206 protein-coding genes and 1 riboswitch (1 of these 207 cut by a window edge) are annotated in these 230686 nt (G+C 63.4%); of the genes, 76 read left to right on the forward strand and 130 right to left on the reverse strand.

Features of this window, described 5'->3' with window-relative positions; genetic code table 11:
• The first annotated feature begins 79 nt into the window (after window positions 1–79).
• The 4 genes from ychF to ABC383_RS11595 all read left to right on the forward strand — a co-directional run bounded on the left by ychF (window position 80) and on the right by ABC383_RS11595 (window position 5523).
• Window positions 80–1171 carry a redox-regulated ATPase YchF gene (ychF, locus tag ABC383_RS11580; RefSeq protein ID WP_413014082.1) on the forward strand — a complete coding sequence of 364 codons (1092 nt, stop codon included), beginning with the start codon at window positions 80–82 and terminating at the stop codon, window positions 1169–1171.
• Between the two features lie 18 nt (window positions 1172–1189).
• Complete coding sequence (locus tag ABC383_RS11585) at window positions 1190–1414, forward strand: hypothetical protein (protein WP_413014084.1); 225 nt, start codon at window positions 1190–1192, stop codon at window positions 1412–1414.
• Between the two features lie 275 nt (window positions 1415–1689).
• A complete protein-coding gene (locus ABC383_RS11590) occupies window positions 1690–3714 on the forward strand; it encodes a hypothetical protein (protein WP_413014086.1) in 2025 nt (674 codons plus the stop codon).
• A 423-nt stretch (window positions 3715–4137) separates the two neighbouring features.
• Window positions 4138–5523 carry a right-handed parallel beta-helix repeat-containing protein gene (locus ABC383_RS11595; protein WP_413014087.1) on the forward strand — a complete coding sequence of 462 codons (1386 nt, stop codon included), beginning with the start codon at window positions 4138–4140 and terminating at the stop codon, window positions 5521–5523.
• Between the two features lie 27 nt (window positions 5524–5550).
• Here the strand turns inward: ABC383_RS11595 and ABC383_RS11600 are convergent, their stop codons facing one another.
• Window positions 5551–5730: a hypothetical protein gene (locus ABC383_RS11600; RefSeq protein ID WP_413014089.1), complete on the reverse strand. Its 180-nt coding sequence runs from the start codon at window positions 5728–5730 to the stop codon at window positions 5551–5553.
• Between the two features lie 137 nt (window positions 5731–5867).
• Here ABC383_RS11600 and ABC383_RS11605 point away from each other — a divergent pair, with 137 nt between their 5' ends.
• On the forward strand, window positions 5868–6317 hold the full coding sequence (locus ABC383_RS11605) for a hypothetical protein (protein ID WP_413014091.1): 450 nt from the start codon (window positions 5868–5870) through the stop codon (window positions 6315–6317).
• Here the strand turns inward: ABC383_RS11605 and ABC383_RS11610 are convergent, their stop codons facing one another.
• The 6 genes from ABC383_RS11610 to ABC383_RS11635 form a co-directional block, all read right to left on the reverse strand.
• Window positions 6318–7265 carry a LysR family transcriptional regulator gene (locus ABC383_RS11610; protein WP_413014093.1) on the reverse strand — a complete coding sequence of 316 codons (948 nt, stop codon included), beginning with the start codon at window positions 7263–7265 and terminating at the stop codon, window positions 6318–6320.
• A gap of 25 nt (window positions 7266–7290) precedes the next feature.
• Window positions 7291–8025, reverse strand: a complete 735-nt coding sequence (locus tag ABC383_RS11615; protein ID WP_413014094.1) for a sensor histidine kinase — start codon at window positions 8023–8025, stop codon at window positions 7291–7293.
• Window positions 8022–8432: a response regulator gene (locus ABC383_RS11620; RefSeq protein WP_413016317.1), complete on the reverse strand. Its 411-nt coding sequence runs from the start codon at window positions 8430–8432 to the stop codon at window positions 8022–8024. The genes ABC383_RS11615 and ABC383_RS11620 overlap by 4 nt, the downstream gene beginning before the upstream one ends.
• A 58-nt stretch (window positions 8433–8490) precedes the next feature.
• Window positions 8491–9828 carry a PAS domain-containing sensor histidine kinase gene (locus tag ABC383_RS11625; RefSeq protein WP_413014096.1) on the reverse strand — a complete coding sequence of 446 codons (1338 nt, stop codon included), beginning with the start codon at window positions 9826–9828 and terminating at the stop codon, window positions 8491–8493.
• Window positions 9829–9911: 83 nt separating this feature from the next.
• Window positions 9912–10403: a response regulator gene (locus tag ABC383_RS11630; protein WP_413014097.1), complete on the reverse strand. Its 492-nt coding sequence runs from the start codon at window positions 10401–10403 to the stop codon at window positions 9912–9914.
• A 175-nt stretch (window positions 10404–10578) separates the two neighbouring features.
• Window positions 10579–10791 (reverse strand): hypothetical protein, encoded by a 213-nt coding sequence (locus ABC383_RS11635; protein WP_413014099.1) that lies wholly within the window; start codon window positions 10789–10791, stop codon window positions 10579–10581.
• Window positions 10792–10929: 138 nt separating this feature from the next.
• Between ABC383_RS11635 and ABC383_RS11640 the strand changes: the two genes are divergently transcribed.
• From ABC383_RS11640 to ABC383_RS11650, 3 genes are all read left to right on the forward strand, one after another.
• Window positions 10930–11214 (forward strand): hypothetical protein, encoded by a 285-nt coding sequence (locus ABC383_RS11640; RefSeq protein WP_413014101.1) that lies wholly within the window; start codon window positions 10930–10932, stop codon window positions 11212–11214.
• Window positions 11215–11227: 13 nt separating this feature from the next.
• Window positions 11228–11863: a response regulator gene (locus ABC383_RS11645; RefSeq protein ID WP_194711434.1), complete on the forward strand. Its 636-nt coding sequence runs from the start codon at window positions 11228–11230 to the stop codon at window positions 11861–11863.
• A gap of 223 nt (window positions 11864–12086) precedes the next feature.
• Entirely contained in the window at window positions 12087–12950 is an 864-nt protein-coding gene (locus tag ABC383_RS11650) for a Crp/Fnr family transcriptional regulator (RefSeq protein WP_413014102.1), read from the forward strand.
• A gap of 61 nt (window positions 12951–13011) precedes the next feature.
• Here the strand turns inward: ABC383_RS11650 and ABC383_RS11655 are convergent, their stop codons facing one another.
• Window positions 13012–13710, reverse strand: coding sequence for an oxidoreductase (locus tag ABC383_RS11655; RefSeq protein WP_413014104.1), 699 nt, complete (start codon window positions 13708–13710; stop codon window positions 13012–13014).
• A 140-nt stretch (window positions 13711–13850) separates the two neighbouring features.
• On the opposite strand from ABC383_RS11655, the gene ABC383_RS11660 reads away from it, so the two are divergent.
• Window positions 13851–14063, forward strand: a complete 213-nt coding sequence (locus ABC383_RS11660; protein WP_413014105.1) for a hypothetical protein — start codon at window positions 13851–13853, stop codon at window positions 14061–14063.
• Window positions 14064–14195: 132 nt separating this feature from the next.
• Window positions 14196–15047, forward strand: coding sequence for an MOSC domain-containing protein (locus ABC383_RS11665; RefSeq protein WP_413014107.1), 852 nt, complete (start codon window positions 14196–14198; stop codon window positions 15045–15047).
• Between the two features lie 63 nt (window positions 15048–15110).
• Here the strand turns inward: ABC383_RS11665 and ABC383_RS11670 are convergent, their stop codons facing one another.
• The 5 genes from ABC383_RS11670 to ABC383_RS11690 are packed head-to-tail and all read right to left on the reverse strand — an operon-like array spanning window position 15111 to window position 19293.
• On the reverse strand, window positions 15111–15380 hold the full coding sequence (locus tag ABC383_RS11670) for a YfhL family 4Fe-4S dicluster ferredoxin (RefSeq protein WP_413014108.1): 270 nt from the start codon (window positions 15378–15380) through the stop codon (window positions 15111–15113).
• A gap of 24 nt (window positions 15381–15404) precedes the next feature.
• Window positions 15405–15893 (reverse strand): pantetheine-phosphate adenylyltransferase, encoded by a 489-nt coding sequence (coaD, locus tag ABC383_RS11675; protein WP_194711429.1) that lies wholly within the window; start codon window positions 15891–15893, stop codon window positions 15405–15407.
• Between the two features lie 35 nt (window positions 15894–15928).
• Window positions 15929–16567 (reverse strand): 16S rRNA (guanine(966)-N(2))-methyltransferase RsmD, encoded by a 639-nt coding sequence (gene rsmD, locus ABC383_RS11680; RefSeq protein ID WP_413014110.1) that lies wholly within the window; start codon window positions 16565–16567, stop codon window positions 15929–15931.
• Window positions 16564–17913, reverse strand: a complete 1350-nt coding sequence (locus ABC383_RS11685; protein WP_413014112.1) for a M16 family metallopeptidase — start codon at window positions 17911–17913, stop codon at window positions 16564–16566. The genes rsmD and ABC383_RS11685 overlap by 4 nt, the downstream gene beginning before the upstream one ends.
• Before the next feature lie 12 nt (window positions 17914–17925).
• Complete coding sequence (locus tag ABC383_RS11690) at window positions 17926–19293, reverse strand: M16 family metallopeptidase (protein WP_413014114.1); 1368 nt, start codon at window positions 19291–19293, stop codon at window positions 17926–17928.
• Between the two features lie 140 nt (window positions 19294–19433).
• Here ABC383_RS11690 and ftsY point away from each other — a divergent pair, with 140 nt between their 5' ends.
• The 4 genes from ftsY to rpoH all read left to right on the forward strand — a co-directional run bounded on the left by ftsY (window position 19434) and on the right by rpoH (window position 23448).
• The gene (ftsY, locus tag ABC383_RS11695) at window positions 19434–20537 is read left to right on the forward strand and encodes a signal recognition particle-docking protein FtsY (RefSeq protein ID WP_413016319.1); all 1104 of its coding nucleotides are present in this window, start codon (window positions 19434–19436) and stop codon (window positions 20535–20537) included.
• A gap of 30 nt (window positions 20538–20567) precedes the next feature.
• On the forward strand, window positions 20568–21254 hold the full coding sequence (locus tag ABC383_RS11700) for a cell division ATP-binding protein FtsE (protein ID WP_413016321.1): 687 nt from the start codon (window positions 20568–20570) through the stop codon (window positions 21252–21254).
• Window positions 21251–22177 (forward strand): cell division protein FtsX, encoded by a 927-nt coding sequence (locus ABC383_RS11705; protein WP_413014116.1) that lies wholly within the window; start codon window positions 21251–21253, stop codon window positions 22175–22177. The genes ABC383_RS11700 and ABC383_RS11705 overlap by 4 nt, the downstream gene beginning before the upstream one ends.
• Window positions 22178–22548: 371 nt before the next feature.
• Window positions 22549–23448, forward strand: a complete 900-nt coding sequence (gene rpoH, locus ABC383_RS11710; RefSeq protein WP_413014118.1) for an RNA polymerase sigma factor RpoH — start codon at window positions 22549–22551, stop codon at window positions 23446–23448.
• Between the two features lie 75 nt (window positions 23449–23523).
• On the opposite strand, the gene ABC383_RS11715 is transcribed toward rpoH, so the two are convergent.
• The 5 genes from ABC383_RS11715 to ABC383_RS11735 are packed head-to-tail and all read right to left on the reverse strand — an operon-like array spanning window position 23524 to window position 27490.
• Window positions 23524–24144, reverse strand: a complete 621-nt coding sequence (locus ABC383_RS11715; RefSeq protein WP_413014120.1) for an SCO family protein — start codon at window positions 24142–24144, stop codon at window positions 23524–23526.
• A 1-nt stretch (window position 24145) separates the two neighbouring features.
• A complete protein-coding gene (gene cyoE / locus ABC383_RS11720; protein WP_413014122.1) occupies window positions 24146–25030 on the reverse strand; it encodes a heme o synthase in 885 nt (294 codons plus the stop codon).
• A 46-nt stretch (window positions 25031–25076) separates the two neighbouring features.
• Window positions 25077–26186, reverse strand: coding sequence for a COX15/CtaA family protein (locus tag ABC383_RS11725; protein WP_413014123.1), 1110 nt, complete (start codon window positions 26184–26186; stop codon window positions 25077–25079).
• A 4-nt stretch (window positions 26187–26190) separates the two neighbouring features.
• Window positions 26191–26781 carry an SCO family protein gene (locus tag ABC383_RS11730; RefSeq protein WP_413014125.1) on the reverse strand — a complete coding sequence of 197 codons (591 nt, stop codon included), beginning with the start codon at window positions 26779–26781 and terminating at the stop codon, window positions 26191–26193.
• The gene (locus ABC383_RS11735; RefSeq protein ID WP_413014127.1) at window positions 26768–27490 is read right to left on the reverse strand and encodes an SURF1 family protein; all 723 of its coding nucleotides are present in this window, start codon (window positions 27488–27490) and stop codon (window positions 26768–26770) included. The genes ABC383_RS11730 and ABC383_RS11735 overlap by 14 nt, the downstream gene beginning before the upstream one ends.
• A gap of 69 nt (window positions 27491–27559) precedes the next feature.
• On the opposite strand from ABC383_RS11735, the gene ABC383_RS11740 reads away from it, so the two are divergent.
• Entirely contained in the window at window positions 27560–27766 is a 207-nt protein-coding gene (locus ABC383_RS11740; protein WP_194711419.1) for a twin transmembrane helix small protein, read from the forward strand.
• A 95-nt stretch (window positions 27767–27861) separates the two neighbouring features.
• Here ABC383_RS11740 and ABC383_RS11745 read toward each other — a convergent pair whose 3' ends face one another.
• The 8 genes from ABC383_RS11745 to ABC383_RS11780 form a co-directional block, all read right to left on the reverse strand.
• A complete protein-coding gene (locus tag ABC383_RS11745) occupies window positions 27862–28728 on the reverse strand; it encodes a cytochrome c oxidase subunit 3 (protein WP_413014129.1) in 867 nt (288 codons plus the stop codon).
• A 50-nt stretch (window positions 28729–28778) separates the two neighbouring features.
• Window positions 28779–28991 carry a DUF2970 domain-containing protein gene (locus tag ABC383_RS11750; protein ID WP_413014131.1) on the reverse strand — a complete coding sequence of 71 codons (213 nt, stop codon included), beginning with the start codon at window positions 28989–28991 and terminating at the stop codon, window positions 28779–28781.
• A gap of 15 nt (window positions 28992–29006) precedes the next feature.
• The gene (locus tag ABC383_RS11755; protein ID WP_413014133.1) at window positions 29007–29570 is read right to left on the reverse strand and encodes a cytochrome c oxidase assembly protein; all 564 of its coding nucleotides are present in this window, start codon (window positions 29568–29570) and stop codon (window positions 29007–29009) included.
• Complete coding sequence (locus ABC383_RS11760) at window positions 29567–29677, reverse strand: cytochrome oxidase small assembly protein (protein WP_228526785.1); 111 nt, start codon at window positions 29675–29677, stop codon at window positions 29567–29569. The genes ABC383_RS11755 and ABC383_RS11760 overlap by 4 nt, the downstream gene beginning before the upstream one ends.
• Window positions 29678–29713: 36 nt before the next feature.
• Window positions 29714–31309, reverse strand: a complete 1596-nt coding sequence (gene ctaD / locus ABC383_RS11765) for a cytochrome c oxidase subunit I (protein ID WP_194711415.1) — start codon at window positions 31307–31309, stop codon at window positions 29714–29716.
• A 20-nt stretch (window positions 31310–31329) separates the two neighbouring features.
• On the reverse strand, window positions 31330–32490 hold the full coding sequence (gene coxB / locus ABC383_RS11770; protein ID WP_413014135.1) for a cytochrome c oxidase subunit II: 1161 nt from the start codon (window positions 32488–32490) through the stop codon (window positions 31330–31332).
• Window positions 32491–32508: 18 nt separating this feature from the next.
• Entirely contained in the window at window positions 32509–32982 is a 474-nt protein-coding gene (locus ABC383_RS11775; protein ID WP_413014137.1) for a DUF2244 domain-containing protein, read from the reverse strand.
• A 195-nt stretch (window positions 32983–33177) separates the two neighbouring features.
• A complete protein-coding gene (locus ABC383_RS11780) occupies window positions 33178–34116 on the reverse strand; it encodes a methyltransferase domain-containing protein (RefSeq protein WP_413014139.1) in 939 nt (312 codons plus the stop codon).
• Window positions 34117–34332: 216 nt separating this feature from the next.
• Between ABC383_RS11780 and ABC383_RS11785 the strand changes: the two genes are divergently transcribed.
• The 3 genes from ABC383_RS11785 to ABC383_RS11795 all read left to right on the forward strand — a co-directional run bounded on the left by ABC383_RS11785 (window position 34333) and on the right by ABC383_RS11795 (window position 36009).
• On the forward strand, window positions 34333–34920 hold the full coding sequence (locus ABC383_RS11785; RefSeq protein ID WP_413014141.1) for a ComF family protein: 588 nt from the start codon (window positions 34333–34335) through the stop codon (window positions 34918–34920).
• Window positions 34921–34976: 56 nt separating this feature from the next.
• Window positions 34977–35447, forward strand: a complete 471-nt coding sequence (gene trmL, locus ABC383_RS11790) for a tRNA (uridine(34)/cytosine(34)/5-carboxymethylaminomethyluridine(34)-2'-O)-methyltransferase TrmL (RefSeq protein ID WP_413014143.1) — start codon at window positions 34977–34979, stop codon at window positions 35445–35447.
• A gap of 82 nt (window positions 35448–35529) precedes the next feature.
• Entirely contained in the window at window positions 35530–36009 is a 480-nt protein-coding gene (locus ABC383_RS11795) for a copper chaperone PCu(A)C (RefSeq protein WP_413014145.1), read from the forward strand.
• Between the two features lie 38 nt (window positions 36010–36047).
• Here ABC383_RS11795 and ABC383_RS11800 read toward each other — a convergent pair whose 3' ends face one another.
• The 7 genes from ABC383_RS11800 to ABC383_RS11830 form a co-directional block, all read right to left on the reverse strand.
• Window positions 36048–38312: a UvrD-helicase domain-containing protein gene (locus tag ABC383_RS11800; RefSeq protein WP_413014146.1), complete on the reverse strand. Its 2265-nt coding sequence runs from the start codon at window positions 38310–38312 to the stop codon at window positions 36048–36050.
• 8 nt (window positions 38313–38320) lie between these two features.
• On the reverse strand, window positions 38321–38695 hold the full coding sequence (locus ABC383_RS11805) for a hypothetical protein (protein WP_413014148.1): 375 nt from the start codon (window positions 38693–38695) through the stop codon (window positions 38321–38323).
• A 698-nt stretch (window positions 38696–39393) separates the two neighbouring features.
• A complete protein-coding gene (thiE, locus tag ABC383_RS11810; protein WP_413014150.1) occupies window positions 39394–40014 on the reverse strand; it encodes a thiamine phosphate synthase in 621 nt (206 codons plus the stop codon).
• Window positions 40015–40024: 10 nt separating this feature from the next.
• Entirely contained in the window at window positions 40025–40813 is a 789-nt protein-coding gene (locus ABC383_RS11815) for a thiazole synthase (protein WP_194711407.1), read from the reverse strand.
• Between the two features lie 36 nt (window positions 40814–40849).
• Window positions 40850–41053 (reverse strand): sulfur carrier protein ThiS, encoded by a 204-nt coding sequence (thiS, locus tag ABC383_RS11820; protein ID WP_413014152.1) that lies wholly within the window; start codon window positions 41051–41053, stop codon window positions 40850–40852.
• Window positions 41054–41063: 10 nt separating this feature from the next.
• Window positions 41064–42977, reverse strand: a complete 1914-nt coding sequence (gene thiC, locus ABC383_RS11825) for a phosphomethylpyrimidine synthase ThiC (protein WP_413014154.1) — start codon at window positions 42975–42977, stop codon at window positions 41064–41066.
• Window positions 42978–43015: 38 nt separating this feature from the next.
• A riboswitch (TPP riboswitch) is annotated at window positions 43016–43121 on the reverse strand.
• A gap of 26 nt (window positions 43122–43147) precedes the next feature.
• A complete protein-coding gene (locus ABC383_RS11830; RefSeq protein WP_413014156.1) occupies window positions 43148–44899 on the reverse strand; it encodes a putative bifunctional diguanylate cyclase/phosphodiesterase in 1752 nt (583 codons plus the stop codon).
• A gap of 178 nt (window positions 44900–45077) precedes the next feature.
• Between ABC383_RS11830 and ABC383_RS11835 the strand changes: the two genes are divergently transcribed.
• Entirely contained in the window at window positions 45078–47870 is a 2793-nt protein-coding gene (locus ABC383_RS11835; protein ID WP_413014157.1) for a valine--tRNA ligase, read from the forward strand.
• A gap of 96 nt (window positions 47871–47966) precedes the next feature.
• Here ABC383_RS11835 and ABC383_RS11840 read toward each other — a convergent pair whose 3' ends face one another.
• The 3 genes from ABC383_RS11840 to ruvA form a co-directional block, all read right to left on the reverse strand.
• Window positions 47967–48809: a 2-keto-4-pentenoate hydratase gene (locus ABC383_RS11840; protein WP_413014159.1), complete on the reverse strand. Its 843-nt coding sequence runs from the start codon at window positions 48807–48809 to the stop codon at window positions 47967–47969.
• A gap of 138 nt (window positions 48810–48947) precedes the next feature.
• Window positions 48948–50015, reverse strand: a complete 1068-nt coding sequence (gene ruvB, locus ABC383_RS11845; protein WP_413014161.1) for a Holliday junction branch migration DNA helicase RuvB — start codon at window positions 50013–50015, stop codon at window positions 48948–48950.
• Window positions 50016–50073: 58 nt separating this feature from the next.
• A complete protein-coding gene (gene ruvA, locus ABC383_RS11850; RefSeq protein ID WP_413014163.1) occupies window positions 50074–50649 on the reverse strand; it encodes a Holliday junction branch migration protein RuvA in 576 nt (191 codons plus the stop codon).
• Window positions 50650–50703: 54 nt separating this feature from the next.
• Between ruvA and ABC383_RS11855 the strand changes: the two genes are divergently transcribed.
• Window positions 50704–51180 (forward strand): signal peptide prediction, encoded by a 477-nt coding sequence (locus tag ABC383_RS11855; protein ID WP_413014164.1) that lies wholly within the window; start codon window positions 50704–50706, stop codon window positions 51178–51180.
• A gap of 926 nt (window positions 51181–52106) precedes the next feature.
• Here ABC383_RS11855 and ruvC read toward each other — a convergent pair.
• From ruvC to tyrS, 7 genes are all read right to left on the reverse strand, one after another.
• Window positions 52107–52649 carry a crossover junction endodeoxyribonuclease RuvC gene (gene ruvC, locus ABC383_RS11860; protein WP_413014166.1) on the reverse strand — a complete coding sequence of 181 codons (543 nt, stop codon included), beginning with the start codon at window positions 52647–52649 and terminating at the stop codon, window positions 52107–52109.
• Window positions 52650–52668: 19 nt separating this feature from the next.
• Entirely contained in the window at window positions 52669–54234 is a 1566-nt protein-coding gene (purH, locus tag ABC383_RS11865) for a bifunctional phosphoribosylaminoimidazolecarboxamide formyltransferase/IMP cyclohydrolase (RefSeq protein ID WP_413014168.1), read from the reverse strand.
• Between the two features lie 136 nt (window positions 54235–54370).
• A complete protein-coding gene (locus tag ABC383_RS11870) occupies window positions 54371–54604 on the reverse strand; it encodes a Fis family transcriptional regulator (RefSeq protein WP_194714975.1) in 234 nt (77 codons plus the stop codon).
• Window positions 54605–54634: 30 nt separating this feature from the next.
• Window positions 54635–55651 carry a tRNA dihydrouridine synthase DusB gene (gene dusB / locus ABC383_RS11875; RefSeq protein ID WP_413014170.1) on the reverse strand — a complete coding sequence of 339 codons (1017 nt, stop codon included), beginning with the start codon at window positions 55649–55651 and terminating at the stop codon, window positions 54635–54637.
• Window positions 55652–55757: 106 nt separating this feature from the next.
• Entirely contained in the window at window positions 55758–56399 is a 642-nt protein-coding gene (locus ABC383_RS11880; RefSeq protein WP_413014172.1) for a histidine phosphatase family protein, read from the reverse strand.
• A gap of 11 nt (window positions 56400–56410) precedes the next feature.
• Window positions 56411–56875: a D-aminoacyl-tRNA deacylase gene (gene dtd / locus ABC383_RS11885; protein WP_413014174.1), complete on the reverse strand. Its 465-nt coding sequence runs from the start codon at window positions 56873–56875 to the stop codon at window positions 56411–56413.
• Window positions 56872–58134 (reverse strand): tyrosine--tRNA ligase, encoded by a 1263-nt coding sequence (gene tyrS, locus ABC383_RS11890; RefSeq protein ID WP_413014176.1) that lies wholly within the window; start codon window positions 58132–58134, stop codon window positions 56872–56874. Before tyrS ends, dtd begins: the two co-directional genes overlap by 4 nt.
• Before the next feature lie 140 nt (window positions 58135–58274).
• On the opposite strand from tyrS, the gene ABC383_RS11895 reads away from it, so the two are divergent.
• Window positions 58275–59639 (forward strand): M23 family metallopeptidase, encoded by a 1365-nt coding sequence (locus ABC383_RS11895; RefSeq protein ID WP_413014178.1) that lies wholly within the window; start codon window positions 58275–58277, stop codon window positions 59637–59639.
• Window positions 59640–59744: 105 nt separating this feature from the next.
• A complete protein-coding gene (locus ABC383_RS11900) occupies window positions 59745–60875 on the forward strand; it encodes an anhydro-N-acetylmuramic acid kinase (RefSeq protein WP_413014180.1) in 1131 nt (376 codons plus the stop codon).
• Window positions 60876–60960: 85 nt separating this feature from the next.
• On the opposite strand, the gene ABC383_RS11905 is transcribed toward ABC383_RS11900, so the two are convergent.
• The 5 genes from ABC383_RS11905 to glgC form a co-directional block, all read right to left on the reverse strand.
• Window positions 60961–61923 carry a Bug family tripartite tricarboxylate transporter substrate binding protein gene (locus tag ABC383_RS11905; protein ID WP_413014181.1) on the reverse strand — a complete coding sequence of 321 codons (963 nt, stop codon included), beginning with the start codon at window positions 61921–61923 and terminating at the stop codon, window positions 60961–60963.
• A gap of 239 nt (window positions 61924–62162) precedes the next feature.
• Window positions 62163–62336, reverse strand: coding sequence for a hypothetical protein (locus ABC383_RS11910; protein ID WP_194714983.1), 174 nt, complete (start codon window positions 62334–62336; stop codon window positions 62163–62165).
• A 92-nt stretch (window positions 62337–62428) separates the two neighbouring features.
• Window positions 62429–64879, reverse strand: coding sequence for a glycogen/starch/alpha-glucan phosphorylase (locus tag ABC383_RS11915; protein ID WP_413014183.1), 2451 nt, complete (start codon window positions 64877–64879; stop codon window positions 62429–62431).
• A 281-nt stretch (window positions 64880–65160) separates the two neighbouring features.
• Entirely contained in the window at window positions 65161–66624 is a 1464-nt protein-coding gene (gene glgA / locus ABC383_RS11920; protein ID WP_413016323.1) for a glycogen synthase GlgA, read from the reverse strand.
• On the reverse strand, window positions 66624–67907 hold the full coding sequence (glgC, locus tag ABC383_RS11925; RefSeq protein ID WP_413014185.1) for a glucose-1-phosphate adenylyltransferase: 1284 nt from the start codon (window positions 67905–67907) through the stop codon (window positions 66624–66626). The genes glgA and glgC overlap by 1 nt, the downstream gene beginning before the upstream one ends.
• A gap of 288 nt (window positions 67908–68195) precedes the next feature.
• Between glgC and thiD the strand changes: the two genes are divergently transcribed.
• Entirely contained in the window at window positions 68196–69047 is an 852-nt protein-coding gene (gene thiD, locus ABC383_RS11930; protein WP_413014187.1) for a bifunctional hydroxymethylpyrimidine kinase/phosphomethylpyrimidine kinase, read from the forward strand.
• Window positions 69048–69059: 12 nt separating this feature from the next.
• Here the strand turns inward: thiD and ABC383_RS11935 are convergent, their stop codons facing one another.
• Both ABC383_RS11935 and ABC383_RS11940 read right to left on the reverse strand, forming a co-directional pair.
• A complete protein-coding gene (locus tag ABC383_RS11935; protein ID WP_413014189.1) occupies window positions 69060–69674 on the reverse strand; it encodes a DUF1294 domain-containing protein in 615 nt (204 codons plus the stop codon).
• Between the two features lie 203 nt (window positions 69675–69877).
• Window positions 69878–70360, reverse strand: coding sequence for a hypothetical protein (locus ABC383_RS11940; RefSeq protein WP_413014191.1), 483 nt, complete (start codon window positions 70358–70360; stop codon window positions 69878–69880).
• Window positions 70361–70562: 202 nt separating this feature from the next.
• Here ABC383_RS11940 and ABC383_RS11945 point away from each other — a divergent pair, with 202 nt between their 5' ends.
• Both ABC383_RS11945 and ABC383_RS11950 read left to right on the forward strand, forming a co-directional pair.
• Window positions 70563–71159, forward strand: coding sequence for a hypothetical protein (locus ABC383_RS11945; protein WP_413014193.1), 597 nt, complete (start codon window positions 70563–70565; stop codon window positions 71157–71159).
• A gap of 134 nt (window positions 71160–71293) precedes the next feature.
• Entirely contained in the window at window positions 71294–71902 is a 609-nt protein-coding gene (locus tag ABC383_RS11950; protein ID WP_413014194.1) for a toll/interleukin-1 receptor domain-containing protein, read from the forward strand.
• On the opposite strand, the gene ABC383_RS11955 is transcribed toward ABC383_RS11950, so the two are convergent.
• Genes ABC383_RS11955 through ABC383_RS11985 form a run of 7 tightly spaced genes read right to left on the reverse strand, consistent with a single transcriptional unit; the run spans window position 71818 to window position 77513 of the window.
• Window positions 71818–72489 (reverse strand): cysteine hydrolase family protein, encoded by a 672-nt coding sequence (locus ABC383_RS11955; RefSeq protein ID WP_413014196.1) that lies wholly within the window; start codon window positions 72487–72489, stop codon window positions 71818–71820. The genes ABC383_RS11950 and ABC383_RS11955 overlap by 85 nt on opposite strands.
• Window positions 72490–72508: 19 nt before the next feature.
• On the reverse strand, window positions 72509–73225 hold the full coding sequence (locus ABC383_RS11960; RefSeq protein WP_413014197.1) for a GntR family transcriptional regulator: 717 nt from the start codon (window positions 73223–73225) through the stop codon (window positions 72509–72511).
• Window positions 73225–74622: an AtzE family amidohydrolase gene (locus ABC383_RS11965; RefSeq protein ID WP_413014199.1), complete on the reverse strand. Its 1398-nt coding sequence runs from the start codon at window positions 74620–74622 to the stop codon at window positions 73225–73227. The genes ABC383_RS11960 and ABC383_RS11965 overlap by 1 nt, the downstream gene beginning before the upstream one ends.
• Window positions 74619–74798, reverse strand: coding sequence for a DUF4089 domain-containing protein (locus ABC383_RS11970; RefSeq protein ID WP_194714996.1), 180 nt, complete (start codon window positions 74796–74798; stop codon window positions 74619–74621). The genes ABC383_RS11965 and ABC383_RS11970 overlap by 4 nt, the downstream gene beginning before the upstream one ends.
• 15 nt (window positions 74799–74813) lie before the next feature.
• Window positions 74814–75632, reverse strand: a complete 819-nt coding sequence (locus tag ABC383_RS11975) for an ABC transporter ATP-binding protein (protein WP_413014200.1) — start codon at window positions 75630–75632, stop codon at window positions 74814–74816.
• A gap of 3 nt (window positions 75633–75635) precedes the next feature.
• Complete coding sequence (locus tag ABC383_RS11980) at window positions 75636–76466, reverse strand: ABC transporter permease (RefSeq protein ID WP_413014201.1); 831 nt, start codon at window positions 76464–76466, stop codon at window positions 75636–75638.
• Window positions 76467–76469: 3 nt separating this feature from the next.
• Window positions 76470–77513: an ABC transporter substrate-binding protein gene (locus tag ABC383_RS11985; RefSeq protein ID WP_413014203.1), complete on the reverse strand. Its 1044-nt coding sequence runs from the start codon at window positions 77511–77513 to the stop codon at window positions 76470–76472.
• Window positions 77514–78213: 700 nt separating this feature from the next.
• Between ABC383_RS11985 and ABC383_RS11990 the strand changes: the two genes are divergently transcribed.
• Window positions 78214–78432 (forward strand): hypothetical protein, encoded by a 219-nt coding sequence (locus tag ABC383_RS11990; RefSeq protein WP_413014205.1) that lies wholly within the window; start codon window positions 78214–78216, stop codon window positions 78430–78432.
• Window positions 78433–78926: 494 nt separating this feature from the next.
• Here ABC383_RS11990 and ABC383_RS11995 read toward each other — a convergent pair whose 3' ends face one another.
• From ABC383_RS11995 to ABC383_RS12010, 4 genes are read right to left on the reverse strand one after another with little or no spacing between them, the layout of a single operon-like run.
• Window positions 78927–79847 (reverse strand): ABC transporter permease, encoded by a 921-nt coding sequence (locus tag ABC383_RS11995; RefSeq protein WP_413014206.1) that lies wholly within the window; start codon window positions 79845–79847, stop codon window positions 78927–78929.
• Window positions 79844–80911 (reverse strand): ABC transporter permease, encoded by a 1068-nt coding sequence (locus ABC383_RS12000; RefSeq protein ID WP_413014208.1) that lies wholly within the window; start codon window positions 80909–80911, stop codon window positions 79844–79846. The genes ABC383_RS11995 and ABC383_RS12000 overlap by 4 nt, the downstream gene beginning before the upstream one ends.
• Window positions 80904–82490 carry an ABC transporter ATP-binding protein gene (locus tag ABC383_RS12005; protein ID WP_413014210.1) on the reverse strand — a complete coding sequence of 529 codons (1587 nt, stop codon included), beginning with the start codon at window positions 82488–82490 and terminating at the stop codon, window positions 80904–80906. Before ABC383_RS12005 ends, ABC383_RS12000 begins: the two co-directional genes overlap by 8 nt.
• Window positions 82491–82494: 4 nt before the next feature.
• Window positions 82495–83463 carry a BMP family protein gene (locus ABC383_RS12010; protein WP_413014212.1) on the reverse strand — a complete coding sequence of 323 codons (969 nt, stop codon included), beginning with the start codon at window positions 83461–83463 and terminating at the stop codon, window positions 82495–82497.
• 117 nt (window positions 83464–83580) lie between these two features.
• Here ABC383_RS12010 and ABC383_RS12015 point away from each other — a divergent pair, with 117 nt between their 5' ends.
• From ABC383_RS12015 to nhaR, 3 genes are all read left to right on the forward strand, one after another.
• Window positions 83581–84390 carry a cysteine hydrolase family protein gene (locus tag ABC383_RS12015; RefSeq protein WP_413014214.1) on the forward strand — a complete coding sequence of 270 codons (810 nt, stop codon included), beginning with the start codon at window positions 83581–83583 and terminating at the stop codon, window positions 84388–84390.
• Window positions 84387–85577 (forward strand): amidase, encoded by a 1191-nt coding sequence (locus ABC383_RS12020; protein ID WP_413014216.1) that lies wholly within the window; start codon window positions 84387–84389, stop codon window positions 85575–85577. The genes ABC383_RS12015 and ABC383_RS12020 overlap by 4 nt, the downstream gene beginning before the upstream one ends.
• An 87-nt stretch (window positions 85578–85664) precedes the next feature.
• Window positions 85665–86594, forward strand: a complete 930-nt coding sequence (nhaR, locus tag ABC383_RS12025; RefSeq protein ID WP_413014218.1) for a transcriptional activator NhaR — start codon at window positions 85665–85667, stop codon at window positions 86592–86594.
• Window positions 86595–86615: 21 nt separating this feature from the next.
• Here nhaR and ABC383_RS12030 read toward each other — a convergent pair whose 3' ends face one another.
• The 3 genes from ABC383_RS12030 to ABC383_RS12040 form a co-directional block, all read right to left on the reverse strand.
• A complete protein-coding gene (locus tag ABC383_RS12030; RefSeq protein ID WP_413014219.1) occupies window positions 86616–87875 on the reverse strand; it encodes a putative Na+/H+ antiporter in 1260 nt (419 codons plus the stop codon).
• Between the two features lie 159 nt (window positions 87876–88034).
• A complete protein-coding gene (locus ABC383_RS12035; protein ID WP_413014220.1) occupies window positions 88035–88454 on the reverse strand; it encodes a cupin domain-containing protein in 420 nt (139 codons plus the stop codon).
• Between the two features lie 985 nt (window positions 88455–89439).
• Window positions 89440–90528 (reverse strand): NAD(P)H-dependent flavin oxidoreductase, encoded by a 1089-nt coding sequence (locus ABC383_RS12040; RefSeq protein WP_413016325.1) that lies wholly within the window; start codon window positions 90526–90528, stop codon window positions 89440–89442.
• A gap of 117 nt (window positions 90529–90645) precedes the next feature.
• Here ABC383_RS12040 and ABC383_RS12045 point away from each other — a divergent pair, with 117 nt between their 5' ends.
• Window positions 90646–92295 carry an MBL fold metallo-hydrolase gene (locus ABC383_RS12045; protein ID WP_413014222.1) on the forward strand — a complete coding sequence of 550 codons (1650 nt, stop codon included), beginning with the start codon at window positions 90646–90648 and terminating at the stop codon, window positions 92293–92295.
• A 7-nt stretch (window positions 92296–92302) separates the two neighbouring features.
• On the opposite strand, the gene ABC383_RS12050 is transcribed toward ABC383_RS12045, so the two are convergent.
• Together ABC383_RS12050 and ABC383_RS12055 are read right to left on the reverse strand one after the other, a co-directional pair.
• Entirely contained in the window at window positions 92303–93613 is a 1311-nt protein-coding gene (locus ABC383_RS12050; RefSeq protein ID WP_413014224.1) for a PQQ-dependent sugar dehydrogenase, read from the reverse strand.
• Window positions 93614–93790: 177 nt separating this feature from the next.
• Window positions 93791–94264, reverse strand: coding sequence for a CreA family protein (locus tag ABC383_RS12055; protein WP_413014226.1), 474 nt, complete (start codon window positions 94262–94264; stop codon window positions 93791–93793).
• A gap of 156 nt (window positions 94265–94420) precedes the next feature.
• Between ABC383_RS12055 and ABC383_RS12060 the strand changes: the two genes are divergently transcribed.
• The 3 genes from ABC383_RS12060 to ABC383_RS12070 all read left to right on the forward strand — a co-directional run bounded on the left by ABC383_RS12060 (window position 94421) and on the right by ABC383_RS12070 (window position 95990).
• Window positions 94421–94996: a chromate transporter gene (locus ABC383_RS12060; RefSeq protein ID WP_413014227.1), complete on the forward strand. Its 576-nt coding sequence runs from the start codon at window positions 94421–94423 to the stop codon at window positions 94994–94996.
• Entirely contained in the window at window positions 94993–95571 is a 579-nt protein-coding gene (locus tag ABC383_RS12065) for a chromate transporter (RefSeq protein WP_413014229.1), read from the forward strand. The genes ABC383_RS12060 and ABC383_RS12065 overlap by 4 nt, the downstream gene beginning before the upstream one ends.
• Window positions 95572–95651: 80 nt before the next feature.
• Window positions 95652–95990 (forward strand): hypothetical protein, encoded by a 339-nt coding sequence (locus ABC383_RS12070; protein ID WP_413014231.1) that lies wholly within the window; start codon window positions 95652–95654, stop codon window positions 95988–95990.
• 767 nt (window positions 95991–96757) lie between these two features.
• On the opposite strand, the gene rsmA is transcribed toward ABC383_RS12070, so the two are convergent.
• From rsmA to ABC383_RS12090, 4 genes are read right to left on the reverse strand one after another with little or no spacing between them, the layout of a single operon-like run.
• Window positions 96758–97528, reverse strand: a complete 771-nt coding sequence (rsmA, locus tag ABC383_RS12075) for a 16S rRNA (adenine(1518)-N(6)/adenine(1519)-N(6))-dimethyltransferase RsmA (RefSeq protein ID WP_413014233.1) — start codon at window positions 97526–97528, stop codon at window positions 96758–96760.
• Window positions 97525–98568 (reverse strand): 4-hydroxythreonine-4-phosphate dehydrogenase PdxA, encoded by a 1044-nt coding sequence (pdxA, locus tag ABC383_RS12080; protein WP_413014234.1) that lies wholly within the window; start codon window positions 98566–98568, stop codon window positions 97525–97527. Before pdxA ends, rsmA begins: the two co-directional genes overlap by 4 nt.
• Window positions 98569–98573: 5 nt before the next feature.
• A complete protein-coding gene (locus ABC383_RS12085) occupies window positions 98574–100070 on the reverse strand; it encodes a peptidylprolyl isomerase (RefSeq protein WP_413014236.1) in 1497 nt (498 codons plus the stop codon).
• 34 nt (window positions 100071–100104) lie between these two features.
• On the reverse strand, window positions 100105–102291 hold the full coding sequence (locus tag ABC383_RS12090; protein ID WP_413014237.1) for an LPS-assembly protein LptD: 2187 nt from the start codon (window positions 102289–102291) through the stop codon (window positions 100105–100107).
• Between the two features lie 156 nt (window positions 102292–102447).
• On the opposite strand from ABC383_RS12090, the gene ABC383_RS12095 reads away from it, so the two are divergent.
• The 5 genes from ABC383_RS12095 (at window position 102448) to ABC383_RS12115 (ending at window position 107125) form a co-directional block, all read left to right on the forward strand.
• Window positions 102448–103473 carry an aminoglycoside phosphotransferase family protein gene (locus ABC383_RS12095; protein WP_413014239.1) on the forward strand — a complete coding sequence of 342 codons (1026 nt, stop codon included), beginning with the start codon at window positions 102448–102450 and terminating at the stop codon, window positions 103471–103473.
• Window positions 103474–103480: 7 nt separating this feature from the next.
• Complete coding sequence (murU, locus tag ABC383_RS12100; RefSeq protein WP_413014241.1) at window positions 103481–104197, forward strand: N-acetylmuramate alpha-1-phosphate uridylyltransferase MurU; 717 nt, start codon at window positions 103481–103483, stop codon at window positions 104195–104197.
• Complete coding sequence (locus ABC383_RS12105; RefSeq protein WP_413014243.1) at window positions 104194–105531, forward strand: aminopeptidase P N-terminal domain-containing protein; 1338 nt, start codon at window positions 104194–104196, stop codon at window positions 105529–105531. The genes murU and ABC383_RS12105 overlap by 4 nt, the downstream gene beginning before the upstream one ends.
• 4 nt (window positions 105532–105535) lie before the next feature.
• The gene (locus tag ABC383_RS12110) at window positions 105536–106672 is read left to right on the forward strand and encodes a UbiH/UbiF/VisC/COQ6 family ubiquinone biosynthesis hydroxylase (RefSeq protein ID WP_413014245.1); all 1137 of its coding nucleotides are present in this window, start codon (window positions 105536–105538) and stop codon (window positions 106670–106672) included.
• A gap of 252 nt (window positions 106673–106924) precedes the next feature.
• Complete coding sequence (locus ABC383_RS12115; protein WP_413014247.1) at window positions 106925–107125, forward strand: hypothetical protein; 201 nt, start codon at window positions 106925–106927, stop codon at window positions 107123–107125.
• Window positions 107126–107939: 814 nt separating this feature from the next.
• Here ABC383_RS12115 and ABC383_RS12120 read toward each other — a convergent pair.
• The 4 genes from ABC383_RS12120 to ABC383_RS12135 are packed head-to-tail and all read right to left on the reverse strand — an operon-like array spanning window position 107940 to window position 111007.
• Complete coding sequence (locus ABC383_RS12120) at window positions 107940–108071, reverse strand: hypothetical protein (protein ID WP_413014249.1); 132 nt, start codon at window positions 108069–108071, stop codon at window positions 107940–107942.
• 8 nt (window positions 108072–108079) lie between these two features.
• Window positions 108080–109525, reverse strand: coding sequence for an NAD(P)(+) transhydrogenase (Re/Si-specific) subunit beta (locus tag ABC383_RS12125; protein WP_413016327.1), 1446 nt, complete (start codon window positions 109523–109525; stop codon window positions 108080–108082).
• Window positions 109526–109530: 5 nt separating this feature from the next.
• Window positions 109531–109875 carry an NAD(P) transhydrogenase subunit alpha part 2 gene (locus ABC383_RS12130; protein ID WP_413014250.1) on the reverse strand — a complete coding sequence of 115 codons (345 nt, stop codon included), beginning with the start codon at window positions 109873–109875 and terminating at the stop codon, window positions 109531–109533.
• A gap of 13 nt (window positions 109876–109888) precedes the next feature.
• Entirely contained in the window at window positions 109889–111007 is a 1119-nt protein-coding gene (locus ABC383_RS12135; protein ID WP_413014252.1) for a Re/Si-specific NAD(P)(+) transhydrogenase subunit alpha, read from the reverse strand.
• A 207-nt stretch (window positions 111008–111214) separates the two neighbouring features.
• On the opposite strand from ABC383_RS12135, the gene ABC383_RS12140 reads away from it, so the two are divergent.
• The 7 genes from ABC383_RS12140 (at window position 111215) to ABC383_RS12170 (ending at window position 115527) form a co-directional block, all read left to right on the forward strand.
• Window positions 111215–111700, forward strand: a complete 486-nt coding sequence (locus ABC383_RS12140; RefSeq protein WP_413014254.1) for an NUDIX hydrolase — start codon at window positions 111215–111217, stop codon at window positions 111698–111700.
• Window positions 111693–112802, forward strand: coding sequence for a tRNA 2-thiouridine(34) synthase MnmA (mnmA, locus tag ABC383_RS12145; protein WP_413014256.1), 1110 nt, complete (start codon window positions 111693–111695; stop codon window positions 112800–112802). The genes ABC383_RS12140 and mnmA overlap by 8 nt, the downstream gene beginning before the upstream one ends.
• Window positions 112803–113126: 324 nt before the next feature.
• A complete protein-coding gene (gene hemP / locus ABC383_RS12150; RefSeq protein WP_413016328.1) occupies window positions 113127–113294 on the forward strand; it encodes a hemin uptake protein HemP in 168 nt (55 codons plus the stop codon).
• Window positions 113295–113334: 40 nt separating this feature from the next.
• Entirely contained in the window at window positions 113335–113583 is a 249-nt protein-coding gene (locus ABC383_RS12155; protein ID WP_413014257.1) for a (2Fe-2S)-binding protein, read from the forward strand.
• 9 nt (window positions 113584–113592) lie between these two features.
• Window positions 113593–114327, forward strand: coding sequence for an energy transducer TonB (locus tag ABC383_RS12160; RefSeq protein ID WP_413014259.1), 735 nt, complete (start codon window positions 113593–113595; stop codon window positions 114325–114327).
• A 61-nt stretch (window positions 114328–114388) separates the two neighbouring features.
• Window positions 114389–115111, forward strand: coding sequence for a MotA/TolQ/ExbB proton channel family protein (locus tag ABC383_RS12165; protein ID WP_413014261.1), 723 nt, complete (start codon window positions 114389–114391; stop codon window positions 115109–115111).
• Window positions 115111–115527 carry an ExbD/TolR family protein gene (locus ABC383_RS12170; protein ID WP_413014263.1) on the forward strand — a complete coding sequence of 139 codons (417 nt, stop codon included), beginning with the start codon at window positions 115111–115113 and terminating at the stop codon, window positions 115525–115527. Before ABC383_RS12165 ends, ABC383_RS12170 begins: the two co-directional genes overlap by 1 nt.
• Window positions 115528–115641: 114 nt before the next feature.
• Here ABC383_RS12170 and ABC383_RS12175 read toward each other — a convergent pair whose 3' ends face one another.
• From ABC383_RS12175 to ABC383_RS12260, 18 genes are all read right to left on the reverse strand, one after another.
• A complete protein-coding gene (locus tag ABC383_RS12175; RefSeq protein WP_413014265.1) occupies window positions 115642–116640 on the reverse strand; it encodes a LuxR C-terminal-related transcriptional regulator in 999 nt (332 codons plus the stop codon).
• Between the two features lie 173 nt (window positions 116641–116813).
• Window positions 116814–117359 (reverse strand): hypothetical protein, encoded by a 546-nt coding sequence (locus ABC383_RS12180; protein WP_413014267.1) that lies wholly within the window; start codon window positions 117357–117359, stop codon window positions 116814–116816.
• Window positions 117360–117542: 183 nt separating this feature from the next.
• Window positions 117543–118133, reverse strand: coding sequence for a hypothetical protein (locus tag ABC383_RS12185; RefSeq protein WP_413014269.1), 591 nt, complete (start codon window positions 118131–118133; stop codon window positions 117543–117545).
• Window positions 118134–118138: 5 nt separating this feature from the next.
• Entirely contained in the window at window positions 118139–121024 is a 2886-nt protein-coding gene (locus ABC383_RS12190; RefSeq protein WP_413014271.1) for a phospholipase effector Tle1 domain-containing protein, read from the reverse strand.
• Between the two features lie 331 nt (window positions 121025–121355).
• Entirely contained in the window at window positions 121356–121946 is a 591-nt protein-coding gene (locus tag ABC383_RS12195; protein WP_413014273.1) for a hypothetical protein, read from the reverse strand.
• A 302-nt stretch (window positions 121947–122248) separates the two neighbouring features.
• A complete protein-coding gene (locus ABC383_RS12200; RefSeq protein ID WP_413014275.1) occupies window positions 122249–122839 on the reverse strand; it encodes a hypothetical protein in 591 nt (196 codons plus the stop codon).
• A gap of 5 nt (window positions 122840–122844) precedes the next feature.
• Window positions 122845–127989, reverse strand: a complete 5145-nt coding sequence (locus ABC383_RS12205; protein WP_413014276.1) for a phospholipase effector Tle1 domain-containing protein — start codon at window positions 127987–127989, stop codon at window positions 122845–122847.
• 37 nt (window positions 127990–128026) lie between these two features.
• Window positions 128027–129322 (reverse strand): OmpA family protein, encoded by a 1296-nt coding sequence (locus tag ABC383_RS12210; protein WP_413014278.1) that lies wholly within the window; start codon window positions 129320–129322, stop codon window positions 128027–128029.
• Window positions 129323–129411: 89 nt separating this feature from the next.
• The gene (locus tag ABC383_RS12215; protein ID WP_413014280.1) at window positions 129412–130344 is read right to left on the reverse strand and encodes a type II secretion system F family protein; all 933 of its coding nucleotides are present in this window, start codon (window positions 130342–130344) and stop codon (window positions 129412–129414) included.
• 24 nt (window positions 130345–130368) lie between these two features.
• Window positions 130369–131232, reverse strand: a complete 864-nt coding sequence (locus tag ABC383_RS12220) for a type II secretion system F family protein (protein WP_413014282.1) — start codon at window positions 131230–131232, stop codon at window positions 130369–130371.
• Window positions 131229–133004 (reverse strand): TadA family conjugal transfer-associated ATPase, encoded by a 1776-nt coding sequence (locus tag ABC383_RS12225; protein WP_413014284.1) that lies wholly within the window; start codon window positions 133002–133004, stop codon window positions 131229–131231. The genes ABC383_RS12220 and ABC383_RS12225 overlap by 4 nt, the downstream gene beginning before the upstream one ends.
• An 11-nt stretch (window positions 133005–133015) precedes the next feature.
• Window positions 133016–135136, reverse strand: coding sequence for a pilus assembly protein N-terminal domain-containing protein (locus ABC383_RS12230; protein WP_413014286.1), 2121 nt, complete (start codon window positions 135134–135136; stop codon window positions 133016–133018).
• An 83-nt stretch (window positions 135137–135219) separates the two neighbouring features.
• Entirely contained in the window at window positions 135220–136200 is a 981-nt protein-coding gene (gene cpaB / locus ABC383_RS12235) for a Flp pilus assembly protein CpaB (RefSeq protein WP_413014288.1), read from the reverse strand.
• A gap of 52 nt (window positions 136201–136252) precedes the next feature.
• A complete protein-coding gene (locus ABC383_RS12240; RefSeq protein WP_413014290.1) occupies window positions 136253–136432 on the reverse strand; it encodes a hypothetical protein in 180 nt (59 codons plus the stop codon).
• Window positions 136429–137136 carry a hypothetical protein gene (locus ABC383_RS12245; RefSeq protein WP_413014292.1) on the reverse strand — a complete coding sequence of 236 codons (708 nt, stop codon included), beginning with the start codon at window positions 137134–137136 and terminating at the stop codon, window positions 136429–136431. The genes ABC383_RS12240 and ABC383_RS12245 overlap by 4 nt, the downstream gene beginning before the upstream one ends.
• A complete protein-coding gene (locus ABC383_RS12250) occupies window positions 137133–137939 on the reverse strand; it encodes a hypothetical protein (RefSeq protein ID WP_413014293.1) in 807 nt (268 codons plus the stop codon). The genes ABC383_RS12245 and ABC383_RS12250 overlap by 4 nt, the downstream gene beginning before the upstream one ends.
• On the reverse strand, window positions 137936–139231 hold the full coding sequence (locus tag ABC383_RS12255) for a hypothetical protein (RefSeq protein ID WP_413014295.1): 1296 nt from the start codon (window positions 139229–139231) through the stop codon (window positions 137936–137938). Before ABC383_RS12255 ends, ABC383_RS12250 begins: the two co-directional genes overlap by 4 nt.
• Window positions 139232–139488: 257 nt before the next feature.
• Window positions 139489–139719, reverse strand: coding sequence for a hypothetical protein (locus tag ABC383_RS12260; RefSeq protein ID WP_413014297.1), 231 nt, complete (start codon window positions 139717–139719; stop codon window positions 139489–139491).
• A 449-nt stretch (window positions 139720–140168) separates the two neighbouring features.
• Between ABC383_RS12260 and ABC383_RS12265 the strand changes: the two genes are divergently transcribed.
• Together ABC383_RS12265 and ABC383_RS12270 are read left to right on the forward strand one after the other, a co-directional pair.
• On the forward strand, window positions 140169–142355 hold the full coding sequence (locus ABC383_RS12265; protein ID WP_413014299.1) for a TonB-dependent receptor: 2187 nt from the start codon (window positions 140169–140171) through the stop codon (window positions 142353–142355).
• Between the two features lie 13 nt (window positions 142356–142368).
• Window positions 142369–143052, forward strand: coding sequence for a Fe2+-dependent dioxygenase (locus ABC383_RS12270; RefSeq protein WP_413014301.1), 684 nt, complete (start codon window positions 142369–142371; stop codon window positions 143050–143052).
• A 105-nt stretch (window positions 143053–143157) separates the two neighbouring features.
• On the opposite strand, the gene ABC383_RS12275 is transcribed toward ABC383_RS12270, so the two are convergent.
• A complete protein-coding gene (locus ABC383_RS12275; RefSeq protein ID WP_413014302.1) occupies window positions 143158–143766 on the reverse strand; it encodes a glutathione S-transferase family protein in 609 nt (202 codons plus the stop codon).
• Window positions 143767–143958: 192 nt separating this feature from the next.
• Between ABC383_RS12275 and purB the strand changes: the two genes are divergently transcribed.
• The gene (purB, locus tag ABC383_RS12280) at window positions 143959–145326 is read left to right on the forward strand and encodes an adenylosuccinate lyase (RefSeq protein WP_413016330.1); all 1368 of its coding nucleotides are present in this window, start codon (window positions 143959–143961) and stop codon (window positions 145324–145326) included.
• 39 nt (window positions 145327–145365) lie between these two features.
• On the opposite strand, the gene ABC383_RS12285 is transcribed toward purB, so the two are convergent.
• The 7 genes from ABC383_RS12285 to queA form a co-directional block, all read right to left on the reverse strand.
• Window positions 145366–148380 carry a hypothetical protein gene (locus ABC383_RS12285; RefSeq protein ID WP_413014304.1) on the reverse strand — a complete coding sequence of 1005 codons (3015 nt, stop codon included), beginning with the start codon at window positions 148378–148380 and terminating at the stop codon, window positions 145366–145368.
• 179 nt (window positions 148381–148559) lie between these two features.
• The gene (gene secF / locus ABC383_RS12290) at window positions 148560–149504 is read right to left on the reverse strand and encodes a protein translocase subunit SecF (protein WP_413014305.1); all 945 of its coding nucleotides are present in this window, start codon (window positions 149502–149504) and stop codon (window positions 148560–148562) included.
• A gap of 30 nt (window positions 149505–149534) precedes the next feature.
• Window positions 149535–151394, reverse strand: a complete 1860-nt coding sequence (gene secD / locus ABC383_RS12295; RefSeq protein WP_413014307.1) for a protein translocase subunit SecD — start codon at window positions 151392–151394, stop codon at window positions 149535–149537.
• A gap of 93 nt (window positions 151395–151487) precedes the next feature.
• A complete protein-coding gene (gene yajC, locus ABC383_RS12300) occupies window positions 151488–151814 on the reverse strand; it encodes a preprotein translocase subunit YajC (protein ID WP_413014309.1) in 327 nt (108 codons plus the stop codon).
• Between the two features lie 92 nt (window positions 151815–151906).
• Window positions 151907–153052 (reverse strand): ankyrin repeat domain-containing protein, encoded by a 1146-nt coding sequence (locus ABC383_RS12305; protein WP_413014311.1) that lies wholly within the window; start codon window positions 153050–153052, stop codon window positions 151907–151909.
• A 202-nt stretch (window positions 153053–153254) separates the two neighbouring features.
• Complete coding sequence (gene tgt / locus ABC383_RS12310; RefSeq protein ID WP_413014313.1) at window positions 153255–154382, reverse strand: tRNA guanosine(34) transglycosylase Tgt; 1128 nt, start codon at window positions 154380–154382, stop codon at window positions 153255–153257.
• Window positions 154375–155400 (reverse strand): tRNA preQ1(34) S-adenosylmethionine ribosyltransferase-isomerase QueA, encoded by a 1026-nt coding sequence (gene queA / locus ABC383_RS12315; protein WP_413014315.1) that lies wholly within the window; start codon window positions 155398–155400, stop codon window positions 154375–154377. Before queA ends, tgt begins: the two co-directional genes overlap by 8 nt.
• A gap of 124 nt (window positions 155401–155524) precedes the next feature.
• Between queA and recG the strand changes: the two genes are divergently transcribed.
• Complete coding sequence (gene recG / locus ABC383_RS12320; protein ID WP_413014316.1) at window positions 155525–157624, forward strand: ATP-dependent DNA helicase RecG; 2100 nt, start codon at window positions 155525–155527, stop codon at window positions 157622–157624.
• 46 nt (window positions 157625–157670) lie between these two features.
• Window positions 157671–158618, forward strand: a complete 948-nt coding sequence (locus ABC383_RS12325; protein WP_413014318.1) for a hydrogen peroxide-inducible genes activator — start codon at window positions 157671–157673, stop codon at window positions 158616–158618.
• 97 nt (window positions 158619–158715) lie between these two features.
• On the opposite strand, the gene ugpB is transcribed toward ABC383_RS12325, so the two are convergent.
• Entirely contained in the window at window positions 158716–160026 is a 1311-nt protein-coding gene (gene ugpB / locus ABC383_RS12330) for a sn-glycerol-3-phosphate ABC transporter substrate-binding protein UgpB (protein ID WP_413014319.1), read from the reverse strand.
• Window positions 160027–160182: 156 nt separating this feature from the next.
• Here ugpB and ubiA point away from each other — a divergent pair, with 156 nt between their 5' ends.
• Window positions 160183–161037 (forward strand): 4-hydroxybenzoate octaprenyltransferase, encoded by an 855-nt coding sequence (ubiA, locus tag ABC383_RS12335; RefSeq protein WP_413014321.1) that lies wholly within the window; start codon window positions 160183–160185, stop codon window positions 161035–161037.
• 109 nt (window positions 161038–161146) lie between these two features.
• Here the strand turns inward: ubiA and ABC383_RS12340 are convergent, their stop codons facing one another.
• On the reverse strand, window positions 161147–161470 hold the full coding sequence (locus ABC383_RS12340; protein ID WP_413014322.1) for a hypothetical protein: 324 nt from the start codon (window positions 161468–161470) through the stop codon (window positions 161147–161149).
• Window positions 161471–161933: 463 nt separating this feature from the next.
• Here ABC383_RS12340 and ABC383_RS12345 point away from each other — a divergent pair, with 463 nt between their 5' ends.
• Window positions 161934–163082: an IS481 family transposase gene (locus tag ABC383_RS12345; RefSeq protein ID WP_413011093.1), complete on the forward strand. Its 1149-nt coding sequence runs from the start codon at window positions 161934–161936 to the stop codon at window positions 163080–163082.
• Between the two features lie 345 nt (window positions 163083–163427).
• On the opposite strand, the gene proC is transcribed toward ABC383_RS12345, so the two are convergent.
• Together proC and ABC383_RS12355 are read right to left on the reverse strand one after the other, a co-directional pair.
• Window positions 163428–164252, reverse strand: a complete 825-nt coding sequence (proC, locus tag ABC383_RS12350; protein ID WP_413014324.1) for a pyrroline-5-carboxylate reductase — start codon at window positions 164250–164252, stop codon at window positions 163428–163430.
• A complete protein-coding gene (locus ABC383_RS12355) occupies window positions 164242–164940 on the reverse strand; it encodes a YggS family pyridoxal phosphate-dependent enzyme (RefSeq protein ID WP_413014326.1) in 699 nt (232 codons plus the stop codon). The genes proC and ABC383_RS12355 overlap by 11 nt, the downstream gene beginning before the upstream one ends.
• A 116-nt stretch (window positions 164941–165056) precedes the next feature.
• Here ABC383_RS12355 and ABC383_RS12360 point away from each other — a divergent pair, with 116 nt between their 5' ends.
• The 6 genes from ABC383_RS12360 (at window position 165057) to ABC383_RS12385 (ending at window position 174351) form a co-directional block, all read left to right on the forward strand.
• On the forward strand, window positions 165057–166100 hold the full coding sequence (locus tag ABC383_RS12360) for a type IV pilus twitching motility protein PilT (RefSeq protein ID WP_194715380.1): 1044 nt from the start codon (window positions 165057–165059) through the stop codon (window positions 166098–166100).
• Window positions 166101–166131: 31 nt separating this feature from the next.
• Window positions 166132–167268 (forward strand): PilT/PilU family type 4a pilus ATPase, encoded by a 1137-nt coding sequence (locus tag ABC383_RS12365; RefSeq protein ID WP_413014328.1) that lies wholly within the window; start codon window positions 166132–166134, stop codon window positions 167266–167268.
• 271 nt (window positions 167269–167539) lie between these two features.
• The gene (locus tag ABC383_RS12370) at window positions 167540–169594 is read left to right on the forward strand and encodes a hypothetical protein (protein ID WP_413014330.1); all 2055 of its coding nucleotides are present in this window, start codon (window positions 167540–167542) and stop codon (window positions 169592–169594) included.
• Window positions 169595–169768: 174 nt separating this feature from the next.
• Window positions 169769–170251, forward strand: a complete 483-nt coding sequence (locus ABC383_RS12375; RefSeq protein WP_413014332.1) for a CesT family type III secretion system chaperone — start codon at window positions 169769–169771, stop codon at window positions 170249–170251.
• A 3-nt stretch (window positions 170252–170254) separates the two neighbouring features.
• Window positions 170255–171859 (forward strand): hypothetical protein, encoded by a 1605-nt coding sequence (locus ABC383_RS12380; RefSeq protein ID WP_413014334.1) that lies wholly within the window; start codon window positions 170255–170257, stop codon window positions 171857–171859.
• Between the two features lie 446 nt (window positions 171860–172305).
• Window positions 172306–174351: a hypothetical protein gene (locus ABC383_RS12385; RefSeq protein WP_413014336.1), complete on the forward strand. Its 2046-nt coding sequence runs from the start codon at window positions 172306–172308 to the stop codon at window positions 174349–174351.
• A 360-nt stretch (window positions 174352–174711) separates the two neighbouring features.
• Here the strand turns inward: ABC383_RS12385 and ABC383_RS12390 are convergent, their stop codons facing one another.
• The 8 genes from ABC383_RS12390 to ABC383_RS12425 form a co-directional block, all read right to left on the reverse strand.
• Window positions 174712–176331, reverse strand: a complete 1620-nt coding sequence (locus ABC383_RS12390; RefSeq protein WP_413014337.1) for a leucine-rich repeat domain-containing protein — start codon at window positions 176329–176331, stop codon at window positions 174712–174714.
• Window positions 176332–177110: 779 nt separating this feature from the next.
• The gene (locus ABC383_RS12395) at window positions 177111–179852 is read right to left on the reverse strand and encodes a hypothetical protein (protein WP_413014339.1); all 2742 of its coding nucleotides are present in this window, start codon (window positions 179850–179852) and stop codon (window positions 177111–177113) included.
• Window positions 179853–180291: 439 nt separating this feature from the next.
• Window positions 180292–181515: a glycolate oxidase subunit GlcF gene (glcF, locus tag ABC383_RS12400; protein WP_413014341.1), complete on the reverse strand. Its 1224-nt coding sequence runs from the start codon at window positions 181513–181515 to the stop codon at window positions 180292–180294.
• Between the two features lies 1 nt (window position 181516).
• A complete protein-coding gene (gene glcE / locus ABC383_RS12405) occupies window positions 181517–182584 on the reverse strand; it encodes a glycolate oxidase subunit GlcE (protein WP_413014343.1) in 1068 nt (355 codons plus the stop codon).
• Between the two features lie 16 nt (window positions 182585–182600).
• Entirely contained in the window at window positions 182601–184088 is a 1488-nt protein-coding gene (locus ABC383_RS12410; RefSeq protein WP_413014345.1) for an FAD-linked oxidase C-terminal domain-containing protein, read from the reverse strand.
• Between the two features lie 446 nt (window positions 184089–184534).
• Window positions 184535–185758: an ankyrin repeat domain-containing protein gene (locus ABC383_RS12415; protein WP_413014347.1), complete on the reverse strand. Its 1224-nt coding sequence runs from the start codon at window positions 185756–185758 to the stop codon at window positions 184535–184537.
• Window positions 185759–185978: 220 nt separating this feature from the next.
• Complete coding sequence (locus ABC383_RS12420; RefSeq protein ID WP_413016332.1) at window positions 185979–186866, reverse strand: LysR substrate-binding domain-containing protein; 888 nt, start codon at window positions 186864–186866, stop codon at window positions 185979–185981.
• Between the two features lie 38 nt (window positions 186867–186904).
• Window positions 186905–188314: an FAD-binding oxidoreductase gene (locus ABC383_RS12425; protein WP_413014349.1), complete on the reverse strand. Its 1410-nt coding sequence runs from the start codon at window positions 188312–188314 to the stop codon at window positions 186905–186907.
• Window positions 188315–188440: 126 nt separating this feature from the next.
• Between ABC383_RS12425 and ABC383_RS12430 the strand changes: the two genes are divergently transcribed.
• Window positions 188441–189001 (forward strand): cob(I)yrinic acid a,c-diamide adenosyltransferase, encoded by a 561-nt coding sequence (locus ABC383_RS12430; RefSeq protein ID WP_413014351.1) that lies wholly within the window; start codon window positions 188441–188443, stop codon window positions 188999–189001.
• Window positions 189002–189056: 55 nt separating this feature from the next.
• On the opposite strand, the gene ABC383_RS12435 is transcribed toward ABC383_RS12430, so the two are convergent.
• The 4 genes from ABC383_RS12435 to ABC383_RS12450 form a co-directional block, all read right to left on the reverse strand.
• Complete coding sequence (locus tag ABC383_RS12435; protein ID WP_413014352.1) at window positions 189057–190730, reverse strand: ankyrin repeat domain-containing protein; 1674 nt, start codon at window positions 190728–190730, stop codon at window positions 189057–189059.
• Window positions 190731–191424: 694 nt separating this feature from the next.
• Entirely contained in the window at window positions 191425–193290 is a 1866-nt protein-coding gene (dxs, locus tag ABC383_RS12440; RefSeq protein ID WP_413016334.1) for a 1-deoxy-D-xylulose-5-phosphate synthase, read from the reverse strand.
• 2 nt (window positions 193291–193292) lie between these two features.
• Window positions 193293–194183 carry a polyprenyl synthetase family protein gene (locus tag ABC383_RS12445; RefSeq protein ID WP_413014353.1) on the reverse strand — a complete coding sequence of 297 codons (891 nt, stop codon included), beginning with the start codon at window positions 194181–194183 and terminating at the stop codon, window positions 193293–193295.
• Window positions 194180–194437, reverse strand: a complete 258-nt coding sequence (locus ABC383_RS12450) for an exodeoxyribonuclease VII small subunit (RefSeq protein WP_194713682.1) — start codon at window positions 194435–194437, stop codon at window positions 194180–194182. Before ABC383_RS12450 ends, ABC383_RS12445 begins: the two co-directional genes overlap by 4 nt.
• A gap of 289 nt (window positions 194438–194726) precedes the next feature.
• Here ABC383_RS12450 and ABC383_RS12455 point away from each other — a divergent pair, with 289 nt between their 5' ends.
• The 3 genes from ABC383_RS12455 to ABC383_RS12465 are packed head-to-tail and all read left to right on the forward strand — an operon-like array spanning window position 194727 to window position 197639.
• Window positions 194727–195827, forward strand: coding sequence for an aromatic ring-hydroxylating oxygenase subunit alpha (locus ABC383_RS12455; RefSeq protein WP_413014355.1), 1101 nt, complete (start codon window positions 194727–194729; stop codon window positions 195825–195827).
• A gap of 17 nt (window positions 195828–195844) precedes the next feature.
• Window positions 195845–196783 (forward strand): DMT family transporter, encoded by a 939-nt coding sequence (locus ABC383_RS12460; protein WP_413014357.1) that lies wholly within the window; start codon window positions 195845–195847, stop codon window positions 196781–196783.
• A 10-nt stretch (window positions 196784–196793) separates the two neighbouring features.
• Entirely contained in the window at window positions 196794–197639 is an 846-nt protein-coding gene (locus ABC383_RS12465; RefSeq protein ID WP_413014359.1) for a sulfurtransferase, read from the forward strand.
• 811 nt (window positions 197640–198450) lie between these two features.
• Here ABC383_RS12465 and ABC383_RS12470 read toward each other — a convergent pair.
• The 3 genes from ABC383_RS12470 to polA all read right to left on the reverse strand — a co-directional run bounded on the left by ABC383_RS12470 (window position 198451) and on the right by polA (window position 203126).
• Entirely contained in the window at window positions 198451–199215 is a 765-nt protein-coding gene (locus ABC383_RS12470; RefSeq protein ID WP_413016336.1) for a ZIP family metal transporter, read from the reverse strand.
• Window positions 199216–199336: 121 nt separating this feature from the next.
• Window positions 199337–200221: a dienelactone hydrolase family protein gene (locus ABC383_RS12475; RefSeq protein WP_413014360.1), complete on the reverse strand. Its 885-nt coding sequence runs from the start codon at window positions 200219–200221 to the stop codon at window positions 199337–199339.
• A 133-nt stretch (window positions 200222–200354) separates the two neighbouring features.
• Window positions 200355–203126, reverse strand: coding sequence for a DNA polymerase I (polA, locus tag ABC383_RS12480; RefSeq protein WP_413014362.1), 2772 nt, complete (start codon window positions 203124–203126; stop codon window positions 200355–200357).
• Between polA and ABC383_RS12485 the strand changes: the two genes are divergently transcribed.
• The 5 genes from ABC383_RS12485 to lysM all read left to right on the forward strand — a co-directional run bounded on the left by ABC383_RS12485 (window position 203127) and on the right by lysM (window position 206834).
• On the forward strand, window positions 203127–203864 hold the full coding sequence (locus ABC383_RS12485; protein WP_413014364.1) for an LOG family protein: 738 nt from the start codon (window positions 203127–203129) through the stop codon (window positions 203862–203864).
• Between the two features lie 126 nt (window positions 203865–203990).
• Complete coding sequence (locus ABC383_RS12490) at window positions 203991–204401, forward strand: DUF2782 domain-containing protein (RefSeq protein ID WP_413014366.1); 411 nt, start codon at window positions 203991–203993, stop codon at window positions 204399–204401.
• A 73-nt stretch (window positions 204402–204474) separates the two neighbouring features.
• On the forward strand, window positions 204475–205431 hold the full coding sequence (locus ABC383_RS12495; RefSeq protein ID WP_413014367.1) for a homoserine kinase: 957 nt from the start codon (window positions 204475–204477) through the stop codon (window positions 205429–205431).
• Window positions 205431–206198 (forward strand): BPSS1780 family membrane protein, encoded by a 768-nt coding sequence (locus ABC383_RS12500; protein WP_413014369.1) that lies wholly within the window; start codon window positions 205431–205433, stop codon window positions 206196–206198. The genes ABC383_RS12495 and ABC383_RS12500 overlap by 1 nt, the downstream gene beginning before the upstream one ends.
• A gap of 114 nt (window positions 206199–206312) precedes the next feature.
• Window positions 206313–206834 carry a peptidoglycan-binding protein LysM gene (lysM, locus tag ABC383_RS12505; protein ID WP_413014371.1) on the forward strand — a complete coding sequence of 174 codons (522 nt, stop codon included), beginning with the start codon at window positions 206313–206315 and terminating at the stop codon, window positions 206832–206834.
• 80 nt (window positions 206835–206914) lie between these two features.
• Here the strand turns inward: lysM and ABC383_RS12510 are convergent, their stop codons facing one another.
• On the reverse strand, window positions 206915–207418 hold the full coding sequence (locus ABC383_RS12510; RefSeq protein WP_413014372.1) for an adenylyltransferase/cytidyltransferase family protein: 504 nt from the start codon (window positions 207416–207418) through the stop codon (window positions 206915–206917).
• A complete protein-coding gene (locus ABC383_RS12515; RefSeq protein ID WP_413014374.1) occupies window positions 207418–208275 on the reverse strand; it encodes a ferritin-like domain-containing protein in 858 nt (285 codons plus the stop codon). Before ABC383_RS12515 ends, ABC383_RS12510 begins: the two co-directional genes overlap by 1 nt.
• A 350-nt stretch (window positions 208276–208625) precedes the next feature.
• Between ABC383_RS12515 and ABC383_RS12520 the strand changes: the two genes are divergently transcribed.
• Complete coding sequence (locus ABC383_RS12520; RefSeq protein WP_413014376.1) at window positions 208626–209189, forward strand: glutathione peroxidase; 564 nt, start codon at window positions 208626–208628, stop codon at window positions 209187–209189.
• Between the two features lie 43 nt (window positions 209190–209232).
• On the opposite strand, the gene pstS is transcribed toward ABC383_RS12520, so the two are convergent.
• Window positions 209233–210273 carry a phosphate ABC transporter substrate-binding protein PstS gene (gene pstS, locus ABC383_RS12525; protein ID WP_413014378.1) on the reverse strand — a complete coding sequence of 347 codons (1041 nt, stop codon included), beginning with the start codon at window positions 210271–210273 and terminating at the stop codon, window positions 209233–209235.
• A gap of 257 nt (window positions 210274–210530) precedes the next feature.
• On the opposite strand from pstS, the gene ABC383_RS12530 reads away from it, so the two are divergent.
• The 3 genes from ABC383_RS12530 to ABC383_RS12540 all read left to right on the forward strand — a co-directional run bounded on the left by ABC383_RS12530 (window position 210531) and on the right by ABC383_RS12540 (window position 213175).
• Window positions 210531–210887, forward strand: a complete 357-nt coding sequence (locus ABC383_RS12530) for a hypothetical protein (RefSeq protein WP_413014380.1) — start codon at window positions 210531–210533, stop codon at window positions 210885–210887.
• A 93-nt stretch (window positions 210888–210980) separates the two neighbouring features.
• The gene (locus tag ABC383_RS12535; protein WP_413014382.1) at window positions 210981–212510 is read left to right on the forward strand and encodes a CYTH and CHAD domain-containing protein; all 1530 of its coding nucleotides are present in this window, start codon (window positions 210981–210983) and stop codon (window positions 212508–212510) included.
• Between the two features lie 230 nt (window positions 212511–212740).
• Entirely contained in the window at window positions 212741–213175 is a 435-nt protein-coding gene (locus ABC383_RS12540) for a hypothetical protein (RefSeq protein ID WP_413014383.1), read from the forward strand.
• 20 nt (window positions 213176–213195) lie between these two features.
• Here the strand turns inward: ABC383_RS12540 and ABC383_RS12545 are convergent, their stop codons facing one another.
• The 4 genes from ABC383_RS12545 to ABC383_RS12560 all read right to left on the reverse strand — a co-directional run bounded on the left by ABC383_RS12545 (window position 213196) and on the right by ABC383_RS12560 (window position 221052).
• Window positions 213196–216603: a CHASE domain-containing protein gene (locus ABC383_RS12545; RefSeq protein WP_413014385.1), complete on the reverse strand. Its 3408-nt coding sequence runs from the start codon at window positions 216601–216603 to the stop codon at window positions 213196–213198.
• A complete protein-coding gene (locus ABC383_RS12550) occupies window positions 216600–217184 on the reverse strand; it encodes a 3'-5' exonuclease (RefSeq protein WP_413014387.1) in 585 nt (194 codons plus the stop codon). The genes ABC383_RS12545 and ABC383_RS12550 overlap by 4 nt, the downstream gene beginning before the upstream one ends.
• Window positions 217181–220561: a PAS domain-containing protein gene (locus ABC383_RS12555; RefSeq protein WP_413014388.1), complete on the reverse strand. Its 3381-nt coding sequence runs from the start codon at window positions 220559–220561 to the stop codon at window positions 217181–217183. Before ABC383_RS12555 ends, ABC383_RS12550 begins: the two co-directional genes overlap by 4 nt.
• A 137-nt stretch (window positions 220562–220698) precedes the next feature.
• Window positions 220699–221052 carry a hypothetical protein gene (locus tag ABC383_RS12560; protein ID WP_413014390.1) on the reverse strand — a complete coding sequence of 118 codons (354 nt, stop codon included), beginning with the start codon at window positions 221050–221052 and terminating at the stop codon, window positions 220699–220701.
• A 193-nt stretch (window positions 221053–221245) separates the two neighbouring features.
• Between ABC383_RS12560 and ABC383_RS12565 the strand changes: the two genes are divergently transcribed.
• Both ABC383_RS12565 and ABC383_RS12570 read left to right on the forward strand, forming a co-directional pair.
• Window positions 221246–221491, forward strand: coding sequence for a hypothetical protein (locus ABC383_RS12565; RefSeq protein ID WP_194712460.1), 246 nt, complete (start codon window positions 221246–221248; stop codon window positions 221489–221491).
• Between the two features lie 131 nt (window positions 221492–221622).
• Window positions 221623–224547, forward strand: coding sequence for an ATP-binding protein (locus ABC383_RS12570; RefSeq protein WP_413014392.1), 2925 nt, complete (start codon window positions 221623–221625; stop codon window positions 224545–224547).
• Window positions 224548–224578: 31 nt separating this feature from the next.
• On the opposite strand, the gene ABC383_RS12575 is transcribed toward ABC383_RS12570, so the two are convergent.
• Together ABC383_RS12575 and ABC383_RS12580 are read right to left on the reverse strand one after the other, a co-directional pair.
• Window positions 224579–225208, reverse strand: coding sequence for a PhaM family polyhydroxyalkanoate granule multifunctional regulatory protein (locus ABC383_RS12575; protein WP_413014394.1), 630 nt, complete (start codon window positions 225206–225208; stop codon window positions 224579–224581).
• 118 nt (window positions 225209–225326) lie between these two features.
• Entirely contained in the window at window positions 225327–226568 is a 1242-nt protein-coding gene (locus ABC383_RS12580; protein ID WP_413014396.1) for a branched-chain amino acid ABC transporter substrate-binding protein, read from the reverse strand.
• Between the two features lie 92 nt (window positions 226569–226660).
• Here ABC383_RS12580 and ABC383_RS12585 point away from each other — a divergent pair, with 92 nt between their 5' ends.
• Genes ABC383_RS12585 through queC form a run of 3 tightly spaced genes read left to right on the forward strand, consistent with a single transcriptional unit; the run spans window position 226661 to window position 229276 of the window.
• Window positions 226661–227797: a DUF3108 domain-containing protein gene (locus ABC383_RS12585; protein ID WP_413014397.1), complete on the forward strand. Its 1137-nt coding sequence runs from the start codon at window positions 226661–226663 to the stop codon at window positions 227795–227797.
• Window position 227798: 1 nt separating this feature from the next.
• Entirely contained in the window at window positions 227799–228560 is a 762-nt protein-coding gene (locus ABC383_RS12590; protein ID WP_413014398.1) for a DUF3108 domain-containing protein, read from the forward strand.
• 11 nt (window positions 228561–228571) lie between these two features.
• Window positions 228572–229276 (forward strand): 7-cyano-7-deazaguanine synthase QueC, encoded by a 705-nt coding sequence (queC, locus tag ABC383_RS12595; protein ID WP_413014400.1) that lies wholly within the window; start codon window positions 228572–228574, stop codon window positions 229274–229276.
• Between the two features lie 37 nt (window positions 229277–229313).
• Here the strand turns inward: queC and ABC383_RS12600 are convergent, their stop codons facing one another.
• Complete coding sequence (locus ABC383_RS12600) at window positions 229314–230000, reverse strand: DUF7151 family protein (RefSeq protein WP_413014402.1); 687 nt, start codon at window positions 229998–230000, stop codon at window positions 229314–229316.
• A 289-nt stretch (window positions 230001–230289) separates the two neighbouring features.
• A protein-coding gene (locus ABC383_RS12605; RefSeq protein WP_413014404.1) for a host attachment protein crosses the window boundary here: on the reverse strand, window positions 230290–230686 show its 3' portion. 74 nt of this gene lie beyond the right edge of the window; the window shows 397 of its 471 coding nt (coding positions 75–471); the start codon falls outside the window, past its right edge; its stop codon occupies window positions 230290–230292.

Genomic DNA, 230686 nt, shown 5'->3' on the forward strand with positions numbered 1-230686 from the left:
TCCTGCCGGACCCGGCCGTGCCGCCGCACCCACTGCCCATGCCCGTCCGGCGCCTGCGCATCGATCACAAAGGAATTCCATGAGTCTCAAATGCGGCATCGTTGGCCTGCCCAATGTCGGCAAGTCCACCCTCTTCAATGCCCTGACCAAGGCCGGCATCCCGGCCGAGAACTATCCGTTCTGCACCATCGAGCCCAATGTCGGCGTGGTGGAAGTGCCGGATGCGCGCCTCGATGCGCTGGCCGCCATCGTCAAGCCCGAGCGCGTGCTGCATGCCACGGTCGAGTTCGTCGACATCGCTGGGCTGGTGGCTGGCGCGTCCAAGGGCGAAGGCCTGGGCAACCAGTTCCTGGCCCACATCCGCGAAACCGACGCCATCGTCAACGTGGTGCGCTGCTTCGAGGACGAGAACGTGATCCACGTGGCCGGCCGCATCAGCCCACTGGACGACATCGAAGTCATCCAGACCGAACTGGCGCTGGCCGACATGGGCACGGTGGAGAAAGCCATCCACCGCGAAAACAAGAAAGCCCGTTCCGGCGACAAGGACGCGGCCAAGCTGGTGACGCTCCTGGAACGCATCATGCCCGAGCTGGACAATGCCCGGCCAGTGCGCGCGCTGGGCCTGGACGCCGAGGAAATGGCGCTGATCTACCCGCTGCACCTGATCACCGCCAAGCCGGCAATGTATGTCGCCAACGTGGCAGAGAACGGCTTCACCAACAATCCGCTGCTGGACCAGCTCACCGAATACGCCGCCAAGCAGAATGCGCCCATCGTTGCGATCTGCGCCGCCATCGAGTCCGAGATCGCCGACCTCGACGACGCCGACAAGCAGGAATTCCTGACCGACCTCGGCATGGAAGAGCCTGGCCTGAACCGCCTGATCCGCGCCGCCTTCAAGCTGCTGGGCCTGCAGACCTACTTCACCGCCGGCGTCAAGGAAGTGCGCGCCTGGACCATCCACATCGGCGACACCGCGCCGCAGGCGGCCGGCGTGATCCACACCGATTTCGAGCGCGGCTTCATCCGCGCGCAGACCATTGCCTATGACGACTACATTGCCTGCAAGGGCGAACAGGGCGCCAAGGAAGCTGGCAAGATGCGCGCCGAGGGCAAGGAGTATGTGGTCAAGGATGGGGATGTGCTGAATTTTCTGTTTAACGTTTGATCTAGCCTCGCAGCCTGATTGCTGCAGGCCGATCCGTTTCGGCTGCAGCAACCAAATGAAAAAAGCCCTGAGCGTTCAGGGCTTTTTTCATTTGGTTATGACCCACGCCAGTTTGCAAAATCCGAATGTGATCCCCGACATGCTGGCATTCAGCAGATGGCATCGCCTTTGAATCAGCATTTAACAAACAGGAAAATTGATAGCTACATGCTGCAACTACTTTCCACTGCCGTTACTGATTAAAGTGTGCTGAACGATATTGATCACTTCCTTTTAAAAGACCCGGCATGCGGTCATAAATTTCATTAATGCCATTACGTTTGCATGGGAAATCCGCGAGAAATGGCTGAGCCAAACTCGCAGCCGTTTACAGCAAAAAAATAAGCAGGCACAGGCCCATTTGGCTCAGGGCTCTTAACTGCCATTATCTTGATGCCGGCCATTGCCTTGTTTGCCGATTTTCAATTTAACGCTCTTCCTTATAGGCGCATTTCCTCAACCCATATCAAGGATTCGTCATGCGTATTTACTTGAAAAATAGACCCGGCGCTATCCGCAAGGCAGTGGCATGGGCATTGATTCCTCTGCTTGCTGCTTGCGGAAACGGTACAGGCAGTTCTCCCAATGCCACTAACACGTCAGGCAGCGGTGTTAATCTTGTCGCCACCACAATGGCAGTCGCTGCTATTACGCCTGCCAGCTACACCGTGGCCAATATGGGTGAGGGATTTCGAATTCTATCTACGGGTAACCGTGTGCTTAATGAACATGGACAAGTCGCAGGTTATAAAAACATTCCTGATTTAAACATTGACCGCGCATTCCGTAGCGACGGTGGCGTATTGAACGACTTGGGGGCTTTGGAAAGTGCAGTTAATTATTCCTATGCAACCGCCATCAATGCCAGCGGACTGGTGGCAGGCTACTCGCAGTTCGGTAATACCGATCACGCCTTTCTGCACGACGGCACCACTATCAAAGACTTGGGAGTTTTGGAAAGTGCGGCTGACTCTTCCAGGGCAGTCGCCATCAGTGCCGGCGGACTGGTCGCAGGCAACTCGACGAGCGGAGGTATCACTCACGCCTTCCTGCACGACGGCACCATCATGAAGGACTTGGGTGTGCTGGATAGTTTAAAAAATTATTCCGAAGCAATCGGCATCAATGCCAGCGGCCTGGTGACAGGCTACTCGAGTCTCGGAAACACCACGCATGCCTTTCTGCACGACGGCAGCACCATGAAGGACTTGGGGGCTTTGGGAAGTAGAGATAATCGGTCCTTTCCAACTGCCATCAATGCCAGCGGACTGGTGACAGGTTACTCGGACATCGGAAACACCACGCATGCCTTCCTGAACGACGGCACCAGCATGATTGACTTGGGAGCCTTGGGAAGCAGTTATTCCTATCCAACCGCCATCAATGCCAGCGGACTGGTGACAGGCAACTCGTATATCGGAAACGCCATTCATGCCTTCCTGCACGACGGCACCAGCATGATTGACTTGGGAACTCTCGGCGGTCCAGCTGCATATTCCGCAGCGCGCGCCATCAATGCCAGCGGGCAGGTAGTAGGCAAATCAGCGGCGACCGATAACAGCGTACGCGCCTTCATCAAGTCGCCTGCTGACAGCCAGATGATCGACCTGAATACACGACTGACCAATGCGCCAGGAGTAGAACTCTTTGATGCAGTGGCAATTTCCGACAGCGGCTACATCCTTGCAGAGGCCAATACCGGCTGGGTACTGCTCAAGCCCGCTGTTGCCATGCCTGATCCTGCCCCTGCGACGCTCGGCCCAATCACGGCAAACGATCCGGTTGCCGTCGGTACGCCAGTCAATGTCAGCGTGCTATTTTCCGATATCAACACCTCCGATACCCACAGTGCGCAATGGACCTGGGAAGGCAATGGCACCAGCCCTGGCGTCCTGACTGAACCGAGCGGCGCCTTTCCCGGTACCATTAAAGGCTCCACCATCTTCTCTGCCGCCGGCCTCTATAACGTCACCCTCAGCGTGACAGACGGCAGCATCGCGCCGCCCAGCACCGTCAGCCGCCAGGTCGTCGTCTATGATCCCTCCGCCGGGTTCGTGACCGGTGGCGGCTGGATCATGTCGCCGGAGGGCGCCTACAAGGCGGATGAGCACATGACAGGCCGAGCGACCTTCGGCTTCGTCTCGAAATATCTCAAGGGCGCCAACAAGCCCAGCGGCGAAACCGAATTCCGCTTCCAGACCAGCGGACTGAACTTCTACAGCAACAACTACGACTGGCTGGTGGTCGGCGGCGCGCGGGCGCAATACAAGGGCAGCGGCACCATCAATGGCACAGGAAGCTACCAGTTCATGCTCACCGCCGTGGATGGCGACCTGATCGCCAAGGGCACGCCGGACCGGTTCCGCATCAGGATCTGGCATCACGACGACCGCACCAATACCGACGTGACCGATTACGACAACCAGATCGACTCCATTGCTGCAGGAAGCAGCCTGGAAGGCACCGTCCTTGGCGGCGGCAGCATCAACGTCAAGATCCGGTAAGCTTTTTCAGGCTGTGAAGACGGGCGTCCGCCATGGGCGCCCGTTTCTCTCTCATTGCACCTGCGAAAAGTGATTCCACGGCAGGATCGGGTCAGTGCCAATGCGCTTTCCGCATCGGGGCGCTTCAACATGGAAGACGGCAACACGTTCAGGCTGATGACAGCCGGCTTCCAGCGCAAAAGATGAATCGGATCAACACATTCATGCCGTAATCAGCAAAGATGCGGCAATGACCATGAACACCATCCGTATTCATCCGACAATGCCTGCACATGCCAGGCTTGCTGCCTTCCTGCCCATGCGATTCGGCTTTCCATGACCATCGATATCTCAAGACCCTACACGACCAGCGCAAATGCAGGCACGCGTACCAACGCATCAATGCAAGCCCGGCATCGCGGCCCGCATGCAACCCGAGTGCTGATGCACTGCGCTGTTCGCTGCCTGGCAGCCGCGCCCATGCTGCTTGCGCTGCATGCCGCCGGCGCAGCCGCCGAGCCATCGCTGCCACCCGATTCCTCCTTCAAAGGCGATCTGATCGGCGATGGCCGCGGCGGCGTGGTCGTCAAGCCTTATACCCCGCCGGACGAGGTGCGCGATGGCGGCCGGCTGGAGCCGCGCAGCCTGTCCACCGCCGATGAAGCCGCCTCCGCCGCGCTGCGCAAGTCTTTCCCGCCCGGGCCGATGACGCTGGAAGTCGGCCCCGGCCGCAAGATACGCACCATTGCCGAGGCCGCCAGGCTGGCAAGGGATGGCGACACCATCCTGATCGATCCTGGCGTCTATGGCCGCGATGTCGCGATCTTCACCCAGGACCGGCTGACCATACGCGCCGTCGGCGGCCGCGCCCGGCTCGATGCCGCCGGCGCCAGCGCCGAGGACAAGGCGACCTGGGTGGTGCGCGGCGGCCATATCCAGGTGGAGAACATCGAATTCATTGGCGCGCGCTCGTCGGCGCAGAACGGCGCCGGCATCCGCTTCGAAGCGGGCAAGCTGGTGCTGCGCAACTGCCTGTTCCGGGACAACGAGAACGGCATTCTCACCAGCAGCAACAGCAAGGCCGAACTGGAGATCGAGAATTCCGAGTTCGACCATAACGGCACGGTGGAAGGCTATGCGCATCAACTCTACGCCGGCAACATTGCGCGGCTGCGGGTCAGCGGCAGCTACTTCCACCGCACGGTCGGCGGCCATTTGTTGAAGAGCCGCGCCGCCTACAACACCATCATCTACAACCGCCTGACCGATGAAGCCGGCGGCGAAGCCAGCTACGAACTCGAGTTCCCCAATGGCGGCCTGGCCTATGTGGTGGGCAACCTGATCCAGCAAAGCGCCACGTCGCCTAACCCGGCTATCGTTGCGGTGGGCCTGGAAGGCTATCGCTGGCCCAAGAACGCGCTTTACCTGGCCAACAACACCATCGTCGACGACCGCGCCGCGGACGGCGTGTTCCTGCGTGCCGCACCCGGCCTGCAGGCCATCAAGGCGGTCAACAATCTGCTGGTCGGCGAAGGCAAGCGCGATGCCGGCGTCTTTGCCGCCAAGCAGAATCCTCAGCGGCAGCCAGCCGATGGCACCCGGATCGAATCAGGCGGCAACTTCAGCGTGGGCCGCGATGCCTTCTCAGCGCCCGAACGGCTGGACTACCGCATGAGGCCGGACCATGCGCTGCCTGGCGCATACCAGTCGCCGGGCACGGCCAACGGCATCGACCTCACGCCGCGCGCGGAATATGCGCATCCGGCCGGCACCAAACACCTGAACGGCACGCCGTCGCTTCCGGGCGCGTTCCAGAGCACCGGACGCTGATGCGCGCCGGCGCCGGCCTCGACGACCTCAGCTTCCCTTGCGGCCGCTGCCGGACTTCTTGCCGCCGCCGGACACCTTGTTCTCCGTCGCCCAGGCGCGCCGCTCGGCTTCCTTCTCGGGCACGCCCCGCTTCTCGTAGCCTTCTGCAATGTGCTCGGCCTGGCGCTTCTGCTTGTCGGTATAGGCCGACTTGTCTCCGGTAGGCATGGTCGTCTCCATTCATGAGTTGATCCAGATGAAAATTTGGAGAAGTGCTTGACGGCTTTGGTTCCCACGGTGAACCACTTGCCTGCTTTGACACCTAATTGCCATTACCTAATGCATCAACCAGACAAAGGCAAACCATGACCAGTATTCCCGATGACCAGCCGGACCAGGACATTCCACCTGTCCCGGGGGTTGAGCCAGCCGGCGCAGACAGCGCGCCGCCATCCGCTGCGGCGCAGTCGGACGGCACTGCCGCGCCTGGCGAGACCAGCCTGGCGGACGATGCAATGACGCTGCTGTCGGAGCACAAGGGCAAGCTCGCCATCGGTGTGGCCGCAACGCTGGGCATGATGGTGTACTACGGCTGGCGGGAAAAGCGGCTGGCCAAGACCGATCCGGAGGAATATGCGCGGCTGCAGCGGCTCAAGGCCGTGGTGCGCCATACCGACGACACGCCCAAGCCCAGAACCACGCGCCGGGCCGCAGCCAGGCCTGCCGATGCCGCACAGGCTGGCGACCTGAACACGGGGCGCCATGATGACGACAGCAGTACGCCAGGCGGCGACGCAATACCCGACAAGACCTGATCAGGCGTGCTGCTCGTTGAGGCCGTAATTGATGCTGGCGAAGTGGTTGCGCATCCACTTGTGCGATGGGTTGCGGGTATCGCGCTCATGCCACAGCATGTCGACGTGCACGATGGGCAGCGCAAACGGCAGTTCCTTGGCCACCAGCGACTCGATCACGCCGGTCGACGCCACCAGATGGCGCGGCACTACCGAGATCAGGTCGGTGCCGGCGACCACCCTTCCCACCGTATAGAACTGATTGACGGTCAGCGCGATGCGGCGCTGCCGCCCCATCGCGGCCAGCGCTTCATCGGCCGGCCCGTGCGCGCGGCCTGAAAAGCTCACCAGCGCATGATGGGCGGCGCAGTAGCTGTCGATCGTCAGCTCGGTCGATGCCAGGGGATGGTCCTTGCGCATGATGCAGACCGACTCGCTGCTGTACAGGCGCTGATGGCGAATGGCCGACACCGAACTCTGGCCGCCGCTCAGCTGCGCCACCACGCCCGGGAAATTCCCGATCGCCATGTCGATGTCGCTTTGCAGCAGCATGGCGCGCGGGTCGCGCGTGGTCAGCGGCAGCATCCGGATATCCACGCCGGGCGCCTCTTCCTTGATGGCCCGCATCAGCCGCGGCAACAGCAGCGAGGCGGTTGAGTCGGCCATCGCCAGGCGAAAGGTGGCATGGGTTTCGGAGACATCGAAGTTTTCCGGCGCAATCGCCGCTTCCAGCGACGACAGCGCACTGCGCACTGCGGGCCACAGTTCCTCGGCGCGGGCGGTCGGCTTCATGCCATGCGCGGTGCGCACCAGCAGTTCATCGTCCAGCGTTTCGCGCAGGCGCTTCAGGGCATTCGACACGGCTGGCTGGGTGGTGGCCAGGCGCTCGGCGGCACGGGTCAGGTTTTGCTCCGTCATCACGGCGTCGAAAATGCGCAGCAGATTCAGGTCGAAGGTGCGAAAGCTCATGGCAGGAGGTGGTTGGCTCGGTTATTCAGTTGTCCAGTGGATCCGCGGTTCGGTCGTCCGGCGAAGGATGTGCAAGCGCAAGCGTGACCACGACGCGGGTGCCCTGCCCGGCTGCGCTGTCGAGCTGCATGGCGCCGCCGAAGAAGGCGGCGCGCTCGGCGATGCGGCGCAAGCCATGGCTGCGCTGAAGGTCGCAGGCAGCCGCGTCGAAGCCGGCGCCATCGTCGGCCACGGTCAGGGTGACCGTGCGTGCCGCACCGTCCAGCGCGAGGCTTGCCTGCACCTGGCTGGCGTCGGCATGCAGGCGCACATTCGTGAGCAATTCCTGGAACATGCGAAACAGCGCAACCGCCTGCGCCGGCTCCAGCGCAAGCTCGTCATCGGGCAGCGCAAGCGTCACATTAATCGCATGACGCTCGCCAAAGTCGGCAAGGTATTCTTCCAGCGCCATCTTCAGCCCGACCACGTCCAGCGCGCCCGGCCGCAACTCGCTCTGGACCTGGCGCGCGGTCCTTGTCAGCCCGGCCAGGATGGCATTGGCCTTCGCCCATTGCTCGGCAGCCCCGGGGGCGTCGGCGGGCTGGCGCGCCAGCAACGCCATGCGCATCGCCAGCGCCGTCAGCGCCGATCCGAACTCGTTGTGCAGCGTGCGTGCCAGCTGCAGTTTTTCGCGCTCGCTGACCTCCTCCGCATGGGCCAGCATCGCCCGCAGGCGGGCATTCTCGGCGTCGGGTGATTCGTTCCGGTCGGAGGATGTCATGACATTTCGCTGCACAGGGACAGGCGCTGCTCATCGATGAACCTGAGCAGCGCCTCGGCGGCCAGCGGCTTGACCAGGTGGTGATCGAAGCCGGCGCGGATGGCCCGCTCCCGGTCGCTGGACTGGCCGTAACCGGTGACGGCCGCCATCACCATGCGCCGGTCGCCCGCAAGCTGGCGCAGCGCGGGCGCCAGCGCATAGCCGTCCATGCCGGGCAGCCCGATATCGGACAACACCAGCTGCGGGTGAAATTGCTTCGCGATGTCCAGCGCCGACGCGCCGTTGGCGGCGGTACGGACCTGGTGGCCGTACAGGCTCAGCAGGTCCGACATGGATGCGCTCGCATCTTCATTGTCGTCGACCAGCAGAATGCGGATTGCGGACTCGTTGTTGGCACTGATATTGATTTCTGCTCCTGAACGTCGGTAGGAAAATCGCCGTCGGACGCACGGCGAACGCCTGACATTATAGGCTTACCGGATCGACCTGATCGTTTGTCAGTGGCAACTGCACCGAGACCACCGTGCCGCTATTGCGTCCCTTGGAGAAGGAGACGGTGCCGCCGAGGAAAGCGGCGCGCTCCTGCAGGCCACGAAGTCCGTAGGCGTTGGGCCGGTCCCGGCTTTCAGGCGACAGGCCGATGCCGTTATCGCGCACGGTCAGCGCCACGCGGTCTTCATCCACATCCAGGATGATGTCCACATGGGTGGCCTGCGCATGCTTGACCACATTGTTGAGTATTTCCTGCAGCATGCGGTAGACGGTGATTTCCAGCTTGTGGCCAATGGCAATGTCTTCGTCCGGCAGGCTGAGGTCGTACTCGATGTTGCCGCGCTGCCTGAAGTCATCGATCAGCTCATGGATCGCGGCCTTGATGCCGAACAGGTCCAGCATGGTGGGGCGCAACTCGGTCTGCATGCGTCGTGTCGTGGTGACCAGGGAGCGCAGCAGGTTCTGGATCTTGGCCTTGCGCTCGGTCCACTGGGTGTCGCTCGGAAGCAGCGGATAAGCGCCTTCCATATGCATGGACAGGGACGTCAGCGATGCGCCCATGTCGTCATGCAGTTCGCGCGCGATGGCGCGCTTTTCTTCCTCGCGTACCGTTTCGAGATGGTCGGCCAGGCGCCGCAGCGTGGCCGTGCGTCGCGAGACAATCTCTTCCAGCCGCGATTCGCGGGCGCGCAGCGTGTCTTCCGCCTCCTTGCGGCTGCTGATGTCGGTGCTGATGCAGACCACGCCGAGCGCCTCGCCGTCCGGACCCAGCCATGGCGACATGGTTGTCGCAAAGGTGCGCCTCGTCTCTGACGGTCCCACGCTGTGTTCTACGGTTAGCGACACCTTTTCCTGGACCACGCGGCTGTCGTCCATCGCTTCGTGGCCCACGCCGCCAGCGCCGCCCAGCAGGGCGCCCAGCGGCTGGCCTAACGCCTGCTCACGGCTCCTGCCCAGCATGCACAGGCCCGCAGGATTTGCGAAGACCAGCATGCCATCACGGTTCCTGACGAAGATGGGATCGGCGGTGCTGTCACTGACAGCGGCCAGAAGGGACATGGTTTCCGAAAGACCGCTGGTGGCGTGACGCAGGTCCTGGTGCGCGCGGTCGGCAAGGCGGGCAGCCTGCCAGAACACCAGCAGAAGAATGAGGCAGTCGGCCAGCGTCAGCAGGAACACCAGCGTGGACAAGGAATACAGGCTGTGCAGGGCGCCCCGGTACAGCGCCCAGTTGACGCCAGCCAGCGCCATCAAGGCCAACGGCAAGGCGCGGCGCAGCATGTGGGCGCCGGGACGGTGTTGGCCATCCATTCCCGGCATCCGGCCTGACGATCCGGCGTCCTTCCCGTCGCGAACGGATTGATCAGTCACCACGGAAGCATGCGCCTCTCATCTCAACTGTCGATGCCGGTCTGCGAAAGACGCGACAGCAGCATTTGCAGTTGTGGAAATTCGCTTGTTTTGTCGAAGAAAAACTGCACGCCATACTGTTCACAGATGCGGCGATAGGTCCCGCTCACATGGTTGCTCAGCACGATCTTGAGGGTTTTTGCATAAGCCGGATCGGCTGAAAGAACCCGCAACAGATTGATGCCATTGCCCTGGCGCAGCTGGATGTCCAGGATCAGCACGTCGCATGGCTGCTCCTGCAGCATGGACAAGGCCTCGGTTTCGGTCTCTGCGATGCCTAGCAGCCGCAGCTTGGGAATACGCGCAAGGTTTTCACTGATGAGATCGCTGATGATGTGCGAGTCTTCGACCAGCATCACCCGCAACGCCGCCTGCTTCTGTTCAAGCAACGATGCATCGCGCTGGGCCGGCATCATGTGCCGGCCTGCGTCGCGTTGAAGCGCTCTCGTTGTATGTTCATGGTCGAGAAGTCTCATCCCGTTTGTATGTCCAGATGTAATTGAGTGATTTGCGCGGTAATTCATCGTCTGTCCTCCGCGCGTTTCAGTTGAATATTTATAACATTATTCATCGATCGCCTATCGCCGTATTGAGCAGGTCGCACTTCCAGCCCAAATAGGCTGGCTGCATGGGCCATCCCTTGTGCCGGGGTCAGCCGAGGACACGCAGCAGCGAAACCAGCAGCGATGCTTCGCCGAGCTCGGCAATGCTGGCGCTGGCTGTTGTAGCCCATGCGCCCATTACCACGCCGGCACTGGCGAGGATGCCGCGTGCCAGGCTGGCCTGGGGCTTGCTCGAAAAGATGGCAATGGCGACCAGCCACGACAGGACCACGGCGATCGCCGAGAAAAGAACCAGTTCCATGATGCGCTCCAAAGGAGGACCACACAGGTTTTCCGCACTCTGCGGATAGCATTGGCCCTTGGAAAGAATCGTAGCACCTGGGCGGGTGGGCAGATATAGGACACCTCCCCGACACTTTGTAGGAAAAACGGAAATTTCATGGCGCTTACTGTTGCGCTGCATGGAATTTTTATCCGGCTCCTTGGTCGAACCCACAAGCTCATGCGGTCGACTGTAACCAAAAGTATGGAAAGCTACTTTAGGTTCAAAGCATTGAGGCTTGTTGAACTATGGCAGCAATGGTGTACGGTTGGATCGAATGGGGTGCAAAAAGATGTTTTGAAATGGGATGGAAACGCTACAATCTTCGGCAGAAACTTATGGCTTTTTTACTGCGCGCCGATGCGTGGTGAATACAAATACTTCGATGCAAACCTGATTTAAAGTCGCAATACCTATGATAAAAATCCTTGTAGTTGACGACCATGCAGTTGTGCGCGCCGGGGTCCACTATTTCATTTCAGAGATTCCCGGCATGGAGATCGCCGCTGAAGCCGGAACGGCCCAGGAAGCCATACGCCTGATCCGGTCGCAGGAATTCGATATCGTCCTCCTCGACATCGCCATGCCGGACAAGAGCGGCGTGGAAGTGCTGAAGCAGATCAAGCGTGAAAAGCCCGAGTTGCCCGTGCTGATGCTGAGCATGCATCCGGAAAGCCGTTATGCCGTGCAGATCTTGCGCAGCGGCGCATCGGGCTATGTGCAGAAGGAAGCATTGGCAACGGAACTGGTCAACGCGATCAACACCATTGTTCGCGGCCACAAGTACATCAGCCCTGCGGTGGCGGAGCTGCTGACGGCGGACCCGGCGAGCGCGGATACCGAGAAGCCGCTGCATGAAATGCTGTCGGCGCGTGAATACCAGATTTTTTACAAGCTGGGCCAGGGCGAAGGCGTGACCAAGATCGCCGATGAGCTCTGCCTGAGCGTGAAGACCGTCAGCACCTATCGCTCACGGGTGCTGGAGAAGATGAACATGACCAATAATGCCGACATCATCTACTACGCGATCAAGCAGAACCTGATCGACTGAGCCTTGCAGGTGAGCGCATGGCACCATGCGCTCACCGATACACCGCACTACCCCCCGCCTGATTTCCCCTCTACTGTAGAGTCCTACGCTACCCCCTTCCAGCCTTACATAGATGTCAGCGCAATCCCACAGACAAATGGGATTTACACCGATGCTCCGTTCGCTGACGCTATGCAATGATGCCTTCATGGAAACGTCGAACAAGATAACGGGGGAATCAATCATGGCAAACGTAATGAATGCTTTCGGTACTGCTACGGAACGGGCAGTCGCAAAGCCGGCCGTCGCGCCGGTCGCCAGAAAGAAGGCCGAAGGCAAGTCTGCGCAGCCACGCCATCCCGCCGTTGCGCCGGTGCGCATCAGCGCGCTGTACGGGCATAACCCGAAACAGAACCAGCTGCTGAACGCGCTTCCGGACGAAGACTTCGAACGGCTGCTGCCGCACCTGGAATTCATCTCCATGCCCTTCGACATGACGGTATGCGAGGCTGAAACCCAGATGAACCATGTCTACTTCCTGACCAGCAGCGTCGTTTCGCTGCTGTATGAGACCCGCGACGGCGCGTCGGCCGAGATTGCCGTGATCGGCAATGAAGGCATCGTCGGCGTCACGCTCTTCATGGGTGGCGGCGCCAGCCCGAACCGGGCAGTGGTCAAGAGCGCCGGCTACGGCTTCCGCCTCAAGGCCAGCGTGTTCATGGAAGAATTCCGCCGTGGCGGCGCATTGCAGCAGTCGCTGCTGCGCTATACCAATGCCCTGATCGCGCAGATGTCGCATACCGCCGTCTGCAACCGCCACCACAACGTGATGCAGCAATTGTGCCGCTGGCTGCTGCTGACGCTGGATCGCCTGCCATCCAATGAAATGGCTGTCTCCCAGGGACTGATCGCCACCATGCTGGGCGTGCGCCGTGAAAGCGTGACCGAAGCCGCGGGCAAGCTGCAGGATGAAGGCATGATCCAGTACCGTCGCGGACACATCACGGTGATGGACCGCGTGGGCCTGGAAAGCCGGGCATGCGAATGCTATGCAGGCGTGAAGAAGGAATACGACAGACTCAAGTGCAGTCACGCCAAGCAGAAGTAGGTAGTCTACTCTCGGACCGGCTGCGACACTGCCGGCATTGAGAACGGGCGTTGACTCCTGATCAGGGAATCAACGCCATTTTTCTGAGCTGTGCATTTTCCAAAAGACGCACGCCCACATCAGGCAACCGGGATGCCTGCACCAGCGCCGCCGCAACCTGTTCGGCATCGATCGGACGCCAGCGCGGCGGCAGCAGCACGCCCAGCCGCTTGCCCAATTCCTCGCCCCACCGCCACTCGGCGCGGTCTCCGAGCAGCAACGATGGCCTGGCGATGGTCAATGAGGGATAGTCCAGGGCCTTCAAGTCATCTTCAAGCTCACCCTTGACCCGGTAATAGAAGTTGGCTGACTGGGCATCCGCGCCCATTGAACTCACCACGAGGAAATGGCTGGCCCCCTGGGCCAGCGCCAGGCGGGCGACCTCCAGCACATAGTCATGATCCACCCGGCGGAACGCCGCGCCCGAGCCGGCCTGCCGCATCGTGGTGCCGAGTGCGCAGATCACCTGGCTGCAGGCCAGCCATGCCGGATGGGATGCCAGATTGTCGAAGTCCACCACCTGCTGCGCCAGCTTGCCCTGTTCATTCCAGACGGCCGGAATCCGCTGGAGCGGCCGCCGGGTCAGTGTCCTTACCCTGGCCACCGTCGGGTCTGCCATCAGCAGGCGCAGGCATGCGCTGCCAACCAGGCCGGTGGCCCCGACCAGCAGCACCGTCCTGCCCCCGGCCATGCTTGATCCGCTGATTGCTGCGTCATTCATGGGCTGCAACCATACAGGGCTTTGCGGACCAGCGATGGGAGCCGACGCAAAGGAAAGCATGCTTAAGTGGGTTAGCAGACAGAGCGCCGCCGGCGGCCCTGCTATAGATGGGCCGTAGCACACGCCACGGAGAATCGAGTATGACCCCGAAACAGCCACTGCCCATCGCCGAGCTGAGCGCGGACGCTTACCGCAAATGCATCATGCGCATCGATGTCGGCATGACCGACACGCAGGGCATGACGCCGGAAGAAGAGATGCATCAGGCCATACGCTATGCGGTTGCGAGCGCACGCTGCCTGGAAGCGCGGGTAGTGCTGGAGCGCGCACTCGATGATCTTTCATTCAACTGACCCACGGGCAGCCGCACATGTGACCGCTGCGGGCCGGTATGGCGGCGCAGCATCTCGAAACCCATGCAGGCATGGGGAAGCCGTACGCCGGTGATAGAATCCGGCCTTCGCGCCTCTTACGGAACCGCAAGCATGCCCCTGATCAGCCAGCTGGTTTTCTATCCGATCAAGTCCTGCGCAGGCATTAGCCTTTCGAGCGCCACCCTCACTGGCGCCGGCCTGATGCACGAGCATATTTACGACAGGGAATGGATGCTGGTGGACGATGCCGGCAATTTCCTTACCCAACGCGAATACCCGAAGATGGCGCTGGTCGAGCCGCGCCTTCGCAGCGACACCATGGAACTGCGCGCGCCCGGCATGCTGCGTCTGGAAATTCCGCTGGACCTTCCCGACCCGGAGCACGCGCCAACGCGCGAAGTGAAGCTATGGCAGCACGTCCTGAAGGCCTATGACTGCGACGACCTCACCCGCACCTGGTTCTCCCGGCTGCTGGGCGTATCGTGCCACCTGGTGCGCTTTCACCCGGACGCCCATCATCCGGTCAATCCGGCGCGCACTGGCGGCATGGAGATCGGCACCCTGTTTGCCGATGGTTATCCGCTGCTGCTGATCGGCAAGGCTTCGCTGGACGAGCTTAACGACCGCCTCCTCGCGCAAGGCCGCGCCGCGCTGACCATGGACAGGTTCCGCCCCAATATCGTGATCGCCGACGCGCCGGCCCATGAGGAAGACCATGCGGCCCGGCTGCTGATTGGACAGAGCGAGATCCGGCCGGTCAAGCCCTGCCCGCGCTGCCCGATTCCCTCGATCGACCAGCAGACCGGCGAGCCTGGCCCGGACCCGCTCGACATCCTGCGCACCTACCGGACCGGCGTCGGCGGCATCGATGGCATTGCATTCGGGATGAACTGCATCGTCACCCGCGGCGAAGGAGAAGTGCTGCGGGTGGGACAGGAATTGGAACTGGAACTGGCGTTCTGAGGCCAGGTTCGCGTTGCCTGCCGTCGCCAGCAACGCCGGGACAGGCGGCAACGGCCAGCAGCCCTACTTTCCGGCCTTCTCGTTCTTCTCCGCCTGCAGCCGCTCGTACTTGGCCTGCAGTTCTTCGGGAGTCTCGCGCCAGGCAGGATTGAATGGAATGCAGCTGACCGGGCAGACCTGCTGGCACTGCGGCTCGCTGAAATGCCCGACGCACTCGGTGCATTTATGGGGATCGATCTCGTAGATTTCCTCGCCGAGATAGATCGCCTCGTTCGGGCATTCCGGCTCGCAAACGTCGCAGTTGATGCATTCGTCGGTAATCAGCAAGGCCATGACTGGCAACTCCTCATGCCTGGCTCAGGCAGCCTGTTCGGCAATTTTCTGCTTCAGCCATTTTTCCACTGACGGGAAAACGAACTTGGACACGTCGCCGCCCAGCACCGCGATCTCGCGCACGATGGTGCCCGAGATGAACTGGTACTGGTCGGACGGCGTCAGGAACAGGGTTTCCACATCCGGCAGCAGGTAACGGTTCATGCCCGCCATCTGGAATTCATATTCGAAGTCAGACACTGCCCGCAGCCCGCGCACGATCACGCGGGCATCATGGGTGCGCACGAAGTCCTTGAGCAGGCCGGAAAAGCTTTCCACCTTCACATTCGGATAGTGACCGAGCACCTCGTTGGCGATGGTCAGTCGCTCTTCCAGCGAAAAGAACGGCCGCTTGGCCTTGCTGTCGGCAACCCCGACCACCAGCGTGTCAAACAGACCCGACGCGCGGCGCACCAGATCTTCATGTCCACGTGTCAGCGGATCGAACGTTCCCGGATAAATGGCTGTGACCATGATGGCTCCCTAAATTGAACGCGCATTATGCCTGATTAAGCAGCAGGTTGAAGAGTGAAAAGATGGTAATGGACCATGCCTGCGCGATCCGACCGCAGCAGTTGCCATCCCTGCAGCCATTCGGGCGGCGGCACGGTGTCGAGCGCCATCTCGGCTTCGACATAGACCAGCCCGCCTGGCGTGAGCAGGCGTTCGCATAGCGGGAGCATACGCTGCAGCCAATCCTGATGGTAGGGGGGATCCAGGAAAATCAGGCCAAACCGGGCATCGGACCGCGCTAGCGCGGCAGCGGTGGCCAGCGCGTCGCCGCGCCGCGCTTCCACCTTGTCAGCCTTGAGCTTGTCGCAAACGGCCTGCAGCTGGCGCACCGCCGCCGGCTGCGACTCCACCATCAGCACCCGCGCCGCGCCGCGGCTGGCCGCTTCCAGGCCGAGCCCGCCGCTGCCGGCAAACAGGTCCAGGCACTGCAGGTCGTGCCAGTCGCGGTCCAGCAGATGATCGAGCCAGTTGAACAGGGTTTCGCGCACGCGGTCGGGCGTGGGCCGCAAGCCCTCGGCATCCATCACCGGCAGCGGCGTGCGCTTCCACTGGCCGCCGAGGATGCGCACCTGGCGCGGCGCATGGCGTGGCGCGGCGGATGCCTGGCGCGATGCGCCGGTACGATGATGCTTCATGGCTTCTGCATGCCGACCACGACAGTGACCAGGCGGTCATCCGCGATCTTGCGGCCGAACGCGGCACGGATGTCGGCGATGGTGACCTTTTCCACGTTGGCAGTCCAGGTGTCGAGATAGTCCAGCGGCAAGCCATAGAAGCCGATGACGGCCAGGTTGTCCAGGATCTTGCGGTTGCTATCGATGCGCAACGCAAAGCCGCCGATCAGGTTGTCCTTGGCCGCCTTCAGTTCGGCCGCGGTGGGTCCGTTGCGCAGATAGTCGCCCAGCGTGTCGCGCGCCACTTTCAGCGCCGTCGCGGTTTCCGCCTTCTGCGTCTGCAGGCCGATCTGGAACGGGCCGGGCTGAGCCAGCGGACTGAAATAGCTGTAGACGCTATAGGCCAGGCCGCGCTTCTCGCGCACTTCGTGCGTCAGGCGCGAGACGAAGCCGCCGCCGCCAAGTATGTAGTTGCCCACGGTCAGCGCAAAGAAATCCGGGTCGCCGCGCTGCAGCGCAGGCGCGCCGATCAGCACATGCGACTGCGAGGCCGGATGCGCAATCCACTCTTCCTTGGCCTGGGCCGGCGGCGTGGCAGGCAGTGGCGGCAAGGCGCTGCCCTGCGGCAGGCGGCGTGTCAGTTGCTGCGCAATCGCATCGGCCTCTTCCCGCGACACATCGCCTATCAGCGCCACCACCGCATGGTTGGCGACATAGTGGGCGGCATGGAATGCCACCAGGTCTTCACGGTTGATGGACTCGATCGACGCCACCGTTTCCTCGCGGCCGTAGGGATGCTCGCCGTAGGCGGTCCGGGAAAAGGTCCGCTGGGCAATCACTTCCGGCCGGGTCAGGCCCTCCCGGATCGACGCCGCCACGCGCGCCTTGTCACGCTCCAGCAGGTCGGCCGGATAGCTGGGCTGGGCCAGCAGGCGCCCAAGCAGTTGTACCGCTTCATCGCGTTCGGCCCTGGAAGACAGGGTGCGCAGCGAGGCGCCAGCGCGGTCGCTGCCGCCGCCGCCGCCGCGCTGGGCGGCGATGTTGGCGAAGGCTTCCGATATCTGCGCCTCCGTCAGCGCCGGCTCGACCCTGCCGTCATCGAGCTTCGCCTCGCGCAGTCCGCGCGCCAGCATCGCATTGGCCAGGCCCGACACGCCGGTCTTGGCCTGCGGGTCGCGGCGCGAGCCGGCGTCGAATTCCACGCTCATGTCCACGACCGGAATCGTGTGGCTTTCGACGAAGTAGACTTGCGCGCCATTGGCCAGCGTCCAGTGCTGGATCTTCAGGGCGGCATGCGCGGCGCCAACGGACAGGGCCAGCAGCAATGCGAGGAAAAGCTTGTGCATGAAAGAGATCTTGTTTGGCATGAAGTCATGTCCTCAATGGCGCAGGCCGGCGGGCGGCGCTGCGGGCTTCTTGTCAGCCAGGGGCAGCGGCACCAGGGTAGCCACGGTCAGCTGGTCATCGTTGAAATACTTGGCCGCCACCGCCTGCACCTGCTGCGCCGTGACCTGGCCCAGCTTCTCGATGATGCGGTCGATCTGCCGGTGGGAAATGCCGGTCATTTCCATCACGCCGATCTCCATTGCCTGGCCGAAGATGGAGTCGCGCTTGTAGATCTGGCTGGCGATCAGCTGGTTCTTCACGCGCCGCAACTCGCCCTCGGTCACGCCTTCCTGGGCAATGCGCTGCACCTCGGCGCGCAGCAGCTTTTCCAGTTGCTCGGTGCTGGTGCCGGCGGCGGGCACGCCGTCGAGCACGAACAGCACCGGGCCGCGCGCATTGGCCGAATAGCTGGCGCCGACCGAGTTGGCGACCCGCTCGGTACGCACCAGGCGCGCCGGCAGGCGCGCATTGTCGAAGCCGTCCAGCACCGCCGACAGCACGTCGAGCGCATGAACGTCGTCATCCTTTTCCACATCGCGCAGGGTCGGTACCTTGAATGCCAGCGCCACGTAGGGATTTTCCGCTGGCGCCTTGACCGTAACCCGCCGGATGCCTTCCTGCACCGGCTCTTCCTGCGGCTTGGTGACCGGGATGCGCTTGCGCGTGATCTTGCCGAAATGCTTTTCCGCCAGCGCCTTGACCTGCTGCGCATCGACATCGCCGGTGACGACCATGACGGCGTTGTTGGGCGCATACCAGCGATCGTGCCAGGCGCGGGCATCGTCCACCGTCATGTTCTGCAGGTCATTCATCCAGCCGACGATGGGATGGTGATAGGGATGGGCCTTGAAGGCGGCCGCGTTCAGGGCTTCATTGAGCTTGCCCTGGGGCTGGTCGTCGGTGCGCAGGCGCCGCTCTTCCATCACTACCCGGATTTCACGCGAGAATTCTTCCTTGTCGAACACCAGGTTGGCCATGCGGTCCGCTTCCAGCGCCATCACCGCCTCCAGCCGCGACTTCTCGATCTGCTGGTAATAACCGGTGTAATCCTTGCTGGTAAAGGCATTTTCGCGTCCGCCCAGCGCGGCCACCCGCGCGCTGAACTCGCCGGGCTTCAGGCTCTTGGTGCCCTTGAACATCATGTGCTCCAGCGCATGGGCCACGCCGGTGGTGCCGTTCAATTCATCCATGGAGCCGATGCGGTACCAGATCATGTGGGCCGCGGTCGGGGCGCGATGATCCTCCTTGACGATGATCTTCATGCCATTGTCCAGCATGAATTCCTGCGCCGGCTCGGCTGCGGCCAGCGAGCAGATGGCCAGCATGCAGGCCGAGGCGATTGCCTTGATACGAAATTTCATAGTCTCGCTCTGCTAGAATAGGGAACCCGATTTTCCACGCCGCATGCGGCTCTGGCGTTCCGAAAAACAAGGCACTGATTGTATCCGCTTGCAGCCATCCCGGTTGCCTGGCGCCATTGACCGCAACGACTCCCGATCCGATGTTCAGTTTCTTCAAGCGCAAACCCAAAGACACGCCCACCGATACCGAGACTGCGCCGCCAGCGACCGCGCCCGCCCCGGCGCCTGCCGCGCCAGCTGCGCCTGTGGCGCCCATTGCGCCAGTCCTGGCCCCGCAAGCCATTCCCGAGCCCGCCGCCGTTGCGCAGCAGGCAGTCGTGGTGCCGGTGGAAACGCCTGCCGAAACACGGCAGTCGTGGATGAAGCGCCTGAAGGCCGGCCTGTCCAAGACCTCGACCAACCTGACCACCCTGTTCGTCGGCGCCCGCATCGACGACGAACTGTACGAGGAGCTGGAAGCGGCGCTGCTGATGGCCGATGCCGGCGTGGAGGCGACCCAGTTCCTGCTCAATGGGCTCAAGCGCCGGGTCAAGGAACAGAAGCTGAGCGACGCATCCCAGGTCAAGACCGCGCTGCGGGCACTGATGGTGGAACTGCTCACGCCGCTGCAGAAACCGCTGGTGCTGGGCCGCGAGCAGCCGCTGGTGCTGATGATTGCCGGCGTCAACGGTGCCGGCAAGACCACCACCATCGGCAAGCTGGCCAAGCACATGCAGGCACATGGCCAGTCGGTGCTGCTGGCCGCCGGCGACACCTTCCGCGCGGCGGCGCGCGAGCAGCTCACGGTCTGGGGCGAACGCAACAACGTCACCGTCATTTCGCAGCAGTCGGGCGACCCGGCCGCGGTGGCCTTCGACGCGGTGCATTCGGCGCAGGCCAGAAAGACCGATGTGGTGATGGTCGACACCGCAGGCCGCCTGCCGACCCAGCTGCACCTGATGGACGAACTGAAGAAGATCAAGCGCGTGATCGGCAAGGGCATGGCCTCGGCCCCGCATGAAGTGCTGCTGGTCATCGATGGCAACACCGGCCAGAACGCGCTGGCCCAGGTGCAGGCGTTCGACGATGCGCTTGGCCTGACCGGCCTCGTCATCACCAAGCTCGACGGCACCGCCAAGGGCGGCGTGCTGGCAGCGATCGCCAAGGTGCGACCGGTGCCAGTCTACTTCATCGGCGTGGGCGAGAAGATCGAGGATTTGCAGCCGTTCAATGCCGAAGACTTTGTCGACGCGCTGCTGAGCTGACGCGCATCCGGGAAGCGAATACACATGGCCATGATCGAATTTCACGACGTCTCCAAGCGGTATCCGGGCGGATCGGCTGCCCTGTCGGAGGTGTCGCTGTCCATTGCCAGCGGTGAACTGGTGTTCCTGGCCGGTCCGTCCGGCGCCGGCAAGTCCACGCTGCTGAAAATGATTGCCGCTATCGAGCGCCCCAGCGCCGGCCGGGTGCTTGTCAATGGCCAGGAAGTGAGCAGCATCAAGCAGCGCGGCTTGCCGTATCTGCGCCGCAAGCTCGGCCTGATCCTGCAGGAGCAGCGTTTGCTGATGGACCGGAATGTGCTGGCCAATGTGATGCTGCCGCTGGTGGTCGCCGGTATCGCCGGCGAGGATGCGGACAAGCGCGCCCGCGCCGCGCTGGGCAAGGTCGGGCTGCTGTCCAAGGCGGCCAGCATGCCGCTGAGCCTGTCGGGCGGCGAGCAGCAGCGGGTGGCGATCGCGCGCGCCATCGTGCACCGGCCGCAGGTCATCATTGCCGACGAACCGACCGCCAACCTCGACCGCGACAGCGCCAACCTGGTGCTGTCGACGCTGAAGGCATTCCACGGCGCCGGCGTGACCTGCGTGATATCGACCCACGACGAATATTTTCTGGATCGCGCCGACCGCGTGATCTATCTGAGCCAGGGCCGGGTCACCGAAGCCTGGCGGCGTAATCCGGTGGAAGAGGACGTGGCATGAAGGTGTGGTTGCGGCAGCATGTGTTTGCCCTGAAGGGCGCGATTCCGCGTCCGGGACGCGGCTTTGGCAGCTTCGCCTTCAATGTGCTGGTGGTGGCGATCGCGCTGGCCCTGCCCTTCGCCGGCCTGACTGTGCTGGAAAACATGCGGCCGGTGTCGGCCCAGCTGGCGGTCGAACCGGAAATCAGCGTTTTCCTCTCGATGGACACGCCGCGTGCGCGCGCCTCGGCGCTGGCGCCCGAAATCCAGCGGGTGCTGCAGGCCAGCCAGACCGGCGGCACCATCGAATTCATCCCCCGGGAAAATGCACTGAGCGCGCTGAAGGAACGCAGCGCCATTGCCGACGCAGTGACTACGCTGGGCAACAATCCGCTGCCGGACAGTTATGTGCTCAAGCTGGCCGGCTTCGAGAATGCGCAGGATGCCCGTCGCGTGGACGACATCGCGGTACAGATCAAGGCATTGCCGGGCGTGGAATATGTGCAGGTGGATTCGGCCTGGGTGCAGCGGCTGTCGGCGTTGCTCAATGTGCTGAGAATGGCGCTGCTGTTCCTGGCAGCCACGCTGGGCGTAGTGGTGGTGGCGGTGGTGTTCAATACGATACGGCTGCAGGTCATGACGCAACGCGAGGAAATCGAGGTGTCGCGACTGGTCGGCGCCACCGACGGCTTCATCTGCCGGCCCTTCTATTACAGTGGCGCCCTGCTCGGGCTGGCTGCCGGCGCGCTTGCGCTGGGCGTGGTTGCCCTGGGCATGCGTCCGCTGAATGCCGCCATTGCGGAATTTGCCCGTCTCTATGCGTCCGAATTCCAGTTGCTGCCGCTGGGCTGGCTGCTGACCACGGCCTTGCTGCTGCTCAGTTCATTCCTGGGCCTGTGCGGCGCCATGTTGTCGGTCCGGCGTCATCTCGGGCGCGCAAGCTGAAGATTGCCGGGAACAATTGCAGAGCGCGCGGGTCATAGTAGGGCAACTTCTTCAGCAGTTTTCTTTCTTATCAGTTACCAACGTCTATCCCGTTCATCCAGTGTAAACATTTGCTATGTCGGTCAACCAAGTGCGTTGATCGATTCGTCATGTCCCCCCATACAGCGGCCGGGCGGGCAAACTTTTAGTCTGGTCTGGGTTCTAAAATTTCAGCAAGGTTGTGTATCTTTCGCGGAACGTCGATAGGGTTTTTCCTATGCCGCTGGTTGGGATAGCCGATTAGCAGTCCGGATGCGGGAGTGCTAATATAGAACCTGCAAAAGATTTCGTTTAGTCAAGACAAATTTACGTCTAGTTAGCAAGGAGAAAGCATGAAAGCATCGACCTCGTCGGATGCGATAGTAGCTGCAGGCCAAAATGCACTGGCCCTCGGTTTCTCTGGCAATCTGGGCAATATCGACGCGTATATTTCCGCGGTAAACCGCCTGCCCATGTTGACGCAGGAGGAGGAAGTTTCCCTGGCGCGTCGCTGGCGCGACACCAACGACCTCGCCGCTGCCCAGGGCCTGGTGCTGTCGCATCTGCGGCTGGTGGTATCGATCGCGCGCGGCTATCTGGGTTACGGCCTGCCGCACGCCGACCTGATCCAGGAAGGCAATATCGGTCTGATGAAGGCAGTCAAGCGTTTCGATCCGGACCAGGGCGTTCGCCTGGTGTCTTATGCAATGCACTGGATCAAGGCGGAAATGCATGAGTACATCCTGAAGAACTGGCGGCTGGTCAAGGTGGCAACCACCAAGGCGCAGCGCAAGCTGTTCTTCAATCTGCGCAGCCACAAGGAAGGCCTGGACTCGATGACGCCGGCGCAGGTCGACGCGCTGGCCAAGACGCTGAATGTGAAGCGCGAGGAAGTGATCGAGATGGAAACCCGGCTGTCCGGCCGCGACATCGCGCTGGAAGCGCCGACGGACGACGAGGACGACAAGTTCTCGCCGATCGCCTACCTGTCTTCCGACAACTCGGAGCCCAGCAAGGTGCTGGAAGCGCAGGCGTTCGACCGGCTGCAATCCGAGGGCCTGGCCAGTGCGCTGGAAAAGCTCGATCCGCGCTCGCGCCGCATCGTCGAGGCGCGCTGGCTGGCCAATGACGACGGTTCAGGCGCAACCCTGCATGAGCTGGCGGATGAGTTCGGCGTGTCGGCCGAGCGCATCAGGCAGATCGAAGCGGTCGCGCTGAAGAAAATGAAGGGCAGCCTGGCCAGCTACGTCTGACGTCAGGCCTGGCTGGAAACAGCTGCATAAAAAAACGCCATGTGCCGCGAGGCCATGGCGTTTTTTCTTGTCGGCTTACTTGCCCGCGAGCAGCGCCTGCAGGTCATGCACGATGGGCTCAGTCCCCTGCCCGTGCCGGACGAACAGTCTGACCCTGCCCTGCGGATCGAACACATAGCTGGCCGCAGTATGGTCCATGGTGTAGCTGTCGGCCGACTTCCCGGGCACCTTCTGGTAGAACACCTTGAACTCCTTGGCCACCTTGGCGGTGGCTTCCTGATCCCCCGTCAAGGCGATGAAGCGTGGATCGAAGGATGACACGTAGGACTTCAGCAGTTCGGGCTTGTCGCGCTCGGGATCGAGCGTGATGAATATCACCTGGACACGATCCGCATCCGGGCCCAGTTCCTTCATGGCCGCCGCCATTTCGGAAAGCGTGGTCGGGCACACATCGGGGCAATGGGTATAGCCGAAGAAGACGACGACCGCACGGCCCTTGAAATCGGCCAGGGTGCGCGGCTTGCCGTCCTGGTCCGGGAGGGCGAAGTCGCGGGCGTAGCCGAGACCGGTCACGTCGCTGTTTTTGAAGGTCTTGCTGGCTGGCGTCAGGCTCATCTGGCCGCCCTCGGCGCCGGGCTTGTCGGAACAGCCGGCCAGCGCCGACAGCAGAAGCAGTGCAGGAAGTATCAGTCGCATCTCAGAACGGCAGGTAATGGTCAGCCAGCAGCGCGGCAAACAGCAGCGACAGGTAGATGATGGAATAGGCAAAGGTCTTGCGGGCGACGATGTCGCTGTAGTGGCGATAGATGCGCCACGCATGCCACAGGAAGATCGCGCCCAGCACGGCGGCGCTGGCCAGATAGAGCAGCCCGCTCATGCGCACCGCATAAGGCAGCATGGTGGTGGCGACCAGCGCGATGGTGTAGAGCCAGATATGGAACTGGGTCAGCTTCATGCCGTGCGTCACCGGCAGCATCGGCAAGCCGGATTTCGCATAATCGTCGCGCCGGTACAGGGCCAGCGCCCAGAAATGCGGCGGCGTCCAGATGAAGATGATCAGCACCAGGATCCAGGCCTGCATCGGCACGTCATTGGCGATGGCGGCCCAGCCCAGCGCCGGCGGCATCGCGCCCGATAGGCCGCCGATCACGATGTTCTGCGGCGTGGCTGGTTTCAGGATGATGGTATAGATCACTGCGTAGCCGACGAAGGTGGCAAAAGTCAGCCACATGGTCAGCGGATTGACCAGGGTGTAGAGCACCCACATGCCGGCGCCGCCGATGATCCCGGAAAACAGCAGGGTTTGCGGCACCGTGATTTCGCCGCGCGCCATGGGCCGGCGCGCGGTGCGCGCCATGCGGGAATCGATTTCGCGCTCGACCAGGCAGTTGACGGCAAATGCGGCGCCGGCCAGCAGCCAGATGCCGACTGTGGCCGCGACGACCACGCGCCAGTCGGGCAAGCCAGGGGTTGCCAGAAACATGCCGATGACTGCGCAGAACACAGCCAGTTGCGTCACACGCGGCTTGGTCAGCGCCCAATACTGGGCGACGCGATTGGGAGTTGCGGTCAGCGTAGTCATCCTTGGAATTCGTCCGTGGAACGGAAATCGGGCAGCTTGTTGACAATCAGGCAGGATAGGCGCTGCTGACGTTTCTGACAGGCCTGCTTCCGGCGGAAAGAGTAGCCTTGTAGTTTAACATGACCGTCAAAACGACGAGCGCCGCTGCGCCGCCATTGTGCAACACCGCGATTGCCAGCGGCCATTTCAGGAAAACCGTGGCCATGCCGATGCAGAATTGCGCCAGCACGCCAAGGAGCAGCCAGCGTCCGGCGCGCTGCAGGCCGTCGATGCGCATTGCCTTGTGGCCCAGCCAGCCGAGATAGGCGACGACGATGAAGGCAAAGCTGCGGTGGGTCCAGTGGATCGCGGTGAGGGCGTCGAACGGCAGGTAGTCGCCGCCGGCAGTCATGCCGAGTTCACGCCACAGCGTGAAGCCGTGTTCGAAGTCCATGCGTGGCAGCAGCGCGCCGTGGCACAGCGGAAAATCGGTGCAGGCCAGCGCCGCGTAATTGGTGCTGACCCAGCCGCCAAGGCCGATCTGCACGGTAAGTATCGCCAGTCCAACGACGGCCGCGGTCCGCAGGCCAGGCGCTGCCGCCACCGGTGCATGCGTGCTTTGCCGCGCCGCCAGCCAGGTCAGCAGGCCCAGCAGGGTCATGCCCAGCAGCAGGTGCCCGGTCACGATGATGGGCTGCAGCTTCATGGTGACCGTCCATGCGCCGAAAGCGCCTTGCAGGCAAACGAAACCGAACAGCAGCGTTGGCAACAGCGGCGAATAAGTGGCGTCCGTGCGCCGCGATTTCACCCAGCGCAACCAGGCCACCACCATCATCGCCACGATCAGGACGCCCACGCCCATAGCCAGATAGCGGTGGATCATCTCGATCCAGGCCTTGACCACCGTGACCGGGCCGTGCGGCATGGCGGCTTCGGCCGCGCTGATGCTGGAATGGGCCTGCACCGGGTTGGCATGACCGTAGCAGCCGGGCCAGTCCGGGCAGCCCAGGCCGGAATCGGTCAGGCGGGTAAAGGCGCCGAACATGATCAGATCGAAGGTCAGGAACAGCGTGACCCAGGCAAGCTTGCGGAACTTGTTGGCGTCCTTTGAAGCCCAGACCACCGCCAGCGGCAGCATGGCGGCCAGCAGGCCGAGGATGGCGAGTTGGATCAGCATGTGGCTACCCTATGCTGGAAGCGCGCAGCAGCTTGGAGATATCCTTCTTCATCTTGTTCGGATCGGGATTTTTCGGAAAGCGCATCATCAGGTTACCCAGCGGGTCGATCATGTAGACATGGTCGGCGATGCCGGCGCCCTCTTCCACCGGTAGCCATTGCTTCAATTTTGTCGGATCCGCGCGCAGCACCCGCGTGCCGTCGTATTCACGCAGCAGCATGGTATCGACCGGCTTGTCGTCCGTGACCAGCCACACGCGCTCGATGCGATCCATTTCCTTGCCGGTAGTCAGGCGCAGCTGGCGCTGCTGGAATAGCTTGGTGCGGCAGCTGTCGGGGCAATCGCCGCTATCGGCCTGCAGCATGATCCACTTGCCCTTGTAGGCATCGAGTTCCGTCGGCTTGCCGTCCAGCGAAGCCGAGCCGAGGGTAGGCATGGGATGCTTGCGCGGATCGACCAGCTCGCCATAGTTGGTGCGGCTCTGCGGCTTGATCACGAAATAGGTGAGGTAAGACGCGATCATGGGCGAGGCGCAGATCAGTACCACCAGAAACAGCTTCCAGCGGCCGGTGGCTTTCGATTTATTGGCTTCCACGTTTGAATCCTGTGACAACGAAAAAAATAAGGGCGGTGCCGGCCAGCGCGAACCACTGGAACGCATACCCCCAGTGCTTGTCCACGCCCTGGGACGGCCTGGGCCAGGCCCGCACCAGGCTGTCGCCGGCATCGCTGGTCTGCTCGACGATGAATGGCGCGAACGCCAGGCCGCTGGCCTTGGCCATGTCGGCGACATCGAGGTTCTGCACGATGGCGCCGGGCCGGATGGCAGCCGCCTCGCCCAGCTGCAAAAGGCGCCCGGCATGCTGGCGCACGATGCCGGTCAGTTCAACGGTGCCGGCCGGCGTGGCAATGTCGGGAAGATGGCTGCGGTCGGCGAGATTGCGTTCCAGCCAGCCGCGCGCAACCATGATATGGCGGCCGGACCCGGCAATTTTCAATGGCGTCACCACATAAAAGCCGGCCTTGCCTTCATGGGGACGGTTGTCGAGGTAGATCGTCCAGCCTGCCTGAAACTCGCCTTTCAGCACGACCTGGCGGAATTCGAGCGCATCCACGTTGACCTGCTGCAATGCCTTGTCATCCAGCCGCACCGGCGGCGCAGCGGCGCGTTCGCTGATCCTGCGCTCGATCGCTTCCTTTTCATGGGCGCGGCGAACCTGCCACTGTCCCAGTGACAAGCCAATGGCGACGACGATGAGCGTCGCGATGAAAGGCAGCAGCCGGAAGCGAAAACTGAATGGCATTACAATGAGTCCTGTCTGACTTTCCCTACCAGGCGCATGCGCTCCATGTGCCACACTTCCAACGCCGTCATGAAAATCATCGTTGCCATCGGCTTCATCCTCATCATCGGCAGCCTGGGCTCCGCTCTGTTCTTTCTGATGCGGGACAAGGGCTCGACCAATCGTACAGTGCGCGCCCTGGCGTTCAGGGTCGGTTTCTCAATCACGCTGTTTGTGCTGCTGCTGGTTGCGCATTACCTGGGCTATATCCAGCCCACCGGCATCGGCCTGCGCTAGCACCTTTGGGGAAAGCGCGGCCTGGTATTTGCCATGACCGCAGCCCTCAGTAAAAAAGCCGCACCGAGGTGCGGCTTTTTTTGACAGGACGGTTTTCAGAGCCAGTACACCACGACATACAGGCCCAGCCATACCACGTCGACGAAGTGCCAGTACCAGGCGGCGCCTTCGAATGCGAAGTGGTGTTCAGGTGTGAAGTGCCCCTTCATCACCCGGTAGAGCACGACGGCCAGCATGATGGCGCCCATGGTCACATGGAAACCGTGGAAGCCGGTCAGCATGAAGAAGGTCGAGCCATAGATGCCCGAGGTCAGCTTCAGGTTCAGTTCGCTGTAGGCATGCATGTACTCATAGACCTGGAAGCCCATGAAGACGGCGCCAAGCAGGATCGTGGCAGCCAGCCAGAAAGCGGTCTTGCTGCGGTGGCCTGCGCGCAGCGCATGGTGGGCAATGGTCAGGGTCACGCCGGAAGTCAGCAGCAGCGCGGTGTTGATGGTCGGAATCGGGAACGGACCCATGGTGCGGAAGCTCTCGACCGTGCCGCCCGGGCCGGCATTGCCCCACTGCGCGGAGAAGTCGGGCCACAGCACCTTGTGGTCGAGATCGGCCAGCCAGGGCATGGAGATGGTGCGCGCATAGAACAGTGCGCCGAAGAAGGCGCCGAAGAACATCACTTCGGAGAAGATGAACCAGCTCATGCTCCAGCGGTACGAGACGTCGATGCGCTTGCTGTAGAGACCGCCTTCGGACTCGGCGATGGCGTCGCCGAACCAGCCATACAGCACGGCCAGGAAGGCCACGATGCCCGCGATGTTGACATAGGGCGCCCAGCTCGCGCCGTTGACCCAGCCGGATGCGCCGATCATGGTGACGAGAAGCGACATGCCTGCCAGCATTGGCCATCGGGATGGTCCTGGCACAAAGTAATATGGTGCGCTACCGCCGTGTTGATGAGTACTCATATCCCCCTCCAATATGCAAATTCAATTCTGCTTAGATCGTTATTCAACGCTTACGCCACGACCATTCTGACGATGATGATCAGTATGGCAATGAACAGTGCCGCCCCGATCAGCCCGGCAATGATCACGTGCACCGGATTGAGCTCTGCCGCATCCTGTTCATAGTCCCGCTTCTTGCGCACCCCGAAGAAAGACCAGAAAACGGCTTTCATTGTGGCGGCAAACGATGCCTTGCGTCGCGTTACTTGTTTTTCTTCATTCATGTCAGCACTGTCTCGTCAGCCGGCGGTTTTGGCGCTGCCGCCGATCTCGAAGAAAGTGTAGGACAAGGTAATCGTTTTTACATCCCTGGGCAGCGCCGGATCGATATAGAACAGCACCGGCATCTGCTTTGCCTCATTGGCCTTCAGCGTCTGCTGCTGGAAACAGAAGCATTCGACCTTCTTGAAATGCGCGCTGGCCTGCTGCGGCGCATAACTGGGAATTGCCTGCGCATCGATGCTGCGCGACTGGGTATTGACGACTTCATACACGACCTGCGCCATTTCGCCGGGATGCACCTGCATGCTCGACACGGTAGGCCGGAAGCGCCATGGGCCTTGCGCATTGGCATCGAACTCGATGGTGACGGTACGGGTCTTGTCGACCTGGGTATTGGCCGGCCGCTCGACGGTGGTGTCCTTCTGCGTGAGCAGGTTGACGCCTGTCAGCTCGCAGATCTGCCTGTACACCGGGATCAGCGCATACCCGAACCCGAACATCATGACGGCCGCCACCACCAGCTTGCTCAGCGTGCTGGCATTGAGCTTCTTGGTATCACTGTCGTGGGGAGGCTGAGTCATGAGACGAACCAGGCGCGCTTGACGAATACGGCGATAAAGAATCCCAGCGCGACCAGGACCAGGATCAGTGCCGTCCTGAGGTTGTTCGGCTTGTTGGGATTTGGCATGAGCTGAGAAAGGCGGGCTTGCGCCCGCCCTGTTCCTTACTTGACCAGCGGTGGGGTTTCAAAGGTGTGGAACGGCGCCGGGCTGGGCACGGTCCACTCCAGGCCTTCCGCGCCATCCCAGGGCTTGGCGGGCGCCTTCTCGCCGCCACGGATGGACGGCAGCACCACGAACAGCAGGAAATACACCTGGGCCAGGCCGAATCCGAAGGCGCCGATCGACGCGATCATGTTGAAGTCGGTGAACTGGGCCGGGTAATCGGCATAGCGACGCGGCATGCCGGCCAGTCCCAGGAAGTGCATCGGGAAGAAGGTCACGTTGAACGTTACCAGTGACACCCAGAAATGAATCTTGCCGCGGGTTTCGTTGTACATGTAGCCGGTCCACTTCGGACCCCAGTAATAGAAGCCGGCAAACAGCGCGAACAGCGAGCCCGCCACCAGCACGTAGTGGAAGTGGGCAACCACGTAGTACGTGTCATGCACCATGATGTCGATTGGGGTAACGGCCAGGATCAGGCCGGTGAAGCCGCCCATGGTGAACACAAAGATGAAGCCGATGGCAAACAGCATAGGCGTTTCGAAGGTCATCGAACCGCGCCACATGGTGGCAACCCAGTTGAAGATCTTCACGCCGGTCGGGACCGCGATCAGCATCGTGGCATACATGAAGAACAGCTGCGCCGTCACCGGCATGCCGGTGGTAAACATGTGGTGCGCCCAGACGATGAAGGACAGGATCGCGATCGATGCGGTTGCATACACCATCGATGCATAGCCGAACAGGGTCTTGCGGGCAAATGCCGGGATGATGTGCGAGATGATGCCGAAGGCCGGCAGAATCATGATGTACACCTCGGGATGGCCGAAGAACCAGAAGATGTGCTGGTACATCACCGGGTCACCGCCGCCGGCGGCGTTGAAGAAGGAAGTGCCGAAGTGACGGTCGGTCAGGGTCATGGTGATGGCGCCCGCCAGAACCGGCATCACGGCGATCAGCAGGTAGGCGGTGATCAGCCAGGTCCAGCAGAACATCGGCATCTTCATCAGGGTCATGCCGGGCGCGCGCATGTTCAGGATGGTGACGATGATATTGATCGAGCCCATGATGGACGACGCGCCCATGATGTGCATTGCGAAGATGCCCATGTCCATGCCGACGCCCATCTGGGTCGACAGCGGCGCGTACAGCGTCCAGCCGGCGGCGGTGGCGCCGCCTGGCATCAGGAAGGACGTTGCCAGCAGGATCGCGGCAGGAGGCAGCAGCCAGAACGAGAAGTTGTTCATCCGGGCGAAGGCCATGTCGGAAGCGCCGATCTGCAACGGCACCATCCAGTTCGCAAAGCCCACGAAGGCCGGCATGATCGCGCCGAACACCATGATCAGGCCGTGCATCGTGGTCAGCTGGTTGAAGAACTGCGGCTCGAAGAATTGCAGGCCGGGCTGGAACAGCTCGGTGCGGATGCCCAGCGCCAGCACGCCGCCGGACAGCAGCATGATGAACGAGAACCACAGGTACAGCGTGCCGATGTCCTTGTGGTTGGTTGCGAACAACCAGCGGCGCCAGCCATGCGGATGATCGTGCGCGTGGTCGTGTGAGTGATCGTGTACGTGATCAACAACGGTTGTGCTCATCTCAGACTCCTAGATTTCGATTACTTGCGCGCAGCCACGACTTCGGCCGGTTGTACGATGTTTTCCGACGGCTTGTTGGACCAGCTGTTACGGGTATAGGTGATCACGGCGGCGATATCGGTATCGGACAGCACCGATTTCCATGCCGGCATCGCGTTCTTGCCGTTGAGCAGGATCTCGATCTGCGGACCCTTGGGACCGTTCACGACCTGCGAGCCGTCCAGTGCAGGGAAGGCGCCCGGCACGCCCTTGCCGTTGGCCTGATGACAGGCCACGCAGTTGGCGGCGTAGATCTTTTCGCCACGGGTCTTCATTTCGTCCACGGTCCAGGTCTTGCTCGGATCATCCGCCAGCGCGGCCATTTCCTTTTTCTTGGTCTCCACCCACTTGGTGTAGTCGGCGTCGCTCACGACATTGACCACGATGGGCATGAAGGCATGGTCCTTGCCGCACAGTTCGTAGCACTGGCCGCGGTAGACGCCGACCTTTTCGGCGCGGAACCAGGTGTCGCGCACGAAGCCGGGGATCGCGTCCTGCTTGACGCCGAACGAGGGGATGCCCCAGGCATGGATCACGTCATTGGCGGTGGTGACGATGCGCACCTTCTTGTTGACCGGCACGACGACGGGGTTGTCGACTTCGATCAGGTAGTTGTCATTGGTGATGGAGGCGGGCTTGACGGTGTCTTCGCGCGGCGTGGCCAGATTGGACAGGAAGGAAATGCCCTCGCCCTCGCCCTTGAGGTAGTCATAGCCCCATTTCCACTGCATGCCGGTGGCCTTGATGGTCACGTCGGCGTTGGATGTGTCCTTCATGGCGACCACGGTGCGGGTTGCCGGCAGCGCCATCAGGATGATGATGACGAACGGCACGACGGTCCAGCCGATCTCGACAGCGGTGCTCTCATGGAAACTGGCCGACTTGTGGCCAAGCGACTTGCGGTGCTTCATGATGGAATACAGCATCACGCCGAACACTGCGATGAAGATGGCCAGGCAGATGCCGAGCATCCAGTTGTGCAGCGTATTGATTTCCGCGGCGATCTGGGTGGTGGCTGGCTGGAACGTCATCTGCCGTACCGCCGGTCCGCCCTGGCTGTCGTTCACGGCCCACGACGGCATACCAGCCGCCATGAACAATGCACCGAGCATCAATGATTGAAGGCGCTTCGCTTGTTTCATGATTTCCTCAAATGCCCTTTAATTAGAATTCTGTACTGCCAGGCCCGCCAGCCTTGTCTCCCGTATCGCAAGCGCCAGTTCCCGCGCAAACTCGCGCCGATGCAAACTGGTCAGGTAGCGTCCGATTTCCACCCTGGTTCCAGGCATTTCCACGGCGATCAGGCCACGGTGCCGGTCTGGCGGGCTGACCCTGACCGTTTGCAGGCTCAGCCGGTGCTGGCTGGCCTGCTCGGCCTGAATCAGTTCTATCAGGAGGGTGTCTTGACTCAATGCGATACGTTCGCGATCCGTTGCATGGCGACCGTAATGCAAGAAAGCCAGACCTACCGCCGCCAGTTCGAGAACCGCAAAACCGAGGATGTACCAGGCGCCGTGCAGTGTAAATATCCCGGCGACCGTCAGCGAAACCAGGCACAGGACTGCGTAGACCCTCATCAACTGTCGCGGCGTGATCGAACAATTGCGTTTCAGGACCCATTCCCGGCTGCTCATTGCTGGCTACCTGCTCTTTAGTCGCACCCAACCCGCACTATGCAAAACCAGCGAAGTATAAGGTGGAATACACAATAGCATCAAGCGAAATAACGGGCGATGAGCGGCCACGAAATTTGGCTTAATCGTGCGCATTCTGCGTTGTGCAAAACGCTTTTTCGTTGCTGCGAAACAAATACCGCCATGCATTTCCGCCTACCGTTTCGGCCGGTCGAAATGAATGATGGACTCGCCGCTGGCGGTTTTTCGGGGCGCCGGGCGGAATGCATGCCCATAGACGACTTCGAAGGTCAGCGGCAGCGTGCCGTCGGCGCGCCGGCCGGATTCCAGCGCATCCAGCATGCGCCGGTAGGCGTCGCGGCCCAGCAGTGCGCGGCGACGGGTGGCGAGCGGGTTGCCGCCCCAGGCCTTCACATCTTCCAGCAGCTTGAGCGGGTCGGCATAGGTCACCGTGATGGTTTCCATGTCCATCACGGGCGTGGCGAAGCCGGCATCGACCAGCATATCGCCGAAGTCGTGCATGTCGACAAAGGGCAACGCATGCGGCGTTGCGTCCGCCTGTTGCCAGGCCGTGCGCAGTTCGCGGAAAGTATCCGGCCCGAAGCAGGAAAACATCAGCAGGCCATCGATGCGCAGCACCCTGTGCCACTCGGCGAAGACCCGGTGCGGCTGGGGATGCCAGTGCAGCGCCAGGTTGGACCAGATCAGGTCGGCGCTCTGCCCTGCCAGCGGCAGCTGGGCAAAGTCGGCGCAGGCCAGCTCGGCGGCAATGCCGCTGGTCGCCGCTCTCCTGGGCAGCCAGCGCTGCAGCAGCCGGTTGACCGATGACTGGGCCGCATGCTGGCTGGCATGGGCCGCCAGCAGCATTGCGTCCGAGGCATCGACACCCAGCAGGCGGGCGTCGCCGAAGCGCTGGCGCAGGACCGGCAGGTCCGCGCCTTCACCGCAGCCGGCGTCGACCACCAGCGCCGGCGCCAGCTTGATCAGTTCCAGCCGCTCGAACATGCGGCCGGCCACTTCCCGCCGCAGGAAACCGGATTCAGCCACTGCGGCCGGACGAGAAAACAGGGTGCGCACACGGCGCAGGTCGATCGGGGCGCTGGCGCGCTCGGCTGGCGGAGAAGGCTGGGACACGGCGGGTAGCAGTCAAATGAGATAATCGCGGCAATCTTACCCTTTCGCCGCACTTGGCGCTCCATGCTACGACACGCCCTGATCCGTTTGCGCACCCAGGCCGCCAGAATGCTGGCGTCGGCGCCATGCTGTTGCGCGCTGTGCGGCCGCGTTGGCCGAAGCGTGCTGTGTCCGGCTTGCCGGGCGCGCTATCTGGCGACTTGTCCTGCCCGTTGCATGCAGTGCGCGATCAACCTGCCGGCCGGGGCCGGCGCGATGCGGTGCGGCAGCTGCCTGCGCCGGCCGCCATCGTTCGATGCCACCGTCGTCGTCAGCGACTATGCGGCGCCGCTCGATCAGCTGGTGCTGGCCCTGAAATTCGGCGGACAGCTGGCGGTGGCCCCGCTGTTTGGCCAGTTGCTGGCCGATGCGCTGCGCCGGCTGCCGCAGCCGCAGTGGCCCGAGTTGCTCGCGCCGGTGCCGCTGGGAAAGCGCCGCCTGGCCGAACGCGGCTTCAACCAGGCGCTGGAGATGGCGCGGCCACTGGCCCACAGCCTCGGCTTGCCGCTGGCGGCTCGCCTGCTGGCCCGCGAACGCGAGACCGCGCCGCAAAGCCTGCTGACGCCCGGCGAGCGGCGCGCCAACCTGCGCCGCGCATTCAGCCTGCCGCCGGCCGCATTGGACCAGGTGCGAGGGCGGCACGTCGGCGTCGTCGACGATGTGCTCACCACGGGCGCCACGCTGGAAGAAATCGCCGCCACGCTCAAGCGCGGCGGCGCCGTGCGGGTGACCTGCCTGGCATTTGCCCGCACCGGGCTGCGCTAGGCCGCTGGCGCCGATCATCGGATCATCCGATCATCTGTTTACCTGAGGAGATTTGCTTGTTTCATGTCGTTCTTGTCGAGCCGGAAATTCCACCCAATACCGGCAACATCATCCGGCTATGCGCCAATACCGGCGCCCAGCTGCACCTGATCGAGCCTCTGGGCTTTCCGCTGGAGGACGCGCGCATGCGCCGCGCGGGGCTGGACTATCACGAATATGCGGCGATGAAGGTGCATGCCAACTGGGAAGCCTGGCTGGCCAGCGAGCAGCCCGATCCGGCGCGGATGTTCGCCCTCACCACCCACGGCGCCACGCCTTTCGCCAGCTTGGCCTTCCAGCCGGGGGACGTGTTCGTGTTCGGCTCGGAAACCCGTGGCCTGGCGCCGGAACGGCGCGACAGCTTTCCCGCCGGCCAGCGCATCCGCCTTCCCATGCGTCCCGGCAACCGCAGCGTGAACCTGTCCAATACGGTGGCGGTGGTCGTGTACGAAGCCTGGCGCCAGCATGGCTATGCCGGCGGCGCCTGAAGAATGGCGATGGTTATAATCCGGCTTCGTGGCCGACCTGCGGCCTTGCAGCAATGTCCTTCCAGCAGATAAAGAGAAATCCATGATCCCGCGTTTCGCTTCCGTCCTGTCCGTCTTTTCCGCCGCCCTGCTCCTGGCTGGCGCCGCCCATGGCCACAGCTATGAACTCGGCGCCATCCGCATCGGCCATCCGCATGCCCGTCCCACCGCGGCCCAGCAGCCCAGCGGCGGCGCCTACATGACGCTGGAAAACCGCGGCAGCGCGGCCGACCGCCTGCTCGAAGCGTCCTCGCCGGTGGCGGCGTCGGCGCAGATCCACACCATGAGCATGGAAGGCGATGTGATGCGGATGCGGGAAGTGGGCGCGCTGGACCTGGCGCCGGCGGCCAAGGTGGAAATGAAGCCGGGCGCCGGCTATCACATCATGCTGATCGGCCTGAAGCAGCCGCTCCAGCCGGGCGACAAGTTTCCGATGACGCTCAGTTTCGAGAAGGCCGGCAAGATCGAGGTGTCGGTCAGCGTCGACAGCAAGGAAGCCAAGCCGTCCGGCCACGGACACTGACGCGCCGGCCGGACTTGCCGGCCGATGCAGCCCTCGTCCTACTCCACCTTTTCCAGCTTGGCGATGGTGAGATCAAGCAGCTTCATGCCGTTGCGGCCGAAGTTGATGCTGGCGCGCGCGCTGTCGCCGCCGCCTTCGATGTTGACGATCACGCCTTCGCCGAATTTCTGGTGCATCACGCTCTGCCCGATCCGCCAGCCGCAATCCTTCTGCGCACTGGCCGAACGCGACGGCGTCTCGACCCACGCGGCCTTCTGCTGCTGGTTGGCGAACCAGTGATGCTGCACCTTGGGCGAAAGCCATTTCAGCGACTCTTCCGGCAGTTCATCGAAGAAGCGTGACTTCAGATTGAAGCGGGTCTGGCCATGCAGCATGCGGGTCTGGGAAAAGCTCATGTAGAGCCGGCGCCGGGCACGGGTAATGGCCACATACATCAGCCGCCGTTCCTCCTCGATGCCGCCCTCTTCCTTCTCGCTGTTGTCATGCGGGAACAGGCCTTCTTCCAGGCCGGTGATGAACACCGCGTCGAATTCCAGTCCCTTGGCGGAATGCACCGTCATCAGCTGCAGCGCATCCTGGCCGGCCAGCGCCTGGTTGTCGCCCGCCTCCAGCGACGCATGCGACAGGAAGGCCGACAGCGGCGACATCACCGCCGCCAGCGGCGCGTCGGCGTCGAGAATCTCGATGCCGTCCTCGTTGACGATGGCCTGGCCGGCCATGGCCTGGGCGCTTGGTCCGAGCAGGGCCGGCGACGTCTTGCCGAAGCCTTCCTCGGACACGAACAGCGTCGCCGCGCTGACCAGCTGCTCCAGGTTTTCGATCCGGTCGGCGCCTTCCTTCTCGCTCTGGTAATGCGTGATCAGCCCGCTCATGTCCAGGATCACCTGCACCAGTTCCGGCAGCGGCAGCAGGCTGGTGTCCTGGCGCGCCTTCTCGATCATGCGCACGAAACCGGACAGCAGCGTGCCGGCCTTGCCGGGCACATGGGCGGCGGCGTCATGCAGGGACATGTCATGCTGCTTGGCGGCGTCCTGCAGCTGTTCCAGGCTGCGCGCGCCGATGCCGCGGGTCGGGAAATTGACCACGCGCAGGAAGGCCGAATCATTGTGCGGATTGTCGATCAGCTGCAGGTAGGCGATCGCATGCTTGATCTCGGCGCGCTCGAAGAAGCGCTGGCCGCCGTACACCCGGTACGGAATGCCCGCTGTGAACAGGGCATGCTCGATCACCCGCGACTGCGCGTTGGAACGGTACAGCACCGCGATCTCGCTGCGCAGTGAGCCGTCGGCGATCAGGCTCTTGCTTTCCTCGATGATCCAGTTGGCTTCCTGCAGGTCGCTGCTGGCTTCATAGATGCGGATCGGCTCGCCATGACCGGCGTCGGTGCGCAGGTTCTTGCCCAGGCGCTTGGCGTTGTGGGCAATCAGCGTATTGGCGGCATCCAGGATATGGCCGTGGGAGCGGTAGTTCTGCTCCAGCTTGATCAGGTTCTGGACCTGGAACTCGCGCTCGAAGGCCGCCATGTTGCCGACGTTGGCGCCGCGGAAGGCATAGATGCTCTGGTCGTCGTCGCCGACGGCGAAGACCGCGTTGTCGCGCCCAGCCAGCAGCTTGAGCCAGTTGTACTGCAGGTTGTTGGTGTCCTGGAACTCGTCGACCAGGATATGGCGGAAGCGCGCCTGGTAGTGCTCGCGCAGCGCCTGGTTGCGCGACAGCAGTTCATAGGTGCGCAGCAGCAGTTCGGCAAAATCGACCACGCCCTCGCGCTGGCACTGCTGGTCGTAGAAGTCATAGAGTTCGACGAACTTGCGGTGGTAGTCGTCATGGACTTCCACGTCCTTGGCGCGCAGGCCCTCGTCCTTGGCGCCGTTGATGAAGTACATCAGGCTGCGCGCCGGGTACTTCTCGTCGTCGATGTTGAGCGCCTTCAACATGCGCTTGATCATCGACAGCTGGTCCTGGGTATCGAGGATCTGGAAGCTCTGCGGCAGCGCGGCGTCGCGGTAATGGGTGCGCAGCAGCCGGTTGCACAGGCCGTGGAAGGTGCCTATCCACATGCCGCGGGTGTTAATCGGCAGCATGGCCGACAGCCGCGTCATCATTTCCTTGGCGGCCTTGTTGGTGAAGGTGACCGCCAGCAGGCCGGCGGGAGAAACCTGCCCGGTCTGGATCAGCCAGGCGATGCGGGTGGTCAGCACGCGCGTCTTGCCGGAACCGGCGCCGGCCAGGATCAGGGCCGATTGCGCCGGCAGTGTCACCGCGGCAAGTTGTTCTGGATTGAGGTTGTGAAGTAGATTTTGCATCCGCAGGATTATAAGCCGGTGTATCGGTGGTCTGTAACAATCCGGCGGAGAGCGGAATTGTGGAGGTGAAGGGGATAGTTGCCGTTGCTTTTGACGTACGCGCAGCGACAGTTGCAGTTAAAGCACGCGCAGCGACAGTTGCCGTTGCCGTTGCCGTTGCCGTTGCCGTTGCCGTTGCCGTTGCCGTTGCCGTTGCCGTTGCCGTTGCCGTTGCCGTTGCCGTTGCCGTTGCCGTTGCAGTTGCAGTTGCAGTTGCAGTTGCAGTTGCAGTTGCAGTTAAGTCCCGTTGAGCGCGCCGTGACGTCGGTGCGTGGAGCGGGAAAAGGTGCGGCGTCTGTCTGAGCGCCGCGCAGCGGAGCGAGTTTAGCCGCGCCCCGCTCCATGCATCGACGGCACGGGGACCCTCGCGCAGCGAGGGCGCGATCACCGGGTCGCCTTTTCTTGCCTACTTCTTTTGGCGAAGCAAAAGAAGTAGGTCGCCCGCCGGGGCGAACTCCCGGCCTGGTCATGACGACAGTGCAGTTGGCTTGTTTCACCAGGGGTAAGGCGTCACTGCGAAGCAGCAGTTGCTTTTGAAGTTTGAAGTTTCAATACGAACGTCAACGACAACAGCGACAGTGCTGCCCGTGCCTTGCCGGGTGACGCAATGCGATTGCACTGCCGTGGAGACAAGCCGGGAGTCCGTCCCGGCGGCCGGGTCACTTTTTTTGCTTCGCCAAAAAAAGTAACCAAAAAAAGGCGACCCGGTGATCGCGCCCCCGCTGCGCGGGGGTTCCCGTGCCAGCGGTACCCGGAGCGGGGCGCGGCTAAACTCGCCAAGCTGCGCTTGGCTCAGACAGACGCCGCACCTTTTCCCGCTCCGGGCACCGCTGACACGGCGCGCTCAACGGGATTTCACTGCAACTGCCACTTCAAAAGCAACGGCAACTGTCGCTGCGCGTACGTCAAAAGCAACTGCAACTGCAACTGCGTCCTACGGCTTTCATCTTTCAGCACCGATGCAAGGCCCTGCCCATCGCCATGGCACAACGCCCCCACCGAACTAGCCCCCGCCGCGCAGCATTGCGCGAAAACCATCCCCTCAGCCGAACAGGCCTACCAGCTCACGTGCCGCCGCCTCTGGATCGTCGGCAAAGTAGACGCTGCTGATGACCGCCACCATGTCCGCCCCCGCCGTCACCAGCGGCGCCGAGTTTTCCCGCGTCATGCCGCCAATCACCACGTTCGGCACCGTCAGCGCGTCCCTGGCCCGGGTCACGATGTCGGCCGGCGTGCTGACCTCGTACTTCTTGATCCGCGACGGATAGAAGCCGCCGAAAGCCACATAGCTGGCGCCGGCCTGCTGCGCCGACTGCGCCAGCTCGAAGCTGCCGTAGCAGGAGGCGCCCACGATGCGGTCCGGGCCGACCTGCGCCCGCACCGCCGCTACCGCGGCATCGGTGCCGCCGACATGCACGCCGTCGGCGTTTAGTTCCACGCACAGTTCCGGATAGTCATTGATAATGAAAGGCTTGCCGTGCCGGCGGCACAGCGCCAGCAGCGCGCCGGCCTGCTCGCGCCGCTGCGCTTCACCGGCCGTCTTGTGCCGGTACTGCAGCAGGGCCGCGCCGCCGCGCAGCGCGGCGTCGCTCACTTCCACCAGCCTGGCCGTGTCGTCCCAGTCCGGCGTGACCAGGTACAGCCCCTTCAGCGTTGTCTGCATTGCCTTCTCCTCATGCAATCCGGCCAGCCATCGGCGACGATGGCGAGGCGGCGAAGCGGCGCGCGATGCGTCCGGCCAGGTAGGCTTCGCGGCCGGCCTCGACCGCCAGCCGCATCGCCCGCGCCATGCGCACCGGGTCCTGCGCGCCGGCGATCGCCGTGTTCATCAGCACGCCGTCGCAGCCCAACTCCATCGCAATGGCGGCGTCGGAAGCGGTGCCGACGCCGGCATCGACCAGCACCGGCACCCTGGCCTGCTCGATGATCAGGGACAGGTTCCACGGATTCAGAATGCCCATGCCCGAGCCGATCAGCGAAGCCAGCGGCATCACCGCCACGCAGCCGAGGTCTTCCAGCATGCGCGCCTGGATCGGGTCGTCGCTGCAATAGACCATCACGTCAAAGCCATCCTTGACCAGCCGCTCGGCCGCCTTCAGCGTCTCGGGCATGTTGGGAAACAGGGTCTTCTCGTCACCCAGCACTTCCAGCTTGACCAGCTTGTGGCCGTTCAGGAGCTCGCGCGCCAGGTGCAGGGTGTAGACCGCGTCCTCGGCGTTGTAGCAGCCGGCGGTGTTGGGCAGGATGGTGTAGCGCGACGGCGGCACCGCGTCCAGCAGGCTGGGCGCGTTCGGGTCCTGGCCGATATTGACCCGGCGGATCGCCACCGTGATGATGTCAGCGCCGCTGGCCTCCGTGGCCAGGCGGGTCTGCTCCAGGTCCTTGTACTTGCCGCTGCCTACCAGGAGGCGCGAGTTGTAGGTGGTGCCGGCGATGGTCAGGCCATCAGTGTGCTTGCTCATGCTTTCCTTTCGATGTGGGGCGGTGCGGCGCCAGGCTCAGCCGCCGCCGATGGCGCGCACGATGTCGACCCGGTCGCGCGGCTGCAGCTGGCGCGCCGCCCAGGACTGGCGCGGCACCACCTCGCGGTTCACGGCGATGGCCAGCGCCTTGCCGGCCAGGTCCAGGCTGGACACCAGGTCGGCGATGCATGCACCCTGCTGCAGCGCATGCGGCGCGCCGTTGAGTTCGATCTCCATCATGCCGGCAGCCCTATTGCTTGCGATAGATTTCGGCGCCGTTCCTGACGAACTCCACCGCCTTGACTTCCATGCCCTGCTTCAGCGCCGCCACTTCGGAGATGCCTTCGCGGTTGGCATAGTCGCGCACTTCCTGCGTGATTTTCATCGAGCAGAAATGCGGTCCGCACATCGAGCAGAAATGCGCCACCTTGGCCGAGTCCTTGGGCAGGGTCTCGTCGTGGAATTCACGCGCCTTGTCCGGGTCCAGGCCGATGTTGAACTGGTCTTCCCAGCGGAACTCGAAGCGCGCCTTGGACAGCGCGTTGTCGCGGATCTGCGCGCCAGGATGGCCCTTGGCCAGGTCCGCCGCATGGGCCGCGATCTTGTAGGTGATGATGCCGTCCTTGACGTCGGTCTTGTTGGGCAGGCCCAGGTGCTCCTTGGGCGTGACGTAGCACAGCATCGCGGTGCCGTACCAGCCGATCTGCGCGGCGCCGATGCCGGAGGTGATGTGGTCGTAGCCGGGCGCGATGTCGGTCGTCAGCGGTCCGAGCGTATAGAACGGCGCCTCGTGGCACTGTTCCAGCTGCAGGTCCATGTTTTCCTTGATCAGCTGCATCGGCACATGGCCAGGGCCTTCGATCATCACCTGCACGTCATGCTTCCAGGCGATCTGGGTCAGTTCGCCCAGGGTTTTCAGCTCGCCCAGCTGGGCTTCGTCGTTGGCGTCGTAGATCGAGCCCGGACGCAGGCCGTCGCCGAGCGAGAAGGCGACGTCGTACTGCTTCATGATTTCGCAGATGTCCTCGAAATGCTCGTACAGGAAGCTTTCGCGGTGATGCGCCAGGCACCACTTGGCCATGATCGAGCCGCCGCGCGAGACGATGCCGGTCATGCGCTTGGCCGTCAGCGGCACATAGCGCAGCAGCACGCCGGCGTGGATGGTGAAGTAGTCCACGCCCTGCTCGGCCTGCTCGATCAGGGTGTCGCGGAAGATTTCCCAGGTCAGGTCCTCGGCCTTGCCGTTGACCTTTTCCAGCGCCTGGTAGATCGGCACCGTGCCGATCGGCACCGGCGAATTGCGGATGATCCACTCGCGGGTTTCATGGATGTGCTTGCCGGTCGACAGGTCCATCACGGTGTCGCCGCCCCAGCGAATCGACCAGGTCATCTTTTCCACTTCCTCGCCGATGGAAGACGTGACCGCCGAGTTGCCGATGTTGGCGTTGATCTTCACCAGGAAGTTGCGGCCGATGATCATCGGCTCGGACTCGGGGTGGTTGATGTTGTTTGGGATGATGGCACGGCCGCGGGCCACTTCGCTGCGCACGAATTCCGGCGTGATCTCGTCCGGAATCGCGGCGCCGTAGGCCTGGCCGGGATGCTGGCGGCCCATCAGGTCGGCCAGCTTCTGGCCCATCGGGCCGGCGTTCTTCAGGCTTTCCAGGTATTCCTTGCGGCGCAGGTTCTCGCGGATGGCGATGTATTCCATCTCGGGCGTGATGATGCCCTGGCGCGCATAGTGCATCTGGGTCACGTTCTTGCCGGGAATGGCGCGGCGCGGCTTCCTGTGCAGGTTGAAACGCAGCTCTGCCAGCTTGGGGTCGTTCAGGCGCTCAATGCCGTACTGCGAGGTCGGGCCGGCCAGTTCCTCGGTGTCGCCGCGCTCGGCGATCCAGGCTGCGCGCAGCGGCGCCAGGCCGGAGCGGATGTCGATCTGGGCTTCGGGGTCGGTGTAGGGGCCGGAGGTGTCGTACACATAGACCGGCGGATTCGGCTCGGCGCCGAACGAGGCCGGCGTGTCGCTCTGGCTGATCTCGCGCATCGGCACGCGGATGTCCGGGCGCGAGCCTTCGACATAGATCTTGCGGGAATTGGGCAGCGGCTGGACTGCGGCTTCGTCCACCTGGGCGGTGGCGGCGAGAAAGTGCGGATTGGCGTTCATGGCTTCCTTCGGGCAGAGAAGCGAAGGAAGTCCGGGTGCGGTGCGGCCGGCTGCTTCCCTTCGCTGGCATTATCCAGATCAGGTTGGAGGGTATTTCTCACCCGCTTGCAGCATTTCCCGCAAACAGGACCCCTAGCATTTTTTCCGCCGGTTCCCTGGCGGTCGGGCGATTATAGCCCTATCAATTGCGGCTGTGCAGAGATTTCGGCGTGGATTATTCCAGGCTCCGGATACCCTGCCTGCAGCAGGGTTTCGAACTTTTCCGGCGGCAAGGGATGGGAAAACAGATAGCCCTGGCCATACTGGCAACCAGCGGCGCGCAGCAGCGCTTTCTGCTCCTCGGTCTCGATGCCTTCGGCGATCACCTTGATGCCCAGCCGGCGCGCCATCAGGATGATGGTTTCCGCGATGGCGCGGTCGTCCTCGTTCGTTGCCATGTCGCGGATGAAGGAACGGTCGATCTTCAGGTAGTCGATGGCGAATTTCTTCAGGTAGGCCATCGAGGAATAGCCGGTGCCGAAGTCGTCGATGGCAATCTGCATGCCGGCATCGCGATAGGTCTGCAACTGCCGGTCGACGTCGCCCGAAGCGTTGAGCAGCACGCCTTCGGTGATTTCCACCACGATGGCCTGGCCGGGCAGGCCCAGGCTGCACAGATGATCGGCCCAGGACAGCGACTTGGGCGCAAGGAACTGCAGCGGCGACTTGTTGACGCTGACCTGGAAAGTCTTTCCGGTCAGCACGCTCCAGCGACTGGCCCAGCGCGCCGCCTCGCAGAAGACCCAGTCGCCGATCGGGGCGATCAGGCCGGTTTCCTCCGCCACCTGGATGAATGCGCCCGGCCCCACCATGCCGCGCTCCGGATGCTGCCAGCGCACCAGCGCTTCGGCCTTGAGCACGCTGCCGTCGGCCAGGTCGACCACGGGCTGGAAATGCAGCCGCAATTGTTTCTTCTCGATCGCCACGCGCAGATCCTGCACCAGGCGCATGCGCTCCACGCTCTGCTGCTGCATGGCCGCGGTGAAATAGCAATGGCGGTTGCGCCCGGCCCCTTTGGCCGCATACATCGCCTGGTCGGCGTAGCGGATCAGTTCCTCCGCGCTGGACACGTCCTGCGGGTAAAACGCAACGCCAATGCTGGCTGACACGAAAGCGGTTTCATGGACTAGCAAAAACGGCCTGGCCAGCGCCTGCAGCACGTCCTGCACCACCCGCTCGATGTCGCCGATGTGGCTGAAGTCGGGCAGGACGGCGACGAATTCATCGCCGCTCAGGCGCGCCACGATATCGGTGGCGCGCAGGTGCGAAGCAATCCGGCGCGAGGCTTCCACCAGCAGCAGGTCGCCGATGTCGTGGCCGAACACATCGTTGACCTGCTTGAAATCGTCCAGGTCGATGAACAAGGCCGCTACCGACAGGCCGCTGCGCTCGGCCTTGCGCATTTCATGGCCCAGCCGCTCGATCAGCAGGCGCCGGTTGGGCAGCCCGGTCAGGCTGTCGAAATTGGCCTGGCGCCAGATGGTTTCCTCGGTGCGCTTCTTCTCGGTGATGTCGGAAAACTGCGCCAGGTAGCGTTGCACGCTGCCGTCGGGCGCCGTGATGGTGTTGATGGTCAGCCACTCCGGGTATTCCTCGCCGTTCTTGCGCCGGTTCCAGACCTCGCCGCACCAGGTGCCCTTGGCGAGCAGGCTGTCCCACATCTGCCGATAGAACAGGGCGTCATGCCGGCCCGAGCTCATGCACTGTGGATTCCTGCCGGCCACTTCCTCGAAACCATAGCCCGTGATGCGGGTGAATGCCGGGTTGATGGACAGGATATGGTTGGCGGCATCGGTCACCATCATCGCTTCGCTGCTATGCTCGTAGACCAGCGCGGCAATGCGCAAGGCGTCGGCCGCCTCTTTTTGTTCCCGGATATTCATGGCTTGGCTCAGGCGGATCAGGATGGTTTTTGAAGGACTGAATGATGGTCTGGCGGGGCTACTATTTTATTGATTCAGGTCAATAATTTCCTAGTAGAAATCAGTCATCAGACCGGCGCGTCGTTCCCTGTCCTGCCGTCCCTTATAATCACCGGTTTCGCCTACACCCAGCCAAATCATGGAATTAGCCAAGTCCTTCGAGCCCGCCGACATAGAAAAACACTGGCGCACCGAGTGGGAAAGCCGCGGTTACTACACCGCCACCACCGACAGCAGCCGGCCCGCCTTCAGCATCCAGCTGCCGCCGCCCAACGTGACCGGCACGCTGCACATGGGACACGGCTTCAACCAGACCATCATGGATGGCCTGACGCGCTACTACCGCATGCGCAACTACAACACCGCATGGATCCCCGGCACCGACCACGCCGGCATCGCCACCCAGATCGTGGTGGAGCGCCAGCTCGATGCGCAAAAGGTCTCGCGCCATGATCTCGGCCGCGCGGCCTTCCTGGAAAAGGTCTGGGAGTGGAAGGAAAAATCCGGCTCCACCATCACCGGCCAGATGCGCCGCCTCGGCGCCTCCACCGACTGGAGCCGCGAATACTTCACGATGGACGACAAGATGTCCAAGGCGGTCACCGAAGTCTTCGTTCGCCTGTCCGAGCAGGGCCTGATCTACCGCGGCAAGCGACTGGTCAACTGGGACCCGGTGCTGGGCACCGCGGTGTCCGACCTGGAAGTGGTGTCGGAAGAGGAAGACGGCAGCATGTGGCACATCCGCTATCCGCTCGCTGACGGCAGCGGCCACATCACGGTGGCCACCACCCGGCCGGAAACCATGCTGGGCGACGTGGCGGTGGCGGTCGATCCGACCGACGAGCGCTATGCCCACCTGGTTGGCAGGATGCTGACGCTGCCGCTGACGGGCCGCGAGATTCCGCTGATCGCCGATGAATACGTGGACAAGGAATTCGGCACCGGCTGCGTGAAGATCACGCCGGCGCATGACTTCAACGACTATGCGGTCGGCCAGCGCCATGACCTGGCGCCGATCTCCATCATGACGCTGGACGCGAAGATCAACGACAACGGCGCCGCGCCCTACCGCGGCCTGGACCGTTTCGCCGCCCGCAAGCAGATCGTGGCCGACCTCGACGCGCAGGGCCTGCTGGAATCGGTCAAGCCGCACAAGCTGATGGTGCCGCGCGGCGACCGTACCGGCGTGGTGATCGAGCCGATGCTGACCGACCAGTGGTTCGTCGCGATGAGCAAGCCGGCGCCGGAGGGCACCCATTTCCCCGGCAAGTCCATCGCCGAGGTGGCGCTGGAAAAGGTAGCCAGCGGCGAAGTGCGCTTCATCCCCGAAAACTGGACCACCACCTACAACCAGTGGCTCAACAACATCCAGGACTGGTGCATTTCCCGCCAGCTCTGGTGGGGCCACCAGATTCCGGCCTGGTATGACGACGAAGGCAATGTCTATGTCGCCCGCAGCGAGGAGGAAGCGCGCCAGAAGGCCGGCGGCAAGGCCTTGAAGCGCGACGAAGACGTGCTCGACACCTGGTTCTCGTCGGCGCTGGTGCCCTTCTCCTCGCTCGGCTGGCCGGAAAAGACGCCGGAATACGACCTGTTCCTGCCGTCCTCGGTGCTGGTGACGGGCTTTGACATCATCTTCTTCTGGGTTGCCCGGATGGTGATGATGACCACCCACTTCACCGGGAAGGTGCCGTTCCGCGACGTGTACGTGCACGGCCTGGTGCGCGACGCCGCCGGCCAGAAGATGTCCAAATCCAAGGGCAACACGCTGGACCCGATCGACCTGATCGACGGCATCGCGCTGGAAGACCTGGTGGCCAAGCGCACCGTCGGCCTGATGAACCCGAAGCAGGCCGACAGCATCGCCAAGGCCACGCGCAAGGAGTTCCCGAACGGCATCCCGGCCTATGGCACCGATGCGCTGCGCTTCACCATGGCCAGCTATGCCTCGCTGGGCCGCAACATCAACTTCGATCTCGGCCGCTGCGAGGGCTACCGCAACTTCTGCAACAAGCTGTGGAACGCCACCCGCTTCGTGCTGATGAATACCGAGGGCCGCGATTGCGGCATCGACGCCGACGAATCCGCGCTCGACTATTCCGCGGCCGACCGCTGGATCGTCTCGCTGCTGCAGCGCGCCCAGGCCGAGGTGGAGAAGGGATTTGCCGATTACCGCTTCGACAACATCGCTTCCGCCATCTACAAGTTCATCTGGGACGAGTACTGCGACTGGTACCTGGAAGTGGCCAAGGTGCAGGTGCAGACCGGCACCGAGAACCAGCAGCGCGCCACCCGCCGCACCCTGCTGACCGTTCTGGAAGCCGTGCTGCGCCTGGCGCATCCGGTGATCCCGTTCATCACCGAGGAACTGTGGCAGACCGTGGCCCCGCTGGCCGGCCGCGCACCGGCCGGCGGCGAATCCATCATGCTTCAGCCCTACCCGGTCGCCGAAGCCGGCAAGGTCGACGAGCAGGCCGAGCAGTGGATGGCGCAGCTGAAGGCCATGACCGATGCCTGCCGCAACCTGCGCGGCGAGATGCAGTTGTCGCCGGCGCAGAAAGTGCCGCTGCTGCTGGAAGGCGAGCAGGCGCTCCTGCAGTCGTTCGCGCCCTACCTGCAGGCGCTGGCCAAGCTGTCGGAAGTGCAGGTGCTGGCAACGCTGCCGGACTCGCCGGCGCCGGTGTCGGTGGTGGGCAATGCCAAGCTGATGCTCAAGGTGGAGATCGACGTCGCCGCCGAGCGCGAGCGGCTGAGCAAGGAAATCACCCGCCTGGAAGGCGAGATCGCCAAGGCCAATGCCAAGCTGTCCAACGAGAGCTTCGTCGCCCGTGCGCCGGCCCAGGTGGTGGCGCAGGAAAAGGAGAGGTTGACCAGCTTCTCCGGCACGTTGGACAAGCTGCGCGAGCAACTGGGCAAGCTGGCGAAAGCCTGAGTTTGACAAGACCGGTTGCGGCGCTTTGCTTGCGCGCTGCAGCCGCTTCGGGCATGAAACGCAACACGACAAACGCCGGTCCTCCGGCGTTTTTCTTTATACGAAAGAAATATTCAGCCCGGGCAGGATGATGCCGGAAAATGCGCTGATCCAGGTCTGCCCGGCTTCGATGGGATAGGCCTCGGTCCAGGTGCCGGTGGTGATGATCTCGCCGGCGGCCAGCGGCGGGAACTGCGGCTGCTTCTGCAGCATGGCATGCAGGTGCCACAGCGCCTGCACCGGGCTGCCCATCACGTCGCTGCCGAAGCCGGCGCCGCGCAGGCTCATCACGCCATCCCTGCCCCAGGACATCGAAATGCTGGCCATGCCCAGCACCTCGCCCAGGTTGCGGCGGGTTTCGACCGATACGCCCTTGGGTTCGCCGACGATCAGGGCGCCATGCAGGCCGAAGGCGGCCACCGCGTCGGCCGGCTCGAATGTCCAGCCGGGATAGGGACAGGTGACGATCTCGAAGCCATGCGCCATCCATTCGATGCAGTCGGCCAGCTGCCTGGGGCTGGCATCCGGCGCGGGCGTTGCGCCCAACTTGAACACCACTTCCGGCTCCAGCCGCGGCTGCTGGGCGCCGGCCAGGCTCTGGATGCCGTGGTTGTCCGGCGCAAAGCGCACGGTGCTGTCGAACAGCGGCGCCCAGATCGGTTCCTTGAGGGCCTCGGTCTCGCTCAACCGCGGCCAGGCGGCGCGGTTGGTGAAGCCGATCTTGCGCCCGACCATGGTTTCCCCCTGCGCGATCCGGATATCCATGATGTTCTTGGCAACTTCATAGCCATCCGCCATCGACAGCGGGCCTTGCGACGACAGGCAGGGAATCAGTTCGGCATCGGCACGGGCTGCGAGCAGGCGATGTGCATGGCGGGCAGCTTGGGCGGACAAAAGCATAGGGAACTCGCAGCAGGAAGGATAGGCGATCCGGGAAGACATCGCATTTTCAGCGACGGACAATCTTTGCACAAGCCTTCCCGCCGCCAATTGCGTCCACGCAAGCCGCCTGGGCAGCGCCGGGCATGAAAGCCGGTATCAGCCCATGCTGGCGGGGTCCCACAGATCGCCGTTCGGACTGGTGCGCGGCGCGGCGATGCCAAAATGACTATAGGCCGCCGGCGTGGCGATGCGGCCGCGCGGCGTGCGCTGCAAAAAGCCCTGCTGGATCAGGTAGGGCTCCAGCACATCCTCGATGGTGTCGCGCTCCTCGCCGATGGCGGCGGCCAGGTTGTCGAGGCCGACCGGCCCGCCGCCGAACTTGAACAGCACCGCCTCCAGCAGCTTGCGGTCCATCAGGTCGAAGCCGACCGGGTCGACATCCAGCATCACCAGCGCCGCATCGGCAATGGCCTTGGTGATGGCGCCGTTGCCCTTGACCTCGGCATAGTCGCGCACCCGGCGCAGCAGCCGGTTGGCGATACGCGGCGTGCCGCGGCTGCGGCGCGCGATTTCCAGCGCGCCTTCATCGTCGATCGGCGCATTGAGCAGCGCCGAACTGCGGCTGACGATGCGCGCCAGCTGGTCCGGCGTATAGAATTCCAGCCGGCCGACGATGCCGAAACGGTCGCGCAGCGGGTTGGTCAGCATGCCGGCGCGGGTGGTGGCGCCGACCAGCGTGAAGGGCTGCAGGTCCAGCCGCACCGAGCGCGCGGCCGGGCCTTCGCCGATCATGATGTCGATCTGGTAATCCTCCAGCGCCGGATACAGGATTTCCTCGACCACCGGCGACAGCCGATGGATCTCGTCGATGAACAGCACGTCATTGGCCTCAAGGTTGGTCAAGAGCGCGGCCAGGTCGCCGGCGCGCTCCAGCACCGGGCCGGACGTCTGGCGCAGGTTCACGCCCATTTCCCGCGCGATGATATGCGCCAGCGTGGTCTTGCCCAGGCCGGGAGGGCCGAACAGCAGCGTGTGGTCGAGCGCTTCCTTGCGGTTGCGGGCGGCGGCGATGAAGATTTCGAGCTGGCCGCGCACCTTTTCCTGGCCGACATACTCGTCGAGTTGCTTGGGCCGCAGCGCCCGTTCGATCGCTTCCTCGTTCGGCGAGGCCGGCGTGGCGGCGATGATGCGTTGTTCCGAAAAATTGTCTGTCTGGATGCTCATGGCGTGGGTCCTGCGCTTGTCTGTTTACAGTGCGCACTGCATGCAGTGCGCTTAATCCCTACCCCTTGGACAGGGCTTTCAGCGCCAGCTTGATGCCTTCCGACACCCCGGCGCCGGCCGGCACCTGCTTCATTGCCAGCGTGGCTTCCTTGTCGGAGTAACCCAACGCCAGCAGTGCATTGAGGATATCGGAACTGGCGTCGCCGTGCTGCGCGCCGCCCGCGCCGATGTCGGCGCCCAGCTTGCCCTTCAATTCGAGCAGCAGGCGCTCGGCGGTTTTCTTGCCGATGCCCGGGATCTTGGTCAGCCGACCCGATTCCTGCAGCGTGACCGCGCTGGACAATTCGGCGACCGACATGCCGGACAGGATGGACAGCGCGGTACGGGCGCCCACACCCGAGATCTTGATCAACTGGCGGAACACTTCGCGTTCCTCGGCATTGCCGAAGCCGTACAATAAATGCGCATCCTCGCGCACCGCCAGATGGGTCAGCAGCACCACCTTTTCCCCCAGCCCCGGCAGGTTATAGAAGGTGCTCATCGGGACGCTGACTTCGTAGCCGACACCGCTGCAATCGATCAGCAGTTGCGGTGGATTTTTTTCAAGCAAAGTTCCGGAAAGTCGGCCTATCATCTGGTTAAGCTTTCATATAAGTGTTGGAATCATACAGGACTACAGGACACCGCCATGGTTGATGCCGGAGACGACCTTATTGTGATCCCGCCCCGCCCGTCGGCACTGCAAAAGCTGCTGCAGATGCTGGCCTTGCTGGTTGGCATCGTGTGGGCATTGCCGCTGACGCTGGTCGGCCTGCTGCTGGCATTGCCGGTCATCGCCTGCCGCGGCGAGGTGCGGCTGGTGCGCTCCGCACGCGCGCCGGCGCTGCTGTTCAGCGGCCGGGCTGCGGATTACATGCTGGAGCGGCATCCTTTCGGCGCGATGTGCGCAATGGCGATTGGCCATGTAGTGATTGCCGAACGCAGCAGTTTGACCCGCCGCATCCTGACCCATGAACTGGCGCATGTGCGCCAGGCCGCCTGCTGGGGCATTTTATTTCCCTTCGTCTATCTTGGCGCCAGCGCTTGGGCGCTGCTGCGCGGCCAGGATGCCTACTGGAACAACGTGTTTGAAATTGCCGCGCGCAAGGCGGAACGGCACGCCTGAGGCCGTCGGGAGTAAGCGAGCAGCCGGCGCGGGGCGCCATGCCTGAAGCGCAATAGGCTGCCCATCGTTCGGCCCAGTCGGCAATTTGGTGCAATGTCCTTGGGGCATGGAATTTTCCAAAGCCGTTGCAGTTGCAGTGGCTTCGGCCGTTGATGTTGCAGTGGCTTCTGCCGTTGCCGTTGCTTTTGAAGTGGCCGTTGCAGTGAAATCCCGTTGAGCGCCCCGCTCCGGGTACCGCTGGCACGGGCACCCCGCGCAGCGGGGCGCGATCACCGGGTCGCCTTTTTTTGGTTACTTTTTTTGGCGAAGCAAAAAAAGTGACCCGGCCGCCGGGACGGATTCCCGGCTTGTCTCCACGGCAGTGCAGCCGCATTGCGTCACCCGGCAACGCTCGGGCAGCACTGTCGGTGTTGCCTTTAGCAGTGATCGCAGCGCACTGCTAAAGGCAACTGCAACTGCTGCTTCGCAGTGACGTCTTTCCGCCGGGTGAAACAAGCCGACTGCACTGTCGTCATGACCAAGCCGGGAGTTCGCCCCGGCGGGCGACCTACTTCTTTTGCTTCGCCAAAAGAAGTAGGCAAGAAAAGGCGACCCGGTGATCGCGCCCTCGCTGCGCGAGGGTCCCCGTGCCGTCGATGCATGGAGCGGGGCGCGGCTAAACTCGCCAAGCTGCGCTTGGCTCAGACAGACGCCGCACCTTTTCCCGCTCCACGCACCGACGGCACGGCGCGCTCAACGGGATTTAAAAGCAACGGCAACTGCAACTTCAAAAACAACGGCAACGGCAACGGCCACTGCAACTGCAACTGCAACTGCAACTGCAACTGCAACTGCAACCGTGCCCCACAGCCCCGCCAATCTGCAATCCAGCAGTTACATCGGCAATCTCACCAAGCCCACGCAATAGCCCCCAAGGGTCAAACCGTCTAGCCAACCAGCCGTCCGCCCCGCACCCGCAGGCCGCGGCGCGACAGGCCCGGCGCCAGGCCGTTGAGCATGGCCAGGGTCTCGCCGCTGTGGGCATGGCAGATCGCCACGCCCAGCGCATCGGCGGCATCGGTGCCGGGCAGGCCCGGCAGCACCAGGAGGCGCTGCACCATGTCCTGCATCTGCTGCTTGGCCGCCTTGCCGTGGCCGACCACCGCCTGCTTGACCTGCAGCGCAGTGTATTCCGACACCAGCAATTCGTTGTGCACCAGCGCGCAAATCGCCGCGCCGCGCGCCTGGCCCAGGAGCAGCGTGGACTGCGGATTGACGTTGACGAATACCTTCTCGATCGCGGCGCAGTCCGGCTGGTAGGTGCGCACCACTTCCGACACGCCCGCCAGGATGGTTTTCAGGCGGGACGGCAAATCGGCATCGACGGTGCGGATGGTGCCGGAAGCGATATAGGCAAGCTTGTTGCCTTCCTTGTGGATGACGCCAAAGCCGGTCACCCGCAGGCCGGGATCGATGCCGAGTATGCGCATGATTGCCTGCCCCGCCGGATCAGTGACGGAAATGGCGGGTGCCGGTGAGCACCATCACCACGTCCTGCTCGTCGGCCGCGGCGATCACTTCCTGGTCGCGCATCGAGCCGCCCGGCTGGATCACCGCGGTCGCGCCCGCGGCCACCACCACGTCGAGGCCGTCGCGGAACGGGAAGAAGGCGTCCGACGCCACCGCGGAGCCGGCCAGCGACAGGCCGGCATTCTGCGCCTTGATCGAGGCGATGCGGGCCGAGTCGACCCGGCTCATCTGGCCGGCGCCCACGCCCAGCGTCATGCCGTTGCCGCAGAAGACGATGGCGTTCGATTTGACGAACTTGGCCACGCGCCAGGCGAACATCAGGTCCTGCATCTGCTGCGGCGTCGGCTGGCGCTTGCTGACCACCTTCAGCTCGGCTACCTGCACGTTCTTCGCATCCGGCGACTGCACCAGGAGGCCGCCGCCGACGCGCTTGAAGTCATGGGCATTGATGCCATTGCCCAGCGGGATTTCCAGCAGGCGCACATTCTGTTTGGCAACGAACACCTTGCGCGCTTCCTCGGTGAACGACGGCGCGATCAGCACTTCGACGAACTGCTTGGCGACCGCTTCGGCCGCCGCGCCGTCGAGTTCCTGGTTGAACGCGATGATGCCGCCGAAGGCCGAGGTCGGGTCGGTCTGCAGCGCCTTGCTGTAGGCCTCCAGCGGGTTGGCGCCAACCGCCACGCCGCAGGGATTGGCATGCTTGATGATCACGCAGGCGCTGCCTTCGAAGGTCTTCACGCATTCCCAGGCGGCGTCGGCGTCGGCGATGTTGTTGTAGGACAGCTCCTTGCCCTGCAGCTGGCGGTAGTTGGCCAGCGCGCCGGCCGGCACGGCCAGGTCGCGGTAGAAGGCGGCCGACTGGTGCGGATTCTCGCCGTAGCGCATTTCCTGCACCTTCTCGAAATGCAGGTTCAGCGTCTCCGGATAGGCGCTGCGGCTGGCGTGGGCCAGGTCGTCGCCCAGGGACGTGAAGTAGTTGGTGATCGCGCTGTCGTACTGCGCGGTATGGGCGAACACCTTCTTGGCCAGCGCGAAGCGGGTGGCATAGCCGACCTCGCCGGACCCGGACTGCAGCTGGGCCAGCACCGGCGCATAGTCGGACGGGTCGCACAGCACGATCACGTCCTTGTGGTTCTTGGCCGAGGAACGCAGCATCGCCGGGCCGCCGATGTCGATGTTCTCGATCGCGTCTTCCAGCGAGCATTCCTCGCGCGACACCGTCTGCACGAAGGGATAGAGATTGACCACCACCATGTCGATGGTCGGGATGCCATGCTGCTCCAGCGCCGCCGCATGCTCCGGGAAGTCGCGCCGCGCCAGGATGCCGCCGTGCACTTTCGGATGCAGGGTCTTGACCCGGCCATCCAGCATTTCCGGGAAGCCGGTGTAGTCGGCCACTTCGGTCACTGCCACGCCGTTATCAGCCAGCAGCTTGGCGGTGCCGCCGGTGGACAGGATGTTGACACCCATGGCAGACAGCGCGCGGGCAAAGTCGAGCACGCCGGTCTTGTCGGAAACGGAGATGAGGGCTTGTTTGATCATGATGGAGATAGCCAAAGTGATTGATGTGGTGAAAGCCGTTGCGGTGTGCCATGGCAGACATGGCGCCTTGCGCGGCACGGCCGTAAGCATCCGACTCGGTGGACCCGGCGGCCCCGGTGGGGCAGCCTGGCGGGCGTCAGATCAGGCCGTGCTGCTGCAGCTTCTTGCGCAGGGTGTTGCGGTTGATGCCCAGCATTTCGGCCGCATGCGACTGGTTGCCCTCCGCGCGCGCCATGACTGCTTCCAGAATAGGTTTTTCAACGGTGAATACCACCATTTCATAGACATTCGAGGGCTGCTGCTCGCCCAGGTCCTTGAAATACTTTTCCAGACTCTTCTTGACGACGTCCTGGATGTTGTCTTTGCTCATATTCAGTAGTTGAGTGTTTTTATTATGGATTCAGGCTGCGAGCTTGTCGTCCGCCAGGCCGTACCGCAGCCGCTCGCCATAGGCGTGCTGGGCGCGGAAAAAGTCCCTGACGGCCGCGAGTTGCGCGTCGCAGTCCTCCAACAGATTCATTGCCCGGCGAAATGCCTCGCCGCCGGGCAGCGACCTTACGTACCAGCCTATGTGCTTGCGCGCGGTGCGCACGCCCAGGTAGGCGCCGTAAAACCCATAGTGCGCAAGCAGGTGTTCTTCCATCAGCGCCGCGACCTCGTCCACCAGCGGCGCCGGCAGATGGGTGCCGGTACGCAGGAAATGCGCGATTTCGCGGAAGATCCAGGGCCGGCCCTGGGCGGCGCGGCCGACCATCACCGCGTCGGCCCCGGTCGCCTGCAGCACCGCCCTGGCCTTTTCCGGCGAGGTGATGTCGCCATTGGCCACGACCGGAATGCCGACGCTGGCCTTGACCGCGGCAATGGTGTCGTACTCGGCCTCGCCGGCATAGCCGTCGGCCCGGGTGCGGCCATGCAGCGTCAGCATGGCGATGCCGCTGGCTTCGGCGATGGCGGCGATCTTCAGCGCGTTCTTGTGCTGGCGGTCCCAGCCGGTGCGGAATTTCAGCGTCACCGGCACGTCCACCGCGCCGGTGACCGCTTCAAGGATGGACGCCACCAGCGCCTCGTCCTGCAGCAGGGCAGAACCACACCAGCTGTTGCAGACCTTCTTGACCGGGCAGCCCATGTTGATGTCGATGATCTGGGCGCCGCGCTCGACATTGAAGCGGGCGCAATTGGCCAGCATCTGCGGGTCGGCGCCGGCGATCTGCACGGCACGCGGTTCCATCTCGCCATCGTGGTTGATGCGGCGGGAGGTCTTCTCGCTGGCCCACAGGCGTGGATCGGACGCCGCCATCTCGGACACCGCATAGCCGGCGCCAAGCTGCTTGCAGAGTTGGCGGAACGGACGATCGGTCACCCCTGCCATCGGAGCGACAAATACGTTGTTGCGCAACTGATAAGGTCCGATGTGCACGAGGTGGCCAAAAAACGAAAAGCGCTATTTTAGCCTCAATCGCCTCCCGCTCCGGGCCGTATACACACTTACTATGCAATGAGGCAACTAAATTGCTGTAACTACCTTAGTTGCCCAGTTCATCCAGGGCAGCCGTCAGGTGCGCATTGTCGGACCAGCGCAACACCTGCAGCGTTTCGCCGTCCCAGCGCAGGTGATTGATCGCCGCATTGAGCACGTCGAAATTGCGCGGCGCGCTGATGTCCATGCCGTGCGCGGCGCGGTAGACGCAGTCCAGCACGCCGCCGTGGCTGAACAGCGCGATGCGCTGGCCGCGATGCGCCTCGGCAATCCGGATCACCGCGTCGACCGCGCGCTGCGCGAATTCGGCGAAAGTTTCCGCCCGCCGTTCGCCATCCGGATAGCGGGCATGCGGGTCGCGCGCGCGCCACTGGGCATGCGCCTCCGGAAAACGCGCTTCCAGTTCCTCGTACAGCAGGCCCTCGAAGGCGCCGAAGCAGCGTTCCCGCAGCGCCGGGTCGGTGGAGAGCGGCATGCCCAGCGCGGTCGCCACCGCCTGCGCGGTGCTGCGGGCGCGGCCGAGGTCGCTGCTGATGATGGCGTCGAACTTCTCGTCAGCCAGCGCCCGCGCCAGTGCCGCCGCCTGGCGTTCGCCTTCCGCATTGAGCGGAATGTCCAGGTGGCCCTGCAGCCGTTTCTCGGCATTCCAGGCGGTTTCGCCGTGGCGGATCAGGAAAATCTCGGTCATGCGTATCTCTTTCAGTTGGTGCGGACGGTTTGCGGCGGCCTGATCTGCAGCCAGAAGGTCACCGGCCCGTCATTGGTCAGGCTGACCTTCATGTCGGCGCCGAACACGCCGGTGGCCACCACCGGATGCCGCTGGCGCGCGGCCGCCACGAAATGGTCGAACAGGCGCCGGCCCTGCTCGGGCGGCGCCGCCGGCGTGAACGAGGGCCGGGTGCCGGAACGGGTATCGGCCGCCAGCGTGAACTGCGGCACCAGCAGCAGGCCGCCGCCGACATCGGCCACGCTGCGGTTCATCTTGCCGGCTTCGTCGGAAAACACGCGATAGCCCAGCAGCTTGGTCAGCAGGGCGTCGGCTTCGCGTTCGCTGTCGTCGCGCTCGGCGCAGACCAGCACCATCAGGCCGGCGTCGATCGCGCCCACCAGCGCGCCATCGACCACCACGCCGGCGCTGCTGACCCGCTGCAAGAGCGCGATCACGCCAGGGTCACCCGGGCAAACTTGCGCTTGCCGACCTGCAGCACGAAGCTGCCCGCCTCGACCTTCATCGCCTTGTCGGACAGCACGGCGCCGTCGATGCGCACGCCGCCCTGCTCCACCATGCGCAGCGCCTCCGAGGTCGACGCGCACAGGCCGGCCTGCTTGAGCAGCTGGCCGATGCCCAGCGGCGCGCCGGACACCGCGACTTCGGCGATGTCGTCGGGAATGCCGCCGCGGGCGCGGTTGTCGAAATCGGCCAGCGCCGCCTCGGCCGCCGCGCGCGAATGGAAGCGCTCGACGATTTCCTGCGCCAGCAGCACCTTGATGTCGCGCGGATTGCGGCCACCCTCCACCTCGGCGCGGAACTGCGCGATCTCGGCCAGCGAACGGAAGGACAGCAGTTCCAGGTAGCGCCACATCATCGGGTCGGAAATGCTCATGATCTTGGCGAACATGGTGTTGGCCGGCTCGGTGATGGCGATGTAGTTGCCCTTGGACTTGGACATCTTGTCGACGCCGTCCGTGCCTTCCAGCAGCGGCATGGTCAGGATGCACTGCTGCTCCTGGCCATAGTGCTTCTGCAGTTCGCGCCCCACCAGCAGGTTGAATTTCTGGTCGGTGCCGCCCAGTTCCAGGTCGGCCTTCAGCGCCACCGAGTCGTAGCCCTGCATCAGCGGATACAGCAGCTCATGCACCGAGATCGGCGTGCCTTCCCTGAAGCGCTTGGTGAAGTCCTCGCGCTCCAGGATGCGGGCGACGGTATAGCGCGACGACAGCTCGATCATGCCGCGCGCGCCGAGCTGGTCGCACCACTCGGAGTTGTAGCGGATCTCGGTTCTGGCCGGGTCCAGCACCAGGCTGGCCTGGGCAAAGTAGGTCTTGGCGTTTTCCTCGATCTGCGCGCGCGTCAGCGGCGGCCGGGTGACGTTGCGGCCCGACGGGTCGCCGATCATGGAGGTGAAATCGCCGATCAGGAAAATGACCGTGTGGCCCAGATCTTGCAATTGCCGCATCTTGTTGAGCACGACGGTATGGCCCAGGTGCAGGTCGGGCGCAGTGGGGTCCAGGCCCAGCTTGATGCGCAACGGCTTGCCGTTTTTTTCAGATCGCAGCAACTTTTGCACCAGTTCCGACTCCACCAGCAGCTCATCGATACCGCGCTTGATGATATTGAGTGCGTTTTGCACGCTTTCGGTGAGCGGCAATGACTCTGCGGCCGGCGACGTAAGGCTTTGTTTCTCTTGAGAATGGTTGGTCATAACACTGATCAAAATGGCATTTTTGAGGGAAATCGACAATTTACGTTGTTATAATGCCGGCTTTCTTTAACCTTGCTCGATATCAACACGGCAACTTTTCGCCGATGTTGACGACAAAACGGCAGATTTTAACTGATCGAATGGTCGCTATAGATAAATTACTGAGCATGGGCGCGCGCAGCGCACGGTTTGTCGGATCGTCACGAAAGCACCGGATCATATCCGCATCGGCAGTATTCCTGGCCATGTGCGCCTTTGGCGCGGCCGGCGTTGCCCCGATGGCGCCTGACGCCTCCGACCTGCCGGTGCAGTCGATCGTCGAGGAGCTGGCCCTGCCCACGCTGGCGGAACAGGTCGCCGGCTTGACGCCCTCCGCCCAAACCTTCATCAACGAAGAGCGCGTCCGTTCCGGCGATACGCTGGCCACGCTGGCGCAGCGCCTCGGCATCGACGACGACGACGCCATCGCCTTCATCAAGACCGATCCAATTGCACGCGGCATGCTGCAGCTGAAGACAGGCAAGCGGGTACAGGCGCAAACCGGCGCCGACGGCCAGCTGCTGTGGATGAGCGCGGCCGATAACGATACTCGCGACAACACGCCGGTGAGGAACCTGCTCATCAAGCGCGACGGCGAGAGCTTCAAGGCCTCGGTGGTGGCGGCAGCGCTGGAAAAGCGGATGGAAATGCGGTCCGGCGAAATCCGTTCCTCCCTGTTTGCCGCTACCGACGTGGCGCAGATTCCAGATGCGATCGCCAGCCAGATCGTCGACATGTTTTCCACCAATATCGACTTCCGCACCGACCTGCGCCGCGGCGACCGCTTCAATGTGATCTACGAAACCTTCTGGCAGGACGGCGAGTACGTCCGTTCCGGGCGCATCCTGGCGGCCGAGTTCCGCAATGGCGGATCGACCTACCAGACCGTCTGGTTCGAGGAGCCGGGCAAGGCTGGCGGCTATTTCGGCTTCGACGGCAAGTCCCTGAAGAAGGCCTTCCTGAAGTCGCCGCTGGAATTCTCCCGCGTCTCCTCGGGCTTTTCGATGCGCATGCATCCGATCTCGGGACACTGGCGCCAGCACAAGGGCGTCGACTTCGCCGCCGCCACCGGCACCCCGATCCGGGCGTCCGGCGATGGCGTGGTGGAATTCTCGGGCGTGCAGAGCGGCTACGGCAACATCGTGGTCATCAAGCACTGGTCGAATTATTCGACCGCCTATGCCCACATGAGCCGCTTTGCCAGCGGCCTGCAGAAGGGCCAGAAAGTCAGCCAAGGCGACGTGATCGGCTATGTCGGCTCCACCGGCTGGTCCACCGGGCCGCACCTGCACTACGAGTTCCGCGTCAACAACGAGCCGCGCGATCCGCTGAGCATCGACCTGCCCAACGTGGCGCCGCTGGCAGGCGCCGAACTGCAGCGCTTCCGCAGGGTTGCCGGCGACATGACCCATCGTTTCGCGCTGATGATGCCGCAGGAAGATGCGGTCCGGGTGGCATCCAACTAGAACGCATCCTGCCGGCACCATGCCGGCTTCGTCCACTTTCATGGGACCGTTTTCCGAAACCGGCTTGCACGTCAGCGCAATCGGCCAAGGAAAGCGGTCTTTTTCATGGCGCACACTAATTCCTCATTGTTTATCGGCCTGATGTCCGGCACCAGCATGGATGGCGTTGACGGCGTGCTGGCTTCCATCGGCAGCGAGCCGACGCGCATTACGACGCTGGCGGCGGCGCACCGTCCCTTTCCGGACGAGTTGCGCGCCGCGCTGATGGCCTTGCAGGCGCCCGGCGAAAACGAAATCCACCGCGAGAGCCTGGCCGCCGATGCGCTTGCACGGCTCTACGCGCAGTGCGTGGCCGACCTGCTGGATGAGGCCGGCGTGTCCGCAGCGCAGGTCTGCGCCATCGGCGTGCATGGGCAGACCATCCGCCACCAGCCGGGGGCCGGCTATACCCGCCAGACCAACAACCCGGCGCTGCTGGCGGAGCTAGCCGGCATCGACGTGATCGCCGACTTCCGCAGCAGGGACATCGCCGCCGGCGGCCAGGGCGCGCCGCTGGTGCCGGCCTTTCACCACGCCATGTTTGCCGATCCGGCGCAGGCCATCGTGCTGGCCAACATCGGCGGCATCGCCAATATCAGCATCCTCGATCCGGCCAGCGACAGCGCCGCCGGCTTCGACACCGGCCCCGGCAATGCGCTGATGGATGGCTGGATATTCCGGCATCGCGGCCGGCATTACGACGACCAGGGCAGCTGGGCCGCCAGCGGCCGGGTCGATGCCGCGCTGCTGCAGGCCTTGCTCGACGAACCCTACCTGGCACTGCCGCCGCCCAAGAGCACCGGGCGCGACCTGTTCCATGCCGACTGGCTGGCCGCCCGCCTCGGGCCGTTCGGCATGCTGGCCCCGGTGGACGTGCAGGCCACCCTGGCGCGCTACACGGCGGTCACGCTGGCCGAGGCGATCCATCGTCATGCGCCGGCGGCCAGGGCGGTCTATGTGTGCGGCGGCGGCGCCTTCAATACCCATCTGCTGGACGAACTCGGGGCCGCGCTGGCGCAACTGAAGCAGCCGGTTGCGATTGCCGCCACCGATGCGCTGGGCATGGCGGCGCAGCATGTGGAAGCGCTTGCCTTTGCCTGGCTGGCGCAGCGCTTCGTCGCCCGCCTGCCCGGCAACCTGCCGGCCGTCACCGGCGCGCGCGGGCCGCGGATAATGGGCGCGCTCTACCCGGCCTGACCGGATGCCCGGCGCGCACGCGCGGCGCCAGGCCGGAACCGCGCCGGATAGTCACGCCACCGGCGCTGCCGTTCGCTACAGCGCCTTACTCGATTTTCATCCCGGTGCGGGCGACGACGTTCTTCGAGTCGGTGTAGTCCCTTTGCAGCAGCGCGCCGAACTGTTCCGGCGTCATGGCCTTCGGCTCGGCGCCCTGGTCGTGAATCGCGCTCTGCATTGCCGGGGTCTGCAGCAGGCTGTTGACTTCCCGGTTGACGCGCTCGACCACGTCCTTCGGCGTCTTGGCGGGCATGAAGAGGCCGTACCAGGTATTGACGTCGAAGCCCTTGTAGCCGGACTCGGCCACCGTCGGCACGTCCGGCAGCGAAGTGCTGCGCGCCGCCGAGGTGACGGCCAGCGCCCTCACCTTGCCGGCCTTGATCTGGCTCAGCGCCGAAGGCACCGAGGACACCGCCAGGTCGATGCTGCCGCCCAGCACGTCCATCATCGCGGCATTCGAACCCTTGTAGGGGACGTGGCGCAGCTTGATGTCGGCTGCCTGGTTGAAGCTTTCCGCGGCCAGGTGGATGGTAGTGCCGTTGCCCGGCGATCCGTAGGTAATGCTGTCGGGTGCGCTGCGCGCCGCGGCGACGACGTCGGCCAGCGACTTGAAGCGCGACTGCGCGCCGGTCACGATCACCACCGGGGTGTAGGCGACATGCGCCACCGCCGTGAAATCGCGCACCGGCTCATAGCTGAGTTCCTTGTAGAGCCAGGGAGCGACGGCCATGTTGTCCTTCTGGCCCATCAGCAGCGTATAGCCGTTCGGCGCGGCGCGGGCCGCCTCCGCAACGCCGATGGTGCCGCCGGCGCCGGGACGGTTGTCCGGCACCAGGTTCCATTTGGTCGATTCGCTCAGCCGGTTGGCTACCAGGCGCGACAGGATATCGGTGCCGCCGCCGGGCGGAAAGGGAATTACCAGACGGATCGGCTTGGCGGGAAAGGACTGCGCGTGCGCAGCGGCGGCGCCGCAGACGAAGACGGCGGTAATGAGGAGTTTCTTGAGCATGGCGAGTTTTCCGCAAAGCGGCAGCGATGCTGACAGCGGGCCGCGGCGCGCCTGTGGCGGAACCAGTAGGGAAAATGAAAGGCGCAAGTTTAGCGGAATCGTCGCGAGGGTGCGGCGGCTTTTCAGGCTGTGGCATCAAGCAGCCGGCCATGGCATTGGCATGCCATGGCCGGCGGCGACTTCCATGCGCCTTTCGCGGGCGCAACGCCTGTAGTCACGGCGCTGCGCACCAAGGCGCTCTAGTGGTTGCGCTGCTGCTTCGCGCCGCCTCCGGCGCCCTCGCCCGTCGAGGCCTTGGTATGGCTGGCGCCGTCCTTGCCGCTCTGCTTGTGCTGATGCGCCTTGGACTCGGCTTCGGTGGGCGTGTTGGCCTTCTGCTGGCTGGTCTTGTCGTTGGTTTTATCACTGCTCATGCTGTGCTCCTTGCAACGGTTTCATGCCACATCGACATATCCGTCTGACAAGAGGCGCCGCCGAAAGATTCCGGCGGCGCGCCGGCATCGGCTCAAAGCTTGAGCGGTTTCGTATGCCATACCTGCTCGGCATACTCGGCGATGGTGCGGTCGGAAGAGAACACGCCCATGCCGGCCACGTTCAGGATGGACTTCCTGGTCCACTCCTCGCTCTGGCGGTACAGGTCGTCGACCCTGTCCTGCGCCTCCATGTAGCTGCTGAAGTCGGCCAGCAGCAGGTAGTGGTCGCCGAAATTGACCAGCAGGTCGAACAGCTGCTGGAAGCGGCCCGGCTCGTCCGGCGAGAACACGCCGTCGCGGATCTGGTCCAGCACCTGGCGCAGCTCGGCATTGGTCTCGTACAGCTGCCGCGGCTGGTAGCCGTGGGCGCGGATGTCGGCCACTTGCGGCGTGGTGGCGCCGAAGATGAAGATGTTCTGCTCGCCGACCTGCTCCATGATCTCGATATTGGCGCCGTCCAGCGTGCCGATGGTCAGCGCGCCGTTCAATGCCAGCTTCATGTTGCCGGTGCCGGAAGCCTCGGTGCCGGCGGTGGAAATCTGTTCCGACAGGTCGGCCGCCGGGATGATCAGTTCGGCCAGGCTGACGCTGTAGTTGGGCATGAACACCACCTTGAGCCGGTCGCCCACGCGCGGATCGCTGTTGACCCTGGCCGCCACGTCGTTGATCAGCTTGATGACGAGCTTGGCGGTGTGGTACGCCGAGGCCGCCTTGCCGGCGAAGAGCACGGTGCGCGGCACCCAGTCGGCCTCCGGGTTGGCCAGGATGCGGTTGTAGCGCGCCACCACCTGCAGCAGGTTCAGCAGCTGGCGCTTGTATTCATGGATGCGCTTGACCTGCACGTCGAACAGCGAGTCCGGGTTCAGCGCAATGTCCATGTGCTCGCGCACCCAGTCCACCAGGCGCAGCTTGTTCTGGCGCTTGGCATGCTTGAAGCGCTGCGCGAAGTCGGGGTCGGCGGCCAGCGGCTTCAACTCGGCCAGCTGGTCGAGATGGCGCCGCCAGCCGCGGCCGATATGGCTGTCGATCAGGTTGGACAATCCCGGGTTGGCCTGCGCCAGCCAGCGCCGCGGCGTCACGCCGTTGGTCTTGTTGTTGAAGCGGTCCGGGAACACGCGGGCGAAGTCGGCGAAGATGGACTGCTTCATCAGTTCCGAGTGCAGGCGCGACACGCCATTGACCTTGTGGCTGGCCACCACCGCGACATAGGCCATGCGCACCCGGCGTTCGCCATGCTCGTCGATCAGCGAGAGCCGCCGCATCAGCTCGAAGTCATGGCCGAACTGCGCGGTCACGCTGTTCAAGAAGTCGGCATTGATGTCGAAGATGATGTTGAGATGGCGCGGCAGCAGCCGGCCCATCATCTCCACCGGCCAGGTTTCCAGCGCCTCGTGCATCAGGGTGTGGTTGGTATAGGAAAAGATGCGCTGCACCAGGCCCCAGGCATGGCTCCATGCGAGCTGGTGCTCGTCGAGCAGGATGCGCATCAGCTCCGGCACCGCCAGCACCGGATGGGTGTCGTTCAGGTGCACCGCGACATGGTCGGGCAGGCTGTCGAAGCTGTGGCCGTTGCGCAGGTGGCGCGCCATCAGGTCCTGCATGCTGGCCGAGACGAAGAAGTATTCCTGGCGCAGCCGCAGTTCGCGGCCGGACTGGGTGGAGTCGTCGGGATAGAGCACGCGCGACACGTTCTCGGAATGGTTCTTGTCTTCCACCGCGGCGAAGTAGTTGCCCTGGTTGAAGGCCGACAGGTCCATCTCGCTGGTGGCCTTGGCCGACCACAGCCGCAGCGTGTTGGTGGTCTCGGTGCCGTAGCCGGGGATGATGGTGTCGTAGGCCATGGCCAGCACATCCTCGCCGTCGAGCCAGCGCACCTTGTCGCCCTCCTTCTCGATACGGCCGCCGAAGCGCACCCGGTACTGCACCTCGGGGCGCGGGAATTCCCACGGGTTGCCGCCGGAGAGCCAGTAGTCCGGCGCCTCGACCTGGCGGCCGTCGATGATCTGCTGGCGGAACATGCCGTAGTCGTAGCGGATGCCGTAGCCCATGCCGGAAATGCCCAGCGTGGCCATCGAGTCGAGGAAGCAGGCCGCCAGCCGGCCCAGGCCGCCGTTGCCCAGCGCCGCATCCGGCTCCAGCTCGGCCAGTTCGTTGATGTCGATGTCCAGCGCGCGCAGCGCATCCTTGACTTCCTGGTAGATGCCCAGCGCCAGCAGCGCATTGGTGAAGGTGCGGCCGATCAGGAATTCCATCGACAGGTAATAGACGCGCTTGGCATCCTGCGCGTAGTACTCGTTGGTGGTTTTCATCCAGCGCTCGACCATGCGGTCGCGCACTGCCAGTTCGGCGGCCTGCAGCCAGTCCTGGGGACGGGCGGCGGCGGGGTTCTTGCCAACGGCGTACATCAGCTTGTTGGCGATCGAGCGCATCAGGGTATGAACGTCATGCGCAACGCGGTCGTACTCGAATTCGGAATGGGCCATGGTTGGTCGGTATCAGGACGGAATGGAATGGCAGGTGATGGACGAAGATGGCATTGACCGCATCGGCGCCGGCTGCCGTCTTCTTCGACAGGACAGGGAAATGGCGCGAGCGGTTTGGAAGGGTTGGCATCGTTGCCCAGGAACGCAAGCGTACACGAGCCGGGGCGGATAGCGCAGGCGACAAGCGCCCGTGCGGTTGATTTACAACAACTTGTCAGTCCCGCCTGCTGACAGCTTGTCAAGCCGGCCGCGCGCCCTCCGGGCTCACGCCGGCCATGCCGTCAGGCCGGGACCGCCACCTGCTCATACAGCGCCAGGTACTGCCGGGCCGCCACGTCCCAGCTGAACTGCTGCCGCATTGCGCAGCGCTGCACCTGGGCCAGGTCGTCGGGGCGGGCGAACAGGGCGAAGGCGCGCCGCAGCGCCGCCTCGTAGGCTTCCAGCGTGAAGCCGTCGAAGGTGCAGCCGGTGGCGCGGTCTTCCGCCAGGTTTTCCAGGCTGCAGTCGACCACCGAGTCGGCCAGGCCGCCGACCCGGTGCACCAGCGGCAGCGTGCCATAGGCCAGGCCATACAGCTGGGTCAGGCCGCAGGGTTCGAAGCGCGACGGCACCAGGATCGCGTCGGCGCCGGCGATGAGCCGGTGCGACAGCGCCTCGTCGTAGCCGATCTTCACCGCGACGGCGGCCGGGTTCGCGCGCGCGGCGTCGAGAAAGGCCGCTTCCATGCCGGGGTCGCCGCTGCCCAGCAGCGCCAGCTGGCCGCCGCGCGCAACAAGCGCCGGCAGGCCGGCCAGCACCAGGTTCAGGCCCTTCTGCTCCGCCAGCCGGCTCACCACGCAGAACAGCGGCGCATCGGCGCGCTGCGCCAGGCCCAGCGCGGCCTGCAGCTCGCGCTTGCAGGCGGCCTTGCCGGACAGGTCGGCGGCATCGTAATTGGCCGGCAGCAGCCGGTCCGACACCGGGTTCCAGACGGCGGGGTCGACGCCATTCATGATGCCGTGCAGGTCATGCGCGCGCGAGGCCAGCAGGCCGTCCATGCCGCAGCCCTGCTCCGGCCGCTGGATCTCGCGGGCATAGGTCGGGCTGACGGTGGTGAGCTTGTCGGCGTAGTACAGCCCGGCCTTCATGAAGGACACCTGGCCGTGGTATTCCAGGCCGTACAGGTTGAAGAAATAATCCGGCAGGCCCAGCGCACCGAAGGACCAGTCGCTGAAAATGCCCTGGTAGGCCAGGTTGTGCACGGTGTAGACGGTGCCGGCCAGGCGCCGCCCGGTCTGGTGCTCGCGCGCCTTCAGGTAGGCCATCGCCAGGCCGGCATGCCAGTCGTGCGCATGCACCACCTGCGGCTGCCACCAGCTGTCGCCGCCCTCGGCCAGCCAGGCGGCGACCCGGCCCAGCAGCGCGAAGCGGCGGTCATTGTCGGGATAGTCCCGGCCTTCGCTGTCGTAATAGGGATTGCCGGGCCGGTCGTAGAACTGGGGTGCGTCGATCACGTACACCATCACCGCGCTGCCCGGCAGCAGGCCGCAGTACAGCCGCACCGTTTCGGGCCCGAAGCGGCCCGACAGGTCCGTCACCAGCTGCTGCTCGACGATGCCGTCGCGCAGCGCCGGAAAGCCTGGCACCAGCACCCGGGTGTCGCAGCCCAGCAGCGCCAGCGCCGGCGGCAGCGCGCCGGTGACGTCGGCCAGGCCGCCGGTCTTGAGCAGCGGATAGAGTTCGGCGCAGACCTGCAGTACCCGCATCATGCGGCAGGAGCGGCGCCGCCCTGCCCAAGCATGTCGGCGGTGACCAGCACCACGCCGTCTTCGGTGCGGAAATAGCGCTGGGCATCCTGTTCCGGATCTTCGCCGATCACGGTGCCGTCCTCGATGTTGCAGCCGCGGTCGATCACCACCTTGGTCAGCCGGCAGTTCTTGCCTATCTTGGTCTGCGGCAGGATCACCGCCTGGTTGATCACGCAGTGGGTGTCCACGGTGACGCTGGAAAACAGCACCGCCTGGTTGATGTCCGAACCGCTGACGATGCAGCCGCCGGAGACCAGGGTATTGACCGCCTTGCCGGGCACGCCGTTTTCATCGGGCAGGAACTTGGCCGGCGGCAGCTGCTCCTGGAAGGTCCAGATCGGCCAGTCGCGGTCGTACAGGTCCAGTTCCGGCTTGTCGGTGGCGAGGTCGAGGTTGGCCGACCAGAACGCGTCCACGGTGCCGACGTCGCGCCAGTAGGCGATGTGCTCGGCGCTTTCCGTCGGCGGGATGCTGGACATGCTGAACGGGTGGGCGGTGGCGCTGCCGTCGCGCACCACCTTGGGGATGATGTCCTTGCCGAAGTCGTGGTTGGAGGAAGGGTCCTTCAGGTCGTCTTCCAGCAGCCGGTACAGGTAGTCGGCATTGAACACGTAGATGCCCATGCTGGCCAGAGCGATGTCCGGGTTGTCGGGCATGCCGGGCGGCTGCGCCGGCTTCTCGACGAAGTCGACCACGCGCCGGTTGCTGTCGATGGCCATCACGCCGAAGGCGGTGGCTTCCATGCGCGGCACCTCGATGCAGCCGACCGTGCAGCCCGAGCCGCGTTCGACATGGTCCAGCAGCATCAGCGAATAGTCCATCTTGTAGATATGGTCGCCGGCCAGCACCACCACGTATTCCGGGGCGTAGCCGCGGATGATGTCGAGGTTCTGGTAGACCGCGTCGGCAGTGCCGCGATACCAGTGGGTTTCGCTGACGCGCTGCTGGGCCGGCAGCAGGTCGATGAATTCATTCATTTCCGGCCGCAGAAAGCTCCAGCCGCGCTGCAGGTGGCGCAGCAGCGAATGCGACTTGTACTGCGTCACCACGCCGATGCGGCGGATGCCGGAATTGAGGCAGTTCGACAGCGCGAAGTCGATGATGCGGAACTTGCCGCCGAAATACACCGCCGGCTTGGCGCGCTTGTCCGTCAGACGCTCCAGCCGCGACCCGCGGCCCCCGGCCAGCACCAGCGCCATGGTGCGCTTGGGCAGTTGCCGCGAGACCAGAAGTTTGTCCATTGATCGTCTCATTTTTCGTGTCTTTGTGATGGTTTGGTGTGGCGGGGAGCATGCATGTCTGCCGTCCGGCGTCACCTGGAAAACGTGTTTATTGTCAAAACTATCTCTCAATCGCCGGCCGCCAGTATTGTTCCTGCGCTAGTCCATGTAAGGAAAACCGTGGCCGTCAGGCGCGCCTGCCTTGATAGAATTGGCTGCCGCGTGCAAGTTCCATGCAATTATCATACCCTTGAGCAAGGTTTCCTCCGGTTCTGTTTGTCGTTCCATCCACCACGCCTTCCACCAGCCATGTCCATGCCCGCTTCTCCCGCACCATCGCAGCGTTACGTTCGCGTCCTGACCATTGCCGGCTCCGACAGCGGCGGCGGCGCCGGCATCCAGGCCGACCTGAAGACCTTCGCCGCCCTGGGCTGTTACGGCATGAGCGCCATTACCGCGATCACGGCCCAGAACACCCTGGGCGTGACCGCCATCCAGGCCCTGCCGGCATCGCTACTGACCCAGCAGATCGACGCGGTGACCACCGACATCGGCGTGGACGCAGTGAAGATCGGCATGCTGCACGATCCGGACGTGGTGCTGGCGGTGGCAGCGGCGATCCGCCGCTACGGCTGGACGAAAGTGGTGCTGGACCCGGTGATGGTGGCCACCAGCGGCGACGCGCTGATCGCCCGCGAAACGGTGGCGGTGCTGGTGCGCGAACTGTTCCCGCTGGCCACGGTAGTGACGCCTAACCTGGACGAAGCCGCCCTGCTGCTGGGCCGGCCCGTGACGCGGGAAGCCGAACTGGCGCAGGCAGCGTCCGACCTGCTGGCGCTGGGCGCGCCGGCCATGCTGCTCAAGGGCGGCCACCTGGCGGGCGAGGAACTGGTCGATCTGCTGCTGGAAACCGGCCGGCCGCCGCAGCGCTACGCCAGCGCGCGCATTGCCAGCGGCAATACCCATGGCACCGGCTGCACGCTGTCGTCGGCCATTGCCTGCCATCTGGCGATGGGGCATGCGTTGCCGGAAGCAGTGCGGCTGGCGCGGGCCTATGTGGTCGAGGCGATCCGGCACGGGGCGGATGTGCGGGTCGGCGGCGGGCATGGGCCGCTGAATCATGGGTTTGCGCCGGTGGCCCTGCACAAATTGCCGGGCTGATTTGCTGGCGGCTTACCAGCCGGCGCGCAAGCCACGAGGCCAATTCAGGTAAAGGAACAGCGCCACATTCACCACGACGGTGATCCAGAAGGCGCAGCGGAATGACTGCTTGACCGATTTATGGCGCAGCCGCTGCTGCGCCACGATCGCGCCCGGCCAGCCGCCGCACAGGCCCAGCAGCAGAAGCGTGCTTTCCGGCGTGCGCCAGGCATGCGCGGCCGCAGCCTGCTTGTCGTGGCGATAGACGAGGTAGGTGATCAGGCTGGCGATGACGTACCAGGCAAGCTCCCAGCGCGGAACATGCCATCGCATCGCGGCCGCCAGGAAAACGCAGAGGAACAGCGGAATCGCGAAATAGCTTGCTCCGCCCCACTTGGCTGGCCCATCCGGTCGTCCGGGACGTGGCCGGCTCACCGCTTTCCTGATGAGCTCGACGTTGTGCGCCCGCTTCTTTCCCTGCGCATTGACTTGCACTTCAAAGCTGCATCGTTGTCCGGACTGAGGACGAGGCGTGCCTGGTCGGCATCCCTTGGCATGAACGAAAATCCTGTCGCCGCCTTGATCAGGGACGATAAAGCCGAAGCCCCTTTCATCATTCCAGTCGCAAAGTACCCCGGTAAAGCGCATTGGTTTGTATCGTCAAAGTCAGGAGCCTCCCGGATCGGGAAACACACGGGTCGCAGCCACGGTTGGTTGCATCGGCACGAACGCGCCAGATTATATCAATGCAATATTTCTTTTAAGAATCTAAATGAAAGGTAAAAAAGGAACTGCCCGGGCGCTGTCGATCTGCATGCGTTTTCCAGGCCCCTGCCAGCCAAGGGTGCCGTTCAGCCGGCGGCGACCCTGCTGACAGTTCTGCACGCGCCATGAAAAAGTATCGCCGCGAGACGATGCCTTCCCGCCGGCGCCATGTTGTCTTCGACCTTTCGTCGCGCAGCACTGCCGCGACTGGGTGTTGCCATCCGGCTGCCACGGCTTAAACGCAACAAAACCCATAGAAGGATATTTGTTCGTTTTTTTTCTACATAAATGACGCTACCGCCCTGCTGCCTCATGCTGATTCCATGGCGCACTGGGCATCGTTGGTTCAAGACAGTCCGAAGCTCCTTTTCCTCTTGAAGAGCGCCGCCGGGAATTTCCCGGCGAAGCTTGAGAAACTGCAAATTCCGCCTTGGGCAGACTTTTACATTGGTTTTCTTATTAATTGCGACAAACGCACAATTATTCGCCAAATGATTAAGACCCGAGGTTTCTTGTTCATACAGCGCCGGCCGATGTGCCGGGCGCGTTCCCATACCATCCTGGCGCATCCTGATTGCCCTGCCGGGAGTACCCACCCATGATGACTGCTGATAGGCAGTGCCGTCATGCGACGCCGGAAAGAAAACTGACCGCTCGTATTGGATGGGCAGGTCATGCCGCCCTTCTCCCGCACCCGGGGAACACCCGCTTGCAACGCCGCCTGGCGCAGCGAGCCGGCATGACGCCGGCCCTTCCGCGGCACACGGCACCATGAAGGCACGCGCCCCTTGGATCGTGCTGTTCGCCGGCCCGATGCTGGACGCGCCGCTCTGCGCGCGGGAACGCTTCCCGGCCGACATGGCGCCGCTGGCCACCGCTGAAATCGCGCTGCGCCTGGCGCTGCTCAACGCCGGTCCGGGCGACCTGGCGCTGTGTGACGGCGCCTGCGGCGGCAGCCTGCTGTTTGCCGAAGCGGCGCTGGCGCGCGGCATGCGGCTGGAACTGCGCCTGCCGTTCGGCGAGGAGCGCTTCCTGCGCGAGGCGGTCGCCTTCGCCGGCCGGCACTGGCTGTCGCGCTACCTGCGCATCCGCGGTCATCCAAGGACCGTGGCGTATTGCCTGCCCGACCAGGCCATGCCGGCTGGCGGCGACCCTTTCGCCGAGGCGGGACAGTGGCAGCTCCATGCCGCGCTTTCGCATGGCAGCGACCGGGTATGGCTGATGACGCTGTCGGAGAGCCCGAACGCTTTCGACGCCGGAGGCGGGACCGCGCAATTGATGGAGGCGATGCATCGCTATACTGGGCAGGTCATCACCATCGATGCCGCCCGTTTGCTGCGCAAGACCAGGGAACGCCGGCGCAACTGAGAAGGCGCTGACGCAATCAGCGCGGCGCTTTCCGGCCAGGCGCGCCGGCGCAGGCCATGCGCGCGGAACGGCAAGCCAGCGCGAGCACGCCACAGACATTCCGTCAGGCGTTCTACATCAATACGGAGCCTGCAATGCCCGACGTTTTTCTGAGTTACGCCGAAGAGGACGGCGATACCGCGCGCCGCGTCGCCAGCCTGCTGCAGGCGCAGGGCTGGAGCGTGCGCCTGCAGCAGGCTGGCGACGATGCCGAAGCGCGCTGCATGGTGGTGCTGTGGTCGCGCCACTCGGTCAACAGCGACCAGGTCGCCGCGCAGGCCGAACAGGGGCGCGCCCGGCACGCGCTGGTGCCGGTGCTGCTGGAACAGGTGACGCCGCCGCCCGGCCTGCGCAGCATCCAGGCGGCCGACCTGTCGGGCTGGGATGGCGCGGCCGATGCGCCCGGCGCGCGCCAGCTGGTGGCCGACCTGGCCGGGCTGCTGGGCCAGCCGCTGCCGTCGGGCCGGGTGATCCTGCCGCCGGTGAAGGTGGCGCCGCGCCTGCATCCGGCCTGGCTGATCCTGGTGGCGCTCGGCCTGCTGCTGGCCGCCGGCCTGGGCGTCATCACGCTGTGGCGCAATGCGCCGCCGGCTCCGTCCGCCGCCGCTGCGCCCCTGCGCTATGCCGACAGCAGCGCCGCCAGCGGCGCGGTCCAGCCGACGATGCCGCCCTGGGCGCGGATCATGGACAGCGTCGCTTCGTGAAAGGCGGGGAAGTAGCTGGCCGCCGCATCCTCCACCAGCAGGCATTCGTAGCCGCGGTCGTTGGCTTCGCGCATGGTGGTCTGCACGCAGACTTCGGTGGTCACGCCGGCCAGCAGCAGATGGCTGATGCCGCGCTCGCGCAGCATCGCGTCCAGCCCGGTGGCGTAGAAGGCGCCCTTGCCGGGCTTGTCGATCACCAGCTCGCCCTCCAGCGGCGCGACCTCGGGCAGGATCTGGTTGCCCGGCTCGCCGCGCACCAGGATGCGGCCCATCGGCCCGGCGTCGCCGATGCGCAGCGCGGCGTTGCCGCGCAGGCGCTTGGCCGGCGGACAGTCCGACAGGTCGGGCAGATGCGATTCCCTGGTATGCACCACCAGCAGGCCCAGCGTGCGCGCATGGCCCAGCAGCGCCGCCACTGCCGGCACGATGGATGACAGCGTGCCCACGTCGTTGCCCAGCGCCGCGCCGAAGCCGCCGGGCTCGATGAAGTCGCGCTGCATGTCGATGACGACCAGCGCGGTGCGCTCCGGCGCATAACGGTAGGCATACGGCGCGGCATCGACCTCGCGTTTTCGGCTTGCAGTCATCCCTTCCTCCATGAAATTGTCAGCGGCGCTGGTCGCGCGCGGTGTAGAGCCGGTGCAGCGTGATGTTGCGCACCTTGGTCTTGCTGGCCTCGACATGGTCCCGCAGCAGCATGACGGCCTGCTCCGGCTGCCGCGCCAGGATGGCGCGCAGGATGGCGCCATGCTCGTCATAGGTGCAGGCCACGCGGCCGGCGCTGGAAAAGTCGAGCCGGCGCAGGATGCGGATGCGCTCGGTGACGTCGCCGTGCACCCGCGCCATTTCCGGATTGCCGGCCGCGGCCACCAGCGCCGTGTGGAAGGCTTCGTCCATCTGGGCCACGCGCTGTCCATCGTCCAGGCGCGCCTCTGGCGCCACCAGCCAGAAGTCACGCAGGGTGCCGAGCGCGTCATGCGCGGCGGCGCTTTCGCAAAGCCGGCGCACCGCCGCCGTCTCCAGCACCAGCCGCAGGTCGTACAGATGATCGAACTGCTCGAAGTCCAGCAGGCTGACCGACCAGCCGCTCCTGGCATCCATGTCCAGGTAGCCTTCCCGCTGCAGCCGCGCCAGCGCCTGCCGCAGCGGCGTGCGCGACATGCCGAGCCGGGTCGCCATCGCGGTTTCGGAAAAGCGCTCGCCCGGCAGCAGGCGGAAGGCAAACAGCTCGTCCTTCAGCCGCAGGTAGGCTGCATCGCCCAGCGTGGCCGGGCTGTCGTTGGCCGCGCTTGCCGGCGCCTGGCGCCATGGCTGCGCAGCCATCAGGCAAACACTCCCGGCTCCCGCGCCATGGCTACGCCCTGCCGCGCCAGCAGCCGCGCCGCCGCCAGGCACAGGTCTTCCCGCCATGGCGGCGCGATCAGCTGCACGCCGATCGGCAGGCCGGGCTCGCCGCCGGCCGGCCAGACCGGCACGGTGCAGACCGGCAGGCCGATGCAGGAGATCGGCTGGGTCAGCAGGCCCATGCTGGCGCGCAGCGGCAAGGCGCGGCCGCCGATCTGCAGGGTGGAAGCGCCGGCCACGGTGGCCTGCACCGGCGTGGCCGGCGCGATCAGCAAATCGAGGCCGGCGCCGGCAAACAGCGCCATCACTTCCTCATGGGCGCGGCGGCGCACCCGCTGGGCCTGCGCCAGCCAGGCCGACGGCATCAGCGAGCCGGCGATCAAGCGGTCGCGCGACAGCGGTTCGTAGTCCTCGTACTGGCGCATCAGGCGGGCGCGATGCAGCGCGCCGCCCTCGGAACCGGTGATCAGGAATGCCGCCGACCGCGCCGCTTCCGCGCCCTGCCATTCCACGCTGCGCGCCGCGCCCAGCGCAGCCGCAACCAGCTGCACCGCTTCCCGCGCCGCGTCCCCGGCCTGCCGCCCGAACCAGCCGCCCAGCACCGCCACCCGCTCGCCGCGGATCGCTGGCGCGGCATGCCCGACCGGCTCAGCGGCGCGCGGCGCGCAGGCCGGATCGCTCGCATCCGGCCCCTGCAGCGCATCGTAGACCGCCGCCAGGTCATCGATGTCGGCCGCGAACGGGCCGAGGTGATCCAGGCTGTGCACGAAGGGAAAGCTGCCGGTGCGCGGCAGGCGGCCGAAGGTGGGCTTGAGGCCAAAGATGCCGCACAGCGACGACGGCACCCGGATCGAGCCGTTGGTATCCGAGCCCAGCGCCAGCGGCACCAGGCCGCCGGCCACTGCCGCCGCCGAGCCGCCGGAAGAGCCGCCGGCGATGCGGCTAGCGTCATGCGGATTGCGCGTCACGCCGTAGTGGCTGTTCTCGGTAGTGAAACCGTAGGCATGCTCGTCCATGTTCAGCGCGCCCACCAGCACCCCGCCGGCGGCGCGCATGCGGCGCACCAGTTCGGCGTCGGCGCCGGCGGGCGGATTGGCGCGGTTGACCCGGCCGCCGGCTACCGTCACTTCGCCGGCGATGTCGAACAGGTTCTTGACCGCATAGGGCACGCCGGCCAGCGGCGGCAACGGCTTGCCGGCAGCGCACAGCGCATCGACCGCGGCCGCCTCGACCCGCGCCCGCTGCAGGCACAGGCTGGTGAAGCTGTTGAGCACCGGGTCGCGCGCGGCGATCAGGGCCTCGGTCTCGGCCAGCACGTCCAGCGCGCTGGCTTCCCCTGCCTTGATCCGCGCGACGATGTCGAGCGCGCGCCTCATGGCAGGAACACCGGCGCCGGCTCCAGCGCAAGCGGCAGCTCGTCCTGCATCAGCACCGCGGCGATCGCGGCAATGCCCTCGAAGGCCGCGGCAACGCCGGCCTCCTGCGCCTCCCCCAGCTGATAGCCCTGCAGCCGCAGGGCCTGCGCCACGTAGGCGCGGATGTCGTCGTCCATGATGGCGTCCCTCTTTTATCGCCGCACTTCGCGCTGGAAGATTTCCAGGCTCTTCTTCTTGGTCGCGATAAAGCCGGCGCCGGACAGGGTTTCCACCGTGCGCGGCCTGGGGTCGTCGTACCGCAGGATCTCGGCGACGCGGGTCGGCCGCTTGGTCAGGAGCAGCACCTGGTCGGCCAGGTACACCGCCTCTTCCAGGTCGTGCGACACCAGCACCATGGTGGTGCCGGTCTGCATGAAGACCTCCTGCAGCTTCTCGCGGATGAACAGCGTCATCTCGAAGTCCAGCGCCGAGAACGGCTCGTCGAGGAACAGCACTTCCGGCCGCGGCGCCAGCGCCCGCATGATGGACGCGGTCTGCTGCTGGCCGCCGGACAGCTCGTAGGGATAGCGGCGCAGGTCGAACTTCACGTCGAAGGAGGCAACCAGCTCTTCCATGCGGCGGTTGATCTCGGCCGGCGACTTGCCTTCCAGCTTCAGCGGATAGGCGATGTTGTCGATGGTGCGCAGCCAGGGCAGCATCGCCTCGCGGTAGTTCTGGAACACGTAGCCGACCTTGGTATCGGCCAGTGACTTGCCGTCGAACAGGATCTGGCCGGCGTCGACCGGTATCAGCCCGGCGATCATGTTGATCAGCGTGCTCTTGCCGCAGCCGTTGGGGCCGAACACCGAGACGATGCGGCCCTTCGGTATGTCGAGGTCGAAGTTCTCGTACAGCGGCCAGCCGGCGAAGTACTTGGTCAGGCCGCGTATCGTGATGTGGGTGCCGGCCGGGCCGGGCGCAAAGCGCGGCGCGGGCGGTTCGAGTTCAGCCAGCATGGTGGCAGGTCGCATTGCTTATCTCCCGTTCCAGTGAATGATGCGGCGCTCGATCAGCAGGAACAGCACATTGAGCGCATAGCCCAGCGCGCCGGCCGCAAGAATGGCCGCGTACATGCTTTTGACGTTCAACACCTGCTGCGCATCGATGATGCGGTGGCCGATGCCGTTTTCCGAGCCGATGAACATCTCGGCCACGATCACGATCACCAGCGCCATCGACACCGCCGAGCGCAGGCCGACGAAGCTTGACTGCAGGCTTTCCCAGACCAGCACGTCGCGGAAGATCTGCCAGCGCGTCGCGCCCATCACCCGCACCGCCATCACCCGCTGCTTCCTCGCGTTCATCACGCCATAGGCGCTGTTGAAGATCACGATCAGCAGCGCGCCGAAGGCGGCAATGGCGACCTTGTTGATGTCGGACACGCCGAAGATCAGCAGGAACAGCGGGATCAGCGCCGACGACGGCGTGGAGCGAAAGAAGTCGATCAGGAACTCGATGCTGCGATAGACATTCTCGTTGCTGCCCAACAGCACCCCCAGCGGCACGCCGACCACGGCGGCGATCAGGAAGGCCTGCAGCGTGCGGCCGAAGGTGACGGCGAAGTCGGTCAACAGCGGACCGCCGGCCATGCCGGTGACCAGCGCTTCCAGCGTGGCCGCGGGGCTGGGCAGCAGGATGGCCTTGATCAGGCCGAAGCGCACCACCAGGTCCCAGACGATGAACAGCACCAGCGGGCCGATGAAGGGCAGCGCCTTCTTCCACGCCGGCGGCGCCGGCGCTTTCGCGGCGTCGGCGCTGGCTGGCGGCATGAAAGCGCCGGCCGGGTTGACTACGGTCTTGTTCATGGCTTATCCCTTGTAGAGCAGCGAGTCCACCATCACGCGCTTCTGGAAGATGCCCTTGTCGGCGAACAGGTCGTAGAACTTCTGGAAGTGGGCCACGTCGCTGGGCTTGAATTCGTTGTAGAACATGTAGTCCGACATCGGCACCTCGGCCGTCAGCGCGCCCTCGATCGCGGTATAGCCCTTCAGGTAAGGCCGCGCCGCGTCCGGCGACTTGCGCACCAGGTCCACGCCGCGCAGGTAGGCGGCCATGTACTTCTTCGCCGCCTCCGGATGCTGGCGGAGGAATTCCGAGGTCAGGCTGGCCGCGCCGCCATGCCAGGGCGCCATCGCGTCGCCCAGGATGTACTTCGCCACCACGCCGGTTTCCAGCGTGCGGGTGGCGCCATTCAGGCGTCCGACGGTGCCGGTGGGTTCCAGTGTGTAGACCGCATCCACCTGCCCGGCCGCCAGCGCCGCCACATGCTGCCCGATCGGCAGCTCGACCACGGTCACGCCGGTGGCGCCGCCGCGTTCCAGCATCACCTTGGCCAGCGTGATGTTCTGCACGCCCGGCCCGCAGCCGATGCGCTTGCCCTTCAGCTCGGCGATGCTCTTGACCACGCTGTCCTTGGGCACAACGAATTCATCGAGCACGAACTTGGCGTTGGTGGGATTGGTGCAGAAGATCTTGAACAGGCCAGGCTGCGCGATCTCGCCGATGGCCAGCACGGCCGACGCGGTGCCATTGCTGCTGCCTTCGGCGCGGCCGGCCAGCATCGCTTCCATCACCTGCTGCGCGCTGGCGAACTTCTGCGCCTCCACATCCAGGCCGGCCTCCTTGAAATAGCCCTTCTCCACCGCGGCGAAGAACGGCAGGCCCGACGCGACGGGCCAGTAGCCGATGCGTATCTTCGGCGAGGCCTGCGCGCGCACGATGGCAGGCGCGCCAAACGCCGCCAGCGCACCGCCGGCAAGCGCCGCGCGCAGCACGCGGCGACGGCGTGGCGATTGCGGTGCGGCGTGCTCGGATGCGATGGCGATGGCGGATGCGGGGCTGATGTCTTTCATTGGATCTCCGGGCAAGGGGTTGAACGTCAGGCCGGTCGGGGATGGTGCACCGGCCTGTATACAGGCTGGTGTACATGCAGCTTGCGTGCCAGCCTGTTTTGGTGCGGGAAGCGTCGAGCGTGGGGCGTTGGTTTAACTGGGGTAGACAGGGAAATTTTCTGAAGGGGCTTTACATCGTTGCTCGATGATAGAAACGCGGATCTCAGTGACATCTCGGTTTGTACCAAGCGCTCGTTCAAGCAGAGGCTTTGCAATCTGCCTGGCGCTTCAGCCCTGAAGCCGGAGCGCCACTGCATCCCGGGCCATGCCGGGTGACGCAATGCGAATGCACTGCCATGGAGACAAGCCGGATAATCCGTTCCGGCGGCCAACCAGGTTGGCCACGCTGATCGCAATCGCTGCAATTCCCCTGTGGGGTACTGCACCCTACCATCGCTGTCCTGGTAGGGAAGCAGTTTGCAACGGTTAGCGATTTTCAGCAGAGATCGATCGCACAGCTTGACCAAGCTCTGTAGGCATCTCGTCAAAAAGCATTTCCATTGCAACCAATTTATCCGGGAAGCTACACAAATTCTGTGATGCCGTCGGGTACGAGAAACACCGGCGGGAATCACATCAAAAATGCCCGGCAAAGTTTTCCTCTCCGCCCGCCGGAACGTAATCCACCTGTGGCATCGGCCCAGATATCAAGGAAATTTATATGGAAACGAAACCATCAGTCCCAAAAGCCGAATCGAATGACGACATCAAGGAAACGTTATTAAGCAATGATGCCTTGGAAAAAATTGCTGGCGGGGAAACTTCCGAGGAGTTTCGTCAACGCGTTGCTAACGCAAAGGATCCTGCTGAGAGGGCACTTATCTTGGCATCAGCTCCACTCAGGTATATCCTAGAATTGTCAAAAGAATCAAAAGAATAGATTGACGTAAGCAGTTGCACAGGTCTGGTGCAATGCCCTTCGATGAAATTGCATCAGACTGTTCCAGAAGGAATAGGTCTATATGTCGGTATCTGCCTGATGAGAATGAACAGTTGGGTTGCCGTTCAAATTCCCGTCTTCAGCCGCATCCCGCTGGGGTATGCTACCCGTCGCCTACCGCAGAACAGCGCAAGATCGCCGGCTTACTAAGCCCTCGCACCAAGGTCATAACGTTCGCGCCCGCCTTGCAGCTGCCTTGTAACGACGCCTTCCATGTGGACTGCAACCATCAGCCTGCGCAGGAAGATTGACCAGGGCCGTAGATGCAATACCCGAAGGGCATTGCACCGCCGTTAGCAAATCGGTATGGCGTTGCCACCGACGTCCCGATCGACCAATGGTGGCATGCCCTTTCGGGATATTGCAACCTACCACCGCAGCTATTGCAGGCGTGATCAAGGGGACGTCGGCCTCAACAACTGCTGTCACACCGCTCATCCCCTCTGGTAAGCCTCCCCCAGATGCCCCGGCGCAGTCTGCCGCCCAATCACCCCCGCCACCGCCAGCAAGGCCAGCAGATACGGCAGCATGATCAGCAGCGCGCTCGGCACCTGCACGCCCACCGTCGGCAGGAAGAACTGCAGGGCCGTCGCGGCGCCGAACAGCAGGCAGGCCAGCAGCATGCGGCCCAGCTTCCAGTTGCCGAAGATGATGGCGGCAATCGCAAGATAACCGCTGCCGCTGGTCATGCCCTCCGTGAAGGTATGGATGTCGCCAATCGAAATGAAGCAGCCTGCAATCGCCGCCATCACGCCCGAAAACATCACCGCGCCATACCGCAGGCCATTCACCGACAGGCCCGACTTGTCGACCGCGCGCGGCGAAGCGCCGGCGGCGTGCAGCGCCAGGCCAAGCGCGGTCTGGCGCATCATGAAGGCGGTGGCGGCAATGATCGCCAGGCCCAGATAGAACAGCCAGACCTGCTCGAACACCATCTGCCCCACGACCGGAATGTCGCGCAGCAGCGGCGGCGCCCATTTGTCCAGGCCCGGAATCGCCGCGCTGGAGCGGCTGCCGAAGAGTTCGCGGTAGGCCAGCGTGGTGCCGCCCAGCGCCAGGATGTTGATGCCGATGCCGGTCACGATCTGGTTGGCGCGCAGCGTGATCGACAGGAAGGCCTGCAGCAGCGCCACCGGCAGCACCGCGAGGATGCCCAGCGCCAGCCCGATCAGCGGGTTGCCGGTGGCCCAGGAACCCACCGCGCCGGCGAAGGCGCCGGTCAGCATCATGCCTTCCAGGCTCATGTTGAGCACGCCGGCGCGCTGGCTGACCAGCTCGCCGGTCGCTCCCAGCAGCAGGGGCGTGGCGAAGCGGATCGCCGAGCCGATGAATACCGCTGACAGTTCAGGACTCATCTGGCCGCTCCATGCCGGTCCATCCACAAGGCCGCGCCGGCCACGGCAAGGATGATCATGCCCTGCACCACCTGCACCAGCGCCGACGGCACCGAGGCCGCCATTTCCATGTTGATGCCGCCCGAACGCAGGAAGCCGAACAGCAGCGCGCCAGCGAATACGCCCGGCAGCGAGCCGCGCGCCAGCAGGCCCACCACCAGGCCGTCGAAGCCATAGCCGGAGGAAAAGCCGCTCTTCAATGCGTACTGGTCGCCCTGCAGCATGATGGCGCCGGCCAGGCCGCCGAGCGCGCCGGCAAGCGTCATGGCCAGCACCACGGTGCGGGCGATGGGCATGCCGGCCTGGCGCGACGCCAGCGCATTCAGGCCCACCGAGCGCAGGTGCAGGCCGAACAGGCTGCGCGCCAGCAGCCAGGCCGCGCCCAGGCCCAGCAGCACGGTCAGCGGCAGGCCGATGTTGATCGGCATCGATTCGTCGCCCAGGAAGAAGGGCAGCCTGGTCGTGGACGGGATTTCCAGCGACTCGGGCAGCGTGCCGGAATTGCTCATCGGCTGGCGCAGCAGCCGCTCGGACTGCACCGACCAGTACAGCAGCCACACGCCGATGAAGGACAGCATCAGCGTGCTGATCACTTCATTGGTGCCGGCGCGCGCCTTGAGCAGGCCGGGCAACGCGCCCCATGCGGCGCCGGCCAGCGCGCCGGCCAGCAGCGGCAGCACGAAGGCCAGGCCCATCGGCAGGCCCTGCACGCCGCCATACAGGCTCACCGCGGTGGCGGCAATCGCGCCCACCGCGATCTGGCCTTCGCCGCCGACATTGGTCAGGCGCGCCCGGTCGGCCAGCACGAAGCCGGTGCCCACCAGCGCGAAGATCACCGCGCGGTTGACCGATGCGCCGATCGCATACGGCGAGCCCCAGGCGCCGTCGGCAAAGGCTCCCAGCGCCTCGCCGACCGGCACGCCGGTCAATGCCACCAGAAGGATGCCGACCGCCATGGCCAGCAGCACCGCCGCCACCGGCAGCGCCCGCGCCGGCGTGAAATTCAGGGAAGGTGCGTTAGTCATGGGATTGTCCCGCCATCATGGCGCCGATGCGCGCGCGCTGCTCCGGGCCGGCTGGGCAGACGCCCATGATGCGGCCGCGGTACAGCACCACGATGCGGTCGGCCACGGCCAGCAGGTCATCGAGTTCGGAGGAAATGAGAAGCACCGCCACGCCACGGTCGCGGGCGGCGCGGATATGGTTGTAGACGGCCTCGACCGCGCCCACGTCCAGGCCGCGCGTGGGCTGTGCCGCGATCAGCAGCGCGAGATTGTCCTGCGTCAGTTCGCGCGCCAGCACCGCCTTCTGCTGGTTGCCGCCGGACAGGCCGCCGAAGGCCACATCCTCGCTGGCGGCGCGCACGTCAAAGCGCTGCATCAGGCCGCGGGCGGCGGCGCGCATCGCGCTGCGGTCCAGCATGCCGCGCCGGGTGAACTTGTGCAGCTGGTTGAGGAAGATGTTTTCCGCCACCGACAGCCCGGTGACGCAGCCCACCGCATGCCGGTCTTCCGGCACGATGCCCACGCCGGCGCGGGTGATCTCCTGCGGCGCGCTGCCCGCAAGCGGCCTGCCGTTGACGAAGAAGCGGCCGGCGGCTGGCTTGGTCATGCCCGACAGCGCCGCCGCCAGTTCGCTCTGGCCATTGCCCTCGACGCCGGCGATGCCGACGATCTCGTGGCGGTTGACGATCAGCGTCACATTGTCCAGCCGCAGCGCGCCATGCGCGTCCCTGACCGTCAGGCCGTCGACCTGCAGCACTTCATCGCGCACGTCGCTGGAAAGCGCGCGGCGCGGCGCGGCAGGCGCGGCCGGCATGGTGGATGCCTTCGGGTCGCGCGCGATCATGGCCGCCACCAAGCTGTCGATGTCATTGGCCGGCGCGGTCGACGAGGCCACCGTGCGGCCGCCGCGCAGCACCGTGACGCGGTCGGCCACCTGGCGGATCTCGGCCAGCTTGTGGGTCACCAGCACCACGCCGCAGCCGCTGTCGGCCACCTTGCGGCACACCGCCAGCAGCGCCGCGATCTCGTCGGGCAGCAGCACCGCGGTCGGCTCGTCCAGCACCAGAAGGCGCGGCTCGCGCATCAGGCATTTGATGATCTCCACCCGCTGCCTCTCGCCCACCGACAGGTCGGCGATCATCGCGTCCGGGTCCAGTTCGAGGCCGTACTGCGCTGCCAGCGCGCGGATGCGGGCACCGGCTTCGCGGCGCTTCAAGAGGCCCCTGCTCTGGCCCAGCAGCAGGTTGTCGGCCACGCTGGCGTCTTCCACCAGGCTGAAGTGCTGGTGCACCATCGCAATGCCGCTGGCCAGCGCATCGGCCGGCCCGCGCGGCCGGTACGGCGCGCCGTCCAGCAGCATGGAACCGCTGTCGGGCGCATGCACGCCGAACACCAGGTTGCACAGCGTGGACTTGCCGGCGCCGTTCTCGCCCAGCAGGCAATGGATCTCGCCGGCGCGGATGTCGAGGCTGACCCCGTCCAGCGCGGCCATTGCGCCGAAGCGCTTGCCCACATTGTTCAGCCGCAGCCGGCCCGCCTCCACCGAGGAAGACGCAGCGGCAACGGCGACGGCAATGGCGGGTGCAAAGGCGGCATGCATCGCGTCAGCCTTCCAGCACCTTGATCTTGCCGTCCGCGATGTCCTTCTTGATCTGCTCCAGCTTGGCCTTCTGCTCGGGGGTGGCGCCGCAGATCTTCATGTCGGAGGCATCAGAGCCCATCGCCAGGCCGAACGGCTTGTAGCCCGGCTTCCATTCGCCCGACACGGCCTGCGAGATCGCGTAGTGCACCTGGTAGCCCACGCCGGTGATGCTGTAGGCCACATACAGCGGGTCGCTGCCGCAGCGGTCGGTATAGCTGCCGATGATATGGGTGCCCTTCTCCTTGGCCGCCTGCTCCATGCCGCGCAGGCCCAGGTTCAGGATGTGATAGTGCACGTCGGCGCCCTGGGCGATCGCGGCCAGCGTGGCTTCCTTGGACTTGGAGACGTTGTCGAAGTCGCCGGTGTAGTTCTCCACGTACTTGATCTGCGGGTTGATCGCGCGTGCGCCGTTGCCGAACTCCTTGCCGGCATTGACGATGGAAGGAATCTCCATGCCGCCGACATAGCTGACCGCGCCGTTCTTGGACAGCATGGCCGCGGCCGCGCCGGCCACATAGGCGATCTGCGCCTGCTTGACGTCATAGCCGGCGACATTGGGCGCGGACTCGCCCTGGTTGCCGCCGACGATGGAGAACTTCTTCTTCGGGAAGCGCTTGGCTACCTTCAGCACCGCCGCCTGGGTCTGTCCGCCGACGTTGATCACCAGGTCGTTCTTGCTGGCCAGGTTGGTCAGCGCCTGCTCCATGTCGGCATAGTTGATGTTCTCGATCATCTGCACCTTGATCTTGCTGCCGAACTCCTTCTCGGACTGGGCCAGGCCGGTATAGCCCGATTCCATCCAGCCCTTGTCGGATTTCGAGCCGGGAATCAGCACACCGACCTTGACCGGGTCGGCGGCCTGGACCGTGCCGCACGCAGCGGCAATCGTCAGTGCGGACACGGACAACAGCAGGCGGCGACGTGATGACATTTTGCAGCGCATGACTGGCACTCCTTTTGCATTGGGAAAGTTGACGCGCCCTGAACGGGCCTGACTCATCCATAGCAAGTTCGATGCCATTGCCGGCAACGCCATCAGGAGAACCGCATGCAGAAAGCCCTACCGCCACTTGCCCGTCCCGCCGACGGCATGCTGGGCCACAGCCCCAACACCGCATGGCGCGCCAGCGCCGAAGAGATCGACATGGCGGTGCCGCCGCCGCATCCGGTGCTGGCCCGCATCGCCTGCCAGCCGCAGTCGGTGCTGGTAAATCTGCGCCAGACCGCGATCATCGTGGTCGACATGCAGAATGATTTCTGCACCACGAATGGCTGGGTGCACGAGATTGGCGGCGATCCGACCCCGAACCGTGCGCCGATTGCACCATTGCAGGGATTGCTGCCGGCGCTGCGCCACGCGGGCGTGCCGGTGATCTGGGTCAACTGGGGCAACCGCCCCGACCTGGCCAACATGCCGCCCAACCAGATCCACCTGTACAAGCCGTCGGGCACGGGCACTGGCCTGGGCGACCCCTTGCGCAGCAATGCCGCGCCGGTGCTGCAGAAAGACTCCTGGGCCGCGGCCGTGGTGGACGAGCTGCAGCCCGAGGCCGGCGACATCATGGTCGACAAGTACCGCATCAGCGGCTTCTGGGACACGCCGCTCGACAGCATCCTGCGTAACCTGGGCATACGCACCATCCTGTTCGCCGGGGTCAACATCGACCAGTGCGTGCTGCACACCTTAACCGACGCCAACTTCCTCGGCTATGGCTGCCTGCTGGTGGAAGACTGCTGCGCCACCACTTCGCCCGGCTTCTGCGCCGAGGCGGCGGTATGGAACGTCAAGAAATGCTTCGGCTTCACCACCGACAGCACGCGGCTGCTGACGGCGCTGGAAACGGCGCGGCCGGCATGATGGCCGCGCCGCCCGACCTGTGGGGCGCCTTCCTGCCGGGCGGGCGCTGCACCGCGCCGCCCAGCGCGGCCGGCGTGCTGGACGGCGCGGCGATGGCGGTCAAGGACCTGATCGACATCGCAGGCGCCGTCACCGGCGGCGGCAATCCCGACTGGGCCGCCGACCACGGCCCGGCTGCGCGCCATGCGCCCTGCGTGGCAGCGCTGCTTTCGGCAGGCGCGCACCTGTGCGGCAAGACCGTCACCGATGAGCTGGCCTTCAGCCTTGAAGGACGCAATGCGCATTACGGCACGCCGCGCAATCCGTTGCTGCCCGACTGCCTGCCTGGCGGCTCCTCATCCGGTTCGGCGGTCGCGGTAGCGGCCGGGCTGGCCGACTTCGCGCTGGGCACCGATACCGGCGGCTCGGTCCGGGTGCCGGCCGCCTTCTGCGGCATCGCCGGCTTTCGTCCCAGCCATGGCCGGGTGTCGCTCGACGGCGTGCTGCCCTTCGCGCCCAGCTACGACACCGTGGGCTGGCTTGCCCGTTCGGCCGACCTGCTCGCACAGGTCGGCCGGGTGCTGCTCGGACCGTCCCTGGCGGCAGGCGCGCCGCGGCTGTGCCTGGCTGCCGACGTGTATGCAATGACCGAGCCGCGCAGCGCGGCCTTGCTGAAAAGCGCCGCCGAAGCGCTCGGCGCGGGCGCGTCGCTGGACGTGTTCGAGGGACGCGCGGCGCAATGGCTGCGCTGCTACCAGGTGCTGCAGGGCGCCGAGATCCGGCAGACGCTGGGCCCATGGATCGCCGCCAGGAAGCCGCGCTTCGGCAGCGACATCGGGCCGCGCTTCGCCTCCACGCTGGACATCGCCGACGACGACATCCGCGACCAGCAGGCATTGCGGCTGATCGTCAGCGAAAGGCTGCATCGGCTGCTGGCCGACGGCAGGGTGCTGGTGCTGCCGACGGTGCCGCTGCCGTCGCTCAAGAAGGACGCCAGCGGCGCGGCGCTGTCGGCTTTCTATGAAGTCGCGCTGGCGGTCAATGCCATCGCCGGCCATGCCGGCCTGCCGCAGCTGGCGCTGCCGGCCGGGCACGTGGCCGGCGCGCCGGTCAGCCTGTCCTTCATCGCGCAGGCCGGCATGGACGAGATGCTGCTGGCGCAGGCGCCGCGCTGGGCGGCGCAACTGGCGGCGGATGGCTTTCGTTGATGGCGGGAATCGGGCGGCGATACGCCGCATGCATGCCGAAGCGACATTTGCGGAGATAATGTCGGCATCGCCACTATCCCGCCGACCATGAAGACCTCCGGACTCGGACTCAACTTTCGCCATCTTTATTATTTCTGGGTGGTTGCCAAGGAAGGCAGCATCACCCGCGCCGCCGACCGCCTCGATGTCGCGGTGCAGACCATCAGCGCCCAGCTGAGCCTGCTTGAGCAGTCGATCGGCAAGTCGCTGCTGGCGCCGCAGGGCCGGCGGCTGGTGCTGACCGAGGCCGGCCGCATCGCGCTGTCCTATGCCGACCAGATCTTCCTGCTCTCCGAGCAGATGATGGATACCCTGGCCATATCCGACACCGAGCACAGCATGCGCCTGACCGTCGGCATCTCCGACTCGGTGCCCAAGCTGATCACCTCGCACCTGCTGGAAGCGGCGCTGGCGCTGCCGCAGCGGGTGCGGCTGGTGTGCTACGAGTACCAGCTCGACAACCTGCTGGCCGACCTGGCGCTGCACAAGCTGGACGTGGTGCTGACCGACAGGCCGGTGCCGTCGGGCACCAACATGCGCGTCTTCAGCCACCTGCTGGGCGAGAGCGAGATCACGCTGTTCGGCCTGCCGGCCCTGGCCGAGCGCTATGCGCCGGGCTTTCCGGCCAGCCTGAATGGCGCGCCGCTCTTGCTGCCAACCCGCAACAACGCCATCCGCGGCCGCATCGAGCACTGGCTGGAGATGAACAGCATACGGGTCGACGTGGTCGGCGAGTTCGACGACAACGCGCTGCTCAACACCTTCGGCCGCAACGGCCTGGGCCTGTTCCCGGCCGACTCGGCGCTGGCCAAGGATGTGCATGACCAGTTCGGCGCGGTGCCGGTGGGCGCGCTGTCCTCGGTCAAGGAACAGTTCTATGCGATCTCCAACGAGCGCAAGATCAAGCACCCGGCGGTGGAGGCCATCCTCGGCGCGATCCACGGCAAGGCGTTCCCGCTGTCCCGCCAGGCCGCCTGAGCCTGGCCAGGCGCCGGCCTGCTACAGCAGGCGCAGCGCCATCGCCGCCACCAGCGTGGGCGGCAGCGCGGCCAGCAGCAGGCCCAGCGGCTGGATCGCGTTCTCGGCGAATTTTTCCTTCAGGATGGCCGCGCCCGCCGGGTTGGGCGCATTGGCGATCAGCGTCAGGCCGCCGCCGGTCACGGCGCCCGCCACCAGCGCGGTCTTGAAGTCCAGGCTCAGGCCTTCCACCAGCGAACCCAGGTAGGTCAGCGCCGCATTGTCGGTGATAGCGGTCAGCGCGGTGGCGCCGAAGAAGACGGCATTGGCGTCCATGCTCATCAGCACCGGCTCCAGCCACCATTGCTGCAGCCCGCCCAATACCACCAGGCCGCCGAGGAAGAAGGCCACCAGCAAGGCCTCGCGCAGGATCAGCGTGTCCTGGTGGCGCTGATAGGCAGTCGCAAATCCCAGGAAAAACAGGAACACGCCCATGAACACCGGCGGATGGTGTGCGAACACGACCACCAGCAGCAGGAAGGCGAGATGGGCCAGGATCATCGGCAAGGGCACGCTCGATGCCCCGCCTTGCGGCGCATCCGCCATATGCCCGAGCTGGCGGCGGAACAGCAGCATCGCCGCGCCGGCATTGATCACGACAGCGATGGCGGCCTTCCAGCCGAAGGTGGCGATCATGAAGCCAATGTCCCAGTTCCACTTGGCCGCCACCATCAGCACCGGCGGCGCGGCGAAGGGCGTGAGGGTCCCGCCAATGGACACGTTGACGAACAGCACGCCGATGGTGGCGTACTTCAGCTTCTCGGACACCTGGCGCGAGAAGAGCGTGTCGCGCAGCATCAGCGCGGCCAGCGTCATGGCCGCCGGCTCGGTGATGAAGGAGCCCAGGAGCGGCACCAGCGACAGCACCAGGAAATACAGCGCCATCGCGCGCGGCAGCGGCAGCAGGCGCGCGAACAGCCGCACGATGGCGCCGGCGAACTGCAGGATGGGACGGGTGCCGGCGATCACCATGATCGCAAACACGAACATCGGCTCGGTGAAGTTGCGCGACTCCAGATAGCCGATCGCTTCCTGCTTGCCGCTGACGGCGAACATGAACAGCATCAGCACCATGGCCCAGAAGCCGAACACGACCTCGACCTCTCCCAGCAGATGCCAGATCCCCGCATGGCGCGGCCGGGTATGGGCGAGATGCTCGAAGAACTTGGTGGAAAAGGTGTGGAGGACGGCGATGGCGAACAGGGTGGCGCCAATGATCTGGATCAGAGTGGGTGCGTTCATAGTCGTGAGCAAGCCGCGTGGCGGCCCGACCATCGCGTTACCTGCCACACAGGATTGTGTGAGCACCCGGCGGCGAGTATAGCCGATAAGGATAGCCGAGGCCAACCCGGCACGGCGCGGCGTACGGCATCACTGCATCACGCATCACGCATCACTGCATTACGATTGCGCGTCCTGCGCCGGCGGATCGTAGGGAATGACCTTCTCGCGTTCGTTGGCATCGTTGCGCGCCACCACCGCGCGCGCCGGCTCGGTCTGGCTCAGGTTGCGCGCCTCGTGCGGCACGCCGGGCGGGATGAACAGAAAGTCGCCCGGCTCGCTCACCACCACCTGCTCCAGCCGCATGCCGTAACGGGTTTCCACCCGGCCTTCCAGCACATAGATCCCGGTTTCATAACCTTCATGCACATGCGGCCGCGCCGCGCCGCCGGGCGGGATCACCACCAGGTGCATCGCCAGCCCGCGCGCGCCGGCGCTATCGGCGGAGATGCCGTTGAAATAAGGCAGTCCCTGGACGGTGGCGGTTTCCGGGCCGGCGCGCAGCGCGGTCACCTGCTGGGGTGCGGGGCTATCCTGCATGATTGTTCTCCGGGATCAGGACGGGAGTGGGAAGACAAGTCTAGCCGATTGGGCCGGGCGCCGGCTACATCGTAGTGCAGCTGCTTTTGACGTACGCGCAGCGACAGTTGCGGTTGCTTTTGGAGTTGCCGTTGCCGTGGCTTTTGAAGTTGCCGTTGCCGTTGCCGTGGCTTTTGAAGTTGCCGTTGCCGTGGCTTTTGAAGTTGCCGTTGCCGTTGCTTTTGAAGTGGCAGTGAAATCCCGTTGAGCGCGCCGTGTCAGCGGTGCCCGGAGCGGGAAAAGGTGCGGCGTCTGTCTGAGTCAAGCGCAGCTTGGCGAGTTTAGCCGCGCCCCGCTCCGGGTACCGCTGACACGGGGACCCCCGCGCAGCGGGGGCGCGATCATCGGGTCGCCTTTTTTGGTTACTTTTTTGGCGAAGCAAAAAAGTGACCCGGCCGCCGGGACGGACTCCCGGCTTGTCTCCACGGCAGTGCAACCGCCTTGCGTCACCCGGCAACGCACGGGCAGCACCATCGTCTTTGCTTTTGACGTTTGTCGGCAAACTTCAAACTTCAAAAGCCACTGCTGCTTCGCAGTAACGTCTTTACGCCGGGTGAAACAACGCGAAAGCACTATCGTCATGACCAGGCCGGGAGTTCGCCCCGGCGGGCGACCTACTTTTTTTGCTTCGCCAAAAAAAGTAGGCAAAAAAAGGCGACCCGGTGATCGCGCCCTCGCTGCGCGAGGGTCCCCGTGCCGTCGATGCATGGAGCGGGGCGCGGCTAAACTCGCCAAGCTGCGCTTGACTCAGACAGACGCCGCACCTTTTCCCGCTCCATGCACCGACGTCACGGCGCGCTCAACGGGATTCAAAAGCAACGACAACTTCAAAAACAACGGCAACTGCAACTGCAACTGTCGCTACGCGTACGTCAAGAGCAACTGCAACCGTCACCTAATGCCCCATCACTTCCATCATCGGCAAATGATGGAATCTCCTTCCCCCCTACAACGGCAGGTCCGACTGCGACAGCCCTTCCCGCAATTCCTCCATCAACTGCGCCACGCTGCAGTTGCGCGACAGCGGCGCGGCCTGCCCGGCCCACAGCGACAGGAACTCCGGCCGGCCCTGGCGGCTGGCTGCGGCGCGCATGTCGCGGGTCAGCGCATTGGCGACCGGATACACCGGCGCGCTGATTTCGAAGGCGCGCATCTCGTCCATGAAGCGGTTGCGCACGCCCCGCGCCGGCCGCCCGGAAAAGACCCGGGTCACGCCGGTGTTACGGCTGGCCGGCCCGGTCAGCGCCAGCTTGTAGGCATCCGACACGCCGGATTCGATGGTGCTGAGGAAGGCGGTGCCGACCGAGACCGCCGAGGCGCCCAGCGCCAGCGCGGCGCGCACGCCGCGGCGGTCTGCAATGCCGCCGGCCGCCACCACCGGCAGCCGCACCGCGTCGGCCACCTGCGGCACCAGGGCCATGGTGCCGATCATGGCGCCCTGGAAGTCGTCGGTCAGGAAGGTGCCGCGATGGCCGCCGGCCTCGGCGCCCTGCGCCACCACCGCGTCGACGCCGCGCCGTTCCAGCTCGATCGCTTCGTCCACCGTGGTGGCGGTGCCCATCACGCAGGCGCCGCCGGCTTTCAGGGCATCGATGTGCCGCGCCGACGGCACGCCGAAGGTGAAGCTGAAGGCGGCGACGCCGGCCGACAGCACCGCTTCCATCTGCGCATCGTAGTTCTCTTCCAGGCTGGCCGGCAGCGCAGGCGGCGCGATGCCGAGTTCGGCGTGATAGCGGGCCAGCGCCTGGCGCATGGTGTCGACGCCGGCGCTGCCGCGCTCGCCGGGCGCCATCACGAACAGGTTCACGCCAAAAGGCCGGGACGTCAGCGCGCGAATCTCGGCGATGGTGGCCAGAAGCTTCTCGGGCGACATGTAGCCCGCGCCCAGAACGCCTAGGCCGCCGGCATTGCTGACCGCGGCCACCAGCGGCGCCTTGGCCGCTTCGCCGGCCATGGGCGCCAGAAAGATCGGGTAATCGACATGCAGCCGCTGCGCGAGGTGGTTGGGCATCGCGGTTCTCCGTGGGCAATGAATGGACCTGCATTATAGGCAGCGGCGGGAACAGCGGCTTGGCGCTGGCGCAGGGCGTCCGGTGAAAATCGTCATGCTGTTTTACAATCGTCGCCACCCGATTCCTTCCAGGCCTAGCGCATGACCCCCACCCTGCTGATTCCCCGCCCGGCGGCGACGCTGATCCTTGCCCGCGACGGCGACCAAGGTCCCGAGATTTTCATGATGCAACGCACGCTCAAGGCCAACTTCGTGGCCGGCGCCTATGTGTTTCCGGGCGGCGCGGTGGACCCGGGCGACCACGATCCCTGCTGGTCGGACTGCGCTGGCCTGGACGATGGCCAGGCCAGCCGCATCCTCGGCCTGGAAAGCGGCGGTCTGGCCTACTGGGTGGCGGCGGTGCGCGAATGCTTCGAGGAATCGGGCCTGCTGCTGGCCGCCGACGTTGCCGGCAACACGCCCGGCGCCGCCGAACTGGCCGCGCTGCGGGCGCGATCGGCGGCCGGCGAACTGGATTTCAACACGCTGTGCCGCGAGCGCGGGCTGTTCCCGGCCCTGTCGTCGCTGCGCTATTTCAGCCACTGGATCACGCCGCCCGGCCTGCCGCGCCGCTTCGACACCCGCTTCTTCCTGGCCGCCGCGCCGGCCGAGCAGATCGCCGCGGCCGACCAGGTCGAGACCATCGCCCATGCCTGGCTGCGGCCGGAAGACGCGCTGGCCAGGCAGCAGCGCGGCGAGATGGAAATGGTGTTCGCCACCATCCAGACCCTGAAGGCGCTGTCGGGCTTCGGCAGCGTGGAGGCGATGCTGGCCCATGCCCATGCGCAGGAAGCGGTGCCGGCGCTGATGCCGCGGGTGTCCACCGGCAGCAAGGGCCGGCGCATGCTGCTGCCGGCCGACCGCGCCTATGCCGAGGTCGGCAAGCTCGACCCGTTCGGCGAAGGCCAGACCTGGTCCGAGATCGTGCCCGGCAAGCCGGTGCGCCTGTCGGAGCGGGTGCTGCGCCTGACAGCGCCCAATCCCGGCTACATGACCGGCCCCGGCACCAACAGCTACCTGGTCGGCGACGCCAGCGCGCTGGCCGTGATCGACCCCGGCCCGGACGACGCCGCGCATATCGAGGCGCTGCTGCGCGAGGGCGGCGCGGCGCTGCGGCTGATCCTCACCACCCACACCCATCTCGACCATTCGCCGGCCGCGCGCCGCCTGAAGGAAGCCACCGGCGCCGAGGTGCTGGGCATGCCGGCGCCGCCGCATGCGCGCCAGGACCAGGCGTACACTCCCGACCGGGTGCCGGCGCATGGCGAGCGCATCGCCATCGGCGGCGCCACGCTGCGGGTGGTGCATACGCCCGGCCATGCGTCCAACCACCTGTGCTACCTGCTGGAAGAAGAGAGGATGCTGTTCACCGGCGACCACATCATGCAGGGCTCGACCGTGGTGATCAATCCGCCGGACGGCAACATGCAGGCCTATTTCGCCTCGCTGCAATCGCTGCTGGAAGAAGACCTGGAATGGCTGGCGCCCGGCCACGGTTTCCTGATCGACCAGCCGCACCGGGCGGTGCGGCGGCTGCTGGCGCATCGCCAGAGCCGGGAAGACAAGGTGCTGCGGGTATTGCGCGAGGCCGGCGCCGCCACCACGCAGGCGCTGCTGCCACGGGTCTATGACGACGTGCCGGCCGAGCGCCTGGCGATGGCCGAGCGCTCGCTGCTGGCGCACCTGGAGAAGCTGGCCGCCGAAGGCCGCGTCAGCCTCGACAACGGCGCCTGGCGCGCCGGCGGCGGCTGATCCGCCGTCACTTCGCCGGCGCCACCCGCCAGATCACGTTGCCGACGTCGTCGGCCACCAGCAGCGCGCCGGACTTGTCGCTGGCCACGCCGACCGGACGGCCCAGCGCGTCGCCTTCTTCACTGAGAAAGCCGGTCAGGACGTCCTCCGGCTCGCCGGCCGGCATGCCCTTGTTGAAGGGCACGAAGATCACCTTGTAGCCGCTGCGCGGCTTGCGGTTCCAGGAGCCGTGCTGGCCGACGAAGGCGCCATTCTGATAGCGCCTGGGCAGCAGGTCGCCCTGGTAGAACATCAGGCCCAGCGAGGCGGTGTGCGGCCCCAGCGCATAGTCGGGCTTGATCGCCTTGGACACCAGGTCGGGCCGCTGCGGCTTGACGCGGGCATCGACGGTCTGGCCGTAGTAGCTGTAGGGCCAGCCATAGAAGCCGCCCTCCTTCACCGAGGTCATGTAGTCGGGCACCAGGTCGCTGCCGATCTCGTCGCGCTCATTGACCACGGTCCACAGCGCGCCGCTCTGCGGCTGCCATGCCATGCCGTTCGGATTGCGCAGGCCCGAGGCGAACAGCGTGGTCTTGCCGCTGGCCGGATCGATTTCCAGGATGGCCGCGCGGTTTTCCTCGGCTTCCATGCCGTTCTCGCCGACGTTGCTGTTGGAGCCGGACGTGGCATACAGCTTCCTGCCGTCGCGGCTGGCGATCACGTTCTTGGTCCAGTGATGGTTCAGCGGCCCGGCCGGCAGGTCGGCCACCTTGACGCCGGCCTCGCTGATGCGGGTGTCGCCGGCCTTGTAGGGAAAGCGCATGATGGCGTCGGTGTTGGCGACATACAGCGTATTGCCTACCAGGCTCATGCCGAACGGCGAATTGAGGCCTTCCAGGAAGACGGTCTTGAGCTCGGCCACGCCGTCGCCGTCGGCATCGCGCAGCAGCGTGATGCGGTTGGCGCTGGGCGTGCCGGCGCCGGCCCGCTTCATCACCATCTTCATGATCTTGCCCTTGATGCCCTTGCTGTCTTCCGGCTTGGCCGGCGCATTGGTCTCGGCCACCAGCACGTCGCCATTGGGCAGCGTGTACAGCCAGCGCGGATGGTCCAGGCCGCTGGCATAGGCATTGACCGCCAGGCCGGCCGCGGGCGTGGGCTTGCCGCCGTCGGGCCAGCCCTTGGCCGGCGCGATATGCACGGTTGGCAGCAGCGTATGGTTGGGCGGCGGAAGCGTCGGTTCCGGGCCGGTGCCGGCCTTGAGCGGCAGCGTGGCCTGTTCGCAGCCGGCCAGCAGCACGATGGCCGCGGCCCATGAAATACGACGAATCACTAGCATGAAGGCTCTCCAGTTGTTGAGGGGCGCCCGCCCTTGCGGTGGCGGCTCGCCTGTAAGAACTGCCGGGCTTGTAACGGCTGCCTGTCAATCATGCAGCAACTGCGGCGGCAAGCCAGTCCGCCGCTCTGCGCGCGCCGGACTGGCCAGTAATGGATTTGCAAGATGCGGGCCCGGCCGTCACTTGGCCAGCGGGATAGGCTGGCCGGCGGGCAGCGGCACCGCGGTCACGCTGTTTTGCGGACTGCCTTCGACCAGCCGGTCGGAATAGACCAGGTAGACCAGCGCATTGCGCTTGACGTCGACCATGCGCACCACCTGCACCCGCTTGAACAGGATGGAGGCGCGCTCGCTGAAGACTTCCTCCTGCTTCGGCAGGCTGCCGTTGAAGCGGATCTCGCCGACCTGGCGGCAGGCCACGGAAGCATCGGCCTTGTCCTCGGCGATGCCGATGGCGCCGCTGATGCCGCCGGTCTTGGCGCGCGACAGGTAGCAGACCACGCCGCCCACCCTGGGATCGTCATAGGCCTCGACCACGATCTTGTGGTTGGGGCCGATGAACTTGAACACGGTGCTGACCTCGCCGACCTGTTCGGCATGGACGGCGGCATGGCACAGCAAAGAGGCGCACAGCAGGGGTTGGATGAACTTCATGGCGAAAGCGGGCCTGGTCGGAAGGAAAGCGCCAGATTAACCCAAACCAGGGGGAGTGCAGTTTGCCTGTGGTCAGCGGCCCTTGTGAAATGTTAGGATACCAGGCCGTCCGGTGGCCCCGGATGGCCTCCATCAAGCCGCTCACCGACATCCCTCATGAATTTGCCTCCGTCGCAGGACCATCCCCAGCCGCGCTCGCTGTCCGACCTTTTCATATCCTTTTCCCTGCTGGCCCTGCAAGGCTTCGGCGGCGTGCTGGCGGTGGTGCAGCATGAGCTGGTGGAGCGCAAGCGCTGGCTGACCCGCGAGGAATTCATCGAAGACTGGGCGGTGGCCCAGATCATGCCCGGCCCCAACGTGGTGAACCTGTCGATGATGATAGGCAGCCGCTATTTCGGCCTGCCGGGCGCCCTGACCGCGCTGGCCGGCATGCTGACCTTTCCGCTGGTGGTGGTGCTTTGCATGGCGCTGGCCTACAGCCATTTCGCCGACAGTCCGCAGGTGGCGGGGGCCTTGCGCGGCATGGGCGCGGTGGCGGCCGGCCTGATCATTGCGACCGGCATCAAGCTCATCAGCGCGCTGGAACGCCATCCCCTGGGCAAGCCGGCCTGCCTGCTGCTGGCCGCCCTCTGTTTCGGCGCGGTGGCGCTGCTGCAGTGGCCGCTGCTGTATGTGCTGGGCGGGCTGGGCCTGCTTACCTGCGTGTTGACCTGGCGGAAGATACGTCCATGAGCGCGCTGCTGCAGATGCATCCGGCGGACTGGCTCAACCTGTTCCTGCATTACCTGTCGCTGTCGCTGCTGGCGGTGGGCGGCGCCATCACCACCGCGCCCGACATGCACCGTTACCTGGTGGACCAGCAGCACTGGATGAGCGAATCCCAGTTCACCGCCGCCATCACCCTGGCCCAGGCCGCGCCCGGCCCGAACGTGCTGTTCATTGCGCTGATGGGCTGGCAGGTAGGCGTCAACAGCGGCAGCCTCCTGAACGCGCTGATGGGCATGGCCATCACGATGACCGGCATCCTCCTGCCCAGCGCCACGCTGACCTACGTCGCCTCGCGCTGGGGCCACAACAACCGCGACCTGCGGGCGGTGCGCGCCTTCAAGCAGGGCATGGCGCCGGTGGTGGTCGGGCTGATCCTGGCCACCGGCTGGCTGATGAGCCGCGCCCACGGCGATCCCGCCAGGGATTGGCCGCTATGGCTTTTGACCGCAGTCACTGCGGTCGTTGTATGGAAGACGCGGGTGCATTTGCTATGGCTGCTGGCCGCGGGGGGGCTGCTGGGGTGGTTCGGGTGGATTTGATGGGTGCTGTTGCAGCAGCAGCCGTTGTGTTTCGTGGCGCTGCGCCGGCCACGGCTGGGCTTAAGAAAGCGTGACGAGGAGTGGAAAGAGTTGCAGTTGCAGTTGCAGTTGCAGTTGCAGTTGCAGTTGCAGTTGCAGTTGCAGTTGCAGTTGCAGTTGCAGTTGCAGTTGCAGTTGCAGTTGCAGTTGCAGTTGCAGTTGCAGTTGCAGTTGCTTTTGCTTTTGCTTTTGCTTTTGCTTTTGCTTTTGCTTTTGATGTACGCGCAGCGACAGTTGCAGTTGCTTTTGATGTACGCGCAGCGACAGTTGCTTTTGATGTACGCGCAGCGACAGTTGCTTTTGACGTAGCCGTAGCCGTTGCCGTTGCCGTTGCCGTTGCCGTTGCCGTTGCTTTTGAAGTGGCAGTGGAATCCCGTTGAGCGCGCCGTGTCAGCGGTGCCCGGAGCGGGAAAAGGTGCGGCGTCTGTCTGAGTCAAGCGCAGCTTGGCGAGTTTAGCCGCGCCCCGCTCCGGGTACCGCTGACACGGGAACCCCCGCGCAGCGGGGGCGCGATCACCGGGTCGCCTTTTTTTGGTTACTTTTTTTGGCGAAGCAAAAAAAGTGACCCGGCCGCCGGGACGGATTCCCGGCTTGTTTCCACGGTAGTGCAATCGTATTGCGTCACCCGGCAACGCCCGGGCAGCACTGTCGTAGTTGACGTTTAACGCGTTCGTTGAACATGGCTTAACGTCAAAAGCAACTGCTGCTTCGCAGTCACGCCTTACCCCTGGTGAAGCAAAACGCTTGCACTGTCGTCATGACCAGGCCGGGAATTCGCCCCGGCAGGCGACCTACTTCTTTTGCTTCGCCAAAAGAAGTAGGCAAGAAAAGGCGACCCGGTGATCGCGCCCTCGCTGCGCGAGGGTCCCCGTGCCGTCGATGCATGGAGCGGGGCGCGGCTAAACTCGCCAAGCTGCGCTTGGCTCAGACAGACGCCGCACCTTTTCCCGCTCCATGCACCGACGGCACGGCGCGCTCAACGGGACTTAAAAGCAACGGCAACGGCAAAGGCAAAAGCAACGGCAAGGTCAAAAGCAACGGCAACGGCAACTGCAACGGCCACTTCAAAACCAACGGCAACTGTCGCTACGCGTACGTCAAAAGCAACCGCAACCGCAGGGTTCGCGCCCCCGCCGCAATAGCCCCTCTACCCCACCTGCAAATTGGCCAGCGCCACATACCCCTCCACCCCCACCGTTTCCGCCCGCGCCTGCGGATCGATCCCCACCGCAACCAGGTCCGCCTCGCTGAACATCCCCGCCAGGCAGTTGCGCAAGGTCTTGCGTCGCTGCGAAAAGGCCTTCTGCACCACCTCTTCCAGCCGCGCCGCGTCGCACGGCAGCGGCTGCGCCAGCGGAATCATGCGCACGATGGCCGAGTCCACCTGCGGCGGCGGGTCGAAGGCGGTGGGTGGAACGATGAACAGCAGCTCCATGTGGTAGCGCCACTGCAGCATCACTGACAACCTGCCATAGGTCTTGCTGCCGGGCTGCGCCACCATGCGCTCCACCACTTCCTTCTGCAGCATGAAATGCTGGTCCTGCACCCGATGCGCAATCTCGGAGAGATGAAACAGCAGCGGGCTGGAGATGTTGTACGGCAGGTTGCCCACCACGCGCAGCTTGCCGTCCGGCGGAGCCAGCGCGGCGAAGTCGAATTGCAGGGCGTCGCCGGCATGCACGTGCAGGCGCTTCGGGTCGAAGGTCTTGTTCAGGCGCTCGACCAGGTCGCGGTCGAGTTCCACCACATGGAGTTCGCGCAGCTGTTCCAGCAGCAGCCGCGTCATCGCGGCCAGGCCGGGGCCGATCTCGACCATCACATCGTCGGCCTGCGGCGCGATCACGCGGATGATGTCGTGCAGCACGGCCTGGTCGGTCAGGAAGTTCTGGCCGAAACGCTTTCGGGGTATGTGTTTCATTGCGCCTTGCTGTCTTGTGCGGCGGCCATGCGGGCCGCGGTGCGGATGGCTTCGACCATGCTGCCATGGTCGGCGTGGCCCAGGCCGCGGGCGGCCAGGTCGAGCGCGGTGCCGTGGTCGACCGAGGTGCGGATGATGGGCAGGCCCAGCGTGATGTTGACGCCGCGGCCGAAGCTGGCGTGCTTAAGCACCGGCAGGCCCTGGTCGTGGTACATCGCCAGCACGCAGTCGGCCTGCTCCAAGTACTTGGCCTGGAACAGGGTGTCTGCCGGATAGGGTCCCTGCGCATCGATGCCGCGCGCGCGGGCCGCTTCCAGGGCCGGTGTGATCACCTCGATCTCCTCGCGCCCCAGATAGCCGTTCTCGCCGGCATGCGGGTTCAGGCCCGTGACCAGGATGCGCGGCGCGGCAATGCCGAACTTGCCGCGCAGGTCGGCATCGATGATATCGATCGTGCGCGCCAGGCTGTCGGCGGTGATCGCGGCCGGCACATCCTTCAGCGCCAGATGGGTGGTGGCCAGCGCCACCCGCAGCGGCGTGGGCGTGGCGTCGGTGGCCAGCATCATCACGACCTGCGGCGTGCCGGTTTTTTCGGCCAGGTATTCGGTATGGCCGGTGAAGGCAACCCCGGCGTCGTTGATCGTGCTCTTCTGCAGCGGCGCGGTGACGATGGCGGCCAGCTCGCCGCGCAGGGCGCCGGCGATCGCCACATCCAGGGTCTCCAGCACATAGCGGCCGTTGTTGGCGTCGAGTTCGCCGGGCTGCACATGGGCCGCCAGCGTGCAGTCGATCACGGCGATGCGGCCGGCCGGGAAGGCCGGCAGGCCATTGTTGTTGACCGCCATCTGCGACAGCGCCACCAGGCTGATGTCCGGATCGATCGCCGCGGCGGTCATGGCCAGGAAGGCGGAATCGCCGATCAGCACGCTGCGCACTTCATGGCGCAGCTCCCAGGCGGCACGGATCGCGATCTCCGGGCCGATGCCGGCCGGCTCGCCGGTCGTGATGGCAATGGCGGGCGGCACGCCTGGACGTTGCATCGCGCTCACCGCGCCGGGCCGGTCGCCGCGCCGAGTTCCTCGGAGCGGTATTCGACATAGGTGCGGTCGCGCAGCTGGCGCAGCCATTCCTCGGTCGCCTCCTCGATCTTGCGCTCGCGCAGCGCCTGGCGCGCCATCATGCGCTGGCGCTCCTGCGTGACATCGTCGGTCTTGCGCTCGATCACCTGGATCAGGTGGAAGCCGAATGGCGACTCGATCGGCTCGCTGATCTGGCCCGGCTGCAGCGCATTCATCGCGCGCTCGAACTCCGGCACGGTGTCGCCCGGATACAGCCAGCCCAGGTCGCCGCCCTTGGAGGCCGAACCGTCGTTGGAGTACATGCGCGCCAGTTCGGGGAAGGTGGCGGCCTTGTTGTCCAGGCGCTCCTTGAGTTCGACCAGCTTGCGCCTGGCCTCGTTGGCCGGCACCACCTGGTTCACCTTGATCAGGATGTGGCGGGCATGGGTCTGGGTGACGGCCGGCACCGAAGCGCCTGCCTTGGCCGGGGTCGAGGTGCGGCGGCCAAGCACCCGCAGGATGTGAAAGCCATTGGCGCTCTTGACCACGACCAGTTCGTTGTCGCGTCGCTCCGCCACCGCGTCGACGAACAGCTGCGGTAGGCGGTCCAGCGTGCGCCATCCCATCTCGCCGCCCTTCAATGCATCGCTGGCGTCGGAATAGGCAGCGGCGATCTGGGCGAAGTCGGCGCCGGTGCGCAACTGTTGCAGGGCCTCCTCCGCGCGCGCGCGGCGCTGGGCGATCTGCTCGGCGCTGGCGTTTTCGGGGATGCGCACCAGGATCTGCGCCAGGTTGATCTCGGGCTGCGCCACCTGCGTGGCGCCGCCGCCGGAAGCCAGGAAGTTATCGACCTCGGACTCGGTGATCTGCACCTTGCTGTCGACTTCCTTCTCGCGCAGGCGCTGCAGCAGGATTTCGTTGCGGATGTCCTCGCGGAAGCGGGCGAAGCTCACGCCGTCGCTTTCGACCTTGCGGCGCATTTCGGCCACGGTGACGTTGTTCTGCTCGGCAATGCGGCCCACCGCGGCGTCGAGCAGCGCGTCGTCGACCCGCAGGCCGTTTTCCTTGGCCAACTGCAACTGTGCGCGGTCGACGATCATACGTTCCAGCAACTGCTGCTGGAACTGGGCGCGCGGCGGCACGGAGCCGCCCTGGCTGCGCAAGCGCGCCTCGACCGTCTGCATCCGCGTTTCCAGTTCCTGGGCGGTGATGACTTCGTTATTGACGACAGCGACGATGGCGTCGATCGGGCGTACCCGCTGGGAAGCGGAGGACGCCGCCGGGGCTGTGGCCGACGGCAACTGGGCGGCGGGCGCTGGAGACGTCGCCGGGCCGCCCAGGCGCGGACCCGCGCCGGCGCCGGGCGCCTTGAGCGTCTGCGCCCAGGAAGGAGGCGCGGCCAGCAATGCGCACAGCAGCGCCGGCATGATGCGCCTGATGCGCAGCGATGGGAGAAGCGAACGGGAAGTGATATCGGTTTTCATAGTGCCTTGATTCATGAGAGTGCTGCCCTTGGGTTCAGGGCTCCGATTCGGAGAGGCGGTTGTAACCGGGGATGTTGTTGCGCAGCGCCCTGTAGGGATTGGAGCCCAGGCTGGACAGGCCGTTCAGTTCAAGCTGGAAAAACAGCGAGGAAGTCGCGACATTGGTCGCAGTGGGCGTGCGCTGGGCCACGACCCGGAAGATCCAGCAGTCGGCCTTGTATTCCACGCCGAACAGGCTTTCCGACACCTTCTTTTCCTCCAGCGAGTAATTCACGCGCCCCACGCCATAGAAGCGGCGCGTGATCGGCCACTGGGTGGACACGTTCAACAGGTCGACCGCGGTCGGCACGTCGCGCTTGTATTGCAGGTTGAACACCTGCTGCGGGCCCGGCAGCCAGCGCACGCCCAGGCTGGACGCATTGGTCTTGCGCTGGCTCTGGCTGTACTGGATGCCGGCGTCCAGCAGCAGCGTGGGCGTGACCTGGCCCGACATCGCGGCCAGCAGGTCGGACTTGTTTTCGGCATTGCTGGTGTTGCCAGCCACCTGCTGCTGGTTGAAATAGAAGCGCTGGCCCAGGGCCACGCGCAGCCGCTCGACGCCGTCCTCCTCGATGAAGCGCGACACCACGGCCGCGGTCAGCTGGTTGGAATCGGTGATGCGGTCGTTGCCGACATAGCGGTTTTCGCTGAAGATCTGCGCGAAGCTGAACTCGGCCAGCGCGGTATCGAAGATCGGAAACTTGCTCTGGTCCTTGTACGGCGTATAGGTATAGAACAGGCGCGGCTCCAGGGTCTGCGTGGCCGGCCTGCCCAGAAAGCTTGCATCGCGCTCGAACACCAGGCCACTGTCGAGCGAAAAGGTGGGCAGCGTGCGGGTCAGGGTGGTCGGCTGGTCCGCCGCCTGGTTGGTCAGGCTGTAGCTGGTTGCATGCAGCGACAGGCTGGGCGTAACGAAATAGCCGGGCGCCAGGATCGGATAGGAAATCCGCGGATTGACCACCGAGCGGTCGCCGCGCACCAGGGTCGGATGATAGAAGCGGGTGAAGTCGGACTTCAGGCTCAAATCGAAGCCGCCCAGTTCCTGGCGGGCCGCGTTCAGGCTGATCTGCGGCAGCCTGTCATACGGCATGGCGATCGGCGCCAGCGGATCCTGCAGCACCTGGTAGCTCGAGGTGCGGGCCAGCAGGTTCCAGTAAGGCTGCGCATAGTTCAGGCTCAGGTCGCGCGCCAGCAGCCGCTGCCGGCTGTTGGTAATGCTGTGCGGGAAGTCGTTGGGATACTGGTCGTCCGATGCCATGTTCACGTTGGCATTGAATGACAGCGACGGCGCCAGCCTCTGGCTATGCAGCATGGTCAGCGCGCCGCGGCTCTGGCCGGTCTGGCTGTCGTTCATCAGGCCTTCCACCCGCGTCTGCCCGTAATAGCCGTCGCCCAGGTAGCGCGCATGGGCGCCGAGCTGCAGGCCGCGCTGGGAGATCATGCGTGGATACAGCGTCAGGTCGCGGTTGGGCGCAATGTTGATGTAGTAAGGCGTCGAGGCTTCGATGCCGTTGCGGTTGCTGGTGCCGAAGGTGGGCGGCAGAAAGCCGGTCTTGCGCTGGTCCGACAGCGGAAAGCTCATGTAGGGCGAGGCCAGCAGCGGCACGCCCTTGAAGTACAGCACTGCCCGCTCGGCCGTGCCGATGTCGCGCCCGCTGTCGAGATTGATGGTGCGCGACGACAGGTACCAGTCCTGGTCCGGCGCCTCGCAGGTGCTGTAAGTGCCGTTGTGCACCACCGAGCGGTCGTCCGACTCGAAGTCGATGCGGTCGGCCTTGCCCTGCGCATTGCGCATTTCCAGGTGGTAGGTCGGATTGTCGATATACCCTTCGCCGGTGTCGAGCTTCAGGTTGGCGTCGTCGCCGGTGAAGCGGTCCTTGAAGCGCTTCAGCCGGACGTTGCCGCTGGCCTTGACCCGGTCGTCGACGATGTCGTATTCGGCACGGTCGGCATTGAGCGTGGTGCCGCCGCGGGTGACTTCGGCGTCGCGCTCCAGCGTGATCTCGCGGTCGGGCCGGCCGGTCAGGCGCTCCGCGCCCAGCGTGGTGGGCGCGTTCGGATCGTCCACGGGGCGCTGGTACTTGGTCTGGGCGGCGGCCAGCGCGGGCAGCGAGGCAAGCACGGCCAGCGTCAGCGCACGCACCGCGGGCCGGGTGCGGAAATAGCGTTGGCGGCGAGTCATGAACAGGGGAATTGCAACACCATAAAGGAGGCGGATTTTTTAGGTTGAATCCCTTATTATATGAGAACTCCGCAGTCCGCCCGCTTTGCCGGACGACTCCCTGACCATCCCGGGCCCGCTCCCGGACCACTTTCAGACGCTATCCGATACCGCATCATGCCCGAGCAATTCCCTAACGATCCGCGCCTGGAACAGGCCAGCCAGTGGCTGGCGACGCTGACCGCGCCCGCGCTGCGTTGCGACACCCTGCGCCCGGCGTCGGCCGACGCCAGCTTCCGCCGCTACTTCCGCGTCGACGGCGCCGACGGCGACACCTACATCCTGATGGACGCGCCGCCGCCTCAGGAAGACGTGAAGCCCTTCATCCATGTGGCCGAGGTATTCGGCAAGACCGGCGTGTCCGTGCCCAAGGTGCTGGCGCAGGATGCCGAACGCGGCTTCCTGCTGCTGACCGACCTCGGCGCCACCACCTACCTGAAGCTATTGAACAGCGACACCGCCCACAAGCTCTACCTCGACGCGATCGACGCGCTGGTGCTGCTGCAGGCGCAGAGCCAGCCCGAAGTGCTGCCCGAATACGACCGCGCGCTGCTGCTGCGCGAGCTGAACCTGTTCCCGGAATGGTATGTCGCGAAGCACCGCGGCGTGACGCTGGACGACAAGCAGCAGGCCGCGCTGCAGAAGGTGTTCGATGCGCTGCTGGCCAACAACCTGGCCCAGCCGCAGGTCTATGTGCACCGCGACTACCATTCGCGCAACCTGATGGTGATGGACAGCGGCAATCCCGGCATCCTCGACTTCCAGGACGCGGTCTATGGCCCGATCACCTACGACCTGGTGTCGCTGCTGCGCGATGCCTATATCCAGTGGGACGAGGAACTGGTGCTGGACTGGGCGATACGCTACTGGGAACGGGCGCGCCGCGCCGGCCTGCCGGTGGCGCCGGACATCGACAGCTTCTACCGCGACTTCGAATTCATGGGCCTGCAGCGTCACCTGAAGGTGCTGGGCATCTTCGCGCGGCTGTACCACCGCGACGGCAAGGCCGCCTATCTCGACGACATGCCGCTGGTGATGGAATACACCAGGAAGACCGCAGGCCGCTACCGCGAGCTGGCGCCGCTGATCCGCATCCTCGACGTGCTGGAAAACACCGACTCCGGCGTCGGCTTTACCTTCTGAGGCCGCGATGAAAGCCATGATCCTCGCCGCCGGCCGCGGCGAACGCATGCGGCCCCTGACCGACAGCTGCCCCAAGCCCCTGCTGAAGGTGCGCGGCCGGCCCCTGATCGTCTGGCATGTGCTCAACCTGGTGCGCGCCGGCATCAGCGAGATCGTGGTCAACCATGCCCACCTCGGCCATATGATCGAGGAAGCGCTGGGCGACGGCAGCCGCTACGGCGCATCGATTGCCTATTCGCCGGAAGGCACCGCGCTGGAAACCGCCGGCGGCATCGCCCGCGCCCGGGAAATGCTGGGCGAAGCGCCCTTTGTCGCGCTGGCGGCCGATGTCTGGGCGCCGCATTTCGACTTCTCGCAGGCCGCCGACGCGCTGCTCGATAACGACGTCTGGGGCAATCCGCTGCCGCTGGACCAACGCGACGTGGCCTGGCTGTACCTGGTGAAGAACCCGGACCACAACCCGGCCGGCGACTTTGCGCTCAACAGCTTTTCGATCGCCAATGAAGGCGGGGAGCGCCATACCTTTTCCGGCATCGGCGTCTACCGGCCGCAGATGTTCGACGCGATCACGCCCGGCGACAGCGCCAAGCTGGCGCCGCTGCTGCGCGAATATGCGGCGCGCGGCCAGGTCGGCGGCGAAGTCTACCGCGGCGACTGGCTCGATGTCGGCACGCCGGAACGCCTGGCCCAACTGAATGCCCCCTACCAAGGAAACCGCCCATGACAGCAGCTTACGCAGCCCGCCGCGCCAGACTGATCGAACAGATGCAGGCCCGCGGTGGCGGCATCGCCATCATCCCCACCGCGCCGGAAGCGCTGCGCAACAACGATGCCGACTTCCCCTACCGGCATGACAGCTACTTCTATTACCTGACCGGCTTCACCGAGCCGGAAGCGGTGCTGGTGCTGGTGGCCGGCGCGGCTGGCGGCCAGTCCATCCTGTTCTGCCGCGAAAAGAACATGGAGCGGGAAATCTGGGACGGCTACCGCTACGGCCCGGACGCCGCCCGCGAGCAGTTCGGCTTCGACGCCGCGCATGCGGTGTCGGCGCTGGACGCCGAAGTGCCGAAGCTGATGGCCAATGCGCCGGCCATCTTCTACGCGCTGGGCAGCAATGCGAAGCTCGACGCCCAGGTGCAGGGCTGGCTGCAGGCGGTGCGCTCCCAGGTGCGCGCCGGCGTTACCGCGCCGGCGGCCGCCTTCGACGTGCATCTGCTGCTGGACGACATGCGGCTGGTCAAGGATGCCGGCGAGATTGCCATCATGCGCCGCGCCGCGCTGATCTCCTCGGCCGCGCACGAGCGCGCGATGCGCATGTCGAAACCCGGCCTGCATGAATACCAGATCGAGGCCGAACTGCTGCACGAGTTCCGCCGCAACGGCTCGCAATTTCCGGCCTACACCTCCATCGTCGCCACCGGCGCCAATGCCTGCGTGCTGCATTACCGCGCCGGCGACGCCGTGCTGCAGGATGGCGACCTGGTGCTGATCGATGCCGGCTGCGAGCTCGACGGCTACGCCTCCGACATCACCCGCACCTACCCGGCCAACGGCAGGTTCAGCGGTCCCCAGAAGACCCTGTACGAGATCGTGCTGGCGTCGCAGGCGGCGGCGATCGCCGAGATCCGTCCCGGCAAGCGCTTCACCGACGGCCACGATGCGGCGGTGAAGATCCTGGCCCAGGGCATGCTGGACACCGGCCTGCTCAACCGCGACAAGGTCGGCACCCTCGACGACGTGATCGCCAACGGCGACTACCGCCAGTTCTACATGCACCGCACCGGCCACTGGCTGGGCATGGACGTGCATGACGTCGGCGAATACCGTGACGCCGCGCCCGCCGGCGCCGAACGTCCATGGCGCACGCTGCAGCCGGGCATGGCGCTGACGGTCGAGCCGGGCATCTACGTGCGGCCGGCCGAAGGGGTGCCGGAGCAGTACTGGCATATCGGCATCCGCATCGAGGACGACGCGGTGGTCACGCCTGGCGGCTGCGACATCATCACGGCCGAGGCGCCCAAGACCGTGGCCGAGATCGAAGCCGTGATGCGCGGCTGACATCGTGGAGCGCAGCTACGATATCGCCATCGGCGGCGCCGGCCCGGTCGGCATGGCGCTGGCCGCGATGCTGGTGCGGCATGGCGCCGCGCCGGGCCGCATCGCGCTGATCGACGCCCGTGGCCTGGAGCAGGCAGTGCAGGACCCGCGCTCGCTGGCGCTGTCCTGGGGCAGCCGCCAGCTGCTGGAGGAAATCCGCGCCTGGCCAGCCAGCGCCACGCCGATCCGCGAAATCCATGTATCGCGCCGCGGCCACTTCGGCCGCACGCTGATTGCCGCCGATGAATTCGGCCTGCCCGAACTCGGCTACGTGAGCCGCTACGGCAGCCTGGTGCAGGCGCTGGCGTCGGCCGTGACGCAGGCTGGCGTGACCGTGCTGCGTCCGATGCAGATCGCCTCCCGGATCGAGCAGGCCGACGGCATCACGCTGGCGCTGGCCAATGGCACGACGCTGAAGGCACGGGTGATGGTGCAGGCCGAAGGCGGCCTGTTCGCCGACCAGCCCGGCAAGGCGATCAGCCGCGATTACAACCAGACCGCGGTGATTGCCCATGTCACCGTCGACCACCCGCTGGCAGGGCGCGCCTTCGAGCGCTTCACCGGCGAAGGGCCGCTGGCCCTGTTGCCGCAGGACGACGGCTATGCGCTGGTGTGGTGCCTGCGCCCGGCCCGCGCCAGCCAGGTCGCCGCCCTGCCCGACGCCGCCTTCCTGGCCCAGCTGCAGCAGGCTTTCGGCCAGCGCCTGGGCCGCTTCCTGACCGTCTCGCCGCGCATCAGCTATCCGCTTGGCCTGAACACCGGCGCCGCGCAGAGCGCCCGCATGGTCGCCATCGGCAATGCGGCCCAGACCCTGCACCCGGTTGCCGGCCAGGGACTGAACCTCGGCCTGCGCGACGCCGCCGTGCTGGCGCGCATGCTGGCCATGGACGCCACGCCGCTGACACTGCAGCACTATGCGGTGCAGCGGCGCGGCGACCGCAGCCTGACCATCCGTGTCACAGACACCATGGCCCGCATCTTCGCCAGCGCGCCGGACGGCGCCCATACGCAGGGCTTGCTGGGACTGTCGCTGGGGCTGATCGATACCGTGCGTCCGCTGAAGCAGCTGCTGGCCGAGCAGATGATGTTCGGCCGACGCTGAGCGATCGCTTGTCCAGCAGATTGATTGCTTAAAAACAACAGAATAGTATTTGCAGTTGAAACATTGCGCCGGATAACGTCCAATACGTCACAAAGTTTCCTTAAAGAACCTTTAGAGGAGTGACAGGATAGTATCGGATGACCAGCCGAGCGCATGCGGCGCCACGCGGTGCCGACAGTCGCTTCCTCAAATCCAGTGGCCGCGGAGACGGCGGCAATGCCGGCCGGATCGCACAAAAGACAGGAAGCAGACATGAAAAAACCAAGGATCGCCGCGCTGCTTGCCAGCGTTTTGCTAACGGGATGCGCCGTCGTGCCCATACCGGTGGTGTATGACACACCGGCGCCGAAGTGCCCGCCCGGACAAGCCAAGAAAGGCAATTGCGGACCGGCCTACGACGTACCGGAACGCAATTTCTGCCCGCCGGGGCAAGCGAAGAAAGGCAATTGTTGAACTGAAGGCTGCCTGAATATGCGTGCTCCATGCGAGGTGGCATGGAGCACGCGGCATGGAGTCCAGGTCATTGGGGGTATGGCACCGCATGCCTGCCCACAGTTCGGGGCGGCGCATGCGGAATATCCGGAAGGGGGCAGTTGCAGTCGGCTTTTGCCGTTGCCGTTGCTTTTGAAGTTGCCGTTGTCGTTGCTTTTAAATCCCGTTGAGCGCGCCGTGACGTCGGTGCGTGGAGCGGGAAAAGGTGCGGCGTCTGTCTGAGCCAAGCTTTGCTTGGCGAGTTTAGCCGCGCCCCGCTCCATGCATCGACGGCACGGGGACCCTCGCGCAGCGAGGGCGCGATCACCGGGTCGCCTTTTCTTGCCTACTTCTTTTGGCGAAGCAAAAGAAGTAGGTCGCCTGCCGGGGCGAACTCCCGGCCTGGTTATGACGATAGTGGGGTTGTGTTGCTTCACCAGCCGTGAAGACGTCACTGCGAAGCAGCAGTTGCTTTTGAAGTTGAAGAAGTTAAAGGTTTAATGTTCAAAACCTTTTGAACAACAACTACGACAGTGCTGCCCGGGCGTTGCCGGGTGACGCAACACGGCTTCACTGCCGTGGAGACAAGCCGGGAGTCCGTCCCGGCGGCCGGGTTACTTTTTTGCTTCGCCAAAAAAGTAACCAAAAAAGGCGACCCGATGATCGCGCCCCCGCTGCGCGGGGGTCCCCGTGTCAGCGGTACCCGGAGCGGGGCGCGGCTAAACTCGCCAAGCAAAGCTTGGCTCAGACAGACGCCGCACCTTTTCCCGCTCCGGGCACCGCTGACACGGCGCGCTCAACGGGATTTCACTGCAACGGCCACTTCAAAAGCAACTGCAACTGCAACGGCAACGGCAACGGCAACTGCCACTTCAAAGGCAACTGCAACTGTCGCTGCGCGTACGTCAAAAGCAGCTGCAACTGCCATCTCTCCCCCTACTCCACCGCCTTGACCATGTCCTCGATCACCTTCTTCGCATCGCCAAACACCATCATGGTCTTGTCCATGTAGAACAGCTCGTTGTCCAGGCCCGCATAGCCCGCCGCCATCGAACGCTTGTTCACGATTACCGTCTTGGCCTTGTACGCCTCCAGGATCGGCATGCCCGCGATCGGCGACTTCGGGTCCTTCGCCGCCGGATTCACCACGTCGTTGGCACCCAGCACCAGCACCACGTCGGCCTGACCAAACTCGCTGTTGATGTCCTCCATCTCGAACACCTGGTCGTACGGCACTTCGGCTTCGGCCAGCAGCACGTTCATGTGCCCCGGCATGCGCCCCGCCACCGGGTGGATCGCATATTTCACCGTCACGCCCTTGTGGGTCAGCTTCTCGGTCAGCTCCTTCAACGCATGCTGCGCCCGCGCCACCGCCAGGCCGTAGCCCGGCACGATGATCACCGTCTCGGCATTGCCCATCAGGAAGGCCGCATCGTCCGCCGAGCCCGACTTCACGTTGCGCTGCTGCTGCGCGCCGCCGCCCGCCGCCGCTGCCTCGCCGCCGAAGCCGCCCAGGATCACGTTGAAGAACGACCGGTTCATCGCCTTGCACATGATGTAGGACAGGATCGCGCCGGAGGACCCCACCAGCGAGCCGGCAATGATCAGCATCGAGTTGTTCAGCGAGAAGCCGATGCCCGCCGCCGCCCAGCCGGAATAGCTGTTCAGCATCGACACCACCACCGGCATGTCCGCGCCGCCGATCGGGATGATGATCAGCACGCCCAGCACGAAGGCGATCGCCGTCATCAGGATGAAGGGCGTCCAGTCCTGCGTCATCGTGAACACGATGCCCAACCCGATCATCAGCACCGCCAGCACCAGGTTGACCATGTGCTGCCCCGGAAAGCTCACCGGCGCACCCTGGAACAGCCGGAACTTGTACTTGCCGGCCAGCTTGCCGAACGCAATCACCGAGCCCGAGAAGGTGATCGCGCCCACGAAGGTGCCGATGAACAGCTCGATGCGGTTGCCGATCGGGATCGGCTGGTTGTGCGCCGAGATGCCGAAGGCCCAGGGCTCGGAGACCGCCGCCACCGCAATGGCCACTGCCGCCAGGCCGATCAGCGAGTGCATCGCCGCCACCAGTTCCGGCATCTTGGTCATCTCGACCCGCCTGGCCAGGGTCGCGCCGATCACGCCGCCGGCCACCACGCCCACCAGCACGCCCCACATGCCCAGCCCGGTGCCGGACGCGGCTTCCTGCTGCAGCTTGATCATCAGCATGATGGTCGTGAGCGTGGCAATGGCCATGCCGGTCATGCCGAAGGTGTTGCCGCGGCGCGCCGTGGACGGATGCGACAGGCCCTTCAGGGCCTGGATGAAGCACACTGATGCGATCAGGTACAGCATCGTCACCAGGTTCATCGATACGAAGGCCATGTTCATCATTTCGCGCCCTCCTTGGCCAGCGCCGGCGTGGCTTCTGCCGTCTTGACCGCCTTGGGCTCCTTCTTGCGGAACATCTCCAGCATGCGCTGGGTTACCAGAAAGCCGCCGAACACATTGACCGCGGCCAGCGCCACGGCCAGCACGCCCATGATTTGGCCAAGCCGGCCTTCGGTCAGGCCGGCCGCCAGCATCGCGCCGACGATGATGATGGCCGAGATCGCATTGGTGACGGCCATGAGCGGCGTATGCAGCGCCGGGGTGACCGTCCAGACCACGTGGTAGCCGACGTAGATGGCCAGCACGAAGATGATGAGGTTGATGATGGTGTGACTGACTTCCATGATGTCTCCGACCTTATTGTTTGCGAAGGATGTCGCCGCCGTGGCACAGCAGCGTGGCAGCAACGATTTCGTCTTCCCGGTTGATGGCAAGGCCGGCGTCCTGGTCGACGATGAGCTTGAGGAAGTCCAGCACATTGCGCGCATACAGCGCCGAGGCGTCCGCCGCGACCAGCGTGGCCAGGTTGGGCTCACCGATGATGTGCACGCCATACTTGGTCACCGTCTTGCCCAGTTCCGACAGCGGGCAGTTGCCGCCCTGCTCGACGGCCATGTCGACGATCACCGAGCCGGGCTTCATCGCCTTGACGGTGTCTTCGCCGATCAGCACTGGGGCGCGGCGGCCGGGGATCAGGGCGGTGGTGATGATGATGTCGGCCTGTTTCGCGCGCTCATGCACCAGCTCGGCCTGGCGGCGCATCCAGTCGGCCGGCATCGGGCGGGCATAGCCGCCGCTGCCCTGGGCGATCTCGCGCTCCTCGTCGGTGAGGAAGGGCACGTCGATGAACTTCGCGCCGAGCGACTCGACCTGTTCCTTGACCGGCGGGCGCACGTCGGAGGCTTCGATCACGGCGCCCAGGCGCTTGGCCGTGGCGATGGCCTGCAGGCCGGCCACGCCCACGCCCATGATGAGCACGCGGGCGGCCTTGACGGTGCCGGCGGCGGTCATGAGCATGGGCATGAAGCGCTGGTAGGTATTGGCGGCGAGCATGACGGCCTTGTAGCCGGCGATGTTGGCCTGGGAAGACAGCACGTCCATGCTCTGGGCGCGGGTGATGCGGGGCGCGGCTTCGAGCGCGAAGGCGGAGAGACCGCGCTGGGCCATGACGGCGATGTTCTCGGCGTCGAAGGGATTCAACATGCCGATGACGACGGTGCCGGGGCGCAGCAGGCCGAGTTCCTCGGGGTTGGGGGCACGGACCTTGAGCACCATGTCGGCGCCGAAGGCATCGGCCGCGCTGCCGATCCGGGCGCCGGCGACGGCATAGGCCTCGTCGGTCACGCTGGAGCGGATGCCGGCGCCGGCCTCCACCACCAGCTCATGTTTGGCCGCCACCAGCTTCTTGACGGTCTCGGGGGTGGCGGCCACCCTTGTCTCACCCAGCCTTGTTTCGGCCGGAATCCCTATCCTCATGCCTACCTCCAGGTTATTTTCTTGGCACCGATCTTACACGGCTTTGCAAAAAAGGAACAACCGTTCTTTTTTTAGTTCCGCAACTGCACTTCCGCTTTTCTTGAAGGAATTTCTGATAAATATTGTAAGAAAATGCTGCTACGCGGCATGCCGCACCAACTTCGGATGGGGACCGCTGTAAAATGGCGCCCTCTTAAGAGGAAGCTTATGAGTGATATCTGGAAACCTTCGGTGACAGTGGCAGCCGTGATCGAGCGCGACGGGCGGTTCCTGCTGGTCGAGGAAGAAACCAGCGATGGCGTGCGCTTTAACCAGCCGGCCGGACATCTGGATCCGAATGAAACCCTGGAGCAGGCTGTCGCTCGCGAAACCATGGAAGAGACGGCGCATGAATTCACGCCGACCGACCTGGTGGGCGTCTACATGTCACGCTACCTGTCGTCGCGCACCCATACTGAAGTCACCTACCTGCGCTTCACCTTCAGCGGCAGGGTCGGCGCTAATTTCGATACGCCGCTCGACACCGGCATCCTGCGCGCAGTATGGATGACCTATGACGAAATGCAGGCCACTCGCAGCCGCCACCGAAGCGACCTGGTGATGCAATGCGTGGATGATTATCTCGCCGGCAAGAGAGCGCCATTGTCGCTGCTCTATACCCATGCCAGCGTGCTTGGAGAGTTGCATGTCTAGAAAGGTAGTGATCGGCATGTCGGGCGGCGTGGATTCTTCCGTCGCGGCCTGGATGCTGAAGGAACAGGGCTACGAAGTGATCGGCCTGTTCATGAAGAACTGGGAAGACGACGACGATTCCGAATACTGCTCCACTCGCCAGGACTGGATCGACGCGGTCAGCGTGGCCGACGTGATCGGCGTGGACATCGAGGCCGTCAACTTCGCCGCCGAATACAAGGACCGGGTATTCGCCGAATTCCTGCGCGAATACCAGGCCGGCCGCACGCCCAATCCGGACGTGCTGTGCAATGCCGAAATCAAGTTCAAGGCCTTTCTCGATCATGCGATGAAGCTGGGCGCCGACCTGATCGCCACCGGCCACTATGCCCGCGTGCGCCAGGCCGCCGGCGGCAGCTTCGAGCTGCTCAAGGCAGTCGATGCCAGCAAGGACCAGAGCTACTTCCTGCACCGGCTGAACCAGGCGCAGCTGTCGAAAACCCTGTTTCCGCTCGGCGAAATCCACAAGAGCGAAGTGCGCCGCATTGCCGAGCAGCTGCAACTGCCGAATGCGAAGAAAAAGGATTCCACCGGCATCTGCTTCATCGGCGAGCGGCCGTTCCGGGAATTCCTGAACCGCTACCTGTCCTACCGGCCAGGCCCGATGAAGACGCCGGACGGCAAGACGGTCGGCGAGCATGTCGGCCTGAGCTTTTATACGCTGGGCCAGCGCAAGGGCATCGGCCTGGGCGGCATGAAATCCAACCGCAACGACGACGGCAGCCATGACGCCTGGTACGTGGCGCGCAAGGACGTGGAAAGCAACACGCTGTACGTGGTGCAGGGGCATGACCACCCCTGGCTGCTGTCGGGTACGCTGGATGCCGGACAGGTAAGCTGGGTGGCCGGCGTCGCGCCTGAACTGGAAAGCCTGTCGGCCAAGACCCGATACCGCCAGGCCGATGTCGCCTGCCGCCAGCGCAGCGCCGATGACGGCTTCGCACTGGCATTCGACGCGCCGCAATGGGCGGTAACGCCGGGCCAGTCGGCCGTGCTGTACCAGGGCGATGTCTGCCTGGGCGGCGGCATCATCAGCAATGCCGAGGCGCTGTCGCACGCCTGAGCATGCCGGGCGGGCCGCACTGGCCCGCCTTTCCTTCCCTTCGCTCTCCCGCCATAACAAGTCTTTCATCCGCAAGGGCAACACTCTTCTGGGATTGCTCATGCGAATGTTATCTTTCCCCGCCGCATCATTCCATCCGCTTTCCCTCGTCCCGTCCAACTGCATCGCCACCTGGCAACGCCCGGTCGTTACCATTTTCAGCAATTTGTTTCACCTGCGGCATAAATAAACCCTTGCCATCACTTGCGTCTTCAGGAATAATCTAAATACGAATTGTTCGCATTTACAAAGGCAGCCATGCGCGACACAGCCCCGAAAGATGCAATGCCGGCAGCGGCGCAATCGAAGCCGGACCAGGCGCCTGCGCCAGCAGTGCGCCGCCTCAGGAGCCAGGACCTGTTCCAGCACCTGCGTGAACTTGAAATCGACCATGAAGGCCGGATTTACCGGCTGCGGCTGACCCAGCTCAACAAGCTGATCCTGACCGCCTGACTGACCCCTTTTTGGCCTTGGCCGCCTGAGGAAACATCAAATGATCGTCTGCGTCTGCAACAACGTCTCCGACCGCAAGATCCGCCAGGCCGTCGATGCCGGCATGACCACCATGGTGGAACTGCGCGAGCATCTGGACATCGGCACCTGCTGCGGCAAGTGCCATCCCAGCGCCAAGCGTATCCTGCGGGATTGCCTGGATGCCGCAGCGCCGACGCAGTCGCAGCCGCTTCCGAGCGAGCCGCATGTGCAGCCGATTGTGTTCTTCTCCAATGCGCTTGCCGCCTGATCACCGTCCATGCCCGCATCTGCATTACCTCTGCCCGGATCGGGCATACGCGCCGTTCCCCTCTTACTGATCGTCCTGCTGCATGCAGCGCTGCTGTATGCGGCGCTGCATGGCATGAAGCATCCGGTTGCCATTCCCACCGTGCCGCGTGAAGTCATTGCCACGCTGATCACGCCGCAACCGGTGCCCACGCCGCCACAACCCCAACCCACGCCACCTGCGCCACAACCCAAGCCCGAGCCCAAGCCAGCGCCCAAGGTCACGCCCAAGCCAGCGCCGGTGGTCAAGAAAGCGGCGCCGCCCAAGCCAAGCCCGAAACCGGCGCCGGAGCCTACCGAAAAGTCGATCAGCACACCGGCGCCGCCGCCCGTCGCCGCCGCGCCCGCCGTGCCCGAGCCCCAGGCAGCGGCGCCCGCCGCGCCGCCTGCGCCTCCGGCACCGCCCGCTCCCGCAGCGCCGGCGCCGCCGAAAACCGTTTCCGGCGTCGAATACGTGCAGCCGCCGCAACCGGACTATCCGCCAATCGCCAAGCGCATGGGCGAAGAAGGCAAGGTCATGCTGCGGGTGCTGGTCAGCGAGCGCGGCCGCCCCGAGAAGGTGGATGTGCAGAAGTCATCGGGCTATGCGCGGCTCGACGAGGCCGCCCGCCAAGCCGCCCTGCGCGCCGTCTTCAAGCCGCACCTGGAAGACGGCCGGCCAGTGGCGGTGTATGCGCTGATCCCGATCAATTTCTCGATCCAGTAAAAAGCAGAGCTCCACGCGCGCTGCGCGCAACCCCATTTCAAACAATCTTCAAGGAATCATCATGCAAGGTAATCCCTACGGACTGGACAGCCTCTGGCTGCAGGGCGATTTTGTTATCCGCGGCGTCGCCATCCTGCTGCTTCTGCTGTCGATCGCTTCCTGGTACGTGATCGTGACCAAGGCACTGCAATTGCTGCGCTACCGGCGCGCCTCGGCCGTGGCCGGCCGCCAGTTCTGGGATGCCAGCAATGTGCAGGAAGGCGTGGCGGCGCTGGGCAGCAACAATCCCTATGCCGACCTGGCGCAGGCCGGCGTGAAGGCGATGCATCATCACAGCGCGCACCAGGGACATCTGCACGACCAGCTGTCGGTGAGCGACTGGGTCACGCTGTCGCTGCGGCAGGCGATCGACGAATCGTCGGCCAAGCTGCAGTCGGGCATGGCGATCCTGGCCTCGGTCGGCTCCACCGCGCCCTTCGTCGGCCTGTTCGGCACGGTCTGGGGCATCTACCATGCGCTGGTATCGATCGGCACCAGCGGCCAGGCCAGCATCGACAAGGTGGCCGGCCCGGTCGGCGAAGCGCTGATCATGACGGCGCTGGGCCTGGCGGTGGCGATTCCCGCGACCTTCGGCTACAACGCGCTGGTGCGTGGCAACAAGTCTACACTGGCACGCCTGAACAAGTTCGGCTTCGACCTGCATGCGCTGTTCGTCACGGGTTCCCGCACCGCGGACGGCGCGCAGCCGCAAGGCAAGCACCTGACGGTTGCCAGGAGCGCATGATGGCAATGGGCTCCCTGTCCGACTCGGACGACGACTTCAACCCGGAAATCAACACCACGCCGCTGGTGGACGTGATGCTGGTGCTGCTGATCATTTTCATCATCACCATCCCGGTGATCAACCACAGCGTGAAAATCGACCTGCCGCGCGCCACCAGCCAGCCGGATGACCTGAAGCCCGAGAACATCAATCTCGACATCGATGCGCAGGGCCAGATCTTCTGGAACAGCGAAGCCATCGACGCCGACCAGCTGGGCCTGCGCATCGCCACCGCGGCGCAAAAGACGCCACAGCCGGAACTGCACCTGCGGGCCGAGCGCACCACGCAATATGAAAAGGTGGCACAAGTCATGGCCGCGGCCCAATCGGGCGGCTTGAGCAAGATCGGCTTCGTGACCGAGCCGGAAAAGAAATAATCGGCAGTTGGACAAACGAAAAGCGGACTTCGGTCCGCTTTTTTCATCTGCGAGTTCACCGCAGCCTGCATGCCGCCTTTCGCCAGCGCGCAGGCGCGCTGGGGTGCGCCGTGCTCAGGGCAAGAGGCCAAGCTGCGTTGCGCGTGCCACTGCGGCCATCTTGTTGCAGGTATCGAGCTTGAAAAGAAAATTGGTGACGTGGAAATTCACGCCGCTCACCGACAGATCGAGGATGCGGGAAATTTCATCGGAGGTCTTGCCACAGGCAGTCCATGCCAGCACTTCCCTCTCTCGCCGTGTCAGCGCCGGCCGGGCGAGCGGCGCGGGCTGGATATCGATATCGCATACGGCAAGGTGATGCGGCTGTCCCAACGCCCATGCCACCGCCTGCGTAACGTCCTTGGGCGTGAGCTCGCCATTGGCCTCCAATGCGCCGGACTGTATGCGGGTGAAGCGCACGCCAAGCTCGGTCAGCTCGGCACGCAGGGCGGCAATGAGCAATTCCGCCTGCTCATGATGCAGCGACGGCCTTGGCCTGGCATGGCGAAAACCGGCTTCAGGGATCAGTACGGCAAGCGCATGGCTGCGCCGGGACGCCGACAGATCAGGCAGAACGGCGCGCACTGCATGCACAAAGTCGCCCACGCCATCAGCCGGGTCGGCATTGGAAGGAAACGCCCCGTTCTCCAGCAAGGGGTTGTGACAGGAACGCAGGCAAATCATGCCAACCAGCGTATCGATTTGCCGGAAGCGGTCAGGCAATGCGGCAATGGCGTTGCGCAGCATGGCATCCGTGCCGACGTCCTTGTTGACACAGGCGATCCGGTCCGCCACTGGTCCCTTGGTGAACTCCTCGGGCGCATTGCCATCGGCCAGCACCGCCACGACCCGGTGTCCGGCATTGGCCAGCATATTCACGCACTGCAGTCCGGTCTCCCTTGCCTGGCCGGCGCCGGTGATCACCAGCACCGTTCTTGACCTTAATACCTCCACCGCCCTTGCCTGCGCCTCCCGCTTGCGCAGCGACTGCTGGCGTGCATTTCTTTCATAGGCGTAGCTGCGCGCCTTGTCGTCATCGTGGGGTTGACGTGCTGACGCTTCATCCCTGGACATGATGTTTTCTCCGAGAACCTTCACTGGATTAAAAGCCTTCCGCCTGCGGACGGTCCATCGGATCGACTGGGTAATACACAAAACAGGCGCGATGAGGAGTAGCGCCGCACAGGATGCGCAAAGGCTGCTTTTTGTGAAAGATTTGTTTTTGAGCGGCAAGTTTCTTTTAACAATTAGGAGGAAACTGACTGCGCTTTATGAGCATATGGCGTTGCGAAATGCAACAGCGCCGTGCCGCCATCCCGCTTGGCCTGGACCAGTGCGCCGTCGCCAGCCGAGGCGCGGCCGGGCGGGTTGTGAATGACAGCCAGTGGCTGGTCGCCTGGCCAAAGGTATGGACGCAGGATCCGGCCGCTGATGTCGTAGGCATAGGCGGCGCGGTTGCCGGCGGCGTCGGTGCTGGCAATGAGCCGGTCGGCCTCGTCGTGGACATAGCGGGTCTTGCCGCTGTCCGGGCTGATGCTGGCGACACGGCGGCCAAAGTCGTCGGTTACATACACCACCCTGCCGGAGGGCTTGTCGGTCATGCTCGCCGATGGGCTTGCCGGCTGGGCCATGCCGTCTTCCGGGTAGCCCGGGCGCAGTGATGCGCCGGCTGGATCGATGACGTCGATGATGCGGCCGCGTTCGTCATGGCGGTATTGCCAGGTGCGGTGGATGCGGTTGCTGAAGGTACTTGCTTGCTGGAGGTGGTTCTCGGTGTTGTAGCGCCATTGCATGGCGATGCCGGTGGCTGTGGCTGTGGCTGTGGCGGCCCAGGCTGGTGGTGCAAAAGGCTGGGTCGATTTTGCCAGCGCTGTTGCGGCGATGAGGATGCAACTTGCACAGATTTCGATGAGGAGCAACGGACGAGCTAGTTAGGGGCGTTGCCGGACAATGATTTGACCTCGCCCAGCCACCTTTTAATTAATTTCATCGCCACCTTCCTTCCTAACACATGGTAGATCGCAGCTCATCTTCCACCGAAATTTGATACCGTCATCCGTCCAGATGAAGTAGATCCATAGCATTTTCTCTGGTAGATTTTGGCCTTTCGGAATATGGGATCTTGAGTACGTGACTTCTTGAACAACCTCGGGCGGGATGCGGCTGCTGATGAAGACACGTTGGGTTTTGAGCGGTAGTCTGGCTTTCTCATCCGAGAGGTATTTCCCATACTCGTCGTCGCTTGCGAAACTGCTTGGCTTGGGACTTGGGTAAGCGGTTTCTTTCCAGCTGAAATCGACCCATTCGGGAAGCGCACGGGTATCACCTGACATGCCTGTGGTGCTACCGGGCGCCCGCCGCCAACTAGCTGCCTTACCGCCTGACACACTGAACGGCGTCATAGCCGACTTACCGTTTGGTAGTGTTATCGACAGCATATACGCCGATCGTCCATCCATCAGACTTTTAAAGGTCGTAATCATTCCTGGGCCATCGACCGTTTGCATAGAGCCACATGAGGTTAGAACAAAGCTGGCAAAACTCAGAAGCAGGATTTTGATTTTCATTGTGCTTATTCGCAGCGTTGGGTTGAAGAGAGTGGTGCATAGCTGATATTGATGCCCTGACCGACAAGCCAGTCGTTGTACTTCTGCATATCGACTAGGCCGACTGCTGGTGATTCCGACGGGCCGCACCATGTGCTGTAATAGTTGACCTGACTTCTCGCCCAGGCAGTATCGTTGCCGCCGACAACCGCCTTGACTTGCTTGACAGAAGTGCCATTGCCATACGAAAAATCGCGATCACCAGCAGACGAAAATGTCTGAGGGTCAATCTTGTTAGCACTTTTGTCGTGAATGATGGGACTGGAAACGATGTTCCAATTGTTATCCTTAACAACATCGTCTTTGAGGATGACACCGCGCTCCTTTGCCTGCTCAATCATCCACATCAGCGCCACATTCGACAAATCTCCCGTGCCGTAACTTCCTCCTATGTCAGCATGGCTACCGATGAATCCCATTTCAATACGATTACCGCCACTCGTCGTTGCAGGTGCGGGAAGAATCGATACGCCATCGAAGCTGATACCCACGCCCCGGTGCTCATTCAACGCCACAGCATGTGCCACATACGGCACCGACGGATCAATGCTGAAGTCATAGCGCGCTTCGTCGCCATTGAAATAACCGAGGTGCGGCACTGTGTCCCACAAGCCCATGAAGCGCAGACTCAGGCAGGCTGACTTTCCTTCCTTGGTCGTGTAACGCGACTGAGTCATCTTTTCTATTAACTGGTTCATCCAGACTCGCGCTTCGGCAGCACCACGGCTGAAGCCCACCACATCGATGTCGATCGGCTTGCCGGGGACGTATTCGTCCCTGGTATAGTCGTCAAGAAACTTAAATCCTAAATCCACACGTTCATCGAATCCCTTGCCGTTCGCCACATTTCCTTTCACGGGCATGTCCTTGTCTGTGGTACCTATGCCCGTGATGTAATAACGTTGATCGTTTTTCTTCTCGTCATACGCCACCCAGAACTTCCTCACATTCGATATCGTGTCCCCCGCCAGTGGCTCCGCCGCATTGCCCGTGCCATCAAATGCAAACAGCACCAGCCCTTCCGGGTCCACATAACGCAGGGGATTGTTCTTTACATAGACGTAGGAATTCGGCCCATCCGGCATGCCCAGCGGGTCGGGTGTGAGGTAGCGGCCTGACTGCGGGTCGTAATAGCGGTGGCGGTTGTAGTGCAGGCCGGTGGCGGCGTCCCAGTACTGGCCCGGCAGGCGCAGGTTTAGCGTGAAGGCCGGGCGGCCGGGCCGTTGCAGGGCGTTGATGGTGGCGGCGCCATAGGGGCTGTAGCTGGCTTGCCAGATTGCTGCGCCAGCGGCGTTGGTTGCCAATGCGACTGCGCCCAGGTGGTCAGGGTGCAGCCAGCTGATCTCGTCATCATTGCCCAGCCATGCACGCAGCACGGTGGCGATATCCCGCAAGGCCTGGGATAGCGCGCCGTCGCCAGCTGGAGTGCGCCCGGCCGGGCTATCAATCACCGCCAGCGGCTGGTCGCCCAGCCAGAGGTACTGGCGCAGGATGTGGCCTTGCTGGTCAGTTTCCGCCTGCAGCTTGCCGTCTTCGTACAGAAAGCCGACCATGCTGTGGCTACTATTGCTGTTGCCGCTATTGCCGCTATTGCCGTTGTTGCCGTCGCCGCTGTTGCCACCCCCGGCAATGCTCGCAATCCGCTCGCCCCTATGGTTATAGACATAGCGCGCCACCTCGCTGCCATCGCCGCGCTGCACTGTCATCAACCGGCCCAGCGCATCCCATCCGTAGCGCTGGTCTCCCGCATCAACGGGCTGGCCGTTCGCATCGTAGCGGTATGGCGCCCATGCCTTGCCATCGACCACATCGCCCAGCCAGCGGTTGCTGCCTGGCTGGTAGCGCGATACCGCGGTGCCGGCTTTGACCTCGCTCTGGCTGGCAATGCCCTGCTGGCTTAGCAGTCGGTTGCCGACGGCGTCATGGAAATAGCGGCTGGCCGCGCCAGGCTGCGTGGCGACGATCAGGCGGTTGGCATGGTCATACGCGTAGCTGCTGGCGACGGCTTGCCAACCCTTCCCTTCCATGCGCCGGTGCAGCAGGTTGCCGCGCACGTCCCACAGCAGCCTGTCGTCGTACAGCGCCTGCAGGTCCGGCGGCAGCCGCAATGCGCCGGGCAGGCTGCTTGCAGCAGTCTTGTCTTGCGGGGTGGGCGGACCATTGACAGGCCGGTGGACGATGCGTGCCAGCATGCCTTCCCGGCTGCGCTGATAACGCGCCTCGATGCCATTGCCGGTCACGTAGCGGGCAATGCCAACCAGGTCGCGCTCGATGTCGCGGGCGATGACTTGCGCCGGCAGCAGCCAGCGCAGCCAGTCGGTCTGGATGCGGCTGCGCTGCATCGCGGTGACCTGGCCCTGGCCGTTGCGCAGATAGCGGATCAGGCTGCCGTCCGGCAGGCTGATGCTGTCGAGCCGGCCCAGGCTGTCATGGCCATAGCGGGTTTGCGTGACCAGGGCAGCACCACCCTGCACAGGTCCATGGCGCAGCGTGGTCTTGCGTATCAGCAGGCCACGCTCGTCATGCAGGTAGCGCTCTTCCTGGCTGGGATGCAGCAGCGCCACCAGGCGCCTGCCCTGGTATTGCCAGTGGGTGGTGTCGGCTTGCGCCGCGCCGGCCGGCCAGATGTCCTGGCGCAGGATGCGGCCGCTGATGTCGTAGGCATAGACGGCGCGGTTGCCGGCGGCGTCGGTACTGGCAATGAGCCGATCGGCCTCGTCGTAGACATGGCGGGTCTTGCCGCTGTCCGGGCTAATGCTGGCGACACGGCGGCCAAAGTCGTCGGTTAGACGCACCACCCTGCCGGCGGGCTGGTCGGTCATGCTCGCCGATGGGCTTGCGGGCTGGGCCATGCCGTCTTCCGGTTAGCCCGGGCGCAGTGATGCGCCGGCTGGGTCGATGGCGTCGATGATGCGGCCGCGTTCGTCATGGCGATATTGCCAGGTGCGGTGGATGCGGTTGCTGAAGGTGCTTGCTTGCGGGAGATGGTTCTCGGTGTTGTAGCGCCATTGCAGGGCGATGCCGGTGGCCGTGGCGGTCCAGGCTGGTGGTGCAAAAAGCTGGGTCGGTTTTGCTAGCGCTGTTGCCCAAGTGAGGGTGTGGCTTGCTCTGTTTCGATGACCGCAAGCGGCTACTGGTTAAGGGCACTGCTAGCGGACGGTGTTAGCTATCCTTAATGGCTGCTTAGTTGATCTCATCGCCGCCTCCCTTTTCCACACATGGCTTATCGCAGCTCATTTCCCACCGGAACTTGATACCGTCATCCGTCCAGATGAAGTAGATCCATAGCATTTTTCCCGGCAGGTGTTGGCCTTTCGGGATATGCGATCTTGAGTGCGTGACTTCCTGAATGACCTCTGGGGGGATGCGGCTGCTAATAAGGACGCGTTGAGTCTTGATAGTCAGCTTGCTGTACTTCTCAGCTACTGCTTTTGAGTAAGCCTCCTTAGAAGGGAAGTCCTCTGGTTCCAACCCAGGATAGGATGGCTCACGCCATTCGAAATCCAGCCATTCGGGAACGCCACGGGTATCGCCTGACATGCCTTCAGTTGTACCGACTGCGTGCCGCCAGTTAGGCTTCCTGCCACCCGTCACGGTTAAACCGTAGATCATTCGCTTTCCGCTTGGGAAGGTTATTGCCCGAATGTCTGCCGAACGCCCTTCCATCGTGCTTCCATAGTTCATGATCATCCCTGGGCCGTCGACCGTTTGCATGGAGCCACATGCGGGCAAGACAAGACTGGCAAAGCTCAAAAATAGTATTTTGATTTTCATAGCCCTTATTCGCAGCGTTGGGTTGAAGATTGCGGTGCATAGCTAATGTTGATGCCTTGACCGATAAGCCAGTCGTTGTACTTCTGCATGTCGACTAGACCGACTGCTGGTGACCCTGATGGGCCGCACCATGCTCTGTAATAGCTGACCTAGTTCCTCGCCCAGCTAATGTCATTGAAGAGGTTGGTTTTGCCAGCACTCTTGCCCCAGTGAGGGTGTGGCTTGCACTGTTTCGATGACTGCAAGCGGCTGCTGGTTAAGGGCACTGCTAGCCCACGGTTTTAGCTATCCCCAACGGCTGCTTAGTTGATCTCATCGCCGCCTCCCTTTTCCACACATGGCTTATCGCAACTCATCTCCCACCGGAACTTGATGCCGTCATCCGTCCAGATGAAGTAAATCCATAGCATCTTCTCTGGCAGGTGTTGGCCTTTTGGGATATGGGATCTTGAGTACGTGACTTCCTGAACGACCTCTGGCGGGATGCGGCTGCTAATGAAGACGCGTTGGGTCTTGACCGGCAAAGTCGCTTTTTCGTCAAAAACAAATTTGCTGTAACCCTCCCTGGTTGCAAAGTCGCTTGGTTGGGGACCAGGGTAGGACGGTTCCTGCCACGCGAAGTCAAGCCATTCTGGGAGCGCACGAGTGTCACCTGACATCCCTGTAGTCCTACCAACCGCCTGTCGCCAACCGGGCACTCTCCCACCTCGCACTGTAAAGCCACTCATCGCTGGAGTACCATTCGGTAGCGTGATGGCCTGAAGGCGTGCCGAACGCCCCTCCATCATGCTGCCGAAATTTGTGATCATTCCGGGTCCCTGGTCTGTAGTGATAGCACTGCATGCAAGCAAGAAAAAACTGGCACAGAGGGCAAGCTTTAATTTGATCTTCATTGCACTTATTCGCAAAGCTGGGTTGAAGAAAGAGGCTCGAGCTTCATCTTGATGCCTTGGCCAGCAAGCCAGTCACCGTACTTTTGCATATCAACCGTACCTACTGCTGGTGAGTCTGAAGGACCGCACCATGTGCTGTAGTAGCTGACTTGGCCTCTCGCCCAGGCAGTGTCGTTACCGCCCACTACCGCTTTGACTTGCTTTACCTTGGAGCCATCGCGGTAAGCGAAGTCACGATCACCAACCGATGGAAACGCCTGTGGATCAATCTTGTTACTGCTTTTGTCGTGAACGATAGGACTAGAGATGACATCCCATCCGGCTGCTTCAATTTCTTTGGTTTCAAAGGCGACTCCTCTAGTTCGGGCTTGTTCGATCATCCACATCAGCGCCACATCCGACAAATCCCCCGTGCCGTAACTGCCCCCGATGTCAGCATGGCTGCCGATGAAACCTATTTCAATCCGATTGCCACCACTCGTTGTTGCAGGTGCGGGAAGAATCGACACGCCATCAAAGCTGATACCTACACCCCGATGTTCATTCAGCGCTACGGCATGTGCCACATATGGAACAGACGCATCAATGCTGAAGTCATAGCGCGATTCATCTTCATTGAAATAACCAAGATGCGGCACCGTGTCCCACAGGCCCATGAAGCGCAGGCTGAGACAGGCTGACTTTCCTTCCTTGCTCGTGTAACGCGACTGAGTCATCTTTTCTATCAACTGGTTCATCCAGACTCGCGCTTCCGCAGCGCCACGGCTGAAGCCCACTACGTCGATGTCGATTGGCTTGCCGGGCACATATTCTTTATCAATAAATTTATCGAGGAACTTAAAGCCTAGATCCACCCGTTCATCGAATCCCTTGCCGTTGGCCACATTCCCTTTCACAGGCATATCCTCATCCGTCGTGCCTATACCCGTGATGTAGTAGCCCTTTCCATTCGTTTTCTCGTCATACGCCATCCAGAACTTCCTCACATTCGATATCGTGTCCCCCGCCAGTGGCTTGGCCGCATTGCCTGTGCCATCGAACGCAAACAGCACCAGCCCTTCCGGGTCCACATAACGCAGGGGATTGTTCTTTACATAGATATAGGAATTTGGCCCATCCGGCATGCCCAGCGGGTCGGGTGTGAGATAGCGGCCTGACTGCGGGTCGTAATAGCGGTGGTGGTTGTAGTGCAGGCCGGTGGCCGCGTCCCAGTACTGGCCCGGCAGGCGCAGGTTCAGCGTGAAGGCCGGGCGGCCAGGGCGTTGCAGGGCTTTGATGGTGGCGGCGCCATAGGGGCTGTAGCTGGCTTGCCAGATTGCAGCACCAGCGGCGTTGGTTGCCAATGCGACTGCGCCGAGGTGGTCGGGATGCAGCCAGCTGATCTCGTCATCATTGCCCAGCCATGCCCGCAGCACGGTGGCGATATCCCGCATGGCCTGGGATAGCGCGCCGTCGCCAGCTGGAGCGCGGCCGACCGGGCTGTCAATGACCGCCAGTGGCTGGTCGCCCAGCCAGAGGTACTGGCGCAGGATGCGGCCTTGCTGGTCGGTTTCCGCTTGCAGCTTGCCGTCTTCGTACAGAAAGCCGACCATGCTGTGGCTACTATTGCTGTTGCCGCTGTTGCCGCTATTACCGTTGTTGCCGTCGCCGCTGTTGCCACCCCCGGCAATGCTCGCAATCCGCTCGCCCCTATGGTTATAGACATAGCGCGCCACCTCGCTGCCATCGCCGCGCTGCACTGTCATCAACCGGCCCAGCGCATCCCATCCGTAGCGCTGGTCTCCCGCATCAACGGGCTGGCCGTTCGCATCGTAGCGGTATGGCGCCCATGCCTTGCCATCGACCACATCGCCCAGCCAGCGGTTGCTGCCGGGTTGGTAGCGCGATACCGCGGTGCCGGCTTTGACCTCGCTCTGGCTCGCAATGCCCTGCTGGCTTAGCAGTCGGTTGCCGACGGCGTCATGGAAATAGCGGCTGGCCGCGCCAGGCTGCGTGGCGACGATCAGGCGGTTGGCACGGTCATACGCGTAGCTGCTGGCGATGGCTTGCCAGCCCTTCCCTTCCATGCGCCGGTGCAGCAGGTTGCCGCGCACATCCCACAGCAGCCTGTCGTCGTACAGCGCCTGCAGGTCCGGCGGCAGCCGCAATGCGCCGGGCAGGCTGCTTGCAGCAGTCTTGTCTTGCGGGACGGGCGGACCATTGACAGGCCGGTGGACGATGCGTGCCAGCATGCCTTCCCGGCTGCGCTGATAACGCGCCTCGATGCCATTGCCGGTGACGTAGCGGGCAATGCCAACCAGGTCGCGCTCGATGTCGCGGGCGATGACTTGCGCCGGCAGCAGCCAGCGCAGCCATTCCGTCTGGATGCGGCTGCGCTGCATCGCCGTGACCTGGCCCTGGCCGTTGCGCAGATAGCGGATCAGGCTGCCGTCCGGCAGGCTGATGCTGTCGAGCCGGCCCAGGCTGTCATGGCTGTAGCGGGTTTGCGTGACCAGGGCAGCACCACCTTGCACAGGGCCATGGCGCAGCGTGGTCTTGCGTATCAGCAGGCCGCGCTCGTCATGCAGATAGCGCTCTTCCTGGGTAGGATGCAGCAGCGCCACCAGGCGCCTGCCCTGGTATTGCCAGTGGATGGTGTCGGCTTGCGCGGCGCTGGCCGGCCAGATGTCCTGGCGCAGGATGCGGCCGCTGATGTCGTAGGCATAGACGGCGCGGTTGCCGGCGGCGTCGGTGCTGGCAATGAGTCGATCGGCCTCATCGTAGACATAGCGGGTCTTGCCGCTGTCCGGGCTGATGCTGGCGACACGGCGGCCAAAGTCATCGAACACATGCACCACCCTGCCGGCGGGCTTGTTGGTCATGCTCGCCGATGGGCTTGCAGGTTGAGCCCTGCCGTCTTCCGGGTAGTCCGGGCGCAGCGATGCGCCGGCTGGATCGATGGCTTCGATGATGCGGCCGCGTTCGTCATGGCGATATTGCCAGGTGCGGTGGATGCGATTGCTGAAAGTGCTTGTTTGCTGGAGGTGGTTCTCGGAGTTGTAGCGCCATTGCAGGGCGATGCCGGTGGCCGTGGCGGTCCAGGCTGGGCGGCCGGCTGCATCGAATGCGGCGAGCAGTTCGGGCTGCCAGTCCGGCTGACCGGGAATGCCGGCACCGCTGCCTGTCTGCCGGCCCCGGGCATCGAACAGCATGCTGCGCACTAGAGGCTGTTGCCAGCCCGGCCCGGTGGCAGTCATTTCGATGATGCGGCCGCTGCTGTCATGGCGTAGGGCGATGGATTGGCCGTCCTCCCGCACCATGCGTGTGACACGGCCGGTATGCGGATCATGTTCCAGCACGGTGCGTCCGCCGCCCGGCACGCTGACTACCACGACCTGCGAGCCGGTGGTATCCCATTCGTAGCGGGTGATGTCCGAATCCTCGGGCGTTGCGGCAGGTCCATTGGGCAAGGGGCCATCGATTTCCACCAGCAGGCTGCGGCCATGGATGCTCTGGTAGCGGTAATGGGTGGTGCGCACCATCTCGCTGCCGTCCAATGGATTGAAGCCTCGTTCGGTGAGGCTGACCGGCTGCTGGTACTGGTTGTATTCGAAACGCCACTGGCGCTCCTTGCCTGGCACGGCGCTGTCGCGGGCTACGAGCACCGGGCCATACGGCTGCTGTGCGATCCGTGATGCGGGCCATGCCTGCTCGGGGCCGGGATGGGCATATTGCTGGCGCAGCACCAGCCTGCGGCCAACCGTCCTGCCCTGCTGGTAATCCACCACGGAGACGCCGTAGATGCGGCCCATTGCGTCCAGCCATAACCTGCGTCCTTCCAGCGGCTTGCCGGCGGCATCGAGCCGGGTGACTTCCTGCAGGCGCCCCTTGCTGTCATAGCTGTAACGCTGATCGGTGTCGCCGCAACTGGCGCAGCCGGGGCCGCGCACTTCCAGCACGCGGCGGTCGCCAGCGACGATGGCGTGGCGGTACACCGTTACCTGGCCAAGGCTGTTGGTAAGGCGGACCAGGCCGGGCGTGCTGCGGTCGATGTTGATCTGCTCGATGCCGGTGCCCGGAAGCGGCTTGCCATGCGGGTCTTTCCCCGCTGGCTCGCCCCTGACGGACAGCACGGCCAGGCCGTTGCCGTCATAGCCCCAGGTGGCGATGCGTTCGCGCAGGGCACGACCGTCATTGCCTGTGCCTTCCACCGTGATGCCAGTGAGCAGGCTGGGAAAGCGCGGGTTCTCATAGTGGTGGATGCGACGGATGGTGCTGACGCTGGTGGTGGTGGGCGTGTCGCCCAGTGCGAAGGGCGGGCGCGGCTTGTCGGGGTCGTAACTGGTGGGCAGCTGCACGGCAGTCAGATTGGCGCGGCGTGCAGGTTCGGGCGCGGCGGAGCCGGTTTCCGGCGCACCGTAGGCATAGAGAAAACGCCCCACTGGCGTATCGACGCTCTGTATGCCGGGGTAGGTGCCCGCCTTCAATGCCTTGCGATCCGGATAGTGGAACAGCATGCTGCGCCCCTGCGGATCATTGACCTTGCGCAGCCGGCCGGCGTTGTCGCGCTCGATGCCCAGCCACTCGCCACTGGGTGCAAAGATATGGGTCAGGCGGCCGCTGCTGTCAAAGGCCAGTTCACGGCCATTGGGCCAGCGCCAGCGGTAGTGCTGCTGGCGGCCCTGCCTGATGATGCGCACCTGTCCATGGGCCGGATCGGGTGCGGTGCACAGCGTGCTGCTCCAGGCAGTGCGGGAAAAGACCAGCCGGGTGCCGTCGGCCTGGAGGATCTGCAGGCTGTCGCCCACTGGATACAGCCGGGTGTCATAGGAAAACTGCCAGCCGCGGCCAGCACCGGACAGCGGCATGCCAGCCGCTGCATGGTAGCTGTTGTAGTGCCGAACCAATTCCAGGCCCAATAGGCCGGGCAAGGGCGCCATGTCGACTTCCCGCTGGACCTTGTTTCCCGTAATCAGATTGATCGGGTTGCCAGCTTCCTGGCTGACACCGCTGCTCTTGCTCATGCCGGCGGGCTGACCAGTTTCGCAGGAGGGTCCTGCCTGCTGCAGGCCACAGGCAGGCGGCTCGTCCGCGGCCTGTGCCGGGAGGGTGGCAAACGCCTGCAGTATCCAGAGCAGGCAGATGCATGCATGGCGGTATGAAGCCTTCATCGCGGTTCCTTGTGCATGGGCTTGCGGCAGGCGCAGCTCATGGCTGGCTTGCGCTGCGCTTGATGTCCACCATCACGCGGCGGTTTGGCGCGAGGCAGGCGATTTTCTGTTCAGTGGTGCCGCCGCAACTCTCCAAAGGCACTACCGGATTGGCCGCACCCTTGCCCACGACCGTGATGGGCACGTCTGAAAAGCCGCGACGTTTCATGTAGTCGCGCACCGCCTCGGCACGGGCTTGCGACAACCTCAGGTTCACCGCTTCGCTGCCAAGCTGGTCGGTATAGCCTGTGACGGTGGCGGATTGAATCGTCTGGCCGTCCTTCTGGGCTGCCTTGACTTCATCGATCAGGGTGTCGAGCTGTGTCAGGCCATTGGTTTTGAGTACTGCGCTATCGAAGTCAAACAAGGTGTCGGCAGAAAGGGAATACGGCTCGGCATTGGCCGGGTCGACGGGACACATCGGACAGGCCTTGCCGCCGCATTCATTCGTGGTGTCCTGCGTGTCGGCATTGTTGCCGCCCGTTCCATCCGATGTGTTAGTGGGAGCGTTGGCATTGCCGGAGTTGTCCTGACTGGCGCTGCCATTGCCGCCATTGCCTGTATCTGCGCTGCCCGTGGGGCCGGACCCGCCAGGCGGTGTGGGCGGGTCGGCGGGTGGCTTCGGGTTGGCTTGCGGCCCACCAGCGGATATCCAGACCGGGTCGGCCCATTCAATGGCCGGGCTGTTCATGTGCAGCGTGATATCGGTGGTGATGGGCACACGGCCCGCGGCGATCAGGCGGCCAGCGAAATCATCCTTGTTGTCGCTGGCTTCCTGCGCGGCTTCGAGCGCCTTGGTGAAGATCCGGCCTACCAGCAGCACGCCCGGCTTGTAGCCATGGGTAATACGGATCTTGATCAGGTTGGCATCGAAAATGTTCTGGCCGGACTGCTTGCCAATGATGGCGGGATTACGCAGGGCCAGGCTGGAATTCGGTATGACCCGCGCTTCGGTTTTCAGCACTTCCTTCAATGCCGGGTCGTTGAAGTCATCGAAGCTCGCTTTGCTGGGGTTGATCAGTTCGATGCGGTAGTTGCCCTGCATGTCGGCGCTAGCCCGCGCCACTGCCTGGGCGACCTCCGCCGCATTGCTGCCGCCGCCGTACAGTGGAGCCAGATGGCGTAGATAGGATGTGCTGATGGATTCGGCTGTGGCGCTTTGCATGCTGCCGGAGCGGGTAGCCATGAAGGCGGCATGGTTGACCTGGTTCCTGGCCACGAACAGCAGGGTGTATTGCAGCAAGGCCAGGCCGATCAGTAGCAGTACTGGCGCCACGACAACGAATTCGGTCATGCTTGCGCCATACGCTGGCCTTGCGCGGCGCGGGGAACGACGCCGGCCTGCGTCTTCAGCCCTGCCCAGGGCGCGTGAGCCGGCCGCGTTCACAGGCCGGAATGCACGAACTTCATTGCGATCGGAAAGAACAGCACGACGAAGGTGCAGGGAAAGATGAAGGCCAGTAGCGGGAACAGCAGTTTGACTGGTGCTTCCATGGCCAGCTTTTCGGCGCGCAGGAAACGTTCGGTGCGGCGCTGGTCGGCTTGCGCCCGCAGGATGGGGCCGAGATTCATGCCCATGCTTTCGGCCTGGATCACCGCGGTGGTAAAGGCCGTGACACTGCCTTCGTTCAGCCGGGATGCCAGGCTGCGCAGCGAGGCGGCGCGTGACTTGCCGGCGCGGATGTCGCGCAGCAGGCGCTGGAATTCATCGCGCAGCACGCCCTTGGGCCCCTTGGCCACCGCCTGTGTCAATGCGCCCTGCATGTTGAGGCCGGCTTCGACGCACAGCGTGATGATGTCCAGATAGAACGGCAGCGTCTTGAGCAGTTCGCGCCGGCGCTGGCTGATGCGGTCATTGAGCCAGATGCCAGGATAGGCCCAGCCCAGCAGCGCACCGGTAGCGATCACCAGAGAATAGCGGCTCGCCGGCATGCCGGAAGCGCCGGCTGCCGGATGGTCAAAGGACGCCATCATCCAGTAGAAGATCGACGCGGCAAGCAAGGCACCGATCAGACGGCTGGCAAGGAACTGTGCCGGATTGATCGCAAAATCCACTCCAGCCTGACCCAGGCGCACCAGTAGCAACGCGTGGCGGCGGGCTGCGAGCCGCGGCCCGATGAAATGGGCCATCCAGCCGATCGGCGCCCACAGCAGGCGAAAGCCCAGCGGCGGCGTGTCCTTGTAGGAGCGGTCTTCAGGCGGCACCTCGGCCAGCGCCCGGCTCACCAGCCAGGTCAGCAGCGCGAACGCAAGGCCGGCCGCCAGCGAGATGGCGACCAGGGCGAGACTGGCATGGCTTCCGGTCAGCATGTCCATGATGGCGTACCCCTCATACCTACCTCATACATCGATGGCGACAATGCGGCGGATCACATACACGCCCAGCGACTCCAGCAGCGCGATGCCAGCCAGCGTGGCCCAGCCCAGCCGGGTATGCCAGAGGTAGCTCATGGCTTCCGGCTCCATGTGATTCAGAATCAGCATCAGCAACAACGGCAGCAGAGACACGACCCAGGCCTGCAGCTTGCCCTGCGCCGTGAGCGCGCCGATCTTGCCTTCCATCTGCAGGCGGCTGCGTATGGTATGGGCGGTGCGCTCCAGAGTTTCGGCCAGGCCGCCACCGGTCTCGCTGGCAATGCGCATTGCCGACACCACCAGCACGGTGGTCTGGGTCGGCACGCGGCGGGCCAGGTTGTTAAGGCTTTGTTCCAGGGTCACGCCCAGCCGCTGCTCGCGCAGCATCAATGTGAATTCCTGCGCCAGCGGCGCATGGGCTTCGGCCACCAGCTGCTGCATGGCCGCGTTTAGCCCGACGCCGGCGCGCAGGCCGCCGGAAAGCATCATCAGCGCATCCGGCAGTTGCTGTTCGAAGCGCTGCATGCGGCGTCGGCGCAAGGCGGCATAGACCAGCCTGGGCAACATGGCCAGCGCGAAGAACACCGGTATGGCTATCAGCAGGTTGCCGGTAAAAATCCATGCCAGGGCCGAGCCCAGCATCATCACGGCAAGGTTGAGCATGAACAGCTGTTTCGGGTCGACAAACAGGAAAAATTCCTGCGCCTGGAAGCGGGTGCGTTCGGTAAAGCTGGCACGATAGCGCGCCATTGCGCCTGAGCCGGCCTGCATCAGGAACCAGGCCAGCAAGGTGGCTGCAAGGGCAATGGCCAGCAATGCAGCCAGCCTGATATCAAGGCTGCGACTCATGGCTGCGGCCTGGCATGGCCATGACCATCCGGCGGCTCGCAGGGCTGGAAGATCGTCATGTCCAGTTGCGTGCCCGAGGCCTGCAATTCCTCATAGAAGCTTGGCACCATGTCACAGCCGGTGAAGTAGCCGGTGACCCTGTTACCCGGCCCGCGGTAACCCAGGTTGACGAAACGGAACAGCTCCTGCATCTGAATCTTGCCGCTCTCCATGCCGCTGATCTCGGTGATGCTGGTGACCTTGCGGCTGCCGCAGGCAAAGCGGGTCTGCTGCACCACAATGTGGACAGCGCTGGCGATCTGCTCGCGGATGGCCGTTAGCGGCAGGTCCATACCGGCCATCAGCACCATGGTTTCCAGCCGTGCCAGGCCGTCACGCGGCGTATTGGCATGCAGCGTGGTCAGCGAGCCTTCGTGGCCGGTGTTCATGGCCTGCAGCATGTCGAGCGCTTCAGCGCCCCGGCATTCACCGACCACGATACGGTCTGGCCGCATGCGCAGGGTGTTCTTTACCAGGTCGCGGATCAGCACCGCGCCCTTGCCTTCCACATTGGCCGGACGCGACTCCAGGCTGATCAGATGGGCATGGCTGAGCTTGAGTTCAGCTGCATCCTCGACCGTCACCACTCGCTCGCCGCCGGGAATGAAGTTGGACAGGATATTGAGCAGCGTGGTTTTGCCGGAGCCGGTGCCGCCGGACACGACCATGTTCTTGCGCGCCACCACGCAGGTTTCCAGAAAGCTGGCCATCTGTGGGCTGATCGCATTGAAGCGAACCAGGTCGTCGGCGCTGAGCTTGTGCTTGGCAAATTTTCGTATGGTCAGGCAAGGCCCTTTCAGTGCCAGCGGCGGGATAATGGCATTGACCCGGGAGCCGTCCTTGAGCCTGGCATCTACCATGGGCGAGGACTCGTCGATGCGACGGCCCAGGGGTGCGACGATGCGCTCGATTACGCCCATCACTGCGCGGTCGCCGGTGAAGGTCATCGGATGGCGCTGCAGCTGGCCGCTGCGCTCGACATAAATCTCGTCATAGCGATTGACCATAATTTCCGACACGCTGTCATCGGCCAGCAACTCTTCCAGCGGCCCCAACGCGATGGCTTCGTTGATCACCTGTGTCGTCAGCAGAGCGCGGTCCAGCTCCGGTGGAATCTGGGCGTCAGCCTCCCGCATGATCTGGCGCACTAGCAGCTCAGTCTCGTGACGCAGCTGCTGGTCTGACATGCCATGCACATCCTGGCGCCGCAGGTCCATGGTTTCCAGCAAACGGGTATGGATGATCTTGCGCCATTCGAATTCATGCTGCTGCGCCAGGTTCTCGCCTGCCGGTCTTGGCAGCGCCTCGGGCAAGGCGGATGTGCCGGCTACATGCTGCACTTCCCGCGGCAGTGCCTTGGGGGCGCTTGCCACCGCGGTTGCCTGCGGCACACGCACAGGCTGCGCTGGCCGCAATGAAGGCGGCGCAGGCGGCTCGCTTTTGTCGTTAGCCAGGAGGCGCAACTGGAATGGGCCGATGGCGATCATGTCTGCGCTGGTCAATGGCCCGTACTGACCGCTGATGCGACTGCCATTGACCGCCACGCCGCCGAAGCCGCCCAGGTCTTCCACCAGCACGCCGCCTGGCGTGGCAAACAGGCGTGCATGCTCGCGCCCGACGCGCCAGCTGTCCAGCCTGATTTCATTCTGCGCGCCCTTGCCAATCACGCATTCATCAGGCACTTGCAGCACGCGCCTGCTGCCATCCGCATCCAGCAGTTCAAGGTCCAGCATGGCATCCCCCGTTATCGATTAACCCGCCCTGCTTCGTCCGGCACCAGCCACTGGCTGGCCACCCAGCCGCGCTGCCCGTCCACTCTCACCGCCGTCCAGTAAGCACGCTGTGGCTGCGGCAGGATTTCGACCACCGTGCCAGCGCGCAGCTGGCGCAGCATCGGCGCATTGATGTCGGGCGTGACACGCAGCGCCAGCCGGTCCGCAATGACCCGCATCCGGTCGGGGCTGGCGTCGCCTGCCTGAGCTACGGGGCTGGCCGCATTGATTGGCGAGACTGGCACGCCGATGGCATCGCTGTCCTTGCTCTGGCTGTCACGCGGCACGGGCTGCGGCGTTGCCTGCCCTACCGGCTGTACCGCATCAGCGGCAATCCAGCCACTGACTTCACCCACCAGCACATGCCGCCAGCGACTGCTATCGACTTCGGGCTGCTGCGCACCCATGCGTACCGCGGCGCCGCGGCCCAGAGTCATGATTGCGGCCGACGCCGCATGAGGCCGCAGGCGCAGCAGCGCACTGGGGCTGGTTACCATCAGCAGGCTGCCACCGGGAGGATCGAACTGCAGACTGGACCGTGTGGGCTTTTCGTCGGCTGGTGCAGCTTGGGTGAAGCTGCTGGCGTCGCGTCCGGGTTGCAGCGGCTGGCTCAGATAGGGCGCCGGGCCCATGGTTGCCTGCAGTCTTTCGTCGGTGCGACGCACGCGCTCAGCCAGTTCGGGCGTCTTGCCGTCCACCACGGTGGGCGTCACGAATACCACCAGCTCGGTTTCCTTGTTCTGAAAGCGCTTTGAGCGAAACAGCGCGCCCAGTATGGGCAGGTCACCCAGGAACGGCACCTTGTCGATATCGGTGCTGGTTTCGCGTGACAGCAGGCCGGACAGCACAATGGTTTCGCCGCTGTTCACATTGAATTCGGTACTGGTCTTGCGGGTGCGCAGGCCAGGGCCGGCGGGTGTGGAGATGGCAGCATCGATCGAACTGACTTCGCTGTCTATCATCGCCCGTACTACGCCGTGGCTATCCACCCGTGGCTGGATGTCGAGCTTGACGCCATAGGGCTTGAACAAGACCGTCGGACCGTTGATGGTGGACACCGTGTAGGGATATTCGCCACCGGCCAGGAAACTGGCCTTGGCGCCATTGCGGGCGGATAGCTGGGGCTCGGCCAGAATGCTGGCGCGGCCGTTCTGCGCCAGCAAATTCAGTTGCGCATTCAAGCCCATGTTGATGCCGGACAGGATCTTTAGTCCGTTCGGCAGCGGCACGCCGCCGCCTGCCGGCACACCTTCGACACCTTGCGGCACCGAAATTGGCGCGGCATTGCCCTGGCCTGCGGTCTGGATATTGATCTGGTACGGCCCATCGGTGCCGTGGCGTAGCGGCGACCAGATGCCGGCAATCGCGCCACCGCCAGTGGGCGTCCATTTGATGCCATGCTCGCGCAGTTCACTGACGGGAAACTCCGCAATCTTCACATCCAGCAGCACCATTTTTTCCCAGCCCAGGCGATTGGTGAAGTTGACGATCTGCGGATAGCGCTTGCTCAGCTCATCGATTTTCAACAGGTCGAAGTCGGACAAACCATCGCCTTCGACGATGACCTTGTCGCCAATGACCGATGCGCGGGCGCTTGGTATCGTCGCCAGGAAGGCAGCGACTTCCCGCGCATATCGGCTGGTGTCGCCGGGAACGATATTGATCTTGAGGCGCTGGTAACGGCCGTCCTCGTTCCAGACAAAGAGCGAGGAGGTGCCGACGGCATTGGCGAACAGGATGGTTTCCCGGCCATCGAGCGCTGCGGCGGTCAGGATCTGGCCATTACCGACCGCAATGCGGCCCACGCCAGGTGTGGGAAATACCCGCGACTCGCCGACAAACATCTCGATTTCGGGAATGTCGACCGGCTCGTCGGCCTTGCGGATCGGCGCATACGGCTGGTTGACCAGTACTGGCGCCGCCTTCCTGCGCGGGCGTAGCTGTTCTGCGTAGCCATGGCCGGCAACTGGTGCAGGTGGCGATGTACTCGTAGTTTTGCCTGAAGCAGAAACCGGCGCCTGCGCGGAAGTGATGGCGCCGGTGGAACTGGCGCCCGCAAGCGCTGTTTCCTCTGCACCGGAAACAGCGCTCATCAGCACAAGAATGAAGACTAGCGGCAGTGTGGCTTGGCAGCGAACTGGCAGAAGGTACATGAAGGGGTTCCCAATCATTGACGCTAGCGTGGATCGGTAGCGCGGCTTGCGCGTGGCATGGCGGGAGCGGATGTGCCCGGTGCATCGGCTGCATCGATTGCATCGCCTGAAGGCAAAGGCGCAGCGCCTGTAATCGACGGTGTCAGCACTGGAACAACTGCAGCCGGGCGCGCTTGCCCGCTTGCTGCGTTCAAGCCGCCTGCTGTCGTTCCACCGGATGCCGCCCTGTATCCGCCCAGCCATAGCGCTTCGGGTGGAAACTTGCTCACACGGCCGCCGTACAGCACCGGAATCTCCGGGTCTTCATTCATGCCCTGCCCGAACAGTGCATTCATGTCGAGTGCATCGCCGGGCGCGGCTTGCCTGTCGCCCGGATTGCGCAGCAGTGCGGTGATCTTGCCGCCATCCCGTGCGGCAATCAGAGTAGTCGCCTGCGATGGCGTGACATTGAGCGTGACCGTTGCATACTGCTTGCGCTCGCCAGTGACTGGGTCGTCGACCAGCCGCTGGCCGGTGGCGATCACGTGCACCCCTTGCAGCAGCGGCATGGTGAGCTTGTTCCCCTTGCGTTCCAGGCTTGCAATCAGGTCGATCACATCGCCCGGCTCCAGCAGGCCCGAGATGGAATTGATTTCATCTACGGCAACCGTCATTGCCCGCCACCCGATGCCGACGCGCCCGGAAAATGTGGCTGGCTTGCTCGCTTCCAGCATGCTCGACAGCAGCATTTCACCGCCCTTGATGTTGTAGGCGAGCTTGCGTCCCACAGCGCTGCCGAAGCTGTCATTGGTCAGCGCATTGGAATGCGCATAGTCCCTGGGTATGGGACGCAGCGCGACATTGCCGGGTCCGATCTCCTGTCCCTTGGGAAGATCTGTCCTGGCCACCACCACTTCCACCATGGCGGTCCGGCTGCGGGCCTCGATCGCATCGATGCGGGCGGAGAGAAAGCGGTTGGCCGCCAGGGCTGCGACAACGCCAATGACCAGGGCGAGACCCAGCACTATGGTGGTTTTTCCTGGCCGCGGAAAAGAAGGAAGCGCAAATTTCATGATGTCATTCGCTCAGGGATACGGCGTAGGTAAATTTCTGATACGCGGTGCGCAGCGCATCGACGAGTTGCCATAGCACGCTGTCCGGGTCGGCCATGCCTATGCCCAGCGTTAATGCAATGGCCGCGCACACCACGGCGTATTCCACCGAGGACTGGCCGCCGCAACGCCGCGCCCGTCTCATCGCATGCCATCGATGGTGACGACGGTGTTGAGCACGACCGCGCTGGAGCCGTCGGCATGTGCCAGGATGACAGCGGTGGCCTCACGCGCCGCGCCACGAAAATAGAGTGTCTGGGAGGGTGGCTTCACGGCTCGCAGCTCGCGCTCCAATGCATAGCCGTCCTGTTGCATCAGGTTGTTGATGGCATTGCGGCTCAGGCTTGATGAATGCGGACTGTCCAGCACCAGGTACTGGTAGTGGCGCGCCGCATCATGTCCACGTGTGAGGCTTTGCAGTCGCATGCCAGAAGGCAGGCGCGACAGCCAGTGTGCCTGCAGCCTGCGCTCCTCTCCACGGTCTGCCACCATGGCCGCCAAGTCAGTTTGGGCAATCAAGCCACGTGAACCACTGCCCGCCGGCTCGATCTGCACCGTCAGGTACCGGCTGCCTTGCGCCCGACCCAATACCGTACTGGCGCCGACGTGGTTTTCAACCAGCGGCATGCCCAGGCTGGCACGAAACCAGGCAATGATTTCTGTTGCCGGCTGCTTGCTGAGAAATCCCTGCACTTGCATCGGCATGCCGTTGGCGGAGAGGGGGCCGCCCAGCGAGAATCCCTGCGCACCGGGAGGCAGGCGCACTTCAGGCCATTGCGTTGTGTCGGCTGCACGGGCGAGAGGACATGCCAGAGCAGCAAGCAGCAGGAAGCGTCGTGAGAGTCTCATGGCGTTTTTTTTCCCTGAAGCCGGTCCTGTGGCACCACGTCACGCCAGGCCGCCAGATTGCCGAAACGTGGCGCCTCGACCTTTCCAAGGTCGACGTACTCGATGGCCAGCGAGATCAGGTCTTCCGGCATCAGCGCATTGATCGGCGCCATGCGGCCAAAGCGCTGCTCTGCCTGGACGGGCGAAGCGGCTGTCCAGGCATCGGGCAGCACGCTCGCATGCCGCTCGATGGTCAAATCGAGCTTGTCGAAGGGCTCGATGCTGCGCAGGCCTTCGGGCAGATTGGCAAGCCTGACAGCGACATTGGCACGGTAGATGCCGTTGGCGGAAAGGCCCGCCAGGCTGGCCCACGGGAAGAGCAGGGTATCGCTGGCCTTGGCATAGCCATCGGCATGTCTGTCGCCATGGGATGCGCCAAAGGACAATGCAATGTCATCGGGATTGCGTATCAGCGGCTTGCCGAACGGGTCATTCCAGTAGTCCTTGAGTGCGGCTTCCTGTTCCGGGCCGCTTCTGATGCCGGCCTGCGCAGGGCCAAAATAGCGTTGCCGCAACTCGTTCTGCAGCTGTGCCGGGGGCTTCTGGCTGTTGTTGCCGTCGTTGCGCAGTACGGCATCGAATGCAGCGTAACGGCTGGCCATCTGGCTTGCATGGCTGATGTCCTGGTATTTGCCGATAACGGGCAACAACAGGAACAGCGGAATCAGCACCAGGCTGATGACCAGGAACTCCGTCAGTGCCTGACCGTGCATTGCTGCCACGGCCCCTGCCCTTGCGCCGCGCTTGTGCACCAGTCCGCTCATTTTGACGCTCCGGCTACCGTTGCCAGCAGCGACGGGTCCAGCAGGCGCGCCTGCCAGTAGGGATTGAACAGGCTGGGCAATTCGGATGGCTTGCCGTGCGCACTACCCCAGGTGTTGTTCACACTGCCAGGCGGCCTTTCGAACCACACTTCCACTGCCGCGCTGGCCGTCATTTCTCCGCCCGACAGGTTGGACTGATAAGCCGTTACATTCGGCCGCGCCCCGGCAGGATCGGGCGCCTGCCTGATCGCCGATCGGCCTTCAGGCGTGGCAAGCTGGTCGCGCTGGCGGGTCAGCTTGACCTGCAGCTTGAGCCGGGGCTCAGGCTCGCCAGGCTTCAGGTGGTCGGCGTTGAGGTCCTGGAAGGCTGGCAGGCCGGTGTACTCAGCCCACTGATCGGAAGAGGCCAAGCTGTGGGCATAGGGATTGGTGCGTGGCGAACCGCCCAGCGTTGCCTCGGAATCGTCCTGGTCAGCATCATCCGGATGCGCCTGCTGCTCGCCCCAGGCGATTGGATGCTCGCGGCTGCGGCAACGCTTGAAAATGCGGCCGGTATTGCGAAACTCCCAATAGGACTCGGTATCTTCGGCCTTCCATTCATCGTAATTGACCAGTTCGGTGCCGCCGCGCCGCTTGACCGAGTTCTTTCGCCAATTCAGTACGCAAACCCATTGGGTTGGGTCTGGGAACATGGCGTTAGCAGTCCAGTTGCGCTGTTTGACAAAGCCATCGCTATAGGCAGCGATCTTGGTCACTTCTGCGAAGCGGGCACGCTCAGCGCCTTCATATCGGCGCGTAAAGCCCGGCCAGCTGTCGGTCAGCAATTGCGCGGTGGCGGTCACACTGCCGTCGCCACGATAGTTGGCATCTGCAATTTCCTGCATTACCGTGGCGCGCGACAGCTGGAAGGCACTCAGGGTTGCGTTGCCGCTGCCATTGGCTGTGCCGGGGCCGTGTAGCGCTTTCTGCGCCAGCTGGATGAGCTTCTTGTTGGCCTCCACGCCGATGACGATTTTCTGCATCAGCATCGGCAGCTTTTCAGCGGCTTGGGCAACGAACTCGCCCGCATATTGCACGGATAGATAGCATTTAGCGGCGAACAAGAGATCGTATTTGAATGCCACACCATACGCCTCACCAACGCCGTTTGGATCCATGCATTCAGGAAACTGCCATGGCAGATTTTCCGCATGCGTCTTCACATATTGCGACCAGGAAGACAGACTGACCATTTGTGCAATCAGTACTTCATTGGCAACCAGGGCGCGGTTGCCGTAAGCATCGAAGTTCAATGCCCTGGCCTGCATCACGCCCGCGCCATAGGCAACCGCGTCTGCGGTGGTGACCAGGCGGTTTTTTTCGGTAATGACCTGCCCGGTGTTGAACAGGAAATAGGTGCCGGCCAGCCCGGCGATCAGGAAGAAAATGCCAAGGATCAGCGCTTGGCCACGCTGGCGGTGCAGTGTGCAAAACGAAGAACGCAGTGGTTTGCGCACGGCTGCTGTCGGGAGACGGCGAGGCAGGCGCATGGGAAGCATCCGGCAATTGTCTACTTCGCCTTGTCCGCGCCATCCGCATAGTTCGACAAGCCTTTTGCCTTTTGCTGGTCGTCCGTTTTGGCCGCCGCGGTGCCTGCCGCCGTGACGGCGGTGGCCCCTGATTTTCCGCCTACCTCGTTGGCGATCGCCGACATCTGGCTGCGTATGGTTTGTCCAAAGAACTGGTAGACAGCAATAGCCGCCACCGCGATCAGCGCAACGATGATGATGTATTCGGTCATGCCCTGACCGCGTGATTGAACTGCACGAAGATGACGCATGCGAGCACTCCCTGAAGAGACAACGTTGAAGAGGGTTGCGGTCGGACGGGCTTGCGAGGCAAGGCTTGAATGGCTGCCTTGTGGAGAGGGAGTATAGAAACCGCAAATGCTGCCGGAAGCTCGAAACATTGGCAGTTGACAGATGCGTCCTGCTTGCCTTTCGTCACCCTGGCGCAGGGTTGATCAGCCCGCGGGCCGCTACTGTGGCGACCGTGCCGCAGTGGGGACGGAAGATTGCATAAAGGGTTGCCAATGTAAATGAGAATAGTTATCATTTCTGGCGGTGCCCAGTGCCAGCTCGGTCATCGTCCATCCAGCCAGCAATTCCCTCCCGCGGATAGCCAGCCACAAAACCAGTCAGCGCCTCTCGTCGCGTGTGCCGCGACGAGCTATCCCAGGAGAAGAACAGCATGCAACGTCCCGCTCTGCGGCCCCTCGCCGCCGATATCAGCCACCCCGAATTGAGCGCCGCCGGCGCCCGTCGTCCCGCCCTGCTGCCGCTGGGCGCAATGATGGCCGCCGTTGCACTGTCCGGCGTGGCGCATGCGCAGGAAAACGCGCAGGCGGAAGCGGCTGCGCTGCCGGCAATCAACGTCAAGACCCAGCGCGAGGAAAACCTGGGCTATCAGGGCGTGAAAACCACGGTGGGCAAGACGCCGCAACTGCTGCGCGACGTGCCGCAGGCAGTCACGGTGGTGACCGAGCAGTTGATCCAGGATCGCGGCGCCGACACCCTGAAGGAAGCGCTGCGCAATGTCGCCGGCCTGACCTTCAATGCCGGCGAAGGCGGCCGTATCGGCGACAACATCACGCTGCGCGGCTATTCGCTGGTGGGCGACCTGTACCTGGATGGCATGCGCGACATCGCGCAATACAACCGCGAGATTTTCAATATCGAGCAGGTGGATGTGCTGCGCGGCTCGGCATCGATGCTGTTCGGCCGCGGCTCGACCGGCGGCGTGGTGAACCAGGTCAGCAAGAAACCCTTCCTGTCCAACATCAATGAAGCCGCCCTGACCGTGGGCAGCGATTCGTACAAGCGCGGCACCGCCGACCTGAACCGGGTGGTGGGCGAGAATGCTGCCGTGCGCCTGAACGTGATGAAGACCGATACCGACAGCTTCCGCGACGGCGTGCACAGCGAGCGCTGGGGCGTGGCGCCGTCGTTCAGCTGGGGCATCGGCACCAGGGACGAGTTCAACCTGTCCTACTACAAGCTCAAGGGCAATAACACGCCTGACTTCGGCGTGCCCTACTTCCGGGGCAAGCCGCTGAACGTGCCGGTCAACACCTTCTACGGTCTGCCTGACTCGGACTACCAGCGCGAAGACACCGACATGGCAACCGCCAGCTGGATTCATCGTTTCGACAACGACACCTCGGTGCGCACCGTGCTGCGCAAGGCCGACTACGACCGCGACCTGTGGGCCGTAGCGCCGCGCCTGGCGGCCAACACCAGCTTCATTAGCCCGAGCACTTTCATCAATCGCCAGGCACAGCGCCGCGGCGGCGTCGAGCACACGCTGACCAGCCAGACCGACTTCACCACCAAGCTGGAAGCGGCCGGCATGAAGCATGAAATCCTGCTCGGTGCGGAACTGGTGAAGGAAGAAGCCAACCGCTGGAATTACGCCACCACGCCGGCCAATCCGTCGACCACGGTGGGCAACATCAATGCCTACCCCGTGCTGCCGCCCGGTTACGGCAACAAGACCCGCATCAATCCGGTCAGCTATGACGCCCATACCGTGGGCATCTATGGCCAGGACATGATCAGCCTGAACAAGCAATGGAAGGTGCTGGTGGGCGCCCGCCATGACCGCTTCTCCGCCGACTATGAGCGCGCCGCGCCCGCCGGTCCACTGTCGCGCACCGATGCCGAATGGAGCTATCGCACCGGCCTGATCTTCCAGCCGACCGATACCGCGTCTTACTACGCTTCCTATGGCACCTCGTTCAATCCTTCCGGCGAACTGTATGCGCTGGACGACCGCGGCGCGAATACGCCGCCGGAAAAGAACCGCAATATCGAGGTTGGCGCCAAGTGGGACCTGCTGGACGGCAACGTGATGTTCCGCACCGCGCTGTTCCGCTCCCAAAAAACCAACGAGCGCAATACCGACCTGGCTGTCAGCATCGAGCAGAACCTGCTCTCCGGCAAGCGCCATACCGACGGCATCGAGTTCGAGTTGGCCGGCCGGATCACGCCGAACTGGGAAATCTTCGGCGGCCTGGCGCTGATGAACGCCAAGATCGACGCTGCCACCGGCACCCAGCAGGACACGCTGGGCAAGCGCCCGATCAATACGCCGCAGCACACGGCCAACATCTGGAGCACCTACCGGGTCAGCGAGCGCTTCAAGCTCGGCGGCGGCGTGGAAGCGGTGGGCAAGCGTTATGGCAACACCACCAATACCAACGAGGCGCCATCCTACGTGCGCTGGGATGCAATGGCCGAGTACCAGATGGACAAGTGGGCCTTGAAACTGAACGTGTTCAACCTGTTCAACCGCAAGTACTATGAGGGCGTGTATGCCGGCCATATCGTGCCGGGCACTACCCGCATCGCCCAGTTGACGTTGTCCACCAAGTTCTGACCGGGAGTCCTCCATGCTGTTGCGCGTACCCGAAGTCCTGTCGCCCGACGCGCTGGCCCGGTGCCGCGCCATCATGGAGCAAGCCGACTGGGCGGATGGCAAGATCACCGCCGGCACCCAGTCGGAGCAGGTCAAGAACAACCGGCAACTGCCGGAAGATTCGGAAGCCGCGCGCGCGGCGCGCGCCATCGTGCTCGATGCGCTGGGCAGGAGCGCGCTGTTCATCACCGGCGCGCTGCCCAAGAAAACCTATCCGCCGCTGTTCAACCGCTATGACGGCGCGTCCAATGCCTTCGGCAACCACATCGACAATTCGGTGCGCACCTCGCCCATCACCGGCGCCTGGGTCCGCACCGACCTGTCGGCCACGCTGTTCCTGTCCGAACCGGAGGAATACGACGGCGGCGAACTGGTGATCGAGGACACCTTCGGCAGCCAGTCGGTGAAGCTGGCCGCCGGCGACCTGATCCTGTACCCGGCGTCCAGCGTGCATCGGGTCGAGCCGGTCACCCGCGGCTGCCGCCTGGCGTCGTTTTTCTGGATAGAGAGCATGGTGCGCGACGACGCGCAGCGCCGCCTGCTGTTCGATCTGGACATGTCCATCCTCACCCTGCGCGGCACCGAGGGCGACACGCCGCCGGTGGTCAAGCTGACGGGCTGCTATCACAACCTGTTGCGGATGTGGGCCGACACCTGAAGCGCATGGTTGGCAGCGAGCATGAAAGCAAAACGGCGCAATCAGCGCCGTTTTTCAATTTGAAAGCCCATGCAGGCATATGCCGCACAGGCCATTAATGAAGCATTAATGCGGGACGGTATCTTTAAAGGAAGGCCGTTCGGACACCTTGTCGAACAGGCGCGCCAGGTTCGGATAATCGTCGCGCCAGGTGATTTCCGGGAAACGGAATGACAGCCATCCCAGCGCGCAGCCGATGGCCACGTCGGCCAGCGTGAACTGGTTTCCCATGCAGTACGGCGTCTCGGCGAGGTCCTGCGACATGGTCTTCAGGCCGGCATGCACCTTGCCCATCTGGCGGTCCATCCAGATCTGGCTCTGCTGCTCGACCGGGCGCAGGGTTTTTTCCAGCCGCACCAGGATGGCGGCGTCGAGCACGCCATCGGCCAGCGCTTCCCAGCACTTGACGACCGCGCGCTCGCGGCTCTGCGCGGGAATCAGCTTGCCGACCGGCGTCAGGGTATCCAGGTATTCGACGATGACGCGGGAATCGAACATTGCGGCGCCGTCTTCCATGATCAGGCAGGGCACCTTGCCCAGCGGATTGGATTGCGGAACGGTGGTTTCGGGGCCCCAGACGTTATCCAGTACCAACTCGTAATCGAGCTTTTTTTCGGCCATGACGACGCGCACTTTACGCACGTAGGGGCTGGCGAGGGAACCGAGTAGTTTCATAGAGAGTTTTTAGAATAGGTCGGGTCGATTATAGCACCCGGAAATTCGGGTTTAATCCGCAAAATACACGCGGTTTCGCGTCTGAACAAGGAAATTACGCATCCCCGCCGGTGGTAGAATGGCGCTTTTTTCCGTTCTGCCGGCCGGCGCCCTTGCCGCGGCACAGTGTCCATCTTCCTTTCCCTCATCGCCATGCCTCTCTCCACCCTGACCGCCCTTTCCCCACTTGACGGGCGCTATGCCGCCAAGACCGACAAACTACGTCCCATTTTGTCCGAAGCCGGTTTCATGCATCACCGGGTCAAGGTGGAAATTGCATGGCTGCAGGCGCTCGCCGCGGCGGGCCTGGCCGAGATTAAGCCGTTTTCCGCGGACGCCAATGCGCTGCTCACCCGCATCGCCAATGATTTCACCGAAGCCGACGCCGATCGCATCAAGCAGATCGAAGCCGTCACCAACCATGACGTGAAGGCGGTCGAGTACTGGCTCAAGGAACAGGTCAAGGACGTGCCCGAGCTGGTGGCCGCAAGCGAGTTCATCCATTTCGCCTGCACTTCCGAAGACATCAACAACACCTCGCACGGCATGATGCTCAAGGCCGCCCGCGACACGGTGCTGCTGCCGGCTCTGCAGGCCGTGATCGACCGCCTGACCGAACTGGCGCATGAGCAGGCTGCCGTGCCGATGATGTCGCGCACTCATGGCCAGCCGGCCAGCCCCACCACCCTGGGCAAGGAAATCGCCAACGTGGTGGCGCGGCTGCGGCGCGCGGCGCAGCGCATCGCCTCGGTGGAAATCCTGGCCAAGATGAATGGCGCGGTCGGCAACTACAACGCCCATCTGTCGGCTTACCCGGAACTGGACTGGCAGGCATTTTCCCGCCAGGTAATCGAAGAGCGCCTGGGCCTGACCTTCAATCCCTACACCATCCAGATCGAGCCGCATGACTACATGGCCGAGCTGTTCGACGCGGTGGCCCGCGCCAACACCATCCTTCTGGACCTGAACCGCGACATCTGGGGCTATATCTCGCTGGGTTACTTCAAGCAGCGCACCAAGGCCGGCGAAATCGGCTCGTCCACCATGCCGCACAAGGTCAATCCGATCGACTTTGAAAACTCAGAAGGCAACCTGGGCATGGCCAATGCGGTGCTGAAGCATATGGCCGAGAAACTGCCGGTGTCGCGCTGGCAGCGCGACCTGACCGACTCCACCGTGCTGCGCAACATCGGTGTCGGCCTGGGTTATGCGCTGCTGGCTTACGACAGCTGCCTGCGTGGCTTAAACAAGCTGGAAGTCAACCCGACGCGCATGGCCGAAGACCTCGACGCCACCTGGGAAGTGCTGGCCGAGCCGGTGCAGACCGTCATGCGCCGCTACGGCATCGAGAACCCGTACGAGCAACTGAAGGAACTGACCCGCGGCAAAGGCATTTCCCGCGAGGCGCTGCAGGCGTTCGTGCAGAGCCTGGCGATACCGCAAGAGGCCAGGGAGCAGTTGCTGGCAATGACGCCGGCGAATTATCTCGGCATCGCCGAGCGGCTGGCGCGGGATATCTGAGGTGGTGGAGGATGCCGGCTGACACGGCCGGCATCGGATTTAATAATTCAACGGCTTTCTGCTTGGAAGCCTGTCCTTCAACCCATCCTTGCCTATAGGGGACAGGTCGGATTTGTCAATCAGGTCATCGAATAACGCCACGAGACTGGGCATTTCCTCTCTGTTACGCAAGCCGGCAGGATCGCGCTTGATGTTGGGATAAACCGTGCTCGGTATCTTGCGTGCGCCATAGCTGATCTTGTCGTACGCAGTGATTTTTTGCTCCCTGGAAGCCCATATTGCTTCGTTGCGTACTGCTTCGCTGCGTGCATACAATTGAGCGTCGTCGTAGATCTTACTAATCTTGTTTCGGCTTGCCGCAGCGCCTTTTCCAAGCTCTTTCTTACATCTGAGAAGTTTTTCCTTATTCTTCAAGAGCAGATTGGAGGTCAAGACCGCTTCCATAAACGCCTTGACCCGCTCGGGATTGCGTGAAGACATGGCAATATAAAATGCGCCAAAATTATCAGACTCACGCCTTGCCAACAGCAGATCTACCTTATGCGTTTCATCCAGCTTCGAGGCAAGGATGGTTTCAAAAAAGGTGCTTATCATTTCCGGCGTGCCGCGCATTAGCGCCCTATAGAACGCGGATCTTCCCTCATGCGGCATACTTATCAATTCCATCGCCTGAATCGATGACAATCCGTTATCAGGGGCCAGCACAGCATTCAAATAAGCTTTCACCATTGCCACATTGTTACTCATGATCGCCGCATGCACGGCTGGCAAAGTGCTGTTTAAAACCTTATCATGCGCTTCCTTCGTTTCCTTCCTGAGCTCTGCCACCTTTTCCGCTGGAAGTTCTTTATAAATGCGCGAAAGTGTTTTGTAATAGGGCTTCTTTTCCGTTCGTAGCCGTTCCATGTCCGGCAAATGCCTGGCCTTATCGGGATTTTGTTCTTTTAGGTAAACATCCGCTTTTTCAAAATAAAACTCTTCAACGTAAGCGGGAAGCGCATCCGTCAGCGGCGTGGTTTCCATTGCCTGTAGCAGAATACGTTTGTCGTCAAAGCTGGCATTGGACGCAAACACTTTTCGGACTGCCTTCGTCACTTCCGCTGCATCGCCGTTGCTGTCCAGAAGAAGCGCCCGCAAACGCTTGCCGCGAGGCTCGAGACCTGGCTGCTTTTCCTTTCCGTTCGCCGCATCAACACGGTCCTGGTAGCTGACGAGGTGTACCATCGTTTTGTCGACGGATTCGGGCAGCAAGCTGGAACAGGCTGACACATCGATTGCAGTTGCCATCACCCGATGGGCGAAGTCGAAACCCGTTTCACCATGCTGCTTCCTTGTGCTGGACAGGGATTGATACAGCGGCGGCGGATTCATGGAGTACAGATACAGGATCAGCCTGCACCGACTGGCTTCAGGCAGTTGACTTGCTGCTGCCATATCCATCAACAAATACATCGTTGCAGCGGCTCTCCGGGGATTGTTCTTTCCCGGCGTGAACATCTCCCTGGACCTTTCCTGGATACGCTGAAGGAAAACATTCAGGAAAGACTTCGTGCGCGCCTGTATTGCAATGAATTCTAGCAGCGATTTTATGACGCTTCTGTCGCCCTCGATGAAGCCAGCCAGCATGTTCGACGGCGACAAGTTGATGTCAGCAGCCTTTTCCAGTTCCTTGCCCAGCACGCCCAGCAACAAGGCGGTGGCGACGATTTCATCGCCAAGCACATCGAGCAGTTGACTGAAAATCGTCTTCTTGTCATGGTCCTGATAGTTGTCAAGGTCGTCGAGAAACCCGATAGCACATTCAAGCCCCAGGCAAACATCTCCTGAATCGGCTACGTCTTGCATAACCTGTTTAATGGAGTCGATTGAACGTTGCTTGCCGGGCGCATTGACATCATCAATACTTGATTTCGCGTCCTTGATTTTCTGCTCAAATTGCTTCAGGGCCTTGGCATCGTCCGGTGGATAAGCCTGCTGCGTATCCGAGTCTTCTCCATCCAGATTACTGTGATCGCTACCTGTGTCATCAATGGCACACCCGGCAAAAGCACATATAAGCGCATCGATGACTTTTTTTCTATCCTGCCCAGACATTGGCGGAGAAGCAAGTTTGCGCAACCGCGGCAAGTAAACAGCTTGCTCCTTTGAATCAAGGAGATCCAAGGCGGGTGCCAGAGTGACCAATGGGGCACAGCGGTTACAAGGCTTCATCTGCTCTATCTTGTCCAGCACCGTTTTGAAGGCTTCGCTTTGCTTGCTAGGTGGCATCTCGAAAATCGACCTTGCATCCTTCACAGCCGCTATGGACTGTTTGTCCGGCTCGACGCTTGAAGTGAGGTAAGAGCGGCGCCTCTCCCTTGTGCTGGCGTTAGGCGTGCGTTCTTTCTCCTCGCTTGACGTCGATTCCACTTTGTCGCTGCTGGAACTCGACGCCTTTAACCTAGGCACCGTGGTGGCTGTTGTTGTCGTGGTGGTGGTTGTAGTTGTAGTTGTAGTTGTGGTGGTAGTCGTTGCTCCTTTGGTTTTGATGTTTGCCGGCTTCCTGGCCTTCGCAGTCTCCCTCCTTTTGAGAAGCGCAGACGTTTTGCTGCTCTTGCGCTCCTTGGCGCTGTCGTTTGCATCTTTATCGATCAGGGGGGAGTAGACGTCATTGTCATTGTCATTGTCCTTCTCCCGCTTTTGCTTACCGGAGGCGCCGGGACTGCGCGGACTGGACTCCGAGCTGTGGGAGCTTTCAACCCGGGTTGCGCTCAGTTGCTGTTTTAAAGTTAGCTGCCCACTTTTTGCGCCAGGGCCCATACCCGGCTTCTTACCAGACCCTGGCGCGAAAAAGCTGGAATTCGCAGTGCCATCCTTGCTCTGGCTTTTGACTTTTAAAGTGGGCGCGCCGGAACCGGAATTAGGCGCCTTGGTTTTCGCGTTTTCTTGCTTACTCTGCGTTACTCCGTACTCGCTTGAAAAGCCGTCCAGGCCGCGCGGACTGCTACTTCGACTACCGCTATAGCTATTAGATCGCTTCGACCCGCCCGATGACTCCACGCTTGAATCCGCCATGACTATTCTCCAGATAAGTGTTGTGCAAGACGACGTCGCAACGACGATGTCGGCCTTCGTAACACTTGCAGGGGAAGAATTCACTGGCGCAAAAGGACGCCTGTCATACTGGTTCGCCGGGCCTGGCAGCCCGGCTGGCACGGGCCGTTGCGGCCCGTGCTTGCTGCATCACGCGTGCATCAGACCACAGCGCCGCCAGTGGTGTCCTTTTCCTTTGCCGGCTTCAGCAGGTCTTCGCGCTTGACGCCCAGCCACATCGCCACAGCTGCCGCGACAAATACCGACGAGTAGATGCCGAACAGGATGCCGATGGTCAGTGCAATGGCGAAGTAATGCAGCGTCGGGCCGCCGAACAGCAGCATCGACAGCACCATCACCTCGGTCGAGCCGTGGGTGATGATGGTGCGCGATATCGTGCTGGTGATGGCATGGTTCATCACGTCTGCCGTGGCCAGCTTGCCATAGCGGCGGTCGCGGAAGGTTTCGCGGACGCGGTCGAACACCACCACCGACTCGTTGACCGAATAGCCCAGCACCGCCAGCACCGCGGCCAGCACGGTCAGCGAGAACTCCCACTGGAAGAAGGCGAAGAAGCCCAGGATGATCACCACGTCATGCAGGTTGGCGATAATGGCCGCCACTGCGAACTTCCATTCGAAGCGGAAGGCCAGGTAGATCATGATGCCCAGCACCACCATGCCCAGCGCCATCAGGCCGTCGTGCGTCAGCTCCTCGCCCACCTGCGGGCCCACGAACTCAACCCGACGCAGTTCCACCGTCGGGTCCTGCGCCTTCAGGCCGCCCAGCACCTTTTCGCTGACCTGGGTGGAGTTCAGGCCCTTTTGCGTTGGCAGGCGGATCAGCACGTCATGCGCGGTGCCGAAGCTCTGCACCTGGCTGTCGGTAAAGCCCATGCCGACCACGTTCTGCCTGATCCCCTCGATATTGGCGCTCTGCGGATACGCCACCTCCATCACGGTGCCGCCGGTGAATTCGATCGACAGGTGCAGCCCCTTGTGAAACAGGAAGAACACCGCGGCGACGAAGGTCAGCGCCGAAATCACGTTGAAGATCAACGCGTGGCGCATGAAGGGAATATCTTTCTTGATGCGGAAAAGTTCCATGGAATCCTCTGATGTCGGTAGGGGCCGGGCTCAGGTGCCCGGCTTCCAGATCTGGCCGATCGATATGCTGGTGAGTTTCTTCTTGCGGCCGTACCACAGGTTGGCGATGCCGCGCGAAATGAACACCGACGAGAAGATCGAGGTCACGATGCCCAGGCAGTGGACCACGGCGAAGCCGCGGATCGGGCCCGAGCCGAAGATCAAAAGCGCCAGGCCGGCGATCAGCGTGGTGACGTTGGAGTCGAGGATCGTGGCCCATGCGCGGTCGAAGCCGGTGGCAATCGCCGAATGCGGCGAAGCGCCGTTTCGCAGTTCCTCGCGGATGCGCTCGTTGATCAGCACGTTGGCATCGATCGCCATGCCCAGCGTGAAGGCGATAGCCGCGATGCCGGGCAGGGTCAGCGTGGCCTGCAGCAGCGACAGGATGGAAATCAGCAGCAGCAGGTTGGTGGCCAGCGCGAACACGCTGAAGAAGCCGAACAGCATGTAGTAAATGACCATGAAGACCGCGATGGCGGCAAAGCCGTAGAGCGTGGAGTTGAAGCCCTTGGCGATGTTCTCGGCGCCGAGCTGTGGGCCGATGGTGCGCTCCTCGATGATTTCCATCGGCGCGGCCAGCGAGCCGGCGCGCAGCAGCAGCGCCAGGTCGTTGGATGCCTCGGACGAGCCCATGCCGGTGATCTGGAAGCGCGCGCCCAGTTCGTCGCGGATGGTGGCCACGGTCAGCACCTCGCCGCGGTTCTTTTCAAACAGCACGATGGCCATCAGCTTGCCGATCTTGTTGCGGGTGGCTTCGCGCATGCGACGGCCGCCGTCGCCGTTGAGATCGATGCCTACCGCGGGCTGCTGGTTCTGGTCGAAGCTGGCGGACGCGTTGGAAATATAGTCGCCGGTGATGATCGGGTCCTTGTACAGCACCACGGGCGCGCCGCGGCCGACCTTGAACAGCTCGGAGCCGAAGGGAATGGCGGCGGTTTCTTCCGTGCCGCGGGTGACCGACTCATCGACGAAGCGCACTTCCAGCGTGGCGGTGCGGCCGATGATGTCCTTGGCGCGCGACACGTCCTGCACGCCCGGCAGCTGCACCACGATGCGGTCCGCGCCCTGGCGCTGGATCAGCGGCTCGGCAACGCCCAGTTCATTGACGCGCTTGGACAGCGTGGTGATGTTCTGCTGCACCGCGTCTTCCACGGTGTTCTTCAATGCCTCCGGACGCAGGCTGGCCACCAGCGACAGCTCGGCGCCATTGCCGGCGTCGGCCAGCACCAGTTCCGACAATTGCGAGGCCAGCGCTTCGCGCGCGGCATTGCGGGTCGCTTCGTCGCGGAAGCGCACTTCGACGCTGTCGCCGCTGCGGCCGATGCCGGCGTAGCGGATCTTCTTGTCCACCAGGATGCTGCGCACGCTGGTCTGCAGGCCCTGCAGCCGCTTGTTCATGACTGCCTTGGTGTCGACCTGCATCAGGAAGTGCACGCCGCCGCGCAGGTCCAGGCCCAGGTACATCGGGAAGGCATGCAGGCCCTGCAGCCAGCGCGGGGTATTGGGCAGCAGGTTGAAGGCGACCAGGTAGGTCGGGTCGGCCGGGTCGCGGTTGAGCTCTTTTTCGAGGATGCCCTTGGCCTTGAACTGGGTGTCGGTGTCAGCGAAGCGCACCCGCACCGAACCCTGGTTGCCGATGGTTTCGTACACGATGCCCTGGGCCGGTACGCCCGCCTTCTGCAGTGCGCCCTCCACCAGGCCGGTGACGCTGTTGTCCACCTTGACAGTGGCCTTGGCGCTGCTGACCTGCAGCGCCGGCGACTCGCCAAAGAAATTGGGCAGCGTATAGATCACGCCGAACAGCAGCGCGATGACGATGATGATGTATTTCCAGAGGGGATAGCGGTTCATGGCATGGGAGCATTCAGAAGAGGATCGCGGCCCTGGGGAGGCCGCTGCGGGACACTGGCTGCGTCCCGCTGCGCCGCTCGTACCGGGTCGGTATTAAAGCGCCTTGATGGTGCCCTTAGGCAGCAGGGTGGCCACGGCGGCTTTCTGTACCACCACCTCGGTGCCGTTGGCGACGTCGAGCGTGACATAGGCATCGGCCACCTTGGTGACGCGACCCAGCATGCCGCCCACGGTAACCACTTCGTCACCCTTGGCCAGCGCGTCCATCATGGCCCGCTGTTCCTTCTGCCGCTTCATTTGCGGGCGAATCATCAGGAAATACAGGACCACGAACATCAGGATGATGGGCAGGAAGCTGGTCAGGCTGCTTTCCAGTCCGCCCGCACCGGCCGCCTGGGCGTATGCATTCGATATCAACATGTGTGCTGCTCCACCTTGTAGTTTTGAAAGACCCGGCATTTTAGCACCGCTTACCCGGTTTTCCGCGCCGTCCGGCAGTGCCGGCGCCGTGTTCAATCGGTCGCGCCGGCAAGCATCAGGGCGCTGACGATGGCGGGAATATTCACCCGCCGCGCAATGTCCAGCGCCGTCTCGCCGCCGGCGGTGCGCCCGCACGGATCGGCGCCATGCGCCAGTAGCATGCGCACGATCTCCGTCTGGCCATGCAGGCAGGCGACATGCAGCGGGCGCTGGCCGAGACGGTTTTCCAGCGTGATGTCGGCGCCGGCGCGCAGGAACAGCAGGACGGAATTGACGTCCGGAAGCGCACAGGCACAGGCAAGCGCGGTGTTGCCATTCTGATTGCGTACATTTAAAGCCGCACGCCAGGGCAAAAGCGCCTTCAGCGCGTACTCGTTGCAAGCGAGGGCGGTCAGGTGCAAGGGCGTGTTGCCTGATGCATCCGCATGCATCGCTGTGCGCAGGTTTGCCAGGCAATGCAGGAATGCATGGCGCATGCCCAGCACCGCATGGTGCAAGGGGGTGCGTCCGTCGCGGTCGGTCACAGTGATATCGGCGCCCGCGCCCAGCGCGTAGCGCAGCAGGTTGGGCAGATTGGCGCTGACTGCGGGAATCAGCATTGACGTGACATCGTTGCGTGACCGGGTCCAGACTGCGCCGGCGGTGGTCAGGATCTCGGCGATGATGAACTGCCTGCGATCGACTGCATGGTCCAGCGCGGTGAGGCCATGGTGATCACGGGCATTGACCTCCTCGCCTTCCCAGAGCAGTGCCCGCACGACTTGCTGGTCGCCACGGATGCAGGCGGCAAGCAGCGCCGCCGCGCCTTCCGACAACCTGACGGCGGGTTCCTGCGCCTGGAGGGGTTCTGCCTTGCTGGCACGCTTGGGTACGGTGGCCAGGTCGTCATCCGCTTTCCAGTTGAAGCATAAGCGCCGCATTTCTTCGTTGATCGCTTGCTGCTGCGATTTGTATGCGGGCTGTGAGAATGACGACGGGTCAAGCTGATGCCAGATTCTGCCCTGCTGCGGCATGAGCCGGTTGTCCGCAACGTTCTCCTGCGTGGCGGGCACGGCAACAATCCGCGGCGCCAGCGCAGTTTCCAGGTGGGGAAAGGAAGGTTCCGGGTAGTCGGGATAATTTTCCTGCAGCAGCATCCATAGGGCTGGTATATCGTCATCGTATCGCGCATCCATCATCGAATTCCTCAAGCGGGTCGTGGCAGGCCATCTCCCGCTGCCAGCGACGCTGAGGCAGGGGGAGTCGGAACGAGACAACGCTGACTTGCCCGAGCCAGGCCTGCCACGTTGACTTCCCCAATGAGGAAAAGGCAGGACATGCCTGTTCCATCGGCACGCGCTACGACATACCGTTCGTCTACATGGCCTGCGCTACCGCAAATCAGGCGCCGCGCGAGCGTTCCTGATGGAAGCGGGTCCGGAATGCCTGGAAGGCGCCGGCATCGATTGCCTCGCGCGCCTGGCGCATCAGGTCGAGGTAGTAATAGAGGTTATGGATGGTATTGAGGCGCGCGCCGAGGATCTCGCCGGCACGGTGCAAATGATGCAGATAAGCGCGGGAAAAGTTGCGGCAGGCATGGCAGCCGCAGGTTTCATCGAGCGGCCGGTCCTCGTCCTTGTAGCGGGCATTCTTGATCTTGATGTCGCCGAAGCGGGTGAACAGCCAGCCGTTGCGCGCATTGCGGGTCGGCATCACGCAGTCGAACATGTCGACGCCGTTGTTGACGCCTTCCACCAGGTCTTCCGGCGTGCCCACGCCCATCAGGTAGTGCGGCTTGTCGGCCGGCAGGCGCGGGCCGATGTGCTCCAGCACCCGCATCATGTCTTCCTTGGGTTCGCCGACCGACAGGCCGCCGATGGCGATGCCGTCGAAGCCGATGTCGTTCAGGCCGGCCAGGGACTCATCGCGCAGCGTCTCGTACATGCCGCCCTGAACGATGCCGAACAGCGCATTCGGGTTTTCGCCGGCATTGAATTCATTGCGCGAGCGCTGTGCCCAGCGCAGCGACATGCGCATCGACTTGGCGGCCTCGTCCACCGTGGCGGCGCGGCCGTTGATTTCATACGGCGTGCATTCGTCGAACTGCATCACGATGTCGGAGTTGAGCGAGCGCTGGATCTGCATCGAGATCTCCGGCGACAGGAACAGCTTGTCGCCATTGATGGGCGAGGCGAACTTCACGCCCTCCTCCGTGATCTTGCGCATCGCGCCCAGCGAGAACACCTGGAAGCCGCCGGAGTCGGTCAGGATGGGCTTGTCCCAGCCCATGAAGCGGTGCAGGCCGCCGAACTTGTCGAGGATGCCGGTGCCGGGGCGCAGCCACAGGTGGAAGGTGTTGCCCAGGATGATCTGGGCGCCGATTTCCTTCAGCTCCAGCGGCGACATCGCCTTCACGGTGCCATAGGTGCCCACCGGCATGAAGATCGGGGTCTCGACCTCGCCGTGGTTCAGGGTAATGCTGCCGCGGCGGGCGTTGCCGTCGGTCTTCTTCAGTTTGAAATTAAGCATTGTTGGAGCAGGTCAGTAGCATGGCGTCGCCATAGCTGAAAAAGCGGTAGCGTTGTTCGATCGCATGGCGATAAACCGCGCGCATGGTGTCGTAGCCGGCAAAGGCCGATACCAGCATCAGCAGCGTCGACTTGGGCAGGTGGAAATTGGTGATCAGCCGGTTCACGGTATGGAAGCGGTAGCCGGGCGTGATGAAGAGCCGGGTGTCGGCGCTGCCGGCAAGCAGTTGGCCGCCCTGGGACGCCGATTCCAGCGCGCGCAGGCTGGTGGTGCCGACCGCGACCACGCTGCGGCCGGCGGCCCGTGTTTCGGCCACCGCGTCCACCGTGTCCTGGGAAATGGTGTACCACTCGCTGTGCATCTGGTGCTCGGCCAGGTTTTCCACCCGCACCGGCTGGAAGGTGCCGGCGCCCACATGCAGCGTGACGTAGGCCATGCGCACGCCGCGCTCTTGCAGGCGCTGCAGCAGCGGCGCGTCGAAATGCAGGCCGGCGGTGGGCGCGGCGACCGCGCCCGGCTCCTTGGCATACACGGTCTGGTAACGCTCCTCGTCGTGGGCGTCGGCGGCATGCTCGATGTAGGGCGGCAGCGGCAGCCGGCCGTGGGCTTCGATCAGCTCGAACACGTCGTCCGGAAAGGTCAGCGTGAAGAATTCGCCGGCACGCTCGCCGACCACCACGTCGAAGGCGTCGGCCAGGCGGATGCGCGTGCCCGGCGGCGGCGACTTGGAAGCACGCAGCTGGGCATGGACGGTGCGCGGATCCAGCACCCGCTCCACCAGCGCCTCGACCTTGCCGCCGGTTTCCTTGACGCCGAAGAAGCGGGCCTTCAGCACCCGGGTATTGTTGAACACCAGCAGGTCGCCCGGCGCCAGCAGGTCGACGATGTCGGTGAAGGCGCGGTCGGCAAAGGCGTGCTGTTCCACATGGAGCAGGCGCGACGCGCTGCGCTCGGCAAGAGGCGTTTGCGCCACCAGTTCGGGCGGCAGGTCGAAATCGTAGTCGGAGAGTGCGTACATGCGATGCGGTGGGTATCGGAGCAGGCCTGGAACTGCTATGGTTACAGGTTTGTAAATCAGGCGGCAATGGCGTAACCATCGCGAAAACCCGCTATTTTACGCTGTACCGCGCAGTTCCTATCAAATGTCCGCGACAAGCCCAGCCCCAGCCAAGACCGCCAAGCCAGCAAAGACGACCAAGGCCGCTCCCAAGCGGCTGGAGGACAAGCTCGCCCGTCTCGGCCTGCGCACCGACATGGACCTGGTGCTGCACCTGCCGATGCGCTACGAGGACGAAACCGAAATCGTCGAGATTCGCCAGGCTGGCTTCATGAGCGGCAGCCCGGCCCAGGTCGAAGGCGTGGTCACCTCCTGCGAAGTGCAATACCGGCCGCGGCGGCAGCTGGTGGTGACGATGGAAGACGCTTCCGGTCCGCTGGTGATGCGCTTCCTGAACTTCTACGGCAGCCAGACCAAGCAGTTTGCCGAGGGCAACCGGATCCGGGCCCGCGGCGAGGTGCGGCATGGCTTCTTCGGCCCGGAAATGGTCCATCCGGCCTACAAGGTCGTGACCGAGGGCGCGCCGCTGCCCAGCGCGCTGACGCCGGTCTATCCGTCCGGCGAGGGTGTGTCGCAGGCCGCGCTGCGGCGCGCGATCGCCGAAGCGATGGCCCGGCTGGACTGGCATGACACGCTGCCGCCAGCGCTGCTGGAAGCGCACCGGCTGATGCCGTTCGAAGAAGCGGTGCGCCTGCTGCACAATCCGCCTGCCGAGATCGATGAAAGCGCGCTGGAAGACCGTTCCCACCCGGCCTGGGTGCGCATGAAATTCGACGAATTGCTGGCCCAGCAGCTGTCGCTGAAGCGGGCGCAGGATGCGCGCCGGGCCAAGGGCGCGGCGCCCCTGAACGTGGTCGGCCACCTGTCCGGGTCCTTTCTGGCCGCGCTGCCGTTCAAGCTGACCGGCGCCCAGCAGCGGGTGCTGACCGACATCCGCGCCGACCTCGTCGCTTCCTATCCGATGCAGCGGCTGCTGCAGGGCGATGTCGGCAGCGGCAAGACCGTGGTGGCGGCGCTGGCGGCAGCGCAGGCGATCGACAGCGGCTTCCAGGCCGCGCTGATGGCGCCCACCGAAATCCTGGCCGAGCAGCATTTCCGCAAGATCGCGGCCTGGATGGAACCGCTGGGCGTGACGGTCGCCTGGCTGACCGGCAGCCTGAAGAAGAAGGAAAAGCAGCAGGCGCAGGCGCTGGTCGAGTCCGGCGAGGCGCAGCTGGTGATCGGCACCCATGCGCTGATCCAGGAAGCGGTGCAGTTCCGGAAGCTGGGACTGGTGATCGTCGACGAGCAGCATCGTTTCGGCGTCGGCCAGCGGCTGGCGCTGCGCAACAAGGGCCGCGACGACCATCCCGAGGAAGCGACCGTGCCGCACCAGCTGATGATGTCGGCCACGCCGATACCGCGCACGCTGGCCATGACTTATTACGCCGACCTGGAAGTGTCGGTGATCGACGAACTGCCGCCCGGCCGCACGCCCATCGTGACCCGGGTGATCGACCAGAACCGTCGCGAGGAAGTGATTGCCCGCGTCCATGCCGCCGCGCTGGAGGGCCGCCAGGTCTACTGGGTCTGCCCGCTGATCGAGGAATCCGAGGCGCTGCAGCTGCAGACCGCCACCGACACCCACGCGACGCTGGCCGAAGCCCTGCCCGACCTGCGGGTCGGCCTGGTGCATGGCCGCATGAAGCCGGCGGAAAAGCAGGCGGTGATGGACTCCTTCATTCAGGCCGAGACCCATGTGCTGGTGGCCACCACGGTGATCGAGGTCGGCGTCGACGTGCCGAATGCCTCGCTGATGGTGATCGAGCATGCCGAGCGGTTCGGCCTGTCGCAACTACACCAGCTGCGCGGCCGGGTCGGACGCGGCTCGGCCGCCAGCGTCTGCGTGCTGCTGTACCAGAGCCCGCTCGGGCCGGTGGCGCGCCAGCGCCTGGGCACGATGCGCGAAACCACCGACGGCTTCGAAATTGCCCGGCGCGACCTGGAAATCCGCGGCCCCGGCGAATTTCTGGGCGCGCGCCAGTCCGGCCAGGCCCTGCTGCGCTTCGCCGACCTGGAAACCGACCAGTGGCTGGTGGAAGAAGCGCGCGACCTGGCCCAACGGCTGCTGCGCGACGATCCGGCCACGGTGGCCGACCATCTGGCGCGCTGGCTGGGGTCGAAAGAGGATTACCTGAAGGTATGACGATGCAAAAATACGATCAACGATCGTATGTGCGAATATATTGACTATGACGCTTACCGAACTGAAATACATTGTCGCGGTTGCCCGCGAAAAACATTTTGGCCATGCGGCGGAAGCCTGTTTCGTTGCCCAGCCCACCCTTTCGGTCGCCATCAAGAAGCTGGAAGACGAACTGGGTGTGCCGATTTTCGAACGTGGCGGCTCGGAAATCTCGATGACCCCCCTGGGTTCGCAGATCGTCGCCCAGGCCGAACGGGTGCTGGAGCAGACGGCCGCGATCCGCGAAATCGCCAAGCAGAACAAGGACCCGCTGACCGGACAGTTGCGTCTTGGCGTGATCTACACCGTGGCGCCCTATCTGCTGCCGCAGCTGGTGCGCAACATGATCGAGCGCGTGCCGCAGATGCCGCTGGTTCTGCAGGAAAACTTCACCGTCAAGCTGGTGGAAATGCTGCGCCAGGGCGAACTCGATGCGGCCATCATGGCCCAGCCCTTCCCGCAACAAGGCCTTTTGGTACAGCCGCTGTATGACGAGCCCTTCGTGGTGGCGATGCCCAGCAGCCACCCATGGTCGAACCGGGAAAAGATCAGTTCCGCCGACCTGAAGAACGAGACCATGCTGCTGCTGGGCAATGGCCACTGCTTCCGCGACCAGGTGCTGGAAGTCTGTCCGGAAATGGCGCGCTTTTCCACCACCGGCGACGGCATTGCCCGCACCTTCGAAGGCTCGTCGCTGGAAACCATCCGCCACATGGTGGCGTCCGGCATCGGCATCACCGTGCTGCCCAAGGCCTCGGTGCCGGACATGCAGGCGCAGGACGGCCTGCTGCGCTACGTGCCGTTCGAAGACCCGGTGCCGACCCGGCGCGTGGTGATCGCCTGGCGCAAGAGCTTTACCCGGCGCCCGGCGATCGAGGCGGTGCGGCAGGCGGTGCTGGCCTGCGACCTGCACGGCGTGGATTTGCTAACCGAGGCCGGCGTCGAGGAAGCGTAAAGCCGCGACGCAGCGGTGAGCGCGAACGAATAAAAAGGCCGGCGCATGCGCCGGCCTTTCTTGTCTGCGCGGGCGCTCGACAAGCCGCCCGCCTCTCTTACTTGTTGGCGCGCTCGAAGCGCACCAGCAGCTCGTCGCCGCGCTTCACAGCCGCGTCCAGCGCTTCCTGCGGCGTCTTCTTGCCGGCCCAGACGTTTTCCAGTTCCTCGTCCACAACGGTGCGGATCTGCGTTGCATTGCCCAGGCGGATGCCGCGCGACTTGTCGGTGGTCTTGACGATCATCTGCTTGACCGCGACATCCGTGCCCGGATTCTTGTCATAGAAGCCGGACTGGCGGGTCAGGTCGTAGGCCGCCTTGGTGATGGGCAGGTAGCCGGTTTCCTGATGCCACTTGGCCTGCACTTCCGGCTGCGCCAGGAACTTCAGGAACTGCGCGGTCGCCTTGATCTCGTCGGGCTTCTTGCCGCCCATGACCCACAGCGAGGCGCCGCCGATCACGGTATTCTGCGGCGCGCCCGGCACGTCGTTGTAGTAAGGCAGCGGCGCCACCGCATACTTGAACTTGGCGTTCTTGGAAATGTTGGCATAGGCGCCGCTGGACGAGGTCAGCATCGCGCATTCGCCGGAGTAGAACTTGGCTTCCGGCTCGTTCTTGCGGCCGCCGTAGGTGAAGTAACCCTGCTTGGCCCAGTTCGCCAGGTTGGTGATGTGCTTCACATGCAGCGGGCTGTTGAACTTCAGGCGCGCATCCAGGCCGCCGAAGCCGTTGTTCTTGCTTGCGTATTCGACGTTATGCCAGGCCGAGAAGCTTTCCAGGTGCACCCATGCCTGCCAGCCGGTGGTATAGGCGCAGCGCTCGCCGCTGGCCTTCAGCTTGGCCGCGGCCGACACCACTTCCTGCCAGGTGACCGGCGCCTTCTCCGGGTCCAGGCCTGCCTTGGCGAACATGTCCTTGTTGTAGTAGAAGACCGTGGTCGAGCTGTTGAACGGGAAGGACAGCATCTCGCCATTGGGCGCGGTGTAGTAGCCCGCCACTGCCGGCACATAGCCAGAGGTGTCGAACTTCTCGCCGGCCTGCTTCATCACCTGCGACACCGGGACGATCGCGCCCTTGGAATACATCATGGTGGCGGTGCCGACTTCGAATACCTGCAGGATGTTGGGCGCATTGCCGGCACGGTAGGCGGCGATGGCGGCCGACATCGATTCATCGTAGGCGCCCTTGTAGACGGCATTGACCTTGTAGTTGGACTGGCTCTTGTTGAACTGGTCCGCCAGTGCGGCGACGCGCTCGCCGAGGGCGCCAGTCATGGAATGCCACCAGGTGATCTCGGTGGCGGCCTGGGCCGATGCAGCGGCGCACAGCAGGACGCTGGCGACAGTAATGGCGCGGAAGTGTTGCGGCATGAAAGGGTCTCCTGAAATTGCGGAATGGTAGCCGCCGTGGATGACAGGCAGGTTACAGGCATCATCGGCCCTGTTGTACCTCCCGATCGATCAACTGGCGGCGCTTATAATCAGCGCTTTTGCGCGGCTTTTTAATTGCCGGCTTATTTTAAAGCAATGACACGACTACAACTCTACCTGCGGTTAGTCAGGCTGGACAAACCGATAGGCATCCTGCTGCTGCTGTGGCCAACGCTGGCTGCGCTGTGGCTGGCATCGGACGGCCATCCGCCCTGGCATGTCGTGCTGATCTTCACGCTGGGCACGGTGCTGATGCGCTCGGCCGGCTGCGCCGTCAACGACTATGCCGACCGCGACTTCGACCGGCATGTCAAGCGCACCGCCGAACGGCCGCTGACCTCGGGCCGCATCGCCGGCTGGGAAGCGCTGCTGGTCGCTGCCGTGCTGTCGGTCCTGGCCTTCCTGCTGATCCTGCCGCTCAATACGCTGACCAAGCTGCTGTCGGTGGCGGCAGTGGCGATCGCCGCCAGCTATCCCTACTTCAAGCGCTTCTTCGCGCTGCCCCAGGCTTATCTCGGCATCGCCTTCGGCTTCGGCATACCGATGGCCTATGCAGCCATTCAGGACACGGTGCCGGGAGAAGCCTGGCTGCTGCTGCTGGCCAATATCTTCTGGGCGCTGGCCTACGACACCGAATATGCGATGGTGGACCGCGACGACGACCTAAAGATAGGCATCCGCACCTCGGCCATCACCTTCGGCCAGTATGACGTGCTGGCGGTGATGCTGTGCTACGCGGCCAGCCTGGGGCTGGTGACCGCGGTCGGCCTGTCCGCTGGTTTGGGCATCTGGTTCATCGCCGGCATGATGACAGCCGCCGGCATGGCGGTGTATCACTACTTCCTGATTCGCGGACGGGAACGCATGCCCTGCTTCGCTGCATTCAGGCACAACAACTGGCTGGGCGCGGCGGTGTTTGCGGGGATTGCGCTGGATTACGCATTGCGGTGACGGAGCGGATGCCGGTACGGGGGCGAAGGGTGCCGGCAAGCGGGCCTTCAATGCGTCGATCAGGAAACCGGACGAACCGGCGGGTTCGACTGTCAGCTGAGGCGACAGGTTAAAGTTTGAGCCGGCTGGCGTGGCAAGCTTGTGAGGGCGGATAGGTAGGGGAATATCCGAAGGGCACGCCACGGAAGTTGCAGTGGCTTGCGCCGTTGCCGTTGCCGTTGCCGTTGCCGTTGCCGTTGCCGTTGCCGTTGCCGTTGCCGTTGCCGTTGCCGTTGCCGTTGCCGTTGCCGTTGCCGTTGCCGTTGCCGTTGCCGTTGCAGTTGCAGTTGCAGTTGCAGTTGCCTCTGTCGTTGCAGTTGCAGTGAAGTCCCGTTGAGCGCGCCGTGTCAGCGGCGCCCGGAGCGGAAAAAGGTGCGGCGTCTGTCTGAGCCAAGCTTTGCTTGGCGAGTTTAGCCGCGCCCCGCTCCGGGTACCGCTGACACGGGCACCCCCGCGCAGCGGGGGCGCGATCATCGGGTCGCCTTTTTTGGTTACTTTTTTGGCGAAGCAAAAAAGTGACCCGGCCGCCGGGACGGACTCCCGGCTTGTCTCCACGGCAGTGCAGCCGCCTTGCGTCACCCGGCAACGCCCGGGCAGCACTGTCGGTGTTGATGTTGACGTTCGTATTGAAACTTCAAACTTCAAACTTCAAAAGCAACTGCTGCTTCGCAGTGACGTCTTTACGGCTGGTGAAGCAACACGATCACACTGTCGTCATGACCAGGCCGGGAGTTCGCCCCGGCAGGCGACCTACTTTTTTTGCTTCGCTGTATAGACCGGGGACATGGGTAACAACTGTGCCGGGACATGGGTAACACTTTGGCGTATTCCATATCAAGCCAAAGGATTCTCTAACCATGCCCTGGAAAGACGTTGACATGATGACCCTTCGACAAGAATTTACGGCGCTAGCGCAGCAGGATGGCGTGAACTTCAGTGCCCTATGCACGCGTTTTGGAATCAGTCGCAAGACAGGATACAAATGGCGTGAACGCAGCATGACGCAGGGCCCTGCTGGCCTGCAGGACTGCTCGCGCAGACCCTGCAATACGCCACTGCGTACCAGCCAGGCAAACGAAGAGCTGGTAGTGAAGGTGCGTCTGAAACATCCCACCTGGGGCGGCCGCAAGATTCATCGCAGCCTGCTCAATCAGGGTCACATCCAGGTGCCAACCCCCAGCACCATTACCCGGATTCTGCATCGACATGGCTTGATCTCAGAAAAGGCAAGCGCAAACAGCACCGCCTGGCAGCGCTTCGAGCATGCCCAGCCCAATGATCTCTGGCAGATCGACTTCAAGGGCCATTTCCAGACCGGCCAGGCCACGTGTCATCCACTGACCGTGCTGGATGATCATTCACGCTACAACATCGTCCTGCAGGCTTGCCTGAACCCGGACACTGCCACTGTGCAGGCAGCTCTGGAAACTGCCTTTCGCCATCACGGCATGCCAGTACGGATCAACGCTGACAACGGTTCTCCATGGGGCAGTCCGTCGCAGCACGAACACGGCATCACCAAGCTCACCATCTGGTTGATTCAGTTGGGCATTCGCATCAGTCACAGTCGTCCGGCTCATCCACAGACCAATGGCAAGGACGAACGTTTCCATCGCACGCTCAAGGCAGATGTGCTGCACGGGCGTCACTTCGTTGACCTTGAGGAGGTCCAGAACGCATTCGACCGCTGGCGAATGATCTACAACAACGAGCGGCCGCATGAAGCCATCGGCATGGCCACGCCGGTAACCCGGTTCCGGCAAAGCCGTCTGGCCTATCCCGAGCGATTGCCAGAGATTGTTTATCCGCAGGAAGACCTGGTGGAGACCGTCGGGTGGAACGGGCATGTGAAGTTCCACAAGCGCAGCTTTCGCGTCTCCAGCGCCTTGCACAGGCATCGTATTGCGGCCCGCGCCCTGTCAGGCCAGGACGGCATCTATGACCTGTACTTTGCGCATCAGCGATTTGGCCAAATCGACTTGCGCGATGCCGAAAAGCACGATTAAATCTGTTACCCATGTCCCGGCACATGTGTAACCTATGTCCCCGGTCTATACACTTCGCCAAAAAAAGTAGGCAAAAAAAGGCGACCCGGTGATCGCGCCCTCGCTGCGCGAGGGTTCCCGTGACGTTGGTGCATGGAGCGGGGCGCGGCTAAACTCGCCAAGCTGCGCTTGGCTCAAACAGACGCCGCACCTTTTCCCGCTCCATGCACCAACGTCACGGCGCGCTCAACGGGATTTAAAAGCAACGACAACTTCAACAACAACCGCAACCGCAACTGCAACTGCAACGCAACGCAACGCAACTGCCCTGCGTGCCGACGCCCACCACCCCGACGTGGCGCCGGTTCAGTCCTTCCCGAACTCCTCGCCCAATTCCCTGCCCCGTGCCGACGCCGCATGCAGCGCCTTCACGATGGAGTCCTTCACGCCCGCCGCTTCCATTGACGTAAGCGCCGCATAGGTGGTGCCGCCCTTGGACGTGACCCGCTCGCGCAGCACCGACACCGGCTCGCTGGACCGGGCTGCCAGCTGGGCGGCGCCAGTGAAGGTGGCGATCGCCAGCTCGGTGCCCTGCTCCGGCGTGAGGCCCAGCTCCTGCGCCGCCTGCTGCATCGCTTCGATGAAATAGAACACATAGGCCGGCCCGCTGCCCGAGACTGCGGTGACCGGGTCGATCAGGCTTTCATCCTCCAGCCAGACCGTGCCGCCGACCGCGCGCATGATGGCGTCGGCAGCGGTGCGCTGCTCTGCGCTCACGCCGGGCAGCGCCGCCATGCCGGTGATGCCCATGCCGATCAGCGCGGGCGTATTGGGCATGGTGCGCACGATGGCGCCGTGTCCGCCCAGCCAGCGCGACAGATCCACGCCGCGGATGCCGGCGGCGATCGACAGCACCAGCTGCGCCTTCAGGTGCGGCAGCAACTGCGCGGCCACCTCGCGCATCTGCTGCGGCTTGACCGCCAGCACGATCACGTCGCTCGCCGCAACCGCGCCGTCGATCTGCTGCGAGGTGGCGACGCCGAACTGCTGCGCCAGGCGCGCCAGCGCGTCGGCATTGATGTCGACCACATGGATGTTGGCGCCGTCGGTCAGCTTGCCGGCCAGGCCGCCGATAAGGGCGGCGGCCATGTTGCCGCCGCCGATGAATGTGATCTTCAGGTTAGTTTGCATAGTCGCGTTTTCCAAAAATGGCGGTTCCGATTCGAACCATGGTGCTGCCTTCGGCAATGGCCGCGGCAAGGTCGGCCGACATGCCCATGGACAGCGTGTCCAGGCGCAGGCCATCGGCGCGCAGCTGCCCGGCCAGCTGGCGCAATGCGCGCAGCGGCGCACGCTGCGCGGCTTCATCGCCTGCCGGCTCGGGTATAGCCATCAGCCCGCGCAGCGCCAGCCGCGGCAGGGCGGACACGGCGCGGGCCAGCGCCGGCAATTCTTCAGGCGCGATGCCGCTCTTGCTGGCTTCGCCGCTGATGTTGACCTGCAGGCAGATCTGCAACGGCGGCAGATGTTGCGGCCGCTGCTCGGACAGGCGCTGCGCGATCTTCAGGCGGTCGACCGAATGCACCCAGTCGAAATGCTCGGCGATGGGCCGGGTCTTATTGCTTTGTATCGGCCCGATGAAGTGCCACTCCAGGCCGGGGGCCTTGTCCTGCAGCGCAGCGATCTTGTCCAAGGCTTCCTGCAGATAGTTTTCACCAAACGCGCGCTGGCCGGCGTTGAACGCTTCCAGCACCGCATCCGGGCCAAATGTTTTGGAAACGGCCAAAAGGGCGATATCCGATGGATTGCGGCCGGCATTTCTCGCCGCAGCAACAATCGCCGCATGTACTGCTTGCAGGTTTTCCGTGATGTGGGACATAATTTAATGACTTACGGAAACATTTTCCGGTTTTCGTGCACTCCACCCTGGTGGTTCCGGGCCAGACAGCCTGCCCACTTCCTGATTTTTCCTCTTTCGCGGGCCTGGGATTATAAATGGACATCTCCGAATTACTCGCCTTCTCGGTCAAGAACAAGGCTTCCGACCTCCACCTCTCGGCCGGACTGCCGCCGATGATACGGGTGCATGGCGATGTGCGGCGCATCAACCTGCCGCCGCTGGAGCACAAGGATGTGCACGGCATGATCTATGACATCATGAACGATGGCCAGCGCAAGGCGTACGAGGAAAACCTGGAGATCGACTTTTCCTTCGCCATCCCCGGCCTGGCCCGTTTCCGCGTCAATGCCTACAACCAGGACCGCGGCGCCGCCGCCGTGCTGCGCACGATTCCATCGACCATCCTCAGCCTGGAACAGCTGAACGCGCCCAAGATCTTTGCCGAACTGGCCCTGAAGCCGCGCGGCCTGGTGCTGGTCACCGGCCCCACGGGCTCCGGCAAGTCGACCACGCTGGCGGCCATGGTGAACCATGTCAATGAAAACGAGTATGCCCATATCCTGACCATCGAGGACCCGATCGAATTCGTGCACGAGTCGCGCAAATGCCTGATCAACCAGCGTGAGGTCGGCGTCCATACCCATTCCTTCAATGCCGCGCTGCGCTCGGCGCTGCGGGAAGATCCCGACGTGGTGCTGGTGGGCGAGCTGCGCGACCTGGAAACCATACGGCTGGCCTTGTCGGCGGCGGAAACCGGCCACCTGGTGTTCGGCACGCTGCACACCTCGTCGGCGGCCAAGACCATCGACCGTATCATCGATGTGTTCCCCGGCGACGAGAAGGAAATGGTGCGCGCCATGCTGTCGGAGTCCTTGCAGGCCGTAATCTCCCAGACGCTGTTGAAGACCAAGGACGGCAGCGGCCGCGTGGCGGCGCATGAAATCATGCTGGGCACGCCGGCCATCCGCAACCTGATCCGCGAAGCCAAGATCGCCCAGATGTATTCGGCGATACAGACCGGCGCGAACCTCGGCATGCAGACGCTCGACAGCTGCCTGACCGACCTGGTCAGGCGCAATGTGATTTCGTCGGCCGCAGCGCGCGCCGCCGCCAAGACCCCGGAAAACTTTCCCGGCTAAGCGCCGGCATCACTGACGCAAAGGACGTACGATGGAACGCGAACAGGCAACCCGATTCATGCACGACCTGCTGCGGCTGATGCTGAGCAAGAACGGCTCGGACCTCTTCATCACGGCCGACTTCCCACCCGCCTTCAAGATTGACGGCAAGATGACGCCCGTGTCTAACCAGCCACTGATGCCCGGCCACACCCTGGAACTGGCGCGCGCCATCATGAGCGACAAGCAGGCCGCCGAATTCGAGGCCAGCAAGGAATGCAACTTCGCGATCAGCCCGGCCAATCTCGGGCGCTTCCGCGTCTCGGCCTTCGTCCAGCAGGGCAAGGTCGGCATGGTGCTGCGGGTGATCACCACCGCCATTCCGAAAATGGAAGACCTGAAGCTGCCGGAAGTACTGAAGGACGTGGTGATGACCAAGCGCGGCCTGGTCATTATGGTGGGCGCCACCGGCTCCGGCAAGTCGACCACGCTGGCGGCCATGGTGGGTTACCGCAACGAGAACAGCTACGGCCACATCATCACGGTGGAAGATCCAGTCGAATACATCCATCCGCACAAGAACTGCATCGTGACCCAGCGCGAGATCGGCGTTGACACCGCCGACTGGGGCACCGCGCTGAAGAACACGCTGCGCCAGGCGCCCGACGTGATCCTGATCGGCGAGATCCGTGACCGTGAATCGATGGACTATGCGGTCGCCTTCGCTGAGACCGGCCATCTGTGCCTGGCCACCATGCATGCCAACAGCGCCAACCAGGCGCTGGACCGCATCATCAACTTCTTCCCCGAAGAGCGCCGCCAGCAATTGCTGATGGACCTGTCGCTGAACCTCAAGGCCATGATTTCGCAGCGCCTGGTGCCTCTGAAAGACACCAAGGGCCGCTGCGCCGCGGTGGAGATCATGCTCAACTCGCCGCTGGTGTCGGACCTGATCTTCAAGGGCGACGTGCATGAGATCAAGGAGATCATGAAGAAGTCGCGCGAGCTGGGCATGCAGACCTTCGACCAGGCGCTGTTCGACCTGCACGAAGCCGGCCGCATCTCGTACGAAGACGCGCTGCGCAATGCCGATTCGGTCAATGACCTGCGGCTGTCGATCAAGCTCAACGGCAAGGAAGCCAAGGACCGCGACCTGTCCTCCGGCACCGCCCATCTGGGCATCGTGTAAGTCACCCCACGCCCGTCCGCATCCCACGCTAGCAAGCCGACTCCTGCGCTGGCGCAAGGTTGCGCTTGCGCTGTCTCAATGAACCGGCCACGAGGCAGCCGCAAGCTGCGCATCTTGCGAGCAGGCGCCATCTCCATCCCGCGTTCAGTCTGACCCAGACCGACAGCCAGCCAACGCGCGCCCGGGGCCTTCCGCTTCAGGCTCCTGGCTGTGCGTGGCCGCCCTGCCCGCTCCCTCGAAAACCAGCAGCAGAATGCAATGGGAGAAAAGCATGCGGAACGCACAGGTCGGGCAAGTCAGCAACAAGACGCCACAGAAGCACACCATCATCTCGATGGATGGCAACGATGATGACAATCATGCTGGCAGCCCCCCGACGAACCGCAAGCCGGGGACCGCCGTCGCTTCTGCCAGCAGCTCAAGCGCCTTGTCGGAAACCGTGAGCGATACCCCCGTGGTGTCGTTCAACCAGATCCATCGCAGCCACACACAGCGCCAGCCACGGCCAGAGAATGCAGGCGCCCTCAGCAGCCATCCGCGCGTGGACCGGGAGATCTTGCAGCTTTGCCAGCAATACGAGGCCAACACCGATGCCCTGGCTGCGATACGCCTGCGCCCTGCCGGCGACGGCACGTCGGCGAACGAGCTCACCAGGCTGCAGAAGGAACGCAAGGAGCTTGCCACCCGGCTGCAGCAATGTGCCAGCCTGTTGCAGCCCGACCTGTCGGGCACCTTGATGGAACGGGTCAAGACCGCTGCCACTGTCGATCTCGAGAACCGCTTCAGGCATGTCTGGAATGACTATCAGCAGACACAGCGCGACAGCTGCACGAAATACCTGTGGAACATGGCGTCCGGCGCGGTGGCCTACGCCATGCCGTTTGGCACGGCAACCATGCTGTCGCGCGGCTTGCAGATTCCCTATCTCGTGCTGCTCGCCGGCACGCTCCACACGCTGGCCGAGCCGATCTGGACCATGGTGCGCACCACCAGCTGGACCAATCCGGCATCGGAAATCTGCGTCGGACGTCAGCGTGCGCGCGCCCGCGCCAACGGCGATGCATGGCGCCACCTCGCACATATAAAACCCAAGGCGAAGATGCTGTGGCAGGATCCCCGAACTGGGCAGTACTCCCGCCTGACGGCCGCGCAGGCGCTCGCCACCAATCAGGACCTATGGCTCTGGCTGCATAAGGTCGTCACGGATGACCTGCCCTTCTTTGTGTTCTTCTTTCTGTATGCCGGCAAGAATTCGCTCAATGAAGCGCTGGGCCCGGCATTCTTCGATCGCACCTCTCCCCTTGGCATGCGCAATGACCTGCTGGCGCAGTTCGGCGCGGGACTGGCTTCCGGCGCACTCACCACCCTGCTTGCCCAGGGATTGCGCCGTGCCATCTCGGGCGCCACCAAAGGCCAGGAAGTCGTGACCAAAAGCCTGCACGTCTGGAAGCTGGAGGCACGCTATCTGAAGTCCTATATCGAGGACATGGAAGAGGAGCTGACCAGAACAAACCTGCCGGCGAACGATGCAAGGCAACTGGAGCGACAGCTTGTGGAAGTCCGGGCCCAGCATCGGAAGGCGCAGGCCAAGTCCGGCTTGTTGACGTCGATCGGCCATGAATTCGGCGTGATGTTCCAGAAGAAACGCGAGTCGACAGGAACCGACCCCGACATGCCTGGCAAGCGGCTCGACACCATATGCAGCATCCTCGGCAAGACCACCAGCCTGCTGCCCGGCCTGCTGGCGACACATCTGTGCCAGCCGCTTGCCAATTCCAACAGCCTGATGGAGCGCATGATCTCCTATACCGTGCCGCCGTTTTTCCTGATTGCCTGGCCCGGCTTTGCGATGCGCACGGAATTCCAGGACTGGTGGCGCTCCCTGTACGGCGCCAGCAAGGGCAAGCTCAGCGCCCTGCGCGCAGGATGCTGCTGCGCAGCCGATCCCGACGCTGGCGACGAAGGGGGCGTCGGCGCAAGCACCGGCGGCAACGACGATGAGGGCAAGGAGCACGGTAACACCGGACAAGCCCGTTCAAGCAATGAAGGCGGTCTGGCCAAGGCCAATAAGAGCCATGAAGGCAACAGCGCCGCGCGACAAGCCGCACGCACACCCACAAAAGCGGATCACGATGGATCGCTTAGCTCCGACAAGGTCGAGACCAGGTCTGACACAAGCACAAGCCCAAGCTCCGATACCAGCTCCAGCCCGGTCACGTCAGAGGATTCCGAAGACAGCGAGACTTCTTCGTCATCCAGGCAGGATGCCCGTGACAGCTACACCGCATCGGGTGATGACTCAAGCACGGATGACGACAGTGCATGAAGCAGTGCCTGCCTGGGGCTGCCCCACCCTGAGTGAACCCCGGCAAAAAGCAGGTTACATAGCGGCGCGATTCCCCACGCATGGCGTCTGGCCCTTCGCCCCTGCGTGCCTTGGCGCGCCGCATCACATCCGCTTCGCCTACTGCCCCGCTTGTTCAACTTCAGGAGCTGTCCCATGAAAGAAAAAGAGTTCAAGGCCTTATGCCGCAAGGTTTGCATGGCGCTCAATCATCCAGCACCGGACGCGCTGGGCGATCAAGGCCGCATCACGATCGACGGCGTGGAGATTGCGCTTTTCTTTGACGAGCAGGTCAATCCGGACATGCTGTTCTGCTACGTGGACATGGGGCCTATTCCGGAGGCAATGCGCACCGACATGTATGGCCAGCTGCTGACCATGAATCTGCTGTCGGGCGCCAAGACCAACGGCGTCTATTCGCTCGACCCCAACAGTGGCAATGCGATTTTCGTGGTGCACTTCATGCAGCCCGAAAAACTCGACACGCAAATGCTGGCGCAGGCGTTTACCGTCTACGCAACCCAGACCAACAGCCTGCGCGCGATGTTGCACGACGATGCGCCAGAAGCTGCCGCGAGCACTGTGGCAACCGGCGCTACTGCACACGGCCGTGCCGCGTCCATGATCGACCTCGCGTAACCCATGCGCGCCACCGAGGGCAGGCAACGGTCCAACAGCTCGACGCCGATGCTGAACCGGCAACAGCCATCGTCGTCCTATGTGAAAGGCAATGACCGGGATAATGGCGGTGATGACGACGACATCGTGTTGCAGCCCTTCACAGCAACGCAAGCGGCAGACAGCGGCATTGGCGTTCAGGATGCACCCGCATTCATGGCGATACCGCTGGACGGCGCGCTGCAACAGAAGCTGGCCCGCTGCAAGCGCAAGATGGACCTTGCCAGCAGCCGTCTGATCAATATCAGCAGGCAAGGGGGAGACACGAAAAAAGCGCGAGCGGACCTCGATGCAGCCGTTGCCACATGGTCAAGACTGAGCCAGAGCACAGATCCAGGCTATCTTTTCCACACCATCAATGACGCCAGCACCAGGGCCGCTTATGCGCGTTACCAACGGGAATGGGATGCCTACCAAAAGGTGACCAGAGAAGGCGGGCTGAAGCACCTGCACAATCTGGCTGCCGGCGGCGTCGGCAACTTCATCTGCTTTGGCCTGGGTGGCTTCGCAGCCGCCTACAGCGGCAGCTGGCTGGTGGGCTTGACGGTCAATACCGTTGCCTGGACTTTCGCCGAGCCATTGATCAGCATGATGCGCGCCACCACGGTCAATAACCCCTACATGGATTTCTACATGGTGCGCCAACGCCTGCAGGCGCGCGCCATACGGGAGCAACTGGAAGGCACTGCCGACCTTGAATGCAACAAGAAGTTTCAGTGGTTGGACCATGACAGCAATCACACTGAATGGCTCAATGCAAGCGAATGGCTGGATCGCACCAGCTGGCGTGGGCTGTGGGCAGGCAAGCATTTCACCGACGATCTGATCTACCACGTCTATAGCGTGATGTACGGGCTGACCAACTGTTTGCCCGAATTCTTCGGCAAGTCTTTCTATGACATGTCCACCTGGCAAGGCAAGCTTGCCTTCGCCGGCATACGCGCCGGCGGCGGCTTTGTCGCTGGCGCCCTGATCCAGGAAGGCATGCACTTGCTACGCGCCTCGGTCATGGAACATACCGGCGGCAAGGAAACAGTCACCAAGCCATGCGCCCTTTGGGAAAAGGAGGCGCACTATGTCGGCATGCTGCTTGATCGCATCGACGGCAAGCTTGCAGAGCATGGACTGGATATCGCCGCGATAAACACCCTGGAACAGCTGAAGGCTTCCTTACTGCTGTGGCATCAGAAAGCCGTCGCAAAGTCGCGCTTCATCCCCTCCCTTGCCTACGAATGGCGCGTGATGCTGCAGTCCAGGCGTGACGCGACGGGCATCGACCCCGAAGTGCCGGGCAAGCGGCTCGACACCCTCGCCAGCTTCATCGGCAAAGCCGCCTCCCAGCTGCCCGGCATCGCGGTTGGCCAGCTTGCAGGCTCAGCCGCAACAAGATCGGCCTTGCCCTGGGTCAGATGGAGTGGCTATATCGTGCCGCCGCTGGTGTCGATCGCCTGGGGCTTTTCCTTCCGCCGGGAGTTCGAAGTCGTGGGCAGGACCATGCTGGGTGTGGGGCAAGCGATTGCAAGGAGATGTTGCTGTGGCGTGTCAGCCCGGGCTGACGAAGACGTTTAAGGCTAACCCCTGGCAATGCATAGATAGCGCTGGCCGTCTTACAGGTCGCCACGCCGCCAGATGAATCCTGCTTTTTACACTTGGGCTAATGCCCATGCTAACAAGACTAATTAAGCATGTTGGCTATTGCCGCGCTGTTACCTATCGCGATTGATCCAGATCGCCGCAAGCCTGCCTTGAGCCTTTTTATCGCTGCGAATGCACTATCTGCAGCAAGGTCAAATGACCGCTTCCATGGTGGGCGTCACGTGCAACAAAAATGATCACAGTGCAGCAATGCAACCGCCCGTCTGTTCATTGGCCACGGCTCCTTCGCGGCGAGCCGGGGAACATAGTGCAGTTGAAAAATACATGCATCCTTAAGACAAACAGGCTTCACGCAAATGCCTGGGCACGAACACGTTATGGAATCAATGCCTTCAATCACTTTCACAGAGGAGAAGCGGATGGATGGGACAGCCAGATACGGGAGTTCAAGCAGCTCATTTGAATCTGCTACCCGTTGGGGAAAACCGGTAGCAACGCAGGGAAAATCCGAGCAGAAGCAAACTGATCCAGGCATGGATGACTGGGAGTTAATGGAAGGCGACGATGACTGGGAATTCGTTCCCAATCAGCAAGTCTTGTCCGATCAGAAAAGAGCTGATCCGGACGATGAGGAATGGGAATTGGTGGAGCATCCAGGTGCCTTGACTATTGCGCACAAACTGGCCACGTCGCCCGGCAATGTCAACGGCAGCTGGGCAACAGTGGATCCAAGTGTATCGCCTGCTGATGCGGGCATTGACATGGACGATGCATCGCATGGCGGTATGAAGGATCCGTTAGCTTACCTGCAACGCTTTATATCCGAAGATGCGCTCGACGATACACCGGATGTAATCCAGCTGAGAACAGCGCTGAGAAGCGCCCATGCTGAATACAATGACCTGATGCGGGAAGCAAAGGAGTCCAACCAGGATCTTTGCTCCCGGGAGATGCTCTTCAATTTTTTGTCCGGCGCGAATGCCTTCCTGATGTGCTTCGGTGCTGGCACCTTGACCTCCAGTGCGGTGGGCATGCCGGTGGTCGGCTGGGGAATGAGCACCCTTCTGTGGGCTTTGACGGAACGGTTCTCGCCGATGATACGCAACACCACCTGGAGCAATCCGCATGCTGACAAGACTTACCCTCTGCTTGGCAACCTGATTGAGCAAGCGGCCAGAAACTTGGTGCGCCGAATCGGCGGCATGCAACCCCATCAATATGCCGACAATCAGAATGCCTCAGACGGTTCAGATGACGTGCGGCTAAGCGACATAGGCGTGACGGGATTCCTGAAAGCCTGGCTAGGAAAAATGAGTACGGAAGACCTACCCTATTACTTCTATACCCTCTGTTACGGCACGCGCTACAGCATCATTGCGCGCATGAATTTGCCTGCCACCTCGTTTGCCAGCTTGTTTACGCTGCTGGTCGCAGGCACGCTGGCGGGGGCAAGCACGGCGACCACCACGCACTTTCTTCGCCGCCAGCTTCATAACTCAAGCGGGCAAAGGATTACCAAAACAATGGCCATCTGGAAAAAAGAATTGACAATCCTGGACCTGCATAGACAACTTCTTGTCGCATCTATCAACACTCCTGGCATCAGTAGGGAATTGGTAGGCGTAAAAGAGCGCGAGAAAGCTGCGCTAAATAAATTAATCAATCAAGCAGTGCAAAAATCCCAATTACCGAGTTCACTTTGGTTCGAAATGAGGGCCATGTTCAACGTGAAACGTGGCATTGGCGACCAACGCGGCGAAGTGGCTGGAAAATTAGCAGAATTTGTTGCCGGTCTTCTGGCCAAGGGAAGTGTACTTGGCATCAGTACCGGATGGAACTATGGCTTTACGACACCCATGCTGCAAGCTACAGCAAGCGCAAGCGGAAAGATCGGCATCATGTGGGGCCAATATGGCATGCTGATTTTCGCATTCAATGCGCGTAAGGAGTTTGAACTGGCTTATCGTGGTGTTCTGGGCCTCGGGCTCGGAACTCGGGACGTATTCCTAGAAACGTTTCCTTGTTTGCAAATTCCGATACGGGAGGATGCGGAAAACCTAGGGCCCAAACCAGGGCTGCCTTCGATGAATTCGACGGCCGAACTCATGGCGGATTACAAAGAAAGAACAAATCTGGGTAAAAAAGCTCCCAAGCATCGAGGCACCATGGATGGTGGCGATGAAGACGTCAATGGAGACGACAACGACAATAGAGTGACGCGGCGCAACATGGTTGATGAAAGGGTCGATGCCAATCGCCTCAAGAGTGAGAAGTCTGCGGCGCCGAGCCGAAAGCAAGGAAGAGGTTCATCTCGTAATGTGTCCGAAAATACCGGCCATGCCAGCAAGGCTGACGTCGCAGAAACCGTTGACGAAGGAACTGGGCCGACATCCCCAGCCAGGAAAGTTAAGAATCTGGTCAATGAAAGCCTCGACATTTCGGATAGCTCGGAATCCAGCGAATAGGCAAATCTTGCAGTGCGGGGCAGGGCGGGGTTATATCGCTATTGGCCCTGCCCCGCCGTGAACAATCACCCTGCATGCTTCATCGTGTTGTCTCCAACCACATAGAACTTGCAAAAGGTAATTTCAGCCGATTTCAGCGCAGCATGGATGCATTGCCGTGTAAGCAAAGAAAGAGTTAGGCAAAACTGGAACTGGTCTTGCCTGCATCAAGGCATCGCCTCGAACGCTACTTCGGCATTGGCCTGGGTTCCCTTGTCATACGTTTCGTTGCCTGTCACTACGCAGGTTTTCAACACGATTCAGGAAAATCCAGGAAAGGCCGAAGCTTATTCTGTCTTCTCCCCTATTTAATAGGTCGCATTAAACTCTTTCGATGTATAGCGGAACGTCGAGAACTTTTTCTGCCATATTGAGCGCTGTCACAGGCGAGATTAATGATATCCGCTCCGCGATTTCTTTATTTATTTCCGGTATGCTGATAATTTTCTTGCGGTAAGGGCTATAACGGAGACATAAATCAATATACGCCGCTGTCGCAGTATGTAATTTCACTTTACTATTTCTTATGAGCAAAGCATTTATATCAGCCCAGATTTTCCGGTTTTCGTGTGTATCATTAAATTTTAAACTTATCCAAGTTAGCGCGTGGTTATCGAAAATCGCATTTCTTAATGCGCTTATGCCGATAGAACTGAAGGAGGAGCTGCTAAAAATACTAAGCAAATCCAGATTTCTATTTTCAAGCAAGGCATACGCAAACAGTTTAGCATCTTCATCAGATAGCAAGGGATAAACTTCCTGCTGCCGGTTTCTGGGCTTAATTCTGTACTGTTCCAATCGCAGCGCTTTAAGCGTCCTGTTCTCCCTTAAGAATTCCGCGAGCAGACGTATTCCTTCTCTTTCAAAATGACTCCCATAAAGATCAAGTGTGGCGAGCGTTTTATTTTTGTCAAAGATATTGAGCAGGGGTTTCAAATTTTTAATACCAACAACACTAACACCAAGCGTTTTTAATGTCGTATTTTCTCGCAATGCTGCAGATAGATCTTCGATCCCTTTGGAACCAATTTTATTCTCACTGATATTAATCGATATGAGTGCTCGGTTATTTTCCAAAACCTCGACAAGTGCCCTTGCACTTTTAAAGTATTGGTTGTATCGAATACTATTTTTTAAAAGATTTACAAGAATATTGTTTTCATCTAATTTTAGGCGTCGCACCGAAAAATTTTTTTTCATTGCTTTTAAAATTGATTTAATACAATACTTACTGAGGTTACTTCCAGAGATATCTAGCGAAAAATCGATGCTACTGGCCTCCAATACAGAAACAAGTGCCGGAACTGTTTTTTCATTAATGCTCAATTTTAAATATTTAAATGCTTCATTTATTGAAATTCCTACCAGAAGCCGATACAAACCTTCTGCAGTGACTTCATCATTTTGACTGACATCCAGATCAGTTAAGGTTGAGTTTTCTTCCAGCGCTTCGGCAAGTTCAAAAAAATGATAATCACCAAGTCTATTTTTTGAAATGTCCAGAATTTTTATACTTTGATTCTCTGCCAAAATTTCGGTGAAATCTTGCAGACTATTGATTGGGCCTGGCATGATAACTGAACCATACCCCTCCTTTTCGCTTCCAGGCACAGCATAATCCTCTCCCCTTCCCATGCCATTTCCACTCAAGTCAAGCGCTACCACATTACGCGCCCCTTTTAGAAAACGCATAAATCCTTCCCAAACTTTGCTGTTGTCAAGACCAACACACCCTGTGATCACACCTTTCTCATCCATCCAGTTCAATACGTCAAATTTTTCATGCCATATTAATTGCTGAATAAGTTGATGCCGCTCGACATCATCATCTGGAATTTCTCCGTTCAAAAAAGCACAGTGACTAGGGTTATTGATATCAAGGTACAGATGTAAATTTTTACTATCCTGGGGTGCGGTTTGCTTTTTTTGTACGTTTTTCAACCGACTCTGTTCATGGACGATGGAACTGCTGTTAGATGATTGAGACGGAAATCGGGAAGATTCATACGACTTGGATAAGTTCGCGCTATTCAAGGTGGCCTCGTTAGGAATGAATGTTGTGACACAGTGGATCAGCACTTGTTTTGCTTGTGCCAAACTGTGATCAAGGGAGGAGAAATGACGTTCCGTCTAGGCGTCGTGTGTAACTTTTTAAACCTGCTATTCCTAAAGTATTTCCAATCTTTTTACTAGCTACCTGCCTTGATGGTCGTGCAACCATTAACGTCTAAAGTTTCAACCACGATGCAGTGCGCACGTGCGATCGGCCCTGGCTGATGCCTTGCGATTTCTCAGATGCGTTGCTGGTTCGACTGCCCTTGGCGTCGGCTTTTTCATATCTCCAACTGGATATCATTGGGGCCAGGTCTTTACGCGGCTTGAAGCTGGAAGCGCCCCAGTGCGTACTAAGCCTGTTGCTATCGATATGACCGTCGTCGCGAAAGCGATTGCAGCCCTCAGCGATTCCACATCGCTTAAGCATGGCAGGGTGCAGCAAGACATTGAACGGCAAACAGCGGCATGTGCCGCATGATGTGTGGAAACAGCTTGATGCGTCATTGGGCCGTCTTAGCCGCATCATGCAGCAACGGCAACAAGGCGTCTTCGGCGATGTTGCGAAAGCCGGTCTATGCGGCGCAGGGAAGCCCTGCGCCTTATCTTCAACCAATTATCGTTGCTCGCCAGCCCAATTTAATTTATTGAACCGGATCGTCGACGCATCACGTTGGAATAGGCTTAGCAGGTGCAGCTTTGGAGTTGCTTGCCTGCTGCTTGCGAAGATCTTTTCCTCGGCCGGGAGAATTGTCTGATCTCGACTGAACCGACTTCGGGGTTCGATCGGAAACAAGCCTGGTCGGCGTGCGATTCGGGAGCCCATTCTGTTGGCCCGTCCGACGTTCAGAATTGGGCGTGCTCTTCTTGGGAGTAAGTTCGTTGATCCTGGGTAGAACGGGAAACGAGCTTGGTGCAGTAGGCAATCTGACCAAACCGCTTGCATAGCTGGAAGAACGCGGGGGTAGCGTACCGTTAGCGGCCCTTGCCTCCCAGGTATTTTTCCTCGCTTGCCTGCTTGTTGCGGGAAGCACGCCTATCCACATGTCGCCATCTGTTCTTCTCTTCTCGGATGCGCCCTGCGTGGGAAAAGTGGACAGCTGCGCATAGTTACCGGCATCTTTCAGATCTTCGAATGTAACTTGAATCGGCTTCTTGGCCATGTACTTCTCAGGATCCTTGGGCGCCTTTTTCTTGCTGTCAAACTCAGCTTCACAAAGAAGCATGTTGTCCCGTTTTGTATAATGGGCGACGGAAAGACTTTTCGAAATTTTTACGGGCTTTGACACCTCATTGGGATTTTCAGGTATCTCCAAAGTTTTCCAGATAGCTTTGTGTAATCCCCTCTCTTTTTCAGTCGGATTTCGTAACTTTGGCTGTTCCTTGAGTTCCGGAATTGGATTTTCCACGCAGATATATAGTCCGTCTTTTTCCTTCGTGCTGAGCAGTGAGCTATTTATATATTTGTCGTATCGCTTTACCAGTTTCTTATGTCCATGCTCGCGCGCAGCATATTTGGCCGTATCGTTGGAGTAAAATGATTTTTGCCCCAAGAGCAGCCTCTCCTTCATTTTGGAATACTCCCACATCTCGCAATTTGGGTCCAAGCGCAGCAATGTGGACATGAAGATATCTGCCCTCGCTATATCTCCCAGCGCCATGGCCATGTAAAATGCGCTTATTCCAAAGGTGCCATTCTTGAGTTTATCCGGCCTTCTTGCGTGAAGAATTTCCTCCTTGTCCTTGTCAGAAATAAAGGCTGAATACAGGACCGTCTCCATGAACATCTTTATCATTGTTGTCGTGGAGTGTGTCATCGCATAATAAAATGCCTGCAAATTCTGATGCTGAGTTGCCTGTATTGCTTCTTTCTTGATATCGCATGGCGCAAATGCCGTCACTGCAAGCAGATAGGCGCGCACTAATTCCACGCTTTCGTTCTTTATTGCAATATGCAAAAGCGGCAAGCCGGAATTCGCCAATATATCGTGATAGACTCTTGTTTCCTCACGAATAAACGCTCTTTCCTCCACAGTCAAACGTTTCTGCATTTTTCTCAGAAGTTCGATTCTTTGCAGCTGGCGCTTTCGGACCACGTACCAGGCGCCTTTTAGTCCGGCCGGTCTGATATTGTTTATCTTCCGTCTCTCCCACCAATTTAATGTCGCTTTGAATTCCTTAAGCGTCTCGCGCTCTTCATCTTCTGGCCTCCAAGAAAAAAACGACCAATCCGGTCCGATTTTTTCATCATCACATTTTTCTGATTCCACGTAAGAAATCCACCGCTTATTTTCTTTCAAAAGAAGTTTTTTCTCCTCTTCAGGAAGGTTCCGTATTCTTTCCTCTTCGGCAAGCTTCCGCTTTCTTTCCTCTTCGGCAAGCTTCCGCTTTCTTTCCTCTTCGGCAAGGTTACGCTTTCTTTCCTCTTCAGCACGGATCAGCTTTGTGTTCTCCGCAACATGTCGCGCTTTTGTTCTGGCCACCTTAGCTGGTATCTGTGGCGCATGATTGTCAATGTATTTTTCTATCACCCATTTATCAAAAAAGGCATTGACATCAGCCTGCAAGGTCTTGCAAGGCTGCCCCCGCTTTCCCAAAAGGCAAGATAATTTCAGTTGACTTCCCAATTTTGGGTCGGTGCAGATTTCAGCCACTTTCTTATAGACCGCTTCGGCGTTCTCGTTCGTATTTTCGCCGCTCATAAGAAGTGTCAATTCTTTGACGTGCGAATAGCCATGCATTAACGTGGCTTTATCGATTGGCGCTGGGGGTTGTTTTTCGGCTATTTTTTTTCTTTTTGCAATCTCCGCTTCCACCAATCCGGTCGGTGCCAACCCACCCTGTGATTGCCTTCTCCTTATTTTCTGGACAAGCGGCAAATCGCTCAGGTTTATCTTTTGCTGGTCTGTTTTTGGTGCGCCCGAAGTTGCCGGCTTACCGGATTGGGACCTATTGTTCCCGTCCTTACCCCTGCTATCTCCGCTACTGCTTTCAACTATGGAACTGTCGTAATCATCTATGGCAAGCGAGGTAGTGCGGGCAATCTGAGTTCCTGCGTCTGCTGTTTTTTTTGTGGCTGGCGGCTTATTGTCGGACGATGCCGGGCTGGATGAAGGGTTGCTCTTGAATACAGGCTTGCTAGCTACTTTTGCCTGCGCTTTAGTGGAAGTACCGCTTGATGTATTTTGATTTTGGAACAGGGGAATTACATCGTATTCCGTGTCGTCCCAGGAACCGCTCACCTCGTCAAGCAATGGCGTAGTTAGTTGTTTTTGGAAATAGCTTCTGGAGGGCGACTTGTCGCTGCCGGGCTTGGCCTTGCCGGTTTTGCCTGCCTTTGCAGCCTGGCTTTTACCGGTAGAGCTCGATGCATTGGACAGGATGGGCTGGCTTTCTTTTTTGGTGGTCACGCGGGGTGAAGGCTTGGTAGCTGGCGCGGACTGTTTGCCGCCTGGCTTGCCGCTCTGCTCCTTGCCATGTTGTGGAGGTAGGAGTGACTCCGTTTCGGAGTGAGAATCGCTGATGCTAATGCTTCCGCCTGGCATAGAACCTCCCGAAATAGGCGATGCAACTTCACAGAAGAAGATAACAAGCCATCGGCTTTGATCAATCGAGATGCTCTGTCCCGTCGATCAGATACTTCGTGGCAGCAAGCAGCGAAATTAAAGGGCGATGAACGTCACCTTGAACGGACTTCGCTTAGATGGCGGCGGCCTCGGGACAGGCATGCCAGTTGAAAAAAGGGGACACGCCTGTCTGCGCGATACACGACAGGGGTGAAACGTACGCCGCTTCCCGTCCCCGGCAACTACCAGGGCGGAAAGCGGCATCCGCCAGAAGCGGAACGTGTCAAGCCAGCGCGCTATCCACCAGCTCAATCCAGTGCGCCACCGGCGTCGCCGTGCCCGACTGCAAATGGGTAATGCAGCCAATGTTGGCCGAGACGATCATGTCCGGCCTGGTGGCTTCGAGGTTGGCGACCTTCTGGTCGCGCAAGGCATAGGCGATGTCCGGGTGCAGCACCGAATAGGTGCCGGCCGAACCGCAGCACAGATGGCTGTCGGCGCACAGTTGCACATCCACGCCGATGCCGCGCAGCACGTCTTCCACCTTGCCACGGATCTTCTGCCCGTGCTGCAGGGTGCAGGGCGGATGCCAGGCGACGCGCTTGGCGACCTTTCCGCGCAGCTTCTGCTTCAGTTCTTCCTCGAAGGACGGCAGCAGTTCCGACAAATCGCGCGTGAGCTCGGAAATGCGTTTGGCCTTCTGCGCATAGGCCGCATCCTGCTCCAGCAGGTGGCCGTATTCCTTGACGGTGGCGCCGCAGCCGGATGCCGTCATCACGATGGCTTCGGCGCCCGCTTCCACATGCGGCCACCAGGCGTCGATGTTGCGGCGCATGTCGTCGCGCGCGGCGTCGTGGTCGTTCAGGTGATGGCGGATCGCGCCGCAGCAGCCGGCGCGCGGGGCGACGATCAGCTGCACGTCCAATGCATCGAACACGCGGGCGGTGGCGGCGTTGATGTTGGGCGACATCGACGGCTGCACGCAGCCGTCCAGCAGCAGCATCTTGCGGGCATGCTCGCGCCTCGGCCAGGCGCCGGCGGACTGCTTCTTCGGCACCTTGTTCTTCAGCACCGCAGGCAGCAGCGGGCGCAGCAGCTGGCCGGCCTTCATCGCCGGGCTGAACACCCAGCTGCGCGGCAGGGTTTCCTTCAGCGCGGTGCGCACGGCGCGGTCGGCCGGCGCGCGCGGCACCTGGTCTTCGACGATCTTGCGGCCGATGTCGACCAGCCGGCCATAGCGCACGCCCGACGGGCAGGTGGTTTCGCAGTTGCGGCAGGTCAGGCAGCGGTCCAGGTGCAACTGGGTCTTGGCGGTGGCGGGCTTGCCTTCCAGGACCTGCTTCATCAGATAGATGCGGCCGCGCGGGCCGTCGAGCTCGTCGCCTAGCAGCTGGTAAGTCGGACAGGTGGCGGTGCAGAAGCCGCAATGCACGCAGGCCCGCAGGATGGAATCGGCTTCCTTGCCTTCCGGCGTGTCCTTGATGAAATCAGCGAGATTGGTTTGCATGTCAGTAATCGTTTCCCAGTCGGCCGGGATTGAAGATGCCAGCCGGATCGAAAGCCTGCTTCAGGCGGCGCTGGATGCCAGCCACCGCGGGAGCAAGCGGATGAAATACGGCGTCGCGTGCGTCGGCGGCGGTGCCGGCGCGGAAGCGGCTGGCATGGCCGCCGGCGCGCGCGGCGGCGGCGCGGATGCCGTCGGCCGGTGCGCTGCTGTGCAGCCAGCGCTGGGCGCCGCCCCACTCGATGAGCTGATTGCCGTCGAGTTCCAGCGGCGCGGCCACCGGGGGCAGCGACAGGCGCCACAGCGGCGCTTCCTGTGCGGTAAAGAACGGATGCTGCTGCTCGCGCAGGCTGTGCCAGAAGCCGGCAGCGTCGGCGATTTCCTCGCCACCCAGGCGGCTGCGCGCGCCCTTCAGCGCCGCGGCCGCGCCCGACAGGCGCACCGCCAGGGTGCCGTCCAGCCAGGCGCTGGCGGAGATGGGAAGCGGCTGCCCGCCCCATTCATTGAGCGTGCGGATGGCGTCGGCCTGGCTCAGGCTGAAGGCCAGCGTGGTTTCCTCGAACGGTCGTGGCAATACCTTCAGCGACACTTCCAGCAGCAGGCCCAGCGTGCCGAGCGAGCCGGCCAGCACCCGCGACACATCGTAGCCGGCGACGTTCTTCATCACCTGGCCGCCGAAATGCAGCACTTCGCCGCGATGGTTCAACAGCACCGCGCCCAGCACGAAGTCGCGCACCGCGCCCACCGCGGCGCGGCGTGGGCCGGACAGGCCGGCCGCCACCATGCCGCCCACGGTGGCGTCGGCGCCGAAGTGCGGCGGCTCGAACGCCAGCATCTGGTTCTTTTCCGCCAGCACCGCTTCCACCTCGGACAGCGGCGTGCCGCTCCTCACCGTGATGACCAGTTCGGTCGGGTCGTAGGCCACGATGCCGCGCCAGCCGCGGGTGTCGAGCACGTCGCCGCGCAGGGCGCCGCCATACCAGTCCTTGCTGCCGCCGCCGCGGATGCGCAGCGGACGCTCGGCCGTGGCGCCGGCGATGCGGTCCTTAAATTCCTGCAATACCTGTTCCATACACTCTCTTTCAGAATCAGAAGCGCGGCAGATCGGCGAACGGCAGCTTGCCGGCGCGCACATGCATGCGGCCATACTCGGCGCAGCGGCGCAGGCTGGGAATGGCCTTGTCGGGATTGAGCAGCAATGCGGTGTCGAAGGCCTGCTTGACGGCGCGGAAGGCGTCGAGCTCGGACTGCGAGAACTGCACGCACATCGAATTGATCTTCTCGATGCCCACGCCATGCTCGCCGGTGATGGTGCCGCCCACTTCGACGCACAGTTCCAGGATCTCGGCGCCGAACAGCTCCGCCTGCTCGAATTCGCCGGGCTGGTTGGCATCGAACAGGATCAGCGGATGCAGGTTGCCGTCGCCGGCATGGAACACGTTGGCGCAGCGCAGGCCGTATTTCTTTTCCATCTCCGCAATGCCCAGCAGCACCTGCGCCAGGTTGCGGCGCGGGATGGTGCCGTCCATGCAGTAATAGTCCGGCGAAATGCGGCCGGCGGCCGGGAAGGCGTTCTTGCGGCCGGACCAGAACTTCAGGCGCTCGGCCTCGTTCTGCGACACCGCGATGGCAGTCGCGCCGGAATCGCGGAACACCGCTTCCATGCGGGCGATTTCTTCGTCGACTTCCTCCGGCAGGCCGTCGGACTCGCACAGCAGGATGGCTTCGGCCTCGGTGTCGTAACCGGCATGCACGAAGGGCTCGACCATGCGCGAGCTGGTCTTGTCCATCATTTCCAGGCCGGCCGGGATGATGCCGGCGGCAATCACGTTGGCCACCGCATTGCCGCCCTTGACCACGTCGTCGAAGGAAGCCATCACCACCCGCGCCTGCTGCGGCTTGGGAATCAGCCGCACGGTCACTTCGGTGACCACGCCCAGCATGCCCTCGGAGCCGATGAACAGCGCCAGCAGGTCCAGGCCGGGCGCGTCCAGCGCCTCGCCGCCGAGTTCGGCGATCTCGCCGTCGATGGTGACCATGCGCACCCGCAGCACGTTGTGCACGGTCAGTCCATATTTCAGGCAATGCACGCCGCCGGAGTTCTCGGCCACGTTGCCGCCGATGGTGCAGGCGATCTGCGACGACGGGTCGGGCGCGTAGTACAGGCCATGCGCGCCGGCCGCCTCGGAAATGGCGAGGTTGCGCACGCCCGGCTGGACGATGGCGGTGCGGGAGTAGGCGTCGAGCCTGACGATGCGGTTGAGCCGGGCGGTGGAGATCACCACGCCGTCGGCGATCGGCATCGCGCCGCCGGACAGGCCGGTGCCGGCGCCGCGCGGCACGATGGGCGCCTTCAGGCGACGGCAAACGTTGATAGCGGCGATTACCTGCTCTTCGTTGGCGGGCAGGACCACGATCATCGGCAACTGGCGATAAGCCGCCAGGCCATCGCATTCATAAGGCCGGGTATCTTCCTCGTTAAAAAGGACCGCGCCCGCCGGCAGCACGGCGTTCAGGGCATCGGCGACCTCGCGCTGGCGCGCGGCGGCGAACGGCGCTTCTGATGGAGCATTCATGGCTGTACGTCCTGGGATGGGTAGCGGGCGCGCCGAATGGCACCCGCTCTTCAAGAAAGCGGACAGTGTAGCGAAACTGGGGCGATAAAAGGCGTTTGCGGCGGCGGAATGACTGAAAAGCTTTGCGGAGATTGGTGAAAGATTTTGATGTGGCTGACAGAAAAAGCCAAATTTCGTGGCGATGGGGAAGAAGCGGCTTCGCGTTCAGGGCGCTCGGCGCTTGAGGCTGTGCGCGAAAATCGCGGTGAAACGGGATTACGACGTCGCGCAACGTCACTGACGCAATGCCAAGAAGGGGCAGAGAGCGTAGGCAGCGGCACTAATAAAATAAAGCTGCGCCTCTGCCAAGCCAGGCAGAGGCGCAGTGTCGCATGATGATGCGTTGAAGGAACTGGCGTTATCGCGTTTTGCTTACTGCCTCCATCCTTACTTTTGTCTTATCAAGATTAATATTTCAGCGGCACGCCCGTACGCCTGGATGCCAGGCGTAAATGTGCCTGCGCCAGACACGTGACAAATTCTGGCCCACCGACAATCTTGCGACCATCTCTAGCCGCAATGTCATACAGCGTCTCGTTTTCACCATGCGATGTCGTCACTCTTCGGCTGAAATCAATCGACACATCTTTTGCCTCCACCAGCTTTTGAAGGGTTTCAAGTTTCTTCTGCCTGTACTGCGCCCGTTCCTCGACATTCATCATCAGGACATAATTTATGCGTCCAGCAAGCACATTGGCAACCGCGTCATCCCTGTTAAATTTATCCGTTCCATTTACTTTTGCCCCTTTGGCCAAAAGGAATTCAACGAGATCGGGCTCAGCGATCCCTGCTGCAATTGATAACGCCGTTTGCTGGTTATTAACGTGAGCATTAATGTCGATGCCTGGCGCTTTATCCCAGAGTGTTTTGATTATTTCCAGGTCACGCAGAAATACAGCCTCGGCAAATAACTTACTAAGGATTTGCGGATCGTTCTTTTCTATCAGGGAAGGGTCAATCTTTGGCATTTCCTTGAGAAGTGCGAGTGTAATTTTCGGCTTCACGGCGCGCACGGCATCAAGCAGCGCTTTATGCATTGCCTGATTGCCTTTATTCTTGCAGCGCGAGACCAAAGATTTTACCAAATCAATATTGTCAATTTTAATTGCTCCCTCTAGCACCCTGGAGCGATCTGGATTAACCGAATCAAAGCGCGCCCCCATTTCCATCAAGGTCTGCGCCAGCATCGAGCGGGTAGAACGGATATCTGTCTGAACCAAGGCGTCTTCGAGCATGGTTACCTTGTTCTCCATCGGCATATTTACATCAAAACCAATCAATGCCTGTCTGATCTTCCGATCATCGTTCATTTTCAATAAGCTGTTAAACAAGGCCAAGGTCGGTTGCTTCAGTTGCCCCGGAACGGTTGCCTGCGTATTTGATATGGCCGGCCTGCTGGAAGTAATCAGCGTTCCGCCGCCCTCTGGAACAGGCGTTTTGGACAACAGTGACGTATTGCTGGCATTGCCCCCTTGCGTTTCCCCGGACCGCATATTAGGGTTTGATACAGCACCCTGTCCCTTACGCTTCTGCGTTTTCTCTCCTGGCATTTCAAAATGCAAGTAATGTTCCGAGGTGGTTATTTCCGCTGACACGCGAACGATGCCGGCCTTATTACATGGTGTGGACATGACATTTCCCCTTTAAAAGTATCGAAAAGGTGATTACCACTCGAACGTGTTAGGTTCAGGACAGATCGTTCTTTAGATGGAGAAATATGGATATGCACGGAAATACAGTTCCATGCGTATCGCGAATTCCTGGGTCCTAGAAAAATGCCGATGAGATGAAGCCAGGAAAGTGGATTACTACAATTCCTGCAAGCCAGCTGTTCCCTGTCTGAGCTTGCTCTCAGCCGTTGCGAAACGTCGCCTTCATCCAGTCGATGAACAGCGTCACTTCGCCGCGCTCCCGCGCCGGCTTTTCGTACACCATGTAATACGCATGCGGCGGGGATGCCAGTTCGACGTCGAACAGCCGCACCACGTCGCCGGCCGCCAGCGCCGCCTGGGCGAAGTGACTGCGCGTCAAGCCTATGCCATGGCCGTGGCGGATCGCTTCCAGCAGCAGGCCAAGGTCGTCGACCCGCAGGCCGGAGGACGGCTCCTGCCAGTCCAGGCCGGCGGCTTCGAACCATGGCTGCCAGGGTTCCAGCGCCGAGCGCAGCAGGGTCTTGCCGCGCAGGTCGGCCGGCGTATGCAACGGCCCGACCTGCGCCAGGTAGGACGGGCTGGCGACGGCGAAGGCCGGCTCCTCGAACAGCTTCTCGGTGATGATGTTGGGATAGTTGCCCGCGCCGAAGCGTACCTCGACATCGCTCTCCGACAGGCTCAGGTCGTATAGCGGCACCGACATGAACACTTCCACCACGATGTCCGGATAGCGCTGCGTGAAGTCGGCCAGGTGCGGCACGAACATGTAGCGGGCAAAGGTCGGCGGCAGCGTGACCTTGATCCTCGGCTGCGCCTGCGCGCTGCGATGCGGCATCGGGAAGTCGGTCAGGGTGCGCAGCGCGCTGCGCACCACGTCGAGATAGCGGCGACCGAACTCGGACAGGCCGATCGAGCGGCCATCGCGCAGGAACAGGCGCTCGCCGACGAAATCTTCGAGCAGCCGGATCCGGTGCGACAGCGCCGACGGCGTGATGCACAGTTCATCCGCGGCCAGCGCGAAGGACTGGTGGCGCGCCGCGGCTTCGAAGGCGGACAGCGCATGCACCGGCGGCAGGCGGGTGGTCAGGGGCTGTCTGGTCTGCTGCATGCGGCCGCCGGCAGGGCTTACCACTGAACGATCTTGCCGGGATTGAGGATGTTCTTCGGGTCCAGCGCATGCTTTAAGGCGCGCATGGTGTCGATCGCGCCTTCGCCATGCTCCTGCACCAGGAAGTCCATCTTGTGCATGCCCACGCCGTGTTCGCCGGTGCAGGTGCCGTCCATCGCGATGGCGCGCGCCACCATGCGCGCGTTCACTCCTTCGGCGCGGGCGATGTCTTCCGGGTCGTTCGGGTCGACCAGCATCTGCACATGGAAGTTGCCGTCGCCGACATGGCCGATGATGGAGTACACCATGTTGTGGCTTTCGCAGTCGGCCTTGGTGTCGAGGATGCATTCGGCCAGGCGCGAGATCGGCACGCAGCAGTCGGTGGAGATGGCGCGCGCGCCGGGCCGCATCTGCAGCAGCGCGAAATAGGCGTTGTGGCGCGCGCCCCAGAGGCGGGTGCGGTCTTCCGGCCGGGTGGCCCATTCGAAGCCGGTGGCATTGTGCTCGGCGACGATTTCCTGCACGGTCTCGGCCTGCTCCTTCACGCCATGCTCGGTGCCATGGAATTCGAACAGCAGCAAGGGGTTTTCCGGCAGGCTCAGCTTGTCGTAGGCATTGATGGCCTTCACGCCGCGCTCGTCGAGGAATTCGACGCGGGCCACCGGCACGCCCATCTGTATGGTCTGGATCACCGCGCGCACCGCGTCGCCCGGCGTCGGGAAGGAGCATACCGCCGCCGACACCGCCTCCGGCTGCGGATACAGCTTCACGGTGACTTCGGTGATGATGCCCAGCGTGCCTTCGCTGCCGACGAACACGCGGGTCAGGTCATAGCCGGCGGAAGATTTGCGGGCGCGGGTGCCGGTGCGGATGATGCGGCCGTCGGCCAGCACCACCGTCAATGCCAGCGTGTTCTCGCGCATGGTGCCGTAGCGCACGGCATTGGTGCCGGAGGCGCGGGTGGCGGCCATGCCGCCGAGCGAGGCATCGGCGCCCGGGTCGATCGGGAAGAACAGGCCGGTGTCGCGGATCTCGGCATTCAACTGCTTGCGGGTCACGCCCGGCTGCACCGTCACCGTCAGGTCTTCCGGGTGGACGGCGATGATCTTGTTCATCTGCGACAGGTCGATCGACACACCGCCGCGCAGCGCCAGGATGTGGCCTTCCAGCGAGGTGCCGGCGCCGTAGGGAATCACCGGCACGTCATGGGCGGCGCACAGCTTGACCGCGTCCGACACTTCCTCGGTGGACTGGGCGAAGATCACCGCGTCGGGCAGCATCGGATCGTAGGACGACTCGTCGCGTCCATGATGGGTGCGCATGGCCTCGCTGGTGGAACAGCGCTCGCCGAACAAGGATAACAATGCGGCAAGCAGGGACTCGGGAAGCGGCTTCTTCAGCGCCGCCAGCTGTGCTGGGTGATTCATCTTGTCCTCCGTGGGGTGTGTGATTTTACCCCTGCCGGGCGTTTAGCGGCGGCCGGCGCGGCGGAGGCCTGAAATTTCCCGTATGCTCACTGCCTTCCAGACCAAGCGGACAACAAGGGAGACAGCATGGGCAACCGACTTTCCAAGATCGCCACCCGCACCGGCGACAACGGCACCACCGGCCTGGGCGACGGCAGCCGGGTCGACAAGGACAGCCTGCGGGTGCAGGCGATGGGCGATGTCGATGAAATGAATTCCCACCTCGGCCTGCTGCTGTGCGAGGACCTGCCGGCCGGCCTGCGCGAGGAACTGGTGACGATACAGCACGACCTGTTCGACCTCGGCGGCGAACTCTGCATTCCGGGGTATACGCTGATCAAGGACGAGCAGGTGGCGCGGCTGGACGACATGCTGGCCCGCTACAACGCCAACCTGCCGCCGCTGGCCGACTTCATCCTGCCGGCCGGCTCGCGCGCGGCTTCCCAGGCCCATGTCTGCCGCACTGTGTGCCGACGGGCGGAACGGGCCATCGTGACCCTGGGCAAGGCCGAGACGCTGAATGACCATCCGCGCCAGTACATGAACCGGCTGTCAGACCTGATGTTCGTGCTGGCGCGGGTGCTGAACCGGCATGCGGGTGGCGGGGATGTGTTGTGGGAGAAGGGGCGCGGGAGGCAGGGAAGTTAATGGTGCTGCCTTGCCTGCATTGAACAAAGCATGCTGGCAGCAGGTCTTGCCTCCCTTAGTTCTGATCTTTACTTGATCCGGGAACGCCTTTTGTTACTCCGTACCTGTTTAATAGCGGCACCATATTTTTATCAGCATGGAACAGGGCAGTTTGACCCAGCTTGTCTACTGCGTTGGGCATGGCTTTTCCCTCCTGTAGAAGATAAGTGGCTGAAATCAGAAGCCCATTTTTTGTTGCCGCCATCAAAGGTGTGCTCCCATTCTTTTTATCTGCGACGTTCGCAGATGCACCATACTCAATCAAAAGCGCGATCATGTTGCGTGCAGTTAGATCATTTTCTCCCGTGCATGCAGCAATAAGTGGTGTAGTTTGCTTAGAAGATCCGCAATGCCTTTCTGCCTTGGCGCCTTTTTGAAGGAGAAGTTTGACTATTTCAACATTGCCTTTACTGCATGCATTCCATAATGGCGTTTTTCTTTCCTTGTCCTTTGGATCCACTTTGGCACCGCCGGTAACAAGCTCCTTGACAACATCAATACCTCCCTTCGCTGCGGCATGATGCAAGGCCGTGCATCCTTGTTTATCAGTGGCGTCGCGATTCACACCTGCGTCAATCAGCAATTTTACAATTTCACCATCCGTACCTGATGCGGCGTGATGCATGACCGTGAACCCCATCTTGTCCATATCATCCAATGTCGCGCCATGCTTAATTAAGCTTTTGACCGTTTCTTTCATACCAGCTGCGCTAGCGAGCATTACCGGCGTCCTTCTTTCGCCATCGTAGGCATTGACGGGCGCACCATGTTTTATCAGCAAACTTGCAAGCGCATCATTTTTTGACTCCAGTGCAACTCTCAAAGGTGATTTATTTGTTGCAGGATCAATCCCGGCTATGTCAATTACCTTGAAATGAGTTTCCAGTAGCGAGCTAGCCTTAGTAATATCATTTTCCAGCATAGCTTTAAAAAACTGTTGCTGGGGCTGTGGGAGTGCCTGAGACGGCCTGGGCGGTGTCTGTGTAATTCCAGGTTTTACCGGGGTTTGCGCGCTGGGATGCATGTGATCACTCTGGCTCTCCCGGGTCTTGATATTCGGAGTATCGTCATCGGTAAGTTTTGCGCCATGATCTCCCAATATCTTCATGCATTCATGGTGATTTTTTTCCCGAGCCACATCCAGCGCTGTTTTCCCCTCCGCATTTAAATACTTTACATTAGCTCCTTCATCGAGCAACCATTGCAAAACTTCCGGCTTATTTAAAGCAGCAGCAATCTCCAATAATGACTCGCGTTTTTCAGTATTGAAAACAGTATTACCAGACAGATTGCTTGCCTTTACAAAATGCTTCAACGCTCGAAGCGACATTGCATCATTCGGCGAAACAGATTGAATCATTCCCTCAAGGATAAAAGATGAGCCACTGATCAACGGCACCGAATTTTCATCAATCTCGACACCTTTATTGCCCGCAACGAATGCTGGTTGCGTCGATTTAGAAGGCAAGGACTTTCCCGTCAGGCCACTTTCCATACCATGCGATCCGGATGACGTCATGAGATTTTTATTTTTCGTAGTGGCGGCCTCTGAAATCAGTGAACGATCCGGCAGCTCGGAGCGCATTGTGACTTGAGAAGAATTTTCTTTCAGGTTAGCGCCACAATCTTCCCCTAAAGAATAATTGTCTTTTCCAACAATGTTTCTATCCCCGCCTACTCTGTTAGCCATAATTTCCTCGATCAAAATTAGATTTCATCTTCAAAAACCCATCCATAAGGACTGCGCTTATCAGCCTGTCAAATATTTTTGAGCGCTGAAAATCGTCTGAAAATGGAAGATAAATGGGCATGAACGCTCGCCCATTAATCCATCCTTTCGTGTCGAAAATCGGAAGATTGTTCGACTTTCGCACTTCGTACGGTGCGGTTTCTAAGCATGCAAAGACACGGCGACATTGCGTCGCCGTTGCCACCTTCCTTGAGCTGCAGTGCAAATGCATGGAATGCGGCGCCAGCAAAGGGAATCGATGATGCGGTCGTATAGGCGATGAAGAATCATGGTCGGCGGGCGCTGCGGCCACCATTGACCAATGTAGAAGTCGTCGAGGGACGGTTCTGACAGGCTATGGCCAAAAACGGGACCAAGACAGATTGGAAAAGCTCATTTCAGGCGCATCCACACCCAATGGCTCTCTTGAAGACCGGCGTGCTGGCCATTTCCTGATCGGTCAGGCATCAGCAGTTACGCTTTCTGAAGACATGATGGATGGCAGTGTGAGGCCGCTGCCATCCTGACTACGCATGAAGAATCGCCCGCTTGTCAATTCGATGGAGCGATCTATCTGGATCCTGCGCAGGCCACCGTCAAAAAAAAAACGGCGACATTGCGTCGCCGTCCCGTCCCTGCATCTGGGCCTTACCGATCAGTTATTCACCACCAGCCGCGGCTCCTTCTTGCCCAACCGCTGACGGATCGACGTCGCAATGCCCGCTGCATCCAGCCCGCATTGCGCCAGCAGTTGCGGCGCATCGCCATGGTCGATGAACTTGTCCGGCAGGCCCAGTTGCAGCAGCGGCTTGACCACGCCCGCCGCGGCCAGCGCCTCCGCCACCGCGGAACCGGCGCCGCCCATGATGCAGCCCTCTTCCACCGTCACCAGCAAGTCGTGGCTGGCGGCCAGTTCCAGGACCAGCGCGGCATCCAGGGGTTTGACGAAGCGCATGTTGGCGACAGTGGCATTGAGTTCCTCGCCCGCCTTCAGCGCTGGCGCGACCATGGTGCCGAAGGCCAGGATGGCAACCTGCTTGCCGTCGCGGCGCAGTTCGCCCTTGCCCAGGGGAATGGTGTCCAGGCCGGTGTCGACCGCCGCGCCGATGCCGGCGCCGCGCGGATAGCGCACCGCGGCCGGGCCAGGATACTGATACGCGGTGCTGAGCATCTGCCGGCATTCCTTTTCGTCCGATGCCGCCAGCACCACCATGTTCGGGATGCAGCGCAGGAAGGCCAGGTCGTAGTTGCCGGCATGGGTGGCGCCGTCGGCGCCGACCAGGCCGGCGCGGTCGAGCGCGAAGGTGACATCCAGGTTTTGCAGCGCCACGTCGTGAATCAGCTGGTCGTAGCCGCGCTGCAGGAAGGTGGAATAGATCGCCAGCACGGGTTTGAGGCCCTCGCAGGCCATGCCGGCGGCAAAGGTCACCGCATGCTGCTCGGCAATGCCGACGTCGTGGTAGCGGTCAGGGAAGCGCTGCTCGAATTCCACCATGCCCGAGCCTTCGCGCATGGCCGGCGTGATGCCGATCAGGCGCTTGTCCTTCTGCGCCATGTCGCACAGCCACTGGCCGAACACCTGGGTATAGGTCTTCTTGCCGGCGGCGGCCGGCTTGATGCCCTCGGCCGGGTCGAACTTGCCGGGGCCGTGGTATAGCACCGGGTCGGCCTCGGCCAGCTTGTAGCCCTGGCCCTTCTTCGTCACCACATGCAGGAACTGCGGACCCTTCAGCTGCTTCAGGTTCTGCAGCGTGGGCACCAGCGAATCGAGGTCGTGGCCGTCGATCGGGCCGATGTAGTTGAAACCGAATTCCTCGAACATCGTCGCCGGCAGCACCATGCCCTTGGCATGCTCCTCCAGCCGCTTGGCCAGTTCCAGCATCGGTCCCGGCAGCACCGACTTGCCCACGCTGCGGGCGGCGGCGTAGAAACGGCCCGACATCAGGCGCGCCAGGTAGCGGTTCAGCGCGCCGACCGGCGGCGAGATCGACATGTCGTTGTCGTTCAGGATCACCAGCAGGTTGACGTTTTCATGCACGCCGGCATTGTTGAGCGCCTCGAAGGCCATGCCGGCGGTCATGGCGCCGTCGCCGATCACGGCCACCGCGTGGCGGCTCTCGCCCATGGTCTGAGCGGCGATCGCCATGCCCAGCGCGGCCGAGATCGAGGTCGAGGAATGCGCGGTGCCGAAGGTGTCGAACGGGCTCTCGTCGCGGCGCGGAAAGCCGGAAATGCCGCCCTGCTGGCGCAGGCTGTCCATGCGGTCGCGGCGGCCGGTCAGGATCTTGTGCGGATAGGTTTGATGGCCGACATCCCAGACGATGCGGTCGTCCGGCGTGTTGAACACGTAGTGCAGCGCAATCGTCAGCTCGACCGTGCCCAGGTTGGACGACAGGTGGCCGCCGGTGCGCGACACCGAATCGAGCAGGAAGGCGCGCAGTTCGTCGGCCAGCGGCTTCAACTGGCTGCGGGAGAGGCGCCGCAGGTCGCCGGGGCCTTCAATTTTTTTCAACAGATCCATACTCATGCTTTCCGCTGCACGATCAGGTCGGCGAGTTCGCGCAGCCGTCGTGCGTTGTCTCCAAACGGGAGCAGCGCCCGGTGGGCGTCCTCCCTCAGTTTTTGCGCCAGCGCCTGCGACTGCTCCAGACCAAGTATGGAGACGTAGGTCGGCTTGTGGTCCACCGCGTCCTTGCCGGCGGTCTTGCCCAGGGTTTGCGAATCGGCGGTGGCGTCGAGCACGTCGTCCACCACCTGGAAGGCCAGGCCTACCGCGGCCGCATAGGCGTCGAGCGCGGCGGTTTCTGCCGCATCCGGCATGCGGCCGCACAGCGCGCCCAGCATCACGGAAGCCCGCAGCAGCGCGCCGGTTTTCAGCCGGTGCATCTGTTCCAGCTCGGCTAGCGACAGCGTGATGCCGACGCTGGCCAGATCGATCGCCTGGCCGCCGCACATGCCGGCCGAGCCGGATGCCTGGGCCAGCACGCGCAGCATCGCCACCGTGCGGGCCGGATCATTCCCCGCCTCCGACAGCACCATGAAGGCCTGCGACTGCAGCGCGTCGCCCACCAGCAATGCGGTGGCTTCGTCATATTTCACATGCACGGTCGGCTTGCCGCGGCGCAGCGCGTCGTCGTCCATGCAGGGCATGTCGTCATGCACCAGCGAATAGGCATGGATCATCTCGACCGCGGCGGCGGCGCGCGCCAGCGCATTGCGGTCGGCGTCATGCAGTTCGCCGGCGGCGAACACCAGCAGCGGGCGCACCCGCTTGCCGCCATCCAGCACCGCATAGCGCATCGCCTCGTGCAGCCGGGCCGGCGCGGCGGTGTCAGGCGGCAGCAGCGTCGCCAGCACGTCTTCCATGCCGGACTGCGCGTTGCGCATCCAGTCGTGGAATGACGGCGCGCTCATTCGTCCGCCTCCAGCGTCGCGTCGTCGCTGGCGAAGGGTTTGAGCATGTCGCCTTCCAGCACCTTGACCTGGGCATCCACCCGGTCGAGCTGACCGGCGCAAAATTTCACCAGCTCGGCGCCGCGCTTGTAGGCGGCTACCGACGCCTCCAGCGGCAGTTCGCCGGCTTCCATGCGCTCGACCAGCTGTTCCAGCTCGGTCATCGCGTCTTCGAACGAAGCGGGCTGCGCGCTGACGGGAGTTTTACTTGCCATAAGGTATCGTCTTTGAATGCGGGCAATGAAGGCTGGCGGCCTTCCTGCGGGTTGCGGATTGCTCAGGACCGGCTATTTTAGAACAAACAGGCAACAGAAGTTACGATTGTCCACAAGCCCCTGCCGATCAGGGGCAAAACACTGCGCCTGGCCAAGGCCGGACCCGGATACGGCGTCTAAGGTATAATCTGCGGTTCTGTCCAAAAATTCCCTCTTCATCTCGTTTGAACATAGGTTTTTGCGGATTCTTTCTCTCTTAGGTTGGTGCAAATTAATTTGGGGGGTAGGGATGTCCGATCTGGCTAATCTCGCCAAGCTGGCGCGTTCCAACGCGCAACTTCCAGTCCACGTCTACTTCGACGAAGTACTGCTGAAAAAAGAAATTTCTGATCTGTTCCGTCAGGGGCCGCGCTATGCCGGCCACGAATTGATGGTGCCCGAGGTGGGCGACTATGCAACGCTGGCCTGGGAAAACGAAGGCCGCATGCTGGTGCGCAATGCCCAGGGCCTGGAGCTTCTGTCCAATGTCTGCCGCCATCGCCAGGCCAAGATGTTCAATGGCCGCGGCAACGCCAAGAACATCGTGTGCCCGCTGCATCGCTGGACCTATGACCTCAAGGGCACCCTGGTGGGCGCGCCGCATTTCGGTGAAACGCCCTGCCTGAACCTGTCTAAAACCCCGCTGCAGAACTGGAACGGCCTGCTGTTCGAGGCCGGCGGCGCCAACGTGGCCGACATGATGAAAAACCTGTCGGTCACCAAGGACCTCGATTTTTCCGGCTACATGCTGGACCACGTCGAAGTGCACGAGTGCGACTACAACTGGAAGTCCTTCATCGAGGTGTACCTCGAGGACTACCATGTCGAGCCTTTCCACCCGGGCCTGGGCAGCTTCGTCACCTGCTCCGACCTGACCTGGGAATTCGGCGAAGGCTACAGCGTGCAGACCGTGGGCGTGCATCAGGCGCTGAAAAAATCGGGCACGCCGGCCTACCGCAAGTGGCAGGAGCAACTGCTCAAATTCCGCAATGGCGAGGCCCCCAGGCACGGCGCGATCTGGCTCACGCTCTATCCCAACATCATGGTGGAGTGGTATCCGCATGTGCTGGTGGTGTCGACCGTCTGGCCGAACGGGCCGCAGAAGACCACCAACGTGGTGGAGTTTTACTATCCCGAGGAAATCGTGCTGTTCGAGCGCGAGTTCATCGAGGCCGAGCGCGCCGCCTACATGGAAACCTGCGTCGAGGACGATGAAATCGCGCAGCGCATGGACGCCGGTCGCCGCATCCTGGTGGATCGCGGCGTCAACGAGGTCGGCCCCTACCAGTCGCCGATGGAAGACGGCATGCAGCATTTCCACGAGTGGTACCGCTCGAAGATTGCGCTGTGAGCATGGCGGCCTGACGCATGCAGTCGCTCTGGATGCTGCTGGCCAGCTTTCTCTTCGCCGCCATGGGCGTATGCGTGAAGCTGGCCGCCGAGCTCTACACCACCTCCGAGATCGTGATGTACCGCGGCATCATGGGCGCGGCCATGCTGTTCGTGCTGAGCCGGGTGCGCGGTGACAGCATGCGCACGCCCTTGCCATGGGCGCATGCCACGCGCGGCGTGATCGGCGTCACCGCGCTGTGGCTGTGGTTCTATGCGATCGGCCGGCTGCCGCTGGCCATGTCGATGACCCTGAACAGCATGGCGCCGATCTGGCTTGCCGCCATCCTGCTGGGTGCGGCATGGTGGCGCGGCCAGGGCCGGCTGGAATGGAATTGCGCGCTCGCGGTCCTGGCCAGCTTCGGCGGCGTCACGCTGCTGCTGCAGCCGTCGATGCAGGCCAGCCAGTGGTTTGCCGCCTGCGTGGCGCTGGTGTCGAGCATGATCAGCGCGCTGGCCTATCTCCAGGTCAGAAAGCTGGGCCAGCTGGGCGAGCCTGAATACCGGGTGGTGTTCTATTTTTCCGTCACCGGCGCCGTGGCCGGCGCCCTGGGCAACCTGGCCACGCCGTGGGTCGCGCCCGGGCAGATCGCCTGGCACGGCCATACCACGCACGGTGTGCTGCTGCTGGCCGGCGTCGGCCTGTGCGCCACGGCGGCGCAGATGGCGATGACCCGCGCCTACCGGCTCGGTCATCCGCTGGTGACGGCCAACCTGCAATACACCGGCATCGTGTTTTCCAGCATCTGGGGCATTCTGCTGTGGAGCGATGCGCTGGGCTGGATGGGCTGGCTGGGCATTGCCATCATTCTCGCCAGCGGCAGCGCCGCCACCTACTACAATTCCCGCAGCCGGCCGGCGCCGGTCCCAACGACAGTCCCGGCAGCCGGCGTCGACCCGGTCGCCGCCAAATCCTAGGAGTCCTAGCATGGTCTACACCACCCTGATTTCCGCCGCCGACCTGGCGCAGCAGTATAAGAAAGCAAACTGGGTGGTGCTGGACTGCCGGCACGACTTGGTCAATCCGCAGGCCGGCAGGCAGGCCTATGACGCCGGCCACATCCCGGGCGCCCGCTTTGCCTCGCTGGACCACGACCTGGCCGACCATGCGCGCGGCCCCGGCGGCGCGTTTCGCGGCCGGCATCCGCTGCCGGATGCCGACGCCTTCGTTGAAACGCTGCGTGGCTGGGGCATCAATGACGACAGCCAGGTGATTGCCTATGACGCCCAGGGCGGCATGTTTGCCGCCCGCCTGTGGTGGATGCTGCGCTGGGTGGGCCATGACGCCGTGGCGGTGCTGGACGGCGGCCTGCCGGCCTGGACTGCGCAGGGCATGCCCCTGTCGACCGAGCCGGCGGCAAGCGCTTCCGGCAACCTGCAGCGCCGTGCCGCGCTGGTGCGCAGCGTGGGCGCCGACGACATCCTGAGCCAGCAGGGCCTGACCGTGCTGGACGCGCGCGCGCCGGACCGTTTCCGCGGCGAGAACGAAACCCTGGACCCGGTCGGCGGCCACATCCCGGGCGCGAAGAACCGCTTCTTCAAGGACAACCTGCAGGCCGACGGCCGTTTCAAGCCGGCTGCGCAACTGCGCCAGGAACTGAACGCGCTGGTGGCGTCGCCGGCCTCGTCGGTGATGCAGTGCGGCTCAGGCGTCACCGCTTGCCATAACCTGCTGGCGCTGGAAGTGGCGGGCCTGCCGGGCGCGGCGCTGTATCCCGGATCGTGGAGCGAATGGTGTTCGGATCCGGCGCGGCCGGTGGCGACCGGCGACTGAGGGGAGTAAGGGGGCAGCGGGCGCCGTTGCCGTTGCCGTTGCCGTTGCTTTTGAAGTTGCCGTTGCCGTTGCTTTTAAATCCCGTTGAGCGCGCCGTGACGTCGGTGCGTGGAGCGGGAAAAGGTGCGGCGTCTGTCTGAGCCAAGCGCAGCTTGGCGAGTTTAGCCGCGCCCCGCTCCATGCATCGACGGCACGGGGACCCTCGCGCAGCGAGGGCGCGATCACCGGGTCGCCTTTTCTTGCCTACTTCTTTTGGCGAAGCAAAAGAAGTAGGTCGCCTGCCGGGGCGAACACCCGGCTTGGTCATGACGACAGTGCAGTCGGCTTGTTTCACCAGGGGTAAGGCGTCACTGCGAAGCAGCAGTTGCTTTTGAAGTTGAAGTTTGAAGTTTGAAGTTTCAATACGAACGTCAACAACAACACCGACAGTGCTGCCCGGGCGTTGCCGGGTGACGCAAGGCGGCTGCACTGCCGTGGAGACAAGCCGGGAGTCCGTCCCGGCGGCCGGGTCACTTTTTTGCTTCGCCAAAAAAGTAACCAAAAAAGGCGACCCGATGATCGCGCCCCCGCTGCGCGGGGGTTCCCGTATCAGCGGTACCCGGAGCGGGGCGCGGCTAAACTCGCCAAGCTAAAGCTTGGCTCAGACAGACGCCGCACCTTTTCCCGCTCCGGGCACCGCTGACACGGCGCGCTCAACGGGATTTAAAAGCAACGGCAACGGCAACTTCAAAAACAACGGCAACGGCAACGTCAAAAACAACTGTCGCTGCGCGTACGTCAAAAGCAACGGCAACGGCAACGGCAATGCCCCTCAATGTCCATGCATCTGCGTCTGACTAGTCAGAAACAGCACCAGCCCCACCCCCAACGTAATGAGCAGCACCTGCGGTATGGTCTCCCGCACCGTCGCCCGCCGCTGCATCTGCGGCATCAGGTCGCTGACCGCGATATAGATGAAGCCCGATGAGGCGAACACCAGCACATAAGGTATCGCCTCCATGCCGCTCTCCAGGGTGAAGTAACCTACCAGCCCGCCGACGATGGCCATCAGGCTGCACAGCAGGTTGTAGACATAGGCACGGGTACGGGAAAAGCCGGCGTTGAGCAGCACGATGAAGTCGCCGATCTCTTGCGGGATCTCATGGGCGATGATGGCGATGCCGGTGACCAGGCCCAGCTTGGGGTCGGCCAGGAAGGCGGCGGCGATCAGGATGCCGTCGGTGAAGTTGTGCAGGCCGTCGCCGACCAGGATCATCCAGCCGGCCTTGCCGGCCTCGTGCGCATCGTGGCCATGGGCATGGCCGTGGCCGTCGCCCTCGTAATGGTGGGAATGGCGCAGGATCGCCATCTTCTCCAGCAGGAAAAAGCCGAGCAGGCCAGCCAGCAGCGTGGCGAATAAAGTATGCGGATCGGCCTTGGACTCGAATGCCTCGGGCAATGCATGCAGCAGCGAGGTCGACAGCAGAATGCCGACCGACAGGCTGACCATGCGGTCGACCACCTTGGACAGCAGCGAAAACGAGAAGACGGCGGCCGCCGAAATGCTGATGACACCAGCAATGGTGGTGGCAAGCAGTATCGAGAGCAGCGTGGGATTGATTTTGAACCTCGGCGGGATGAGACGCGGAATTAAAGCACAGCGGCCGGGATTCGGCAAACCCGGCCGCCGCCTTCAGCGCGATCCGCTCAAGCCGCCCTTACGCCACGCCATGCTGCCGGAACCATGCCAGGCAGCGCTTCCAGCCATCCTTCGCGTCCGCTTCGACATAGCTGGGCCGGTAATCCGCATGGAAGGCATGGCCGGAATCGGGATAGACCACGAAGGCGGACTTGCTGCCTGCTTCGGCCAGCGCGGCCTTCATCTGTTCGACCGACGCCAGCGGGATGCCGGCATCCTTGCCGCCATACAGGCCCAGCACCGGCGCCTTCAGTTCGCCGGCGATGTCGACCGGGTGACGCGGCTGATTGGCGTTCTTGTCGCCGACCAGCCGGCCGTACCAGGCCACGCCCGCCTTGACGGCCGGATTGTGCGCGCTGTAGAGCCAGGTGATGCGGCCGCCCCAGCAGAAGCCGGTGATGCCCAGCCTGCGCGTGTCGCCGCCGTTGGCGCCGGCCCAGGCCACCACCGCGTCCAGGTCCGTCATCACCTGCTGGTCGGGCACCTTGTTGACAACCTCCCGCATCAGGTCGGTGATGGCCGGATAGGCTGCCGGGTCGCCCTGGCGCACGTACAGATCCGGCGCCAGCGCCAGATAGCCTTCCCGGGCGAAGCGGCGGGCAACGTCGGCAATGTGTTCATGCACGCCGAAGATCTCGGAGATCACCAGCACCACCGGCAGATTGGCCTTGCCTTCGGGTTGTGCCCGATACACCGGCACGTCCTGGCCATTGACCCTGACCATGACCGTGCCTGCCTTCAGGCCGCTGGCGTCGGTCTTGACTTGAGTCTGCGCGCAGACCGGCAGTACCGCCGCGGCAAAGCCGGTGCCGAGCGTGGTTTTGATGAAGTCGCGGCGATCCATGCTGCCGGAAAGCGGCGTTGCGGGGGCGAGGCTGTCCAGTTCTTGCTTGATGCGGTCCATCGATATGCTCCATGTGCAATGTGAAGTGATGCGATTGAAGATTGAATCGGGCGCCATTGAAAAAAGCCCTGTCCGCATCGGATGCGGGCAGGGCTGGCCATGATATGGGCAATCCCGAGTCGCTGCAGCGGCCTCAGTGCGCCTGTTCCCAGTTCGGGCCCACGCCCACTTCGGCCACCAGCGGCACTTTCAGTACCGCCACGCCGGCCATCAGTTCCGGCAACCGCGTTTTCACCCGCTCCAGCTCGTCCTCGCGCACTTCCAGCACCAGTTCGTCATGCACCTGCATGACCATCAGCGAGGACATCTTCTCGGCTTCCAGCCAGTCCTGCACCGCGATCATCGACAGCTTGATCAGGTCGGCCGCGGTGCCCTGCATCGGCGCATTGATCGCGGCGCGCTCGGCGCCCTGGCGGCGCGGGCCGTTGGGCGAATTGATTTCGGGCAGCCACAGGCGGCGGCCGAACACGGTTTCCACATAGCCGTCGCGCTTGGCGCGGGTGCGGGTCTCGTCCATGAAGCGCTTCACGCCGACAAAGCGCTGGAAGTACTTCTCGATATACATCTGCGCCGCGGCCCGATCCACGCCCAGGTTGCCGGCCAGGCCGAAGGCGCTCATGCCGTAGATCAGGCCGAAGTTGATCACCTTGGCATAGCGGCGCTGCTCGCTGCCGACCTCGGCCGGCGGCAGCGCGAAGATCTCGGCGGCGGTGGCGCGGTGAATGTCCTCGCCTTCGGCAAAGGCGCGCAGCATGGCCTCGTCTTCCGACAGATGGGCCATGATGCGCAGCTCGATCTGGGAATAGTCGGCCGACACGATCACGCTGCCGGGCGGCGCGATGAAGGCTTCGCGGATGCGCCGGCCCTCTGCCGTGCGGATCGGGATGTTCTGCAGGTTCGGTTCATTGGACGACAGCCGGCCCGTCACCGCCACGGCTTGCGCATAGTTGGTATGCACCCGGCCGGTGTCGGGATTGAGCATCCTGGGCAGCTTGTCGGTATAGGTCGACTTCAGCTTGGACAGGCTGCGGTAGTCCAGCAGCACCTTGGGCAGCGGATAGTCCTCGGCCAGCTTCTGCAGCACTTCCTCGTCGGTCGAGGGCGTGCCGGACGGCGTCTTCTTTACCACCGGCAGCTTGAGCTTGTCGAAGAAGATTTCGCCGATCTGCTTGGGCGAGTTCAGGTTGAACGGCTGGCCGGCAAGCTCATAGGCCTGGCGCTCGATCTCGAGCATGCGCCGGCCCAGTTCGGTCGATTGCGTGGCCAGCAGTTCGCAGTCGATCAGGACGCCGTTGCGCTCGACCTTCTGCAGCACGAAGGAGGTGGGCAGCTCGATCTTTTCATAGATATAGGTCAGCTGCTCGCTTTCGGCCACATGCGGCCACATCGCCTGGTGCAGCTGCAGCGTCACGTCGGCATCCTCGGCCGCATATTCGGTGGCGCGGTCGAGCGCGACCTGGTCGAAGCAGATCTGCGAGGCGCCCTTGCCGCAGACATCGGTGAAGCTGATGGTCTTGCGCTCCAGGTGGCGCAGCGCCAGGCTGTCCATGTCGTGGTTGCGATGAGACTCGAACACATAGGACTGCAGCAGGGTGTCATGCACCACGCCGCGCAACCTGACGCCGTGGTTGGCGAAGATGTGGCTGTCGTACTTCATGTTCTGGCCCAGCTTGGGCTTGTCCGGGCTTTCCAGCCAGGCCCGCATGCGCGAGAGAACATGCTCGCGGCCGAGCTGCTGCGGCGCATCCTGGTAGCGGTGCGCCAGCGGAATGTAGGCCGCCAGGCCGGGTTCGCAGCACAGCGAGATGCCGACCATCTCGGCCCGCATCGGCTCCAGCGAGGTAGTCTCGGTGTCGAGCGAGGTCAGCGCGGCGGCGTCGATGATGGCCAGCCACTTGTCGAGCTGCTCGTCGGTCAGCACGGTTTCATACACGGTCTGGACCGGCGGCGCCGGCGCCTTCGTGCCGGTGCCCGCGGCCGCGGCGGCGGCCGACGCCGGCGCGTCGAACAGGCCGCCCTGCCCTTCGCTCGCCTGGGCGCCCAGTTCGGCGGTGAGCTCGCGCATCCAGGTCTTGAAACCGTAGCGCTTGAAGAAGTCCAGCAGCGCCACCTTGTCTTCCGGCTTTTGCGCGAGGTCGTCGGGGAAGGACACCAGTTGCTCGACCAGGTCGCAGTCGGTCTTGACCGTCACCAGCACCCGCGCCTGCGGCAGCCAGTCGAGCGCGGCGCGCAGGTTTTCGCCCACCGCGCCGCTGACCTTGGCGGCGTTTTCGATCACGCCATCCAGCGAGCCGTACTGCGCGATCCACTTGGCCGCCGTCTTCGGGCCGACCTTGGACACGCCCGGCACGTTGTCCACCGTGTCCCCCACCAGCGACAGGTAGTCGACGATGCGCTCGGGCGGCACGCCGAACTTGGCGACCACGGCGTCGCGGTCCAGGGTCTCGTTACTCATCGTGTTGATCAGCGTGACGTCTTCGTTGACCAGCTGCGCCAGGTCCTTGTCGCCGGTGGATACCACCACCTTCATGCCATGTTTCACCGCATCGACCGACAGCGTGCCGATCACATCGTCCGCCTCGATGCCTTCGATCATCAGAATGGGCCAGCCCATCGCGCGCACCGCTTCGTGGATCGGCTCGATCTGGCGCGACAGGTCTTCCGGCATCGAGGCGCGGTTGGCCTTGTACTCCGGGTAGAGATCGTCGCGGAAAGTCTTGCCTTTTGCGTCGAAAATACAGGCAATGTATGCTGCCGGGTAATCATTGCGCAGGCGGCGCAGCATGTTGATGATGCCGTAGATGGCGCCGGTCGGCGCGCCCTGCGCATTGCGCAGGTCGGGCAAAGCGTGGAACGCGCGGTACAGATAGCTCGAGCCATCAACCAACAAAAGGGTTTTGTTCATATGAGAGCAGACAGGAAAAATGTGCCGCAGTTGCGGCAGGTGACCAACAAGGCGCGCGCAACTTCGCAGAAGGCCAGCGAGTCGTGGCAAATGTTCACGATTATGGCAGAGTTTGTCGAGTCGGCAGAACGGCTGTCCGAACTGCGCCCGGCAGTGTCCATGTTCGGCTCGGCCCGGATTGCGCCGGACGACCCAATGTATGCGGTGGCGGTCGACATCGCCCGCCGGCTGTCCGACGAAGGCTTCGCGGTGATCTCCGGCGGCGGCCCGGGCCTGATGGAAGCGGCCAACAAGGGCGCGTTCGAGGGGCTGTCGCCCTCGGTCGGCCTGAACATCCAGCTGCCGCGCGAGCAGACGCCCAATACCTGGCAGAACATTTCCCTGTCCTTCCGCCATTTCTTTGCCCGCAAGGTGGCCTTCGTCAAGCATGCCGACGCCTACGTCGTGCTGCCAGGCGGCTTCGGCACCCTCGACGAACTGACCGAGGCGCTGGTGCTGATCCAGACCGGCAAGTCGCGCCGCATCCCCATCATCCTGGTGGGCACCAGCTTCTGGCGCGGCCTGCTCGACTGGTTCCGGGAACGCCTGGTCGCCGACGGCATGATCGCCGCGGAAGACATGAACCTGGTGCAGCTGATCGACGAGCCGGCCAATGTGGTCGAGGCGATCTTCGCGTTTTACGAGGCGCAGGAAATGCCAACGGAGGAAGAGGCGGCGTCCAGCGGCGCCCTGCTGTAGCGTCAAAAGCGGCGCCGGGGAGCACGACGGGTTTGCTACAATGCGGCCTACCGCGCGAAGCCACATGCCCAGGCCCTTCCAGGCCGCCGCCCGCTGGCAGCGCAACCAACCTGACCAGCCATTTCCATGCGCACCCCTATCCTGCTGACAGCTCTTCCCCTGGTTTTTGCCGCCGCGATCCCGGCCCATGCCCAACAGCCGCGCGAGCGCGCCGACGCACCGCCGCCGCCGCGCCTGGAGCGGCTGGAAGAAGGCGAGGCGCCGGCCGTCACTATTCCCGGCGGCGGTCCGGCCGAGAAGTCGATCACCGAGAAGCGCGAGCAGGGTCGTGTGACGGAAGTCGAGGTGCGCACCGGCCGCAGCACCTACGTGGTCAAGCCGATCAATCCGGCCGGCAGCGCGCTGCCGGGCGACGCCCAGACCAGCACCAACCGGGCGCCGCAATTCAAGGTCAAGGAATTCGACCTGCAGCGTCCCGAGGACCTGAAGCCGCAGGCACAGCCGGCAGCCGCGCCGGTCGCAACGCCGGCGAAGTAATCCGCCGGACAGGTCCAGCCCATCCCGCTCGCGCCGCCGCGGGCTTTTCACGCAACTCCTACCCTACTTACCCATGGCTGTTTTCACCCCGGTTACCCTAGACGAGATCGCCCCCTGGGCAGCCCAGTACGACATCGGCCAGGTGCGTGCGTTGAAAGGCATTTCCTCCGGCATCGAGAACAGCAATTTCTTCCTCAGCGCCGAGCGCGGCGAGTATGTGCTGACGATCTTTGAAAAGCTGACCTTCGAGCAGCTGCCCTTCTATCTGAAGCTGATGCGCCATATCGCCGAGCGCGGCGTGCTGGCGCCGCTGCCGCTGGCCAACCGCGACGGCGAGCTGATGGGCACGCTGCACGGCAAGCCGGCTTCCATCGTCACCCGGCTGGAAGGCGCCTGCCAGATGGCGCCGCATCCGGTGCATTGCGCCGAAGTGGGCGCGATGCTGGCGAAGATGCACCTGGCCGCCGCCGACTTCGACATCCGCCAGCCCAACCTGCGCGGCCTGGACTGGTGGAACGAGACCACGCCCGTCGTGCTGCCCTACCTGCCCGATGGCGGCCAGCACCTGCTGCGCGCCGAGATGCATTTCCAGGAAACCTTCGCCAGCACGGAAGCCGCGCACCGCCTGCCGCGCGGCCCCATCCATGCCGACCTGTTCCGCAACAACGTGATGTTCGACGGCGAGCGCCTGACCGGCTTCTTCGACTTCTACTTCGCCGGCGTCGACACCTGGCTGTTCGATGTCGCCGTCACCGTCAACGACTGGTGCATAGACGAGACCAGCGGCGCGCTCGACCCGGCCCGGGTGCGCGCGCTGCTGGCGGCCTACCATGCAGTGCGGCCCTTCACCGACGACGAGAAGGATGCCTGGCGGCCGATGCTGCGCGCCGGCGCGCTGCGTTTCTGGCTGTCGCGCCTGTACGACTTCCACCTGCCGCGCGAGGCGGAGATGCTTACGCCGCACGACCCCGGCCACTTCGAGCGCATCCTGCGCGAACGCATCAACCAGCCGGTGCCGCCGCTCTTCTGATGGAAAAATTGCCGGCAGCCACGGGGTGGCAATGGATCAAGCAGGGCTTCGCGCTGTTTCGCAAGCAGCCGGCGGAGATGTCCACCCTGTTCCTGAGCTACATGTTCCTGATGATGATCCTGCCCATCATCCCGGTGGTGGGCCAGATATTGCCGCTGCTGCTGATACCCGTGTTTTCCATGGCCTTCATGCAGGCCTGCGTGAAGATCGAGAAGGGCGAGCGGGTCTATCCCAACCTGCTCCTGACGGGCTTCCGGTCCGCGGGATTGTCGCGCCTGCTCTGGCTCGGCCTGCTGTACGTCTGCGCCGCCGCGCTGGCCATAGGCGCCTCCACCCTGGTCGATGGCGGCGTGTTCTGGAAGGTGATGGCCGGCAGCGCCAGGGTCGACGTGGAAACCATGCGGCATTCCAACATCCGCCTCGCCATGCTGGTGTCGGGCCTGCTCTATGTGCCGGCCGCGATGGCGTTCTGGTATGCCGCCCCGCTGATCGCGTGGCAGGACATGGGCATCGTCAAGGCGCTGTTCTACAGCTTCCACGCGGTGCGCCGCGCCGGCCGCGCCTTCCTGCTGTATGGCCTGGGCTGGGGCCTGCTGGGCGTGCTGTTCCCGCTGTTGCTCAGCACCGTGCTGGGCTGGATCACCGGCTCGCCGACGCTGATGGTGGTAGTGCTGCTGCCGCTGTCCATGGTGCTGACGGTGGTGATGTACTGCTCCTTCTATCCCAGCTACACCACGGTGTTCGGCCGGCCTGCCGACGCGGCCTAGTCAACAGTTACGCAATGTGCGACATCGCACCGATGAGACGGCGGCCAGCGGTTACTCTGAGCTTTGACTTTTCCCGGTACGGGAAAACCATTCATCAAAGAAAAGGAGTACGACGTGGGACTTTTATCGTTCGTCAAGGAAGCAGGCCAGAAATTGTTCAATCTCGGCGGCAACGACGCCAAGGCAGCCACCCCGGCCGCCGCGCCTTCACCGGCTGCGCCTCCGACCCAGGCTGAAGTCGCCGCCCTGAACGATACGGCGGCTAATGCCATCCTCACCTACATCAAGACCCAGAACCTGCCGGTGGACAACCTGCAGGTGAAGTTCGACGGCGCCAGCGCCACGGCGACCGTGAGCGGCCAGGCCAAGGACCAGGCGACCAAGGAAAAAGTGGTGCTCTGCTGCGGCAACATCCACTCCGTCGAACATGTTGATGACCAGATGACGGTGGCGGCGTCGGCGCCGGAAGCCAAGTATTACACCGTGGTCAGCGGCGACACGCTGTCGAAGATTTCCAAGCAGATGTATGGCGACGCCAACAAGTACAACGCGATCTTCGAGGCCAACAAGCCGATGCTGACCAGCCCGGACAAGATCTATCCTGGCCAGATGCTGCGCATTCCGCCGCAGGCCTGAGAGCGGGAATGAACAACGGGGCGCAATGCGAATAAACGCATTGCGCCCCGTTTCGTTTCAGCTGTTCCGTCACCGTCGGCTCAGCCGCGCCTGACCTTTTCCAGCAGCTTGGTGGTGGAGCGGTCATGGCGGAATTCGATCGCCACTGCCTGGCCGCCGTAGGCCAGCACCGCCTGGCCTTCCGGAATCGCGGCCATGTCGTAGTCGCCGCCCTTCACATAGATGTCGGGATGCGCCAGCAGCACCGTCTCCAGCGCCGTGTCGTCGTCGAAGGGCACGGCCAGGCTGACCGATTCCAGCGCCGCCAGCAAGGCCATCCGGTCTTCACACTGGTTGAGCGGCCGGTCGTCGCCCTTGCCCAGGCGCCTGACCGACGCATCGGTATTGACCGCCACCACCAGCGAGGCGCCCAGGCTCCTGGCCTGGGCCAGGTAGGTCACGTGGCCGCGATGCAGGATATCGAACACGCCATTGGTCAGGACCACCGGCTTGGGCAGTTGCGCCACCCGCGCCGCCAGTTCCGCCCGGGAGCAGAGCTTGCGCTCGAAATCGGGCGTGGCGGCAGGCAGCGGCGGCACCGGCATCAGGCGTCCTGCGGCACTGCTTCGGCAGCCAGGCGGCCGGCGACTTCCTTGCGGTAGCGGTTCAGTTCCTGGACGGTGGCGAACGGCCGGTCGAACAGCAGCGCCATGTTGTGCAGGATGCGGTCGACCACCTTCTTTTCCCATTCGGCGTCGAAGCGGATCTGGTTATCCAGCCAGGCTTCCAGCCATTCCGGGTCCGGCAGGCGGCTTTGCACGGTGTCGTTCGGAAACAGTGCCTGGTTCACATGCAGGTTGGTCGGGTGCAGCGGCTTTTCGGTGCGGCGGGCCGACGCCATCAGCACGCCGATCTTGGCAAAGGCGGCGCGCGCCACATCGCCGTGTTCAACCAGCGCCTTCTTCATGTAGCGCAGGTAGGCGCCACCATGGCGCGCCTCGTCCTGGCTGATGATCTTGTAGATGTTCTTGATGACGGGCTCGCTATGCCATTCGGAGGCGCAGCGATACCAGTGGTTGAGGCGGATTTCGCCGCAGAAGTGCATCATCAGGGTTTCCAGCGGCGGCGCCGGGTCGAACTCGAACCGCACGTTGTGCAGCTCTTCCTCGGTCGGCACCAGTTCCGGGCGGAAACGGCGCAAATATTCCATCAGCACCAGCGAATGCTTCTGCTCTTCGAAAAACCAGACGGACATGAAGGCGCAGAAGTCGCTGTCACCGCGGTTGTCACGCAAAAACATTTCAGTTGCCGGCAGCGCGGACCATTCGGTGATCGCATTCATCTTGATGGTCTGCGCCTGCTCGTCAGTCAGCTTGCTGCCATCGAATTGATCCCACGGAATGTCGCGATCCATGCTCCAGCGCACCTGCTCGAGCGATTTAAACAGTTCTGGGTACAACATGAGAAGCTTTCGTTGGATGAATTAAGCCTTTGATTTTACCAATAAACGATCATTTGACGCACCCTGCCGGCACGATTCGTAGCTTTTACTCAACCAGCTTTGATAGTGTGTCAAGAATTGTTTCTTGGAGTGAAGCAGAATTAAGTCCTCCGTGACCAAAGCACGGTTTCTCCGTAAGGTGTAATACCCCGCACGGGCATTACACTGATGGCCGATCAAGGATACATGCCGGCTACGCGACCCCGGTCTGCAACCACGGTGCAATGCCCTTTGGGTATTGCACCCCACCGGACATACGCCGCAAGATTTCGGCTACCGGTTTATCATGGCCTTTTCGTCGGGAGGCTTCCATGGGTTTGCATCGCCTGTTTCTGTGCGCCGGCATCGCGCTTGCCAGCGGCCCTGCATGGGCGCAGACGCCGCCGGCGCCGTCCTGTCCGGCGCTGCTGGACCACCAGTTCAAGCGGCTGCAGGACGATGCGCCGCAGAATCTCTGTCAATACGCCGGGAAGGTGGCGCTGGTGGTCAACACCGCCAGCTATTGCGGCTACACCAGCCAGTACGAAGGCCTGGAAGCGCTGTACGCCAAATACCGCGGGCGCGGCCTGGTGGTGCTGGGATTTCCATCGAATGACTTCGGCGGCCAGGAGCCGGGCAACAGCAAGCAGATCGCCGACTTCTGCTACAACACCTATGGCGTGAAGTTTCCGATGTTCGCCAAGTCCGGGGTGACCGGCAAACAAGCCAATCCGCTGCATGCGCAGCTCGCGGCGGCCACCGGCCAGATGCCGGCGTGGAACTTCCACAAGTACCTGGTGGGACGGGACGGCAAGGTGATCGCCAGCTACCCGAGCCAGGTCACGCCGCAGGACGGCCGGCTGAAAGCCGCGATCGAAAAGGCGCTGGGCTCCTGACCCGCTTTTCGAGCCGGGAGCTCAGCGCCATGGACGGGGCGACTTACCACATGGCCTTGCCGCCACCGTCCTTCACTTCGCCTTTCCACAGGTCGGCCACCTGCTTCACCACCGCCGGCGGCATGGCCACGTAATCCAGTTCGGCGGCCATCGCGCCGCCTTCCCTGTAGGCCCAGTCGAAGAACTTCAGCACGTCGCGCCCCTTGGCCGAGTCGGCCTGGCTGCGATGCATCAGGATGAATGAAGCGCCCGTCACCGGCCAGGCGTTCTTGCCGGCCTGATCGGTCAGCACGACGGCCATGCCCGGTGTCCTGGACCATTCGGCATTGGCGGCGGCGGCCTTGAAGGTTTCATCGTCCGGCTGCACGAACTGGCCGTCGCGATTCTTCAGCTGGACATGGGCAATATTGTTTTTCTTCGCATAGGCATATTCGACATAGCCGATCGCGCCCTTCATCCGCTGCACGTTGGCGGCCACGCCTTCATTGCCCTTGCCGCCCACGCCCACCGGCCATTTCACCGCGGTGCCGGCGCCGACCGTGCTCTTGAAGTCCGGGCTGGTCTTGGACAGGTAATCGGTCCACAGGAAGGAAGTGCCGGAACCGTCCGCGCGATGCACCACGGTGATGTCGGCGTCAGGCAGCTTCACGCCCGGGTTCAGCGCCGCGATGCCGGCTGCATTCCACTTGGTGATCTTGCCAAGGTAGATGTCGGCCAGCACCGGGCCGGTCAGTTTCAGCTGGCCGGCGGCGATGCCGTCCAGGTTCACCACCGGCACCACGCCGCCCATGATCGCCGGAAACTGCAGCAGGCCTTCCTTGTCCAGCTCCTCGGCCGCCAGCGGCATGTCGGAGGCGCCGAAGTCTACCGTTTTCGCCTTGATCTGCTTGATGCCGCCGCCGGAGCCGATCGACTGGTAGTTCAGGCCGGTGCCGGTGGCCTTCTTGTAGGCCTCCGCCCATTTGGCATAGATCGGGTAGGGAAAGGTGGCGCCGGCGCCGGTGATGTCCGCGGCGTGGGCGGAAGCAACGAGAACAACAGCGCCGACGGCGACTGCCATGGATTTCCTGATGGCTTTGAACATGATGTTTCCCTTGAGTGATGAACAAGCTGACTGCGACAAACGAACTGCGCGCACTGTAGCCAATCACTGTGACAACAGCGTGACAGCGGCGTACCGGGCAGGAACTGGCTGCCAATCGCGCCCGGAGCGGGTTTGCGTCAAGGGTTGCAAGGAATCTTTGGTGTTCCAGGCACTCCATTTGGAAAGCCCGCACACAGCCGGCGTGCGCCATCGGCCACGCGACGCCCGCCCTGGGTCAAACACCACCGGAGGAAAGCATGATGGAAACAGTGAACAACACGAACGACAGCAGCAGCAGCCCCGAGCAGCAGTTCCGCTATCCGGAGGGCATGAAGGTCTACGGCATGATCATCGACGACCGCATTCCCAGCGCGCTGGTGCGGGTGGGCCTGAATGCGCTGAGCAAGGTCGACGCCGACCTGCTGGTGTTCCTGTGCCTGGAAACCGATGACATCCGCGACCGCACCGACTGGGAGGAACTGGCCAGCGAGATCCGCTTCGGCAACGGCAAGCAGGGCGCGTATGAAGTCCGGCTGGTCAATTCCCATGAAGAGCTGATGTATGCGTCGCTGAACATGCGGGTGATCCGGCTGCCGGAATACACGGTGATCTGAACGCCGCCTTCGTGGCCGGCGGCTTGCGCTCTGCCAACGGGCCCGGCCATAGCGCCGGCTATACTGGCCCTCCCCCTTCGTAGCGGCCGCCTTATGGAAATCGAACTCAAGCTCCTGATCGAGCCCGCGCATGCGCAGGCCCTCGTTGATCATCCGCTGCTGAAAAAACATGCCGGCGCGGCGCCGACGCGGCATCAGATGGACACCACCTATTTCGACACGCCCGACCTGTATTTCAGCCGCCACCGGGCGGCGCTGCGGGTGCGGCATGCCGACAATGCCTGGGTGCAGACGCTGAAGGACGGCAACCAGGTCCAGGGCGGGCTGCACAGCCGCAACGAATGGGAGACCGAGGTCGATGCCGAGGCGCCCGACCTGGCGGCGCTGCGGGAGGCCGTCGGCCATGGCAGCGCCTGGTTCGAGCGGCTGGCTGATACCAAATTGCAGGAGGCAATCGCGCCGGTGTTTTCCAACCGCATCGACCGCACCGCCTGGCTGCTGGACTTCGGCGAGGGCCGGCAGGCCGAACTGGTGCTGGACCAGGGCGAACTGCGCCGTGGCGAACAGCGCGAGGCCATCAGCGAGATCGAACTGGAAGTCAAATCGGGCGACGCCGCGCCGCTGTTCGACTTCGCGCTGGCGCTGCTGGACGACATCCCGCTGCGCCTGGGCAATGCCAGCAAGAGCGCGCGCGGTTACGCGATGATGCATCCGGCGCCGCCGCCGCTGGTCAAGGCGGCCCCGGTCGAACTGGCCGGCGCGATGGCGGTGGAACAGGCGCTCCAGGCCATCGCCGGCAACTGCATTGCGCAGATGCAGGGCAACGAGGCCGGCGTGATGCAGGGCGGCGACCCGGAGCATGTGCACCAGATGCGGGTCGGGCTGCGCCGGCTGCGTTCGCTGCTGAAGATGTTCGAGGCGCTGGCGCCGCTGCCGGCCGGGCTGGATGAGGAACTGCGCTGGCTCGGCGGCGAACTGGGCGCGGCGCGCGACTGGGAAGTGCTTGCCGGCGACACCCTGTCGGACCTGATGCATGAACAGAACGACGCGCTGCTGCCGCCGCTGCAGCAGGCGGCCCAGGCGCAGGCCGACGGCAATCGCGCCCGCGCCGCGCAGGCGGTGGGCTCGGCCCGTTATGCCCGGCTGCTGCTGAAGCTAATCGCCTGGCTGCATGGCGCGCGCTGGCAGCATGAAGCGTCGCCGGAACAGCGCCAGGCCCTGTCCGCGCCGGTTGGCCGCTTTGCCCGGCGCGTGCTGAAGCAGGGCGAGCGCCGGATGAAGCGGCGCGCCCGCAACCTCGCGCATGCCGACGCGCCGGCCCGGCACCGGCTGCGTATTGCCGCCAAGCGCATGCGTTACGCCACGGAGTTCCTGTCCAGCCTGTATCCGCAACGCCAGGTGCGGCCGTTCGTGCGGGCGCTGACGGCGCTGCAGGACAGCCTGGGCGGGCTCAACGATGCCGCGGTGGCCCAGGGCCTGCTGCGCGACCTGGCGCAACGCCAGCCGTCCCAGGCGCTGGCCGCCGGATTCGCCTGCGGCCTGTTGCAGGCGCGCGAGCCGGACGCGCTGCGCAAGCTGTGCAAGCGCTGGAAAAGCCTGCGGCGGGTGCCGCAGCCAGGATGACGGAACGCATGCGCTGGCGGCCGCCGCCGGCGCGTCATCAGGACGTCATCCAGCCATGATGAAGTCGCGCTGCAATCGTTCGTCATCGGGCCGGCAAGCTTGGCGTCCCGGCCATGCGGTCCCGCAGGCGCGGCACGCTGGCGGCAGCCCGTTTCACCGGCATGCCCGACCATTGCCGGCGCCGGCGGAACTGGATATATTATTTATACAATTAATTTCGGGAGCGCTTCGTGGCAAAAGATTCCAATGAACTGTCCTTACCCACCAGGAAACCCGCCGTGCCCAGGCAGAGGAAAGTCCTGGCGGCGCTTGCGCCGACCGTGGCTTCGCCTGAAGTGATGCTGCCCGAGGTGGCGCTGGACCAGGAGACTGCCCAGCCCGCCGCGCCCGTCACCGAAAAGAAGAAGGACAAGGATAAAGACAAGGACAAGCCCAAGGCGAAGAAGCAGAAGCTGGTGCGCGACAGCTTCACGATGCCGGAAGCCGAATACGAGGTGCTGGCCGACATGAAGAAAACCTGCATCAAGGCAGGCGTGGCGGTGAAAAAGAGCGAATTGCTGCGGGTGGCGGTGTCGCTGCTGCGCAAGATGGACGTCGCCGAGATCCAGCAGGCGCTCGGCACGCTCACGCCGGTCAAGGCGGGCCGTCCCAGCAAGCAGAAATAATTCTCCCGCCGCGCCGGCTCCTAGGAGCCGGCGCCGGCGCCGGCTATAGCCATGCGCAGCGCATCCATGCGGTAGGGCTTGTCGATCAGGGCCGCCGCCACGCCCTGCGGCGCTTCGTCCACCATGACCAGCCGCAGCGACGGATAGGCGCTTGCGACGTCGCCTGCCTGAGCGCGGTCGGCGACATCGTCGGCGACCAGCATGACGTCCGTCGCCGACCCGGCCAGCGCCTCGCGCGCCTGGTCCAGGCTGGCCACGCCGTGCGGCGCATGGCCCAGGAGCGACAGCATGTCGCAGACGATCTGGCGCGAATCCTCCTGCTGTTCCACCACCAGCACCCGCTGCGCCGTGCGCGGCGTTGCGACCTGGGCCAGCGCCTGGCGCACGCCGAGCGCAAGCTGTTCGCGCCGGTAGGGTTTTTTCAGCAGCAGCGGCTCGGCGCCGTTGACGCCCTGCAGCACCGCGCCGCGGGTATGGCCCGAGGCGTACAGCACGGCCAGGCCGGGACGCAGCGCCAGGGCTGCGCGCACCATATCCGCCGCGCGCAGCGCGCCCGGCATCACCACGTCGGTAAACACCAGATCGGCCGGCACGCCCTGGCGCAGCATGTCGAGCGCGGCCTGCGCGTCGCCGGCGCTGCGCACCCGGTAACCCAGCTGGCCCAGCATCGTGGAGACCGAATCCCGGACCGCCTCATCGTCCTCCACCACCAGGATGTGTTCGTTGCCGCCCTGCGGCGCCGGGCCGGCCGCCTCCGGCGCCGCGCTTTCCGACGCGGTGCTGCGCGGCAGGAACAGGCGCACCGTGGTGCCGGCGCCGGGCACGCCGTCGATATCGATATGCCCGCCGCTCTGGGCAACGAAGCCGTAGGCCATCGCCAGCCCGAGGCCGGTGCCGGCGCCCTCGGCCTTGGTGGTGAAGAACGGCTCGAATGCGCGCTCCCGCACTTCCGGCGTGATGCCGGTGCCGCTGTCCTTCATCGCCAGCACGACATAGTCGCCGGCGGGGAGGTCTGGCCGGGAACGCAGCTCGCCGGCAGCCAGCGTCAGGTTGTCCAGGGTGATGTCGACGCTGCCGACGCCATCCATCGCGTCGCGGGCGTTGATGGCCAGGTTCAGGATCACGTTCTGCAGCTGGTCGCGGTCGATCAGGGTGTTCCACAGGGCCTCGGGCGCATGGATGGCCAGCGTGGTCGATTCGCCCAGCGCGCCGCGCAGCAGCTCTTCCATGCCGCGGACCAGCCGGGCAAGGTTCACCGCCACCGGCTGCAGCGGCTGGCGCCGGGCAAAGGCCAGGAGGCCCGACGCCAGCCGCGCGCCGCGATCGACCGCGTCCAGCGCACGCGCCATCTGCCGCGCCAGCATGCCGCCGGCAGCCACCTCGCGCTGCATCAGCTGCAGGTAGCCGCTGATGATCTGCAGCACATTGTTGAAGTCGTGGGCAATGCCGCCGGTGAGCTTGCCGACCGCCTCCAGCTTCTGCGCATGGTGCAGCGCCGCGCGCGCCTCTTCCAGCGAACGCTCATGCTCGGCGCGCAGGCGCTCGGCCTCGCGCCGGTCGCTGATGTCGCGCACGAACGCGGTGGCGGCATAGCCGCCCCCTTCGTGCGGCATGGCAGCCAGCGCAAGCTCGACCGGGATCAGGCGGCCGCTGCGATGCAGCGCCATGATCTCCTGTCGGCCCCCGGCGCCGTCGCCGCGCTCGATGAAGCGGGCGAAGCTGGCCAGGTGCCCGGCGCGCTGCTGCTTGGGAATGATCAGGCCGGCCAGGCTGCGGCCTATGGCTTCATGCGCGCTCCAGCCGAAGGTGCGTTCAGCCTGCACGTTCCAGTCGGTGATGCGCTCGTCGGGACCGACGGCGATAAAGGCGTCATAGGAGTTTTCCAGGATGACGCGGATGCGCTGCTGCTCCGCCGCGGTGGCGCTGTAGGCCACGCGCAGCGCGTCCTCGTTCTGCTTGAGACGGCTGATGTCGGTATGGGTGCCGATGGTGCGCAGCGGCCTGCCCTGGGCGTCCCGGCTGACCACCATGCCGCGCGTGAGGATCCACTTCCAGCTGCCGTCGCGGCAGCGCATGCGGATTTCCTGGGCATAGTCCGGCAGGGCGCCAGCCACATAGTCGCGCAGCACCTGCACCGCGCGCTCCCTGTCCTGCGGATGCATCAGCCTGTCCCAGCTGGCAACGCTGTCTTCCACCTCGGACTCGTCGTAGCCCAGCATTTCCTTCCAGCGCCGCGACAGCACGACTTCGCCGGTATGGTTGTTCCAGTCCCAGACGCCGTCGCCCGCGCCTTCCAGCGCGTATTGCCAGCGCAGCTGGCTGGCGCGCAGTGCGCGCGTCATGCTGCCGGCCAGCGCCAGCGCGCGGCTGCGCCCGCTTGCCAGCAGCCACACCAGGAGCGCCAGCAGCACGCCGATGCCGGCGCCGGCGCCGGCGACAAGCATCGGCGCGCCGCTGTTGAAGCGCGCCTCGAATGCGGGCGTGCTGTCGACGGCCAGCGTCCAGTCGCGGTCGGCAATGCGCAGGCGGCGCAGCGCCTGCAGCTGGGCCGGGGCGGCATTGCCGGCGACGGCCGAATCATATAGCCGGGCGTCTTCGGCCATGTCCACGCCGTCGAAGATGCGCAGCCGCACGTCGCCGGCGCGCTCCCCCAGCAGGCCCAGCATCAGGTCGTCCATGCGGAACGGCGCGCCGACCCAGGCCACCAGCGCGGCGCGCCGCTGCGCCACGGTGTCCAGCGGCAGCGCGCGGCCGTACACCGGCAGGTAGACGATCACGCCCGACTGCACATGCGGTTCCTGCTCCTGCACCAGCCGCAGCTTGCCGGTCAGCGCCGCCATGCCGCTGTCGCGCGAGCGTTCCATCGCGTCGCGCCGCGCCGGCTCGGTCAGCATGTCGTAACCCAGCGCGCGCAGGTTCATTGCCGTGGCCGGCTCGATCTGCGCAATGGCGCTGTAGATGGGCCGCTCGCCATCGGGGCGGACGGCATAGTCGCCCACGCCCTGCGCACGTACCCGCGCCACGTGGGCCTCGCGCTGGCTGGCCGGAATCAGCTCGGCGATGGCGATGCCCTGGATGCCGGGAAAGCTTTCCTCCAGCCGCAGCGTGGCCACGTACCGGGCAAAGTCGGCGCGCTCGGCCATGGCGTGGCTGCCGACGAAGCCCTGGGCGCCGCGCAACACCTGTTCATAGGTCGCCATGCGCTGCTGCAGCAGGGTCAGGATGCGGCGGACCTGGTAGTCGAAGTCCTGCTGCTGGCTGCGGGCGGCGGCGCTGCGCGCCTCATGCCAGGCCAGCGCAGTGAGCCCCAGGCACAGCAGCAGCACCAGCAGCGGCAGCAGCCAGGACAGCAACGGCACGCGCGCCGCGTCGTCCGCGGACGCCGCGCCGGACAGGGCGGCGTCCGCGCGGCCCTGTCCCTGATTCATCGGGCCTGCCCCGCGACCCAGGCGCGATAAACGCAGAGCGCCGCATGCGCGTCATTGGCGGCATACAGCATCTGCCGTTCGCTCAGCTTGCGGCTGGCCCAGTTGGTGGTGGCGACCCGCTTGGATTTTTCCATGCGCCGGCCGAGCAGGCCGGCCACCGCTTTCTTCACGCCCATCGCCTCGCGCCGGTTAGGGCGCAGCAGCTGCGCCAGGTCCAGCACGCCGCCGCAATGGATGTCGCATTTCGACGCCAGGCGTCGCAGGTCGTCGCCCAGGCCGAAACCGGCCTTGACCAGGCCGGGCGATTCAAGCACGGCGCGCAGGTCGGCCAGGTCGGCAAGATGGTCGACCTGGTAGAGAAAGCAGTGGCTGTCGGTGGCCAGCTGCACCACGTGCGGGCCGCTGGACGCTTCGCCACGCACGAAGGTGGGACGCGACTCGGTGTCGAAGCCCAGCGCATCGGCGGCTTCCAGCACCCGGCGCGCAGCGGCGGCGCCGGCGCTGTCCCTGACCAGCGTGATGCCGGCCGGGTCCAGCCCCGCGTAGGGCGGCAGGTCGGCCGGATCGTCCGGCGCCGTCACGCGGCGCTCGCATCGGCTGCAACCGCTGCCAGCACGGCGCGCAACTGGTTCAGGTCGTACGGCTTGGCCAGGGAACGCGAGCGGATGCTCAGGTGGGAGCTGATGGAGGCGCCGTAACCCGAGGCGAAGATGATCGAAAGGCCCGGCACCATGACGGCGGCCTTCTTGGCCAGTTCCACGCCCGAGATGCCGGGCAGGCTGACATCGGTAAACAGGGTGTCGAAGACGCCGTCCTTCAACGCCTCCAGCGCTTCCTCGGCGCTGCCCACGCCGGTCACTTCGTGTCCCAGCGTGGAAAGCAGCTCGCACACCAGGATGCGCGAATCCTCGTTGTCTTCCACCACCAGGATGCGCAGCGCGGCATCAGCGGCATCGGTGGCATCGGCGGACGGCGCCGGCTGGCCGGCCGCCGATGCCGGTTCGGATGCGGACGGCAGCGGTGGCGGCGCCGGCGGCGGCGCAGCGCTGCGCCCCATCGCCTGCTGCCGGTTGGCGAAGATATGGCGGATCTTGCGCGCCAGGTCGGTGCGCCGGTAGGGCTTGGACAGCAGTTCGACGCCCTCGTCCAGGCGGCCGCCATGCACGATCGCGTTCTGCGGATAGCCCGAGGTGAACAGCACGGCGATGTCGGGGATCAGGAGCCGCGCCTGGCGCGCCAGTTCCACGCTGCGCACCGGGCCGGGCATCACCACATCGGTAAACAGCATGTCGATATGCATGCCGCTGCGCAGGATCACCAGCGCGCCCTCGCCGTCGTCGGCCTTGAGCACGCGGTAGCCCAGCGTGCTCAGGATGTCGACCACGGTGGACTGCACATCGGGATCGTCTTCCGCCACCAGGATGGTTTCATTGCCGCCGATGACAGGCCCCGACAGCAGGTCGGGCAAGGCGTCCTTGGCCTGGGTCGAGCGCGGCAGATAGATGCGTATCGTGGTGCCGACGCCGACCTCGCTGTAGATGCGTATGGTGCCGCCGCTCTGGCGCACGAAGCCGTAGGCCATCGACAGGCCCAGGCCAGTGCCCTCGCCTTCCGGCTTGGTGGTGAAGAAGGGTTCGAACGCCTTTTCCAGCACCGCCGGCGACATGCCGGAACCGGTGTCGCTGACGGCCAGCATCACATAGTCGCCCGCCGGTATCGCGTCGGCCGCGCCGAATGCCTGGCCGTCCAGGCCCGCGTTGGCCAGTTCCAGCGTCAGCCGGCCCTCGCCCTGCATGGCGTCGCGCGCATTGATCACCAGGTTCAGGATCACATTCTCGATCTGGCCGGGGTCGGCCAGGGTGTTCCACAGGTCCGGCGCGACCACGGTGCTGACGCTGACCGCCTCGCCCAGCGCGCGCCGCAGCAGGTCGTCCATGTTGCGCACCAGGTCGCCGAGATTGATCACCACCGGCTGCAGCGGCTGGCGCCGGGCAAAGGCCAGCAGCTGCGACGCCAGCTTGGCGCCGCGCAGCACCGCCGCCAGCGCGGTGTCGAGCCGCTTCTGCGCCGCCTGGTTGCCCGCCAGCTGGCCCTGCAGCAGCTGCAGGTTGCCGCCGACCACCTGCAGCACATTGTTGAAGTCATGCGCGACGCCGCCGGTCAGCTGGCCGATCGCTTCCATCTTCTGCGCCTGGCGCAGCGCGTTCTCGGCGTCGGCGCGGCGGCTGATCTCTTCCACCACGCGCTGCTCCAGGGTTTCATTGAGGTCGCGCAGCGTGGCCATGTGCTGGCGGCGCGCGGTGATGTCGGTGAAGGTGCACAGCGCGCCTTCGAGCACGCCGTTGCGGCGCACCGGATGCGAGCGGTACTCCACCGGGAAGCTGCTGCCGTCGACGCGGAAGAACACTTCCTCGTCGACCAGCGCCGACTCGCCGGTGCGGGCGGTGCGCAGGATCGGACATTCGTCGGGCGCGTAAGGCGCGCCGTCCGGATGGCTGTGGTGGATCAGGTCGTGCAGCGGCTTGCCGATGACCTGCGAGGCCTGGGTGAAGCCCAGCATGCGCATGAAGGCGCGGTTGCACAGGGTGGTGCGGCCATTGCGGTCGATCGAATAGAAGCCTTCCTCGGTCGAGTCCAGCAGCAGGCGGATGAATTCATTGCTCTGCTGGATGCGCGCCTCGCTGTCGCGCAGCGCCTGGTCGATGCGCTTCCTGTGGGTGACGTCGAAGGCCACGCCCAGGTAGCGCTTGCGGCCGTCGCGCTCGATCACCTTGCCGCGCCGCGCCAGCCAGCGCTTTTCGCCGTTGTCGGCGCGGGTGATCTCGTATTCGGCATATTCCAGCGGATTGGCGTCGCGCGCCAGTTTGGCCGGCCCGACCTCGTGCCGGTCCTGCGGGCTGACCATGGCCACCAGCATGCTGCCGGTGACGGGCACGCCGTCGGGCAATCCCCACAGGCGGCGATAGGTGTCGGAGCACGCCAGCTGGTCGGTATCGGGAAACCATTCGAAGCTGCCGATGCCGCCGGCTTCCTGCGCGATGCGCAGCCGCTCGGCATTGGCGGTCTGCTCCGTCACATCGAGGCCCTGCACGAAGATGCCGGTCACCGCGCCGGACGGGTCGCGTATCGGCTGATAAACGAAATCGAGCAGCACGGTGCGCGGCGCGCTGCCGTTGGCGCCGCGCAGCTTCAACTGCATTTCCTTGCCGATGTAGGGTTCGCCGCTGGCATAGACCTGGTCCAAAAGCGTCACGAAGCCCTGCTCCACCACTTCCGGCAGCGCCTCGTGGACCGGCTTGCCGATGATGTCCTCGCGTCCCACCAGGTGGCGGTAGGGCGCGTTGGCGACGGTGAACACATGGCGCGGGCCGCGCAGCACCGCGGTGAAGCCCGGCGTCTGCTCGAACAGGCTGCGCAGGAATTCGCTCTCGTCGGCGCGCGCATGGCGCTGGGTGTCGGCTTCCAGGCGTTCCGCGGCGATCGCTTCGTGCAGGCGCCGCACCATGCCGCTGTCCGGGCTGGCCTGCGCCTGCGGCGCTGGTTCGGTAACCGTGACCAGGTAGCCGGCATCGTTGCCGTCCTCGGCGCCATTCCTGCCCAGCGGGGTGTAATACAGGTCGAACGCCTGCCGGCCAATGGAAAGATGCTGGCATTGCGGCACGCCTTCGCGACCGTCGCCACCGGCCGGCAGCAGTTGCGGCCACGCGGCCGCGGCCGGCTTGCCGAAGGCGTCGGCATCGCGCTCGCCGGCCAGCGCGGCGAAGGCCTGGTTGTAGATCAGCGTATGCTGCGGCCCCCACAGCAGCAGCATGGGCAGCGGCGCGTTGCACAGGATATCGGCTGCGGTGCGCAATACCGGCGACCATGCCTGCTGCGGCCCCAATGGCGTGGCAGACCAGTCGAGGGCGCACAGGCGCGAACGTGTCGCTTCCGGATTCAACCGAATAATCGCATTCATTCAGATTCAGGCTTTGGGCCGGGAGCCGGCGCAGGGAGTTGGCATGTGGAGCCTGAAATTCTAAATGGTAATGCTGCCAAGGGTGGCAAAACAATTGCCTTTACACGCTGCGGAACAAACCAGCCATGCCGGCCGCCTCAATTGCCCCTGGCCGGGAATCCCGAGTTGCCCAGCACCAGGCCTTCCACCGGCTCTTCCGGCGCGCTTTCCGGGGTGGTCTCGCGTGCCTGCTCGGGAGGTACAAGATCGGATGCCGGGGCGGCGCCCTGCGTAGCCTGTTTTGTCTTTTGCTGATGCGGCGGCTGGGAGCGCGGGTCGCCCGGCATTTCGCTGAACTGGTCGTCCTTCGCGGTTTCGATAAAAAGCTGCTCTTCGACCACGGTCTGCAGCTGGCTGCCATCCTGCGGATGGCCGCTGCGATTCTTTGCCGGCTCGACGCCGGCTGGCGCGCCATTGTCCGGTCCGGCCGGTCCTGTCGTTCTGCTGGCCACGATAAGTCTCCTTGTTTTCCTGACAATTCTGCATCATAGGCGCAAGCCTTTCGCGCTGGTGTCAGAGAGGCGGCGGCCATTGCGTAGGAAAACGCTGATTTTCCAATCCGGCCAGGGCTTGACTGAATGCCGGGGGCAAATGGCTTCTTACAGTAAAATCGACCGGTATACGAACTGCGAGCGAGGTGTTGCAATGAGTGATCAGACCGATAAAGAGCAGTTTGCGGCCGACCTGGAGCAGCGTTTCCAGGACCTGATGCAATGGGCCGTCACCAGCTGGCCGGACCGGGAGCGTCCGGTTTCCCTGGCTGACTTCGAGGATGTCAGGAAAGCGGTGCATGCCATCAGCCAGCGCGTGCGCCATCCCAGGGGCGAGGCGCTGGCGCCCTCCGAAGGCGGCGCCCAGTTCGTCAGCGTCGCGCCCGCGCCCTGGCCTTGAACGCCACGCCAGCCCTCATGCCCGATGACGTCCCCGGCGCCTCCCGGCCTGGTGCGCCGGCGCACGCGCGCGTCCCTGACGGCCACGTGCGCTGGCGCGCCAGGCCGCCGCAGCACCGGAGGTAGGCCAGAGTGAGCCAGACAGCACAGAGCAATTTCGATTTGCTCGCCGGCGGCGGCGAGATGCGCGCCCGCATGCGCAGCCACGACTGGAGCGATTCGCCGCTGGGACCGCCGGCCACCTGGCCGTCGTCGCTGCGCACCGCGGTCGGCATCATGCTCAACTCCAGCTTCCCGATGTTCCTGGCCTGGGGCCCGGCGCTGACCTTCCTGTTCAACGACGCCTACATCCCCGTGCTGGGCAACAAGCAGCAGCATGCGCTGGCGACGCCGTTCGCGCAGCTCTGGTCGGATATCTGGTCGGACATCAGTCCGCTGGTGGACACGGCCCTGTCGGGGGAATCGATCTTCGCCGACAACCTGCTGCTGGTCATGGAGCGCAACGGCTTTCCCGAGGAAACCTACTTTACCTTCTCCTACAGCCCCATCCACGACGAATCCGGCCAGGTGGCCGGCATGTTCTGCGCCTGCACCGAGACCACGCTGCAGATCCTGTCGGAACGGCGCCAGCGCTTCCAGCTGGAAATCGCGGACCGGCTGCGCGGCCTGACCGAACCGGGCCAGATTACCGAAACCGCGTCCGCCCTGCTCGGCCGCCACCTCGGCCTGACCCGCGTGTTGTATGCGCAGATCGCCGCGGACGGGCGGCAGCTGCGCATCAACAGCGACTGGCATGACGGCAGCGTGCCGGGCATCCAGGGCCAGACCTATCCGGTTGCGAACCTCGGCGCGGCGCTGGCCGAGAACGTGCAGCGCGGCGGCCCGTTCTGGGTCACCGATATGGAGACCGACAGCCGCACCGCGGCCCACGTATCGCTGTATGACAGCGTGGCGGTGCGGGCGCTGCTGGCAGTGCCGCTGCGCAAGACCGGCCAGGAGCAAAGCCTGCTGGTGCTGGCCCAGGCCGCGCCGCGCCGCTGGCGCGACGGCGACGTGGCGCTGGCCGAGGACATCGCCGAACGCATCTGGTCGGCGGTGGAAAGGGCGTCCGCCGAAGCCAGCCGGCGCCAGGCGGAAGCGGCGCTGTCGCGCCAGCTGGCGGCCGAAGGCGACCGCCTGCGCGGCCTGTTCGAGCAGGCGCCCGGCTTCATGGCCGTGGTGCGCGGCCCCAACCATGTGTTCGAACTGGCCAACAAGAGCTTCACGCAGCTGATCGACCGCAGGAACATCCTGGGCAAGAGCGTGCGCGAGGTGTTGCCCGAGTTGCGGGCGCAGGGCTTCTTCGACCTGCTCGACCAGGTGTATGCCAGCGGCCAGCCCTTCTTCGGCCATGAGTCGCTGCTGGTGCTGCAGCCCCGGCCGGAGGTCGCGCCGGCCCGGCGCTTCATCAATTTCATCTACCAGCCGGTGCTCGGGCTGGACGGCGCGGTATCGGGCATCTTCATCGAAGGCTATGACGTCACCGACCGGCGGCTGGCGGCCGAGGCGGTGCATGACAGCGAGGAACGGCTGCGCGAGGGACTGCAGGTCGGGCGCATGGTGGTGTGGGACTGGGACCTGAAGCAGGACAAGGTGCGTTATTCCTTCAATGTGAAGGACGTATTCGGGCATGGCCAGGACGATGCGCCGCCGGGCTGGTCGGCGGTCCATCCGGAAGACATGGCCCAGATCGGCGGCGTGGTGCAGAAGGCCATCGCCGAGCGCAGGGAGTATGAAGGCACGGTGCGCATGATCCGCCCCGACAATGGCGCCACGATCTGGGTCGAGGCGCGCGGCAAGGTGGTGTGCGACGACGCCGGCGAGCCGGTGCTGGTGCGCGGCATCTCGATCGACGTCACCGAGCGCAAGCGCGCCGAGGAAGCGCTGCGCGCGGCCGACCGCAGGAAGGACGAGTTCCTGGCGATGCTGGCGCATGAACTGCGCAATCCGCTGGCGCCGATCAGCACCGCCGCCCAGCTGCTGCGCCTGGCGCAGGTGGACGATCCGCGCATTGCCCGGACCAGCGACATCATCAGCCGGCAGGTGGAGCACATGACCAGCCTGATCGACGACCTGCTGGATGTGTCCCGGGTCACGCGCGGCCTGGTCACGCTGGAAAAGGAAGCGGTGATGCTGGACCAGGTCGTTGCCAGCACCCTGGAACAGGTGCGTTCGCTGGTGGAGTCGCGGCGCCATCATCTCGATATCGATATCGCGCCGGGCATGCCGCCGCTTCTGGGCGACCGCATCCGCCTGGTCCAGATCTGCACCAACCTGCTCAACAATGCCGCCAAGTACACGCCGCCGGGCGGCGAGCTGCAGCTGCGGGCGCGGGTGGAGGACGGCATGCTGGCGCTGACGGTCTCCGACAACGGCATCGGCATGCCGCCGGACCTGCTGCCGCATGTGTTCGACCTGTTTACCCAGGGCGAGCGCTCTCCGGACCGCGCCCAGGGCGGATTGGGTCTCGGGCTGGCCCTGGTCAAGAGCCTGGCGGAACTGCATGGCGGCCGGGTGGCGGCCCATAGCGAGGGGCCGGGCAAGGGCAGCACGTTCTCGGTCTACCTGCCGCTGGCGCCGGGCCAGCACCTGAGCCTGCCGCCCGTGCAGGATGGCAGCCATCAGGCGCACGTCGCGCCGGCCTCTTCAGTGCTGCTGGTGGATGACAACGTCGACGCCGCCAATACGCTGGCGATGCTGCTGGAACTGCAGGGCTACCAGGTCTCGGTGGCCTACCAGGCGCAGGACGCGCTGGAGCAGGCGGCGGCACAGGCGCCCGGCATCTGCCTGCTCGACATCGGCCTGCCGGACATGGACGGCTATGAACTGGCGCGCCGCCTGCGCGCCTCGCCCGCCACCAGCGACGCCGTGCTGATTGCGCTGACCGGCTACGGCCAGGCGCAGGACCGCGAGCGCTCGGTGCTGGCGGGCTTCGACCATCACCTGGTCAAGCCGGTGGAGATCGACCGGTTGATCGCGCTTCTGGCGCGCATCGGCAGGCAGGCCCGCGCCGCCTGATTCGGGGCGGCGCCGCCTTGCCCGCCAGCGCTCAGGCCTTGGGCGCGCGCTTTTTGGCCACCGTCTTGCGGGCGCGCGGCTTGGCCTTCTCCGCTTCCGGCGCCTTGGGTTCGCTGCGCGACTCGGCGCGCGGCTCGGCGGTCACCGCCGTGCTGACGGCCTGCTTGAACTGATCCTGCAGCAGGTTCCACCAGGCTGCCGGATTGGCGAAGGCGGTGGCATTGCCCATGTCGGCATTGGCCTGCGGCGGCTCGCTTCCCGGCTGGTCGCCGGCGCCCGGCGTGGGCGGTTTTTCTGCCTGCGGCGGGGCAAACGAGAAGGCCTTGCCCATATCCGCGGCGGGCTTGCTGTCGGCCGACGCCGGCTGCGGCATGCCGGCCTGCGCCAGGGAATTCATGCTGTTGCTCATGGTGTGCAGCGCGGCCAGCGTGGCGCTCTGGACTTCCAGCGCCTGTATCGTGCTGCGCAGCATGCTCATGTTGACGTTGAGCCAGGACTCGACTGCCTTCAGGTCGGCAATCTGCTTGTTCACGTCGTCGACGGACAGGGAAGGCATTGCCATGCCGGGTATCTTCATGCCGCCCCACAGGTTCTTGACGAACTCCAGTGTGTCGGTCATCGCGCCCACGCCTGGAATGCCGGACATGCTCGAATCTGCCATGCTGATCTCCACGTTTGATGTCCGACTAGCGTAGCAGAAAAGCCACATAAAAAAACCTGCCCGGGCAACGATTCCAGTGGCGGGTTAATACATCTTGACCTTGATCGAAGCCGGAGTTCTACGGCCGCGTCATCCGGCAACTGGTCGGCAGGGCGGTTTCCTCGACCGACAGATAACGCTCGGTGCGAAAGCCGTAGCCGCTGCCTTCATTGTCGAAGCGCGCGCCCTCGCCCTTTTTCTGCATCACCGACACATACAGCGGCTGGATCAGCTGATGGTCGGCGGCGCGCATGGTGGCCTGGTGGAAGCTGTTCCTGAACTGCGCGCCTTCCAGCGCCCGCGCCACCGCCGCCGCCTCCGTGCTGCCGGCCTTTTCGATCGCCGCCGCCAGCATGGCCACCATCACATGCATGCGCAGATGCACGTAGTCGTCCTTCGGCGACGGATAGCGCTTGCCGAAAGCCTGGTAGAACGCGTCGCTGGCCGTGCCGCCTGCATTCGGATGCCACTCGGCCACTGCCCGCACCCGTCCCACGCCGGCGTCGCCAATCGCGGCCGGCGCGCCCAGGCCGTTGCCGTAGAAGGTGTAGAACTTGGCGTCCAGGCCGGCCTCGCGCGCCGCCTTGACCAGGAGCGTCAGGTCGTTGCCCCAGTTGCCGGTGACGATGCTGTCGGCGCCGCTGGCGCGGATCTTGGCCACGTAGGGGGAAAAGTCCTTGATCTTGCCGATCGGGTGCAGTTCGTCGCCGACGATGGCAATGTCCGGCCGCTTGGCTTCGAGCATGCTGCGCGCCGCCTTCGCGGTCTGGCGGCCGAAGCTGTAGTCCTGGCCGATCAGATAGACCTTCTTCGCATGGCTGTCCTGGCGTATCACCTCGGTCAGCGCATGCATGCGCATGTCGGCATGGGCGTCGAAGCGGAAATGCCAGAAGCTGCATTTTTCATTGGTCAGCGCCGGGTCCACCGCGGAATAGTTCAGGAACAGGATGCGCTGGTCGGGCGCGCGGCCATTGTGCCGCTCTACCGCGTCGATCAGCGCCGACGCCACCGCCGAGCTGTTGCCCTGCATCAGGAAGCCGATGCGCTGGTCGGCCAGGCGGCGGAATTCGATCAGCGCCTCTTCCACGCCCTGCTTGCTGTCGAACACGGTTAGCGCCAGCGGATGCCTGCCGTCGGGCAGACGCACGCCGCCGGAGGCGTTGATCTTGTCGACCGCCAGCTGGACATTGCGCGCGACGGCCTCGCCGGCATTGGCAAAGGGGCCGGACATGCCTTCGACCATGCCGATCCGGATCGGCGCGCCGGCCGCGGCGCCCTTGGCAAGAAGCAGCAGCAGCGCCGCCAGCAGTGTTCTGAACATGGTGCCCCCGCGAAAAAGGCGCCATTCTACTTGCTCTGCCGCGCCGCAGCATGACCGGCGACCGTTGGCCGCCGAGCGGCTACACTAGCGAAATGTCCGAGAAACATTCCCCCATCCAACGCTGGCGCGGTCCCCTGCTGCGCATGCTGGCCGTGCTGGCGGTGTCGCTGCTGCTGCACGCGCTGGCATTGCATTGGGCGGGCGGCCATATCGGACTGCCCTCGCTGGCCCAGGACGATGCGCCGCCGGTGGCGGTCGCCCTGCTGCCGCCGCCGGCGCCCGTTGCGACGCCCGAGCCGCCGCCACCGCCGCCGCCCAAGCCCAGGCCGCGTCCCAAGCCCAGGCCAAAAGCCGTCGCGCCACAGCAGGCCAGCGCCCCGCCGCCCGCTGCACCGCCCGCCGAGAGCACGACCGCGCCCGCGCTTGCCGATGCGGCACCGGCCGGGAGCACGGAAGCCGGCGCCTTCGCCGAGGCCCCGCCGCAAGCCGCGCCGGACTCCGCCCCCGCCCCTGCGCCTGCACCCGCGCCCGACCCTGCAGCGCCCGCGCAGGAAAGCTTGCCGCGCTACCAGGTGCGCATGCCGCCCTCGGTCGACATGAAATACGACGTGCGCGCGCTGCGCCAGGGCAAGGAAGTGTATGGCAACGGCCGCATCGTCTGGCATGCCGACGGCCAGCGCTACCGCATCGACGGCGAGGCCGGCGTGCTGTTCTTTACCGTGCTGCGCTTCCAGAGCCAGGGCGGCTTCGATGACTTTGGCGTGGCGCCGCAGAGCTATGTCGAAAAGCGCATGCGCAAGGACGAGACCGTCACCCGCTTCGAACCCAGCCCGGGCAGCATCCGCTTTTCGTCCTCCGCGGCTTCCTATCCGCGCACCGGCGGCGAGCAGGACCGCGCCAGCATCGTCTGGCAGCTGGCGTCGATCGGCCTGGGCGATCCGGCGCAATATGCGCCCGGCGCGCAGTTGCGCATCTTCGTGGCCGGCGTGCGCGACGCGGAACCCTGGCTGATCCGGGTGATCGGACAGGAACGGATCGACACGCCGGCCGGCGCGATGCAGGCCTGGCATGTCAGCCGCGTGCCGCTGCCGGGCTCGCGCGACCAGAAGCTCGACATCTGGCTGGCGCCCGAGCATTCCTGGTACCCGGTGCGGCTGCGCTTCACCGAAACCAGCGGCGAATACCTTGAACTGGCGGTGTCGGCGCTGCAGCCCGCCCCGCCGATCTGACATGGAGAACCTGCCCGCAATGCATTTCCGCACCCTCTGCACGGCGCTGCTGTGCCTCGTCGCCAGCGGCGCCGCACTGGCGGCGGCGCCGCCGAAATACCCGACCCGGCTGCCGCCGCCGGCCGAGCTGGACTACGGCATCAAGGCGCGCCAGAGCGGCCTGTCCCTCAACGGCGAAGCGACCATGCGCTGGGACCACGGCAGCCAGGGCTATACGATAGGCGTGACCACCCGCGCCATGCTGGTCGGGAAGATCCTGGACGAAAAGAGCGAAGGCGGCGTCGATGCCTGGGGCCTGGCGCCGGCGCGCTTCACCGAGCAGCGCTACCGCAAGGGCGCGACCAGCGTCACCTTCGACCGGCCGGCGAAGAAGATCCGTTTCGAGGCATCCGACCGCAGCTATCCGATCCAGGGCGGCGAGCAGGACCATGCCAGCGTGGTCTGGCAACTGAGCTCGGTGGCGCGCGCCGCGCCGGCGAAATTCAAGGCCGGCTCGAACTGGCACTTCTTCGTGGTCGGCCAGCGCGACGGCGATCCGTGGACCTTCCGCGTGGTCGGCCAGGAAAAGGTCAATGGCCCGTCCGGACCGACCACGGCCTGGCATGTGACCCGCAATCCGCCGCCCGACGCCAAGGGACGCCAGCTCGACATCTGGCTGGCGCCCGACCTGCAGTGGTACCCGGTGAAGCTGCGCTATACCGAAAACGACGGTGATTACATCGAACAGACGCTGCGGGAAGTCCGTAGCCAACCAGCAAAGTAAGGACAAACACAATGAGCAATGCAAAGGGCGCCCTGGTACTGTTTTCCGGCGGCCAGGATTCCACCACCTGCGCCGCCTGGGCGCTGGAGCGCTACGAGCGGGTCGAAACCATAGGCTTCGATTACGGCCAGCGGCATGCGGTCGAACTGGCGGTGCGCCCGGCCGTGCTGCAGTCGCTGCGCGCGATGTCGCCCGAGTGGAATGCGCGCCTGGGCGAGGACCACATGCTGGACCTGGGCCTGTTGGGCCGCATCTCCGACACGTCGCTGACCAACGACGTGGCGATCGCGATGCAGGAAAACGGCCTGCCCAACACCTTCGTCCCGGGCCGCAACCTGCTCTTCATGATGGTGGCCGCCACCCTGGCCTACCGCCGCGGCCTGGACGTGCTGGTGGGCGGCATGTGCGAGACCGACTACTCCGGCTACCCGGACTGCCGCAACGACACCATGCAGTCGCTGCAGACCACGCTCAACCTCGGCATGGCGACCGACTTGCGCATCGAGACGCCGCTGATGTGGATAGACAAGGCCCAGACCTGGGAACTGGCGCGCGAACTGGGCGGCGAGGCGCTGGTGGAAATGGTGCGCACCGAGACCCATACCTGCTATCTCGGCGAGCGCGGGGAGTTGCATGACTGGGGATATGGATGCGGGGTTTGCCCGGCTTGTGAGTTGAGGGCGAAGGGATATCGGGCGTTCAGGGAAAAGGCTTAGCATGGAATGGGCGGCAGGCCGCCACATTCCCGCTTCGTCACAGGGTGGAAGAACAGCCGACCTGCCTGACCTGCAACTGCCCAGGGATGACATTTTGCGAAAAATGCCAGCCGTCTTCAGTCCACGATGCGAAGAAAGAATCATCGGATGAGATCGGATCGGTGGTGTAGCCGGATGTATTGCTGCCGGTAATGGCCTTGCAAAGCGAATTCATTGTCTGCAAGCCTGATGGCTCCTGGAACATTCCCAGTTCAACCAGTACAACGCCATTCACCCTCGGTTGGAAACAGGTGACCGAACGATCCAGCTGAATAACACCGTCGCAAGTCAGGATGGCGCCTTTAATGATCTGCGTAGCCAGGAATTTTCCGATGGGCGCAGTCTCTGGCGCGTTTTCCCCTGCTGCGCCCTTGTCTCCCGTTGCGCCTGCCGGCCCGGCAATGCTGTTCCCATTGCAGACATACCGGGTTTCCTGCACCTCGCCATCATCCAGCAGTCCATTGCCGTTCACATCTGCGCCAAGCTGCAGCTTCTGCCCACCGGATGCACAATTCGCGCCGGCCGGCTCGGCAACGGTACGCACCAGCGTGCTGGTTCCGGGTGCGCCGTTGGCGCCATCCTTGCCGTTGGCGCCGTCCTTGCCATTGGAGCCATCGCCGCAGCCGGCCAATGCCAGGCTAACAAGCAATGCCGTAGCCAGAACTGAAAGTGTTCCTGATGCCATGTAGTTTCTCCCCGTGGATGAATGTCTGCTGAAACGACGTGTATATCGTCAGACGACGTGGATGAAACTCTGGCTGACGTTTGTCGATACACCATCCTGTAGTGGAGTTTTACTGGCCGGTGTTCAACCGCGTCGTTCATCGTTATTGGGAATACTTTTGGCGGAAAACCGGCCACATGCGCCGCCCGGTGCAACCGGCATGTCGCCGGCTTCTACAGTCTGGAGGCGGCCTGGCCTTTGGAGGGGAATGAGAAGCGCCAGCAGCAAGGCCGGCGCACAAGGTCAGGGCCTACTTCAGCGCCTGCGCCGTCTGCAGATGCCCGCGCAACTCCTCCGCGCCGGACATCGTATAGTCCTTGTTCAGTTCCAGCTTCACCAGCGCGGTCAGCTGCTGCGGCAGCAGCTTGCGCAGCATGCCCAGGAACTGGGGCGACACCACCAGGCACAGTTGCTGGAACCGCCCTGCCCGCTGCGACTCCTCCAGATAGGCGACGATGTCGCGGGCGAACAGTTCGGCCGCATGCTCGTCGGGTGTCTGGCGTGGCTCGTAGAGCTTGTTGGGCGCGGCGCCGCCGGTGTTGTGCATGCTCTTGGTGCCGGCGGTCGGGCCGATCTTGTCCGACTCGCTGCTCTCGGCGATGCGCAGTCGCGCGCCGTCGTTGACCATGTCATTGACTTCTTCCAGC

The organism is Noviherbaspirillum phoenicis, from assembly GCF_047237965.1.
Taxonomy (GTDB): Bacteria; Pseudomonadota; Gammaproteobacteria; order Burkholderiales; family Burkholderiaceae_D; genus Noviherbaspirillum_A.

Bases quoted from the DNA above. Each gene is read 5' to 3' on its own strand.
- ychF (WP_413014082.1), top strand. From the start codon at position 80: ATGAGTCTCAAATGCGGCATCGTTGGCCTGCCCAATGTCGGCAAGTCC.
- ABC383_RS11590 (WP_413014086.1), top strand. From the start codon at position 1,690: ATGCGTATTTACTTGAAAAATAGACCCGGCGCTATCCGCAAGGCAGTG.
- ABC383_RS11595 (WP_413014087.1), top strand. From the start codon at position 4,138: ATGCACTGCGCTGTTCGCTGCCTGGCAGCCGCGCCCATGCTGCTTGCG.
- ABC383_RS11600 (WP_413014089.1), bottom strand. From the start codon at position 5,730: ATGCCTACCGGAGACAAGTCGGCCTATACCGACAAGCAGAAGCGCCAG.
- ABC383_RS11605 (WP_413014091.1), top strand. From the start codon at position 5,868: ATGACCAGTATTCCCGATGACCAGCCGGACCAGGACATTCCACCTGTC.
- ABC383_RS11610 (WP_413014093.1), bottom strand. From the start codon at position 7,265: ATGAGCTTTCGCACCTTCGACCTGAATCTGCTGCGCATTTTCGACGCC.
- ABC383_RS11615 (WP_413014094.1), bottom strand. From the start codon at position 8,025: ATGACATCCTCCGACCGGAACGAATCACCCGACGCCGAGAATGCCCGC.
- ABC383_RS11625 (WP_413014096.1), bottom strand. From the start codon at position 9,828: ATGGATGGCCAACACCGTCCCGGCGCCCACATGCTGCGCCGCGCCTTG.
- ABC383_RS11630 (WP_413014097.1), bottom strand. From the start codon at position 10,403: ATGAGACTTCTCGACCATGAACATACAACGAGAGCGCTTCAACGCGAC.
- ABC383_RS11635 (WP_413014099.1), bottom strand. From the start codon at position 10,791: ATGGAACTGGTTCTTTTCTCGGCGATCGCCGTGGTCCTGTCGTGGCTG.
- ABC383_RS11640 (WP_413014101.1), top strand. From the start codon at position 10,930: ATGGCGCTTACTGTTGCGCTGCATGGAATTTTTATCCGGCTCCTTGGT.
- ABC383_RS11645 (WP_194711434.1), top strand. From the start codon at position 11,228: ATGATAAAAATCCTTGTAGTTGACGACCATGCAGTTGTGCGCGCCGGG.
- ABC383_RS11650 (WP_413014102.1), top strand. From the start codon at position 12,087: ATGGCAAACGTAATGAATGCTTTCGGTACTGCTACGGAACGGGCAGTC.
- ABC383_RS11655 (WP_413014104.1), bottom strand. From the start codon at position 13,710: ATGAATGACGCAGCAATCAGCGGATCAAGCATGGCCGGGGGCAGGACG.
- ABC383_RS11660 (WP_413014105.1), top strand. From the start codon at position 13,851: ATGACCCCGAAACAGCCACTGCCCATCGCCGAGCTGAGCGCGGACGCT.
- ABC383_RS11665 (WP_413014107.1), top strand. From the start codon at position 14,196: ATGCCCCTGATCAGCCAGCTGGTTTTCTATCCGATCAAGTCCTGCGCA.
- ABC383_RS11670 (WP_413014108.1), bottom strand. From the start codon at position 15,380: ATGGCCTTGCTGATTACCGACGAATGCATCAACTGCGACGTTTGCGAG.
- coaD (WP_194711429.1), bottom strand. From the start codon at position 15,893: ATGGTCACAGCCATTTATCCGGGAACGTTCGATCCGCTGACACGTGGA.
- rsmD (WP_413014110.1), bottom strand. From the start codon at position 16,567: ATGAAGCATCATCGTACCGGCGCATCGCGCCAGGCATCCGCCGCGCCA.
- ABC383_RS11685 (WP_413014112.1), bottom strand. From the start codon at position 17,913: ATGCCAAACAAGATCTCTTTCATGCACAAGCTTTTCCTCGCATTGCTG.
- ABC383_RS11690 (WP_413014114.1), bottom strand. From the start codon at position 19,293: ATGAAATTTCGTATCAAGGCAATCGCCTCGGCCTGCATGCTGGCCATC.
- ftsY (WP_413016319.1), top strand. From the start codon at position 19,434: ATGTTCAGTTTCTTCAAGCGCAAACCCAAAGACACGCCCACCGATACC.
- ABC383_RS11700 (WP_413016321.1), top strand. From the start codon at position 20,568: ATGATCGAATTTCACGACGTCTCCAAGCGGTATCCGGGCGGATCGGCT.
- ABC383_RS11705 (WP_413014116.1), top strand. From the start codon at position 21,251: ATGAAGGTGTGGTTGCGGCAGCATGTGTTTGCCCTGAAGGGCGCGATT.
- rpoH (WP_413014118.1), top strand. From the start codon at position 22,549: ATGAAAGCATCGACCTCGTCGGATGCGATAGTAGCTGCAGGCCAAAAT.
- ABC383_RS11715 (WP_413014120.1), bottom strand. From the start codon at position 24,144: ATGCGACTGATACTTCCTGCACTGCTTCTGCTGTCGGCGCTGGCCGGC.
- cyoE (WP_413014122.1), bottom strand. From the start codon at position 25,030: ATGACTACGCTGACCGCAACTCCCAATCGCGTCGCCCAGTATTGGGCG.
- ABC383_RS11725 (WP_413014123.1), bottom strand. From the start codon at position 26,186: ATGCTGATCCAACTCGCCATCCTCGGCCTGCTGGCCGCCATGCTGCCG.
- ABC383_RS11735 (WP_413014127.1), bottom strand. From the start codon at position 27,490: ATGCCATTCAGTTTTCGCTTCCGGCTGCTGCCTTTCATCGCGACGCTC.
- ABC383_RS11740 (WP_194711419.1), top strand. From the start codon at position 27,560: ATGAAAATCATCGTTGCCATCGGCTTCATCCTCATCATCGGCAGCCTG.
- ABC383_RS11745 (WP_413014129.1), bottom strand. From the start codon at position 28,728: ATGAGTACTCATCAACACGGCGGTAGCGCACCATATTACTTTGTGCCA.
- ABC383_RS11750 (WP_413014131.1), bottom strand. From the start codon at position 28,991: ATGAATGAAGAAAAACAAGTAACGCGACGCAAGGCATCGTTTGCCGCC.
- ABC383_RS11755 (WP_413014133.1), bottom strand. From the start codon at position 29,570: ATGACTCAGCCTCCCCACGACAGTGATACCAAGAAGCTCAATGCCAGC.
- ABC383_RS11760 (WP_228526785.1), bottom strand. From the start codon at position 29,677: ATGCCAAATCCCAACAAGCCGAACAACCTCAGGACGGCACTGATCCTG.
- ctaD (WP_194711415.1), bottom strand. From the start codon at position 31,309: ATGAGCACAACCGTTGTTGATCACGTACACGATCACTCACACGACCAC.
- coxB (WP_413014135.1), bottom strand. From the start codon at position 32,490: ATGAAACAAGCGAAGCGCCTTCAATCATTGATGCTCGGTGCATTGTTC.
- ABC383_RS11775 (WP_413014137.1), bottom strand. From the start codon at position 32,982: ATGAGCAGCCGGGAATGGGTCCTGAAACGCAATTGTTCGATCACGCCG.
- ABC383_RS11785 (WP_413014141.1), top strand. From the start codon at position 34,333: ATGCAGTGCGCGATCAACCTGCCGGCCGGGGCCGGCGCGATGCGGTGC.
- ABC383_RS11795 (WP_413014145.1), top strand. From the start codon at position 35,530: ATGATCCCGCGTTTCGCTTCCGTCCTGTCCGTCTTTTCCGCCGCCCTG.
- ABC383_RS11800 (WP_413014146.1), bottom strand. From the start codon at position 38,312: ATGCAAAATCTACTTCACAACCTCAATCCAGAACAACTTGCCGCGGTG.
- ABC383_RS11805 (WP_413014148.1), bottom strand. From the start codon at position 38,695: ATGGAGCGGGGCGCGGCTAAACTCGCTCCGCTGCGCGGCGCTCAGACA.
- thiE (WP_413014150.1), bottom strand. From the start codon at position 40,014: ATGCAGACAACGCTGAAGGGGCTGTACCTGGTCACGCCGGACTGGGAC.
- ABC383_RS11815 (WP_194711407.1), bottom strand. From the start codon at position 40,813: ATGAGCAAGCACACTGATGGCCTGACCATCGCCGGCACCACCTACAAC.
- thiS (WP_413014152.1), bottom strand. From the start codon at position 41,053: ATGATGGAGATCGAACTCAACGGCGCGCCGCATGCGCTGCAGCAGGGT.
- thiC (WP_413014154.1), bottom strand. From the start codon at position 42,977: ATGAACGCCAATCCGCACTTTCTCGCCGCCACCGCCCAGGTGGACGAA.
- ABC383_RS11830 (WP_413014156.1), bottom strand. From the start codon at position 44,899: ATGAATATCCGGGAACAAAAAGAGGCGGCCGACGCCTTGCGCATTGCC.
- ABC383_RS11835 (WP_413014157.1), top strand. From the start codon at position 45,078: ATGGAATTAGCCAAGTCCTTCGAGCCCGCCGACATAGAAAAACACTGG.
- ABC383_RS11840 (WP_413014159.1), bottom strand. From the start codon at position 48,809: ATGCTTTTGTCCGCCCAAGCTGCCCGCCATGCACATCGCCTGCTCGCA.
- ruvB (WP_413014161.1), bottom strand. From the start codon at position 50,015: ATGAGCATCCAGACAGACAATTTTTCGGAACAACGCATCATCGCCGCC.
- ruvA (WP_413014163.1), bottom strand. From the start codon at position 50,649: ATGATAGGCCGACTTTCCGGAACTTTGCTTGAAAAAAATCCACCGCAA.
- ABC383_RS11855 (WP_413014164.1), top strand. From the start codon at position 50,704: ATGGTTGATGCCGGAGACGACCTTATTGTGATCCCGCCCCGCCCGTCG.
- ruvC (WP_413014166.1), bottom strand. From the start codon at position 52,649: ATGCGCATACTCGGCATCGATCCCGGCCTGCGGGTGACCGGCTTTGGC.
- purH (WP_413014168.1), bottom strand. From the start codon at position 54,234: ATGATCAAACAAGCCCTCATCTCCGTTTCCGACAAGACCGGCGTGCTC.
- ABC383_RS11870 (WP_194714975.1), bottom strand. From the start codon at position 54,604: ATGAGCAAAGACAACATCCAGGACGTCGTCAAGAAGAGTCTGGAAAAG.
- ABC383_RS11880 (WP_413014172.1), bottom strand. From the start codon at position 56,399: ATGACCGAGATTTTCCTGATCCGCCACGGCGAAACCGCCTGGAATGCC.
- tyrS (WP_413014176.1), bottom strand. From the start codon at position 58,134: ATGACCAACCATTCTCAAGAGAAACAAAGCCTTACGTCGCCGGCCGCA.
- ABC383_RS11895 (WP_413014178.1), top strand. From the start codon at position 58,275: ATGGTCGCTATAGATAAATTACTGAGCATGGGCGCGCGCAGCGCACGG.
- ABC383_RS11900 (WP_413014180.1), top strand. From the start codon at position 59,745: ATGGCGCACACTAATTCCTCATTGTTTATCGGCCTGATGTCCGGCACC.
- ABC383_RS11905 (WP_413014181.1), bottom strand. From the start codon at position 61,923: ATGCTCAAGAAACTCCTCATTACCGCCGTCTTCGTCTGCGGCGCCGCC.
- ABC383_RS11910 (WP_194714983.1), bottom strand. From the start codon at position 62,336: ATGAGCAGTGATAAAACCAACGACAAGACCAGCCAGCAGAAGGCCAAC.
- ABC383_RS11915 (WP_413014183.1), bottom strand. From the start codon at position 64,879: ATGGCCCATTCCGAATTCGAGTACGACCGCGTTGCGCATGACGTTCAT.
- glgA (WP_413016323.1), bottom strand. From the start codon at position 66,624: ATGCGGGTACTGCAGGTCTGCGCCGAACTCTATCCGCTGCTCAAGACC.
- glgC (WP_413014185.1), bottom strand. From the start codon at position 67,907: ATGGACAAACTTCTGGTCTCGCGGCAACTGCCCAAGCGCACCATGGCG.
- thiD (WP_413014187.1), top strand. From the start codon at position 68,196: ATGTCCATGCCCGCTTCTCCCGCACCATCGCAGCGTTACGTTCGCGTC.
- ABC383_RS11935 (WP_413014189.1), bottom strand. From the start codon at position 69,674: ATGCGCTTTACCGGGGTACTTTGCGACTGGAATGATGAAAGGGGCTTC.
- ABC383_RS11940 (WP_413014191.1), bottom strand. From the start codon at position 70,360: ATGCGCCAGGATGGTATGGGAACGCGCCCGGCACATCGGCCGGCGCTG.
- ABC383_RS11945 (WP_413014193.1), top strand. From the start codon at position 70,563: ATGAAGGCACGCGCCCCTTGGATCGTGCTGTTCGCCGGCCCGATGCTG.
- ABC383_RS11950 (WP_413014194.1), top strand. From the start codon at position 71,294: ATGCCCGACGTTTTTCTGAGTTACGCCGAAGAGGACGGCGATACCGCG.
- ABC383_RS11955 (WP_413014196.1), bottom strand. From the start codon at position 72,489: ATGACTGCAAGCCGAAAACGCGAGGTCGATGCCGCGCCGTATGCCTAC.
- ABC383_RS11960 (WP_413014197.1), bottom strand. From the start codon at position 73,225: ATGGCTGCGCAGCCATGGCGCCAGGCGCCGGCAAGCGCGGCCAACGAC.
- ABC383_RS11965 (WP_413014199.1), bottom strand. From the start codon at position 74,622: ATGAGGCGCGCGCTCGACATCGTCGCGCGGATCAAGGCAGGGGAAGCC.
- ABC383_RS11970 (WP_194714996.1), bottom strand. From the start codon at position 74,798: ATGGACGACGACATCCGCGCCTACGTGGCGCAGGCCCTGCGGCTGCAG.
- ABC383_RS11975 (WP_413014200.1), bottom strand. From the start codon at position 75,632: ATGCGACCTGCCACCATGCTGGCTGAACTCGAACCGCCCGCGCCGCGC.
- ABC383_RS11980 (WP_413014201.1), bottom strand. From the start codon at position 76,466: ATGAACAAGACCGTAGTCAACCCGGCCGGCGCTTTCATGCCGCCAGCC.
- ABC383_RS11985 (WP_413014203.1), bottom strand. From the start codon at position 77,513: ATGAAAGACATCAGCCCCGCATCCGCCATCGCCATCGCATCCGAGCAC.
- ABC383_RS11990 (WP_413014205.1), top strand. From the start codon at position 78,214: ATGGAAACGAAACCATCAGTCCCAAAAGCCGAATCGAATGACGACATC.
- ABC383_RS11995 (WP_413014206.1), bottom strand. From the start codon at position 79,847: ATGAGTCCTGAACTGTCAGCGGTATTCATCGGCTCGGCGATCCGCTTC.
- ABC383_RS12000 (WP_413014208.1), bottom strand. From the start codon at position 80,911: ATGACTAACGCACCTTCCCTGAATTTCACGCCGGCGCGGGCGCTGCCG.
- ABC383_RS12005 (WP_413014210.1), bottom strand. From the start codon at position 82,490: ATGCATGCCGCCTTTGCACCCGCCATTGCCGTCGCCGTTGCCGCTGCG.
- ABC383_RS12010 (WP_413014212.1), bottom strand. From the start codon at position 83,463: ATGTCATCACGTCGCCGCCTGCTGTTGTCCGTGTCCGCACTGACGATT.
- ABC383_RS12015 (WP_413014214.1), top strand. From the start codon at position 83,581: ATGCAGAAAGCCCTACCGCCACTTGCCCGTCCCGCCGACGGCATGCTG.
- ABC383_RS12020 (WP_413014216.1), top strand. From the start codon at position 84,387: ATGATGGCCGCGCCGCCCGACCTGTGGGGCGCCTTCCTGCCGGGCGGG.
- nhaR (WP_413014218.1), top strand. From the start codon at position 85,665: ATGAAGACCTCCGGACTCGGACTCAACTTTCGCCATCTTTATTATTTC.
- ABC383_RS12030 (WP_413014219.1), bottom strand. From the start codon at position 87,875: ATGAACGCACCCACTCTGATCCAGATCATTGGCGCCACCCTGTTCGCC.
- ABC383_RS12035 (WP_413014220.1), bottom strand. From the start codon at position 88,454: ATGCAGGATAGCCCCGCACCCCAGCAGGTGACCGCGCTGCGCGCCGGC.
- ABC383_RS12045 (WP_413014222.1), top strand. From the start codon at position 90,646: ATGACCCCCACCCTGCTGATTCCCCGCCCGGCGGCGACGCTGATCCTT.
- ABC383_RS12050 (WP_413014224.1), bottom strand. From the start codon at position 93,613: ATGCTAGTGATTCGTCGTATTTCATGGGCCGCGGCCATCGTGCTGCTG.
- ABC383_RS12055 (WP_413014226.1), bottom strand. From the start codon at position 94,264: ATGAAGTTCATCCAACCCCTGCTGTGCGCCTCTTTGCTGTGCCATGCC.
- ABC383_RS12060 (WP_413014227.1), top strand. From the start codon at position 94,421: ATGAATTTGCCTCCGTCGCAGGACCATCCCCAGCCGCGCTCGCTGTCC.
- ABC383_RS12065 (WP_413014229.1), top strand. From the start codon at position 94,993: ATGAGCGCGCTGCTGCAGATGCATCCGGCGGACTGGCTCAACCTGTTC.
- rsmA (WP_413014233.1), bottom strand. From the start codon at position 97,528: ATGAAACACATACCCCGAAAGCGTTTCGGCCAGAACTTCCTGACCGAC.
- pdxA (WP_413014234.1), bottom strand. From the start codon at position 98,568: ATGCAACGTCCAGGCGTGCCGCCCGCCATTGCCATCACGACCGGCGAG.
- ABC383_RS12085 (WP_413014236.1), bottom strand. From the start codon at position 100,070: ATGAAAACCGATATCACTTCCCGTTCGCTTCTCCCATCGCTGCGCATC.
- ABC383_RS12090 (WP_413014237.1), bottom strand. From the start codon at position 102,291: ATGACTCGCCGCCAACGCTATTTCCGCACCCGGCCCGCGGTGCGTGCG.
- ABC383_RS12095 (WP_413014239.1), top strand. From the start codon at position 102,448: ATGCCCGAGCAATTCCCTAACGATCCGCGCCTGGAACAGGCCAGCCAG.
- murU (WP_413014241.1), top strand. From the start codon at position 103,481: ATGAAAGCCATGATCCTCGCCGCCGGCCGCGGCGAACGCATGCGGCCC.
- ABC383_RS12105 (WP_413014243.1), top strand. From the start codon at position 104,194: ATGACAGCAGCTTACGCAGCCCGCCGCGCCAGACTGATCGAACAGATG.
- ABC383_RS12115 (WP_413014247.1), top strand. From the start codon at position 106,925: ATGAAAAAACCAAGGATCGCCGCGCTGCTTGCCAGCGTTTTGCTAACG.
- ABC383_RS12120 (WP_413014249.1), bottom strand. From the start codon at position 108,071: ATGGCAGTTGCAGCTGCTTTTGACGTACGCGCAGCGACAGTTGCAGTT.
- ABC383_RS12125 (WP_413016327.1), bottom strand. From the start codon at position 109,525: ATGGCCTTCGTATCGATGAACCTGGTGACGATGCTGTACCTGATCGCA.
- ABC383_RS12130 (WP_413014250.1), bottom strand. From the start codon at position 109,875: ATGGAAGTCAGTCACACCATCATCAACCTCATCATCTTCGTGCTGGCC.
- ABC383_RS12135 (WP_413014252.1), bottom strand. From the start codon at position 111,007: ATGAGGATAGGGATTCCGGCCGAAACAAGGCTGGGTGAGACAAGGGTG.
- ABC383_RS12140 (WP_413014254.1), top strand. From the start codon at position 111,215: ATGAGTGATATCTGGAAACCTTCGGTGACAGTGGCAGCCGTGATCGAG.
- mnmA (WP_413014256.1), top strand. From the start codon at position 111,693: ATGTCTAGAAAGGTAGTGATCGGCATGTCGGGCGGCGTGGATTCTTCC.
- hemP (WP_413016328.1), top strand. From the start codon at position 113,127: ATGCCGGCAGCGGCGCAATCGAAGCCGGACCAGGCGCCTGCGCCAGCA.
- ABC383_RS12155 (WP_413014257.1), top strand. From the start codon at position 113,335: ATGATCGTCTGCGTCTGCAACAACGTCTCCGACCGCAAGATCCGCCAG.
- ABC383_RS12160 (WP_413014259.1), top strand. From the start codon at position 113,593: ATGCCCGCATCTGCATTACCTCTGCCCGGATCGGGCATACGCGCCGTT.
- ABC383_RS12165 (WP_413014261.1), top strand. From the start codon at position 114,389: ATGCAAGGTAATCCCTACGGACTGGACAGCCTCTGGCTGCAGGGCGAT.
- ABC383_RS12170 (WP_413014263.1), top strand. From the start codon at position 115,111: ATGGCAATGGGCTCCCTGTCCGACTCGGACGACGACTTCAACCCGGAA.
- ABC383_RS12175 (WP_413014265.1), bottom strand. From the start codon at position 116,640: ATGTCCAGGGATGAAGCGTCAGCACGTCAACCCCACGATGACGACAAG.
- ABC383_RS12180 (WP_413014267.1), bottom strand. From the start codon at position 117,359: ATGCAATGGCGCTACAACACCGAGAACCACCTCCAGCAAGCAAGTACC.
- ABC383_RS12185 (WP_413014269.1), bottom strand. From the start codon at position 118,133: ATGAAAATCAAAATCCTGCTTCTGAGTTTTGCCAGCTTTGTTCTAACC.
- ABC383_RS12190 (WP_413014271.1), bottom strand. From the start codon at position 121,024: ATGGCCCAGCCCGCAAGCCCATCGGCGAGCATGACCGACCAGCCCGCC.
- ABC383_RS12195 (WP_413014273.1), bottom strand. From the start codon at position 121,946: ATGAAAATCAAAATACTATTTTTGAGCTTTGCCAGTCTTGTCTTGCCC.
- ABC383_RS12200 (WP_413014275.1), bottom strand. From the start codon at position 122,839: ATGAAGATCAAATTAAAGCTTGCCCTCTGTGCCAGTTTTTTCTTGCTT.
- ABC383_RS12205 (WP_413014276.1), bottom strand. From the start codon at position 127,989: ATGAAGGCTTCATACCGCCATGCATGCATCTGCCTGCTCTGGATACTG.
- ABC383_RS12210 (WP_413014278.1), bottom strand. From the start codon at position 129,322: ATGACCGAATTCGTTGTCGTGGCGCCAGTACTGCTACTGATCGGCCTG.
- ABC383_RS12215 (WP_413014280.1), bottom strand. From the start codon at position 130,344: ATGGACATGCTGACCGGAAGCCATGCCAGTCTCGCCCTGGTCGCCATC.
- ABC383_RS12220 (WP_413014282.1), bottom strand. From the start codon at position 131,232: ATGAGTCGCAGCCTTGATATCAGGCTGGCTGCATTGCTGGCCATTGCC.
- ABC383_RS12225 (WP_413014284.1), bottom strand. From the start codon at position 133,004: ATGCTGGACCTTGAACTGCTGGATGCGGATGGCAGCAGGCGCGTGCTG.
- ABC383_RS12230 (WP_413014286.1), bottom strand. From the start codon at position 135,136: ATGAGCGCTGTTTCCGGTGCAGAGGAAACAGCGCTTGCGGGCGCCAGT.
- ABC383_RS12240 (WP_413014290.1), bottom strand. From the start codon at position 136,432: ATGAGACGGGCGCGGCGTTGCGGCGGCCAGTCCTCGGTGGAATACGCC.
- ABC383_RS12245 (WP_413014292.1), bottom strand. From the start codon at position 137,136: ATGAGACTCTCACGACGCTTCCTGCTGCTTGCTGCTCTGGCATGTCCT.
- ABC383_RS12250 (WP_413014293.1), bottom strand. From the start codon at position 137,939: ATGAGCGGACTGGTGCACAAGCGCGGCGCAAGGGCAGGGGCCGTGGCA.
- ABC383_RS12260 (WP_413014297.1), bottom strand. From the start codon at position 139,719: ATGACCGAATACATCATCATCGTTGCGCTGATCGCGGTGGCGGCTATT.
- ABC383_RS12265 (WP_413014299.1), top strand. From the start codon at position 140,169: ATGCAACGTCCCGCTCTGCGGCCCCTCGCCGCCGATATCAGCCACCCC.
- ABC383_RS12270 (WP_413014301.1), top strand. From the start codon at position 142,369: ATGCTGTTGCGCGTACCCGAAGTCCTGTCGCCCGACGCGCTGGCCCGG.
- ABC383_RS12275 (WP_413014302.1), bottom strand. From the start codon at position 143,766: ATGAAACTACTCGGTTCCCTCGCCAGCCCCTACGTGCGTAAAGTGCGC.
- purB (WP_413016330.1), top strand. From the start codon at position 143,959: ATGCCTCTCTCCACCCTGACCGCCCTTTCCCCACTTGACGGGCGCTAT.
- ABC383_RS12285 (WP_413014304.1), bottom strand. From the start codon at position 148,380: ATGGCGGATTCAAGCGTGGAGTCATCGGGCGGGTCGAAGCGATCTAAT.
- secF (WP_413014305.1), bottom strand. From the start codon at position 149,504: ATGGAACTTTTCCGCATCAAGAAAGATATTCCCTTCATGCGCCACGCG.
- secD (WP_413014307.1), bottom strand. From the start codon at position 151,394: ATGAACCGCTATCCCCTCTGGAAATACATCATCATCGTCATCGCGCTG.
- yajC (WP_413014309.1), bottom strand. From the start codon at position 151,814: ATGTTGATATCGAATGCATACGCCCAGGCGGCCGGTGCGGGCGGACTG.
- ABC383_RS12305 (WP_413014311.1), bottom strand. From the start codon at position 153,052: ATGATGGATGCGCGATACGATGACGATATACCAGCCCTATGGATGCTG.
- tgt (WP_413014313.1), bottom strand. From the start codon at position 154,382: ATGCTTAATTTCAAACTGAAGAAGACCGACGGCAACGCCCGCCGCGGC.
- queA (WP_413014315.1), bottom strand. From the start codon at position 155,400: ATGTACGCACTCTCCGACTACGATTTCGACCTGCCGCCCGAACTGGTG.
- recG (WP_413014316.1), top strand. From the start codon at position 155,525: ATGTCCGCGACAAGCCCAGCCCCAGCCAAGACCGCCAAGCCAGCAAAG.
- ABC383_RS12325 (WP_413014318.1), top strand. From the start codon at position 157,671: ATGACGCTTACCGAACTGAAATACATTGTCGCGGTTGCCCGCGAAAAA.
- ugpB (WP_413014319.1), bottom strand. From the start codon at position 160,026: ATGCCGCAACACTTCCGCGCCATTACTGTCGCCAGCGTCCTGCTGTGC.
- ubiA (WP_413014321.1), top strand. From the start codon at position 160,183: ATGACACGACTACAACTCTACCTGCGGTTAGTCAGGCTGGACAAACCG.
- ABC383_RS12345 (WP_413011093.1), top strand. From the start codon at position 161,934: ATGCCCTGGAAAGACGTTGACATGATGACCCTTCGACAAGAATTTACG.
- proC (WP_413014324.1), bottom strand. From the start codon at position 164,252: ATGCAAACTAACCTGAAGATCACATTCATCGGCGGCGGCAACATGGCC.
- ABC383_RS12355 (WP_413014326.1), bottom strand. From the start codon at position 164,940: ATGTCCCACATCACGGAAAACCTGCAAGCAGTACATGCGGCGATTGTT.
- ABC383_RS12360 (WP_194715380.1), top strand. From the start codon at position 165,057: ATGGACATCTCCGAATTACTCGCCTTCTCGGTCAAGAACAAGGCTTCC.
- ABC383_RS12365 (WP_413014328.1), top strand. From the start codon at position 166,132: ATGGAACGCGAACAGGCAACCCGATTCATGCACGACCTGCTGCGGCTG.
- ABC383_RS12370 (WP_413014330.1), top strand. From the start codon at position 167,540: ATGCGGAACGCACAGGTCGGGCAAGTCAGCAACAAGACGCCACAGAAG.
- ABC383_RS12375 (WP_413014332.1), top strand. From the start codon at position 169,769: ATGAAAGAAAAAGAGTTCAAGGCCTTATGCCGCAAGGTTTGCATGGCG.
- ABC383_RS12380 (WP_413014334.1), top strand. From the start codon at position 170,255: ATGCGCGCCACCGAGGGCAGGCAACGGTCCAACAGCTCGACGCCGATG.
- ABC383_RS12385 (WP_413014336.1), top strand. From the start codon at position 172,306: ATGGATGGGACAGCCAGATACGGGAGTTCAAGCAGCTCATTTGAATCT.
- glcF (WP_413014341.1), bottom strand. From the start codon at position 181,515: ATGCAAACCAATCTCGCTGATTTCATCAAGGACACGCCGGAAGGCAAG.
- glcE (WP_413014343.1), bottom strand. From the start codon at position 182,584: ATGGAACAGGTATTGCAGGAATTTAAGGACCGCATCGCCGGCGCCACG.
- ABC383_RS12410 (WP_413014345.1), bottom strand. From the start codon at position 184,088: ATGAATGCTCCATCAGAAGCGCCGTTCGCCGCCGCGCGCCAGCGCGAG.
- ABC383_RS12415 (WP_413014347.1), bottom strand. From the start codon at position 185,758: ATGTCCACACCATGTAATAAGGCCGGCATCGTTCGCGTGTCAGCGGAA.
- ABC383_RS12425 (WP_413014349.1), bottom strand. From the start codon at position 188,314: ATGAATCACCCAGCACAGCTGGCGGCGCTGAAGAAGCCGCTTCCCGAG.
- ABC383_RS12430 (WP_413014351.1), top strand. From the start codon at position 188,441: ATGGGCAACCGACTTTCCAAGATCGCCACCCGCACCGGCGACAACGGC.
- ABC383_RS12435 (WP_413014352.1), bottom strand. From the start codon at position 190,730: ATGGCTAACAGAGTAGGCGGGGATAGAAACATTGTTGGAAAAGACAAT.
- dxs (WP_413016334.1), bottom strand. From the start codon at position 193,290: ATGGATCTGTTGAAAAAAATTGAAGGCCCCGGCGACCTGCGGCGCCTC.
- ABC383_RS12445 (WP_413014353.1), bottom strand. From the start codon at position 194,183: ATGAGCGCGCCGTCATTCCACGACTGGATGCGCAACGCGCAGTCCGGC.
- ABC383_RS12450 (WP_194713682.1), bottom strand. From the start codon at position 194,437: ATGGCAAGTAAAACTCCCGTCAGCGCGCAGCCCGCTTCGTTCGAAGAC.
- ABC383_RS12455 (WP_413014355.1), top strand. From the start codon at position 194,727: ATGTCCGATCTGGCTAATCTCGCCAAGCTGGCGCGTTCCAACGCGCAA.
- ABC383_RS12460 (WP_413014357.1), top strand. From the start codon at position 195,845: ATGCAGTCGCTCTGGATGCTGCTGGCCAGCTTTCTCTTCGCCGCCATG.
- ABC383_RS12465 (WP_413014359.1), top strand. From the start codon at position 196,794: ATGGTCTACACCACCCTGATTTCCGCCGCCGACCTGGCGCAGCAGTAT.
- ABC383_RS12475 (WP_413014360.1), bottom strand. From the start codon at position 200,221: ATGGACCGCATCAAGCAAGAACTGGACAGCCTCGCCCCCGCAACGCCG.
- polA (WP_413014362.1), bottom strand. From the start codon at position 203,126: ATGAACAAAACCCTTTTGTTGGTTGATGGCTCGAGCTATCTGTACCGC.
- ABC383_RS12485 (WP_413014364.1), top strand. From the start codon at position 203,127: ATGAGAGCAGACAGGAAAAATGTGCCGCAGTTGCGGCAGGTGACCAAC.
- ABC383_RS12490 (WP_413014366.1), top strand. From the start codon at position 203,991: ATGCGCACCCCTATCCTGCTGACAGCTCTTCCCCTGGTTTTTGCCGCC.
- ABC383_RS12495 (WP_413014367.1), top strand. From the start codon at position 204,475: ATGGCTGTTTTCACCCCGGTTACCCTAGACGAGATCGCCCCCTGGGCA.
- ABC383_RS12500 (WP_413014369.1), top strand. From the start codon at position 205,431: ATGGAAAAATTGCCGGCAGCCACGGGGTGGCAATGGATCAAGCAGGGC.
- ABC383_RS12510 (WP_413014372.1), bottom strand. From the start codon at position 207,418: ATGCCGGTGCCGCCGCTGCCTGCCGCCACGCCCGATTTCGAGCGCAAG.
- ABC383_RS12515 (WP_413014374.1), bottom strand. From the start codon at position 208,275: ATGTTGTACCCAGAACTGTTTAAATCGCTCGAGCAGGTGCGCTGGAGC.
- ABC383_RS12520 (WP_413014376.1), top strand. From the start codon at position 208,626: ATGGGTTTGCATCGCCTGTTTCTGTGCGCCGGCATCGCGCTTGCCAGC.
- pstS (WP_413014378.1), bottom strand. From the start codon at position 210,273: ATGTTCAAAGCCATCAGGAAATCCATGGCAGTCGCCGTCGGCGCTGTT.
- ABC383_RS12530 (WP_413014380.1), top strand. From the start codon at position 210,531: ATGATGGAAACAGTGAACAACACGAACGACAGCAGCAGCAGCCCCGAG.
- ABC383_RS12535 (WP_413014382.1), top strand. From the start codon at position 210,981: ATGGAAATCGAACTCAAGCTCCTGATCGAGCCCGCGCATGCGCAGGCC.
- ABC383_RS12545 (WP_413014385.1), bottom strand. From the start codon at position 216,603: ATGAATCAGGGACAGGGCCGCGCGGACGCCGCCCTGTCCGGCGCGGCG.
- ABC383_RS12555 (WP_413014388.1), bottom strand. From the start codon at position 220,561: ATGAATGCGATTATTCGGTTGAATCCGGAAGCGACACGTTCGCGCCTG.
- ABC383_RS12565 (WP_194712460.1), top strand. From the start codon at position 221,246: ATGAGTGATCAGACCGATAAAGAGCAGTTTGCGGCCGACCTGGAGCAG.
- ABC383_RS12575 (WP_413014394.1), bottom strand. From the start codon at position 225,208: ATGGCAGATTCGAGCATGTCCGGCATTCCAGGCGTGGGCGCGATGACC.
- ABC383_RS12580 (WP_413014396.1), bottom strand. From the start codon at position 226,568: ATGTTCAGAACACTGCTGGCGGCGCTGCTGCTGCTTCTTGCCAAGGGC.
- ABC383_RS12585 (WP_413014397.1), top strand. From the start codon at position 226,661: ATGTCCGAGAAACATTCCCCCATCCAACGCTGGCGCGGTCCCCTGCTG.
- ABC383_RS12590 (WP_413014398.1), top strand. From the start codon at position 227,799: ATGGAGAACCTGCCCGCAATGCATTTCCGCACCCTCTGCACGGCGCTG.
- queC (WP_413014400.1), top strand. From the start codon at position 228,572: ATGAGCAATGCAAAGGGCGCCCTGGTACTGTTTTCCGGCGGCCAGGAT.
- ABC383_RS12600 (WP_413014402.1), bottom strand. From the start codon at position 230,000: ATGGCATCAGGAACACTTTCAGTTCTGGCTACGGCATTGCTTGTTAGC.